Consider the following 211,853-nt stretch of genomic DNA (forward strand, 5'->3'; position numbering starts at 1 on the left):
GTGTGGGAAGAAGGGGTGTTTGGAAACGGAGACTTCAGGGAAGGCATTGACGACTTTCTTTGTGAAGAGATTGAAAGAAGGAGCTACATCGTCTGTGACAGGGAAGGTGACACAGATGGAGGATATTACGATGGAGCATATTATAGATGCGGCGATTAATGATGATACCCTGGCGATGGAGTTGATTGAGGAGATTGGGGAGAAGTTGGGAAAGGCGATTGCGGTGTTGATTAATATTTTTAATCCGGAGTTGATTATTTTGGGAGGTAGTATGGCGGCGACGGGAGATAGTTTGTATTTGCCGGTGAAGAGTGCGATAAAGAAGTTTAGTTTGAGTTTGGTGAATAGTGATACGAAGTTACGGTTGTCTCAACTGGGAGATAAGGCAGGGGTGATTGGAGCATGTATGTTGATGCGAAAAAGACTGTTTAATTAAGGCTTTTTGAAAGTTCTGCCAAAGGCAGAACTTTCAAAAAGCGCGAGCGGTAAACTTTTGCCAGAGGCAAAAGTTTACCGCTCGTTTATTTTATATACGGGCTCTCGAAGCCAAGTTTCTTCAACCCGCCCTGCACTTCCGGGCAACTCATAAACAACTTCCATAACAACGCACTCCTATAGTTCTCCATCATCACCACTTCTGGCCCCTGATCGATAGCGAGGTATTTTTGTGGGTACCAGTTATCTGTCTCGCTGAATGCATCATAAAAACCATATTTTCCAAACAGCTTCCCCTCATAGTTCTTATACCAATGTACCATTGCCTGTTTGGAATACTCTGGTGTATAAGGCATAGAAGACAAAGCAGCTGTTGGTGAAATCACCCCTAAATCAGTTTCCTTACCCGGTGCATGGGCCGCATAACCACTCACAGAATAGCTTGCAGTCAATCCCCAGCTATCTGCACCATAGCCCTTAAAGTGTTTGGGATTTTCTATACACCATTCTCTGTCGATCAGCACCTGGTTTACATTATGCTCCCAGTAATCAGCATACTTATCTTTCAGTCCATGCGGATCAAGACCTAAATAAGAATAATGCGCCCAGAACAATGGACCACCTAACTCACGTGCATAATTATGATGCAGTTTCAGTGTATAACCATATGCATTTACACTGTCTTTAATCTTACCACCCTTTGCCCATCCTTCATGATAAACCTCAGCAGGAATACCATAGGTCGGTGAAGAAGCTGCCAGCACATACATGATCAGGCACTCATTATACCCTGTCACAGCAAAGTTCATCTGCCATTCATAGGTTGGAGACCAATGCCAGTAGAGCACATTTTTACCATTACGGTACCAACTCCACTCTACTTCTTCCCACAGTTTATTGATCTTTGCAGCCAGTGCTTTTTCCTGCTCATTGCCATTGGCAAAATACTGTCTTACACAGAGCAAGCCCTGCATCATAAAGGCTGTTTCCACCAGGTCGCCCCCATTATCCTTCTGTCCGAAAGGTTTTACCTTACCCGTCTCACCATAGATCCAGTGCGGCCATGCGCCATGAAAACGGTCTGCCTTTTCCAGGAAATCAACAATATGCGATAAACGTTCAAACCCTTGCTGACGGGTGATATACCCTCTTTCAATACCCACCAGGATGGACATAATACCAAACCCGGAACCACCTGTAGTCACCACATTCTGATCATGCTCGGGGTAGTTGCCATCCACATGATAGCGCTCCCTGGCTAGTCCGCTATGCGGTTCTGCTCCATCCCAGAAGTACTCGAAAGTTTGCTTCTGTACTAAGTTGAAAATAGAATCGGTAGTCAATGTCGTATCTACCAATGTGTCTTTTGAAGCGGATTTGTTTGCCTGATGACAACCTGTATTTGCCACCAGCGCGACCAATCCTGCAAATAGTAATGTTCTCATGTTAATGAAGTTGAACTACCTGTATTATATTATCTGAACTACCTTTTAACCTTGCTGTATATTTTCCCGCCGACGTATTGAATGTGACCTGTGTACTACCAGCATTGAGCGAAGTAGTGCTCACTACGGTACCATCTGTTTTTTCAAGTGTGAAAGTACCGGCCGTGGTCATGTATACATCCAGCTGGTAAGTGCCCACATCCGGATGTTTCACCAAATCTACCACTTTGTTTTCTACTTCGGGAACAGACAGGTAAAACCCTGTGCTACGCACGGGTGTGTGAAATCCTAACTGACTTAGTGAAGTTTTTACTTCAGAGATATTCATAAACAAATTCCACAACAGACCGCTACGATAGTTTTCAATCATCGCTACGATGGGTCCCTGATCGATGGCAAGGTATTCATTGTCCATCCAGCTTCTGCTTACATTTAATGCATCGTAAAAACCATACTTACCATACAGTGCTTTCTTATTTTCGTACAGGTTACGCATCACCTGCAATGAATAATAAGGTGTGTATGCAATGGAAGATAAAGCGGCTGTCGGCGCTATCGTACCATTGTCGCTGGCAGGCTGAAAAGCATTGTAGCCATCAGGTCCGTCGCTGGCCGTTAATCCCCATAAGGTAGCACTATAACCGTAGGTAGACGGAGCGCCATATATGCAATAAGATCTGTTGATCATTACATGTTTGACTACCTGCTGCCAGTAATTGGTGTAGTTATCTTCCAGCTGACGGGGATCTAACCCAATGAAAGAATAATGAGAGAAAAACAATGGGCCGATGTAGTTATTACTTGAAATTGAGACGGTGTAACCCTGATAAGTATTTTGTACTCCAAAGCCGGAAGTAATCCAGGTGTTATTATAAACGCTTACGTCAATGGGATGTGTAGGCGAAGCGACTGCGAGCACGTATGTGATAAGTGCTTCATTCCAGCCAGTGACAGGCATGTTCATGGTCCAGTCATAATCCGGACTCCAGTGCCAGTAGAGTTTATTATCGCCCCTGCTGGCGTACCAGTTCCACTCTACACCTTCATAAAGGGTGGTGATGGTGTTCCTGAGATGGGTCTCAGCCGTATCTGAACCGGTGAAGTATGCCCGGGCAATGAGGAGGCCGTTCACTAAAAATGCTGTTTCCACCAGGTCGCCACCGTTATCATAAGTACTGAAAGGCTGCACCTTTCCGGTAGCGCCATTGAGCCAGTGGGGCCAGGCGCCGTGGAAACGATCGGCAGCTGCCAGAAAATTGCAGATGATACGTAATCGGTTGACTGCATCAGTGCGGGAGATCCAACCCCTGGAAGTAGCTGCTACAATACCTGCTATACCGAAACCGGTACCTCCTGTAGTGACTACGTCTCCGCTGCTGCTGCGCTCTAAAGCCATTCCGGAGCTGGTATGTGCTCCATCCCAAAAGTACCCAAAGCTGGCTTTCTGCACCTCATTCATGATAGTGAGATCTGGTATAGAAGTAGTTACGGAGTCCGTGGGGGACTCCGTAACGTTTTGCTCTTTTTTACAACTAACAGCCGTCCAGAGCAGGAGTAAGCTGTAGGTGACCACTAATAAATTCTTCATTAGTATCCGCTATTCTGTTTCAAAGCATTGCCGCTGGCGCTGATTTCACCCTGAGGAATTGGAAATACTTCATTTTTACCATCTACGAAGCTCTTACCCAATGCACGCAGTACGGTACCTGCACGACCTTGTCTGATCAGATCAAAGAAACGGTCATGTTCCATAGCCAGTTCCCATCTTCTTTCATTCCAGATCGCTGTGCGCAGATCGGTTTGTGAAGCAGCTGTGGTATTTGCCAGACCGGCACGGTTACGTACTTTGTCCAGAGAAGTGACTGCAGTAGCGGTATTACCCAATTCATTGGCAGCTTCTGCATTGATCAGGTACATTTCACCCATACGCAGAATACGCACATTCTTGTTAGTCAGATCCGCATCGCCGCTATATGTTTCCTGGGTCTGGCTTACATAAGCTTTGTAGTTGTAACGGTCGTTAACAGCGCTTTTCAAAATCACACCATCAAACAGGGTATCGCCTACGTGAATGATAGTAGCCTTCTTACGCAAGTCGCCTGCTTCATATGAGTTGTCCAGATCTTCACTAGGTGTATTGAAACCCCAACCAGTATAAGCAGTAGTTACACCGGCAAAGGTACCACCACGAATAGCCTGGATGACAGAATATTGCTGTACACCCGCCTTAGGGCTACCGGATTTCCCTTGAACTTCGAACAGTGATTCGGAGCTGTTTTCACCAACTTCACGCCAGATTTTGCTATAGTCACTTACCAAAGCATAAGAACCAACAGCACCAGTGAGGATCTGATTAGTGAGGTCATATGCCTGCTGATATTTCTTTTCATACAGACTTACCTTAGCCAACAGTGCAGTAGCTGCACCTTTGTTAGCACGGCCGATGTCTTTTGACGCCTGGTTATCAACAGTAGGTAATGCGCTGATAGCATAGTTCAGGTCTGATTCAATGAATGCATAGATTTCTGTAGCAGCTACCTGTGTGTTACCTTTTGCAAGAGAAGCAGGATCATCTGCATTCAATACTGTGTCTACTAATGGGATATTGCCAAAAAGTCTGATCAGGTTAAAGTAATAAAACGCTCTCAGGAAACGGGCCTCCCCTTTCAGTTGAGTTGCTGTAGCAGCATCCAGTGTAGTAAACTTAGGAATGTTTGCCAGGGCCTGGTTACAGTTGGATACACCCTGGTAGTTACCTTTCCATGCATCGCTCACGCTACCAGAGGTAGCAGTGTAAGTGATAGCATCCATCTGGTCTTTATCAGAACCGTTATCACCTGAAGAACTACCCTTATCAGCATCGTCAGATGTGATGCTGCTTACACCTACCCATGAAAAGCTGGTTTCTGCCCAGGTGAGCAGGTTGGTATAACAAGCATTTACAAATTTGGTAGCGTTCGCATTATTGTTATAAATAGAATCTGATTCAGTCAACTGGTCTTCCGGATCAGGGTTTAACCAATCTTTTTTGCAGGCACTCATTGAAATAAGAACAGCACCTACCGTTATGATGAATAAACTAAACTTTTTCATGTTTCGCACATTTAGACAATTAGAAAGTGAGATTAAAACCTGCCATGTAGGTAGATGTGATTGGATAGATGTTCAGCTCTATACCAGAGTCAACAGCAGTACCGGGCAATTCAGGTGTATAACCACTATACTTCTTGAAGATAACAGGGTTCTGTGCAGTAGCAAACACGCGCAGGTTGCTGATGCCAGCCCTGCTTTGTACAGGTACATTGTATCCAACAGTGATATTGTTGATACGGAAGAATGAACCGGATTCCACGAAGTAGGTAGATGGAGTTGGGATAGCATTGGAAGCTCTTGGAATAGCAGTAGTAGTGTTGGTAGAAGTCCAACGACCGCTGGCTACTTTAGCCTCTACGTTATCATTACCCAGGCGTACTGCTTTCTTACCATTGAATACTTTGTTTCCGGAGTTACCATAGCAATCAATAGAGAAGTCCCACTGTTTGAAGTTGAAACCGGCGTTGATACCGTAGTATACTTTAGGCTGATAAGAACCTACAAAGATTCTGTCGTTATCATCGATAACACCGTCGCCGTTATTGTCTTTGTATTTAAAATCACCTACAGTAGCACCAGTGATGTGTGCAGAGTTGTCGATTTCACTCTGATTCTGGTAAATACCATCTGTTTGATATACCCAGAAGCTACCTATTTCTCTGTTTGCTACTGTATAAGTTACAATCTGGCCATTGCCCAGGCTACCGCTCTTCAGCTGCAGGTTACCTCTTACTTTATCAACATTGTTTTTATTGAAAGTGATGTTACCACCTACGAAATAAGAAAAGTCTTTGTTTACTTTCTGGTTCCAGTTCAGGGTGACTTCCACGCCTTTGTTTCTTACATCAGCAGCTCTTGAATATACTATCTGATCAGCATCGCCCAATGTACTAGGCACTGTAACGTTTACATATGCCTGCGTTTTCTTGTTATAGTAGTTCACACTACCGGTCAGCTTTCTGTCCAGTACTGTAAATTCAAGACCCGCATCCACACCTGTAGTTGGCTCCCAGGTAGCATTGGCATCTTTGAGCTGGTCGTAAGTAATTGCCTGCTGAGGAGAATATGCGTTACCACCAAAATTATAATAATATTCCTGGATACTAATACCTCTCAGTACACCCAGGTTATTCAGGTTATCATTACCTACACGGCCATAACCAACTCTTACTTTCAGGTCGTCGAAGATATTCTGGTCTTTCATGAAGCCTTCTTCTGTCACGATCCAGGAGAGACCTGCAGAATAGAAAGTACCCCATTTGTTACCAACAGGGAAGTTGCTGGAACCATCTCTTCTGGCGCTACCACTCACGTTATACTTACGATCGTAGGTATAAGTCAGACGACCATATGCAGAAGCTCTCTGCACGAGTTGACCATAGTTGAAGATAGTTACGTTGGTCAGGTCACCCTGATCCAGGTACCAGAGGTTACGTCTGTTAGGTACACCTTTTACAGAAGCATTCAGGGAATCGCCTTTGTTATGTTCTGCAGAGTAACCTACTGTTACTGACAACTCATGTTTATCATTGAAAGTATGGTTGTAAGTCAGGTTATTGTCTACGATATAGTAGAAACTGTTACCACGGCCCATTTTCAGGATAGAAGAGTCATTTTTCTGACCGCTCCAGATGAAGTAAGCAGGAGTATAAACAGTTGCGTTGTTATTACGCCTGTCAAAGTTGAAGCTGCTGTGCAGGTTCAGACCTCTGATTGGAGAGAAGTCGAGGTATGCATTACCCTGTAACCTTACAGTGTTCAGATAATCTGTAGTATAGTTCAGGTCAGCAACAGGGTTTGCCACGCTCAGGTTTTGTTCAAAGCCATAGCTGCCATCAGCGTATTTAACAGGAGTAGATGGCGCCATGCGATAAGCATTGGTGAACTCGTTGTTTTTATTGTTAGTCTTGGAGATGCTTACGTTCAGGTTATGACCCAGTTTCAACCATGAAGCCAGCCTGTATTCGTTGTTAATTCTAATAACGCCACGCTGGAAGTCGTTACCTTTTACGATGCCATTATCTTTAAAATAACCGGCACTGAAGAAGTAAGTAGTTTTTTCGGTACCACCACTGATATTTACGTTATAGTTCTGAACAATACCTTTGCGGGTAATCTCATCGAACCAGTCGGTGTTGGTATTGATAGTATCTACATCGAAGATAGCGCTACCACCGCCACGGATATTCGCCTCGTTTGTATATTGGGCATAAGATTTACCATCTGCCATTTTTACTTTGGAGGTAGGGCTTCTGAAACCGGAGTATACATCGAAACCGATTTTCATTTTACCCATTTTACCTTTCTTGGTAGTTACCAGTACCACACCATTACCAGCGCGGGAACCGTAAATAGCTTGTGCAGATGCATCTTTCAGTACAGAGATAGATTCGATATCTGCACTATTAATGTTGGTGATATCTGATGTAATCATACCATCCACCACATAGATAGGGTTTGCGTCGCCAGTGATAGAGCTCACACCACGGATGCGCAACTGAGGTTGTGCGCCGGGAGTACCCTGAGCGGATACCTGTACACCACTGGTTTTTGCCTGTAAGCCCTGAGCAGCAGTCAATACAGGTTGCTTAGTGATTTCGCTACCTTTTACAGTACCAACGGAACCTACTACCTGGCTTTTACGCTGAGTACCATAACCTACTACGACTACCTGGTCGAGCTGGCTGGCATTCCTTTTTAAAGTGACATTCTGCTCAACCTGTCCGTTTACAGGTACTTCCTGGGTAGCATAGCCTATGAAAGAGAAAATGAGAACGGCATTTTCATCCGCGGTGATGGTAAATGTACCATCCTGTTGTGTAGTTGTCCCTCTTGCTGTTCCTTTAATTGCGACAGAAACGGCTTGCATAGGTTCGCCGGCTTCGTCAACTACCTTTCCTTTAATAACGATATCAGCATAGGTAGCAGCAAACATTGTTGCTGGAAATGAGAGAGTTAGGAAAAGTGCTACAAACAACCATCCAGCCGTCCACTTTTTGTGGACAGCCATAACTGTAGAATTCATAATTTTATGTATTGAGATGATGAATCCAGCCCGCCAAGACTGGGTTTATTTCGATTGTAAACAGGGGGGAATGCGCCAACATTCTCCCTATTTATTTAATAGAAATTAAGGTGATTGTTCATGATTAATCTTGCTCATTGAAGTGGAATTTAACAGTCAATAAATCTAACCTCCAACCTGTAGATCATACCCGCAGCTAAGGTCAAAAAATCAATGGAGCACGTGTCCCCGTTTCATTTTCATTACGTCATGGATTTTCACTGTTTATTAAAGTATCAGTTCGAATAGTTTAATTTACTACTTATGATTTCCGAATTTTAACATTTACATAACAATACGGCCGTAAGATATGAAGATTATTGTATTTAGCAAAAGTATTAGTTGATAGAAGGTAAAGGAAAATATATATTGGTGATAATGAATGTTTATTTATCGATATATAGGGGAAATACATAGATGAATGTTGTAGTATGTAATTTAGCAAGCGGGAATTTATGGGTGGGAAGGTTGGGGTACTCAACATCTACAGCGTCTCCCTATCTGTAATTTTGGGTCTTTTGAATCATTTTTATAGGCTTCCCCATTGACATATGAATAAGAGCCTTCATGGCTCACAGGGCTATTACCCATATAATTTTTCTCATCAATAATTACGGCCCTGGCCCGCTGCGCATCATGCTTTAATTAAATATCCAGTTAGTTGCCTTTTACCAGCCTTATAGAAGATATAACCAAACATCATTAAAAAGACAATAATTGTTACTATATTCTTTAGTTTATTCATTGCGTTTAACACTATGCATATAACCAATTCTTAAACCGCTTTGCCAACATCCCTGTAGCCAACGAAAGATCTATTTCTGCTACCACTACTCCCGGCTTTCCATACTCTCCATGCACTAAACACTTACCATCCGGCGCAATCAACGAAGACGCCGCTTCAGGATATTTTGAGGCATAATTAGAACTCCCTACAAAAATGGTATTCTCCATTGCTCTCAACATCACGGCTTTCTCATAATAAGGACTCTCTACACTTCCCCACCCGGTCGGCAACACACCTTCTGTATTACTACCTACAAAATGCGGGAAGAATACAATCTTTGCATCCTGCTGCGCCGCCCATCTCACAGACTCAGGATACCTGAATCCTTCATGACAGATCGTAATCCCGATTTTCACCCCATCTATTTCAAAAATACTGCGTGTTGTACCCGGTACCCACATTACATCTTCTGTAGGATCTAATTGATTTTTGGTCTGATAACCCAATATCTCCCCATTTGCATCTATCACAAATGCTACATTCAATAAACCTTCTGCCGCATGCCAATCCATCGGCATCACAATCGCTACCTTATTTTCCGCGGCAATAGCGCAAACCCGATCTAAAGCACTTTTTAATTTTTCAGGTGTTCGCTCTTCAGGAGTATACCCCATACCCGGATAACCAGGTATAAACGATTCCGGGAAACAAATAATAGCAGCTTGCTTGTCAGCAGCTTCTTTTACTAACTTTTCAGTCCAGGTTAATCCATCTTGTATCGATGATGGAAATGGCGGGGAGGCTAAAGCGATTTTCATAAAACAAATGTACCTAAAAATGTATCTAAATCACTTGGTTTAAATTCCCTCTAAAATCCCCTGCCAATTATGCATTACAACCGATAAGAACAATTGGCTCAGTTCAAAAAAAAACTCCATTTTGCCCCTTATCAAATCCCTAATAAAAACAGTAGCCCAATCTCCCTGTAACTAATATCGGCGTTAACAAAGTAAGATTCTTTACAGCTGACAGGAATGGAGATGGCATTCACCAGGTATGATGTCGCGACTTACGAATAATAAAAATGCCCGCTCAATGAGCGGGCATTTTTTGTTGTCCTACCAGGATTCGAACCTAGACAGTCTGAACCAAAATCAGATGTACTACCATTATACTATAGGACAATACCGTGATTTGGGATGGCGAAATTAGTAAAATTTCTCAACCCACCAAAAAAACCTTTAAATCTTTTCTATTATTCCTGACACCGGCAGCTGCTCCATGCACGCATGATCCCCTCTGAAACACGGTTTATTGCCAAAAATACTACACGGCCTACAGTATAAATCCACCTGCGCCGCCTTTTCTATTTTCTGCCCATACCCCATAAATCCTGCAAAAGGATGCGTTGCTCCCCACACCGATACCACCGGCACCCCAAACAATGAAGCAAGGTGCATATTAGCCGAATCCATACTAATCATCACATCCATCTGGCTGATAATAGCCAGCTCTTCCGGCAGTTTGAATCTACCCGCCACCACTATCGCCTGTGGATAACGCTCCGCCAGTTTCTGTAGTTTTGCTACCTCGCCTGCACCACCACCCATCAGTAATACTTTTGTGTCCGCACGCGCCACTAACTGCCCCAGCAATGCCGCTACCTTATCAAAAGGGTAGGTTTTCTCTTTATACGTTGCAAAAGGTGCCAGCCCGATCCATTTAAAATCTCCCTTCGCCTCCATACCCGCCGGCAAATCACGCTTTCCAAATACCGGGGGCGTCGCACTCATATCCACAGCATACCCCAATTGACGAAACACATCCGCATACCGCTCTATTGTACTCCTCAAAGGTTGCAATACCTTATTCTCTTTGCGGGACAGGGCCTTTTTACCAGCGCGCCCCTTATCAATCACCGCCACCTTACGCCCTGTAAAACGGAAAAACGTTCTTACTATCTGCGACCGCAGCACCTGGTGCAAATCTGCCACCGCATCAATGCGATATTGCGCACGCAAGGCCTTAAAAAGCCGGTATAACCCTTTCACACCCTTATGGGCCCCCTTCAGATCAGCCGGGAAAAAGTGTAACCTGGGAATGCCTTCACACAAAGCCCCCCAGTTCTTGTTTGACACAAACACGATCTCCACATCCGGATGAGCCTGTAATACCCGCTGCATGACGGGAATCGTCATTGCCACATCGCCCATGGCCGAAAAACGGATGGCCAGTAATGTCTTCATAAATTAATTGGAAGCGCTCTTGTAGAGAACAGGATTCAGAGAAGGATCGTTGTACATCTTCATCTGCTTGTACACCTTCATATACTTTTTACCGGCAGCAATATCTTCCAGCAGCTGGTTGATAGCCGTACCCAGGTCCCGCCTTTGCTCCAGCAGCACATCCAGCTTACGCTGGCATGCTTCCCGGTGCGCAGGAGTCGCATCTGTACGGGTAGCTTCTTCCCGCATGTGGTAAATTTTCAGGGCCAGGATAGACAAACGGTCTACTGCCCAGGCCGGACTTTCTGTATTGATAGATGCGCCCGCACCAGGCGTTACATCTTTATATTTTTCAAGGAAATAACTATCAATATATTCTACTACATCTGTACGCTCCTGGTTAGATTTATCAATCCAACGCTTGATTTCCAATGCCTTTACCGGATCTATTAACGGATCCCGGATGATATCCTCCAGATGCCATTGTACAGTGTCAATCCAGTTCTTCAGGTATAACAGGTGCTCTATCGCAGTTTTTTCATAGGGATTCAGGATAGGTTGATACACGCTGTTATGTACATGATAATCAGCAATGCTCTGATCAAATATTTGATTGCAAAGTTCTGTAAACATGGAGCAAATGTATACAAAATGGTTAAATAGGTAGATAGAGATTTTAATCCTCCGAACTTTAACATTCAAGTAACAAATGCTGCTTACATTTATTTCGCATTTTAGCAACCTTATATCAACACTATATGTCTGATAACCCATCCAGGATTCTATTCGGTCAGCTGTTTGAAGCGAACAGGGAAAAAGTGTACAGGTTCGCATTCAAACTCACTGACGACCGGCTACGAGCACAGGAGGTGACACAACAATGTTTTATTAAGTTATGGGAAAACATACATAAGGTACAGGTCAACCAGGATGTATTTCCTCTGCTGTTCGTCTTTGTCAAGCATATTGTCATCGATGAAACCCGGAAGCTTTACCGGGAAAGGAAATCACTTGCCCATATTTCTTCCGCCCAACCACCACTCTCCGACAACAGAGATGACCAGACCTTACTGCACAAAGAATTCCGCGAACAGATCCAGAAAGTGATTGAACGAATGCCGGAACAACGCCGTAATATCTACCTGCTCAGCAGAGATAAAGGCAAGAGTTACAAGGAAATAGCCGATCAACTCAGCCTGTCTCCCGCCACGGTCAGGAACCACCTGAATCTTGCCCTGCAATACATCAGGCGCGAAATGATGGCCCACTACGACATGTGATCTCACCCAATTAACCTTTTTCTTATGCTCCGCACAACGACCATTGCCCTGACAGCATTACTGTTCTTTGCTGCCTGCCACAAGGATGATGCACCCGATGTGACACCCACCGGGCCTGTCACCCAGCGTGAAACCAACAAGTGGATACTGGATAGTATGCGCTACTTCTATCTCTGGAATACTACACTGCCTTCCACTGTAGATACTACCCTGAGCACCACTGATTACTTTGCCAGTCTGAAAAACGCAGAAGACCGTTTTTCTTTCCTGTACAAACCCAGTGACAACTCCACGTATCCTAAATATATGCTGTCCCAGTACGGCATCTTATTTTCAGTTATTGAGCAGGATGGCCCCAAAGGCGTTATCCAACTCGTTATTCCCGGTTCTGTTGCAGCCCTGAGCGGCATCAAAAGAGGCGACTATTTCACTGCCATCAATGGTACCCCACTTACCAGCAGCAATGCCAGTGAGTTGACCACCGCCATGCTGGCCGGGAGCTCTTCTACCCTCACCATCAACGATGCTGCTATTACCCTGCCCGCCCAGAGCCTGGGGGAAAATCCCATTTACCAGCAGGATACTTTTATGGTGAAAGACAAAATAGTTGCCTACCTGTTTTACAATTACTTCAACGACACCTATAACACTGCTTTGCAACAAATCTTTCAGACCTTCAAAGCCGCCGGTGCATCAGAATTAATTCTTGACCTGCGCTATAATCCCGGCGGCAGTGTTGCAGCTGCAGCTCTAGTGAATGCCATGATCGCCCCGGGCATTACAGAACAAAGTATCTTTGCAAAATATTCAGGAAACAATCACCTGGGCAACAGAGACGTTACCTACAAATCTGCACTTTCTGTGCCCGAAAGCGGCAACCCCATTTCTTTTTCCACCCTGACCGATAAACGCCTCTCCCTCTCCCGGGTATTTATAATTTCCGGCGAAGCGACTGCTTCCGCAGCTGAGCTCACCATCAACTCGCTGAAGCCCTATATGCAGGTAATTCAGATCGGCGAAAAAACGTTTGGTAAAGATAAAGGAGCTGTCATCATCAGTGATACCCGGATTCCCTGGACCCTTATGCCCATTACTTACAACCTGTTCAATGCTAAAGGTACCGGCGGATACACCAGTGGCATCTCTCCAGATTATACCATCGATGAAATGTCTGCACTTCCATTGAAAACGGTGGGTGATCACACTGATCCTCTCATCGCTAAAGCCATCTCCATTATCGATGGCAATGCAAAAATCCGTACCCAATCAGGTACGGTCAGACATTATTATAATTCACAAATACCGGCTGCGCAAAAGGAGATAATCATATGCAGATAATTAAAGTCTGCTGTAGATACAGCCGACTTTTTTGCTCCTAAATGGGGATTGTTTTAATGCTAACTTCAAATATCTTATTGAGAGACATAAAGTGTATACTGTAGAAACAGTATACCAGCATCAAACATTTATCAAAGATCATTATAACCTTCAGTAATGATAGAAACTCCTGTATCCATGGTAACATGGTCGATGCAAGTTTTGCTGCCCACCCCCAGGAATAAAATACCGGGCGACACCATGTGATGAAATTTCATCTCCACATAATCAATGACCCCTGAACTATCTTCAGGCAAATCGCCGCCGTAAGACAGCTCTTTACCCTCCGGTAATAAAAATGATTTCCGCTGAAATGCGTTTCCCATTAGTATCAACCCGTTCAGTCGGGTATGAGCAGTGTCTGTAAATTGAAATCTGATTGGTAAACCGGCAGTACCCTGTGCCACCAGTTTTGAGTCACGAACAATGATGATCCCGCCGCCGCTTTTGGCAGCAGGATCTGGTAATACCTTAATTTTCGTTCCGGGTTCTATGCGCAATGAAGACCTATTGATAATATATACCCAACCCTTCACACACCAATTGCGGTCATTCGTCAATAGTGTATTGGCACTATATACGCCCCGCAATGTATCATTGACGGGCACGATTTCCTCCTTCGTGTACTGAAGAGGTGCATCCTCCTTATCGCAGGATGCCAGCAGGAGCAGAATAGCGATATATAAAACTAGGGTTTTCATAATAGTAACTGCTGTAACAGCTCACTAATAGATAGCGTAATCCGGTAAGTACATATACAAACCTCCCAAATCAAGCGCATTCAAGGTGATGATCTCACGCTTGCCGGCCTCGAAGTATGGAGACAAATATTCTGAACCAATACCATCCATGATAAATTCTCCGGTAGTTTGACTCTTTATTTTAATAGCATATATGATAGATGAACCATCGTCGTCGGTCACCCTGATTGTTGTCAGATTTGGATGAAGTTTTCCCCTCTCTACATCTCTCCACACAATATCTGTTTCTTCAAAATTTCCATCTGTTTTATTTTGTTTAAACAGATAAGCATCTACCTTTTCATCAGCCACAGCACCTTCAGGCAGGCCATTGAAGAGGAAAAATGCGGTAGAATCAGCACCTACACTCGCATCACTTGCGCTGGTAAATGCGTTTATTCCCAAAGCCTCGCTATATGCGATTTTTAATCCCACTTTTTCTCCTGCACCAACAGATATGATGGTATCAAGTACCACCGAATCCTTATCTGCTGTTTTAAATGAAATAGTTGTTGATTTTCCGGCTGTCAGCATCAGCGGAGAAGCATTTCCGATAGCAGTTCCGCCGGACAAGGAACCTACTTTGCTATCCCCGACATAAACATCTAATGTACCTGAACCCGGCAATGCCAGCATTTCAGCAGAAAATGAACCAAAAGCATATTCCTTAACAGGATCCCCCTTTCTACAAGCCGTCATCAATGTCAGCGCGGCCAATGAAAAAAATAAAGTAAACTTGAGCATTTGTTGATTATTTTTTAAAAGCAAGTGTGGAGAAAAACTCTCCACACTTGAATGATAGAAACTGAAAGATATTAGTACCTAGACCAACCTGCAGTCCAGTCTGTACCACCGAAAGAGAATGCACCTGAACCCTTCACCTGTGCAGGGCTTGCAGCAGAAGCAGGGAACCAGTTAGCAGCAGAAGCAGTAGTAGGTCTTGAGAACGGAGCTACCAGCTGAATAGCTGCGTTAGCATTGCTTGCATTGGTAATAGCTACGTTACCGCTGGTCAGGGTTACAGAGCAAGGGCTTGAACCTTCTGTACCGAACGGAGTAACATATGCATGCACAATGTTGTTAGTCAGAGCAGACAGACCTCTGAAGTAAGCACATGGTGTATTACCCAGTGTACCATCCAGAGAGAATCCTTTGTTGAAGCCCATGAATACTGAGTTCTGGATGTTGAAACGAGAACTTCTTCTCAGGTGAGCAGCACGACCATAGCTACCAGTACCAGATGGCTGACCATTGGTGATAGAAGCACGGGTTGGAGTTACACCTACGATAGTCATGTGGTTAACTACTGGCAGGGTTACAGGAGATGCAGTAGAATCACCAGTTGCGTTGTTATCACTTTCGATACCGTTAGACTGGCTCTTGTCCGCACGGGTAGTATCAGACAGACCTAAAGCATAGCTAATTGAACCAGAGAAACCATTGTCAAAATCGAACATATCGTCCAGCGCATCAACAGCAATCAGATAAGAAGGGCTAACGCAACCACCGAAGAATTCGAATGCGTCATCTTTAGATTTGTAAACCTCTACGTGGTTAATGGTAGTACCGGAACCAACACCAGCTAATGTCAGACCGTTAATTTCGTTATCAGTTGACAGTTCATAACCAGCATACTCGATACGAACATAAGTCAGAATACCAGAGTTGTCAGAACAGCTTGTACCAACAGTACCACCGTAAGTAGCATTAGCTGGAGGATTTGTTGGGATACCTTCTACCTGTACACGGCCACTGTGGTTAGTTGGCGCATTACCTAAGATAACAACGCCAGACCAGTCACCTGAAACAGGGGTAGTAGCTGCAGATGTGAATACGATTGGGCTTGCAGCTGTACCCTGAGCAAGCAGCTTCGCACCACGGGTGATAATCAGACCACCACCAGGTACTGAAGAACTTGTGCTCAGATCACCTCTGATAGTAGTACCAGCATCAATGATCAGCACGTCTGCTGAATCTACGTATACCAGACCGCTCAGGTGCCAGGCTACGCTGCTGGTCAGGTGAATGCTATCAACTACAGTATGACCGGTACCTAAAACACCAGACAGTGTGGAACTGGTAGGAACTACCTGGGTTGCGGACAATGCACGATCGCCTGCTACACTTGCATCCTTCTTACAAGAGCTTACCAGAGCTGCGCTGATTATTGCAACTGAGGCCAGAGCGGCGAAAATTAAGGGTTTTCTTTTCATCTTGTTGATGTTTTCTTAAAGGTTAAAAATTGCATACCTGATCAGGATATATATGTGTGAAACGCGTTTACTAGAACTTGTAACTGATTGTAATGCTATAAGTACGGCCTGGCTTCGCTTCATAATTGATCAGATCTTTTCCGTTCTGATACAGCAATTCTTTGGTAGATGGAGTCTTTTTCCCGTTGGTAATGTCAGCATCGCTATAACTGTTACGATATACAAGCGATGAGCTATTCAGCAGGTTGGCAATATTCAGCTTTACTTCGCCCTTTTGCTTCATAAACCTTACTGCCAGCTGCGCATCCAGCGATTCCAGCGGACGCTCATACAATGAATAGATAAAAGCTACATCCGGACGGAACATGCGGTTTGATATATAATTGTATACCAGGCTGAATGAAGCAGGTTTTACATCGTAGAAGATACCCGCATTCAACATGTAATTGCTGGCGCCAGTCTGGGGTCTCTTTTCTTCTTTTCCTATCGTTTCGAGCGGTGTTACTTTCAATGGGTTATTTGGGTCTACAGCATTGTAATTCACGGTCATCGGTGTTACGTATGCCCTCAGTGCCGTGAAGTTGCCATACAGAATAATGTTACGCAATACAGGCACCTTCGTAAAGCCGAGCGACTTGCGCACCTCCAGTTCCAATCCGTAATTCTTTGCATTTTTATTATTCTTCAGGTTATAGATACCACCACTCTGCTCGTCGTTGTAAATCTCCATAGAGTAACCAAACTTCTTATAGAACAGAGACATAGACAACACCTCTCCCGCTCCCGGATACCATTCATAACGGAAATCATAGTGGTGAGCAATCGTTGACCTTACCAGTTCACTCTGGTAAATACCACCTAATTCAAAATCGTATTCCCTGAAGAACGACATTTCACGCAGGTCAGGCCGGATAATACTCTTTGAGTATGCAAGACGCAGGTTCATCATGGGAGTCAGACTATAAGTCAGGTTTACGGATGGGAAGAAATTCCAGTTAGGCTCCCTGTTTAGTAACTCACTATAATCAAACTGCTCTTCAGTGCCACGGGTACTGTTGATATAATGGAATAATGAATCCAGTGCATCATTCGCTTTGTTCAGATTGTAGTATTCGGCTCTTACACCCCATACCAGGCGCCACTTGTCGCCGATTTTATCATCCAGCATCAGGTACATACCGTGCAATGCTGCTGTTTTATGAAAATCGTCAGAGAAATCACTGATGTAAATGCTGCCTCCTCTTTCTGGTGTGAATGCCTGCGCTAATGGGGGATAGTCAGCCGTATTGTAGTTTTTAGAACCGGTATTCAGTACATAGAATAACCTGTCTTTTCTCCAGCCGGCATAGCCTGCTTTGAATATGTTCTGGGAAACAAAATTGCCCGGACTAAAATTGAACGGCACTGTCACACCTGCATCCCAGTTGTAGTTCTTCTCGTAAGCACGGCTCCACCAGCGCAAAACACCTTCACTGATACCACTGCTAAATGGGTTGCTGATATTGAATTCATTGGATTCCAGTTTGTCGTCTGTAATCACATTTGCCAGCATCTGGTGATTGTCCGGCTTCTGTTTGTCCATGACTAAATAACTACCCATCCACTTGAATTTCACACCCCTGGTACCTATAGCATGTTCACCTTTTAACTGATGTTGCCAAAGGTCCGTTTGTGTAGTCAGATCATAATAACCCAGCAGCATACCACTTGGATCAGAGTGTTGTCCTTTACCTACAATTAGCTGCTGATCGTAAGTTCGCAGAAACAAAGCCTGGTATCCTATACGTGTACGGGGGGTTCTTAATCCGATACCTGCCAGTCCACCCAGATTGGTAGTGAGTCCAAAACGCTGCCCGCTAAAACCTGCACGATCAGGATCATCCGCATTTACCTTACCATCAAAATTATCCCGGCTCATCCTGATGTCCTGTGTCTGAAAAGTATTGCGGTAACTTGCAGACGCCACCACACCAACCTGGTTTTTACCCGATACATTGAATACTTTACCGGCAGAGAGCTGGTAGTTTTGGGAAACAGGGGCTTTCATTTCATACACACCCCAGTTATTACTGAATGCGGTTGCCTGATTTCCCTTGGCGCTATAAGCAGCCTTAATTTCTGCTGTATTATTCCAGTCCAGTTTACCCAACAGGTCGCGGTGAGGCGCTGCTTTGCCCCAGTATTCGCTTCCATCTAATTGAAGAGAACGAAAATTTTTGCCGGTGGTCATGCTATTATAACTGCTACCTGCCGCTACGTTCAGAAAATTCTGTGAAGGAATGTCCAGGGTATTGACTTCTACCAGACCCCCTCCAAATTCAGCACTACGATCCGGTGTCAGGGTTTTTACCACCGTTACGTTTTCCACAATGTTAGAAGGAATAATGTCGAAACTGAAGTTCTTTCTGTTCAGCTCTGTGCTGGGCATTACCTGTCCATTCATTACTGCCTGGTTGTACCTTTCGCTCAGACCACGTACTACTACATATTTATTTTCCATGGTAGACAACCCGCTCACACGCTTCAGTACTTCACCAATATTTTTATCAGGTGTGCGGCTGATTTGTTCAGCACTGATACCGTCCGTAATACCTGCGTTATTCTTCTGAATAGCATATAACCCTTCTACAGATGCACGCTTATAGTTGCCAGTAACGGTAACTTCTTTCAGGCGGGAACCTGTACTTTTCATTACTACGTTCAGCGGTGTTACACCTTTGGCGGTTACATTTATATCTGTAACCTGTCGGGTGTCGTAAGACACATAGCTGAATGTAAGGGTGTATACACCCGGATTCAGACTCAGTTCATATATACCATCTACGCTGGTCACAGTTCCCTGTCCATTGCTGGCCAGAATGGTCACACCCGGTAATGGTTCGTTTTTGGCATCTACAATCTTACCGCTTACACGGCCTTTTTCCAGGGCGGCATTGCGGAGCTGTTTGCCTTGTTTTAACGCCACTGTATTGTTCACGTAGGTGATGTCAATCGGTGCATAGTCATCCAGGTAATGTAATACGGTAGATAATGACTGCCCATTGAACTTCACTTCTTCCAGTGTACAATGTTGCAGGTACTCTGGGTCGTAAGCAAAAGTGTACTTAGTTTGTTGTTCAAGCGATTTTACAACAGCTGCTGCATTCGTGTTCGCAAGGTTTACAGATACCTTGTCGTTCAGAGATTGGTAAGACTGCGCTGACAGCGCCACAGGTATCCCTGCGAGTAAAAAACACAACAGGAAAGTCTTCCATGTTCGCATAACTTCCCCATTACAAAATCTTTGTGTAGATTTTTGCATACTTTAGAATTACTTTAAGTTTAATAATGATAGCTCGGGTTGTCCCCTACAGTGGCGTGTCAGTACGCCAATACAGTTAATATCGATGTGTCTCTTTAATTAAAAATCAATTCCCATTTTTTCCATGTCTTGTGCTGCATGGTTTTGTACAGTTTTTTAGTTTTTGTTGTTGTTTGTTGGTGTAACTATCGCATATGTGTTATTGCCTCTTTTCTCGATTTTAAATCCATGTACATATTGCATCGCTTCCAGTATATTTTCAACCGGCGTGGAGGCCGGGAATGTTCCTGATACTTTGAGATCCTTTTTAATTGATGGATCTATGACAATCTTACAACCAGTGCGGGCTTGCATACGGGCGAAGGCATCGGCCAGCAGGGTCTTGTCAAATACCATTTTCCCCTGTCTCCAGTCATTCACTTCCTGCAGGTTGAAATTGACAGGGGCGAACGAAACCTGGTCATCGCGCCATGCTATCATCTGACCGGGTTGCAGTATGCAGGAAAAGGCAGAGGTAGCTACAGATACTTTTCCTTCCAGCAGGCTTACCTGGATACTGCCATCTGCTTTGCTGGTGGTACTGATATTGAATGCAGTTCCGAGGGCGGTAGTGACCAGTTTGCCGGTATGCACACTAAACGGTCTTGCCTGGTCACGTTTTACGCTGAAATAGGCTTCGCCCTGTAACCATAATTCACGGGTACTATCGTTGTATTGCTGATTGTATATTAATGATGAATGCGGGGCCAACCATACTTCTGAACCATCGGTCATTGCTAAACGTTTGATGTCGTTACCAGAATTGGCCAGGGTATCCCATGTGAAAGCAACTAAATTTTTCCCTGCTGTACCACGCTGCCATTGCCACATCCAACCCAATACACCAAGCAATATGGCTACTGCAGCTGCTGCACTATACCAGCGACGGAACATATTCCGCTTTATACTTACAACCGGGGTGGCAGCACTCTCATTGTACACCTGTTCAAACCACTCATCTGCTTCCGGCGTTGCAGGCTGACTGAGATAAGCTTCTACCAGCTTTACCTCTTCGTCCGTGCAGTTACCCTTAAAGTATTTTTCCAGTAGAGAATTATCAATCATCATTTCATATGGTAAATCAACATAGAGAGTACGCTGCAAAAAAGAGGGAGTACTAATCAAAAATTGGAGTTAATAATTGCTTAACATAGGAGCAAAAAAAAAGCGTAGGGTAGATACCTTACGCTTGTTGTTAAGATTGTCATGTGAATGTTCGAGAATGCAAATCGTGTAGGCTTTTAATGGTTTACCATGGGGCTTAAGATCTTAACATATCTATAAGCCCCCACCCAATGAGAAAAATATCCTGAATGATTTATAAAATCAGTAAATGTCTTTTCGAATATAAGTTATACGTGTTTAGTCTTCCGGCAATTTTTGCTACACCCAGCAGGAAACAATGACAAGGTTTAATACATCATTATCCTATGCAACAATACTTTGTTTACACACAATCCTAAAGTCGTTGACACTCATTCCTATCCGTATCGGTCTGTATTGCTGCGGGCAACACATCTGTTGTTGTGATGTCTATGATAAGATACCCCACCAGGTACACACAGTGTTGACAAAGGGTTTTCTATTCATACGTGTTCGTCAAGGGTTACACACAAACCAATTCGTCGGGTCCATCCGGAAGTCTCTATGCAAATTACATCAATTCACTGAAATTTCCACAGCAGTCACATAAATTTCCAACCATTTTACATACAACTTTTGTGTCACATTACGCTTTTTTTGTCTTCTCTAGCTATTTGGACCGTGCCATCGCCACATAGTACACTGGAATACCTAACAAGATAATACCCAAGCCTGATATAGCATAGTTAAACTCAAATTTCAGTAATAACAACGCTAATGATGCCGCAACTATTATATACAACAAAGGTAATACAGGGTAACCAAATGCTTTGTATGGGCGGGGCATGTTCGGTTGCTTACGGCGAAGGATAAATATTCCCAGGATAGTGATCACATAAAATATCAATACCCCGAATATTACCATGGTCAACAAATCTCCGTATTTTCCCGTCAAACATAATAAAGAAGCCCACAGGCATTGAATCCATAATCCGTTGGCTGGAACATTAAACTTGTTCAGTTCTCCTGCCTTTTTGAAGAACAATTTGTCCTGCGCCATGGTGTAGTAGATACGGGCGCCGGCCAGGGTTAATCCATTATTACAACCGAAGGTCGATACCATGATCATAATCGCGATCACTATCGCACCTCCGTTACCAAAGATATGTGTAGCTGCTGCAACAGCGACGCGGTCTTTTGGTACAAACGCAATTTCCTGTAATGGTAACACAGCTATGTACATCAGGTTCGCACTTACATATACGATGGTCACCAGGAAAGTGCCCAAAAACAATGCCCTGCCAATGTTCCGCTGCGGATTCTTAATCTCCGCCGCAATGAAAGTAATATTGTTCCAGGCGTCACTGCTGAACAGGGACCCTTTCATAGATATTGCCACTGCACCAAACAATGCCAGACCAGACAACGCGGTAGTGACGATCGTTCCGTTGGCATCTTTTGTCAGGCTCGCCGCATCCCAGGCATGCGCCCAGTTAGCCGACCAGACTTCCGCTTTCGCACCCAGGAAAAACCCGAATACGATCAACCCAAACAACGACACCAGCTTTGCCAGTGTAAATACAGTCTGAATAATCTTTCCGTTCCGGATACCCCTGGTATTAATCCAGGTCAGTACCACAATAGAGATAATGGCCAGCACCTGGGCCGCAGAGACAGTAAAAAGCCCCAGATCCAGCAGGATATGATCCTCACTGAAAAATGGAACAATAAATGCTGAATACTTTGCAAATGCAACGGCTACTGCCGCTATCGTACCGGCCTGTATGACACCGAACTGTGTCCAGCCAAATAAAAACGCTATAAAGGGATTATAAGCCTCTCTCAGGTACACATACTGACCACCGGCACGTGGATACATACCAGACAATTCGCCGTAACTAACGGCGGCTATAATGGTCACAATGCCACCCAATACCCACATCAGGGTAAGCCATCCGGCACTTCCGATAGACCGGGTAATCTCTGCAGATACGAGAAATACACCTGATCCGATCATCGACCCGGCTACGATCATGGTTGCATCCAGCAAACTAAGGCTGGGACGGAACGCCGTCTGATGGTTATTTGTGTCCTGGTTACTCATAATTAGATTTTAGTCGATTGTTGCTCTACATCCTCAAACTCAGTGGAATTACTCAAAAACAAGATGGCTTGTAACTACCAAAAATCCCGTTTCGTAAATGTTTCAGTCTATCTGAAACTTCACGAAACGGGATTCCAAGTTAAAACTTTTTTATATGTTTTTGCTATAGCAACTATTTATTTTTTCGCATTGGCTGCATCTGCCTCATTCAGCCCCTTGATCACCTCAGGAGTAATGTCGTACTTTTTGTCTTTGAACAGGATGTTGCTCGCACCTGTACGATAAGACATGATGTATGCATAACGCTTGTCGCTGTTGAATTTCTCCAGGAAATCGTTCAGCCTCTTCTGCAGTTCTTCGTTAAATTTGTTTTCCTGTTCAGCATACTGGGCACGCATGTTCTGCGCTTTGCCTTCCAGCTGTTGCTGTTTCTGATACAGGGTACGCTGAGCAGCCTCACCTTCTGACTGGGTCATACCGTTCGCCTTACGTTGGAAATCAGCAGCTTCGTTCTGTAACGCACGTACATTTGCCTGCAATTCGTTCTCGATAGCCTGTTGCTTGGTTTCCAGCTCAGTTTTCTTTTGCTTGAAATAGTTATAATAAGCTTCTACAGTATCAATATCCACATAAGCAATAACGAGACCGTTCGAAGCGGTCGAAGCGCTGGTACCTGCTGCAGGTGCTGATGATTCGGTGTCCTTTTTGGCAGGTTGCTGGCAAGCCATAAATGTTCCAGCTGCGAATGCTGCCAATAATCCGCTTTTCACAATTTGTTTAGTGCGCATGTTGTTAGGTGGATTTTTTACTCTCCTTAAATACATTTTAAAAATTAAACGGCTAAAATAAGGTTTTTACGTTATAATACTAATGTCTGCAGTTTCTTAACAACTCTTTCACATTTTAATTATGCTGGAAAGTCACTACCTTAAAACTGTCAGCCACCAAAGCATTTCCATATACAACCCAACTATAACTTTTTCCAGCTTCAATGTTGAAATCTCCTGTATTACGGCTTGTTGAATCAGCATCCCGTATATCACGTGAATGGGCACCCGGGGTAATCTCCTTGAAAACACTTGCTCCCTGGTAGCCAATGTTGGAAAAAAACTCCGTACCATCTATACCAAAATCCAGGATCATCGCCGTTCCACTGGTGGTATAACTATCACTCAGGTTCACCACACGCAGGTAACCTACAGTCCTGCTGTTCGTGGCCCCCATTTTGTCTTCAGTGGCCAGGAACTGTAATACACCGTTGTGATTCTTCTCGAAGTAAACAGAATAATAATGGTTATTACGCAGGCTGATCTGGCCCTGTATCAGTGTATCTGTTCTGTCGCCAGTAGCAAAAACGCACAGTGTATAACGCTTTGCAGTAAAGGATTTATAACCAGTGTATTCGCCCAGGGTCAGGCCATTGCCCAGCGAGGTGGTATCCAATACAATATCATAACTGGCATCCGGGTTGGCCACAAACACATTCAGATAAGAAGTGGTGTCAGGTATAGAGCTATCACTATCCTTGTTGCAAGCCCAGATCCCTGCTAATACGACCAGTAATACAATGAGTTTTTTCACAATCAAACCTGTTTATAGAAATTGCCCGAAAGTTACACGTAAAAAAAATGCCCCGGCACTACGCACGGGACATTTTTTTATAGTTTGAGCGTTTCGCTTATTCTTCTTCGTCGAACTGGAACACTTCTTTGGAAGATGCCAGGATATCGTATTCTTCTTTGGAACCTACGATCATGTTTTCGAACTCGCGTAAACCAGTACCTGCAGGGATCAGGTGACCTGTGATCACATTCTCCTTCAGACCCAGCATGTCATCTATCTTACCGTTGATGGCAGCAGAAGACAGTACCTTGGTTGTTTCCTGGAAGGATGCAGCAGAGATCCAGCTATGTGTACCCAGAGACGCCTTGGTAATACCTTGCAGCAGCGGGCTGGAAGTAGCTGGTTTCGCATCGCGGAACTCAACCAGTTTCCTGTCCGAACGGCGCAGCAGAGAGTTTTCTTCTCTTACCTGGCGCAGGGTAACAATCTGGCCAGCTCTCAGTATACTTGATTCGCCAGCTTCTGTTACTACCTTCTTATCGAATATTTGGTCGTTTTCTTCAAAGAATTCAAACTTATCAACGGTATCTCCTTCGAGGAAGCGGGTATCACCCGGATCTTCGATGTTCACCTTACGCATCATCTGGCGTACGATCACCTCAATGTGCTTGTCGTTGATCTTCACACCCTGTAAGCGGTAAACCTCCTGAATCTCATTTACCAGGTATTCCTGTACGGCAAATGGACCCTTGATTGCGAGGATATCTGCAGGCGTGATAGAACCATCAGACAGTGCAGTACCTGCTTTCACGAAGTCACCATCCTGTACCAGGATATGACGGGTCAATGGCACCAGGTATTTCTTGATCTGACCTTCGCGGCTTTCGATGATGATCTCACGGTTACCACGTTTGATGTTACCGAAGGCTACCACACCATCGATCTCAGATACGATAGCAGGGTTGCTTGGGTTACGTGCTTCAAACAGTTCAGTTACACGTGGCAGACCACCCGTGATATCTCTCAGTTTACCGAGGATACGTGGGATCTTTACGATTACCTGACCCGCTCTTACTGTTTCACCTTCTTCGATTACGATATGTGAACCTACCGGTAAGTTATAAGATTTCACTTCCTTGTTACCATCTACGAACAGGGATGGGATCTTATTCTTATCCTTGGTTTCGATAACCACTTTCTCACGGTGACCTGTCTGCTCGTCAGCCTCTTCACGGAAGGTGATACCTTCAATGATGCTATCGAAGCGGATGTTACCAGCGATTTCAGATACGATAACGGCGTTGTATGGATCCCATGTACAGATCATATCACCTTTCGTTACCTTCTGGCCATCTTTCACCAGCAGTGTAGAACCGTAAGGGATGTTGTTGGTGATCAGGAGACGATCGTTTTTCACGTCTACGATACGTAATTCACCTGTACGGCCAATTACCACCTGTACTTTTTCACCTTCGTTGTTTTCGTAAGTAGTGGTACGCAGACCATCGAACTGTACGGTACCTTCAAACTTAGCTTGCAGACCGGTATCCACAGATGTAGAACCAGCCACACCACCTACGTGGAAGGTACGCAGTGTCAGCTGAGTACCAGGCTCACCGATGGACTGTGCTGCGATGATACCTACTGCATCACCACGCTGAGTCATATAACCGGTTGCCAGGTTCTTACCATAACACTTCACGCACACACCTCTGCGGCTTTCGCAAGTCAGTACAGAGCGGATCTCAACAGTGTCAATTGCACTTGCTTCGATACGGTGTGCAATATCTTCGTCGATCAGGCCACCTGATTCAACGATGATTTCGTCAGTATGAGGATCAAATACATCCTGCAGGGATGTACGACCCAGGATACGATCGTATAATGGTTCTACTACTTCTTCATTGTCTTTCAGCGCTGAAGTAGCGATACCACGCAGGGTACCACAATCTTCTTCGTTGATCACCACGTCTTGTGCAACGTCTACGAGACGACGGGTCAGATAACCAGCATCCGCTGTTTTCAACGCCGTATCCGCAAGACCCTTACGCGCACCGTGCGTAGAGATGAAGTATTCCAATACGTTCAGACCATCCTTGAAGTTGGACAGGATCGGGTTTTCGATGATCTCTGAACCAGTAGAACCACTCTTACGTGGCTTGGCCATCAATCCTCTCAGACCTGCCAGCTGCTTGATCTGCTGTTTGGAACCACGCGCACCGGAGTCAAGCATCATGTACACAGAGTTGAAGCCCTGTTTGTCATTCGCCAGCTCACGGATCAGCGTTTCAGTTACTTTGGTATCCACACGAGACCAGATATCGATAATCTGGTTATAACGTTCGTTATTCGTGATCAGACCCATGTTATAGTTATCCCATACTTCGTCAACCTCGCTGGCTGCACCGTCAATCATTACCTGTTTCACCTCAGGGATGATCAGGTCATTGATGTTGAAGGACAGACCACCACGGAACGCCGTACGGAAACCTAATTGCTTGATATCATCCAGGAACTTCGCTGTTTTCGGGATGTCGGTATATTTAATGATGTCACCGATGATCTCACGCAGTGATTTCTTAGTGAGCAGTGCGTTTACATAACCAGCTTCTTTTGGAACGTGCTGGTTGAAAATCACACGACCTACTGTCGTTTCGATCAGCTTGTTCACCAACTCACCCTTCTCGTTACGGATGTTTGCCTTTACGCGGATATTTGCGTGCAGGTTCACTTTCTGTTCGTTGTAAGCGATGATTACCTCTTCAGCAGAATAGAAAGCCATGCCCTCACCTTCTACTTTTTCAGTAGCGGTAGACTTCTTGCCTTTCGTGATATAGTACAGACCCAACACCATGTCCTGTGAAGGCAGGGTGATTGGTGTACCATTCTGTGGGTTGAGGATGTTGTGTGAAGACAGCATCAACAGTTGTGCTTCCAGGATCGCAGCATTGCTCAACGGTACGTGTACCGCCATCTGGTCACCATCGAAATCCGCGTTGAACGCAGAACACACGAGTGGGTGCAACTGGATCGCTTTACCTTCTACCAGTTTAGGCTGGAATGCCTGGATGGAGAGACGGTGCAGCGTAGGAGCACGGTTCAGCATTACCGGGTGTCCTTTCAGTACGTTTTCAAGGATATCCCAAACTACTGCTTCCTTCCTGTCTACCAGTTTCTTCGCAGATTTTACTGTCTTAACGATACCTCTTTCAATCAGCTTGCGGATGATGAATGGTTTGAACAGCTCTGCCGCCATATCTTTTGGCAGACCACATTCGTGCAGTTTCAGCTCAGGACCTACCACGATTACGGAACGACCAGAATAGTCAACACGTTTACCGAGCAGGTTCTGACGGAAACGACCTTGTTTACCTTTCAGTACATCGGAGAGTGATTTCAGCGCACGACCACCTTCCGCTTTCACCGCATTTGATTTACGGCTGTTATCGAAGAGGGAGTCAACCGCTTCCTGCAGCATACGTTTTTCGTTACGCAGGATCACCTCAGGAGCCTTGATTTCAATCAGGCGTTTCAAACGGTTGTTACGGATAATTACCCTGCGGTACAGATCGTTCAGGTCAGAAGACGCAAAACGACCACCATCCAATGGAACTAACGGACGCAGTTCTGGTGGTACTACAGGAATATATTGCATAACCATCCATTCAGGACGGTTTTCAACACGACCATTTGCTTCACGGAAAGCTTCTACTACGCTCAGGCGTTTCAGGGCTTCCGCTTTACGTTGCTGGCTGGTTTCGGTAGCAGCCTGGTTACGCAGCTGGTAAGAAAGGCTATCCAGATCGATTCTGGCCAGCATCATTTCTACTGCTTCCGCACCCATCTTAGCGATGAACTTGTTTGGATCATCGTCGCTCAGCAGCTGGTTATCCTTTGGCAGGGTATCCAGGATGTCGAGATATTCTTCTTCAGTTAACAGGTCGCCATAATTCAGGCCTTTCTCCTGTTTAGCACCAGCCTGGATGATCACGTATCTTTCATAATACACGATGGTCTCCAGTTTCTTGGAGCTCATACCCAGCAGGTAACCGATCTTATTTGGAAGGGATTTGAAATACCAGATATGAACAACAGGTACAACCAGGCGGATGTGGCCCATTCTTTCGCGACGTACTTTCTTTTCAGTCACTTCCACACCACAGCGGTCGCACACGATACCCTTATAACGGATACGTTTGTATTTTCCGCAATAGCACTCATAGTCCTTTACAGGGCCGAATATCCTTTCGCAGAACAAACCATCACGCTCCGGCTTATAGGTACGGTAGTTGATGGTTTCCGGCTTCAGCACTTCTCCATAGGAACGCTCCAGGATGCTATCCGGAGACGCCAGGCTAATGGTTATGCTATTAAAGTTTGATTTAGGACGATTTTCTTTCTTGATGGCCATTGTATGTTGTTTAAAGAAAATTCACATGGGAAAAAGAGTAGCGGCTTTATAAGCTGCAAGCCACAGGCCGCCCGCCCCTTTTTCGGGACTGCTTCCTGCAGCTTGTAGCTATTTATAGCTTAAACTACTATTCAAATTTCAGATCCAGACCCAGACCGCGTAACTCATGAATCAATACGTTGAATGATTCAGGTACGCCTGCTTTCGGGATGTTATCGCCTTTCACGATAGACTCATAAGCTTTGGCACGGCCTACAATGTCATCTGATTTAATGGTTAACAGCTCCTGCAGAATGTTGGATGCACCATATGCTTCCAGTGCCCACACTTCCATTTCACCAAAACGCTGACCACCGAACTGCGCCTTACCACCCAACGGTTGCTGAGTGATGAGAGAGTATGGTCCGATAGAACGGGCGTGCATCTTGTCATCCACCATGTGGCTCAGCTTAAGCATGTAGATAACACCCACGGTAGCTTTCTGGTGGAAACGCTCACCGGTTTCGCCATCATACAGGTAAGTATGGCCAAAGCTAGGTAAACCAGCTGTATTGATATATTCTGCGATCTCTTCTGTAGTAGCACCATCGAAGATAGGCGTAGCAAACCTCACACCCAGTTTCAGACCTGCCCAACCCAGTACAGTTTCATAAATCTGTCCAAGGTTCATACGGGAAGGTACCCCGAGTGGGTTCAGTACGATATCTACTGGTGTACCGTCTTCCAGGAATGGCATGTCTTCATCACGTACAATCTTGGCAACGATACCCTTGTTACCGTGACGACCCGCCATCTTATCACCCACTTTCAGCTTACGTTTGCTAGCCAGGTAAACCTTAGCCAGTTTCAGTACGCCGGCTGGCAACTCATCACCAATGCTGATGTTGAACTTCTCACGTTTGTAACGTCCCAGTTCTTCATTGTACTTGATGTTATAGTTGTGCAGCAGTGTGTTGATCTGATCGTTGGTTACATCGTCTGTAGTCCAGCCCAGTGGGTTCACGTTCTGGAAGTCGATGTTTGCCAGGTTCTTGGAAGAGAACTTAGAGCCCTTAGAGATCAGTACTTCACCGTAAGTGTTGGTAATACCCTGAGAAGTTTTATCCTTCAGCAGTGTCAACAGCTTACTCATCAGCACTTCCAGCAGGTCTTCTTCGTTCTTCTGGTGTACTTTTTCCAGTTTCTCCAGCGCCGCTTTTTCACGGGTCTTGGAGTTCTTATCTTTCTTGGCGCGGCTAAACAATTTCTTGTCGATTACCACACCTTCTGTGCTTGGAGGTGCCTTCAGGGAAGCATCTTTCGCATCGGAAGCCTTGTCACCGAAGATTGCACGGAGCAGTTTTTCTTCAGGAGAAGGATCAGATTCACCACGAGGAGTGATCTTACCGATCAGGATATCGCCTTCCTTGATGTGTGCACCTACACGGATGATACCATTCTGATCCAGATCTTTGGTTGCTTCCTCACTTACGTTTGGAATATCTGGTGTCAGTTCTTCTTCACCCAGTTTGGTGTCACGTACTTCCAGCTCATATTCATCGATGTGTATGGAAGTGAAGAGGTCTTCACGGCCTACACGCTCAGAGATTACGATCGCATCCTCAAAGTTGTAACCCTTCCATGGCATGAACGCCACTTTCATGTTACGACCCAGGGCCAGCTCACCACCGCGGGTTGCATAACCCTCAGTCAGGAAGTCGCCGAATTCCAGCTGCTGTCCTTTCTTAACGGCAGGACGCAGGTTGATACAGGTGCTCTGGTTAGTTTTAACGAATTTAGTCAGGTGGTAGATCTTCAGATCATCTTCGAAGGACACCAGTTTCTGCATTTCGTCACGCTCGTAACGAACATGGATTTCATTGGCATCAACGAATTCAACTACACCACGACCTTCAGCAGTAATCTGCAGACGGGAGTCGCGGGCTGCCTTTCCCTCCAGACCAGTACCTACGATAGGTACCTGTGGATTGATCAGCGGTACTGCCTGACGTTGCATGTTTGATCCCATCAGCGCACGGTTGGCGTCATCGTGCTCAAGGAACGGAATCAGGGAAGCGCTCAGACCCACGATCTGGTTCGGAGCCACGTCCATATATTCTACTTCACTTCTGTCAAGGATCGGGAAGTCACCGGTTTCGCGGGATTTCACCTTATCATTTACGAAGTTACCTACTTCATCCAGTGGTGCGTTTGCCTGTGCAATCTTCACACTATCTTCTTCTTCAGCGCTCAGGAACTTCACAGCTTCCATATCCACTTTACCATCCTGTACCTTACGGTATGGGGTTTCGATAAAGCCCATATCATTCACCTTAGCGTGTACGCAAAGGGTGGAGATCAGACCGATGTTCGGACCTTCCGGTGTTTCGATAGTACAGAGACGGCCGTAGTGGCTATAGTGTACGTCACGTACCTCGAAACCTGCTCTTTCACGGCTCAGACCACCGGGGCCCAGCGCGGAGATACGACGCTTGTGCGTGATCTCAGACAGCGGATTGGTTTGATCCAGGAACTGGCTCAACTGGCTGGTACCGAAGAAGGAGTTGATTACGGAAGACAGTGTCCTCGCGTTAATCAGGTCTACCGGGGTGAATACTTCATTATCACGAACGTTCATTCTTTCGCGGATGGTACGGGCCATACGAGCCAGACCAACACCGAATTGAGCATATAACTGCTCACCTACGGTACGTACACGACGGTTAGACAGGTGATCGATATCATCGATTTCCGCCTTACTGTTAGTGAGTTGTACCAGATACTTGATGATCGCGATAATATCTTCTTTGGTCAGCACCTTCATGTCCAGCGGAGTAGGCAGACCCAGTTTCCTGTTGATCTTATAACGGCCTACATCTCCGAGGTCATAACGCTTGTCAGAGAAGAACAATTTATCAATGATACCCCTTGCTGTTTCGTCATCCGGAGCATCAGCACCGCGCAATTGACGGTAGATGTGCTGAACGGCTTCCAGCTCAGAGTTAGATGTATCTTTATTTAAAGTATTGTAGATGATAGAGAAGTCGCCGCTCACCTCTTCTTTCTGCACAAATACGCTCTTCACACCCATGTCAACGATTGTTTCAATGTTTGCTTCGTCGAGGATGCTATCACGCTCCAGCACGATTTCGTTACGTTCGATGCTCACTACCTCACCGGTATCTTCATCTACGAAATCTTCTACCCAGCTTCTCAGTACACGGGCACCCAGTTTCTTGCCAGCGTATTTATCAAGGCTCTTCTTGTCTGCTTTTACTTCATCAGCCATCCCGAACAGTTGCAGGATGTCTTTATCTGTTTCGTACCCGATAGCACGTAACAGCGTAGTTACGGGGAATTTCTTCTTACGGTCGATGTATGCATACATCACATTGTTGATGTCAGTTGCAAACTCCATCCACGCGCCCTTGAACGGAATCACCCTTGCAGAGTAGATTTTAGTACCGTTCGGGTGGATAGACTGACCGAAGAATACACCAGGAGAACGATGCAGCTGAGATACAACTACACGCTCGGCCCCATTGATCACGAAAGTACCTCTCGGAGTCATGTAGGGTATGTTCCCAAGGAACACGTCCTGCACAATCGTCTGGAAGTCTACGTGCTCCTCATCGTTACAGCTCAGGCGCAGTTTAGCCTTCAGCGGTACAGAATAGGTAAGCCCACGCTCAATACATTCCTCTATGGTATAACGCGGAGGGTCTACAAAGTAGTCCAGAAATTCCAGATTGAAGATATTGCGGGTATCTGTAATCGGGAAGTTCTCCTTGAATACTTTAAAAAGGCCTTCATTGTTACGCTTGTCTGGTGTGGTTTCTAACTGGAAGAAATCCTTGAAAGATTGAATTTGGATAGCCAACAGATCCGGTGTCTCAGTTACTTGTTTGATCTTTCCAAAGTTTATTCTTTCACTTGTTTGGGCTTTTTTTAGAGACATATTCGAAGTTAGCAGTTATATTAACTTATATAATATTGTGAGGTGTAGATCACAACATGAATCGGGGAAATTAAGGATTCTTTGCCAATTACCCTCAAAAATTTCTGTCTTCTCCTGATTGTCAAATCCACCGACCCGGTGATTTCCCCTTTTTTGACGCTTCGAAAAAGACACTTTCCCAAAGGGAAGAAGGCCAAAAGTGCCAAAAAGCACTTTTGACCTTTATAAAGAGGTATCCTTAAGCAAAGAATTACTGAATTTCAACTTCAGCGCCAGCTTCTGTCAGCTTAGCTTTCAGGTCTTCTGCTTCAGCCTTGCTAACACCTGCTTTCAGTTCCTTAGGAGCACCGTCTACCAGTTCCTTAGCTTCTTTCAGACCAAGACCTGTCAGATCCTTAACGATCTTAACTACGTTCAGTTTGCTAGCGCCAGCATTTTTCAGGATAACGTTGAAGGCTGTTTTTTCTTCTGCAGCAGCAGCTTCGCCACCACCTGCAGCAACAACAACTGCAGCAGCAGCTGGTTCAATACCATATTCGCTTTTCAGAACGTCTGCCAGTTCTTGTACTTCCTTAACAGTTAAACCTACTAATTGTTCGGCTAATGCTTTAACGTCTGCCATTGTATAATGTTTTTAAGAATTTTAAGTTAGATTGATGATTTATATTGTGACTTGGAAGCCATAATGTATTGGTAGTGAGTTTTCTACACTCACTTTCAGCTTATTCAGCTGCCGGAGCAACAGTTTCACCTGCTCCTTCCTTCTTTGCTTTCTCGAGCAAACCAGCGATAACACGCTTAGCAGGAGATTGCAACAGACCGATAACGTCGCCAATGAGTTCGTTCTTGGTCTTGATTTTAACCAGGTTAGCCAGTTGCGCATCGCCAGTGTAGATTTCATCACCTACGAAAGCAGCTTTCAGCTCAGGCTTTTCGGTCTTCTTGTTGTCCTTACGGAAAGAAGAGATGATCAGTGCTGGTTCTTTTGGAGAATCAGAGAACATCAGGGCAGTTACACCATTCAGTGCATCAAATACACCTGCATATTTCTCAGCGTCCAGAGATTCCAGTGCTTTGCGGATCAGGGTGTTCTTAGCCACCTTCATTTCCACTTTCTTGTCAAAACAAACCCTGCGCAGGTTGTTTACCTGCTCTACAGTCAGAGACTCAGTGTTTGTGATGTAGAAGTTGTTATATTGAGAGAACTTACCTTTCAGCAGTTCAATCACTTCATTTTTTTGATCTTTGTTCATAGCTTTTCTCAGTTTGTCGATCTGCCAGCCGGCGAATCAGTTAGTTTTGAACAGATTTAGTGTCAACCGTGATGGCAGGGCTCATTGTGCTCGCCATAGCCAGGCCTTTCAGGTAAGTACCCTTAGCAGTAGCAGGTTTCAGCTTGATGATAGCGTTGATCAGTTCCTGAGAGTTCTGTTCGATCTTTTCAGGTGCAAATGATACACGACCAATAGAAGCGTGGATGATACCAGCCTTGTCTACCTTGAAAGTAATTTTACCACCTTTCACCTCGTTTACTGCAGCCGCTACATCGTTAGTAACAGTACCAGTCTTAGGGTTAGGCATCAGGTTACGGGGACCCAGGATCTTACCCAGCTTACCGATCTTAGGCATCACAGCAGGAGTTGCTACGATTACATCTACATCAGTCCAGCCAGCTTCGATTTTCTGAATATACTCGTCCAGACCAACATGATCAGCTCCAGCTTCTTTTGCAGCAGCCTCTTTGTCAGGCGTGCAAAGTACCAGAACGCGTTTGGTTTTACCAGTACCGTGGGGAAGCGTTACGGAACCACGGATAGCCTGGTCTGCTTTCTTGGGATCAACGCCCAGACGGATATGTAAATCGACAGAGCTGTCGAACTTAGTGCAGTTAATGTCTTTTACAATTGTGGACGCCTCCTTCAGGGAGTAAATCTTGTTTTTGTCCACTTTTGTATCAGCTACTTTTCTTTTCTTAGTTGCCATTGCAAAATGTTTTAAAAAGTTAACCCGTTATACACAGGTGAAACAATTAGTTGCTCCATGGAGCGTTACCGTCCACAGTAATACCCATAGAACGGGCAGTACCAGCTACCATCTTCATGGCGCTCTCTTTGGTGAAACAGTTCAGGTCAGCCATCTTATCGGTTGCGATAGCTTCTACCTGAGCCCAGGTAACTTTACCAACCTTGTTACGGTTTGGCTCTTTGGAACCACTCTGCAATTTGGCTGCTTCCAGCAACTGTACAGCTGCAGGAGGAGTCTTGATTACGAAATCAAAAGATTTGTCTGTGTAAACAGTCAGTAATACAGGCAATACCTTACCAGCTTTATCCTGGGTACGGGCATTGAACTGCTTACAGAACTCCATGATGTTCACACCCTTGGAACCCAAGGCAGGACCAATCGGAGGTGCAGGGTTGGCCGCGCCACCTTTAACCTGCAATTTCACGTACGTAGCGATCTCTTTTGCCATGTTGAATTATTTAATTTGGTTAAAACGTCTCGTCTCTTCCGAGACTCCCAAAACTAAAAGGAAGAAAAAAAATACCTTTTGAAGGGGATGCAAAGGTATATAATAATATAATAAATCACAAAAAGAATTTGCTTTCGGGCATCCTTTTTGCTATTATCATCTATTTGGGGTTAAAATTTTACAATTCTATTGCAAAACTATTCCGGCATATATTTTATAAGGAAGGTTAACAATGAAGTCCGGCACCCCATTTTCACAAATCTAATGGAATTTACCGGAATTCCTATTCCTCTTCACATAAATTTATTGTTGCCCCCGCCCTCAACCTTCTCCTCATCCTCCTTGTTATTTTAATACTTAAAATCCACCTAATCATGAAACGTCTGTTGTTATTATGCTTCCCCATCCTCGCTGCCGCCCCACTCTTCGCCCAGGACGAGGCCGCTCAAAAAGCATGGATGGAATATTCTACCCCAGGAAAAACTCACCAGATGCTTGCGCACGCAAATGGTACCTGGACGTACGAAATGACCTTCTGGATGGCCCCCGGCGCTCCCCCATCCAAATCTACCGGCACCACCGAAAATAAAATGATCCTCGGTGGCCGCTACCAGGAATCTGTTCACAAAGGCAACATCGAAGGCATGGAATTCGAAGGCCATGGCCTCCTCGCCTATGACAACGCTAAAAAGATCTTCCAGAATTCATGGGTCGACAACATGGGCACCGGTATCATGATGCTCCAGGGCACCTGGGACGATGCCACCCACTCCCTCACCCTCACCGGCAAAAGCTATGACCCCATGCAGGGAAAAGATATCGATATGAAAGAAGTGTTCACCATCCAGGACGATGACCACCACATGGTGGAAATGTACTACACCAAAGATGGGCAAGATATCAAAAGCATGGAAATTCATATGACAAGAAAGAAATAATCTCATTGCCGGCCACAGGCCCATCCACTACCGGCATTAGGCTTTAAAAACCTAATGCCGGTTTTTATTTCTTTCTATACGCCCAGTAAAAAAACTGCGGTAATACCATCAAACTCAATAGCATACACACCACCAATCCCCCCACTATCATAATCGCCAGCGGCTTCTGAATCTCCGATCCCATCCCATGACTCAACGCTGCCGGCAATAATCCCAATGATCCCATCACCGCAATCATAAACACCGGCCTGATCCTATCCCTCACACCATGCTCAATCGCCTCTTTCAACGGCATTCCCTTCTCCCAGTAACTCTTCATCACCGATATCAATATAATCCCATCTATCGTTCCCACGCCAAACAAGATGATAAATCCAATCCCCGCCGAAATACCGAAAATGGTATGCGTAACCCACAACGAAAAGAATCCGCCCATAAAAGCAAACGGCACCGTAATCAGCGACAACAACGTATCCTTCAGGTTATTGAAATTGATGTACAACAGGAACCCGATCAGTACCAGTGATATTGGTACGATATACGCCAGTCTGCCCGTAGCCCTTTGCTGGCTTTCAAATTCCCCTGCCCATTCCAGTTTATATGCTTCAGGCAGGTGTACATGCTGCGCTACCTTCTTTTGTGCTTCCGCAATCGTACCGCCCAGGTCCCTGCCCCTTACCGAAAATCCTACTGCTATATACCGGCTGCTCCCCTGCCTGTAGATAAATGCAGGTCCCGTAAAGAACCCAATATCCGCTATCTCTGACAAGGGCACTTTGGCATTCCCCGCCGCCGGCACCAGTATATTCCTGATCTCCTGCTCCGATTGTCTGAAATGCTCATCGTACCGCACCCTGATCTCAAACATCCGCTCTCCCTCATAAAATGTGGATGCAGCCTTCCCCCCTATCGCCATCTCTACCACTGCCTGCGCATCCTCCATGCTGATACCATACCTGGCCATCCTCGCCTCTCCCAGTTTAATTCTCAACTCCGGTGCACCGATATTCCTGAATACATTCACATCCTCAATACCCCGGATGCCTTTGATCACAGCAGCAATACTATCTGCCGTCCGTTCCAGCAAAGGCAGGTCATTACCATACACTTTTGCCACCAACGCACTCTTTACACCCGCTACATACTCTTCCACATTATCCATAATCGGCTGACTAAACCCAAACACTATTCCCGGATATACCCTCAGTTTTGCTTCCATTTGCTCCAACAACTGCTCTTTGGTAATATGGTGCTGCCATTGCCCTTCATCTTTTAGTTGCACATGGAATTCGATGTTGAAAAAACCGGTTGGATCCGTACCGTCATTAGGCCGTCCTGTTTGTGTCAGTACAAACTGTACTTCATCAAAACTCCTTAATTGCGCCTTCATCTCTTTCGTCAATCGCACCGATTCATCCAGGTTCACACTACTTGGCAATGTCGCCCTGATATAAATCGCGCCTTCATTCAACTTCGGAATAAACTCCGTTCCCATACTACCAAAACCCAGTATACACCCACCCAGCAATACAAAGAAACCAATGATCGTTCCCCTCCTGTACTGAGTTGCAAACTGAAACATCCTGAAGATGATCTTCCTGAAAAACTCCGTCACCGCACTATGCCTGTCTACCACATTCCTGTTCAGCAACAGTTTACACATCACTGGTACATAGGTAAGACTCAATAACAGGGAACCCAGCAACGCATATCCCAATGTAAATGCCAGTGGTGAAAACATCTTTCCTTCCACTTTCTGAAATGTGAAAATAGGCATCAACGCTACGATCAGGATCACTTGTGCAAACAGGATGGACTTTGCCACACTTCTCGCTTTATCCTGTATGAAATCATCCTTCGGCATAGCGTTGAATGCCTCCATGCCCATCTCACGGGCACGTTTGTCCATACTGGCGAATACATGCTCGACTATCACCATCGTTCCCTCCAGCAATAAACCAAAATCGACCGCACCAATGGAGATCAGGTTTGCCGACAACCCCTGGATCCGCAACATCAGCAAGGCAAATAAAAATGCCAGCGGAATCACGGACGCCACAATTACTGTAGTACGCCAGTTGTACAGAAACACAAACACAACAATGGATACCAGCAAAATTCCCTCTATGAGATTATGTGTAACAGTTGTAATGGTCTTATCTACCAATTCCGTCCTGTCCAGGAACGGTTCTATCTTTACATCTTTCGGCAGGATACGGTTGTTCAGGTCTGCAATCCGCTCCCGCAGTTTTTCAATTACCTTACTGGGATTCTCCCCTCTCAGCATGATTACAATCCCTTCCACTAAATCATCATCTCCATTCAACCCCACTCTGCCAAGTCTTGGTTTTCCCGTCACGACCACATTCGCCACATTCTTCACCAACACCGGCGTTCCTTTTACATTTGTAATAAGGATATTCTCGATATCCGCCGTCTTTTCCAGCAACCCCACCCCACGTACCACATATGCCTGACTACCCTTTTGAATTACATCTCCCCCTACATTGATATTACTTTTGCCAATCGCCTGAAATACATCCAGCGCTGTCAGACCATAATTCGATAATTCAGTAGGGTTCACCCTGATTTCATAGCTCTTCTCTTCCCCACCAAAACTATTCACATCTGCCACTCCCGGTACTGACAACAACTCCCTGCTGATCACCCACTCCTGCAAGGCAGACAATTCACGAATGGGCCTGTCCTTACTCCTGATCACATATCTGAATATCTCTCCTGTAGCGCCATACGGTGGTTCTATTTCTGCATCTGCACCGGCCGGCAGGTCCACATTCCGCATGCGGTTACTTGCATACTGCTGTGCATAAAAATCTTCTACATTGTCTTCAAAATTCACTGTCACAACGGACAAGCCAAAGAGTGAAATAGAACGCACATCCGTCTTGCCCGGAATAGTGCTCATCTCTTTTGTAATAGGCAGTGTCACAAATTTCTCTATCTCTTCCGCACTCCTCCCCGGCCATTGTGTAATGATACGGGCACGAGTGTTTGTTACATCCGGATAGGCTTCTATCAATGTATTCTTAATGGCTACCACACCAGCTACAACCAGGAGGAAAGTAAAGAACAATACCAGGGTATGATTCTTCAGTGCAAAGCCAACTATCTTTTCTACGAGCTTATTCATGCTATCTTCCTTTCAGCTGATTATAAATCAATAATTGGTTGCGGTTAATGATGGTATCGCCTATGTGCAGTAGGTCTTCATTTACATAATAAAACTGCTTATCGTGCGATAGCGGATGAATGGTCAGTTCGCGTACATCGCAGTCACTGTGATACGCCACTACATGATAGTTATCATCATCAAATATCACAGCATCCAGTGGTACTGCCAGCGCCTTTTCATTCGTGTTCATATGCACATTCACACTCACCATCATATCCGGTTTTAATTCCAGGCTGGCATTGTCAATCTCCACTACTGCTTTCATTACTTTTTCTTCCGGATCAAAGATGTTGGATAGACGGGCGATCTTACCTGTAAATACTTTCCCCGGGTACGCGGTTGTACTGATCACCACTTCCTGCCCTGCTTTTACCATGCCTAACTGTGCCGCATACACATTTACCATAACCCACACTTTCTTCAGGTCAGAAATAATGAACAGATCATCATCACCTGCATTCACCTGGTACCCGGTAGTCATTTTCTTACCCACGATATAACCACTCAGGGGTGCGCGTATCAGCAATACACCTTTATCCACACTGCCACCCTGTATATTAAGTGTTTCCCTGATCCTGTTAATTTCCAGTTTATCTGCAGCGACTTCATTCTGTGCTTCCAGCAATTCCTTGTCAGATGCAATGCCATCATCGTGCAGACTCGTCGTTGCCCGCAGTTGCCTTTCTGCCAGGGCAAGCGCTGCTTCCGCTTTATGCAGTTCTGCAGATTGATCGCTCAGTGCTGTCGTTTTTATTTCTGCCAATACCTGTCCCTGGGTCACATAATCGCCGAGGTTAAAACGTACGTCTCTCACCACGCCACTGGCCAGTGATTGATAATGGTACAGGTGATCCTGGTCATAACTCACACTTCCAGTCAGTTCCAGCTCGCCATGTACAGGGGCTTCTGACAGCGGTGTTAACCGGATCAGCGATTTCAGGCTGGGAGAAATAATGCAGGTATTGGTCTCCTGCGTGGTGATGGTAGCATTGTGGCAGGCAGATATCAATATCATGGCCAATCCTGTGTAAAAAATACGGTACATAATGCGTTGTTTATAGCTCCGTTCCGGTTAAGTAATTAAGCGTCGCTTTTTTTATACTGATGTTCTTAATGGCCGCATAGTATTGCTGCTTACTTTCCCGGAAAGAGCCGAAGAAGTCTAAAAATTCCAGCAGACTGATATTCCGGTTCACGAAGTTGCGGCTGATGCCTTCTACCATGGTATCGAGTTTATCGAGGTAATCGGTGTCAATACTTTCATACAGACTAATGGCTTTGTGCAGGTCTGTCCATTCTTTTATGACTGCATTATTTACTGCAGTGATCTTATTTTTTTCTAACAAATCACTCTGTTGCACCGCCAATTGTGCTGCTTTGATATTGCCTTTATTCCTGTTGAAAAATGGCAGGTCCATAGAGACACCAGCCCCCATAAAGTTGAGCTGATCATTGCCGGCCCGGTCATAGTTCACATTGAGACTCAGGTCAGGTACCCTGTTTGCTTTTTCTACTGCCAGGGCAGCTTCGCTTACCTGTTTTTGTTGTTGTGCAGCCATGATGCCTGCATTATGTTGTGTAGCCTGCGTGAGTAATTCGGACAAGGGATGTTGTTCCAATTCAGTGACCATGTCTGAAGTAGGAGTCGGATCTTCCAATACCAGGTACACGTTGGCGTTCAATGCCAGCAGGTTTTTCAGGTGTTCCTGTTGTGCGGTCAGGTCTTCGTGTGTTTCATTGATATCTGACTGAAGAGAGATCTGTAATGCCTTGATACGGTACATTTCAGTCTGTGAAATATTCCCCTGTTTCAGCATACCCTGTTGTGCCTTCAATAAAGTATTTACTACCCCCAGTTGAAATAACTGATCGCCCTGTATCTGCTGGAGATATAATAAGGAGGCCTCCGTTTGCCGGAAGTCAGCTTTCAATGATTGTAGCAGATCCATGAAATTGCTGGCAGCAAGGTCTTTGTTGTGGGATTCCAGGTCTATATTTTTCTTTCGCTTGCGTGCGGTATAAATTAATTGTTCAAGTTGTGCACTAAATGTTCTGTCTTTCCAAAAATTACCAAATAATGGTGGCGTAGATGCCGTCGTACCGTTGGTATAAAACTGGATATCGCCGATAGACAGGTTAGGATTGGGCCATGCTTTTGCCTGCAGGATCTTTGCTTCTGCTATGGGGATTTCCAGTTTCCCGGCCAGCAGAGACAGATTGTTTTCAAGAAAAACCTTTTCGGCATCCGGCAGTGCATAGCGTACAGTATCTGTCTGTGCTTCAGCTACAGGGCCGATAACTATAAGATATAGGAAGAGAAAAAATACACGGTTCAAATACATGATCGTTTCAGAAAGTTTAACGCATGTAAAGTTGCAACGGTGATATTAGGGGCTTGTTAGATGCAAATTAAAAACCCATTAGATTTAATGGTGAGTCGTGAAGGAAACGTTAAATGTGCTGCCCTGGCCGGGTTCACTGCTTACACTAATTTGTCCTTTGTGTGCCTGGATGATTTTTTGCGCCATCGATAAGCCTATTCCAAAGCCGGGATAGATGCGTGCATTATTAGCCCTGAAGAGTGGCATAAAGATGCGTGCTGCATCTTCGGGAGATATTCCGATTCCTTTATCCGTGATAGTTATTAACAATTGTTCCTGCTGGCAATTCATTGTGCAGTCCACAGGTTGATTGCTGGAAAACTTAAAGGCGTTCTTGATGATATTTTTAATAGCCAGCGCCAGCAATTCCCTGTTGCCTGTTATTTCCAGTCGGGTAGCATCTTCGGGCAATTGCAGCATCTGTACATTGAGCAACTGCTCCGGATGTTTTCGTACCCATTCTTCCCGCAGGTCCCAGAGCAGTTCGTCAAGCCTGATATGCTCCTTGCCTGCATAGGTATCAGTATCTGCCTGTGTGAGTTCCAGCAGACCATTGGTAATTGTTTTCAGTTTGGCTGATTCATCCAGTACGGAGCGCAGTGTTTTGATATAATCTTCCTGGTTCCTTTGTTTTTGGAGAATGACTTCCAGTTCAGTGATAATCGCTGTCAACGGGGTACGTAACTCATGTGAAGCATTGGAAACAAAGGATTGCTGCAGTTGAAATGCTTTTTCCAGGTGTTCCAGCAGGTCATTGAAGTTGCTGGCCAGTTCATCGATTTCGTCTTCGTTACGGCTCTTTTTCACACGGGCATGGAGGTTAGCCGCACGGATATTCTTTACCTGTGTGTTGATGAAATTAATGGGGCGTAATGCACGGTAAGAAAACCACTGACCGATTACAAAGACCATGAGCATACCGAGGGCGAAGGTGCCGGCTAAGATCCAGAGGTTATGTACAAGTTGTGCCTGGCCAGCTTCGTTGCCGGCGGTGACGAAGATGACAAAGTTTCCCTGGTTGTCTGAATAGTACAGACCTACGGCAGGTTTACCTTTATAGTGGAAGCGGTATTTTTTATGGTAGCGTACTGCCTGGATGATGGCGGAGGGTATGCTGACAGCGCCGGGGTCAATAAATACGGGCTGGTTTTCCTCGTCGTAGATCATGCCATCTTCGCCGGGGATGGACTGGATGTATTTCTTTTCGAGGTTTTTCCACTTCTTTTTGGCCAGTTCGTCTTTTTCGAGGAATACCTGGGCGGTGATGAGGGCGCGGTCTTCCAGCTGGCTGAAAAAGGTGTTGTTTACGTAGTTTTGTAGCAGGAGGTATACGAGCACGAAGATGACTAGCAGGATGCAACCTGATAGTATGGTAAATTGCAATGCCAGTCGGTGACGTATCTTCATAATCCCGCTTATTTCGTCTTCATCACGTAACCCATGCCGACTACGGTATGTATTAACCGATCGCCGGAGAATCCTTTTTCAATTTTATTGCGGAGGTAGTTGATGTATACATCGATGGTGTTGGTACCGCTATCGAAGTCCAGTCCCCATACGGTTTGGGCGATGTATGCGCGGGAGAGGACTTTATTGCAGTTGTTCATGAAGAGTTCTAACAAAGCGTATTCTTTGGCGGTGAGAATGATTTCTTTGTTTTCCCGGGTGGCGGTTTTGGTGTCCAGGTCCAGGGTGAGGTCCATGAAGGAGAGTTTGGAGCTAGTGGTTTTGAAGTGGGCGGTGCGGCGGTGCAGGGCGTTTGTTCTGGCCAGGAGTTCACTGAAGTGAAATGGTTTGGCGAGGTAGTCATCTGCGCCGGCATTGAGGCCGTCTACGATGTCGGGGGTGGTGTTGAGAGCGGTGAGCATCAGGACGGGGGTACGGATGCCTTGTTCGCGGATGCATTTGCTGAGTTGCAGGCCGTTCATGTAGGGGAGCATCACATCCATGATGATCACATCGTAATCGTGCTGCATGATTGCTTTGTGCCCGATTTCGCCATCGTAAGCTACTTCCACCTGGTGTTGGTCTTCTTCCAGTCCTTTTTTGATGAAAGCGGCGACTTTGGGCTCGTCTTCTATCAGTAGTATCTTCACTTTGTAAAGGTACCTATAAGTAAAAGGAATTGGGATTATAAAAGGATTAAAAACGTGCTTGCTGCCGCAGGCCAATCCGGTCATACCCTCCGAAAGAGAAAAAACTTCCTGTAGCTAAACAAAAAAAGCCGCCCCTTTCGGAACGGCTCCTATTAAAAAACCTAAAATCTTTAGCTTATTTTTTCTACCTGCATAAAGTTCAACTCCACTGGTGTAGCGCGACCAAAGATCTTTACTGTCACCTTCAACTTCTTTTTATCTTCAATCACCTCTTCAATAATACCATTAAAGTCATTGAATGGTCCGTCGATAATCTTGATAGTTTCGCCAACAATGAAAGGCTCGCTCATGGTCAGTCCTGAATCAGACAGTTCATCAACCTTACCTAACATTTTATTTACTTCAGCTTTACGCAGTGCGATCGGCTTTTCTTTACCAAGGAAGTGAATAACACCAGACACATTGCGGATGGATTGAATTACCTCATCGGTCATTTTACCATCTATTGCCTCGATCATCACATACCCGGGATAAAAGTTCTTTTCGCGCATCACTTTCTTACCGGCCTGTACTTTATAAACTTTCTCAACAGGTAAGAAGATCTGAGTGATTACATTTCCCCAATCGGAACGGCGCACCTCAATATCCAGGTATTCTTTTACCTTCTTTTCTTTGCCACTTACCACTCTCAGTACATACCATTTGGTATCCTGGGTCGGAACATTTGCTTCTTCTGCAGGGTTATTGGATGCTTCTATCATTATTAGAACATTTTATAATACTGAGTTAACACCAGGTTAGAAAGGGCATCCATACCCCATACAACGAGGGTAATCACTACAGTAGCGATTAGCACAACCATTGTAGAGGATTGCAGCTCCTGCCATGTAGGCCAGGATACTTTATGTACCAGTTCATGATAGGATTCCCGGAAATAGTTTCTGAGCTTGTTCATTGGTTTAAAATTAACCGTTTGAAAACATGAAAGGTGAAAAGTGAATGGCGAATGAAATTCACAATTCACCTTTCACTTTTCACCAATTTTACACTGCACGGGCACAAGGATTCGAACCCTGATCAAAGGTTTTGGAGACCTCTATTCTACCATTGAACTATGCCCGTGTATAAAAAGCCATTAGCTGTTTGCCAATTCCACACCGACTTCGAATTTACTAAAAAATCTGATTATCGGCTAGCAATTTGCCAATTGCTAATGGCTTTTATGCTGAAAAAAGTGATTACTTGATGATTTCAGTAACCTGACCAGCACCTACGGTACGTCCACCTTCGCGGATAGCGAATTTCAGACCTTTTTCCATAGCGATTGGAGCGATCAGTTTTACTACCAGACCTACGTTATCACCAGGCATAACCATTTCAACACCTGCAGGCAGTTCAACTTCACCAGTTACGTCAGTTGTACGGAAGTAGAACTGAGGACGGTATTTGTTGAAGAATGGAGTGTGACGGCCACCTTCTTCTTTGCTCAGTACGTATACTTCACATTTGAATTCGGTGTGCGGAGTGATAGTACCTGGTTTAGTGATAACCATACCACGACGGATATCTTTCTTTTCAATACCACGCAGCAGCAGACCAGCGTTGTCACCAGCTTCACCTTCGTCGAGCAGTTTCTTAAACATTTCAACACCTGTACAGGTAGAAGTAAGAGGTTTTTCGATCAGACCAACGATTTCAACTGGTTCACCAACCTTGATACGGCCACGTTCGATACGACCGGTTGCAACGGTACCACGACCTGTGATAGAGAATACGTCTTCTACAGACATCAGGAATGGCAGATCAACTGGGCGAGGAGGCAGCGGGATGTACTCATCTACAGAGTTCATCAGCTCTTCTACAGCAGCAACCCATTTAGCTTCACCAGCCAGAGCACCGGTAGCGGAACCCTTGATGATTGGTGTGTTGTCACCGTCGTAGTTATATTTGCTCAGCAGCTCGCGGATTTCCAGTTCTACCAGTTCCAGCAGTTCAGGATCGTCTACCAGGTCAACTTTGTTCATGAAAACAACGATACGAGGTACACCTACCTGGCGAGCGAGCAGGATGTGTTCTTTAGTTTGTGGCATTGGACCATCTGTAGCGGCAACCACCAGGATAGCACCGTCCATCTGCGCAGCACCAGTGATCATGTTCTTCACATAGTCAGCGTGACCTGGACAGTCAACGTGAGCATAGTGACGATTAGCAGTCTGGTATTCTACGTGTGCAGTGTTGATGGTAATACCTCTTTCCTTTTCTTCAGGTGCAGCATCGATCTCATCATATCCTTTCTTCTCAGCCAGACCCTTGCTTGCCAAAATATTTGTAATGGCAGCAGTTAAGGTAGTTTTACCGTGGTCAACGTGGCCGATGGTACCAATGTTTACGTGGGGTTTATCCCGCTTAAAGGTTTCTTTTGCCATTGTATTTTTTTTAGATGGTTTGTAAAGATTGTATTGATTGTGTTTTTATAAAACGGTTTTACAAACTTGTACCGTTGATGAGAATTGAACTCATGACCATTACCGGCACATTTACCGGAAACCGCTCTTCCACTGAGCTACAACGAAATGTTGGATTCCGGACTATCGAATGAATCCGTTTGAGCTGTTGATGAGAATTGAACTCACGACCTCTTCCTTACCAAGGAAGTGCTCTACCCCTGAGCTACAACAGCATATTTAATTACTTTTAAAGAACTTATATCGCCCATCAACCCCTCTGGTTCTGAAAAAACCAGCCTGAACGACGAACAATATTCATAAAGCTTTGGAGATTTTTTACCTGAAACGGAAACAGTGTAATACTTCTGCAAAACTTTCCGCTCAAGGTTATCACGAAGCAAATCGCAATTAACTATGAGCGGGAGACGAGGTTCGAACCCGCGACCTACAGCTTGGAAGGCTGTCGCTCTACCAACTGAGCTACTCCCGCATTTGTTAAAATAATATCAGAAAGAACTCTTTAATTGTTATGGCGCCCTCACACTTCAGCTCCTCTTCTTAACAAAATTGTTCCGCCATTGCTATTGGGCAAAGGCGGAACATTTGCACTTTGTGGGCAGGACAGGATTCGAACCTGTGAAGACGTAGTCAGCGGATTTACAGTCCGCCCCATTTGGCCGCTCTGGAACCTGCCCATTCTTTACTCCTGAAAAACTTCCACAAACCTCTTCATCCGTTGCGGGACTTACTTGTTTTTTTGTTTGCTTCGGATTTCCTCCGGAGCCAGCAGAGGGATTCGAACCCCCGACCCACTGATTACAAATCAGTAGCTCTGGCCAACTGAGCTATGCTGGCATACCAAGTATTTATATGCTTGAGTACTTTTCTTAAGTGCTTCGTAGTTGCTTTGTGTGCTTCTTAGTTGCTGTCTTAAGAGGGTGCAAAAATAATAGTATTTTGTTATTTCCAAAATCTTTTTTTTAGCACTCAGTACTTTTTTTCGTACCTGATCGTATTGGCTAAAATGCCCTACAGTAAAGAACTTTACTACCTTTGCCGATCCCTTTTTTTCGATCGGGATGGCAAAGGTAGTAAACAGATAATTAATTCCAAAATATTTTTAAGATTTTACTGGATTTTTTTCTCCTTAGTACGCTTAATCTGGTTAACAACGGAGTCAAATGCGAGGTCAAAGGATTCTTCGAAGGATTTGCTTTCGTGCTTTACAAATAAGTCCTGGCGCGGAATGTGCACTTTTATCTCGGCTACTTTATCCTTAATTTGATGGGCTATTCCATCCAACTTGAGAAAAACTTCCACACTGATAATCCTGTCATAAAAAGTGTTGAGCTTTGAGATCTTTTTGCTCACATGATCAATCAATTTGGAATCCGCATCAAAATGCACAGTTTGAATTTGAACGTTCATAGCACTAAATTTTTTTTAGTTTTAACAATCTTGTACATGCTCGTAACATTACGTCATAGGCTTTCAATCAATTTTAATTAATGGCATGAGAGTGTAACGACTAATGAAAAACAACATACAAAGAACTCATTACTAATTTAGTGAATTAAGTGGTTATTATCATAACCATTTAGTAATATTTTGTTAATATATAAGTAACGAATTTTTGCTTATAAGGTAACTGCATTTGCCTACGGCAAAAGATGTAAGGTTGGGGAGGAATTTATACTTAGATAAATACTCTACAGGCAATGTCCTGAAAGTAATTCTCCATCAGGAGGCAATTCCCTACAGCGCAGCAGGAGGCGTCCATGAACCATGCCCTGAAAGCAATTCCCCATCAGGAGGCAATTCCCTACAGCACAGCACGAGGTGTCCATGAGCTATATCCCCACTACCCCTTCGGGTGCGCCTTCTTATACGCCTCCTTCAACTTCTCTATGCTATTATGCGTATACACCTGCGTCGAAGCCAGGCTCGCATGGCCCAACAACTCCTTCACTGCATTCAGGTCCGCCCCATTGTTCATTAAATGTGTTGCAAATGTGTGCCGCAGCGTATGCGGACTTTTTTGACTGATCGTGGTGATCTGGTGCGCCGAGAGATAATGCCGCACCACATTGTAGACATACTTTGGATATAATTTACGACCTGATTCCGGATTTACAAGTAACACTTCCATATCAAATTCTGCCAGCTCCCTCCGCTTACTCTCCCTATACTCCTTAATCTGGTTCGCCAAAAGCGAACTAATCGGTATTATCCGCTCCTTATTCCCCTTCCCCAATACTTTTATACTTAACCGCCCAATATCTATATAAGACTCCTTTAAATGGATTAATTCAGACAACCGGATCCCCGTATGATACAACAACTCAAATATCATCCTATGCGTAAACCCCTTCAGGTCATCCGAAAATATAAGCCCCCCCTTTGTTCGCAAACTCCGGTTATCCTCCACCGCCTGCATCCCCTTTTCGTCTATAAAGCCAGGTAACCGGCTACCTACCTTAGGCGCCGTCACTTTTGTCATAGGAGTCTGGGTAATATCCCCCTGCCGCAATGCAAACTTGAAAAACGATTTGAGTGTGGAAACTTTCCGGTTAACCGTCTTCGCTATCATCCCCTGCTCCATAAGACCAGCCAGCCAGGTACGGACATGCGAATGCGATATGCCTGATAAGGACACATCGCCATATTGAGATCGTAAAAATGTGAAAAATTGGATAAGATCCTGCTGGTAAGCAGCAAATGTATGCGCTGAATAACGCTTTTCAAGCTGTATATAAGCCAGGAAACGGTCTACTACCGGGGGTAATACTTCGCTCAACACAAAAAAATTGATGATTGTAAAGTTATTAAAAACCTTACAATCATCACATATTTTGCGTTGGAATTATCCGTAATTAGTTATTAAGCATCCAGTTTACCAGAAGCCAGCTGCTGTTTGTAAACAGCTTTCAGCACCTCGGTACGACGCTTAACAGAAGGTTTTGTGAAAGATTGACGAGTTCTCAGTTGTAACAGGATACGCGCTTTCTCAAATTTCTTTTTGTACTTCTTGAGCGCCTTGTCAATATTTTCGCAATCTTTAGAATCGATAATTAACATAATAAATACCTCTTTTTTTCAGGAAGGCAAAGATACGCCTTTTAATTCTAAAAAAACAAACTATTGTTTGAATTTTTGGGTGCCCGGCGTCAGCTTTCACCTCCACTTTTTTACATAATTTCGTTCCATGTTTACAGGAATTATAGAATCATTAGGCGAAGTTATAGCTACAAAGAAGGAAGGCAGCAACATGGTCATCTCCATCAGCTCCGCCCTCACTCCTGAATTGAAAGTAGACCAAAGCATCGCCCACAATGGGGTTTGCCTCACAGTTACCCACATTGATAAAGACATCTACCAGATCGTAGCCGTCGCAGAAACCCTCCAGAAAAGCAATATTGGCCTGCTTACCCCAGGTCAGAAAGTAAACCTGGAAAGAGCCATGCTCTTCAATGGTCGTATAGACGGGCACCTTGTGCAGGGACACGTAGACGCCACCGGCGAATGCATATCCTGCACCCCGCAAAACGGTAGCTGGGAATACCGCTTCCGCTTCCCTGCCCGGTTCGCTCCGCTGATCGTGGAAAAAGGCTCCATCTGCCTCAATGGTATCAGCCTGACTGTTTTCAATGTTACCGACACTGAATTCAGCATCGCTGTCATTCCATATACCTACGAACATACCAATATATCAGCTGTCCAAGCCGGCAGTATCATCAACCTGGAATTCGATATCCTGGGTAAGTACGTCGCAAGGCAGAAAACAGCCAACTAGTATATAAATACACACGTATGAAATTAACCTCAACCCTGGCCATCCGGTACCCGGTGATCATGGCTCCCATGTTTCTGGTAAGTAACGAAGCTATGGTCAAAGCCGCTATGGACAATGGCATTGCCGGTACCTTCCCCTCCCTCAATTACCGCCGTGAAGGTGAGCTCAAAGACGTTCTTGACCGATTAAACCACCACCGCACCCACTCCCCCCAGGGCACCTATGGCGTGAACCTCATCGTTCAAAAGACGAACCCCCTCTATTCCAAACACCTCCAGGTCTGCGCCAACGCCAAAGTGCCTCTCTATATCACCTCCCTCGGTAGTCCAAAAGAAGTGATCGCTGCCGCCCATAGCTATGGTGCCAAAGTACTCTGCGATGTGACCAACCTGGCCCATGCTGAAAAAGCAGCACAGGCAGGTTGCGATGGCTTCATCGCCGTTACCGCAGGTGCCGGTGGCCATGCCGGCCCCTACCCTATGCATATACTCGTGCCTTCCCTGCAGGAACACTTCCCCGACAAAATACTCATTGCCGCCGGAGGCATCGCCCACGGCAACCAGATAGCCAGCGCCCTTCTGCTAGGTGCCGACGGCGTATCCATCGGTACCCGGTTTATTGCCAGCCACGAAGCCACCGTAAGCAATGAATACAAAAATGCCATTCTCCAATACGGCATGGACGATATCGTGCTCACCGAACGCCTCTCCGGTACCCCCTGCAATATCATAAATACCCCCACCGCCCGGAAAATTGGCTATAAACAAAACTGGCTCGAAAAGCTCCTCAATAACAACGCCCGTACCCGCAAATACTTCAAAATGCTCGTACAACTCCGGGGAATGAAAAAACTGGAACAGGCCGTAAAACCCGGAAATTATCAACAATTATGGTCCGCCGGGCAGAGCGTAGAACTCGTAAAAGACATCAGCAGCGTGCAGGAAATTGTGGATAACCTCATCAAAGAGACAAAACTTGCCCTACAGGCAGGAAAGAAAATCAGCGAAAACTTCTAATTCGCACAATTTCCTATAAATCAATCAACTATACCGTATAAGTCCACCTCAAGTCCACCTTGAACAGGTCACTTGTTCAGTCAAGCCTTAGTGTCTATTCGATACCAATTCGACACCAAAAGGGCACCTCATTATCCCTTTGGATATTGAAGTGCCCTTTTGATGACCTTCTAATACCCTTTTAGCACTAAGGCTATGGTATAGTTACACTATGTTTGGAACGATTTTTTATACCTTTCTCCTATGAAATTATTCTTTACCACTTTACTCAGCTTCCTGTCCCTCCTGGTCACCGGCCAGCAAAAAACAGTTAAAAGCGTCAAAGCCGTATTCGACTCCACCGCCGTTCCCGAACTCTACAATAAAATTCCCATTGGTCTCTATATTACCTATACCAACGGCGAGGTCAGAACCACCACCGGGTTCCTCCATGGCAATTATAACTGGAACCGTATCAAAGTAGTTCCCAATACCGGCACCTTTCAAAATGGCTACTTATTGCTGGACAGAAAATCCCTGGTCAGCCAGAACTATACCATCCAGCTGACCATTACCAGCACCGATATACCCCAGTCCATGACTGCCGACATCGTGCTACCCAAACTGGACAGCATCCGTTTTCATCATTATGCCGACAGCCTGAAACGGGGTTTCCATTTTTATTTGAATGTAGAAGGGATCTTTAGCTCCGGTAAAATATTTCCATTGGATACCAGCGCCGTCTCTTTCGAAGTAAGTGATGGGAAATTATTAGGGCAGGACCTGCTTATTAACAACAATGAAACTTCTATACAAGCTGTAAATGCTACAGCCACATACAAAAATGATGAGCACCTGAAGGCACTCACCACTATCCCGGTAAAAAAATTAAATGAGTGAGCGTGATTTCAGCTCCAGGTATTTGTTGATCAGATGCAGGCTCAATTGCTGCGGCGTAGTCAACAGGGAAAGGATCCCGAACTGCGCCAGCTCGCGCACCATCTGCTTTTTCTCATAAGCAAATTTCTGCGCAATCACCTGCCTGTAAATGTCCTCTACTGCTGTAGCCGTTTCCTGGGTTATTTTCTTTAATTCCGTATTCTCGAAAAATACCACCAGCAGCAAGTGATACTTTGACAACCGGCGCAGATAAGGCAGCTGTCGCTGCAAAGCAGACAACGACTCAAAATTGGTAAACAATACCAGCAGGGAACGCTGGCTGAAATGGCTGCGCAGGGTTACCACCAGCTTTTCATAATCGCTTTCCTGCCACTGCGTTTCCTGCGCATACAGGGTATCCAGAATTTTATTCAGCTGTACTTTTTTACTACTCGCCGGTAATACATCTACCTCCTGTTCCATCAGGGTCACCAATCCGGCCTTATCCCCTTTCTGCAAGGCAATATTGCTAAACACCAGCGAGGAATTGATAGCATAATCCAGCAATGTCATCCCTTCAAAAGGCATCTTCATCGCCCGGCCTTTATCAATCACACAATAAATCTGTTGCGACTTTTCCTCTACATAGTTATTCACCATCAATCCGCCCCTGCGGGCCGTCGCTTTCCAGTTTACTCTTCTTACATCATCGCCACGCACATATTCCTTGATATGATCAAACTCCATACTCTGGCCGATCATCTTCTTTTTATGTACCCCCGTGTCTCCCACACGATCATCAAATGTATACAACTCAAAATTGCGCAACTGCAAAAATGAAGGATATACTTTTACAGCTTCCGCACTCTCTTTTACAATCCGTCTTTGCACCAGCCCGATTGGGCTTTTTACAAATGAATTCGTATTGCCAAACTGGTATTCTCCTCTCTCCACCGGGCGCAGCGTATATTCCACCACTTTCGTTTCGCCTGGTTTCACCATTGTTTTCTGCCTGAAATCTCTCAGCTGAAACTGAAAAGGCAGTTCATCCAGTATAGTAACGAAGACGGGAAAGCGAAAGTTATTTTTAACATGCAGGCTAATCGTATTATCATCGCCATTGCTGAAGCGCTGCCCCATGACCCTGGATACAGGAAAGGGATCGCGGCCTGCTGTAAACAGGAAGAACAAATCTACCAGCAACAATAACCCCAGTCCTGCAACAAGGAACAGCGCCACCGGGTACAGCAGCGAAAAAAAATAAGCCAGTATAAAGAGCAGTGCCAGTGCACCTACGATCGTATACAGGCGGGTAGTAAAGAATAATGCCAGAAATGTTTTCTTCATATTACCTCGGTACTTCTACAGCTTTGATGATCTGGGCGATCACTTCATCGGTGGTGATGCCTTCCATTTCACGCTCAGGCGTGAGCATGATACGGTGACGCAATACATGTGGCAGCATGTTCACAATATCGTCCGGTGTTACAAAATCACGGTTGTTAATTGCCGCAGTCGCCTTTGCACAGTTCATCACCGCGATTGAAGCACGTGGAGATGCACCCAGGTACAGGGAAGCATTCACACGGGTTTCCTGGATCAATGCAGCTATGTAGTGCAACAGTTTATCTTCAATATGTACTCGCCTTACCAGTGCCTGGAATTCTATGATCTGGCTGGCAGTCACCACCTTATCCACCATCTTTGTCAGGTCTGTCAGACCATTGAACTGGTGCATAGCCTGCAGCATGGTAATCTCCTCATTCAATGAAGGATATTTCACTTCGATCTTAAAGAGAAAACGGTCCAGCTGTGCTTCGGGCAGGCGGTAAGTTCCTTCCTGCTCTATCGGGTTTTGGGTAGCCACTACCATAAATGGTGCGGGCAGCGGATGCGTGATGCCGTCGTTGGTAATCTGTCTTTCTTCCATCACCTCAAACAGGGCAGCCTGTGTTTTGGCAGGGGCGCGGTTGATTTCATCAATCAGTACCAGGTTGCTGAAAACCGGTCCACGCTTATATTCAAAGTTCCTCGTTTCAGGATTGAATACAGAGGTACCCAACACATCGGCAGGCATAATATCAGGGGTGAACTGTAACCTGGAAAAATCTGCATCGATACTTCTGGCCAGCAGTTTTGCTGTCAGTGTTTTTGCCACGCCAGGTACACCTTCGATCAGCACATGCCCCTGTGTCAGCAAACCGGTGATGAGCAGTTCCACCATTTCATGCTGACCGATAATTACTTTTCCTATCTGTTCCCGTATAGCAGCTACACCCTGGTGCAATGCATAAAAATCTGTACGGGGATGAAATGTAGTTTCCTCCATTATTTAGTATTTAAATAAAACGCCTGTATTTTACTGTAAAACTCCTTCAGGTATGCATCTGTGATTTTGTCTGCCAGTTGTATAAAGTGAATGCTGTCTATAATCGCTTCTACTTCTGCCAGCGGCACACCTGCTTTATGTGATAAACGACGAATGAACTCATCGTTGATCGCATTTGTATTCAGATAATATTTTGTACGGATAAATTCAAGCCATTGCATGATGATCTTTCTCGCCAGGTTCACATTGTCATGCTGCTGGTAATATAATTGTCCCAATGCCTCTACAAATTCCAGCGAGTTATTTGTCAGCACTACCTTGTCTGGTATAATTCGTTGTCTTCTTTTGCTTTCAAAAATGGCATACAGCAACATGAGCAAAACCAATAGCCACAAGGCCCATCGCAGGGCAGGATAGCGCATCAGCACACTCCACTGGCTAAATTCCCCCTCCTGTGGATACTGATGGTATTTATAAAACTCATCCCAGTACACAGTGGAGTAACCATAGGTGTACGCCGCCTGTTTTTCCAGTGAACTGAGGTTGTGTTTATACATCAGGAAGTAGTTAGTCAGAATGGAAGGTTGTAGCAGCAAAAAGACCTGTCCTCTCCCTACGTTGATTCTTACAAAATTGGCCCTGAACTTACTGTCAGTACCAAGAATCGTAGTTCTTGGCGTATCCAGCAGGGTAAAGTAACGCCCGCCCACGATTGAGTCCCGGGCATACACCGTATCAGGCATCAGGGCATGGTTCACATAGTGCTCTTCTGCATGTGGTTTTGCAAAGAAGTTGACATCTCCTGATACCTTCGTATATAACCTGCTAATGAAAGCGCTGTCCAGGTCAGTGGCTGCAACAAAGAGCTGGTTGCCCCGGTTCACAAACTCGATCATAGAATCCACATCTTCTGCTGTGGTAAACAGCCTGTTTGCCACCAGGTAGTAAAGGATGCCTTCGCCGGTTCTCAGATTTATGTCTCTCTTAGCACTGGCAGCAAATGGCTTGGAAACTACATTGGGATGCTCGCCATCATAAAAGGATGACAGGGATTCGAACATGACATAGCAGCCTCCCGGATCTTTATCCTTATAGGAAAAGGACTGTTTTTCCAGGTGCAGGCCTTCATCCCGTGAAAGCGACTGCATATTGGAAGCTATTATTGCTACCACGAATAACAGCAAGAATACAGAAGCGATGATTATTCCAATAGTTCTTTTCACCGGATATAGCCTAATTCGTTCAGAAATTGTTTGAACTGCCCCTGAATAGTACTGAATTGTTCACCATTCACAGGCACTTCACCGTACCATATATATTCGTAATCCACAGTTAGCCTCGCAAAGGGTTTATGCCACGGGGTCTGCGACAGACTACGCAGGTATGCGGCATTTGTCTTCTCCTTACTGTATACTATGATTTCTTTATCGGCCAGCACCCGGATTGTCTGCAGGTACATGAGGCGCACTGCCAGTCTGAGCCTGCCTTCTGCAATCGCCTGCTGAATCTGCATTTCGTAGCCGCTCGCATCATGCTCTTCTTCCTCCTGCTGTACTTCTTCCTTATTATACGCTGGCTTACTCCATTTAAACACATAGCCATTCCTACGGAGGTAGACAAAGATAGCCATGCCCATTGCTGCCAGGATGGCGATAACAATGAGCCACCAGAAAGCCTTAAAGAGATATGCAATACCAATGAAAATAGCATCCAGCCATTTAAAATCGAAGCTGGGAGCCTTTTTGGGAGGTTTCTGGTGATATTGCAGTTCCTTGTCTTTGCTGAATTTATTCTTTACTTCAGTGGGCACTTTCCGGATCAGCAGGGCAGATGCTTCGTCATAGTCATCTATCGTGTCTGCATCCATAGGTACAGCTTCGTCATACAGGTATGGCGCTGCATTCAGGTCCACTGCTGTATCAATATCTGCCGTTACTTTTGGAATATGGTCCTCCAGGCTTGCAGTATCCTGTGCATAAAGGGCACAGGGCAGTAATAGTAATGCGATTAGTAATGCTTTCAATCCTTCCCTCATTTCACTGGTTTTATAACTTTGCCGGCTTCGTCCAGTCTGAATCCTTTGCGATATACATAAATGGGGTATATCACAAAATAACCTACTATAAATGCCAGGGAGAGCGCCAGGATACTGACACTTGCGAACATGGGCATTTTGGTATGCCGGGTCACAAACCCTTCCAGGAATGCAGCGGTGAGGAATACCGGGATGAGGCAGATCATCATCTTGACCGCATCTCTGGCTGTTTTTTTAAGGGCGTCTAATCGCTTGCGGGTACCCGGAAAGATCAGGCCACTCACCATGACGAGGCCTGCGGCCCCGGTGATCACGATGGAAGATATTTCCAGCGTACCATGTATCCAGATAACCAGCACCGACTTTAACCCCAGCCCCTTGGAAAAAAATAAATATTGAAAGGAACCGAGCATAACTCCATTTTTCATGAGGATATACAAAGTGCCAATACCCATAAATATACCGCTGATGAAACACATGAGGGCAACCCTGATATTGTTGTAGGCAATCTCAAGAAACATAACCAGCTCATTTCCATTACCGTACACACCAAAGGGGTCTCCGTTACTAATATTTCTTTCTGTCATGCTCACATATTCATCGCCCAGCACCCCTCTTACGAAAGTTTCGTCGCGGGCGGCGGAGAATGCGCTCATAATACAGAATAACAGAAAAAATGTAAACGTGAATAGTAATAATCGATGATATTTACGGAAGATCAGGGGCAACTCGTACCTAAAGAATCGCTGAAAACGGCCGTCTTTTTCCTGGCGGTTTCCGTAGATCCGCTGGTAAATGTCTGCCGCCAGGCTGTTGATATAACCTGTGACCTTGCTGAAACTATAGAATGTTTTGGCGTATGCCAGGTCATCCAGCAAACTGGTGAACCGGGCAGCCATCTCATCCGGATCCTCGGTTGGTTCCTCCTGGTACTTTTTCCAGCGGGGTAAATTTTTCTTTATAAAAGTAGTTTCACGCATGGGTTGTCCATTATAACAAACATATACATTAATTAGTAAATTTGTACATGGCTAATGTAAAAATACCTACATCCTTCAATATAGAGCTGGAATTTGAAACTGCCAATATTATGATGCGGTTTCTGGCCTGGTTTATTGACGTTCTCATCCGGTTGGCATTCATCATTGCTATCTATGTGACGTTTACCAGGATGCACCTGTCTGGCAATACTGAAACAGTGATGTACATTCTCTTTTGTTTGCTCCCCGTTTCGCTCTATTATCTCCTGTTTGAGATTACAATGAACGGGCAATCTCCAGGAAAAATGATGTTAGGCCTGAAGGTCAGAAGTCTGAATGGTGGTAAGCCAAGTATCAGTCAGCACCTGATCCGCTGGTTGTTTCGTATAATCGAAACTCCCTGGGGATTTTTGTTCCTGAATGGTGCCATTCCTATCATATCTATGGTCCGTTCCCGTTACGATCAGCGCCTGGGCGATGTAGTGGCCGGTACGATAGTGGTGAATACAAAAAACAAAACCAGTATACAGGATACCATTTACCGGGATATGTCTTCGTTGAATTATGAACCCCACTTTCCCCAGATTCTTCGCCTGTCTGACAGGGATATGAATAAGATCAAGGTATTAATGGACCAGGCTATCAAGTCTGGCAACCAGGACCTGATAGCCCGGGTATCGGAAAGAGTAAAAGAAGTATTGGTGATCGAAACAGAAATGAATCATTTCCAGTTTCTCGAGACCGTACTAAACGACTACAATTACTATACTACCCGATAAAATTACATTGTCACCAATTTCGCTTTGCTAACAACGGTAGTTCCTGTCCAGGAGTCATGCCATGGGGTACCCAGCGCTGAAAACATCTCAAACGGTACAAGACGGGCATAAGATCTGCCGAATGCGTTTTTCCATGTAAGTGGCTGCCCGTCCAGGCGGATAGCGACACTACCTGTAATCAGTTTCCCGATAGTGCGTCCCTTTAAAAGCCCCTCCTGCAATACATAGTAAAGCGGCCAAATAGCATAAGTGAACACATAGGTCAGAAACTTGAACAGCCCCTGGTTTGCTACGATCCAATAGCTAAGATTAGGGATGATAAGTCCCAACACCATGCCCACACAAATTGCAACAACAAAAATGTAAATTGTCGACAACACCCCGTCAATCAAAAAATTGGCTAACCTGATACCCTTATCTACTGGTTCAGGGATCATTACTTCCTCGTTGAATTCTTTTAAAATGTCCTCTCCTTGATATGTGTTCATAAGTGACAGAAATTAAAAAACTGCCGGTCCTGTGAGCAACCGGCAGCAGATCAATATGGCAAAAAAACAACAAAAAACTATTACAGTGCCGGCTTGCCGATGCTATCGATCTGGCTGTCCAGGTCTTCTGTAGGAATGCCATTAGGTCCTACATAACGAATGCTCTTGTCAAATGCAATGATCGCATAGAAGATAGGCGCCAGGAACATGAGGCCGAGACCGAATAAGGTGTCCTTCCCAAAGCTTCTTGCCAGGGACATTGAACCGTTAATCCAGATAATAAAAAAACCTACTATACAAATAGGAGGAATCAATAACAGGATCCAGGTCCATGGTTTGCCGATGATACGGCAGAAAACAATGAAACTATAAATAGGAACAAGTACAGCCCAACCTGGCTGACCTGCTTTTTGAAATACCATCCAGTGGCAGATGATAGTAAAAATAGAAATTGCAAATCCGGTAAAGAAGAAACCGAATCCTAACAACGCAAAAATACCACCAGCGCCGTCGTAAGATGTTGTCTCCATGAGGTTAAATAATTTTTAGGTGAAAGGTTAATTTTTAACAAAATAAATATTCTTTTTTAAAACTATATAATGTTTTTTGTAAAAAATACCAAATAGGGATACTCATTAAAACATTAGGGAAATTAAAATGTTGATTTAGAGGTCTCAAACATATAGCTACATCGACAAAAATCGTCCCGAATCCTGATTTAATATGCTTCAAAATACTGCATTTTTAAAGATTTTCGCAGAATCTTTTGAAATGTGTTTGGAAGTTAACGCAATTGTCCTACATTTGCAGCCGGCAAGTCTTATACGACCAGCTCCTGCTGAACTCCCCCAGGACAGGAATGTAGCAAGGGTAGGCGGTTGTAGCGGTGCGATGTAAGTAACTTGCCTTTTTTTTTCTCTTTTATTCCAGGTCATCAGGCGCTCGTCAATAGCTGATTGTCACTATTTCCTTCATACGAATGACCTGTGTGGTATGACCCAGTAATCTTCAGCTTTTTATTTATTGATTTCAAATTTCAGATTCATCTGTACGGGTATGGGTCTATATTTGCAATACTTTATGCTTGACAATGTGTTAATTGTTGCATAACTTACTCCGTTGAATTAATTACAAAATCATACTAAATACATTTCACCATGAAATTCTTCATAGATACAGCAAATCTGGCACAGATTAAAGAAGCACACGACCTGGGTGTACTCGATGGCGTAACCACCAACCCTTCCCTGATGGCAAAAGAAGGTATCAAAGGTGAAGCGAATATCCTGAAACATTACGCAGACATCTGCGAACTGGTAGACGGCCCCATCAGCGCAGAGGTTCTGTCTACTGATTTTCAATCCATTATCGAAGAAGGTAAGAAACTGGCTGCTATTCACCCAAACATCGTGGTGAAAGTGCCAATGATCAAAGACGGTGTGAAAGCGCTGAAATGGTTTACTGACAACGGTATTAAAACAAACTGTACACTGGTATTCTCTGCAGGACAGGCTATCCTGGCTGCTAAAGCTGGTGCTACTTTTGTATCTCCATTCATCGGTCGTATCGATGACTCATCATGGGACGGTGTAGAACTGATCGCTCAGATCGCCCAGATCTATAGTCTTCAGGGCTTCAAAACCGAAATCCTCGCAGCTAGTATCCGCAGCGCTCTCCACATCGTAAAATGTGCTGAAGCTGGTGCTGATATCTGTACCTGCCCACTCGATTCAATCCTGGGTCTGCTGAAACACCCGCTGACTGATATCGGCCTGGCTAAGTTCCTGGAAGACGCTAAGAAAATGTAGTACATACTTTTAGATGGTATATACTCCCCGGTGTAGCAATGCATCGGGGATTTTTTTTTACATCGCGCAAGCGAAGCCGACCGCAGGCCCGAAACCAATTCCAATCACTTTTGCCATAGGCAAAAGTGATTGGAATTGAGTGAATCTTTTTAAAAGAGTAAGTCCGGAATTAAATTCCTTTCTCAAACTTTCATTTTTTTCTGAAAGTTTTATAACTTTGATACGCATTTATAAACTCCGGCGTTTAAAAACACAGTGCCAACCTAATTGGCATAGATTTCTTCTTCTATATTTCATTGATCGCTAAATGATGTTTTTATGATTCAGCCGAATGTTCCGGATACAGGTTTACCCCGTGTTGTTATTGTTGGAGGAGGTTTTGGAGGTATTAACCTGGCAAAACAATTGAAAGACGCCCCAGTACAGGTAGTTCTGCTTGACAGAAACAACTACCATTTATTTCAGCCCTTACTATACCAGGTATCAACTGCCGGCCTCGAAACGGATAGCATCGCTTTTCCTCTTCGTGGCATCTTCAAGCATCAGAAAAACTTCTACTTCCGTATGGCAGAAGTAACAGGCGTACGCCCTGCCGACAATATACTGGAAACCGGTATCGGCGACCTGCATTACGACTACCTGGTTTTTGCCACCGGCAGTACCACTAATTTCTTTGGCAACAAAGCGATTGAAGAACATGCTATCGGTATGAAGTCCCTCATCGAAGCGGTACAGATCCGTAACTACCTGATCAAACAATTTGAAGAGAGCCTGCTGCTGAATGATCCTGCAGAAATTCAGTCAAAACTGAACTTCGTGATGGTAGGCGGAGGCCCTACAGGTGTGGAACTGGCAGGTGCCTTTGCAGAATTGCGCAAGTACATTATGCCAAAAGACTACCCCGAACTCCCCGTATCCCTCATGAAGATTTACCTGATAGAAGGAAGCCCCCGCGTACTGAACAGTTTCAGTGAACACTCTTCACAGAAAGCGTTGGACGGATTACACAAACTGGGGGTAAATGTCATCCTCAACACCTTTGTAAAAGAATATGATGGTGAAACCCTCACCCTCAGCAATGGTGAAAAACTGCAGAGTAAATCACTCCTGTGGGCAGCAGGGGTAAAAGGCGTACCTGTAAATGGTATTCCTGCAGATATCATCGCTCCCGGCGGACGCATTATGGTGAATGAATTCAACCAGGTAAAAGGATATAAAAATATCTACGCCATAGGTGATATCGCACAGATGATGAATGATCCGGAACGCTTCCCTAAAGGCTATCCGATGGTAGCACAGGTAGCTATTCAGCAGGGTGTAAACGTAGCGCACAATATCCGGTTCATTGCCAAAGGCCAGCCATCCGCTATCAAACCATTTAAATATAAAGACCTCGGCAGCATGGCGACCATCGGTCGTAACAAGGCAATTGCTGAATTTTTCGGCATGAAGATCAGTGGGTATTTTGCCTGGATCGTGTGGATGGTAGTACACCTGATGAGCTTATTGGGATTCAGGAATAAGCTGGTAGTGTTTATAAACTGGTTCTACCGGTATTTTACTTTCGACAGAGGTACGAGAATTATTATAAAGAGAGGTGCAGCGAATATTGTGAAGTTGAGACAAACAGTACAGTAAATTTAAATGCCGCCTGCAGGCCACGGCCCAAACAAAAACGCTTTTGCCAAAGGCAAAAGCGTTTTTGTTTATCTATTCAATTTAGAATTCAATGTCACCGTAGAAACTAACTCATCATACCTGCCCCCCAAATCCCGGTAATACAACAGAATGGTATAACTATTCTCCGTCTCCCACCAGTCTCCCTCTGTATCTGCCGTACTCGGTCTTGCATCCGGATCTCTCGTATCCAACAGCGCATATTCATAATTATAAAATCCCTGCTTTAAAAACATGGTACCTTCATAAGCCCTCGTCTGCGGATTATACACCATCTTACTCCCATCATTGTATTCATAATTTGTCATCTCTCCTATCAGGTACAGGTCAAATCCGGCATACGGCTCGGGCGCAGGATAATTAAAATGTACGGTGGCATAATCCCCCTCATAAAACGGATCATAATTATCAATCGTTGCTAAAAAATACATGCCATTATAATCCTTTACATAAGAATACATCGTATTCCCCCTGGGATAATCCGGCATCACATACACATCTGTTCCATCGGGGTGATATTCAGACCGTTTTACACGTTCCGTCTGCAACCGAAAGCTTCTCAAATCTATCCATCTCCACTCCTTTCCTGCCGGAAACTGGCAATCCAGTTCTGCATTATACTCAATCGAATTCCCCTTTATAAACATTGGCTTCGGATTCAGGATCGGAAAATCCCACCTGTAATTCTGCAATATCACTACTTTCAGCTGATCAAATGGATTCACTACATTCAGTCCTCCTGTACTCACTACAAAATTCACCTTCTGATTCGTCTTGAACACCTTTGGCGACACCGGTTGCTGGATCACACCACTCAATCCGCCTCTATTACTTACCACCAGCAATCGCTTTGTAAATGCCAGCTGGGAGGTATCGCTATCCAGGTATACCTTCAGCAGGTAATTGCCCGCCTTTATGGGCATACAGTTAGAATTAGGCAATGACACCGTATAATGTGTATATCGCACCAGCGCTACACTGGAAAATTTATACGTTGTAATCCTGTTCTCAGAAAAGCCTCTCAGGTATTCCAGCTGGTTGATGTTGACCGGCGTCCAGTCAGCATTACACAACTGTAATGTATAATAGTAATCCTTGACATCTGCATCCAGGTCATCAAACGAGAGATCCACTGCATCTCCTCCATTCAGTGAAATAATGGGGAAAGCTGTCTGATCACCGGACTGGTTCAGTTTTACAGACCTGATATTGTTGTAGTAAATGTGACCAGGTCCATAGACGTTGTCCTGCGCTACTGCTGGAATAAAATATAACAGCAGCCCGATTACAGGTATACAGAAGTAGGGCTTTATCATCATAACTTATCTATATAGGAATGTTAAGGTACGACCTTTTCCCCGGCTAGCGCCAAAACCCTCTTTTACCCATCAGAAAATTTGATACATTTGTCTCATGCGTTTATCTTTCTTCGTTGCCAGAAGGATCGCTTTCAACCGGTCTGGCTCTTTTTCCAGGTTCATCATCAACATTGCCGTGGTAGCCACCGCTATCAGCGTAGCTGTTATGATCCTGGCAATCGCATTGGTAAACGGTTTTCAGCATGTCATCCAGCAAAAGATCTTTAATTTCTGGGGGCATATGCATATTAACAATTACCAGGCAAACGCAGGTCCGCTCACAGAACAAATTCCTTTCCAGGCGGATTCCAACATTGTTTCCTACCTGAAAAATATAAACGGTATTAACACCGTGAATATTTACGCCACTAAATCGGCCATCATCAAGGCAGAGAAAGACCTTTCCGGCGTGATTTTCAAAGGCGTAGACCGTAATTATAACTGGTCACACATTCAGCAATTTATGCAGTCAGGCAGTGTCATTCACTTCAATGACAGCAGTTATGCCCCGGAAATTATCATTTCCAGCAGCATGGCCAAAGAACTGCAACTGAAAGTGAACGACCCGCTGATTATATACTTTATTCAGGGTGCGGGTCTCCCGCCCAGGGCCAGAAAGCTCAAAGTAAAGGGGATCTATAAAACTGCTGTGGAAGAATATGACAAGACATATGTGCTTGGCGACCTGGAACTGATTCGTAAGCTCAATAACTGGCCAGCCGGCAGCATAGGTGGTTATGAAGTATTCATTGATGACTACCACAAAATGACTGAAATAGCGGATGAGGCTTTGAATGGCATTCCCGATAAACTGGCGCTGCGCACCATCCAGGATATTTATCCCAATGTATTTGACTGGCTGGAACTGCAAAATAAAAATGAGATCATCATTCTCGTCATCATGACTATCGTGGCAGTTATCAACATGATCACCGCCATCCTGATACTCATTCTCGAACGTACGAACATGATAGGCATACTGAAAGCACTCGGTATGCGCAACAACAATATCCAGCGTATCTTCATTTACCAAGCAGGTTATATTGTTCTTGCCGGATTGATTATAGGTGATATACTGGGTGTGGGGCTCGCTATGTTACAAAAGGTGACCGGCTTTTTGAAACTGGACGAAGAAAGTTATTACATGTCTACAGCCGCAATAGACCTGCATTGGTTCCATGTAGTCCTCATCAACCTGGGTACCTTCCTGGTATGCCTGCTGGTACTTACTGTACCGTCTTTGGTTACACGAAAGATCACCCCGGTAAAAGCATTGCAATTTAAATAAGCAATCTCCCACAGATAATACCCGCTGCCACACCGGCATTCAGCGACTCGGCGCCTCCCAGCCTGGGAATGGTAAGTTTGTGCGTGGAAGCAGCAATCACCGCATCGCTCAATCCTTTTGACTCATTGCCGATCAGGATAATGCCCTCTGACAGTTTGGAGAAGGAAGTAATGTCCGTACCATGCAGGGTGGCGGCATAAGAAGGAACTTCTGCTTTTTCCAATAGGGGCAGGAGGTCTGTTTCAATAATATTTACCCTGGCAATACTCCCCATGGTAGCCTGGATCGTTTTGGGGTTATACACATCTACACAATCTGGTGTGCAGATCAGTTGTTTGATGCCGAACCAGTCGGCTATACGTATCAGGGTCCCCATGTTTCCCGGGTCCTGGATAGTGTCTAGAGCAAGTGATACCTGGCCTTTCAGGACCAAAGGCGCAGCCCTGGGAATGTCTATCAGGGCCAGGGCCTGATTGGGAGTGGTGAGCGCCGATAATTGTTTTAATACGTGTGCCTCCACCTCGGTGAAAGGTACTTTTCCTTTCAATAGCTGTTCATGGTCACTGAGCCACTCTTTGGTAGCATACACTTCTCTCACCGTCATTCCCCCCGATACCAGCTCTGGAACGATCTTATCACCTTCAGCAATGAACTGGCCAGATTTTTGACGGTATTTTTTATGCTGTAATGATTGAATATACTTAATTTGCGCCTTTGACAACATAGGGCCAAACCTACATGAATTCTTTTAATCGGCAAAGCCACACAGGTGAAGGTTCTATGTACGTCATGGAATTCTTGCTATAAACAATAAACATTGTATTGACTAGATGCAGCGGCCACCCTTTCTGAATCTTCTTGTTTCGACGATAACCATACTGGTGCTGGCTGCCTGTTCCAATACTAAGTACCTGCAAAAAAACCAGCAACTCTATATCCAGAGCAATGTGAACGTAAAAGGGGAAGCCACATCCACCGAAAAGCAGGATATTCGCGCCTCCCTCACATCCAAGCAGCTCATGCTGCAGCAGGCCAATACCTCCTTTCTCGGTACCCGCATGAAGGTATGGCTCTATAATCAGAAGAATAAAGAGAAAAAATCCAACTGGTTCTGGAACCTGATGCTCTCCAAGCGCAACCTGGAAGAACCTGTTGTTTACGATTCCATGAAAACCAAGGAGTCTGTAAAAAGAATGGTGAGCTACCTGAATAACCAGGGCTACTTCTACGCCACCGTCGACTATAAGGAAACCACCAGGCACCAGAAGACGAGCGTGACCTACCTGGTAAATACCGGCAAGAACTTCGTGATCAATAGTATCCGCTACGAAGTACCCGATACCAGCATCCTGAAAGTGGTACAGCAAAATGAGAAGCTCTCCCTTATCAAAACCGGCATGTCGTACAAACAGGAGTTGCTGGGCAGTGAAAGGGAAAGACTGATGCGGGTAGTGCGCAATGCCGGTTACTACAAATTTGACAGGGATGCTATCGAGTTCGAAATCGATACCCTGCACAAAACCCTCTTCCGCAACCTCATGAACCCTTTTGAAGGGATCATCAACGTATACAACGAAAAGAAAGGACAAGATAACCCGAAAATGGATATCACTGTCAAAATCAGGAATCCGGACGATACCAGCGCCCGTTACCAGCAATATCACCTGGATAGTGTATACGTGTATCCTGACTATCCGAGCTACGGCAATACCAACGATTCTATATTCAAGCGCCTGGAACGCAATGACCTCATCATCCGCTACCGGCAAAATATATTCAAACCCAGCGTGATTCAGCGCTCTATCAGTCTGCACAATGGTGACCTCTATTCCCAGCAAAAGACGAACGACGCTATCAGCCACCTTTATGACCTGGGCGCATGGCAGTTCGTGACCCTACAGTTCAGGGAGAGCAAAACAAAGCCCAATACGCTGGAGACTTACCTCTTCCTCGCACCTAAGCGCAGACAAGAGCTGGGCGCCAACTTTGAGGTGAGTACCTCCTCTGACTACCTGGTGGGTAGCGGTATCAGCCTGAACTACAAGCACCTGAACGTGGGTCGCTCGGCCACCCAGCTCAATATCGGCCTCAATGGCGGTATTGAACTGATCCGTAACCTGGGTACCTGGATGCTGCAGTCGCAGGAGATTGGCGGACAGGTGAGCCTGATTTTCCCCCGCTTTATCACCCCTTTTCATATCGCATCTAACCGTACCGGCGTCAAAACCCGCCTCACAACAGGTTTTGACTACCTGACCCGTACCGATAAGTTTTATATTTCCAATATCAACGCTTCCTTTGGTTATGAGTGGAAAGAATCTGCTTACAAGGCATGGAATGTAAAACCGATCTCACTAAACTATGTAGGTGTGAACCTGAACCCAACGTTCAGGGCGACAACCGTGGACAATAACCCTTACCTGAAACGCAGCTTTGAACCTGCTTTTATAGGTGGGGAAAACGTCACTTACATTTATAGCAACAATGACCTGCTGCATAAACTGCATAATTCCTACTTCAGGGCCAATATCGAAGAATCCGGTGCATGGCTGAATGGGATCAATAGCCTGATGAGTAGCGCATTTGGCACCAAAAATGACCTGGAATCGCTCACCAATATGGAGATTGCCAACTTCGTAAAAATAGAAGCTGATTACCGGCATTACTGGAACCTGACCCCGCATACCACGCTGGCCACGCGTATTTATGGTGGTGTAGGTGTTCCTTATGGTAAGTCGGATGTAATGCCTTATATCCGCCAGTTTACTGCAGGTGGACCCAACAGTATACGGGCCTGGAGACTGCGTACCCTGGGTCCTGGTACATTTAAAGATACTTCGGCCACAGCGGCTACCTTCCCGGATCAGACAGGTGATATGAAACTGGAAGGGAATATTGAATACCGTTTTGACTTATTGCGTCTTTTCAATGGAACTGTGAACCTGAAAGGGGCAACTTTTGTGGATATGGGTAATATCTGGATGATGAAGAAAGATACTTCGCGTGTAGGTTCTGAATTCAGGCTGAGCAAACTCTACCACGATCTGGCAATAGGTACCGGTGCCGGTTTGAGACTGGACTTTTCATTCTTCCTGATCCGCCTGGACTGGGGAGTGCCTGTGAAAGTGCCTTATTTTACAGGGAACAAGGATGGCTGGTATTTGAGTGAGTGGGATCTGGGTAGTGGAAGCTGGCGCAGGAATAATATTATATGGAACGTGGCGATTGGGTATCCGTTCTAGCATGCATCAATGCGCCAGCGAAGCTAAAGCCGGCCGCAGGCTACGCCCCAAACAAAAACGCTTTTGCCAAAGGCAAAAGCGTTTTTGTTTATATAACTTCGTTTTTTACTTTTTCTATAAACTCCTCCATCCCGTACGCATCTTCCAGCTTATACTCTCCTATCCTCGTTCTGCATAAACTACTCATATATCCACCCACCCCCAAAGCTGCACCAAAATCATTGGCCAGTGAACGGATATAAGTACCCGTACTACATTCCACCCTGAAATGCACCACCGGCAATTCAATTGACGTAATTTCAAACGTCTTTATAAAGATTTTTCTCGGTTCCACCTTTACTTCCACACCTTTGCGTGCCAGCTCATAAATAGGCTTCCCATTTTGCTTGATAGCAGAGTGAATCGGCGGCAACTGCTGCAATTCACCGATGAACGCTTTCGTAGCTGCATGAATTATTTCAGGGGTCAGACCATCCAGTGATTTAAAATCTGTGGGTTCGGACTCCAGGTCATAAGTAGGTGTCACTGCCCCAAGGGTAAATGTACCTGTATATTCTTTTTCCTGCGCCTGCACCTCGTTGATCTTTTTCGTCATCTTCCCGGTACAGCATATAAGCAACCCGGTAGCAAGCGGATCCAGTGTGCCTGCATGACCAGTTTTGGCTTTCGTCGTATTCCTGATTTTCCTCACCACGTCAAAAGAAGTCCAGGTCAAAGGCTTATTGATCAGTATCACCTGTCCTTCTTCGTATTTATTTTTTGCTTGTTGGTTCATGCCGCAAAGATATTTTACTATTTTCACACAATTTTCAAAACATATGTCGTTAATACAACACGGTAATGCAGACGTTAGGTATCAGCAGCAAGTTGATAACTCAGTAAATTACGTCCTGCCATTCATAGAAACTGCGATGCCCATCACGCCGGATATCCGGATCATGGAGATCGGCTGTGGTGAAGGCGGCGTATTAATTCCTTTCCTGGAAAGAGGATGTCATTGTGTGGGAGTAGACCTCTCTGACGACAAGATTGCCCTGGGTCATCAATACCTGAAGCAATATGTAGATGCGGGTCAAATGCAACTGATCAACAAGAATATTTATGACGTTGATTTCCTGGGAGAGTTCAAACACTCTTTCGACCTCATCATCCTCAAAGATGCCATTGAGCACATTCCGGACCAGTCGAAAATCATTGGTTACCTGAAAAACCTGCTGACTCCACGGGGACAGGTATACTTTGGCTTCCCGCCCTGGTATATGCCTCACGGCGGCCACCAGCAGACCTGCCAGAACAAGGTGCTGAACATGATGCCTTATATCCACCTGCTGCCCAATTTCCTGTACAAAGGGTTGCTGCGTGCATTTGGTGAGCCACAGGGCATTATCGATGAACTGATGGAAATTAAGGATACAGGGATCTCTATCGAAAGATTTGAGAAGATAGTGAAGCAACAGGGATACCAGATTTCTAAGAAGCAATTTTACCTGATCAATCCTATTTACAAATACAAATTCGGGCTCAAGCCCAGGGTACAATTTGGTCCTATCGCGGCAGTTCCTTTTGTGCGGAACTTTTTTACGACCTGTGTATACTACACCATTAAGGCTGCATAATAAAAAGCCGGCAAGTGATTGCCGGCTTTTTATTTATAATTTTTCATTCCAGATTTCCCAACTCGCCTCTGCCTGTAAGATCAGCATCTCATGCCCATTCTTGATCGTCGCACCCCGTTCGGCTCCTTTCTGTAAAAAGGCGGTGATAGCAGGATTGTAAATCAGATCGTACAACAGGTGTTGCTCATTCAACTTTTCGTAAGGCAATGCCGGCGCTGCATCTACATTTGGATACATGCCCAGCGGCGTTGTATTGATAATCAGTGTATGGGTAGCGATAACATCAGCAGTAACTGCTTCGTAAGTAATGGTTCCCGCGCTTGCCTGCCTGCTTACTAGTTTGTAAGGAATGTTCAGCGCTTCCAGTACGTATTGTACAGCTTTGGCAGCGCCACCGGTACCCAATACCAGTGCTTTGTTATGATGTGGTTGCAGCAACGGTTCCAGGGAACGCCTGAACCCGATGGCATCGGTATTATGCCCGATCTTGCGACCATTGATGAACCGGATGCAATTCACCGCTTTCATTTTGGCCGCTGCAGGACTCAGTTCATCCAGGTAAGGAATCACTGCTTCCTTGTAAGGAATGGTTACATTCAGGCCATTTAATTCCGTACCATACTTCTCTATCAGTGCTGATAGATCAGTAATAGCAGGCAGAGAAAAGCTGTCATATACACATCCCTGGATGCCTTCCCTGGCAAACTTCTCCGCAAAAAAACCTTTGGAAAAAGAATGACTCAGCGGGTATCCTATCAGACCATATACCTTCATTACCAATTATGCTTTTTCTAAGTACAGGTGGAAAGTATCACCTCTCAGACCTACTCTCATTGCTTCCAGCGCGATTACTTCGGACGGAGCCAGGTTACCCAGGTTCACGTTGCAGCCAATCAGTTCCAGGAAGTACAGCTGTTGTGCTTTCTGAGGCGCTTCCCAAATGATTTTTTCAGATGGTACCTGGGTCAGGATTTCCTGTACCAGACCTTCTCTTACTTCACCAGATCCGCGGTAGATACCTACGTTACCGCTTTCTCTTGCTTCGGCGATCACGTAGCTGGCACCAGCCCCCAGCTCAGCGTTCATCAACTCAATCCATTTATAGGGAGGAATAATGTGCTCAGCGTCTTTAGAACCAACTTCGCTCAATACAGTTGCGATTTTGGAGAGTTTTTCTATATAACCACACTTTTCCGCATGGGGAATGGTGATAGAACCATCAGAAACCTCAACATGCTTAATACCATAATCCTGGATCATACGTACAAAGTCGTCGAACTGGTTACGGATAAGGAATGCTTCAAATAAAGTGCCCCCGAAATAAACAGGGATATTAGCCGCCTGATACACCTCAATCTTTTCACGCAGGTTCGGCGTCACGAATGATGTACCAAATCCCAGCTTCAAGATATCAACGTGCGGAGCTGAAATTGATAAGAAATTCTTTGCTTCCTGCAGGCTCAGGCCTTTGTCCATTACCATGGTCAGACCATAATTGCGCGGTTTCGTCGTACGCTCTGGAATTTGTGTCAGATTAAAATTCATTTGAAACATTTTTATCGTCTTCTTGGTTGGCATTCCAGGCATACAGTTTTGGCCGACAGCCGGAACGCACGTTGGTCAGTTTAGTTGTTGCGGTATGGAATAGTAACTTACCCAAGATAAATAATAGCTATATAAAACCGGCGCGAAATTAACACATTCCCGGCAAACAGGCCCCAAATAAGTAATTTCTATTTAAAAACGCAAGCCCTTACATGCTAAGTGGTTAATTATTAACACTATTTAAGTATAAAAAAAGCGCTTATACCAGGTAGTATAAGCGCCATTTGTCCTATTTCAAGGGAGATTATTTCTTTCTTTTCCGCACTGGTTTGTATTTACTCACCAGTTCCAGCACTCCTGGGTGTTCCAACAGGGTTGGATCGATGGCCAGCATCTTTTTCAGGTGTTTAGGCGATTCCTGCAGGGCGTTTTCCAGCTGCAGCAGACCTTCTTTGTACAGGCCGGTGGCAATGCTGATGGCTGCCTTGCAATATAAGAACACCGGCTTCTGCCCTACTTTGCGGGTAGCTGCTTCCAGCTGGGTCATCGCTTCTTCATAGAAACCGGAGCGGTACAGCCCGGCTATAAATTCCAGCCAGGTATTGGCGCTGGATGGACGGAGGCGTACGGCTGCCAGCAGGTGAATCAGGGCCTCTTTGTTGCGGTCCAGCTCCATGTAGCAGTTGCCCAGGGCTATCAGGTACTCGGCATTATTCTTATTGAGCTTGATGGCGCTCAGGATGGATTTAATGGCATTTTCCCAGTTATTCTCCATAATATACGCAGCGCCGATCTTGTAGTACAATTTATCGTTGCCGGGGCTCAGGTGCGAAGCCTTGCGGTAGTAGTACCTGGCCTGCGTATACTTCTTCTGGCGATCGTAGCAGTGACCGATGGCTTCATAGATCACATCTTCAGGCTTGGCTATTTCCAGGTGCTTTTTCAGCACATCGATGGCATCGGCATACTTGCGGAGGCGGATGAAAGCATCCCCCATGTTCCGGTAAGCATAGTCGAATTTTTCGTCAATAACGATCGCGTACTGGTAAGCGTCAATTGCCTTTTCATATAGTTTGAGCCCCTGGTAAGCGGTACCCAGGTTGAACCAGGCCAGCTGATTGTAAGGGTGCTCATTGATAATGCTGGTATGGAGGCGGATACTTTCTTCGTTGCGACCGGTGAATTCTGTCCAGAAGCAGATCTTGTGCAGCGCTTCTTCGTTGTTCGGCGCATGCTCCAGGGTCATTTTCAGGCATTCGAACACTTTGTCGAACTCCTCGCAGTCGTCATACACATCGGCCAGCTCGAGTAATAGTTCCGTTTTATCATCTCCGTCAAACACGCCGATTTGTTCCTCCAGCAGAGCAGCAGCCTTCTGGTGCTGGTTCATGGCCAGGTAAACGTCGGTTTGCAGGATGTAAAGATTGATATCAGTGCTGTCGAGGATGGCTGCTTTTTCCAGCAGTTCCATGGCCTCCTGGTATTTTTTGGACTCTATTAAAAGGTTGGCTTTTTTGAGTAGAAGTGTCGAAGAGTAGGGGAACTGTTCAATAGCCAGTTCGGCCGCTTGCATTGCGTTGGGGAGTTCATCATGCTCATCATAGTAGTCTATGATCAGTTCGAAGGAATCCTCATCAAGGAAACTGTGAGACTGTCCGGATTTCAGGTTTTCAAACTGCTGTAACAAGTCTCTTATCTCCTCAAAATCATCGTTTAAAAATGGGAAGTCTTGATTCATTAATGTAAATATAAGTATTTTTTGATTCCTCAGCTGCGAGCCTGGCAGGCAGTCGCTATCTCTGAATTTTTTCCTTTGTCTGCATTAATCTTTTAACAACATGATGAGTCAAAAGAATGTTAAAACTGTCCCTACCGATGTCAGCTATTCATATCTTAGGTGGCAAAAATCCTGCCGCAGGATTAAACTACAGGAATAAAAGAAAGTCTTTCCTGATTCTCAGCATATTTAACACAGTTTAACATAACTTTAGGAAATTTTTATTAACTTCGTTAAGGAAGTGTTATATAATATATAAAAAAGTTTGTACATTTGTGATACAATGAAACAGATTACTACCATATTTAAGACCTTTTCATTGTCTTTTTTGTTGGCCGGTGTAATGGCTCTGGTAGCCACCAGCGCATACGCCAGTGATAATATTACAAACGATAATAAAGACAAAGGAAAGAAGGCTGAAGAAAAGCTTTCCCTTAGCGCTATGCCTAAGGCAAACCTGAGCCTGGATGCGGGATATCGCTTCAATGCGATCAACGCAGGCTTCAAGTTGTCTGACGATAATACCTCATGGAATTTTAAGTCTACCATGACTATTAAGCAGGGGAATGTGACCTATGTCCTGCCTTATGCTGCCCAGATTCAACAGCCATCCAACATGGGCTACCATCATTTGCAGATTATTCTGCCATTGAGAAAGAACTAATCACATTTGCATATAGCGCATAGAGAATGCCCTGGCTTCGCCAGGGCATTTTTATTTTTGGTCGTTTAGGGAAGGGGGCTTTTTGCTGGCCGCAGGAAGGGTTCTTTTTGCCGTTTGCAGGAGGGCCGCTCCCCAAATTTGCGTGCTCCAGCCATCCGCAGGACTATCCCTCCCAATCGAAGCGTTCATGCCTGCGGCATGAACGCTTCGATTGGCCCAAAACAAAAAAAGGCCCCGGTATCCCGGAGCCTTCTCTTAATTATTTTAAAATCTAACTTCCCATCCTTGCCAACTCCTCCCTACTAATCTCCTTATACCCCGCCTTTGGCACATCAAAATAAGACCCCGGCACTGCATTCAACTCTACTGACACCGCTATCATCGTCATCTTTCCACCATTCTTATTCAATATCTCAAACTGTAACGGTATCCCTCTCAAATTCACAAACCGCCTGTTGTATTGCCTGTTTTCCGGCTGCAAATCAGTGGTATAATACACTTCGAAACTCGTTCCATCCGGTAGTTTCGCCGTTGCCTTCCGGCAATTGTACCCCGCTATCTTCTTCGTTTCATTCCCATCTTTGAACTGTGCGGCGGAGTACAACTTCAATTCCTTCTCATATTCTTCCTTCCCGGCCCGGGTCAGGTACTTATCCCCATGATTATTAATCAATGTCACCACCGATTCTTCCTTACTGTTTATCAGGTAGCTGATATGGACTTCACTGAAATCTATATCCACACGGCTTTGATGACCTTTCATGTACTGGGTGAGCGTGCCTCCTGTAAAACCGGAGTCTGTAGCCGACTGGCCGGAGGATTGCATATTGTATACAATTTTTGCATCGGACACCAGTCGTTGCGCATACGACTGGCTGGTAGTGACCACCACCAATAACAAAAACGTGAAAAGAGCTTTTTGCATGACAGTTAAGTGTTTCGTATAAAAAGTTTTATCGGTTAAATACCGGACGCCTGGCATGCATTTGTCCTATTGGGATAGGGATCATTGTCATGCTTCGGTTTCATAGGTAATATTGAAAAAATCGTACCGGTTTACCATGTCATTTTCTGCCTGTCCAGGAAAGCCTGTATACCCCGCTGACAATCAGCATGTTCACGGGTTACGGCATTTTCTGCGGCAGCGTGTTCCAATGCTTCATCGAGTGGCAGGTCGTAAACCCGGGTGATTAACCGCTTTGTTACTTTTAACGAATTGCCCGAAGCATTGTTACAGAGATCTTCCGCCACCTGTGCCACATGAGCCGCTATTTCTCCGGCTGGTACCACCTGCGTGATTAAACCATAGCGTTCAGCTTCTGTTGCAGTGATCAATCTGCCCGTTAAAAGCAATTCGCGGGCCCTTCCCTCCCCTATTTTCCGTACGAGGAACACTGATACCAGTGCAGGGATAAAACCGATTTTCACCTCTGTATAGCCCAGTTTTGCTTCAGGCACGGCATAACTCAGGTCGCACAGCGTAACTAACCCACAGCCACCTGCTATAGCATGGCCTTCTACCTGGGCAATGACTACCTTGTCATGGTAATAGATCTTTTTCATCAGTGCCATCAAAGCACGGGAGTCTGCCAGGTTTTCTTCCCTGGTATTCTTTTGTAATTGTTGCAGGGATTCCAGGTCCGCACCGGCGCAAAACGCCTCTCCGGAACCTTTTAATACGATCACTTTCACAACGGCGTCTTTGGCCGCTGCGTCCAGTGCTGCCTGCAATTCTGTTACCATTGCGGCATTCAACGCATTGCGCTTTTCCGGGCGGTGGAGTGTGACGGTAGCCACACGACCGGATACATCATATAGGATATGCTCGTATTTCATTAAGCTTTAAGTGGCGAAGCTGGTTTCGCTGAATGAATATACTAATTTCTGCAAACTTAGTTCAACCTGTAATCTACTGTCGTGAACATAAGAGTAACGTTCTCATAAGCGGGTATGGTATGTGTCTTTCTCTAATATAAAAAAAGAACGCTTCTACTTTAGTAGAAGCGTTCTTAATATTTTAGTGAGCAATTGCATCTATCACTAACCCTACATTTCCACTCGGCATCTGTATTCTTAATAAAGCTGCTATCGTAGGTGCTATATCCGTCATCCCTGTTAGCGCATTGCTTTTTCCGGGATGTATGCCCCATCCCATCCAGACTAATGGAATATGTGCATCGTAAGGATACCATAAGCCATGCGTAGTTCCTGTTTTCCCCCCTTCAATGTAGCCAGGACGGATGATATATTGTATATCGCCGCTGCGCTTTGCATTGTACCCGTTAACGAGCATATTTTTCAATGGATTTGGAATAATCATATTCATCAGGTCATATAAGGGAAACGCATTCGCAATCGCGGTATCTTTCAATAATTCCTTTGCGGCTACGTCCGCAATATCCTTCACAGATTTACCAGCTTTCTCAATGCCTTCGTGATCCAGGTACAATTGATAATTGCTCGCGCCAATCACCGCTTTATCCACACCAAAGCGCTCTTTTACAACCGCATTTATTTGTTTGATATCTGAAGCCACGTTCCAGCTGCCGCCTGGTAATTTATTCTCCCTGGAAAAACCTGGTACATGTGCCACACCATGATCTGCCGTGAGGAACACGAGGTATTGTCCTTTTCCCACAGTGGCATCCAGGTATTTGAAAAAGGCAGCGAGGTCTTTATCTAATCTCAGGTAGGTATCTTCTGCTTCGATAGAATTAGGTCCATACTGGTGCCCTACATAATCAGTAGAAGAAAGGCTGATAGTCAGCATATCCGTCACGCCATTATTCCCCAGGCGGTAAGCATTCACTGCCTTCCGGGCAAAATCCAGGGTCATGGTATTGCCATAGGGTGTACCAGCAATCCCTTTATTGGCATTTGCACTCATGTCATGCGGGAATACAGGAGTAACACCTTCATAAGCGTTGTTATCTGCAGCACTCTGTGTATAACTTTCGATAGGGTACAGGGTATTCCAGGGCTGCTCCAGGTACTGTGCCGGCCATTTTTCCCTGTTATAGTTTTCTACCCAGTCAGGCAGGCGGTTCATATAATAAGAACTGGTAATCCAGTTGCCGGTAGTACCATCATACCAGTAAGCCGCTGTAGCGCTATGGCCCGCGGGCAGAATAGATCCCCTGTCTTTAATCGCCACGCCTACCACTTTACTTTTGAAATTGGTAGCCATCCTCAGTTCATCGCCGATAGTGGTCACCTGCATATTCTCAGGACTCATTTTTCCTGCATTGGAAGTGCTGCCCACCGTGCTGACCGTACTATCTTCCGCACAATATATCTCCCTGTTCAGGGTAGGGCTAAACCATTCATTGCCCACAATTCCGTGTACGGCAGGTACAGAACCTGTATAAACACAGGTATGACCAGCAGCCGTAACTGTTGGAGTATAATTAATTAATGTATTTTCGCAGGAGAATCCTTCCCGCAACATCCGTTTGAAGCCACCATCACTATAACGGTTGTTAAAGCGATACAGGTAGTCCCAACGCATTTGATCCACCACAATGCCAACTACTAGTTTGGGGCGGCCTGACGGCGGCACGGCCGGCTTACTCCAGGCAGTAGCCTGACCAGGTTTTGGAGAGGTAGCTTTTTGGCCACTTACCTGGTTAAAAAAGACGCAATTAACCGTAACCAATGCTATCGTTAAAATCTTCGGGCTAAGAATTCTTTTATACATTATTATTTTTTAACATTTTGAAATGTAACCCAAGTTTACAAAAACTAATATTTTAATACCTTTGTGGCAAATTTAAAACAAGCACTATTAATCATTATTTAACATATGGATATATTCGAGAAACTGCTGAAACACATGGGCCCTATCGGGGAACACTCAGAAAGAGCCCACGGTTATTTCGCGTTCCCTAAGCTGGAAGGTGAAATTGGTCCCCGTATGAAGTTCCGGGGCAATGAGAAAATCATTTGGAGCCTGAACAACTATCTCGGCCTGGCTAACCACCCCGAGGTACGTGCTACAGATGCTAAAGCAGCAGCGGATTTCGGTCTTGCCACGCCAATGGGAGCCCGTATGATGAGTGGTAACACGAACTACCACGAAAAGCTGGAAAAAGAATTATCCGATTACATGGGTAAGGAAGACACAGCCCTCCTTAACTATGGTTACCAGGGTATCATGAGTGCCATCGATGCAGTATGCGGCCGTCGTGACGTGATCGTGTATGATGCTGAATGTCACGCCAGTATTATCGACGGTTTGCGTTTACACCAGGGTCACCGTTATGTGTTCAAGCACAATGACATCGAGGACCTGGAAAAACAACTGAAACGTGCTGAAGACCTGATCAAAGGTACCACTGGTGGTATCCTCGTGATCACTGAAGGTGTATTTGGTATGGCTGGTGACCAGGGTAAACTGAAGGAAATCGCTGCCCTGAAAGACAAATATGAGTTCCGCTTCATAGTAGATGATGCACATGGTTTCGGTACAATGGGTAAAACCGGTGCCGGTACTGGTGAAGAACAAGGTGTACAGGACAAAATTGACCTGGTATTCAATACCTTCGCTAAATCCGGTGCTTCTATCGGTGCTTTCATCAGTGGTGAAAAGCAAATTATCAACTACCTGCGTTACAACATGCGTTCCCAGATCTTCGCAAAATCAGTTCCATTGCCACTGGTAATCGGTCACCTGAAACGCGTAGAACTGATGCGTCACCATCCTGAACTGAAAGCTAAGCTCTGGTCTAATGTAAACAAATTGCAGTCTGGCCTGAAAGAGCGCGGTTTCGACATAGGTAGCACCAATTCTCCTGTTACACCGATCTACCTGCAGGGTGATATTCCTGAAGCAACTGCAATGTGCCTGGACCTGCGTGAGAACTACAATGTATTCTGCTCTATCGTGGTTTACCCTGTAATTCCTAAAGGTCAGATCATTTACCGCCTGATTCCAACTGCAGCACATAACGATGAAGACATCGAGCTGACGTTGCGTGCATTCAGCGAAACGAAAGAAAAGCTGGATAAGAAGGTGTATAAAGTAGCCGAAATACCAATGGTATAATAATTAATCTATTTATCCGCATAAAAAAAGCTTTTGCCGTAGGCAAAAGCTTTTTTTATGCAATATGGATTTGCCTGCAGCAGGTCAAAAACAAGGGAGCCCTTCGTTTTAAAACGAAGGGCTCCTCTACAAATCTTTCTTTCTCACTAGGTGTAAATCACTTAGCTTTCATTAGGACATGGTAAGTTTAACAATTGGTTTTCATAGAATGGGAATCAATAAGACTCCTGGATATTTTTATACTTAAAGCCCCTGACAACTGGACTTGTATTTTGCATCTCTCTAAATCAAAAATAGTCTACATATGGTAATATAAATTCACACGAAGATGCTATTTTGTTAATGAGTTGTTAAAGTAAATACATCGTACAATAAAACCCCTTTTTCAGGCAAACCCTTTACCAGTAAGGATTAAGCAAATTCACTACTTTTTGTAAGTGTATGATGAACAGCTAAAAAAGAGAAAAGGTGCAACATAACACCCATGTGGGATATATGTCACACCTTATAGCCTTTAAAAGGTTGTTGCTTATGCTAAATTGCTTTCGATAGCAGTATCATACTGTTGCTTCCACTGGCTCACTTTACCCCAGTCATCACCATCTACAACTACATGCTCACCCTTCACGGTACCTATCTTCTCATATCGAACAGAGTATTCAGTAGCATCTACCAGTCCATGGAGCAATGCTTCAAATTTCTCCTTATCCTCAGGTCTTACAGTGACTACTGCACGGCTCTGGCTTTCACCAAACAGGTAAGCATCCTTACGGAAGTTAGGATTGGTGTGTACATCAAAACCTAATCCGCTGCTCATGGCGCTTTCCAGCAGGGTAATGAACAGACCACCTTCGCTCACATCGTGTGCAGACTGGATCAGACCTGCTTTATTCAGTTTGGTGATTGCGTGCTGCAGCTGTGCTTCTTCTTCCAGGCTGAAGTGAGGAACCGGGCTGAATTCGATGCCGATCAGCTTGTGCAGGTATTCAGAGCTGCTGATATCGTTACGGCTACGGCCCAACAGGTACACCAGGTGACCAGCTTCTTTGAAGTTCAGGGTCATACGGTCTTCGATGCTATCCAGGATACCCAGCATACCGATAGTAGGCGTAGGATATACAGGACCTTCAGGAGACTGGTTATAGAAGCTCACGTTACCACCGGTAACAGGGGTATTGAATTTACGGCAAGCTTCACCCATACCTTTAATAGCGTGTACGAACTGGTAGTATACTTCAGGATCATAAGGATTACCGAAGTTCAGACAGTTTGTAATTGCTACAGGCTCACCACCGCTACATACGATGTTGCGGGCAGCTTCGGCTACAGCGATCTGACCACCGATCTGAGGGTCAGCATATACAAAACGGCTGTTACAGTCGGTAGTTACGGCCAGTACTTTCTTCGTGCCTTTTACGGTTACGATAGCAGCGTCACTTGGCGCGTTGGTAGTGGCATTTGCTGCACCCACCATGCTGTCGTACTGGGTATAGATCCAGCGCTTGGAAGCAATGTTAGGCAGCTTTACCAGCCTTTCTGCTGCAAACTGTGCATGCAGGGTATCCGGAATATTCTGGATATTGAAGGCTTTAATTTTTTCGAAATAAACAGGCTCTGTATAAGCGCGGTGATACTGGGGAGCACCACCACCCAGCACCAGGCTTTCGGCAGGTACATCTGCTTCGAGCACATCGTTCATATAGAACTTCAGTGACTTGTCGGTAGTTACTTCACCGATCTGCACACAGTGCAGGTCCCATTTTTCAAATATTTTCAGCACTTCGGCTTCCTGGCCTTTGTGCAATACGATCAGCATTCTTTCCTGGCTTTCGCTCAGCAGCATTTCCCATGCTTTCATGTTCTGCTGGCGGGTAGGTACCTTATCCAGGTGGATAATCATACCATGTTCTCCTTTCGCACTCATTTCCGCGGTAGAACAGGTGATACCAGCTGCACCCATATCCTGCATACCTACCAGCGCACCGGTTGGGATGATTTCAAGACATGCTTCCAGCAGTTTCTTTTCCTGGAATGGATCTCCTACCTGTACGGAAGGCAGATCTTCCACGCTGTCTTCGGTGATGTTCGCGCTCGCGAATGATGCACCGCCTATACCATCTTTACCGGTTGCAGAACCTACGATGAATACAGGATTGCCAGCACCATAAGAAGTGGCAGATACTGTCTGGCCTACTTTTACCACCCCAACGCTCATTGCGTTTACGAGCGGGTTGGTGCCGTAGCAATCTTCGAAGTAAGTCTCACCAGCCACGGTAGGCACACCAAAACAGTTGCCATAATGACCGATGCCATGCACAATACCTTTTAACAGGTGCTGTGTTTTCTTGTCATTCAGATTGCCAAAACGCAGAGAGTTCAATGCAGCAATGGGGCGGGCACCCATCGTGAAAATATCACGGTGAATACCACCTACACCGGTAGCCGCACCCTGGAATGGTTCGATAGCGGAAGGGTGGTTATGTGATTCAATTTTGAATACACAGGCATAACCATCGCCTATATCTACCAGACCGGCATTCTCTTCACCTGCCTTTACCAGCAGGCGCTCCCCGTCGCGGGGCAGCGTTTTTAACCACACGATTGAGTTCTTGTAACTGCAATGCTCGCTCCACATTACAGAATACATACTCAGTTCAGTGAAGTTTGGCGTACGGCCAAGGATGTTCTTTATGCGCTCAAATTCGTCTGCAGTAAGCCCCAGCTGTTCGGCTGTTTCAACGGTCGTCTGGGAGAACTTATCTGGAGTTTCTACGGAAGTTTGCATGTAACTAGATGTATGAGTACGATATTTAAAAGAAGATGCAAACCTACAGGTTTTTCCTGCAATTGACAAGGAAAACACCTGTCGGTAGCTACCATTTTAACTGGAAATTATATCCCGGGGCAAAAATACAGCTCCTGCTACTACGTAAGTAATTTTCTTAAAAAACACCCTTTTTCATCGCACTACTGAAGTAAAAATGCCTATTTATCACATTAGCATTTTTTAAATACATCAGTTTGGATATTACTCACCCCCATTTTTTTGACCAAAAATCAAAATAATTAACCTTTATTACCAAAAAATGTAATTTTTTAGTTAAAATCAATTTAATTCTTGCTTATGTAAGCACAACAGCGTTCTTTTGTGTAAAATTATTTACAGCATGCAATCGTTACGCTTCACCGCGCTGGAAAACCTATCTGGCGTTGATCTCAAAATCACATCCGAAGCACTCACCGGTAATAAGATCACCGAAGTGTTCGGCAGCAATGTATTCGCAGGAAAAGCAATGAGGGAAAGCCTGAGTGATGAGGCTTACAAGAGCCTGATGAACTCTATTAAGGCTGGCACCAAAATCGAACGTAAAATGGCTGAGCAGATCGCTTCTGGTCTGAAAGCCTGGGCAATGAAAAAAGGAGTTACCCACTACACACACTGGTTCCAACCATTAACAGGTACTACTGCTGAAAAACATGACTCTTTCTTTACCCTGAAAGGTGATGGTACTCCGCTGGAAACATTTGACGGCGATGCACTGGTACAACAGGAGCCTGATGCTTCTTCATTCCCTAATGGTGGTCTGCGTGCTACTTTCGAAGCTCGTGGTTACACTGCATGGGATCCTTCCTCTCCTCCATTCATCCTGGAACAGGGATTTGGTAAGACACTCTGCATTCCTACAATATTCGTTTCATACACCGGTGAATCACTGGACTACAAAGCGCCACTGCTGAAAGCACTGTCTGCTATCGACAAAGCTGCTGTAGACGTATGTAACTATTTCGATAAAAACGTAACCAAAGTTACTCCTACCCTTGGTTGGGAACAGGAATACTTCCTGGTTGACGAAAACCTGGCTAACGCACGTCCTGACCTGATCATGACTGGTCGTACCGTAGTAGGTCACGCACCTTCCAAAGGTCAGCAGCTGGAAGACCATTATTTTGGTTCTATCCCTGAGCGTGCTTACGCTTTCATGCGTGATTTCGAAGTGGAATCATACAAACTGGGTATTCCTTTGAGAACCCGTCACAACGAGGTAGCTCCTTCCCAGTTCGAGTGTGCTCCTATCTTCGAAGAAGTAAACATTGCAGTTGACCACAACTCCCTGCTCATGGATGTCATGAACAAGGTAGCTAAGCGTCATAAACTGAAATGCCTGCTGCACGAGAAACCATTTGCTGGTATCAACGGTTCAGGTAAACACAACAACTGGTCTATGGCTACTGACACCGGCGTTAACCTGCTGGCTCCTGGTAAGACACCTAAGACCAACCTGATGTTCCTGACCTTCTTCGTTAACACTATCAAGGCGGTTCATGACTATGCTGACCTGATGAGAGCTTCTATCGCTTCTCCAAGCAACGACTTCCGTCTGGGCGCTAACGAAGCACCTCCTGCAATTATCTCCGTATTCTCAGGTAAATACCTGTACGATGTACTGCAGGAAGTAAAAACCCGCGTAAACCACAAGTTCGATGAGCAGGATGAAGCTATCCTGAAACTCGACCTGCACCGTCATATTCCAGAGCTGTTGCTGGATAACACCGACCGTAACCGTACTTCTCCGTTCGCCTTCACAGGCAACAAGTTCGAGTTCCGTGCCGTAGGTTCTTCTGCTAACTGTGCTTCTGCAATGACTGTGCTGAACACTATCGTGGCTAAAACACTGGCTACCTTCAAGGTTGAAGTGGATGCCCTGATTGAAAAAGGTGAGAAAAAAGAGATTGCGATTATGCAAACTCTTAGAAAATATATTGTAGATTCGGAGAAAGTTTTATTCGAAGGCGACGGTTATAGCGAAGAGTGGGCTGCAGAAGCTGCGAAAAGAGGTTTACCAAATGTAAAAACTACTCCGCAGGCACTGGATGCTTTCGTAACTGAGAAATCTACTAAACTGTTCACAGAAGTAGGTATCTACACAGAGAAGGAACTGCATGCACGTCATGAAATCCTCCTCGAAGACTATGTGAAGAAGGTGCAGATCGAAGCCCGCGTTATAGGCGACCTGGCTACTAACACGATCCTGCCTTCAGCAATCTCCTATATGAATAGCCTGATCACTAATATCCGTGGTCTGAAAGAAATAGGTTTAGGCGATGCGGCTGTTAAAGCGCAAACGCAGATTGCTAACAAAATAGCTGAACATGTTAACGTCATCAGTGAGAATGTACAGGCTATGATTGAAGCGCGCAAAGTAGCTAACAAGGTTACTGACAGCCGCCAGAAAGCTATAGATTATTGTGAAAAAATTAAGCCGTACTTTGATGTGATCAGATACCACTCCGACAAACTGGAGTTCCTGGTAGATGACAAACAATGGGCACTGCCTAAGTACAGAGAGCTGCTTTTCTTGCGATAAAACCGTAAGATTGTTTTGGTGTATGATTAGCCCCGGGTATTTACCCGGGGCTTTGTGTTTATATTTGGTTCGGGGCATAAAAAAATCCCGGCAGTTTGCACCACCGGGATCCACCATCTAATAGTATTATTTTAAACCAGCTTAAACGTTTCCGTAAACTTAGTAGTAAAATTACCTTTCCTGAAATTCTCATCCCTCATCAATTGCTGATGGAACGGAATTGTCGTCTTTACTCCTTCAATCACAAACTCACTCAGCGCTCTTTCCATCGTGCTGATCGCCTCTTCTCTCGTCTGTGCGATCGTAATCAGCTTAGCCACCATGGAATCATAATAAGGAGGAATTACATATCCCGCATAAATATGAGAATCTACTCTCACCCCATGACCACCTGGAATATGCAATACTGTGATCTTACCCGGAGAAGGACGGAAATCATTATACGGATCTTCCGCATTGATACGACACTCAATTACGTGCATCTCAGGCGTATAGTTCTTTCCTGAAATAGGAATACCAGCCGCAATCTTGATCTGCTCTTTAATAAGGTCGAAATTGATTACCTCTTCTGTCACACCATGTTCTACCTGGATACGTGTATTCATCTCCATGAAGTAGAAATTCCTGTGCTTATCTACCAGGAACTCAATCGTACCTACGCTCTCGTAATTGATCGCTGACGCAGCTTTAATAGCCGCTTCGCCCATCTTCTCACGCAGCTCAGGCGTCATGAACGGAGAAGGAGACTCTTCTACCAGCTTCTGGTGACGACGCTGAATAGAACAGTCACGCTCACTCAGGTGACATACTTTACCATACTGGTCACCAGCTACCTGGATCTCAATATGTCTTGGCTCTTCCACGAATTTCTCCATGTAGATACCATCGTTATTGAATGCCGCGCGTGCCTCATTTTTTGCCATGTTGTAGGCATTTTCCAGCTCCTCCTCTTTCCAAACCACACGCATACCTTTACCACCACCACCAGCAGTTGCTTTCAGGATGATAGGAAGTCCCATTTCTTTAGCCAGTGTTCTTGCTTCTTCCAGGCTTTGTAATAAACCATCGGAACCTGGAATAACAGGTACACCTGCTGCAATCATGGTTTCTTTAGCGGTCATCTTATCCCCCATCTTACGGATCATTTCAGGGGTAGGGCCGATAAATTTAATGCCGTGCTCTCCACAGATCTCTGCAAAACGCGCATTTTCAGCCAAAAATCCATAACCCGGATGGATCGCATCCGCGTTAGTGATTTCAGCTGCTGCCATTAAGTGAGGGATATTCAGATATGATTCACTGCTCTGCGGCTTGCCTATACATACCGCCTCATCAGCGAACTTCACATGAAGACTGTCCTTGTCAGCAGTAGAATAAACAGCCACCGTTTTGATGCCCATTTCTTTACAGGTACGTATAATACGCAAGGCGATCTCTCCACGGTTGGCAATCAATATTTTCTTAAACATGTTTTTTCGATAGGTTAAAGAAAAAAGTTAATAAGCCTAAAAGGTTGGAACATTATGAAGCAGGGGAATCCCTACAATACCTCATAATATTCCAACCTTTTAACTAAACAATTTTATGGTTCTACCAGGTACAGTGGCTGATCATATTCTACCGGAGATGCATCATCTACCAGTACTTTTACGATTTTACCACTTACCTCACTTTCAATCTCGTTGAAAAGCTTCATCGCCTCAATGATACATACCACTTTGCCTGGGGATACCTCATCACCTACATTCACAAAAGAAGGCTTATCAGGGCCAGGGCTGCGGTAGAAAGTACCGATCATAGGAGACTTAATGGTTACCAGGTTGTCTGCTTTTACCTCAGCAGCTGGTTTTGGTGCTTCAGCAGCCGGAGCTGATACAGGGGCCTGCACAGCAGCAACTGCCTGAGGAACTGCCTGTACAGGTGCTGCCATAGTTGGCACGGCAATCACCTGCTGAGTTTCGTTATCCTTTTGCTTTATTGTAATCTTAAACTTGTCCTGCTCAATGCTCAGTTCGCTGATGTTAGATTTGTTGACCATCTTGACCAGCTCCTGAATCTGTTTAAAATCCATGTAGACAGTTTTTGGTTTAGAAATGCTTGAAGTAGATATGATATAATTGGATGGACTAAAACTATTCTTTTACGCGCTCAATGTACTCACCAGTTTTGGTGTTTACCCTGATCAGCTCCCCTTCATTCACGAACAAAGGAACATTCACGGTTGCGCCACCTTCTACAGTAGCAGGTTTCAGCGTACGGGTAGCTGTATCACCTTTTAAACCAGGCTCAGAATACGTTACTTTCACCACGATTTTATCCGGTAATTCCACACTCATTGGCTGTTCGGTTTCCGTATTAATCATTACTCCCACTTCCTGGCCTTCTTTCAGGAACTGAGGAGCATCGATCAGGTTTTCAGACAAAGCGATCTGCTCAAATGTCTCGTTATCCATGAAGTTGTAACCACTATCGTCCTGATATAAGTATTGGAATGCTTTCTTCTCAACACGCACAGGGTAGATGGTATCGCCGGAGTTCCAGGTATGCTCGATGGAACGGCTGTTATCAACACCCTTCAGTTTTGCCCATACTTTAGCAGCGGCACGGGCTGTTTTGTTCTGACCAAACTCTACAACAGAATAAAGGCTGTTATCCAGCTTTATAATCAATCCTGTTCTGATATCTGCAGTGGTAGCCATAAAAAGGATACTTAATTTAAAGTTAAAAATTTACGTTAAGGATTGCAAAAGTAATCATTCTGGCAAAACCCAAAACCCGTTGCGCCCTAATTTGTTTTAGTGTACTTAGAGACCTACTATTACCTATTATTTTTTTTAGGAATGCAAACATAATGTAAGGGAAGGTAATCTAGTAATTTTTTTATAAAAAAGTGGAAAAGTAAGCGTTTTAGGCCCATTTTTAGCCCTTTTAGGGCCAGAATAACATTGATTTTACTGTATGAGGCCGGTTTTCCCGGTTATGTAAATGGCTCTTTTCTGTATGCTTAAATTCGATACCTTTAGCTGTAATATTATTTTCAAATCAAAGAGTTATATGAAGCACTACCTGATTGTACTATTGTTATGTCTGCCAGCCTTGATGAACGCACAATCCAACAAACCTGCCACTGCCGTAGCAAAGGACCAGCCGCCTTACCTGCAGTACCCTACACCACCCGCCTTTGAGTATACCCTCCCTGACGGAAAAGTAATTACCAAAAAGAACCTGAAAAAGAACGTCAAAACCCTGGTTTTCGTTTTTAGCGTAGATTGTGACCATTGCAAGCACCTGACAGAAGAAATGCTCAAAAACATCGATAAATTCAAAAAAGCACAAATCCTGATGGTGACCCCGTTCAAACGGGAAATGATGAAAGAATATTATGACCATTATAATATTAAGAACTACCCGAACATTACCATGGGCAGCGAACCCACCCGCCAGATCATGTATTTCTATAACCTCCATTACTTCCCTGGCCTCTTCATTTATGATAAGAAAGGCCAGTTTGTAAAAGGTTTTGAAGGCTCCGCGAAGATCGAAGAACTGGCCGGGCTCCTGAAATAAGTGCAAATCTGCTTCAGCGGGCATTAGTTACATTTGTTCATCCTCATATTCTTCACCTAAATAAAAAACATACGATGAAAGTTACTGTTGTAGGAGCTGGCAATGTAGGCGCTACCTGCGCTAATGTGTTGGCCCACAGAGATTTTTTACAGGAAGTCGTGTTATTGGACATTAAGGAGGGAACAGCTGAAGGGAAGGCGCTCGATACATGGCAGCAGTCGCCAATTGACTATTACAGCACCAGGATATCGGGTGTGACAAATGATTATGAGAAGACAGCTGGCAGCGATGTGGTTGTGATTACGTCGGGACTCCCCCGTAAACCAGGTATGAGCCGCGATGACCTGATCAACACCAATGCCAATATCGTAAAGTCTGTAACAGAGAATATCTCCCAATATTCCCCTGATGCAATAATCATCGTAGTTAGCAACCCACTCGATGTGATGACGTATTGCGCTTACCTCACTGCCGGCAAAGACAGCAGCAAAGTATTCGGTATGGCCGGTATCCTCGATACCGCCCGCTACCGCGCCTTCCTCGCCGAAGAAATTGGCTGCTCTCCCAAAGACATTCAGGCAATCCTCATGGGCGGCCATGGCGATACCATGGTTCCCCTGCCCCGCTACACTACCGTGTCAGGTATTCCTGTCACTGAACTCGTAGCCCCCGACAAACTCGAGGCCATCATCCAGCGCACCAAAGTAGGCGGTGGCGAAATCGTAAACCTCCTGGGCACCTCCGCATGGTACGCACCCGGCGCCGCAGCCGCCCAGATGGTAGAAGCTATCCTGAAAGACGAAAAACGCATCTTCCCCTGCTGCGCATGGCTCTCCGGACAATATGGCCTCAAAGACATCTACCTCGGTGTACCCGTGATACTGGGTAAAAATGGTATCGAAAAAATTATAGAGCTACACCTGGACCAAAACGAAACAAACCTGCTTAAAACCTCCGCCGATCACGTAAAAGAAGTGATGGACGTTCTTGACAACATGAAGGTTGTAGCCTGATTCCACTTATTAACATTTTAAAGTTGGCCTTCCGCCAGCCCCTTACATCAAAAAATCGCTTTTGTCTGAGACAAAAGCGATTTTTTTATTCACTACTCATTTAAGTGGCCCGGTTTATTTTCCATTCCCTATACATAATTGAATTATCGTATTTTTAAGGCGATATACGCGCACTTATGTCAAATATAGAAAAACTGATCTCGCAAAAAAGTTGGACCAGCGAGTATAACAAAGGGTTAATAGGTCTCATCTTCGTAGGTAACTGGATGGTTTCCCGTCACCAACAATTCTTTAAAAAGTTTGACATCACTATGCAGCAGTATAACATCCTTCGCATCCTGCGGGGACAGCATCCTAAAGCAGCCAATATCAACACTTTGAAAGAAAGGATGCTGGACAAAATGAGCGACGTTTCCCGCCTTGTGGAACGCCTCAGAAAAGCAGGCCTGGTAGAACGAAAAGCTAGTGAAATAGACCGTCGTGCGGTAGATGTTATGATCACTCCCAAAGGCCTCGCCCTGCTCGAAGAAGTCGATGTAGACCTTCCGGCCCTGGAAGATTCCCTGAACCTGTCGCTCACTGAAGAAGAAGCAAAACAACTAAACTTACTTTTAGATAAGATCCTAATGAGGTATTAAAAGCAAAAAAGCCCGGACGAATGAGTATTGATACTCATTACACCGGACTTTTTTTTATCAACTATTCTTGTATTAGATTGTCTCCATGTAATTCAAATCCTTTCCAAATGTCTCCGGCACCAGGTAAGATGCCAGTAACCCTAAGCCAATTGTAATCACTCCTACTATCCCCGCACTGGTCAGATAACTGAAGGAATGCTGTAACCAGCCGAAAAGAATCGTAATCAACACCAGCATCCCCCTTGCAAAGTTAGGCACCGTAATTGCCACCGTTGCCCGCAGGTTCGTACCAAAACTCTCCGCCGCAATCGTAACGAAGATTGCCCAGAACCCAACACTGAAACCTAACAGGAAGCAAACCGTAAAGAAAAATACCTTGCCCGTGCCCGACTGATGCAGGTAAACCGCCGTAAAAGTGGTCGTCAGCAACAGGAATAAGATCATGACCTTTCGCCTGCTTTTCCACAACTGGCTCACCCAGCCCGTGACAAAGTCACCCAATACCAGCCCCGCATAGCAAAAGGCAATTGCATCTCCAGGTGATATAGGGTCCTTTACCCCCATTTCTACCGCAAACTTATTGGAATAAGCCACCAATACCCCTACTACAAACCAGGTAGGTGTACCCAGCATAATACATTTCAGGTATTTAATTAACCGCTCCCTGTTATTTACCAGCGCAAATATATTCCCTCTTTTTACCGCATTGTCTGTAGCCGCCGCATGGAACATACCAGACTCCATCACACTGATTCTCAGTACCAACAGCAGTAATCCCAGACCACCACCTATGAAATAACAATACCGCCAGTCAGGCACCAGCTTCGCAATCAGGTTCGCCGCTACTGCCCCGGATACCCCAACCGTAGCCACGATCATGGTGCCATACCCCCGCTTCTCCTTCGGTAGTATCTCTGCCACCAGGGTAATACCCGCACCCAGTTCACCAGCCAACCCTACACCCGCCACAAAGCGCCAGAAGGAATAAGCCATCGTAGTCTGTACAAAACCATTGGCAATATTAGCGACTGAATACAAAAGAATGGAACCGAATAATACCCGGAGCCGCCCTTTCTTGTCAGCAATGATTCCCCACATGATACCGCCCAGCAACAGGCCTATCATCTGGATATTCATCAGCCAGACGCCGATACCCTTGTCAATCTCATCCTGTGATATACCCAGTGATTTCAGGCTGGGCACCCGTACTATCGTAAATAGTAATAAGTCGTAGATATCTACGAAATAGCCCAATGATGCCACCAATACGGCAACATTGAAAATGGTGGAATTTTTCGAGTCTGGTTTCATGAGGATTTTAAAGATAATTATTCATTCACATCCGCATGCGGTGGTGCATGCTTCGATTTACCGAAAAACAATTTGATTAAAACAGGCAATGTGGTAATAAGTATAAGAATAATGATGATCAGTTCCAGGTGCTGCTGCAGACCAGGGAAGGCTTTACCCAGGTAATGCCCCGCCAGCATCATGGAGAATACCCACACGAATGAACTCACCACATTATAAAACATGAATTTTTTCTTATCCATCTGCACAATGCCCCCTACTATCGGAGCGAACGTACGCACAATCGGCATAAAACGGGCAAGGAAAATAGCCCCGCCGCCATGCTTGTCGTACAACTCCTTAGCCTGGTATAAATGTTTCTTTTTAAAGAAGAACGTATCTTTTCTACTAAATAATAATGGGCCCGATTTTCGACCAATCCAAAAACCAACCGCATTTCCCAGAATACCAGCAACTGCCACCATCGTCATAATCACTATCAGGGGCATATGAAAGAAACTGTCACTCAACATAGCGCCGTAAAATCCCGCGAGGAATAACAAAGAATCTCCAGGCAGGAAAAATCCTACAAACAAACCTGTTTCCGCAAAAATAATAATCAATAACAGATACAATCCCCCATGCTCAATAATCCATGCCGGGTTAATAAGGTGCTTGAATAGTTCTATAAACTGGTCCATATGCTTTGTATAATCTCCGCTAATTTAAGTGCTGGCCCTGCGGAATCGCCGCGGAAGCAAAATAAGGATTTAAACGTTATCTCTATGTTATAGTTGTGGATTAGTTGTTGGCTCCGCCAGTGCCCCCTCCCATTTGGATACCACGCCAGTCGCCATCGCATTTCCAATTACGTTGGTGGCAGAACGGCCCATATCCAGCAGATGGTCTACTCCCAGCAGCAACAGCAGTCCCTCGTCCGGAATTTTAAACATAGACAGGGTTCCGGCTATCACTACCAGTGATGCCCTTGGCACCCCGGCAATTCCTTTACTGGTAATCATCAGTACCAGCAACATGGAAAACTGCTGCTCAATGCCCAGGTGCATATCATATGCCTGTGCAATAAAGAGACTCGCAAATGTCATATACATCATAGAACCATCCAGGTTGAATGAATAACCCAGCGGCAATACAAAACTAACAATACGATTATCAGCCCCAAAACCTTCCAGTTCTTCCATTACCTTCGGATAAGCAGCCTCACTACTAGCTGTGCTAAATGCCAGCAATACCGCATCCTTGATTCTTTGCAGCAGTTGCAAACCACGCTTACCAAGAATCAGGCAACCTACGCCTGCCAGTACAAGCCACAGGGTACCGAGACCCAGGTAAAACTCGCCGATAAATATACCGTAGGTTTTTAGTATTCCAGGCCCCTTTTCAGCAATCGTTGCAGCCATAGCGGCAAATACGGCAAATGGCGCAAAGTTCATCACATAACCGGTCACCTTAAGCATGATATGCGCTACACTGTCCAGGAACTTGATAACAATCTGTCCCATCTCCCCTACCGCGGCAGTAGCCACACCAAAGAACAATGCAAATATTACAATCTGCAGGATCTCATTGTGCGCCATCGCATTCACCACACTATCCGGAAATACATGCTCGAAAAAGCCTCTCAGGGTCATATCTGCCGCCTTAATGCCGGATTCAGCATGTTTATCTACCAGGTGCATGTCAGCCCCAGGTTTCAATATGTTTACCAGGATCAATCCCAGGAACAGGGACACGAAAGTAGCCGTAATAAACCATAACATGGTCTTACCACCAATGCGGCCTACAGCCTTGATATCTCCCAGCTTGGCAATACCTACTACCAGTGTGGTAAATACCAGCGGAGCAATAATCATTTTAACCAGGCGAAGAAATACACTGGTCAGTATCGATATATTTTCCACGAACTTCCCAATGGTAACTTGTCCACCATCTTTACCCGAATAAGCAATATTCACCAAATAACCGGTCAATATCCCCAATACCATTGCTAGAAATATATAAAAGGTAAGGCGGTTGGTTTTCTTCATGCAGCGGTGCTTTTTATATTAAAAATTTATTCAAAGTGATAAAAATCCCTCAAAAATAATGTTGTTCATCTAAAGTTGTGTGTCATTTTATAAAATTGATGCCTATATTTGGCGATCTGTAATGATTTGAAACAACAAATTACTAAACCATTCAAACGTCAACCACAATAGACATACAGTATGGGCAAACTTTTCGTAAAAAAGCCTCTCTCCATCTTATTATCAGAAGCATCTGAATCGGACAAAGGACTTAAACGTACGCTGGGCGCAGGTTCCCTGATTGCATTGGGCATTGGCGCCATCATCGGGGCGGGCCTTTTCGTAAGAACAGCCGCTGCCGCCGGGCAACATGCAGGACCCGCAGTGGTCTTCTCATTTATTATCGCAGCTGCAGGTTGCGCTTTGGCAGGTTTATGCTACGCAGAGTTTGCATCTATGATCCCTATCGCCGGAAGTGCTTATACCTATTCTTATGCCACCATGGGTGAATTCGTCGCCTGGATCATCGGGTGGGACCTCGTGCTCGAATATGCACTTGGTGCAGCTACCGTAGCCATAGGATGGGCACAATACCTGAATAAACTATTGGAAAAATCAGTCGGATGGACCGTTCCTTATCAATGGTGTCACAGTCCATTCGAAACTTCTGATGCAGGTGTGCATGGTATCATGAACATCCCTGCTATATTCATTCTGCTACTCCTGAGCTTATTGCTCATCCGCGGTATCGAAGGTTCTGCCATTGTGAATAACATCATCGTTATTGCCAAGGTAGCCATCGTAATCCTCATCATCATCCTTGGCTGGCAGTTCATCAATCCTGCTAACCATACCCCATTCATGATCCCTGCTGATGCCGGCACAGTGACCATGCACAATGGTACAGTGGTCGACTATTCTGCCTACGGGTTCCATGGCATATCAGGGGTCTTGCGGGGCGCTGGTGTGGTATTCTTTGCCTTCATCGGTTTTGACGCCGTATCCACTGCAGCACAGGAAACTGTAAACCCTAAGCGCAATATGCCAATAGGTATCCTGGTTTCCCTGTTTATCTGTACTGCATTATATATCCTCTTCTCTTACGTATTGACAGGTATCGCTCCTTACCAGGACTTCCTGAAAGAAGGCGGTGAAGCATCTGTTGCATATGTAATTGATAAATACATGATTGGATATGGCTGGCTGTCTACATTCGTAACTGTCGCTATCCTGGCTGGTTTCTCTTCAGTAATCCTCGTGATGCTGCTGGGTCAGACCCGTGTATTCTACTCCATGGCCAACGATGGTCTGGTACCAAAAGTATTCGCTGATCTTCATCCTAAATACCGCACGCCATACAGGTCACAGGCTATGTTCTTTGTTTTCGTATCCCTGTTCGCTGCTTTCGTTCCGGATAGTGTAGTGGGTGATATGACCAGTATCGGTACCTTGTTTGCCTTCGTACTGGTGTGCCTGGGTGTAATCGTAATGCGTAAAACAGATCCGGATCTGCCACGTGAATTTAAAACACCCTGGGTACCTGTTGTACCTATTGTAGGTACCCTGTTCTGTGTTACAATGATCTTTAGCCTCGGTTGGGAAAACTGGCTGAGACTGATCGTTTGGTTAGTGATCGGTTTCTTTATCTATTTCGGTTATAGCGTAAAACACAGTAAAACCAGGAAACTGGTTAAATAAAATATTCTCCAGGTATAAGCAGGAAAGGGCCGGGAAATTCAGTTTTTCCGGCCTTTTCCATAAATTTGCGTTTCTATTCTTAATAACTAATCACATTACCCACTATGGGAAGGATATTTGAAGTAAGAAAACACACCATGTTTGCCCGCTGGGACAGGATGGCAAAGCAGTTTACCAGGATAGGCAAGGAAATCGCAATAGCTGTAAAAGCGGGAGGTCCTGATCCTGATAATAATCCTGCCCTCCGCAGATGCGTAGCGAACGCAAAGGGTGTGAACATGCCCAAAGACCGTGTTGAAGCTGCGATCAAACGTGCGATGGGGAAAGATAAAACCGACTACGAAGAAGTTGTATACGAAGGATATGCACCGCACGGTGTGGCTGTAATGGTAGAAACTGCTACTGACAACCCTACCCGTACTGTGGCAAACGTACGTATGCACTTCAACAAAGAAGGTGGTGCCCTTGGCAACAGTGGTTCCGTAGGTTTCCTCTTTAATCGTATGGGTGAATTCAAAATTAAAAACGAAGGTCAGAACCTGGAAGACCTGGAGCTGGAATTGATTGATGCCGGACTGGAAGAAATTGGTGAAGACAGCGAGGGTAATATCATTATACGCACCCCGTTCAATGAATTTGGTAATATGTCCAAAGCACTGGAAGATAGAAATATTGTTCCAATCAGTGCTGAATTAAAGCGCATTCCTACCACTACCACCGAGTTGAATGAAGAACAGGCAAAAGAAGTACTGGAACTGATTGACAGACTGGAGCAGGATGACGATGTGCAGCAGGTATTTCACAATCTGAAATAATTTGCATTTCTGCATAAAATAAAAGGGTCTGCCGTAGCAGACCCTTTTATTTTTAAGCTTTTTCCGCAACCTTATCTGGTTCCGTCACCAACCTTAACCCCTTCCCATGTATGGTTTCCAATTTAATGGTACCATCCAGCTTGAAATGCTTCCTGATTCGCGTCAGGTACACATCCATGCTTCTTCCGGTGAAAAAGTCGTCATTTCCCCACACACAGAGCAGAATCCCTTCTCTCTTCAGCTTCTTATTCGCATTCTCACAGAGATATTTGAGCAGCTCAGCTTCCTTAGGCGGTAAATTGATATTAGTATTGGTTGGTTGATGATATATTTTGAATTCGCTGTAATTAAACACGAGCGTACCAAGGGTAAACACTACCTGCTTATCGTGCTGCAACAAACGGCTCCGCTTCATGAATACCTCCATACGGCAGAGTAACTCCTCCATATTAAAAGGTTTCACCAGGTAGTCGTCCCCGCCAGCTTCAAAGCCGTTCAGCTTATCCTGCTCCATGTAACGGGAAGAAGCAAAGATGATGGGTACATTCTCGTCCTTGTCGCGGATTTCCCGGCACAGGGTAAACCCATCCATGCCTGGCATAATCACGTCCAACAGACAGATGTCGAAGGGCTTGTCCTGAAAAGTTGCCCAGCCCTCTTCGCCATTGGCACAATGCGTCACATCATACCCGGCCTTTTCTAAATGGCTTTTTACCACTTTGGCAAAAAACAGATCGTCTTCAACTAACAGTACTCCTGCTTTCATAAATGGATTTGGGTTGATAATTAAATAATTTAATTACTATTAACCTATCGTAACGTGGTGATTGCTCATTCGCCCTCTAAAAAAACTATAATACAATTTATATCCTGCGCGCTGATTTTCAAACATTCATTTTATTCATTCCTGATGACTAAGAAAAAATCAATGTCTAATATATTAAGTATCACTCGCTACAGAATAATAACATACTTCCAGAAAAAAAAGTTTAGACATTAGTAATCCTAACTTAATTCATCACTTCATGCAATCACGGAATTTCTTTTGCAGGAATAATAAATATTATAAAACTATTTATCATATTTGTACCTGTACTACTTGTCATTTTTTAAACCTACAACTATACAAAACAAAAACGCAAGGCCTTTTAAAGCCTTGCGTTCGTATTTTAAGCTCAATTACTCTTTTTTTATTCTGCCACCATTTCCAGTACCACTCTCACCACATCTTCCACATTTGGCTTGGAGAAGTAATCCCCGTCAGAACCATATGCAGGACGATGTGCCTGTGCACTCAATGTACGTGGTGCCACATCCAGCCAGCGATAACCGCCCTGACCTTCCATCACCTGCTGGAACATATAAGCCGTACCACCACCTGGCACATCTTCGTCCACGAACAGGATCTTGTTAGTCTTCTTCAGTGATTCCACGATCTTATGATTGACATCAAAAGGCAGCAATGTCTGTATATCTACCAGTTCAACGGATACTTCCAGCTGTTCCAGCGTCTGGATCGCTTCTTCGATTATACGCAGGGTAGAACCGTAAGACACGATCGTGATATCAGTACCTTCCTTAATTACCTCTGGTACACCCAATGGTACGGTAAACTCGCCCAGGTTGTTAGGCAGCTTTTCCTTCAGGCGATAGCCATTCAGTGACTCAATCATCAGGGCAGGCTCATTTGCTTTCAGCAGGGTATTGTACATACCAGCTGCCTGCACCATGTTGCGGGGTACACACATGTGCATACCTCTCAGCGCACCCATTATCATACTCATCGGAGAGCCGGAGTGCCAGATGCCTTCCAGTCTGTGACCGCGGGTACGAACGATGATCGGGCACGCCTGGATACCTTTGGTACGGTATTGCAGGCTGGCCACATCGTCACTCAGTGGCTGCAGACCATAAATCAGGTAATCCAGATACTGGATTTCAGCAATAGGTCGTAAACCACGCAATGCCATCCCTATACCCTGGCCCATGATAGTTAATTCACGGATACCTGTATCGAATATACGCTTGCTGCCGTGTTTTGCCTGTAAACCTGCAAAACCCTGGTTCACGTCGCCTATTTTACCCACATCTTCACCAAAGGCGAAAACTTTAGGATTATTCCCGATCAGCTGATCGAAATATCTGTTCAGGATCTCGTATCCGTTAATGCTTACAGCGTCAGCATCATACGTTGCTGGTACTTCCGGCACATTCAGTGCAGAGTTCACGCCTGTGGCATATAGGAAGGAGTTGTAATTTTCTTTTTCGCGGGCCAGCAGGTCATCATAATACCCCTTCAGCGCAGCAATAGCTGGCGCCTGGATATTTCTATGACGGAACAGGATGTTGGCAGCAGTTTTCAGGATGTCCTTTCTCCAGGGCTCCCTGTTATTCTGCAGCTCCTGCAGCAGGTTGTTCACCAGCGCAGTATCTGCCTGTGGCAACGCGGCTACAGCCTGACCAAATCCCAACATGGTCTGTACCTCCTTCCGGATAGGTGCAATATACTTTTCCCAGGCGCTCTTACGGGAATCCTGTGCCATCGTTTTGGCTTTCGCCTCAATTTCTGCCAGGGTAGCCTCGTCAGAGAGTGCGTTTTCCAGTATCCACTGGCGCATCTGGTGATTACAGTCAAATTCCTTTTCCCAGTTCAGTCGTTCCTTGCTCTTATAACGCTCGTGAGAACCACTGGTAGAATGGCCCTGTGGCTGGGTCAGTTCTTCCACATGGAATAAGGCTGGAATGTGGGTTTCCCTGATTTTACGGATCCCCGCTTCGAATACCTCACACATGGCGGCATAATCCCACCCTTTTACATTATATATATCAAAGCCGTTGGAGTCTTCTGTTTTACGGAAGCCTTCCAGCGCAACGCTGATGGAGTCTTTGGTCGTCTGGTACTTACGCTGTACAGAAATGCCATACCCGTCGTCCCATACAAATACCGCTAACGGTACCTGCAATACACCCGCCGCATTCATGGTCTCCCAGAAGTGACCTTCTGAGGTAGACGCATCCCCAATAGTAGCAAAACACACCTCGTTCCCATTTTTCGACAACCCTTCCAGATCTTTCAGGCTTTCTACATCCCTGAATAATTTGGAGGCAAATGCCAAACCAAGGGCACGGGGCATCTGGGCTGCGGTAGGCGACATGTCTGTGGCAGTGTTCTTCGATTCAGTCAGGTTCAACCAATTGCCATCCTTACCGAGGTTAGGCGTGGCAAAATGCGAGTTCATCTGTCGGCCTCCCGAAAATGGCTCGTTGGCAAGGTCTGGGTCTGCATACATCTGTGAGAAAAACTGCTCAGGAGTGGCAATACCACTGGCGAAAGCAAACGTCTGATCACGGTAGTAACCGGAGCGGAAATCTCCTGGCTGGAAATACTTGGCCATGGCTATCTGAGCCACTTCCTTTCCATCTCCGAATATACCGAACTTGGCCTTACCTGTAAGGACTTCCTTACGGGCCAGCAGACTAACTTCCCTGCTCTCGCAGGCCAGGCGATAATCCTCAAGTACTTCTTTCCGAAATTCCTCGAATGACAGCCGGCTTTCCGTATTCATAGTTAGTTCATTGTTTTCTATCATGCCTCGTTGTATATGTCACAAAAGTAAGGTATAAAATACAAGTGAGAAATGATTGTAAATGTATCAGGTAAAATAATTAGAATTTTTTTAATAAGATTTTAATAAATTCCCCTCTGATGCGTTATTTTTGGCTGTAAATTTGTTACTTACGAAACGGTGATCATTTTTTTAACCAATCGTCTTAAACCACATTATATCAAATGAAAAAGTTTATCTTATCCCTATTTGCGAGCATGTTGTTAACTACTGCTCTTTGGGCTCAATCTCAGACTACAACACCAGCAAACCCTGTTGATGCAAAAGTGAAATTCGCGAAAGAAACCATCGACTTCGGTAAAACCAAGTTCAACAAACCCGTTTCTGTTGATTTCGAATTCACCAATGTCAGCAAAGAACCAGTAATCATCGAAACAGCACGTGCGAGCTGTGGTTGTACTACTCCTACCTGGACCAAAGAACCAATCCTGCCTGGTAAAAAAGGTAAGATTACGGCGGGTTACAGCGCAAATAGCGTAGGTACACAAAACAAAACTATCTGGGTGAAAGTTAAGGGTGTAGATCAGGATAAAGAACTGCACCTGACAGGTCAAGTTGAAAACTAATTTGTACTGCCACTGCAACGGCCTCCGTTGTACAACTTATTAAGCCTTACAGTTTTAATATTGTAAGGCTTTTTTTATTTCAACCAGACCCTACCTGCGCACCATATATTTACCCAACCATCAACATCTGCGAATCCACTACCTTTGTATACGCAAATCAAACACAATATATGCCTACCATTAGCAAGAGAGGTGAGCAAATGCCCGCTTCTCCCATCCGAAAGCTTGTTCCTTACGCAGAAGCTGCTAAGAAAAAAGGGACCAAGGTATTCCACCTGAATATCGGCCAGCCCGATATTGAAACACCAAAACAGGTTCTGGATGCGGTACGCCATTCAGACTTCAAAATTCTTGAATACAGTCATAGCGCCGGAAACGAAAGCTACCGCCGCAAACTTGTGACTTATTACGAACGATTTGGTATTAAACTGAACCATCAGCAGATTATTGTCACCACAGGTGGATCCGAAGCCATCCTGTTCGCATTCATGGCCTGCATGGATGCGGGCGATGAAGTACTGGTGCCTGAGCCTTTCTATGCAAACTACAACGGTTTTGCCACAGAAGCAGGTGTTACAGTGACCACTATCTCCTCTTCCATCGAAACTGGTTTCGCACTGCCAGCCATGGAGGAATTCGAAAAAGCCATCACCCCCCGCACCAGGGCGCTGATGATCTGTAATCCCAACAACCCCACTGGCTATCTCTACAGCCGCGAAGAACTGGAAGTACTGAAACAACTCTGTCTCAAGTACAACCTGTACCTCTTCTCAGACGAGGCATACAGGGAATTTTGCTATGTAGGCGACCATTTCTCCGCCATGAACCTGGAAGGACTGGAGCAGCATGTCGTACTGATGGACACCATCTCCAAGCGTTATAGCGCCTGCGGCGGCCGTATTGGCGCGCTGGTGACTAAAAACCAACAGGTACTGGATGCAGTTATGAAATTCGCCCAGGCAAGGCTAAGTCCTCCTTCCTTTGCCCAGATTGCCGGCGAAGCTGCTGTAGACCTGCCGCTTAATTACTTCTGGGAAATCAAGGCTGAATATCTGCACCGCAGAGACCTGCTGGTAAGCATGCTCAATAGCATCCCAGGCGTGTTCTGCCCTAATCCGGGTGGCGCATTTTATGCAATGGCCCGCCTCCCGATCGATGACAGCGATAAATTCTGCCAGTGGTTGCTCGAAAGCTTCTCTTACGAAGGCAAAACCCTGATGCTTGCACCCGCTACCGGTTTTTATGCCACCCCCGGTTCAGGCCGTAATGAGGTAAGACTCGCATATGTCATCAATACCGATGATATCCGTCAGGCCATGATCTGTTTAGGAAAAGCCCTGGAAATCTACCCAGGTCGCACCGAAGTAGCCGTGGAAGCAATGGAAGTTGCCAGATAACACATATATTATATTAAATTCTATATAACATATTTTCCTTCCTGGAATAGAAAAAAGGGCCATTTAGGCCCTTTTTTTACATTAGCAAAAAATATATGTTCGCTTTTTTGACCAAAATCTTAAATATTTCTGCAAAAAGTGTTGGATTCTTCAATATTGTTTGTATCTTTGAATTGTGAACGACGGAGTAGTAATAGAGAGCAAAGGACAGTGAAACCCGTAGTTTAGCATAAATTTAACCTTAGAAATTTTTCCGAACGTTTTTATCAACCGAACTTTACTCCGTCAACACAAAGGTGTTGCGACTACAGAAAAAAGAATTTTTCAGATTTCTGTAAAAAAGTTTGAAGAAAACTAAAACGTTTTAGCAAAATACCGTATTTTTGTATCAGTTTTTCATAACGTGGAATTTATAAAGGCAAACGGCTCTGTTCACAGAGCCGTATTTTTTTGCCCTATACCCAGGTATCTAATTGATAATCAATTCATTTATATCTCATCTATAATAAAGAGGCTTTTGCACAGTGCAAAAGCCTCTTTTTATTCAACCAGTATTTTAGCATAAATAAAAACGGCCCGGACATAGCCGGACCGCCTTTTGGTCATATTCTACATACAAACTAATCTTACATGTGCTTCTTAATCATCGTAAAGAAGTCATCGAACAGGTAACGGCTGTCATACGGACCAGGAGTTGACTCTGGGTGATACTGTACAGAGAATGCAGGCTTGTTCTTAATCCTGATACCTTCGATTGACTCATCGTTCAGGTTCACGTGTGTTACCTCTACATGCTCACTGGCAGCTATTGCCTTCGGATCTACTGCAAAACCGTGGTTCTGGGTAGTGATCTCGCAACGACCGGTCGCCAGGTTCTTTACCGGGTGGTTCAGACCGCGGTGACCGTGGTGCATTTTATAAGTAGGGATGTCGTTGGCCAGTGCCAGCAACTGATGTCCCAGACAAATTCCAAACATTGGTTTTTCTGCTGCCAGAATTTTCTTTACTGTATCCACAGCATATTTCAGTGGAGCCGGGTCACCAGGACCGTTGGATACGAAGTAAGCATTCGGCTTGAATTTCTCGCACTCTTCAAAAGGAGTATCTGTAGGGAACACCTGCAGGTAAGCACCTTTTTCAGACAGGCATTTCAGCATATTACGCTTCACACCATTGTCCAGTACAGCGATACGGATATCAGCACCAGGATCACCTACATTGTAAGGTTCTTTGGTAGACACTTCCTTGCAAAGCGCCTGACCTTCCATTGAAGGTACTTCCTTCAGCTTAGCTTTCAGCTGATCTATGTCAAGAATTTCAGAAGAGATGATACAATTCATCGCACCCTGGCTGCGAATGTGGGAAACCAGTGCACGGGTATCTACATCGTAAATAGCTACCAGGTTGTTCTCATCCAGGAATTTCTCCAGGGAGCCATCGGCCATCTGACGAGAGTAATTGTATGCTATGTTCTTAGCGATCAATCCATTAATCTTCACGCTTTCGCTCTCTACGTCATCCTTTTTCACACCATAATTGCCGATATAGCAATTATTCATGATCAGGACCTGCCCTTTATAGGAAGGATCGGTAAATACTTCCTGGTATCCTGTCATACCAGTATTAAAACACAGTTCACCGGAAGCGGTGCCTATTTTACCAAAAGCTTTTCCCTGAAATACTGTTCCATCTTCTAACAGTAATATCGCAGGCTGGATTGATCTCGTCTGAGGCATGCTTATTATTCTTTTTTGAAAAATCGTGCAAAGTTATTGAATAATAGCTTAAGAATTGATAAAAACACAGATTAATTCTTCGCCTGCCTCTGCAATTACTTGATATGTATCGATTTTATGATACGTAAAGCGGCTGCTGATGCATTTTTATCATCGTTGCGGTACCTGATTCCAACTTCCCAGCGGTGTTGTCCACGGGTCAGGAGCAGGTCGTAAAATGATAGACGAAGGGAGCCTTTGTAGTTAAAGGTGCCTTGCAGGAGCAATGCGTCCATGCCACTCTGTGTGATATGGCTGGTTGTATATTTCAGGTCGGAGACGTCGTCTTCTTTCTGCATTTCGTTCGCAGCAGTAGTAGCTGCGAGGTCGAGATCGTTGGAGATGTTCGCCCGGAAGCTGAACATGTTTACCATCACTTGCATACCTTCTTCGGAGCGGTTACGGTAGCTTTTGGCGTATTCTACCAGTGGCATCAGTTCAGGAGCCAGGGGCTGGTCGTTGACACCCAGGTGCATAGGGGTACTGATTTCGACTGCCTGACGACCAATAACAACGGTTTCCCAGGTTGAGTAGAGCCAGGATTTATTTATTTTAGGATAGATGATACTGATAACCATTTTCTTGCCGAAATAGCCGCCAGCCACTGCTGCCAGACCGATTACAAGAATCAGGGAGACGAGAGCCCCCCGCCTTCCGGCCCATTTGATGTATCTTTCTTTGAGACTTTCCCTGGGTTCTTCTTCCTTTATATAGATGCCAACTTCCTGCTGAAATGCCTCAAAATCTCCTTCCGGACGTTTCTGTTTCCAGTTAGAAAAACAGTTCTCTATTTTTTTGCCACATTTTTCGCAAAATGTGAGGAACTCAGAGCGTGACGGGTTGTGGTGAGCACAGGCGTTGCACTTTAAATAAATCATAGGTTTTAGAGATTATGGTTAGTAGGTCTGTCCAGTCAGCAATATTACAAAATAATTTAATTAATTAATTGAATAATACGACCGTCATGGAGTCCCTCTCCCTTCGGATAAAAAAAAATCCCGGGATTACTCCCGGGACTCTTTCATTATCTTCAGATACTATTTGCGGATTACTCAGCAGTTTTCTCTTCAGTTGCATTTGCTGCTGCATCATCTGCTTTCTTCTTAGCACCGCCAGCACGACGGGTCTTCTTCGCAGGAGCTGCTTTCTCTTCCACTTTACCACCGTAGATTTCGTTGAAATCAACCAGTTCGATCAGTGCAGTTTCAGCATTATCACCCATACGTTTGCCAAGCTTGATGATACGGGTATAACCACCTGGACGGGTAGCAATCTTTTCGCTTACTACACCGAACAATTCCTTGATCGCTTCCTTGTTCTGCAGGTAGCTGAACGCAATTCTACGGTTGTGGGTAGAATCAGCCTTAGCTCTTGTCAGAATAGGCTCAACATATACACGCAGTGCCTTAGCCTTTGCCAGGGTAGTGGTGATACGTTTGTGAGCGATCAGTTCAATAGCCAGGTTAGATAACAGGGCTGAACGGTGTGCAGCAGTTCTGCTGAGATGGTTTACTTTGTTGCCGTGACGCATGACATTGTGATTTTTAAATTCCCCTATACCGTGTCAGGAATTACAGGGTACTTATGTTATAAAGTAGTTTAGACTATTCTTCGTCCAGTTTCAGTTTGGAAAGATCCATACCGAAATGCAGACCTCTTTCGTTCAGTACCTGCTCGATTTCGCTCAGGGATTTCTGACCAAAGTTTCTGAACTTCATCAGCTCTTCCTGTTCGTACTGTACCAGTTCGCTCAGGGAGTTGATTTTAGCAGCTTTCAGACAGTTGAAAGCACGTACGCTCAGATCCAGATCTTCCAGAGGAGTCTTCAGGATCTTACGCAGCTGCAGTGTTTGTTCGTCCACCACATCTTCTTTCTCAGTATCCTTCGTATCAAAGCTGATGTTTTCATCAGTGATGATCATCAGGTGCTGGATCAGGATGCGGGAAGCCTGTTTAACAGCTTCTTCCGGGTGGATGGTACCATCAGTGATCACTTCCATGATCAGCTTCTCGTAGTCAGTCTTCTGCTCCACACGGGTATTTTCAATGCTATACTTTACATTTTTGATTGGTGTAAAGATAGAGTCGATGGCGATGTAGCCGAATACTGCATCCTTTGGTTTGTTTTCATCAGCAGGCACATAACCACGGCCTTTACCGATAGTCAGTTCGATATCCAGCTTTGCAGATGGATCGAGTGTGCAGATGAGTAACTCAGGATTCATAATCTGGAAAGCACTGGTAGCTTTCTCGATCATATCAGCACGGAATTCGGTCTTACCTTTGATAGAGATCTGGATCTTTTCGTTGCTTACTTCATTCTCCACGATCCTTTTGAAACGAACCTGTTTCAGGTTCAGGATGATCTCAGTTACGTCTTCGGTAATTCCTTTTAAAGTTGCAAACTCATGGTCTGCTCCTTCTATCTTTATTCCCACAATGGCATAACCCTCCAGTGAGGACAGCAGCACACGACGAAGCGCGTTACCTACAGTCACCCCATAACCCGGTTCTAATGGCCGGAATTCGAATTGAGCTTCAAAGTCAGTTGACTTTTGCAAAACGATCTTATCAGGCTTTTGGAAATTCAGAATTGCCATTGATATGTTAAGTTTAAATGTTTATGTAAAACTGCCAATAGCCGTCAGCAGGCAATCATTAGATACCAATATAAGAAACTTATACTGATAACCGACGATCCTTCGCTAACGGCTAAAGTATTATTATTATTTAGAGTACAATTCTACGATCAGCTGTTCCTTGATGTTCTCAGGAACTGCTTCCCTTTCAGGGTATGCGATGAAAGTACCTTTCAGTTCTTTCTCATTCCAATCCAACCAGCTGTACTTAGGGTTTTTACCACGAATGTTGCTGGTGATTGCGGTGTTAGTTGCAGCAGATGCTTTCAAACCAACGATATCACCTGGTTTCAGCTGATAAGAAGGGATGTTCATTACTTCACCGTTTACAGTGATGTGCTTGTGAGACACCAGCTGACGTGCAGCAGGACGGGAAGGAGCAATACCCATACGGAATACTGCATTATCCAGACGAGCTTCCAGTAATTTGATCAATACCTCACCGGTAACGCCTTTACGACGGTTTGCCTCTACGAACAGGTTTGCGAACTGACGCTCCAATACACCATAAGTGTACTTAGCTTTCTGTTTTTCACGCAGCTGCAGTGCGTATTCACCCAGCTGTTTACGCTTGCGGGTTGCACCATGCTGACCCGGAGGGTTGCTGTTCTTTCCTAAATACTTACCGTTACCTAAAATCGGCTCTCCAAAAATTCTGGAGATCTTGGTCTTTGGTCCTGTGTACCTTGCCATTTTGTTGCTAGATTTTTTAGTTACGATATATGATCCTTAAAAAATCTTAAACACGATCATATACCCACTTGTTTATTAAAATTTCTAAATTAGAAAATCGAAAGTAGCCAGTGAGAGTTGCCCCCCATCTATCCACTTTCGAAAATCTTCAGTATATATGAATACTATACTCTTCTCTTCTTAGGAGGACGGCAACCATTGTGTGGCAGCGGAGTCACATCCTTGATCATAGTCACTTCGATACCGGAGTTAGCGATCGCACGGATTGCGCTCTCACGTCCTGCTCCAGGACCTTTTACAAAAACATCTGCTCTTTTCAGACCAGCATCCAGTGCTACCTTAGCAGCATCAGAGGCAGCCAGCTGGGCAGCATATGGAGTGTTCTTTTTAGAACCTTTGAAGCCCATTTTACCAGCAGTAGACCAGGAGATTACCTGTCCTTGCTTGTTGGTAATGCTGATGATAATGTTGTTGAAACTAGCAGAAATGTGAACATCACCGTAGTTATCTACTTTAACTACCCTCTTCTTGCTAGCTGCAGCTTTTGTATTTTGTGCTTTTGCCATAATTATATAAAATTCCAGGTTCCAGGTTCCAGATACCCCACGTCATCTTTACGACAATTGGAAACTGGAACTTGTTATTTGTATTATCAAGATTATTTCTTAGGCGCTTTTTTCTTACCTGCAACCGTTTTACGTTTACCTTTACGGGTACGGCTGTTAGTACGAGTACGCTGGCCTCTGAGCGGTAAGCCCTTTCTGTGGCGAAGACCACGGTAACAAGCGATATCCAGCAAACGCTTGATATTCATTTGTACTTCAGAACGCAGCTGACCTTCTACCTTAAACTCACCATTGATGATGTTACGGATGGAAGTCTGCTCATCATCATTCCAATCTTTTACTTTCTTGTTAAAGTCAATTCCTGACTTCTCCAGAATGTATTGAGCTGTAGAACGGCCAATACCATAGATATAGGTCAGACCAATTTCTCCTCTTTTATTCTTAGGTAGATCGATACCGGCTATACGTGCCATATTTGAATTAAATTTTCTAGTTTATTTAATATAATTAACCCTGACGTTGTTTAAAACGAGGATTCTTTTTGTTGATTACCAACAATTTTCCCTTCCTGCGCACGATCTTACAATCTGCACTTCTTTTTTTTATGGAAGCTCTTACCTTCATAAGTTATGAGTTATAAGTCTATGTGATTATTTATATCTGAAAATGATCCTTCCTCTGCTCAAATCATATGGGCTCATCTCTACCCCAACCTTGTCTCCAGGAAGGATGCGGATATAGTGCATTCTCATTTTGCCAGAAATGGTGGCCAAAATCTCATGCCCATTTTCCAATTTCACCCGGAACATAGCGTTTGACAAGGCTTCTAGTATTATTCCATCCTGTTTAATGAGTGCCTGTTTTGCCATAAAAATTTTTAGGACTGCAAAGATAGCGAAATCTTAGTAAAAAATAAAATTCTAAAAATAAACCTAAATAATTATCCGGAAAAACTGATTTTCATCACTCTTATCCATTAATTATCAATAATTTGCGGTTAACGCAGGATTTTCAGCTTCGGCCTTTTCTATACCGGCAAAAGATGATAAAAGGTCTGCTTTCCCTTTCATGACTGCTACATTGTGCTCAAAGTGAACGGAAGGCTTCTCATCCCGGGTGATCACTGTCCAGCCGTCTTCCATATACTCTACATCTTTTGTGCCCAGGTTGATCATAGGTTCGATCGCAATCACCAGTCCTTCTTTCATGATAGGACCACTGCCTCTCTTACCGTAGTTAGGCACCTGGGGATCTTCGTGCAGGTGACGGCCCAGGCCATGACCTACCAGCTCACGTACCACGCCATAGCCTCTTTCTTTCTCAGTATATTCCTGGATAGCATGGGCAATGTCGCCAATACGGTTACCTGCCACCGCTTTCTCTATACCTTTATACAAAGCAGCCTTCGTTGCCTTCATTAACTGCAGTACTTCCGGCTTTACATTACCTACCGCAAAGGTGTAGGCACTATCTCCATGGAAACCGTTCAGCAATACCCCTACATCCACGCTCACGATGTCACCATCCTGCACCACGTAGCTGTTAGGAATACCGTGTACCACTTCTGCATTTACAGAGATACAACAGCTTTTAGGGAAGCCTTTATAGTTCTTGAAGGAAGGTACGGCGCCGTTGGCTACGATGAAGTCTTCAACGATCTTGTCGATATCATCAGTAGTCATACCCGGTTTCAGCTTCTTAGCTACCTCTTCCAATGTTGCGCTCACCAGTAATGCGCTTTTGCGCATCAATTCTATTTCTTCTTTAGTCTTATAATGCACCATAGTAAAAACGGGTTGGACTTGTGTCTTTTAAACAGTGAAGCCACCAAGCATAAAGCCTGCAACAGGAATATCTGCTGTCTGCTTTATGCTTCTGTGGCTACTTACGACCAGCTGTCTAATAAGAATTAAACATTAGCCGGAGCAGTTCTGCCCTTGATACGGCCAGTGCTCATCAGGCCATCGTAATGGCGCATCAGGAGCTGGCTTTCGATCTGCTGCAGCGTATCCAGGATAACCCCCACCATGATCAGCAGTGAAGTACCACCAAAGAAGGTTGCGAAGTTACTGTTGATATGCACGGCAGCAGCCACACCAGGCAGGATACCCACCAGTGCCAGGAAGAATGCACCTGGCAGGGTGATGCGGTCCATTACTGCACCAATATAATCTGCAGTTGCAGTACCAGGTTTTACACCTGGGATGAAACCATTGTTACGTTTCATTTCATCGGCCATCTGGGTTGGATTGAAGATCAACGCAGTGTAGAAGTAAGTGAATACAATTACCAATACCGCATAGATCACATTGTACCAACCATTGGTGTGGTCGCTGAAGATACGGATGAAACCGGAAGCACTGTCACTGGTTGCAAAACCAATAACGGTAGCCGGGATAAACATAATTGCCTGGGCAAAGATGATTGGCATTACACCTGCTGCATTCACTTTCAGCGGGATGAACTGGCGTACACCACCATATTGTTTGTTTCCTACTATACGTTTAGCATAGTTCACCGGTACCTTGCGGGTACCTTGTACCAGCAGGATCAGACCAATAGTAATGAATATAAATACTGCCAGTTCTATCAGGAAGAGCAGCAAGCCGCCGCCTGCTTCCGCAGTTCTGGAGGTAAATTCCTGGATCAGGGCCTGAGGAAGGCGGGCAAGGATACCCACCATAATGATGATGGATGTACCGTTACCGATACCTTTGTCAGTGATTTTTTCACCTAACCACATTACGAACAGGGTACCTGCAGTCAGTACGATGGTAGTAGTGAGCCAGAAGAAGAAAGTACCATATTCAGCGATAATAGCTCCGCTGGATTGGCCTCTCAGGAAGGCAACATACGCACTCGCCTGAAAACCGGTCACCACTACCGTAAGGATACGGGTGAACTGATTGATTTTCTTTCTGCCACTCTCTCCTTCTTTCTGGAGTTTCTGGAAATAAGGTACAGCTATGGTCAACAGTTGTATGGCGATAGAGGCAGAGATAAACGGCATGATCCCCAGCGCAAAGATGGATGCTCTTGAGAAAGAACCTCCGGCAAACATATTAAACAGTCCCAGGATACCCTGATTGGATTTTTCTGAGAACTGATGCAACAGGTTGGCATCGATACCGGGTAACACGATATAGGATCCTACACGATAAATGAGGACAAGAAGCAGGGTTGTCAGGATTCGGCTACGCAGATCCTCGATGCTCCAGATATTCTTAATCGTTTCGATAAATTTCTTCACAGGAAGATGAATGTTTAATATTCAAAATTTCATCCCGGTTATGGCGGGACCAAATTCCAAACCTGCAATTAGCTGCTCTTCAGTAACTCTGGCCGGGATTTGTGATGTATTTTTCGCTGGCTGAATAAAAGATGAAAAGACGCACTACTCCGTAGGCGTCTCTCCAGTCGTGAAACTTACACCAGTTCAACTGAACCACCAGCTGCTTCGATCAGCTGTTTGGCCTTTTCACTGATAGCGTTCACTCTTACAGTAACTTTAGCCTTCAGTTCGCCCTGACCCAGTACTTTTACTTTTGCAGTGCGGCTGATCAGGCCGTTCATGTACAGGTTTTCCAGAGAGAAATCCTGTAAACCGTATTTTTCTACCAGGGTGTCAAGCTGACCGATGTTGAACACTACATATGTAGTTGGGCTCAGGCTCTTGAAACCACGTTTTGGCATACGACGCTGAATTGGCATCTGACCACCTTCGTGACCTCTTTTGCTAGCGTAACCAGCACGGGACTGACCACCTTTATTACCTTTTGTAGCTGTTCCACCTTTACCGGAAGCTTCACCACGACCGAGGCGTTTTTCTTTATGTACGGAACCTTGTGCAGGTTGTAACGTGTGCAGATTCATTGAGTTAATTTTTTTTACTTACGCGGAAATTAACCGCTCGCATTAAATGTATAATGTTATTCGCAAATAATCCACTATAAATGTAGGATTTTTTCCAGAGACATGGCAAAGCCTTAACCCTGTACTTGTTCTACCTTTACCAGATGATTTACTTTACGCACCATCCCAAGGATCTGGGGAGTGGCTTCCACCTCAACGGTGCTGTGCATTTTGTTCAGACCCAGGGCCTTCAGCGTCAGTTTCTGACGTTCCGGACGGTCTATACCACTTTTTACCTGAGTGACTTTAATCTTTGCCATTGTTATTTTGAATTAGCACCTTACAATTACAGGAGCTGCTGCCGTGCAGCAGTCCCTTCACCATAGGGTGTTATTATCCATTAAATACTTTCTTCAGAGATACGCTTCTGGTTTTTGCAACCTGTACCGGCTCACGCAGCAGGCCTAAAGCTTTGAATGTAGCTTTTACCACGTTGTGAGGGTTTGCAGAACCCAGAGATTTAGCCAGAACGTCGGTAATACCCGCGCTTTCCAGCACAGCACGCATAGAACCACCAGCGATCACACCAGTACCATGAGCGGCTGGTTTGATCAGCACCTTAGCAGCACCTTCTTTAGCCAGCTGATCGTGAGGAATAGTACCATGCATTACAGGAACCTTGATCAGGTTTTTCTTGGCATCATCGATACCTTTAGTGATTGCTTCCTGTACTTCTTTGGCTTTACCCAGGCCATGACCTACTACACCGTGTTCGTTACCTACTACTACCAGGGCAGAAAAACTGAAAGTACGACCGCCTTTGGTGGTTTTGGTAACACGGTTGATAGCTACCACTTTTTCTTTCAGCTCCAGGTCACCCGCCTTAACTTTATTAAATGTATTCTTTGCCATTTTATTATTTGCGAATTACGATTTAATCAATTTCGATTATTAGAATTGGAGACCAGCTTCTCTTGCACCATCAGCTACGCTCTTCACACGACCATGGTACAGATAACCACCGCGGTCGAATACTACAGCAGTAATACCCAGTGCGGTTGCTTTAGTAGCCACAGCTGCACCTACCAATTTAGATTTCTCGGATTTGGTACCCTTCTGTGCTTTGATATCCTTATCGCGGGAAGATGCAGAAGCCAGTGTAGTACCGTTTGCATCATCGATCAATTGCACGTAAATATCGCTATTGCTGCGAAATACAGATAATCTTGGTCTCTGAGCGCTACCTATCACTTTCTTACGAATGCGGTAACGGATTTTCTGTCTGCTATTAACTGCTTTTGTGCTCATTTCTTTGTTTAATTTATATATTCCGATGCTGCCGGAATATTGTTGAATTAGCTAACCAGTATATTATACCGGTTAGCCAATTAAAATTATTTACCTGCAGACTTACCTGCCTTCTTACGAACCACTTCATCGCTGTAGCGAACACCTTTACCTTTATAAGGCTCAGGTTTACGCAGGCTACGGATTTTAGCAGCTACCTGACCCAACAGCTGGTTGTCAATACCTTCCAGTGTGATTTTAGGGTTAGCACCCTTTTCAGTCAGGGTAGTTACTTTCAGTTCTTTAGGAATCTCAATCACGATGTTGTGAGAGTAACCCAGAGACAGGTCCAGCAGCTGACCAGCGTTGGCAGCCTTGTAACCCACACCCACCAGCTCCAGCTGTTTGGTGAAACCTGTAGTTACACCAATCACCATGTTGTTGATCAGTGCGCGGTACAGACCGTGCAAAGCGCGGTGACGGATCTGGTCAGTAGGACGAACTACTGTCAGTGTACCATCAGCTACTTCTATTTTGATATCCCTGTCGATGTTCTTTTTCAGTTCACCTTTAGGGCCTTTTACTGTCAGTTCATTAGAAGCGGATACAGTTACTGTAACACCTGCTGCTAATTTGATAGGAGCTTTACCTATACGAGACATAATTGCAGTTTTTTACTGTTATGTGTTTACGATCCCCCAGTGTTCAGCCACCGTATAGAAAGGCTTAATTCTGAAACGGATCATTTATTGGTGAGATCTGCACAAGCCACTGGCAAACACCAGAAGGTCCTGTGCGGACCTTAATATATTAATAAACGTAGCAAACAACTTCGCCACCCACGTTCTGTGTTTTCGCTTCCTTATCAGTCATTACACCTTTAGATGTAGACACGATAGCGATACCCAGACCATTCTTGATACGTTTGAAATCAGCAGGTTTGGAGTATTGACGAAGACCTGGACGGCTGATACGCTGCAGATCAGTGATTGCAGGTACTTTAGTCTGAGGATCATACTTCAGAGCGATTTTAATTACACCCTGTTTGTTGTCTTCTTCAAATTTGTACTTCAGGATATAACCTTTGTCGTACAGTATCTCAGTGATACGTTTTTTCAGCTTAGAGGCAGGAATTTCCACAATCCTGTGGTTGGCCATTTGCGCATTCCGGATTCTGGTCAGGAAGTCTGCTATTGGATCAGTAACCATTGTTTCTAATAATTTAACAACTTTTACAATGCGATATCCAATCAGTAATAGATAGGAAAATCAAGATCTTTAACGAATATGAAAAAGGGAAAAAAGGACAATTACTATTCGTCGGGGGATAATTGTCCAACCCGTGGGCTGAGATTACCAGCTAGCTTTTCTTACGCCAGGGATTTTACCAGCCAGCGCCAGGTCACGGAACATATTACGGCAAAGGCCGAAATGACGCATGTAACCTTTTGGACGACCGGACAGCTGACATCTGTTTTTCAGGCGAACAGGAGAAGCGTTTCTAGGCAGCTGATCCAGTGCTTCGTAGTTACCTTCAGCTTTGAGGGCAGCACGTTTTTCAGCGAACTTAGCAACCAGGGCTTCTCTTTTCCTCTGTCTGGCCTTGATAGATTCTTTTGCCATTAATTAAAGTTTATAATTCCAGTTTATAAATGTCAAATTCCAAAACCCTGATGGGATTTGGAATTTGAGATCAAATATTATTGTTGATCTTTCTTGATGTTCTTGAACGGCATACCCAGTTCTTTCAGGAGCTCGTAAGCTTCTTCGTTGGTATTAGCCGTAGTAACGAAAGTGATATCCATACCGGAGATCTTTGTTACTTTATCGATGTCGATCTCAGGGAAGATGATCTGCTCGTTGATACCCAGGGTATAGTTACCACGGCCATCGAAAGCTTTTTCATTTACGCCTTTGAAGTCACGTACACGAGGCAGTGATACAGCGATCAGACGATCCAGGAATTCGTACATGTTGTTGCCACGCAGTGTTACACGGGCACCGATTGGCATGTTCTTCCTGAGTTTGAAGTTGGAAATATCTTTCTTGGATAAAGTAGCGATAGCTTTCTGACCAGAAATACGGGTCATTTCATCCACAGCAATATCTACCAGTTTCTTATCACCTACAGCACCATTGATACCCTGGTTCAGACAGATCTTCACCAGGCGAGGTACCTGCATTACGCTTTTGTAGTTGAATTTCTTTTGCAGCGTGCTAACTACTTCAGAACGGTACTTAGTCTGCAGTCTGGGTGTATATGTAGTGTTTGCCATTATTTAATTACCTCCCCTGATTTTTTAGCTATACGAACTAATTTACCATTTTCACGCTGCCTGTTTACCTTAGTAGGTTTACCAGCCTTAGCATCCCACAACATTACGTTAGAAATGGCGATAGGAGCTTCCTGCTTAACAATACCACCTTTGGTGTTCTGAGCAGTTGGTTTGGTATGCTTGGTGATGATGTTCACACCTTCTACCAGTACGCGCGCCTTGTCAGGGATCACTTCCAGCACCTTGCGGGGCTTGGTCCTGTCCTTATCATCGCCGGCAATCACTACTACGGTGTCGCCTTTCTTAATGTTGAACTTAGGCTTGAATCTCGTTTTCATTATTTGTTTATTTATAAACGCCAAGCGAAACACCGGTTTCGCTTGATTAATATTCGTTTTAGAAACGGGCTGCAAAGATATGCAATTAAGCTGAAAGCACAAAGCAATAAGCTTTTTTTACTTTTTGCTTCATGCTTTCAGCGAACGCATCAATATCTTTACAATACTTCGGGAGCCAGAGAGATAATCTTCATGTATCCCTTATCGCGCAGCTCACGGGCAACCGGGCCGAAGATACGGGTACCGCGTGGCTCGTCAGAGTTGTTCAGTAATACAACGGCATTATCGTCAAAACGGATATAAGATCCGTCTTTACGGCGCAGCTTGTTTTTAGTTCTTACGATAACAGCTTTGGTCACCATACCTTTCTTTACACCACCGCCTGCGATCGCGTCTTTTACAGTAACGACGATCTTGTCGCCTACCTTTGCGTAGTCCTGGCCGGAGTTGCCTAACACTCTAATACACAGTACTTCTTTGGCACCACTGTTATCAGCTACATTCAGCCTTGATTCTTGTTGTATCATCTTTTTATAAGATTTGTATTTGTTTAGTCAGCGGCTGCATCCAGGAACGCTGCATGCAGCTTGAAACAATAATAGATTATTTTACCTTTTCGATCACCTCTACCAATCTCCAGCACTTATTCTTGCTCAACGGACGAGTTTCCATTATTCTAACGGTATCGCCGATGCTGCACTGGTTCTGCTCATCATGAGCCATGAACTTGGTGGTCTTTTTTACGAATTTACCATAGATTGGGTGCTTTACTTTACGCTCAACGCTAACGCTGATTGTTTTTTCCATCTTGTTGCTGGAAACGACACCAATTCTGGTTTTTCTTAATTTTCTTTCGCTCATTGTTGAAAGTATTTATTATCCAGACCGTTCCTTTCGGACCGATGAATGAATTTATTTTTAAGGCTTAGAAGCCCAGTTCTCTTTTGCGCAGCTCAGTTTTCAGCTGTGCGATCTGACGCCTGAGAGAGCGGATGCTCATTGGATTCTCAATTGGCGTAATTGCGTGACTGAATGTAATTTTCTTCAGGCGTAATTGCTCTTCGGAGATTTTCTCTTTCAGCTCCTGTTCGCTTAAACCTTTCAGATCCAGCTTTTCGTTTGCCATTGTATTTATTATTTCTGGTTTATCGTTTATAGTTTATCCCGGTTGCCTTAGCTATTATGCTTCAGCGTAATCGCGACGTACTACAAATTTCACTTTAATAGGCAGTTTCTGTGCAGCCAGCTCCATTGCAGCTTTAGCTACTTCCAGCGGTACGCCGTCTGCTTCGAACAACATACGACCTGGCTTAACCACAGCAGCCCAATGGTCAGGAGCACCCTTACCTTTACCCATTCTGACTTCCAAAGGCTTGGCAGTGATGGATTTGTCAGGGAATATACGGATCCACACGTTACCCTCACGCTTCATAGCTCTTGTCAGAGCCACACGGGCAGCTTCGATCTGCCTGTCTGTGATCCACTTAGGTTCTAATGCTTTCAAGCCGAAACTACCAAAGGAGATTTCCGCACCACGTTTTGCGTTCCCCTTGATGCGGCCTTTATGCATCTTCCTGTGTTTCGTTCTCTTGGGCTGTAACATCTTAGTATATGTTAAATGTTAATGTTAATTGTTAAAAAGATTATCTACGGCCACCACCACGGTTATCACCGCCTCTTCTGTCGCCGCCGCGGTTATCACCACCTCTTCTCTCGCCACCTCTTCTTTCGCCACCGCGATGACCATGACCTTCACCACCTGTGCGGCCTTCGCCATCCTTACCGGAAATAGCATTTGGATTCAGATCGCGCTCACCCAGTACTTCACCTTTACAGATCCATACTTTGATACCGATCTTACCATATACTGTCTGTGCAAACAGAGAAGAATAGTCGATATCCATACGGAAGGTGTGCAAAGGTACACGACCCTGCTTCATCTCTTCTGAACGTGCAATTTCAGCACCACCCAGACGACCACCTACTTTAACCTTGATACCTTCTGCACCCATTCTCATGGCTGTAGCAATCGCCATCTTGATAGCACGTTTGTAGTTGATACGGCTTTCAATCTGTTTTGCAATAGTTTCAGCTACGATATTGGCATCTATTTCAGGACGACGGATCTCCAGGATGTTGATCTGTACATCTTCTTTAGAAGTCAGTTTCTTTAATTCTTCTTTGATGCGGTCTACCTCTCCACCACCTTTACCAATGATGATACCAGGTTTAGATGTATGTATGGTGATAATCAGTTTACCTAAAGTTCTCTCGATCACTACCCTGGAAATGCCACCTTTGTTGATACGGGCATTCAGGTAAGTTCTGATCTTGTTATCTTCGATCAGTTTGGTAGCAAAATCTTTCTTGCCACCATACCAATTAGAGTCCCAACCTCTGATGATACCTAACCTGTTACCAATAGGATTTGTTTTCTGACCCATGTTCTGGTTTATTTGTCTATTAGATAAATAGTTTAAGTTTCAATTATTTCGCTTCCGCTACTTTGCTGTCTACTGCAATAGTTACGTGGTTGCTTCTTTTGCGAACACGGTAACCTCTACCCTGCGGAGCCGGACGCATTCTTTTCAGAATACGACCACCATCAACGAAGACGGTTTTAACGATCAGATTCGCATCTTCAACGCGTACACCTTCATTCTTCACTTTCCAGTTCGCAACAGCTGATAACAGCAGTTTTTCCAGCGGTACACTTGGGTGCTTAGGATGGAACTTTAAAACATTCAGCGCTTTTTCAACATCCATACCACGGATCAGGTCTGCCAGCAAACGCATTTTGCGGGTAGATGTTGGATTATTTCTAAGCTTAGCTACTGCTTCCATTGTAATTATAAATTTGATGTTTGAGGTCCGAAGTCCGGGGTTCGAGGTATTTCACGCAGCAAACCTCGAGCTTAAAACTTCAAACGAATGACTACATTTTCTTGTTAGCGTGTCCTTTAAAGTTGCGGGTTGGTGCAAATTCGCCCAGTTTATGACCTACCATAAACTCAGTAACGTATACCGGGATGAACTTGTTACCATTGTGTACCGCAAATGTATGGCCCACAAAATCAGGTGTGATGGTAGAACGACGGCTCCAGGTCTTGATTACTGTACGCTTGGTGCCTTCATTCATTTTATCTACTTTCTTTCCTAATTTCTGGTCAACGTAAGGACCTTTTTTAATGGAACGACCCATGTCTTTTTATTTTTATTCTACTTTAACCGTTCCGCTTCTGGCTATCCGCCCGAAGCGGAACTGGTAAAAGCTTTATGAATTATAATTTTTTGCCGTTTTTCCTGCTGATGATCAGTTTATCAGAGCTCTTATGCTTACGGGTCTTCAGACCTTTCGCATATTTACCTGTTCTGGATCTTGGGTGACCTCCGGAAGATCTACCTTCACCACCACCCATTGGGTGATCTACAGGGTTCATGGCCACACCACGGTTACGTGGCTTGATACCTCTCCAACGGTTAGCACCTGCTTTACCAATTGATTGCAGTGCATGGTCAGAGTTAGAAACTGTACCTACGGTAGCAGCACAAGTGATCAACACTTTACGCAGCTCGCCGGAAGGCATTTTCATTACGGCATATTTTTCTTCCTTGTTGCTCAACTGTGCATAAGTACCTGCACTTCTCGCAATTGCACCACCTTTACCAGGCTGCAGTTCGATATTGTGTACAACAGTACCCAGTGGCATATTCTTCAGCGGCAGAGAGTTACCTACTTCAGGAGCAGCATCAGGACCGCTCACTACAGTAGCACCCACCTGTAAACCCTGAGGAGCCAGGATGTAACGTTTTTCACCATCTGCATAGCTCAGTAATGCGATGAATGCGCTACGGTTTGGATCGTATTCCACGCTCTTTACAGTAGCAGGAATATTATGTTTGTCACGTTTGAAGTCTATGATACGGTAATGTTGCTTGTGTCCACCACCGATGTAGCGCATAGATCTTCTACCCTGTACGTTTCTACCGCCGGTTTTGGACTTAGCCTCCAGCAGGCTCTTTTCAGGAGTATCCGTGGTCAGCTCAGCGAACGCGTTGCCAATTTTCCAACGGGTACCGGCTGTCATCGGTTTAAATTTCTTCAGTGCCATGATCTAGTAATTGTTTAACTAGTTGCTTTATTTTATAAATGTGATCTGTATATACATCCATCATGCTGCGTTTCCACAGCAATGAGCACTATATGTTAGCATACAGATCTATAGATTCCCCAGCAGCCAGGGTTACAATTGCTTTCTTGTAAGAAGGTTTCTTACCAGCAATGAAACCAGCTTTGGTAAAGCGGAATTTGCTTTTACCAGGCATAACGGCAGTATTCACTTCTGCTACTGCAACGCCATAGAACTCTTCAACTGCCTTCTTGATTTCCAGTTTATTGGATTTCTTGTCTACGATGAAGTAGTAACGGTTGAATTTATCAGTGGCTTTGTTCACTTTTTCACTTACTACCGGTCTGATTAAAACGTCTGAAAGTTTCATCTTTTATCGCTTTGAGTGGCAGGCTTACCTGCCAGCTGTGTGATTTAAATTTGACAATTAAGCTTCTACCGGCTCTTCAGTGAAGATTTTAGCAGCACTCTCAGTGATGATCAGGGTATTGCTGTTCATGATATCGTAAGTATTGATATCGCTCAGCATTACGCTATCTACTGTAGGGATGTTGCGCAGAGACAGGTATACATTATCATTGTATTCAGGCAGTACTACCAGGGTCTTACGGCCATTTACATTTACGTTCAGTTTCTCCAGGATACCTGCAAACTGTGAAGTTTTAGGTGTAGCCAGGTTCAGATCTTCCAGAACGATGATGCTGTTTTCTTTCGCTTTTACAGACAGTGCAGAAATCTTAGCGAGATCTTTTACTTTTCTGTTCAGCTTAATGTCATATTTGTGCGGTTTAGGACCGAAGATGGTACCACCACCTTTATACAGTGGGTTACGGATGTTACCTTTACGGGAACCACCTGTACCCTTTTGTTTGTGAAGTTTACGGGAAGCACCTTTTACTTCAGCACGGGTTTTTACCTTGTGGGTACCCTGACGCTGAGCAGCGAGGTATTGTTTAACAGCCAGGTAGATCACGTGGTTGTTAGGCTCCACTCCGAAAATCTCTTCAGGAAGCTCAATAGTTCTTCCGGTTTTCTTACCTTCTATATTTAAAATATCAAGTTGCATATTACTTCTGGATTAAAACGATTGAACCAATGTGGCCGGGAACGGAACCACTTACCAGGATATAATTCTTCTCAGCGAAAATTTTAACGATTTTCAGGCCTTTCACTTTCACCTGTTCGTTACCAGTCTGACCAGCCATACGCATACCCTTGAATACGCGGGAAGGATAAGAGGATCCACCCACGGAACCAGGAGCCCTGCTTCTGTCGTGCTGACCGTGTGTAGCTTCGCCCACACCGCTGAATCCATGGCGTTTAACAACACCCTGGAAGCCTTTACCTTTGGAGGTACCGACTACATCAATTATTTCTCCTTCTGCAAATATTTCGGTGGTAATGGTTTCACCAAGAGCTTTTTGTACATCCGGGTTGCGGAACTCTTTTACAAATCGTTTGGGGGAGGTGCTTGCTTTCGCGAAGTGATTGATTTGTGCTTTGGTAGCGTTTTTCTCTTTTTTCTCGCCAAATGCTACCTGAATCGCGTTGTAACCATCAGTTTCCTGAGATTTAACCTGCGTTACAACGCACGGACCGGCTTCGATGATGGTCACAGCTGTCTGCTTACCATTCGGTTCGAAGATGCTGGTCATGCCGATCTTTTTGCCAATAATACCTTTCATGTTATTATATATTATACCCAGCGCCTGGGGGTGGATCTAGCTATCCCCAGGATAGGCGGTTTAAATGCTTTATTGGGCGGCCACCCAGAAGGCGTGACCTATATTTTAATTATGGCGTTTACAATCTGACAAACGGAGAGTACTTTCCCCTGTGAGGTTTAACACCTCACTGCCAGCAAAACAGCAGTCATAAGATTAAATCAAACCAGGCAGGCCTTTCGCCCACCTGCCGATGTCCTACGCTTTGATTTCTACTTCCACACCGGAAGGCAGATCTAATTTACTCAACGCGTCTACAGTCCTGGAAGAAGAAGTGTAGATATCCAGTAAGCGCTTGTGTGTGCACAACTGGAACTGCTCACGAGCTTTCTTGTTAACGTGCGGTGAACGCAGCACCGTAAAAATTTTCTTTTCAGTTGGTAAAGGAATTGGACCTGTTACCACGGCACCAGTGTTACGCACTGTTTTAACGATCTTCTCAGCAGATTTATCTACCAGATTATGATCGTAGGACTTCAGCTTGATTCTAATTCTCTGAGACATATGCAATGAACTTCTACTTTTTACCCTTTACAATTTGGGAGGGCAAAGGTAATCAGTATTTTTGGATTCCCCAACAAAATCGTGGAAAAATAATGGGAATTTTTACCGAAATGTAGAACGAGGGCGGGTTTGAGGCAAATGTTAATTTGTGCAAAACTACAATAAAAGCGGGTAAACAGTTGTAATATAATAATTTATTGCGGAAAAATGCCTGCGTCTCCCCAGGTAGCATTTCCCCCCGGCAAAGCCACGGCTGGCCCCGCTAACACAAAAAAAGAACCAAATCCATTTCCCCCCCTAAAAAAAACAAGCCGCCGGGAAACCGGCAGCAAGTCCTGTCTGGGAATGCAATAAGCAATATTTCTAGACCTGTCAGCTTCAGAAAGGGAACTTACCCAACAAACACTGAATCAGACCAAGAACTAAAGCCAAATACCTGGTTCAATAAATCCATAGATGTTTTTGAAGGCTTTTCATGAGGTTATGCCTACTCTGTTACTTGGTTTTCGGCAATCCCAAATGTCCCTCATACAAGGAACATTGGATTAAAATTAGCCGCAGGGAATCAATTTGTAATAGTTCATTTCATTCATTTTCAGCCGCTTGTTCATTTTGTTCAGTGAGAGAAAATGGTCCGTTCATTTTTTTTTAAAGTACCCCATCACCTCACCCCAAACAAAACCATCCAATATAAAAAAAGCCTCCCCGGTTTTCACCAGGAAGGCAATAAGTTGGAAAATGACTTTTGTTGCGTTGTACATTTTCCGTGGAATAAGGGGCGTAATAAATTACAGACCACCCAGCAGAGATTGCAACAGCGACAAGATCATTGTCAATAATTGGTTCAGCAGATCCATAGTTATGGTTTTCAGTGGTTACGCCTACTCTTTCAATGGTTTTCGGCAATCCCATTGCCCTAAATTAGGAAGTAGGAAGAACACAACCATCGTTCATTTCATTCATTTTCAACCAGTTCAATGCATCCCCGTTCAGTAAATCATGTTCAGTATTTTCCAAAATGACAAACCCCACATATTCTCCTCACATAAAAAAGGTCCTGGAATTTACCAGGACCTTCAAAATCTCGTATACGTTTCGGGAATTTACAGGCTACCGAACAACGTACTCAAGAACTTAAACACTGCTGCTAGAATAGTTGCGGTCATATTGTAATTTTTTTGGAGTAACGCCTACTCTATTTGATACTGGTTTTCGGCAACCCCAGCAACGCCCCCATGGCGTCTTTCTTACATAAAGGTAATAGTCACTCCTCTTATAACCTCCATTCATTCCGTTCATTATCAACAAGTTCATTCAAAGCGTTCAAAATGAAAAGGGCCCCCCGCAGACCAAAATGATCCGAAAGCAGCCCCCCCTATTATCATTAATTCTGCCTATTTCATATTACGCCCTTCCTCTCTCATAATCTCCTTCGCCTTCGCCCCCGGGAGAAAAATCTGGAAACCTACCCCCAGCTTCAATTGCTGCGCCGTCGTAGAGTTACCACCACCAATGATAATGTTGTACTTAAACAACGTTTCCAGCGCCACATTCGGTGTAATGAAGTAAGAAATACCAGGCCCTACACCCAGCTCTACCCCATTCGTAGACGCCCCACTCGCAGGGTTGGTACCACCAAAACCCGCATTACCCTCTACAAAAAAACGTGCCCGCTTAGAGAACTCCAGCTTGCGCACATTCTTGTCTGTCGGATAATAACGTGCCAACGCACCAATGCCGTAACTTACATCGGAACCGGCCCCATTACTGGTAACCAGTCCGAAATTTACATAACCACCCAATGCCAGCCCATCATTGATAAACCAGGCCGCTTTGGGATTCAGATTAAAAGTAAACTGGGTACTGGACTTCTGAAAATTCAGTCCAAGGTCTGTAATGTCAGATCCAATCAAAATGTTGCCTTTCTGGGTTTGCGCAAACGCCGTGGTGCTAAAAAACAATACAGCCATCAGGGCCAGGGTTAATGCTTGGAGTTTTTTCATTTTCAGTTTTTTGGTTTTATTGATTAATACTTGCCATCGGAACATCAGGAGGATGCCCTATCGAACTAAGAAATACATGCAATCTGTAAATGCGTCTCGCTTTGCTAATGGAACTTGAGCCAATAAAATAGGTGGATAAATAAGCTGGGGATGGGACAAATGGGGTATTCCAAATTCAATGCCAGACATCAACAATATAGTTGCGAATATACTGTAAATGAATCAAATAAGTATAAAGAAAATGAGAGTAAATGAGAGAAGGCCGCAATCGATGGTTATTATTCATCGGTGAGTTGCTCCTGCAGCCACTCAATATGAGGCATAAAAAGACCTTTACGCTGCAGGTATCCCAGCACACTGTCCAAACGCTCGGCCAACCTGGGGTTCGCAGCACGCGAAATGGGGTGGGCACTCAGTTCCCAACTGCGGAAATGTAAGGAAATAACGGGTTGCCGACCCAAAAAGAGCTTTGTAATCCATAAAGGACGGATAGACGCTGCATAAATCCCATAACAATCCGCCTCTATACTCATAGGGCGAACCTGCTGATCTCCCGAATGGTATAAGTAACCAGCAGCTTTCAGCGCGCTGTAATCAGGCTTTCTGCCAGCCGGCATGCGACAACCGTATAAACGGCTTCCTATAATCTGCTCCAGGACGTCTTTGGACTGCCGGAGGTCTTCGATAGAAAAATGATCGTGGGTATAACCATGTGAGGCCACTTCGTGCTTACGGGCTAACTGACGCACGACTTCCGGGTAAGCCTGCGCCCAGGAGGCGGTGATAAAAAACGTGGCCCTTACCTGGTGCCTGTTCAGCAAGGCAATTGTTTTTTCCAAACCATCCAGGGAGATCTGTTGCCTTTCTTCCAGGCTCATCTCCGCGCCATTTTTTGCCGGGAGATTCAACTCTTCCAGATCTATACTGATTAATATGCGGGGCGTGGTGTTCATTCAGTTAAAGTCAGCTTTTGTATAGAGACAATTTTGGAGCTAGGTTACCCTGGTGTATGTATAACGGTATATAGAGATCTTTCCCCTATGCCGGATGGGTATAAAATAAAACGGGGTGGTAATAGAGATGTTACAGTTTACCCAAAACAAAAGTCCCGTTCCGGAACAACCAGAACGGGACCCTATTTCAATCAGATACTAATCACTATGATTAAGCATTCACTTTACCTTTTGCTTTTGCCATTTCTTCTTCAGCAACGGCATTTGGAGCAGGTGAGTAGTGAGAGAACTCCATGATGGAAGTAGCACGACCGGAAGACAGGGAGCGCAGCTGAGTTACGTAGCCGAACATTTCTTTCAGCGGCACTTTAGCTTTGATTACCTGTACACCGTTTCTCATTTCCATACCTTCCAGCATACCACGACGACGGTTCAGGTCACCTGTTACGTCACCCATGTATTGGTCTGGGGTCTGAACTTCTACTTTCATGATTGGTTCCAGCAGCACTGGTTTTGCTTTACGACCAGCTTCACGGAAAGCTTGTCTTGCAGCCAACTCGAAGGATACTGCATCGGAGTCAACCTGGTGGAATGAACCATCAAACAGGCGAACTCTCAGGTTATCCAGCGGGTAGCCAGCCAGTACACCCTGGTTCATAGCAGCCTCGAAGCCTTTCTGTACCGGAGGAACGAATTCTTTAGGGATGGAACCACCGAAGATATCGTTGATGAACTGGAAGTTCTTACCATCGTTTTCTTTCAGCCATTCAGGATCAGCAGGGCCGATTTCAACCTGGATGTCAGCGAATTTACCGCGACCACCAGTTTGTTTCTTATAAACCTCACGGTGTTCAACCTTCAGGGTAAATGCTTCCTTGAAAGCAACCTGAGGTGCACCCTGGTTAACTTCTACCTTGAACTCGCGACGCATACGGTCAACGATGATTTCCAGGTGAAGCTCACCCATACCGCTCAATACGGTCTGGCCGGTTTCTTCGTCAGTTTTAGCTTTCAGGGTAGGATCTTCTTCTACCAGTTTAGCGATAGCCAGACCCATTTTGTCCATATCCGCCTGAGTTTTAGGCTCGATAGCGATGTGGATAACTGGTTCAGGGAAGGTCATAGATTCCAGTACGATAGGATGTTTCTCATCGCACAGGGTATCACCTGTCTTGATATCTTTAAAACCTACAGCAGCACCGATATCACCAGCTTCGATGAAGTCGATTGGGTTCTGCTTGTTGGCGTGCATCTGCATGATACGGCTGATACGCTCGTTTTTGCCGGTACGGGTGTTCAGTACATAAGAACCAGCATCCAGGTGACCGGAATAAGCCCGGAAGAATGCCAGACGACCTACGAAAGGATCGGTCATGATCTTGAACGCCAGTGCAGAGAATGGTTCTTTTGGATCTGGCTTACGCTCGATCTCGTTACCATTGTCAGGGTCAGTACCTTTAACCGCTTCGATATCTACTGGTGAAGGCAGGTAACGACATACGGCATCCAGCATTTTCTGTACACCTTTATTTTTGAATGAAGAACCGCACAGCATTGGGATGATAGCGATATCGATCGTTGCTTTACGGATAGCTTCGTGAATTTCAGCTTCAGAGATAGTGTTAGGATCTTCGAAGAATTTCTCCATGAGTTTGTCATCGTATTCAGCAACAGCTTCTACGAGTTTAGCTCTCCATTCTTCAGCCTCATCCTTCATATCAGCAGGAATTTCGATTTCCTGGTAGGTAGCACCTTTACCTTCTTCATCCCAGATGATACCTTTCATGGTGATCAGGTCAACCACGCCTTTGAAAGTATCTTCAGCGCCGATAGGCAGCATCAGGGGAACCGGATTAGCACCCAGCATTTCCTTCACCTGTTTTACCACGTTCAGGAAGTCAGCACCGGCACGGTCCATTTTGTTTACGAAACCTACACGTGGTACGCGGTAGCGGTTAGCCTGGCGCCAAACGGTTTCAGACTGAGGTTCAACGCCGGATACAGCGCAGAACAGGGCTACCAGACCATCCAGTACACGCAGGGAACGCTCTACCTCAACGGTGAAGTCCACGTGACCTGGAGTATCGATGATGTTAAATTTGTATTCTTTTGTATCTGGCTGAAGCTTTCCCTGAGTAGTTGGGAATTTCCAGAAACAGGTGGTAGCAGCAGATGTGATGGTAATACCTCTTTCCTGCTCCTGCGCCATCCAGTCCATGGTGGCTGCACCTTCGTGCACTTCCCCTATCTTGTGGGATTTACCTGTATAGTACAGGATACGCTCTGTGGTAGTGGTTTTACCCGCATCGATGTGCGCCGCAATACCAAAGTTTCTCTGAAATCTTAAGTCTGCCATAATATTAAAATGACTGTATAATAATGCAATTTGGGGGGCAAAGGTAATTCATTTTTGCTAATAAATAAAACAGGCAACTTTGCCAAATTGTTATTTCCAGCAGCAGAATACCTTTACGATCCTTTGGTTACAAGGTTTAAAAAATTGGGTATATATGAGAAAAGGAAAAACATCCCCCAGTATTGCCCAGAGGATGTTTCCCTTATATCTTTATAAACCATTCTACCGTAAAACGGCAGTAGATTTAGATCCTGAAGTGGGAGAATGCCTTGTTAGCTTCAGCCATACGGTGAGTATCTTCTTTCTTTTTGAAAGCAGCACCTTCACCTTTGCTTGCAGCTACGATTTCAGCAGCCAGCTTTTCAGCCATGCTCTTACCATTCCTTTCACCTGCGTAACGGATCAACCATTTCATAGACAGGGAGATCTTTCTGTCAGGACGAACCTCAGAAGGGATCTGGAAGGTAGCACCACCGATACGACGGCTTCTAACTTCTACAGCAGGAGTTACGTTTGTGATCGCTTTCTTCCACACTTCGTAACCATTATCATTGGTGATAGTGCTCACTCTGTCGATCGCATCGTAAAATATCCTAAAGGCAATGCTCTTTTTGCCCTGCTCCATCACGTTGTTAACAAACCGGGTAACCTGTTTGTCGTTAAAGCGAGGATCCGGAGCCAAAGGCATCTTTTTCGCGGCTTGCTTTCTCATTTATTTGGAAAATTTCAAATAGTTATTATAAATTATTTCTTAGCCTTTTCCTTTTTGGTACCATACTTGGAACGGCTCTGCTTTCTGTCTTTCACACCAGCAGTATCGAGGGAACCACGAACGATGTGGTAACGAACACCTGGTAAATCTTTTACCCTACCACCACGGATCAGTACGATAGAGTGTTCCTGCAGGTTGTGTCCTTCACCAGGGATATAAGCGATCACCTCTACTTTGTTGGTCAAACGCACCTTTGCCACCTTACGCAGTGCAGAGTTTGGCTTTTTAGGGGTGGTTGTGTACACACGGGTACAAACACCACGACGCTGTGGACAGCTATCTAAAGCCCTGGACTTGGACTTAGCCCGGATAATTTCTCTTCCTTTTCTTACTAATTGTTGTATAGTAGGCATTCTACCTAAGTTTTTTTTCTGTCGGTTTACAATGACATCCAAATCACCCAGAATGGGAATTTGGGAGGGCAAAGGTAACACGAACCTTGTTAATAACAAAATGTTTTGAACATTTTTTTGAAGGAAATCAGTTCACTTCCTGATTAATTCCGCGACTATATCCTTCCATTCCATGTCCAGTGTAGATTCTGGCATATTTCTGCCCGCTCTGCTGTACCAATACCGGGCGTTTCCCCGGTCGCCTTCTTTCCGGTGGAGGTAGGCATGCACCCAGGCTGCCATATCATCATCTATATGCTCAATGATGTCGTGCGCCCGCTGCCAGTTACCCTTACCATCCCACCACAATGCCTTCAAATAAGGTGAAATCTCCCCGGGAGGAGCGGCCTGATCCAACGACGTGATAAAAGATACCATGGTCATAAGGCGCAAAGGTACAAAATAGGTGGGTGTTTCCATCGCGTTCTGTGCTTAAAATAAAGGGTAACCCGTCTGTTTGCCGCCTATAAGCCATAGATATCCCGTATCTCTATAGATACGGGATATCTACGGCTTACATACGGCTTATATACGGGATATCTACGGGTTACCTCCCTGTTTATGCACAGGAAATACCGAAGTTTCCCTACCGGATGAGCGTTACAGCCGACATATAATAAAAAAGCCGTCTTTTGTAAAAGACGGCTCTATATAAAAGAGAAAGACCACCTACTCGCGCAGATGGCCTTCCAATTCAACACAACTAAGACTATTTTGAGTAAGTTCCTACTTTGTAGTTCCAGTGACGGGTATCTTCCGCTTTACCCGTACGGATGGCATCCAGCCTTTTCAGCAACTCATCCCCTACCTCATACCTGGTAGGATCCAGCCGGATCTGGTGCTCTTTGTAATCCAGCTCCTGTACATATGCTACGCTGGCAGCTGTACCTGTGCCAAATACTTCGCGGAGAGTTCCCGCTTCATTTGCTTTTACCAGCTCCTCGATTGATACTGGCCGCTCCTCTACTGTCAGCCCCATATCCTGCAGTACAGACATCACAGCAGCGCGGGTTACACCAGCCAGAATCGTGCCCTGATTCAAATCCGGCGTTATGGCAGTGTTACCAATTATAGCAAACACATTCATCGTACCGCATTCCTGTAAGTATTTGAATTCCAACCCATCTACCCACAGTATCTGATCGTACCCCTGCTTGCGGGCCTGCATAGTCGGATACATCACCCCGCCATAATTACCTGCTGCTTTGGCAGCCCCTACACCACCCGGAAATGCACGAATATACTTGTCCTGTACCAGCAACTTAATCGGTTTGTTAAAATACGGACCAGACGGTGAGTTAATAATAACAAATTTATACGTATCTGAAGGTCTTACGCCAATAAATTCATCGGCGGCAATCATAAAAGGACGCAAATACAGGGAACAACCATCATTGGTAGGTACCCAATTTCTGTCCAGATCAATCAAAAGCTCCATTCCACCAATGAAAAGCCACTCCGGCACTTCAGGCATTCCCATGCGCTCTGCCGAACTGTTAAAGCGCGCATAATTATCGTATGGACGGAAAATCATCGGGTTGCCCTCCTGGTCTTTGTAGGCTTTGATGCCTTCAAAAATAGCCTGCCCATAATGCCATGCGGCATTGGAAGGACTCACAGACAAGGGGCCGAAAGGCAGGATCTCTGCATTTTTCCACTCTTTTCCATCAAATTCTGCCACCAACATATGGTCGGCATATTGCTTCCCGAAGATAAGGTTATTGAAGTCTATTTCCCCAATCCTTGAGCTTTTTGTACGGGTTACCTTTATTTTTTTTAAGGCTTCTTCCCCGACCTTGTTGCTTATTTGTTTATCTACTCCCATCATAATAAAGTGCTGTTAATTTGTTTTGGATGTATGAAAGGAAGGCGAACCCTGCTGGCAGAAATCGCGCATCTGAAAATGAATACTCTTAAATTTGCGCTCGTTGTCAGATGCAAATAAAGCAAATTTTTCCCCAAAAGGGGGGCATTACATTCAACTTAAACTATATACGCATGTCTTTTGATCAAGTACAACTGGACCCGTACTTCCTGGCCAGAATCTACACCCAGCCTATCATACCCGGGGAAAAAGCGCCCGTTGCCACTGCGCCTGCTGCCATTCCGGACGTGAAATTTTTAGGTGAAAATCAAAAAAACATTGCGCTGTTCATACAAAATGAGGGAGAAGCATACTTAAATGAAGAATTATTCAACCTCCTCACCAATATCTTAAATGCCTGTAAACTGGGTATGCAGGATATAGCGCTGGTAAATATAGCCCATTATCCTGCCATGGCCTTTACATCCTGGCAATCGGCCGTTAAAATGAAACAGGCTGTGCTTTTTGGTATTCCTCCTGCCACCATGGGACTGGAAGATTTTCCTTTTTACCAGGTGATTACCGCCAATGGGTGTCAGCTACTCAGCTCTGATGATTTGTATCCTATTTCACAGGATAAGATGATGAAAGGGAAATTGTGGGGCGGGCTGAAACAATTATTAGGCATCTAATCAATTCTGTAGCACCTGCCTTAGGCCAGCCAAAACCCGTTGAAACATGTAACTTGCGCCCATGAAACTAGTATTCGCTACCAACAACGACAATAAAATAAAGGAGATCCGTTCCTTGCTGGGCAACGGATTCGAGATCGTCACCCTCCAGGAAGCCGGCATCGACATCGATATCCCGGAACCACACGATACCCTGGAAGAGAACGCCCGGGAAAAATCTGTAACTATTCACAACATGACCCACCAGAACTGCTTCTCTGAAGATACAGGGCTGGAAATACTGGCACTGAACGGTGCTCCGGGTGTACTTTCCGCCCGCTATGCAGGCGAGCAGAAATCTGCCGACGACAATATTGTTAAAGTACTGCACGAAATGGCCGGCAAAACCGATCGCAAAGCCAATTTCAGAACCGTAATCTCCCTCATTCTCGATAACAAAGAATACCAGTTCGAAGGTATCTGCCCCGGCACCATCCTTACCGAACGCAAAGGCGGAAAAGGCTTCGGCTACGATCCCATCTTTGTACCCGATGGGGCCGATATCACCTTTGCCGAAATGGACCTGGCTGGCAAAAACCAATACAGCCACAGGGCTAAAGCATTCCAGAAACTGATTGCCTTTCTCAAGGCTCACTGATAATATACATAAATGGCCAGAGTAAAAATTGAGCTTCCCGAACAAATGGATTTTCACACCCAACTCCCTGTAAGGATTGGGGATATCAACTATGGCGGTCACGTAGGTAACGATGCCATTCTCTCTATCATTCACGAAGCCCGTCTTCGCTTCCTCGCCCATTTTGGGTATAGTGAACTGGACAAAGATGGTCAGGCTGGCCTTATTATGGCCGATGCCGCCCTCGTATACAAAGGCGAAGGCTTTCACGGCGATATCTTTGACATCGCCGTAGGCGCCGATGAGTTCACTCCTTTTGGCTTTGATCTTTATTACCGTATTACCACCATCCGGGGCGACAAAACCGTCCTGATCGCAGAGGCCAAATCCGGTATGATTTACTTTGATTACCAAACCAGGAAAGTAGCCCGTCTGCCCGAAGCGTGGAAACAGACTCTTTCACCCGTTAAATAAATATCGCGCATGGACTTTGACCAATTGAAGAGCATTATCACCACCCGCCGGAATATAAAGCCCTTTGCCATGAATGGCAAACGCATTCCGGACGAACAAATTCAGGCCCTCCTCGAACTGGCTGACTGGGCCCCTACTCATGGCTATACTGAGCCATGGTACTTTCCGGTATTTAGCGGCGACGCCGTAAAACGCTTTTGTGCAGCACACGCTGAGATGTACAAAGCCAATACTGCCCCTGATAAATTTATCCCGGGCAACTACGAAAAACTGAAAACACAGGGCGACCTGGCTTCTCATGTGATCGTGCTCTGTATGAAGCGCGGCAACAAACCAGGTATTCCTGAAATTGAAGAGATTGCTGCAGTGGCCTGTGCCACACAGAACCTCTGGCTGGGCGCTACTGCCCTGGGACTGGCTGGTTACTGGGGGTCCGGTGGTATGACCTTCTCTCCTGCCATGAAAGATTACCTTTCACTGGGCGAGGATGATAAGGTACTTGGCATCTTTTACCTGGGTTATTCTGACGACCCCATGCCTGAAGGCAGACGCTTAAAGCCAATGTCTGAAAAAGTGAAGTGGGAAAAATAAAAATCCGGTATTTTTATTGATATGGCTTTGGGTGATTATAACTCACTCAGAGCCATATTCTTTTTTAATCTGCTAATACATGAAGGTCAGGTTAATCTTACCCCTGTTATTATTGTGTCATGTGGTTTTGCTACACGCACAGACCCCTGCTACTAAACCCCTGGATAGCGCAACCCTCAGCAAAATCATTTCACAACAGGTGAAAGACAGCGCCTCGGGGAAATCCAAATTACACCTTTCCGACACCTCTGTAGCTGTGCTGATAACCCGGCTGGAGAGCTATACCCTCATGCTCAATGAGGTGATGAGCATACTAAAACGGGGAATGGACACCACTGAAATCAGTGAACGGCTTCCCCTGATTGACTCTTCGCTGAATGTAGTGAAACGGGACATTACAGCACTTGGGAGTACCCCGAATGTGATGGACCTATACACGAACCGGGTCCTGCTCGTACAACTGGAATGGCGGCTGGATGCCTGGCAGGACCAGTTATTCAAATACTATGATAAGCTAGTCAACATCACGGATACCCTGCAGCAATTACGCAAAGATACCACCATGCGGGATATACCTGCAGAAGATGAACTGCGGGATATTTATGTGGGGCAAATGGCTACACTGATTACCAAATGGAGACAGGTGGACAGTGCGAATAAACGCAACCTTTTATTCCTTGGATTATTACAGAATAAAGTAGCAAAACGATACCTGGAATCCACGAACCTGCTGGAGGATATGGACTTTCAGTTATCGAAATATAGTGTGCGGATGTTCGCAAAAGACTTCAGTTATCTATGGGAACCGCCGCTACCGGGCAAGAAGGGCCCGACTTTTCCACATGTATTACAGCGATCGGTCGCAAAAAACATGCATGTGCTGCAGATCTTCTTTATGATCAGGAGACCGATGATCATCTTCTGGCTACTGGCAGCAGTAGGGTTTGCATGGTGGGTGATTTCAAATATAAGGCGAATCAGGAGAGATCATCCTGGTCAGGAATCGGAGACCATCCTGCAGCAAATCAGGTATGTAATTGTACATCCCATTGCGGGTACCTTGTTGTTGATAGCCACACTGTCTGCTATGCTGAATATTCAGTACCCGATATTATTTACGGAAATCACATGGGGTATAGCCGTGATTTGCACCTCTGTAATCATAAAGAAATATCTGCCCGGGCACTTATTCAGAAGATGGGTCCTGCTCGTAGGCCTGTTAGGGTTATACTGTGTGAACAACCTGTTGATCCAGGCCACGTTTACCGAGCAATGGGGCATCTTTACAGGTGCGATATTAGGTGTGATCCTGGGCTATTACCTGTTGCATAGTATTAAACAGACCAAGCTGCCATTGCCGAAATATGCGAAACATGCGGTGTGGGTTTTTATAATGATGAGTGGGTTGTCATTGTTCCTGGTGACCATTGCGCGTGTTACAGCAGCGAAGATCTTTGGCGCGGCAGGTGTGGTGAGTATCACTATGTCACTGGCGATCGTGCTCACTGTAGAGATCCTGATGGAGGCCATTTACCTGCACGTGGAGGCGAATAAGCATTCCAGTACGTTTGTATCTTTCCTCGATTATCAGCATATCAAGGCAAGGTTGAAATCGATCCTGTATGTGATAGCGACCCTGGGTTACCTGGTGCTGATAGCAAGGAACCTGTATGTGTACGACGCCCTGTATGAAATAGTTGCGGATATGCTGGTAGCGGAGAGAAAGATCGGCAGTTTTGCTTTTACTTTTGGAGGGGTGATTGTTTTCCTGTTGATCATCTGGGTGTCTTCGGTCCTGAGCCAGTTATTAACTTTCCTATTGGGATATACAGGGAACAATGTACCGGCCCGCAAAGGCTGGGGTTCTTATATGTTGTTACTGAGGCTGGCGGTTTTAGGAGCGGGTGTATTGCTGGCATTTGCTGCTTCGGGGATACCGTTAGATAAGCTGGCGATTGTCGTGGGGGCGTTGGGTGTAGGTATCGGGTTTGGGCTGCAGAATATTGTGAATAACCTGGTATCGGGGATTATACTGGCTTTTGAAAAACCGATTGAGGTGGGCGATACTATTGAGCTGGGCAACCGTACGGGTGTGGTAAAAGAGATTGGTATCAGATCCAGCAGGATTTCGGCGGGAGATGGATCGGAGGTGATTGTGCCCAATGGAGAATTGATTGCACAGCAGCTGGTGAACTGGACATTGAGTAGCCGGTCGCGTAGAGTAGACATCAGTGTAGGCGTAACGTATGGTGCGGACATTAACAAGGTAATACAGGTGATGAAGCAATGCCTGCAACAGTATGAAGGGGTGATGACGGCGCCGGAGCCAACGGTGTTGCTGAGTAATTTCAGAGATGGGGCAATGGACTTCCAGGCATTCTTCTGGATTAATGATTTAGGACAGGCGGGGAGTATGAAGAGTGGCGTACTAACGGCGATCTATGCTTCCCTGCAGAAAGCGGGGATTACGATTGCGCACCCAACGCCGCAGCAGGTACAGATCAATATGGATCCGATGTTCTGGCAGCAGCGGCCCAATCCATCAAAGCCTTAGTTTCTGAAAGTGCTTTCGCACTTTCAGAAACACAATGATACCCTAAGAGTGGAAAACCTGCCACGGGAACGCTGATAAGTACCCCTTAAATGTCTTCACTATAAAGCAAGGTTGCATCTGGCACACTGTATGATATACCAGTTGATAAAGCTAAGATTATGAAAAACTTACAACTTGCGTTACTGGGTTTTGCCATCATACTGTTAAGCAGCTGCGAAGTAGTAGGCGGTATTTTTAAAGCAGGCGTATGGACAGGGATCATTGGTGTAGCGGTTGTGGTGTTCCTGATCATATTTCTGATAGGCCGTGGACGGAAGTAACAGATCCACTGATATATCCGTTTGCATAAAACTCCTCCTTGATGCGGGACCATATCCATGCGCGACCTTTGCCGGATTTGAGCAGCCATTCATGTTTCATTGCAGAGATCTTATCGTCGAAGTTTTGCAGGTAGATGACCTCCCATGGCCTGTACTGCAGGGTGCCTTTCTGGCGCCCATGCACATTGTGAAAGTGAAATCTTTTTACAAGATCAGTCGTGTGTCCGGTATAGATTTTCTGGTACCTCCGGGAAAAAAGGATATAAACGGTATACATATTAATGGTTATGCCATGAAACACAAAAGGTTACCCTGATTCAGAGGTAACCTTTTGTATTTCTGTATTTCATAGAACAACAAAGATACTTATTTTATCCGGGCAAGGCGGGCATAAATTTCCATCATCCCTGTTTGTCCTAATAAATCTTTGTCCGTCTTACGGCCTACCAATCCTCTTTCATCGCTTTCGGTGGCCCATACTTTGTCGGCATCTTCCTGCATTGCATTGATATACTGTCGGTTACCATCCACAGCATACAGTGCTTCGTACCCTCTGAGCAGAACAGCATTGAACCAATAGGAATATGGAAATCTGCCCTGCCGGAAAAAGTGAGCATAACTGCCGGCTGCTATGTGTTGTGCAGCTTCCAGGTAATGCTTATCCTTAGTAATATGATATAGTTTTACATTGGCTTCCAGCATCGTACCCGCATTGTAGGTATAGGTAGCGGAGTCGATTTTCAACGATGGCACATGGATCATGTCGTAATAAAAGCCTTCAGGCGCCTGCAGGTATTTGTTGACCCAATTGTACAACAGCAGGGCTGTGTCGAGATAGCTTTTCTGGTGGGTAGCCTGGTATAACTGTAAGGCTACCAATACACCAGGGCCATTGGAGCAGGTGTTTTTACCACCCTTATCACCCTCTTTCCAGTATAAACCACCGCCGGATATAGTATCAAAGCCCGTCATCATAAATTTATAAATTTCCGTGGCTTTTTCAAGGTACCATTTTTTCTTTGTGCGGTGGTAGGCATCCAGGTAAGCGATGGCAATCCACTGATTGTCGTCATAGAACCTGTCTCCGCCCTTTTCTTTCACAACATAGGAGTCGTATCCCGGTGCCGGGGCCTTCCTGTCGTAATAAGCATTGATAGCCGTAATAACGGTGGGCATGTAGCTCCTGCCCGGGTGAATGGCTTCCATTTCGTTGGCAGCCTGGATGAGGCCACAGAGCGGCCAGAGATAGGAATGCGGGTTTTCTCTTTTCTCCTTGTTGGTGGTTTCGTAATAGAGTTTGTTTGGCGCGTCATACAGATTTTTAGTAACTGCTGACCAGAGTGTATCTGCGTGTTTTTGGTTGGCAGATGACTGCGCGAAAATGCTGCTATGCAGGCATAGCAGCATCATGAGACCTGAGTATTTAAGCATGCTTGTGGATTTTTATATCTCCGGCTAAGGCCGGAGATATAAAATTAGTCAATCAATTCCAGTTCTTTTAGCCTGGCGACAGCTTCTATCAACATAGATCCGCTGAGCTGGGTAGTCAGATCTGTGGTGGTAGCTGTGCTGGTCCAGTTCGTATTAAAGATCACCTGTGGACGGGTAGTACCCTGCAGCCACATGGTTTGTGCATTCAGTAATAAGGAATTGGCAAATTTTGCCTGGTCAGTGCTGGAGATGCTGCCATCTGTAATGAGCAACATCAGGTAACGTACTAATACTCCTTTAAAGAGGCCACCATCTCCTCCACCTTCATCTTTGAAAATGTTATTGTTGGTGAACTCACTACCCAGGGAATTATTTGCCGTTCTCAATGCATCAGACAGGTATGTGTTATCGCCGGTTAGTTTGTACAACTCTACTGCTGCACCGATAAACACACCCTGGTTGTAGGTAAATTTCCAGGCTTTGTTTGTACCACTGGCATCCAGCCCATCCCAAACCAGGCCGGTAGTAGGATCTACAAGATGATCCTTTTGCCACTGGTAGATCTTTTTGGCCCAGGCCAGGTCATCACCTTTATGATCCAGCTGGTAAAAGCGGGAAGCGATGATACTGGCGGGCGCATTGGCGGGCGTATTCTTATTTTGACGGTCCTTGTTCCAGTAAATACCACCGCCAAAAGTATCATCCCATCCACCTTTGATATCTGCCCACAGGGTGGTAGCGGCTGTTTTGTAGCGCGCATCACTGGTGGCTTCATATGCACGCAGGCAGGCCAGTGTCATCCATTCCATATCATCATAGAAGTGATTGATGATGGTATTGCCGTTCTTTACCTGTACACCATCCAGCAACTTATCCATACGGGCCTTGATGACAGCATCTCCTGTACGCAGGTACGCATCTACCAGTACATCCAGTGCATGAGCATTGGGCCAGTAGTTGAAGGTCTGATCACTACTATTGTTCTTGTTAAAGTAATTACCACTCTGATTGTACCAGCCGCTGATCAGTGACTTCTCTGTAGAATCAGCGATAGCAGGCCAGTTATACACATAGCTCACAGCACCTGCCCCGGGGCCGGGACCATCGTCCACAGGCTCTTTCAGGCAGGAAGTAAACCCTGTGATGAGTAAGGTGCCAACAATTATCAATTTGCGCATAATTCAATAATTTATTTAATGATCACTTCATGCGTATACGTCTTGTCAGGAGAGAAGTATACATTCACATCACAGTTTTTAGTATCTACATCACCGTTAAATTTGAAACAGTAGTTGTACTGATCGCTATTGGTGATCAGGTGCAGCTCCCAGAAGGACAGCGGTGTGGCAGCTGTAGGACGGCTGTTGTCTGCGTTGGAAGAACCCCACCATTCGTAACCGGTGGTACCATCTGCAGCAGTTACACCCAGGCGGAATTTGTAACGTTCGTCACGCCCCCATGATTCCTGGTGGAAGGTGATCGGCTGATTTTTGAAGGACCATACACCATTGCTCACATAATCCAGTGTATACATAATTTTGTTTTCAGGAGCGAACCACAGGCCGAGAGAGGTAATTTCTGTCACGGTAGCAGCAGCGTTGTTGAAGTCTAGTTGCAGGCGATATACTTTTGTGCCGCCTGCCTGTGTGCTTTCGCCATTTTGTTTTACCGCACCACCATCAATATAGAAGGTAGCAGGTGTACCGGTATTTCTGTCTGTGAAATGGTAGGTACCATTTTTCAGGGAAGTATAGATTTCAAATACGCCGGCTGATGTAGACTTCATTTTCAATGCAGCCGCCAGGTTATCACCACCCTCAGTAGCAGCACCGGTAAGGAATACATCTACCGGAATTTCTGCAAAGCCGTTTGGCCTTTCTACTTCGATGGTACGGGTTTCAGCAGCTTTCAGGATGTTGTACCCTTTTGCGGAGTTGACTGTCCATTTCAGTTTGCCCACAGCGAGAGAAGCGATACCAGCTTTGGCAGCAATGGTGTTCAGGTCTTTGTGAGACAGGGTCAGTTTGTTATTTACCCCACCCCCATCGGAAGCGATGGTAGCCAGTGGTGCAGAGAAGTCACCATCTTCCTTGTCGAACACTACCTCGTACAGCACCAGTGAGCCATCTTCGGCGCGTGCCTGTTCCCATTCGAAGGATACAGCTGCACTGGTGGTAGGTTGCAGTTTGATATACTTATCGTCTACCGGCGCGCTCAGTGCAGGTACCGGCTTCATGTTCGTATTGAGTTTATAGTCGTCCTTTTTACAGCTCACAGCCAGCAGGGACATGATGGCTAATATATGCAGGAAGTATGTTTTCATGTGTTGCAGCATTTTTAAAATAAGTGGAAATTCTACCAACCCTGGTTTTGTCCGAGGTTGCTGTTTTGGTCGCGTTCAAATGTAGGCACCGGCCAGAGGTAATGCTTTGGATTGTTGAAAAGCCTGTTTTCCACAATGATGTATCCATTTGCATCTTTATTGAAAGCACCGCCGGATACCTTGATCCCTCTTACTGGTCTGGCCAGTACCTGGTCAGCTATTTTCCAGCGACGGATATCGAATGGGCGGATACCTTCGAACGCCAGTTCTGCACGTCTTTCGCGGCGTACGACGGTTCTGAGCTGATCGGTAGTGGCCGAAGGATATTCAGTGGCACCTGCATCAGTAAAACCGGCACGTACACGCAATGCACGCACAGTAGTATTCCATACGTTCGCATCCAGTTGTCCCAGTTCATTCTTTGCTTCTGCATACATCAGCAATACCTCTGCATAGCGGATCATGATCAGGTTCAGGCTGGAATTGTAGTTGCTGGCGGTTGGATCGTAATATTTGTAAAAGTAATAGCCGGTGGGAGAAGCCCCCTGGTCATCCACACTATTGGTAGCAGGATTAGAACCGGGCTGTGTGAGAATCGTTTGTACTGTACCGTTAAAGTCTGTGATCGTAGAACCATCATGCAGGATGGTCGCTTCAAAGCGGGGATCCCTGTTGGTGTAGGGATTACTTTCGTTGTAGCCGGAACCCGTTTCAGCAATACCTTTACCATTCAGCATGATATAATCGTCTACCAGGTCTTGTGTAGGCACCAGCACACTTCTCAGCAATGCCACTGTCTGCGGCAGGAAGCTACGTTGGGTAGCGAAGGTACGGCCGCCTCCATATTGCAGGTCGAGGATCACCTCGCTGTTATATTCATTGTTGATGCTAAAGATGTTTTTATAGCTGGATTGAAGGCTATAGGTACCATTATCAGTTTTGCCGATGAGTTGTTCACAATCATCCACCACGGCCTGCCACTCTCCTTTGTACAGGTGTACCCGGGCACTGAAAGCGATGGCAGCACCACGGGTAATGCGGCCCCTGTCCTGAGCAGCATAAGCTGTATTCACAGGCAGGTCTCCACGAATGGCTGCCAGCTCTGACTGCACAAAGCTGAGGACATCCGCCTTTGGTGTACGGGCGATAGTCTTTGCTTCGCTGATGGTGATGAGGTTGGTATAGAAGGGCACATCTCCATACCAGTCTGCCAGCTGGAAATAAGAGTAGGCACGAATAAAACGGGCTTCGGCCAGGATTCTTTTCTTCAGGGTAGAATCCATGCCCGGCACCTTGTCTATATTCAATACGACGGTGTTACACTTGCGAATACAGGTGTAGCGGTATGACCATTCGTTCGTCACTCTTGCATTGGATGGATCGTAAGCCCCATCTGCAATAGCGGTAACGTTGTCAAAGCCAATACCGTTTACATAAGCATTGTCGCTCAGTGCTTCGTTGCCGAAAAAGTAGCCATCGTTCGACATGTTTTCGTAACAACTGTTCACTGCTGCGAGGGCATCGTCTGCATCCCGCCAGTAGGCTTCCTCAGTATATTCGCGTGTGATAGGCTGATCCAGCTTGCGGCAGGAATACAGCGTAGTCGCACTTATGAGTATTATCAGTAGTCTCTTCATACGTTTAAAATTTCAGGTCTATACCGAAAGAGAAGGTAGCTGCATTCGGATAGCTACGTCCTGCAATAGCATTGTAATTGGAAAAAGACAGCTTATCGTCGAACTGGGTGAACTCAGGATCTACGCCCAGGTCGTGGAAGCGGCGGGGAGTAAATGTGAGCAGGTTCTGACTGGTGAAGTAGATTCTGGCCCCCTGTACCTTTATGCGATCGGTAAAACGCTTAGGCAGGTTGTAGCCGAATTGCAGGTTCTTCAGGCGCAGGTAGCGGGTGTCGAACAGCCAGTAGTCTGAATAAGCGAAGTTGTTGGCATCGGCCGCCCCGATGGTGAGACGTGGATATGTTGCATCCGGGTTAGTCGGCGTCCAGCGATCCAGGTGTTGTACAAAGGCATGGTCTTCATTGTTATGGAATGCCTCTACGATATCGCCGCGCAGGAACTGGGAACGCTTGCCTACACCCTGCCAGAACATGGAGAAGTCGAAGTTGCGCCAGCTGGCACTGTAGTTAAATCCGAATGTATAACGGGGGAATGGATTGCCGAATACATAACGGTCGTTTGCATCGATAACGCCGTCTCCATTACGGTCTATGTATTTGATATCGCCGGGCATCACCTGTTGATTGTAGGCAAATGGCACTTTAGGTGCATTCTTGATATCGTCCAGGTTCTGGTACAGGCCATTGGACTTGTAGCCGTAGTAAGAAGCGATCGGGAATCCTTCTTTGATGATGTACGTGAAGTCAGCCCCCTGAATGGACTGTTCACCATATTTGATCACCCTGTTCAGGTTGTCAGATAAGTTGACGCCGAAAGTGTGGTTCACAGGGCCTGTTTTGGCGTGGTATGACAGGGCTATTTCCCATCCTTTGTTTTCCACTTTACCTACGTTCTGCAGGGAAGAGCCGATACCTGCTGTACCGGGTACCACCTGGAAAAGGTAGATACCAGTAGTCGTTTTATTGAAGTAATCGAAGCTTGCAGTGATCTTGTTATTGAAGAGATCCATATCCACACCATAGTTGCTCATGGTAGATATTTCCCATTGCAGGGTCTCATTGTAAGCCGAGAAATCAGCGCCGGGAGCAGGTGCGTTGTTGAACGCATACTTGCCGGAGTTGAGGGTCACGCGGGCCAGGTAATTAAAGCCTCCGATATTGGAGTTACCCACTTGTCCCCATGAATAACGCAGCTTGATGTTACCATATTTATCCCTGAAGTCCTGGAAGATCTTTTCATCTGTCACCCTCCAACCCAGGGAGAATGCAGGGAAGAACTGCCAACGGTGACCGGGAGCCAGTTTGGAAGAACCATCATAGCGCCAGGTAAATTCAGCGAGATATTTATCGTCGTATACATAGTTCACCCTGCCAAAGAGGGAGTTCAGTGCATAGAGGTTCGGGTTGGTGATATCATTGTAAGTACCGATGGTAGAATAGTCATAGCTGCCATCAGGCTTTGGAATATAGCCGCCACCGATAGCCCACTGGTCATCGAGGTTGGTGGTACCATAGCGGCTGGCTTTGATACCATAGAATTCATTCACCGCATCGCTGCGGGCGCCTACCTGTGCTTTTACATAATGCTTGCCGAAGGTATTTTCGTATTCAGCAGTTGCGTATACGTTCGTATTGTTATCCTTGTATTCAGATTCTGAATACTGGTTGTAAGTAGGCGGATTGGCAGTGGTATAATAGGAAGCGTAGCTGTACTTATTCACCCTGTTGATATCGTTGGTGATCGTGTAATTGCCAGAAGCGTTAAAGTTCAGCTTCAGGTGTTTCACAGGAGTGATTGTTACATCCAGCCCGCCGAGCAGGTTATCTTTTTCCACGAGGTCAAAGCCCTGCAAATCGAGCTGGGCGAAAACGTTGTTACTGTTCAGTGCAGGAACGACGTAGTTGTCCAGGGAATCTTTTACAGGATAGATACGTGGTGTACGCATCGCGTCGCGCATGAGGATACCAATGTCTGCAGACTGACGGCGGAAGAAGGATTTAGTGTACGCAATGTTTGCGTTTACTTTTACGTATTTGCTTACATCTACGCCCAGGTTGGCCCTGGCATTGTAGCGTTTATAATAGAAGTCCTGGTTCACGTATTTGTTCTGCAGCATGTTGCCCTGGTTCACGTAACCGAGGGAGATCAGGTAACTGCTGCTTTTGCCCCCGCCTGTCAGGCTTAAGCTATGGTTTTGCTGAGGGGTATAGTTACGGATCATTTCATCGATGTAGGAAGGATATGAACCTTTGCGTTTCCAGTAAGCGATTTCTTCTGGTGTGTACTGAGGTGTTTTACCAGAGTTCACCAGTGCTTCATCTTTCAGGGTCATGTACTCCCATGCTTCTACGTTGCGGGGCAGCGTGGTAGGTGTTTGCCAGCCATACATGCCGTTGTAGGTTACGGATGGTTTATCGTCTTTAGCACCCCGTTTGGTGGTGATATAGATAACCCCATTTGCAGCCTGGGAACCGTATATAGCGGAAGAAGCTGCATCTTTCAACACGGAGATGCTTTCCACATCGTAAGGATTCAGGTTTTGCAAGCCATCGCCGCCGGTCTGCACACCATCGATAATGATGAGTGGGGAGTTGCCGGTGAGACTACCTACCCCACGGATATTGAGGGTAAGTTTAGCCCCTGGTTCTGCATTTTGTTGTTGCAGAATGAGGTTGGGGGCAGTACCCTGGAGGGCCTGGAACATGTTTGTTACAGGGCGACCTTCAATATCCTTCGTCGAAATGGTATTGATAGCCGCAGTTACCTGGGTTTTCTTTTGTGAGCCGTAAGCTGTGATCACTATCTCTCCCAGGTCCTTGGAATCGGCAGTGAGCATTACGGTAATATTAGTTCTGCCATTGATACCCACCTCCGATGGGATGTAGCCAACGGAAGAGCAAACTAAGGTACCATTGGCTTGCCCAGCTGGGATCTTTAGCGTAAAAAAACCTTCATCATTTGTAGTGGTGCCGATGCTGGTACCTTGCAGACGTACATTGACGTTAGGGATGCCCACGCCCCTGGCGTCTACTACGCGGCCACCGACACTGAGGTCGTTTGCCTGGTAGGTAGCGGCGGGTTGGCGTCCCTGACGCAGGATGATTTTGTTATTGATTTTTTCGTATCGGATGTCCAGCGGGGAGAAGAGGAGTTTCAGCACATCGTCCAGCTGTTGATCCTTGACGGTAAGGGTGACTTTTTGCCCTGTTTTTACTTCGTCGTTGGAGTAGACGAAAACGAAGGGTATCTGGGCTTCAATTTTTTCCAGCACCTGTCCCAGTCCTTCATCATTTACCTGGAGGGAGATGCGGTTGTCTGTAGGCTTTTCGGCGGCATTCACCTGCTGTGCGCCTGAAAAGCGGCCAGTGTTGGAGGCGAAAGCCATCTGGGCGCGCAGATCGAGTATGTTCATGACGATCATACAGACGAACATAGGCAGGAAAAGGGAGCGGAAAGTAGCCGGAATAGTAAAACGTAGCGGTCTTTCTTTCATAACGCTATTTTGGTTTATGTGTGTATCAGTAATGTTTACAGTGTAGGGGGGCGGCTAAAAAGGGCTGACGTGGAAGCCCTTTTTAGTGATGCCTGTACCTTAACGTGAATTATGATGATGTTTGTTATTTGCTATTCACTTATCAATAATGTGCTATCAGTTATATTATAGTGGAATGACCTGGACCTGGCAAGGTAATACATAATATCCTGCAGGTTGTTGTTCTGGAATGAACCGGTGAGCCTGTAATGCCGTGGTGCATCATCGATGAAGGAGATCTTCTTACCGAAGGTTCTTTCCAGTTCAGTGCCTATTTCTTCCAATGTTTTATCTCTGAATACGAGGCGGCCTTCAGTCCAGGCTTTATCGTCTTCAGCAGCGGTTGGTTCTTTAATAATTGATTGCGTAGCGGCTGGCTGATAGATTACTTTTTCATCGGGTGTGATGAAGATAGTATCCTTGTTATCAGCAGGAATAAAGGCTACTTTACCTGTTTGTACGGATGTCTGGACAGCTTCATTATCATAAGCACGGATGTTAAAGGAGGTACCCAGTACATGTACGCTTCCTTTGGCGAGGTGGATGATGAAAGGCCGGCCCGGGTTGGGTGCGATATCAAAGAATGCTTCGCCGGTGAGGTAGACCTCCCTGGAGCTGCTGTTGAACACTTCAGGGTAAGTGAGTTTACTGTCTACATTGAGCCAGATCTTACTACCATCGGCGAGTTCTATACTCGCGCGGGTGGCTTTGCCATTCTGGCGGTGCAGCCATTGCATGGTGTCATTGACTGCTATGTGTGTAACAGGTGTGTGGGCTTTGTCTACGTACCATAGTCCCGCACCGAGTATTAACATAGCGGCAGCGGCGACACTGAGCCATTTCCACACAGTTGTTTTTGGTTTGAGTGTGGGGGTGGCATGAATGCGTGCCATGGTTTTTTGCAGGGCCAGCTCAGTATCCGCAGCAGCGTGATAAGGAGCTTCGGTGAAATAGGATTGTAACAGGTTAAATTGTTCCCGTAAATAATCATTTTCCTGCATTAGGACATCCAACTCCTGCAGCTCTTCGGCGGTAGCTTCTCCAGCCAGTTTCCTGGCGGCTAGTGTATTAAAAAGTTCATCGTTGTTCATAAATGAGGAGCCGGTTGTATGAGAAGGACAGATATATTTTAAAAACTACTTACAGGGAGATTACTTTTTTTTCACTTTCAACGAGACGAATGGACCAATCACTTCATTGAGTCGTTTCATCGCTCTGAATAATTGCGTTTCGACGGTGCGGGGCGATATATTCAATATTTCAGCCACGTCTTTATATTTAAACCCTTCTTCTTTGATCAGTTTAAACACGCGCCGGCACTGATCCGGAAGGCGGTTTACTTCCTGGTCCATTTTGAAGAGGATTTCCTTCCATTCCATGGTTTTTGCCGGGTCTGTGGTGGTCAGACCAGCTAACCCTGAATCATCATTCAGCGGTGTGATCCGGAGGTTGGAATATTGTTCCAGGTAATTAAGTGAATGATTTTTAACCGCTACGAACAGGTAGACTTCCAGGTTGGAGATGGCGCCGAGTTCAGTACGACGGTTCCATATTTTCACGAATACGTCGGAGACGATTTCTTCGGCAGCTTCGCGGGTAGACACGTATTGCATGCAAAAGTGCAGGAGTCGTTCGTAATAGTGACGGAATAGCGTGGCGAAAGCTTTTTCATCGCCATCATCAGCTATTTGCTGCTGCCATAAACGGATGTTTTCATTGTTGTTCATACCCTGCTGACAGTACAGATAATTTTTGCCCCTTTCATAATGTGGAATAATGGTAGTTAGGCCATTTGTAATAGGACAGATAAATTAGATAAAATACTTACAGGGAAGGAAAATATTTTTTTGAAGGGAGTTGCTTCGGTTTGAAGCCGGTTAATATGGCTCCCTGCCGGGTGCAGGAGGTTGGGGGTGGTTTACTCAATCCGGATTGAGTAGAAAACAGACAAAAGAATAAAACCCAAACCCTTTACCAGCCTACACTGCGGCAGGAATATCAGTCATTAATTGAAATGTTAATATAGTAAGAATTATATGTGTGAATCGGGGGAAAAAGCTTATCTTAGTATCGTTACCCAAAATTATCAAACTTCAAATGATTAATGTCGGCGATATTTAATACCATATTAGTGATTATAGCTGTTTTCAGCTTGCTGTCTACCTTAGCATTACCTATTATCAGTGCCTGGAGGGAATCAGCCAGGCTGAAGAAATATAACACCCATCCTCCGAAGGCTTTAGTATTGGAGGACAGAAGAGGAAAGGTAGTAGTACTTGAACTGGAAAAACAGAATGATGCACAAGAGATTCTTCGCACGATGGATGTACTACTAGGTAAGTGACCCAAATACCATAAATTCAATTCAATCCTATAAAACCATTTTCATTCCTTGGATCAAGCAAACTCATTGGTTGCTAACCCATCCACAGAGGCTCTCAATAACCAGCAACCAAGCTCTACATCTGCCAGTATAGCTGGCGCAAGCAGTGGTACCCTGCTCGTACTACTGGCTAATAATCTCCCTGACAATTATCCACTAAAGTCCTGGCTTGTTATTATAGCTCCTACTGTTTCAATAGCCTTCTCTTTAATCTGGAAATTCCTTATCCGGGAGAAGAATGCGTATTACAAACGGAAACGGGTAGTGAAATTCAAAAAACTCCTGTTACAGAAAATAGAAGCAGCATTAAGAGATGGGCTTATCTCTTCTGAAGAAGCAGCAGCACTGAAAAGGAAAATGATAGAGATCGAGCTGCAAAGTATTGACAACCTTGCTAACAAGATCAAAAACATTGAATTTGAAGAGTAGTCTATTCCGTTTGAATACTTTGGACCGGGTTGGTCAGCGCGGCGGTCATTGCTTTGTGACTTACGGTGAGCAAAGCTATGGCCACCGATGCGACAATCGCGGTCAGGAATACCGTTGCACCGACTTCTGTACGCAAAGTGAAGTTTTGCAACCAGTTGTTCATGAGCCACCAGCCAACTGGTGCGGCTATCAGGAAAGCTATGCCTGTTAAGGTGAGGAACTCTTTCCAGAACAGGTAGAGTATGTTCACAACCGATGCACCTAATACCTTGCGAATACCGATCTCTTTTTTCTTTTGCACCGCCATAAAGGAGACCATTCCGTATAAACCTAAACAGGAGATGAATATAGCGATGCCGGCAAAGAGCCTGTAAAGCAGGGAAAGCTGTTGCTCCTGCTGGTAATAGTTTTCCATTTGCTGTGTGAGGAAGCTGCCGTTGAATACATAACCGGGGAATGCTTTCATCCATTCCTCTTTCAGTACATCTACCATTTTAAAATCAGTGAGCCGCACGCAGGTAAGCCAGCAGGCCTCGCGCCAGGGCATGACTACAGAGGGGCGTATATGTTCTCTCAATGAATTGTTGGTGAAATCTTTTATTACGCCTACAATCTGGTGCCAGCTGCCGGTATTACCGATCCTGATTGTGTGACCGACAGCATTTGCCGGGTCTTTGTAGCCTAATTCCTTTGCAAAGGTTTGATTGATGAGGAGCTCCCGGATATTTTTACCATCCTGGTAGTTGTGGCCCGCTATGAGTTGCAGGCCGAAGGTGCGTACGTAATCGGCATCCCCACACCGGATGTCAATATTATAACTGCTGGGGGTAGCTCCCTGATCAAAATAAAAAACGTCCATCCAGTTGCTGGTGGCAGCGGGTGGCATATTGGCTAAAGTAATGCCGGTGAAACCGGCATATTGTTTTAAGCGGGTTTTGAGTGCATCAGCTGCCGCCAGATCGTAATTGCCAAAACCGGGAACAGTGTATACGGCTTCTTTATTAAAACCCAGATCAGCAGATTGCAACAGGTGTACCTGCTCCATGGCGACGATGGTGCCAATAATCATGATCTGGGAGATGGCAAATTGAGTGATGACTAAGCCACGACGTACGGAGAAACCACCGGGTTTGAATGCTTTGAGCGGTTGATAACCGGATACGATAAAAGCTGGGTATATGCCAGCGAATAAGGTTACAGAGATTAACAGGATGAATAGGAAAACAATATTTTCCATGCTAAGTACCTGTGTGGGTATGGGGGTAAACCCGCGTAGTGCGGGTAGGGAGAATTGCGCAATGCCGATGGCCAGTAGGATTGCAATGGTTACAAGGATAGCGGTTTCAAAGAGCAGGTCCCTGATGAGTTGTCTTCTCAGGCTACCTAATACTTTGCGGATGCCAATTTCTTTGGAGCGGATGGCGCTTTGGGCGGTGGTGAGGTTGATGAAATTGATAATAGCCATGAGCAGGATGAGCATACCGATGAAGGTAAGGGTGAGTAAACGGGCATGGCTGGATACGTGGGGGACGAGATAACTGAAACGGCTGTCAAAGTGATTTTCGCTGAGGGGGAGTAAGAGCAGTGTTCTTACTTTAATTATTTGATTGGCGAAGTGTTCCTTGCTGAAGGTTTTGAGGCGGTTGCTGATTTGTGCAGGGTCTGTATTTGGAGGTAATTGTACAAAGACCTGGTGCTGGCCGTTCATGCCGCTCCAGTCGTTTTTTACATAGCTGTAATCGTCGGGGTGCTGGCGGAGGGTTTCAAATGAGACTACCATGCGGAGGGGGAAATCGGTATTGGCAGGGGCGTTTGCTAAGATACCAGCTACTTTGAGGGGGTATTTATTATCCAATGTGAGTACCTGGCCGAGGGCTTTTTGCCAGGTGCCGAAGTATTTTTCGGCGGTGGATTTGTCTAAGACTATTGTATTGGGAGTTGCTAATTGGGATGGATTACCGGAGAGCCATTTTTGGTGGAACAGGTCGAACCATGCTGGTTCTATAAAGTAAGTGTCACCATCTTCCCTGAAACGGTTTTCGCCTGCGGCGAATTGAGCACCCTGGATAGCTTGCAGGGTGGCTACTTTTTCCATTTGCGGGAATTCCGTTTTTAAGGCATCAGGCACACCGGTGGATACGCCGGAGTTGTATTGTACACCTGTGGAGTAGTCGGTTTGGGTGACGATGCGGTAGATGTTTTTGTAATTGGGTTGCTGGGTGTCGAAGCTGGTTTCAAAGCGGATGATCATGAATACGATCACGGCGGCAGCGATGCCGATGGCAAGGCCGGCGATGTTCAGGAGAGATGCTTTTCTGAAACGGAGGAGGCGGCGGATGGTGATTTTCAGCATGAAGAGGGGGCAGCAGGAATGGTGCCAGCGGGGAGTTGGGTGATAGTCAAAGGGTTGTGAGGGATGGGTGTCCGGTTTTGAGCAAAGTGATGTCCGGTTGTGGACGTGTAAAGATTAATAATCACTTTTTCGCCGCAAACTTCTCCCGCTGCCCTAAATACAATCCCGCTATCACTAGGATGGTTCCAACCCAGGTAAACCAGGTAATCGCTTCATGTAGTAAGATAGCTGCATAAATAAAACCGAACACGGGGCAGAGGAAAAGCCAGAGCGAGGCACGTACGGCGTCTCGCTTTACCAGGTAGAAAAAGAGTTGTAATGCAGTGACAGAGACAGGAAGTACCAGCCATAAAAGGCCACCCCAGAAATTGAGGTCGTATTTAGTGGTAGAAAAATCGGAAGTAAAGCAGGTAAAGGGCAATAACAAAAGCCCACCCAAAAATACCTGCCAGCCATTGATGACGAGATTCGGTAATTCCCATTTAATACGGGAATAATAAACAGTAGCGACCGAGACGGATAGCATGCCTGTGAGTAGTATAATCAGTCCGGCTACTGAGCCATGGCTTTGAGCCAGTAACGGATAAGTAGCTACTGCAACACCGGATAAACCCAGGAACATACCAATGAGCTCATACCACCTTAATGGTCGTTTGAGCCATAGCGCTGATATTGCCATGATGAATAAAGGGTTCGTTGCAGTAGCCAGGGTGCCGATACCGGCAGATACCGATTTCATGGAAATGACATATAAACTCAGGTATAAGGTAGTATTGAGAAAGCCAAACGTGAGTAGCTGCCTCCACTCCTTTCCTTGCGGCATTCTATGCCTGCCTTTCTGAATGAGATAAGCAAACAACAACATTCCTCCTCCTGCGAGGAAAAAACGGAAGTTAGCTAATATTAAAGGTTCTGCTGACCTGATACCAATCTTTGTAGCCACGCTGGCGGAAGCCCATAGCATAGCGAATAATACACCGAATACAACTTGACGCATCTTGATTAACCCTGGTTACGGCACCAAAGGTAACATCTATGTTTGGAAAGGCAGCATACCTCCGTGCTGCCATTCCAAACATATGAAATGACATTTTGCCCCTTACTTCCCAAATGTCACGCCTTTCCAGTCATCCGTCCGGAAAGGACTTGCCGGTAACCCTGCGCCATTGTACAGATTACCCCCGGGATTATTGGCCCAATTATACCTCACCGCCACAGGATGTGGCACCTCTTCACTCCATACTATTACCTGGCTCCCTTTGATCGTGGCCTGTGCCCAATGGAATTGCCTGTCTTCGCCAGCGATAGCAAAACCTTTTAGGGAGCCACTTTGCCTAGCCTGCAACCCATCGTTGGTATATTTAAAGCTCAGGGTAACTTTATTTCCTGTGATCTGTTTAGACACATACACCGGTCCGGAATAAGGGATCTTTTCCCCATACACCTGTGCTCTTGCTATGAGAGACAGCCTGCGCCCTACTTCCTGTTTATTCTTAGGATGGATATCTTTCGCATCTCCGATATCAATAGCCGATGCCATGCCTGTGGCTGGTAGCGATAAAGTCTTTAATTGTGCCTCACGCAGTTCTGCCCAGTCAGACTCCACTGGCTGCGCATCTATATCTTTGAAGTTAGCCAGCTGCACAAAATAAAAAGGAAAGTCTCCCTGCTTCCATTGCTTCCGCCAGTCTTTGATCATGAGTGGAAACAATTCCCGGTATTGATAAGCCCTGCCGGCATTACTCTCGCCCTGGTACCAGATCACGCCACGAATAGTGTAAGGAATGACCGGATGAATCATTGCATTATATAAGAGGGTGACTTTATTAGGATTAGAAGGGGCCTCCGGCGTGGGCAGTTGTTCGTACTTCTTCACAGAGTCTGCAAATGCAGGCATTTTCTTCAATGATTCCCCACTCGTCCACGCTTCGGCTACAGTACCTCCCCACGAAGTGAGGATGATCCCCACCGGTACCTGCTCATACCCATTAATTTCGCGGGCAAAAAAGTACCCAACTGCCGAAAATTCCGGTACGCTCTGCGGGGTACAGGCCTGCCACCCACCCTGCAGGACGGTTGCGGTATCTAATGGCACGGTGCTGGTTGCACGCTTTATCATCAGCAGTCGGATGTTGGGATAGTTCGCTGCTTTGACTTCCTGTTCAAAGTTGTGGACCTTGCCCCAACCCTGCAGCGGCATTTCCATATTAGACTGACCGGAAGCCACCCACACTTCACCAATTAATATATTATCAAGATGAATGGTGTTCTTACCCTTTAACGACATTTCATAAGGGCCACCGGCAGGCATTGCAGGTAATGTAACCTGCCATTTGCCTTTTTCTGTTGCAACAGTTTTAACTGATTTTCCTTTGAAAGTTACTGTTATGGCTTCTCCTTTATCGGCCCATCCCCAGATGTGTAACGGCTTATTGCGTTGCAGAACCATATTGCTTCCGACCAAAGCAGGTAATTTAATATCAGCATAACAAAAAGTAACAAATAGTGATAACACGGTGGTAATGAGGAACGTGGATAATCGCATGAAGTGAGTTTTTAAATGATCTGTACAAGTTACAAAAGTTTGGCACGAAATTTTTATAACATGATTTATAAAATTGAAACTATCATGGCAAACGGTATCATCACTTTCGAATTTGACATCAAAGCGCTTCACTATTTGAATTCAAATAGCCGCTTTATCAAAGCAACTGCAGATGCCAATGGTAATATCGACATTGCAGCAGCAGCTTTACAATATTATAATACAACCAATACTCATTTCGATATGGAACTGGAGAGCGAAGAGGATGTGAATAGGTTTAAACATGTGGCACGTCGCTTCTTCAGCGGGTTTAGTGAGAACTAAGATATTTTGCGTGTAGCGCAGGCCGCTTTCATTCCATTGTAACTTCCAGCACTTTCATCCATCTTACCTCCGAAATTTCATCCATTCTCCCCCCGGTTTTTCGTCCATTTCTACCCTGAAATTTTTATCCATTTCAGCTTAGTCTTCATCCAATTGCTCACCCCGATTTTTCATCCGATTGGTAATGCCTCAATGTTCATTGTTTCCCCATTTCGTTCATTGTTCCCCAAACCCCAAACATTCCTTATTCCATCCATTTTATTTCCTCAATAGCATCCATTTCCCAAAAAAGTGAGTAGCCTGCGAATATTCTTCGCAGGCTCTTTTTATTTACAGGCGGTCTGGGAATTGGCCGGCGGCAGCAAGAAAGAGGCGCTTATTTCGGCTGATGCCGATGCGGTCGGGGAGTAAAAAATTCCTTGAGAAATGGTGTGCAACCTGCGAAGAATATTCGCAGGCTCTTTTTATTTACAAGCGGTCTGCGAATTGGCCGGCGGCAGCAAGGAAGAGGTGCTTATTTCGGCTGATGCCGATGCGGTCGGGAGTAAAAATTCAGAGAAATGGTGTGCAACCTGCGAAGATTCCTGAAAAACGAAAACCGGCCAACCCGGCCGGTACATGTAATGCTGTAGGTAAAGGGATAAAATAAGATTTTAAAAATGAAAGGTCGCCAGGAATGACAACCTTTTTCTACCATATCCTAATAAAAACCAAGCTCTTAACAGTATATGATCCTATTCATATACTTATATATTAAATGAATTATTTCAGATTGCAATTTGGCAATAGAGAAGTCCGGAATAGTATACCATTGTGTGATACAAATATAAACAAGCCTCCAATGGGGACGTGTAGTACAATTACTACACCTTAAAAACAAAGGTGGGGAAGCCTGTAGAACGGCCACCCCACCAATATACGGCTGATTACAACCAATTATTTACTCAGTTTCTTTTCCAGCATTTCCATAAAATATCCCCCTACCACACTTCTCGCCTGGAATCCCACCATCTTACCATCGGTAGTCTCGTGCCAGTCGGAAATAGGCACTCGGCTAGTGGTCTCCGTTGCATACTTATACACCGGAGTGATCAGCGCATCAAAATCTGCCTGGTTGTCGGTCAATGCTGCAGTCCATAAAATCCAGTCAGATTTAGTGTAAGTTTTACGGCTATCCAATGGTAAGCCAAAATCTTTCTGCTGCGTCAGGTAGTACCTGATTTCCTTATCGTATACTGCCTTAGGAAACAGGTCAAGACCTAATACCTTGTCCCAAACCAGGTTGTACTTCTGGCTCCATGTACCTTTGCGTTCAAACGCCAAAGTGTAGTGATCACCGTCATCTGCCAGTTTCATCCAGTTAGGCACCATGTTTTTAGCTGCAGTTCTGAATTTATCCGCAGTTGCTTTCTCGCCCAGCTGATCAGCCAGCATAGCATAACAACCGAGACCTACGATTGCTTTTACAGAGAGGTTCGCATTTCTTGCCAGGTGACCAGCAAAATCGTCGGTACACAGCTGGTTAGCAGGATCAAAACCTTCTTTCAGCAAGTAGTCAGCCCAGGTAGACAGGGTCTTCCAGTGCTTTTTGGCATAGTCAGCATTACCTTCTGCTTTTGCGATAGCCGCAGTCAGGATGATCATGTTGCCTGATTCTTCTACCGGCATACCTTCGCCATATACCTGGCCATTTGCCAATGGGTATGTACCCAGGTCATGGGCAGCATATGGTTCAGTGTATTTGCCACTTTCGCTGAAATAGAAGATACCATTTGTCATACCCTTCATCAGATCAGGATTGTAAATCAGGAACAAGGGAGCTGACGGATAAGTTACATCCACTGTATTGATACAGCCATTGCTAAAGTTCTCTTTGGAAAGAAACAGGATCTCGCCTTCAGGGCTCTTCACCAGTTTGTGTGCAGCAATGCTCTGGCGGTAACCGATTACGCACAGTTTAGCATAAGTGTCGCCACCTGCTTTGGTCGCATCTGCATATAACTGTTTGTCGAAGGTGTTGCAGCGCGCCAGGATAGATCCGTAGTCTTTGCTGGCGGCAGCCAGTTCTTTTTCGATTGTGAAGGTGTCATCCTTTTTCCACCATGGACGGAGGTTAGTACCAAAGTACTGGATACTGTAAATATCATCGTAACCAACCAGGATCACCTGTTCTTTAGATTCAGCGCCTACTTTACCCAGTTTCACTACAGTGTTCAGCATCAGTTGCTTGCCCCTAGCTACGGTTTTAGGTTTTCCTACAAAGGAAGCAATGGCATCGCCATCTGTAGTTACCGTCTGGGTAGCATTGGCTTCTTTAGGTACTGCTACATACAGGTACCCCCAGTCAATGCGGAGGTCATCTCCTTTCTTTGCCAGGATAGCCTGTTCTGTAGTACCTGTTTTCAGGATAGACAAACCATTGCTGGTGAGCTGCTGTGCAGTCACTTCCTGACCAGCGGTGTTGGTAGCAAGGGCAGAACTGGCACCAAAGTACACCTGTACATCGTGCTGTGCACCATCGTTAGACTGTACCTTGTAGCTAATATAAGATACCGGGCGAGACAGCAGGTCCAGGTCCTTTAATAGTAAAGGAGACAGGAAGTTCAGTGTCAGGTCTACCTTGCCACATGTAAAGGTGTAAGTAGTCTGGGTGGCAGTCAGCTGCACGCTTTTCTGTACTGCTGTCCTGATATTATCCGCCAGTGCGTTCTTTGGTTTTACGGAGATCCCTGCATCGAGGTAAGCACCGCCCTGGGTATTGGTAACATGTATGGCCAGTACATTTTTACCTTTTTTCAGGAGCTTTTTTACATCATCGCTGATAGGGAAATATTGTGTGTGGTTCAACCAACCTTCGTAACTATACGCTTTTGTACCATTAATATATACTTCTGCGTTATCGTCGTGATTGATCTTCAGGAACAGTGGTTCTGCAGGAATATTAGTCAGGTTGAATGAGCGGCGTACCCAAATATCGCGGGTATTCCACTGTGTACCTGACATGTGCTTGTCGTTGGTAAAAGGCGCTTCGCCGGTCTGCCAGTCTTTATCGACGAAAGCCGGAGACATCCAGTCAGCAGCAGGGGCTGTTTCTGTAAAGGATACCGTGTATTTCTTTTCGTCGGCTGCGGGTACGATCCCGTCAAAATGTTCACCTTGTTTACCGAGTACGCGGTAAGTGGTGCCATCCACTTTTACCATGCCTACGATAGGTTGTTCTGCACCTGTCCAGTGGCGGGTGGCAGAAGCGGTAAGATCGTCCGAAGCTGACCAGATGCTGAAATAAGGATCATGTGTTACCAGTGGATAGGCAGGAGCCTGTTGTTGCTGCGCATGAAGTTGCTGAGCGAGCAACAGCGCGGCAAGTCCCAATAATTTGTTCATGGTTTTGTGGAGCTTTATTTTGATTAAAATATACGCGAACGTGGACGCAGCGCCATTGCTGGCGGCGGAAGTGTTGAGACGCATAGACCTGAGTTTGAGTAATGACGTGGTTTCTCTTACTACACTTTTTTCATTCACACGGGGTGAAAAATAGGGATTTTATTCTAAATAAAGGTAGTTGGTACGCTTAATTTTTCTCATAAATACGTAAAAGCCTCTTCTGCCAAAGGCAGAAGAGGCTTTTGCAGGGCTGCCTGGAGATTTACTTTAATTTGTAAATCTCGCTACCTGCGAGCAGGAAACATCCCAGCCCGTAATCTTCAAAATCAGGAATTTTATCAAAAGTAACCGGCTGACCATCTGAAGGTTGCTTGCCAGTGCTCTGCACAAATCCCAGCATCCCGTTATCATGTACACAATCTTTCACCAGTGCATTCCATGCCTTTACTACCACCGGATAGTAAGTCTTTTTATCCAGGTAACCTTTACGGATACCCCAGGTGATACCATATACAAATAAGGATGTGCCAGTCAATTCTTTGCCACCATAGTTATTGGGATCGCGCAGGCTCGCATTCCAGAAGCCATCTGTTCTTTGCAGGGGTAAGAGGGCCGCAGACATTTCCCTGAAGTCATCCAGGAAGATCTTATAATAACGGGAGTTTTCAGGCAGCTGTTCCATCGTTCTTACCAATGCGGCCAGTACCCAGCCATTACCACGGCTCCAATAGCAGTTCTGGCCGTTAGGTTCTTTGTAAGGAGGAATAAAGTCCTTATCTCTCCACCACAAATGTTCTTCCTTGTTGTACAAGCCGTTCTTCGTCCACTCATACATCTCATACATGCGATGAAAATACGCCGTGTCTTTATATATCTTACCCAAGCGCGCCATTACAGGCATTGCCATCTGGATTGCGTCAATCCAATGCCAGTCGTCTATTTTAGATGTTTTCAACATCGTATCAATAGACGCTTTGATATTGGCAATGCGTTCCGGCTGCTTGTCTATCAGGTACAGGTCAATGTACGTCTGCCCACAATCCTGATCATCTGCATTGCGGGTTTTAATGCCATTGCGAAGGTTCCAGTTATGTTTTTCACCCCACTGAACAGCATAATCATAATAGGCTTTCTTTGGATCAATACCATACAGCGCCATGAGTCCTTCATAATACACACCACGGGTCCAGATATTAGAGGGCCACGTTTTATTCAAAACGATCTCTTTCCCCGTATCCGGCCACTTCTCCATAAAATATTGATTCGTCTTCGTCATCGCAGCCAGCGTGGCCTTCTTTGGAATGAGCGTTTGCTGTGCCTGGGCACCGACGGCCAACAGCATGGCAACGAACAGGAAATACTTTTTCATTGTGGATATATTTTAATTGATCAGGGCATAGGCTGCAGGCCTTCCCATTTTACTTTCCATTTACCATTTTTAGGAATACCCGGTTCTTTGATGGTACAACCATCGTAACCTGCACACATCAGGGCCACCGCTGTTAATAACCCGCCATTTCCTGGAAGGTACAGCCGTAACCGGTCATCCTGGTAGTTATGGCCATTGGGCAACCAGGTATTGGTCCTGATATTCATAAACAGGGCGTCTATGGCTCTTTCCGGTTGCCCCAGTCTTACTGCCGTCATGCAGGTAAGGGGAAAATCCCATCCCCAGGTATCTTTCCAATCCCAGCTGGTCCATATTTTATCGAGGGTATGATGCATAACAGCCGTATCCAGGGCAGGACTGGCAGGCAGCATGCCCAGGGTACCCAGTACGGCAGGATGATCTGTCATGTATGATGAGCGGGTATAGCTATCCGGGGCACTTTCAGCAGCCAGGTATACGCCTTCCTGCTGTGGCAGTGGCGATAAGCCCTGCAATACTTTATCCCATTCCGGGTTGCGGGGCAGGCCAGCTCTTGCTCTCCATAATTGAGCAGTTTGCAGGCCCCATCGCCAGTAAGCCAGTTCGTATGTTGGATTATAAGTCTCTTCCGGTTTAAATCTTTCCTGTGCAGGAATCAGGCCTTTGCCTAAAATATAATGGTGGGTGGCACTGTCATACCACGCGTAAGAAGCCATAAAATCGGCTGTGGCAGCAACCAGCGACTGGTACTGAGCCAATACCTCCTGGTGCTGGCGATACAGTAACTCTGCCATGTAAATGAAATGTGGCTGTTGCCAGATGAGGAAGGCTCCTATAGAAGAAGGGCTTTCATTCCCTTCAGGGTCCGTCATCTTTTGCCAGCGAATACCTTTGTATCCCTGCCTTTGTGCAATAGCGCGGGCTTTGCCGGCAACTGTCGCGTACCATTGCAGGCTCTTTTCCATCAGGTCTGCCCTGCCCCAAAGGGCAAAATGAACGGCGTGCCACCAGTACATTTCCAGGTGGGGTTTGCCATACCAGCTATTGTACGTCAGCCCTGTTTCCTGTGGCGGCATATAGCCAGCACATTGCACCGCCATGAGGTATTGGGAAAGGATAACCCTCCTTTCCAGCTCAAAAGCGCGGGGATCTGAACTACCGCTGAAATCAACTGCCCCGCCCCTTTTCCAGAATGCCTGCCAGTATTGGCCGCTGGCATTTTCCGTTTGCGCAAACGAAGGAAGGTCGTGCGCTTCGTGAGGAGAAAATTGAATAGAGATCTCCTCGCCAGGGGTAAGCAGGAACTCATGGAGATGAGGACTGCTGGTATTTACAGGGGAATAATTCAGGTAGTAATGGGTTGTATCTAACTCATGGATGATAAGACCGGGTTTAATAACAGACGATTGATGCCTGTCAGGATGCAGGTAGTTTGTACCTGCATCTGCAAATTCGCCTGTGGGGTAAGGAAGGCGGATACGGATTTTCAGGCGGCCCTGCTTTACAAGCGGGGAAATGACTTTGATGGATACGAGGTCCTTTTGCGGATGTACGACTGTGCGGACTTTTACAGGGACACCCTCCACAGTAAAGGCGCTACGGATCTCGCCATTCCAGAGGTCCAGTACCTGGTGTACCTGTTGGAGATCAGCGAGGATGGCCGGCTGTCCATTCTTTTTCAGGATCTGGAAACCCACATTTCCCAATTGTAAGCGGTGTACATTCTGGCGGAAATAATCGACGGCCGGGGTATTTTTCTTTTGCACCGCATAGGTAATATCGCGGCCATGGAGGTGATAAGGCTGGTAGGCGTCATCGATTTTATATGCTGCGGCATTGGGAAAACTATGCCATCCCCAGCCTGACTGGGTACCCAGGGGAATGCCTTTGCTATATGCTTCGGGAAACGTTTGCAGGCCGGTGACATCGACAGTAAATGCAAAGTTACCGTTGCCCAGCGTCAGTGCCGCGAGGGTATCTGCCTGGTGCAGGATCACGTTGTGCCTTTCAACCAGCGCCTGGCGGTTGATAGGTGTTTGTCCACACACAATACTGTATGTGCAGGTCAACAGGAAAGTAATATAGTTTTTCATCCGTGGAATACTTAAAAATACGTTTTTATGGAAACGTTTGCATAAAAAGTTGACTTTTCAAATATGCGAAATGAAGAGAGGAAAGGTATCCTATGCTGTCTTTTTACTATTTTAGCTAATATGAAAAAGTTACTCTTGTGCTGCCTCATGCTGAGTCTGAAGGCAGTTTGCTATGCCGAAGAAGGTACCCCACCACAGGAAAGATATATTTTAGTAATTCATGGTGGTGCTGGTACTATTACCAAACAAAACATGACACCTGAAAAGGAGGCTGCCTACACAGCGGTGCTGAAAGAAGCCCTGATTGCTGGTTACAAACTCCTGAAAGCCGGCAAAAGCAGCGTTGATGCGGTTGAAGCTACCATCAAAGTGATGGAAGACTCTCCCCTCTTCAATGCGGGCAAAGGTGCTGTATTTACCCATGATGGAAAAAACGAAATGGATGCGGCCATCATGAATGGTAAAACCCTGCAGGCAGGGGCTGTAGCCGGGGTGACCACCGTAAAAAATCCGATCGCTGCGGCAAAAGCTGTGATGGAGAAATCTGAACACGTAATGCTGGCAGGTCGTGGAGCTGAGCAGTTCGCAAAAGATGCCGGCCTGGAAATCGTGGACCCTAAATACTTCTGGACCCAGGAGCGATGGGATGCCCTGCAAAAAGTGCTGAAAACTGATTCTACCAAAACAAAGCTGGATCACAGTTATACGCCAACTGGTAAACTGGGTATTGAAAATGTGGACAACAAATTCGGTACAGTAGGTGCCGTGGCCCTGGATAGAAATGGTAACCTGGCGGCAGGAACGTCAACAGGTGGTATGACCAACAAAAAGTACGGCCGTATCGGTGACTCTCCTATCATTGGTGCAGGTACTTATGCTAACAACAAAACTGCCGCGGTGTCCTGTACCGGCTGGGGAGAATATTATATCAGGGATGTAGCAGCTTACGACCTTTCTGCCATGATGGAATACAAAGGCATAGGTCTGGATCAGGCAGCTAAAACGGTGATTGAGAAAATCGGCATCCTGGGGGGTAGCGGTGGACTGATTGCCCTGGACCAGGCAGGTCATGCGGTAATGCCTTTTAATACAGAAGGTATGTACAGGGGTACTATTACTGAAGACGGGCAGATTGATATTGAGATTTACAAGCCACAATAAAATGCTGAAAGACTGACTAACAGGCAAATAACACCTTATTAGTCAGTCTTTTTATGCTTTCAAAAGGATAGTTAATCCGGGTTTTTCAACAATGATTGGGATTAATTTTTTTCTGAAAACATACTTAGTTCAGAAAGCTGAATTTGTTTTCGAAGACTTTACCAATTAATGGTACGGGTCTCTGTGCTTCGTTCGAAGCAGTTATTATTCCAAATATCAGCAGAATCAATGGAAGAAGGCCGGCTACACTCAAGACTAATCCCAGGGAAGGGATGATTCTTGCGACGATGTTTACAATAATTCCAATTGCAAGACCAGCGATAAATACGCCTAAGCCCTGTGCAAGGTGGTAACGTACCAGCGGTGAACGCTCAGGAGTTTCCTTATATTTAATGTATGCAACTACCCAACCAATTATTGTACAGTAGGCGACGATAGCTAATGTTTTGTCCTTCATGATATGATCATTTTTTTGTGATTGATGATGTCACAAAAGTATTTCCCCCAATCATGTACAGCTATTTTTGGCCTACTACGGAAGTACTACAAGCGAAAAAAAAAGCGTCTACGAAACAACTACAAGCGCTACAATCAATTCAGGATCAGAATATTAAAACTATGCCTCTTTATTAATATCAATACTTTCTACCTTTGCTGCCTGGCTATCGCGGGTATTTTTCTGCACTGCGATCGCACCAAAAATGCTTAGTAAAAATGCAAATGCGTAGAATCCTTTTTCGCTGGGCAGCAGGGTGGCGTTCCATAATCCGACAGCCAGGAGGATCAGGCAAAGTAATGTAGACACCCAGCTAATACCATAGTAAATGTCGGTAACGGGAATTTTCTCTAACCTATCCCTTACGCATTTTTGTACTGATACCCCTGCAAAAAGGCCGTACATGAGCACGGTAAAATAGTATCCCTTTTCATTTAGCTGCATTTGGGCATTCCAAAGGCCAACGATGTAGCCAAGAACTCCAACAAGCAACGCAACCCAGGATGCGGCAACAAATGCCATCGACGGTTTTTGTTTCATTGTATCGGTAAATTTCTATATAAGATACAAATTAACCCCAATATTCAAGGGTCAGAAATAGCTGAATTCAGGGATACAGTTATAATATTATGAAAATCAAGCTACTCTAAAGTAAGGGTTTTAAATACTCATTCTATTTTGATAATTTTATATCAATACTAATACACATGCATCAGGAAACACACATTAATAGTTCCAACTTTGTCCGGGATGTCATCATCGGCATGTCCGACGGGCTGACCGTACCCTTTGCCCTTACTGCGGGGTTGAGTGGCGTACTGGATACCAACCACCTTATTATCGTATCCGGGCTTTCTGAAATTGCAGCAGGTTGTATTTCAATGGGATTGGGTGGATTCCTGGCCGGACAGACGGAAATAGAACACTATGACTCAGAGCTGAAACGGGAATATGACGAAGTGGAGAAAGTACCGGACACTGAAAGGCAGGAGGTTGAGTCCATCTTCATCAACATGGGTGTGGATAAAGAACTGAGTAAGCAGGTCACGCTGCAAATCAGCCAGGACAAAGATAAATGGGTTGACTTTATGATGCGCTTTGAACTGGGCCTGGATAAACCGGACAAGGACAGAGCGGTCAAATCTGCTTTGACGATTGCATTTTCTTACCTGGCAGGCGGGTTCATTCCTCTGTTCCCTTACCTGGTCACATCCAATAATCAGCAGGGATTTTATTTTTCCTGTATTATTACGGTGTTAGCCCTGCTCATATTTGGGTATTTTAAATCAAAAGTAACCGGGCAACCTTTGGTGAAAGGCACCCTGAAGGTAGCACTCACAGGTATTATAGCGGCTGTGGCAGCTTATGCGCTGGCAAAAATGGTGAGCTGATTTGGCTTCATTTCTGCATTTATAAAACTAAATGGAAATGGGAATGTTTTATTCATTAAACATCTAAGTCATGAGAAGTTTAGTTTTAGCCCTATGTTCATGTTTGTTACTACTAAATAGTTGTACCACTACCACGGGGGTAGGGACTACTGCCCCGTACGGAAGTATTACTTACCAGACTTTTTACGATGACCTGTCGCCTTATGGCAGCTGGATAGACTACCCAGGGTATGGGAACGTGTGGAGCCCGGCTATGGATGGAGATTTTCGTCCATATGCCACGAATGGCCACTGGGTGTATAGCAATGAGGGCTGGATGTGGGCCTCTGACTTCAACTGGGGGTGGGCTCCCTTCCACTATGGTCGCTGGTTCTATGACGATGCTTATGGCTGGTTGTGGATTCCGGGATACGACTGGTCACCGGCATGGGTTACCTGGGGATATGTGGATAACTATTACTGCTGGGCGCCGCTGGGGCCTGGTGTAGGTGTCGGCTCTGCATATGGTAGTTGGAGACCACATGACTATTACTGGAACCAGGTGCCGAGGGACCACATCTATGATAATGACCTTTCAAGAGTGGTAACACGGCCAAATAGTGCTGACCGGATTTCTGTGATTAACAATTTTGCTACTACACATGGTAACAACTTATATTATTCACAGGGACCAAATGTGAGTGAGGTTCAGCGATATACCAACAAGACTATCACCCCAATGGCCATACAGGAAAGCAGAGTTCGTGGTAATCCGGTACAAAATGGCAATAACGTGCGGGTGTACAGACCACAGGTTCAAAATCCCCAACCCAGGCAATTCAGGAGCTTTAATAGTAACACTACTACCCGGCCCATCATGCAAACGCAGGATAGACCGACTATGCAAAGATCTGAGCAAATACGAAATGTGAATAGTTTGCCTATGCGTACAGCTCCTATGATGTCTTCACCGTCATCCAGAGTGAGAAGGTAAAATCAAAGGCCGGTGGATCAATCACCGGCCTTTTTTATTTCAATAACTTCCTGTCTTCGTCGGTGAGTGGTACGATATAGCTGACTAATTCTATAATGTCTTCCTTCATACCAGCTTCCAGCAGAATACCGAGCAGACCTACATTGATACGCTGCTGCTCTTTATTCAACCCCTGAAATAAACGGGGCTCTATGCAATAAAGGTTCTTTACCACTTTGAGCAATGCTTTCTTTTTCCTACCGTCATTCAGTTTTGGAATGATGCCATTCTTCTCATAGTTATCCAGCAGTTTCTCTGCCGCTTCTCCATCTACAAACGCCTTCTGGCGCAATCTCACCAGTTCATGCAGGTGATTCATCAGCGATTTGAATACCCCATGCTGACGGGTACGCTCAAACAGGTTCTGAGACAACTCATTGTCTTGTGGATTGAAGGCATCAAAATAGCGGGATTCTACATATACACTGTGGTAAAACCCGATCGCATTGTTATTGAATGAGGTGAGGTCTTTGAACAACTCCTTCTGGTGGGAATTGAGGAAGTAAAAGAAGAACTTATCGCCGATACGCTCAGACCACCTGACAAAGGTAATCTTGAAAAAGTGGTCCTTACCATCTGCATCCCTGACGGGCAAAGTACCAATATCACTTTCGGCTATCAGCTGCTGGTAGGGCAAAGCCACTCCATTGATACGGATCTGGTATTCCTTTTCCCGGTTCAGCATCAGGAACCAGCCAAATTCTCTTTCCAGGAAGGTTTTAAATTCATCTGACTGAAAGGAAAATCCCGTCACATCGAAGAGATCTGTGAAAGTAACAATGGTGCCGGTAGCGCCTTTGGACAATTCCCGCTTGTTGTGCGGATCGAAGTAATCCTTGGAATTTTTAGTGATGACAATCTCATAGGCATGGAGTTTACCAGTGGCCTGGTCTTTATAGACAGTTTTCCATAAGGCTTTTCCACTAAAAGCAGAAAAAGAGAAACGTCCACGGCCTTTATTTCCTTTGATGACAGAAGATGTTTTCTGGAAAGTAGCCTTTTTGATAGAGTCATTGAAGTTACCAAAGGTCTCCTTTAGCTGGTCATAGTCAATACCAGTACCATTGTCAGTGATAGACAGACTATGGATGGTATCTATTTCATTTGTTTCAAAAGTGATATCGATGATGGATGCTGCTGCGTCAAAGCCATTCCAGATATATTCTGCCACCGCTTCCATATAGTCCCGGGGAAGCCCGGAAGACTGTATACCGGTATCTGTAACAGACACTTTTTCTTTCATATTACGTGCGCATTTAAGTGGGCAAAAGTAATATAAAAGGCTTATTCATTTATTAATATAATCTTACCGATATGTTGGCTGCTTTCCATGAGGGCATGGGCTTCCGGGGCTTTGTCATATGCAAAAGTTGCATATATGACAGGCTTGTATTTTCCATTCTGAATGAGCGGCCATACATGCTCCAGCAACTCCTGTGACAGGGCTTTTCTGAAGGTATAATCCCGGGGGCGCAGGGTGGTACCTGTGATGGTCAAACGCTTTTGCATCATTCTGGAGATGTTCAGCTGTGCCATGTTTCCACCCATGGCATTGATGTATACCAGGCCGCCTTCGGTATTGAGTAATTGAACATTTTTGTCCAGGTATTCCCCGCCCACCATATCAAGAATCACATCCATTCCGGTGGAGGCAAAGGCTTCCCTGAAGTCCTGCTCTTTATAGTTAACATAACCGGCGGCTCCCAGTTCCAGGCAGGCCTTGCCTTTCTCTTCGGAGCCGACGGTTACGTATACATTTGCGCCAAAGGCATGTCCCAGCTGGATAGCGGCAATGCCAATACCACTGCTGCCACCGTGTACCAACAGGTTTTCGCCGGGTTGTAAATGTGCCCGCTGAAAAACATTGGTCCATACAGTAGCTATCACTTCGGGCAGACTGGCTGCTTCGGCAAATGAAAGCTTGTCGGGTATGGGCAGGCATTGTCCTTCTTTTGCAGCGACATAGCTGGCATATCCACCTCCTGCGATGAGGGCACATACTTTATCGCCGGGTTTCCACATGGTTACGCCGGGGCCACATGTTGTTACGATGCCAGCCACTTCCATTCCCAGGATGTCCTGTACTACACCGGGAGGCGGTGGATACTTCCCCTGGCGCTGAGAAACGTCGGCCCTGTTGAGCCCAGCAGCTTTGATTTCGATCAGCACTTCTTCTGCACCCGGTGTGGGTGTAGGATACTCCTGTAATTGCAGTACTTCCGGTCCGCCGGGTTTGGTAATGACTATGGCTTTCATAACTTATGCGTTTAAAACAGGTGCGTCTTTCAGCTTTTCTTTGATCGCATCCGGCAGGAATGGTCTGCCGCCGGTAGCAGGTACACAGGTGCCTGTGAATACCGCTTTGGTAACGATCTTGTTGTTGAGAATGATTTTTTGTTCAAAATGGATTTGTGGTTTGCCGCTTCCGTCTGCCAACAGCTGACAGGTAACGGTGAATGTATCGTCTCTTTTCAGCGATCGTACGAACTGAATAGTATACTGAGACAGTACCATATTGACACCTTTCCGAGCTTCTTCTTCCAAACTGAAGCCTAACACGTCTTTAATAAAATCGTGCCTGCAATATTCCATATAGAAAGGGTAATATAATCCATCCATGATGTTTTGAACGTCAATATGTTCTGGTTTAACGGTATACTCTTTAACATATTCCATAATGTTGGTCTTTTTATCATTTATAAACAAATCTACATGAAGGATCCTAATAATATTTCCATTCTCTCAATATTTGTTTTTGTAGAATTTTTACTAAACTTTTATTCAATCAGTTTTGTTAATTTTATTACTCTACTATACCTGTTTTTACCCTGAAACGTTTCCTATATCATGCAACCGTAACACCACTACAATGATATTGTTATGAGAATGGCCAACATAATTGTTTTGCATCAATTTCCTGCCATGGCAGAAAGGTTGATTCAAACCCTAAATCACAGGCAGTTTGATTTTTACGTACACCTTGATAAAAAGGTAGACGCGGCCCCTTTTAGTTCCTTGGAGAGATTGCCCAATACCTCGTTTGTAAAGGAACGTAAAACGGTGAATTGGGCTGGGTTCAGTCAGCTGGAAGCCGTCGGAGCGTCCCTGCGTGCTATATTCGCGAGCGGCCGATCGTATGACTATGTCAACCTGCTGAGCGGGCAGGATTACCCGATAAAACCGACTGGTTATATATATGATTTTCTCAATACTTACGTTGGGCACTCATTCCTGGCTTCAGAAACGCCCCCCACTGCCTGGTGGGACGAGGCGCATCAGCGGTATACCCGATATCACCTGACAGAGTATGGATTCAGGGGAAAACACCGGCTGGAAAATATATTGTCAACGGTTTTACCACAAAGGGAGTTTCCATTGCCCTACCAGCTGTATGGAGGGCCTGCTGCTGCCTACTGGACACTTAGCGGAGAGGCAGCATTCTACCTAAGCCAATTCCTGACAGAAAGGAAATTCCATTCATTTTTCAAACATACCTGGGCGCCAGATGAGTTTCTGGTCAATACCTTACTGATGAACAGTCCATTCAGCAACATGATCATCAATGACAATTACAGGCATATAGACCGTTCTATCGGCGGGTCACATCCCAAAGTGCTCACCATGGCCGACCTGAATTGTTTACAGCATAGCAGCCGGCTGTTTGCCCGAAAATTTGATCCCAATATTGACAACCAGATCCAGGACGAAATTGATGCAACAATCCTCTATACTAAAAATTGGGTTTAACCGATGAAACATAACGAAAGCTGGGACTGGGAAATTAATGCTAATACAAAATGGTTTGATTGGAACCTCCGCGAAATTATCAGTTATAAAGATCTCCTGTTCCGGTTTGTAAGGCGTAACCTGATTGCAAGTTATCAGCAGACGATATTGGGACCTTTTTGGGTATTTATTCAACCAGCGCTGACCACACTGGTTTACTATATCATTTTTGGAAAGGTGGTAAAGATTTCAACAGGAGGTATACCACCTGTGTTATTTTATTTGTCCGGGATTCTCTTCTGGAGTTTCTTTTCTGATTGTCTGAATGGGACGATGTATACTTTTCTGCAAAATGCCAATATTTTCAACAAGGTATATTTTCCACGACTGGTGGTACCCATCAGCAATGTACTTTCACACAGTATCAGGATCAGTATTCAATTGTTACTTTTTATTGCCATCTACATCTATCATTTCGCCACGATGGGAATACATGGTAATTACTACATATTGCTCACTCCATTTCTGTTGCTGCTGACAGCAGGGTTCGGTCTGGGAGCCGGCCTGATTATCAGCGTTTTTACCGCGAAGTACAGGGACCTGGACTATGCACTTCAGTTTATACTCCGGCTTTTTATGTTTGCCACACCAGTGGTGTACCCGGCATCAATTGTTCCGGCCCGATACCAGTTATGGTTCTGGTTAAATCCGCTCACTGTCATCACTGAAACATTCAGGGCTGCTTATTTTTCGAATGAACCTGTTCATTATTTCCGGTTGGCACTTTGTATTGTAGAAGTACTGCTTTTATTGGTAGTGGGCATTACGCTATTTAAGAAAAAGGAACTTAAAATAATGGACGTTGTATGATAGCTATAAAGGTTGAAAACATCTCCAAATTATACCGTCTTGGTAATGCAGGTTCTGGCCGGTTGCGGGAAGACATCCGCTTTTGGCTAAAGCGACAGCATGCTGATAAGTACTTACTGTGGGCGCTGAAAGACATCAGCTTTGAAATCAACCAGGGTGAAGTCATGGGGTTCATTGGTAACAATGGCGCGGGAAAATCTACCCTGTTAAAAATCATTTCTTCTATCACTACACCTACCACGGGCCGCATATCAGGCAGGGGTAGTATTGCCAGCCTGCTTGAAGTCGGGTCAGGGTTTCATGGAGACCTGACAGGGCGTGAAAATATTTTTCTCAATGGCAATATACTGGGGATGAAAAATTCCGAGATAAAAAGCCGTTTCGACGAGATCATTGCATTCTCTGGTGTAGAGGAATTAATTGATACACCTGTCAAGCATTATTCAAGTGGTATGTATATGCGACTGGCATTTGCTGTAGCCGCACATTTAAATCCTGATATCCTGATTGTGGATGAGGTACTGGCTGTGGGAGATGTAGAATTCCAGCGCAAATGCCTGGGAAAAATGAAAGAGATTTCGGACAGAAAAGGGAAAACGGTTTTGTTTGTAAGTCACAATACGCAGGCGTTGCAAAACCTGTGTGATCGGGTCATCACCTTACATAAAGGGCATATCATTGATTCCGGCCGGCCGGCGACTGTGATTGCAAACTACCTGAAAAGTACAGACAACAATTACCTGGAACAAAGTTATGATACGCCAGCATCAGCACCAGGCAATGATTATATCCGGATTAAAAAAATAGCCATTCAATATGACACGGATATTTTCGACATCCGTACACCATTTACTACAAAGTTTGAATTTTGGTATAACGATCCGGATCCGGGTAGCCTGATTGTTGGCATTCATTTATTCAACATGGCAGGCGAATGCATTTTTGATGTAGCATCCAAAGGGGCAGATCTGCGTGCAGGGCTTATAACGGGGGAATGTCATATACCGGGTAATTTCCTGAACAATGGTGCTTATTATTTATCCATTGTTTTTGTAAAAGATACGACGCAGCGGTTATTTTATTTTGAAGGTTGTCTTTCATTCAATGTGGAAGACTTCAGGGAGAATACCGCCTGGTTTGGGAAATGGATGGGATATGTTCGGCCGGCGTTTCCGGTGATTTTAAATCAGCAACATGTACTATAAAATACACCATATACAATCATCAGCGGTGGATAGCTTTTCGGTAGGGGAAGGCCGGCATTATGTTGTGGTATGGTCAGGAGAAGTGCCACTGGGGCATGTATGGATTACTTCGCCGGGGGGTGTTACTGACAAAATACGGGCTGCTATACAACCTGCACTGACACATTACAGCGAATATGGTTCATCACTGGCATTTACGAATCAGGCAGGAAAGTTATCTGTTGTGATTTGTACGCGTCACCGGCCACAGTCATTGCATAAGTGCCTGCAGTCATTATTATCTGGTCCGGATACTGATTTTGAGCTGATTGTGGTGGATAATGCACCTGAGAATGATGAGACGTGGGTGGTAGCAAAACAGTTTCCCCAGGTGCGATATGTTCGTGAAGACAGGAAGGGGCTTGATATAGCACGCAATACAGGTGCAAGAACAGCTACAGGAGATATTGTGGCTTATACTGATGACGACGTCCTTATTCCGCAAAACTGGATATCCAACCTGAAGAGATGTTTTACAGATCCTTTGATCATGGCAGTGACGGGGCTCGTGATACCCGCTTCGCTGGATACCCGGGCTCAGTATACTTTTGAAAAAAAATGGGGATTCAATAAGGGGTATCTGCCCAAACGGTTTAATCACCGGTATTTTCTTGACCATCTTGAATATGGTGTGCCGGCATGGGATATTGGCGCGGGGGCCAATATGGCCTTTCGGAAAGAAGCATTCCAGGTGGCAGGAATATTTGATGAAAGGCTGGATGTAGGCGCTTCAGGGTGTAGTGGTGATTCGGAAATGTGGCACCGCATACTGGCCGAAGGATGGGACTGTTGTTATGTACCGGAGTTGTATGTATATCACGAGCATCGTTCTACTGACGAAGGGTTGCGCAAACAACTGTTCGGTTATATGCGCGGACATGTTAGTGCACTGCTTGTGCAATATGAAAATTATCAGCACCAGGGAGAGTTAAAGCGGTTACGGCAAGGGTTGCCCCAATATTACAGGCAGCGGTTAATACAATGGATGAAAGGCAACAAGGAAGAGTATATCAGGCATATTATCACTGAGATCAGGGGGTGTAGATCTGGTATTCAATTTTATAAAGCGCATCAACACCTGCGGCGGCAGGATATTCATACATTTCCCTTATCGCTGTTGGAGCCGGTTCCTGCAGAGTGGAATCTTGTTTCTGTGATCATTCCCTGTTACAATCACGGGCATTATCTCAGGCAGGCCATTGAGAGTGCCCTGGGCCAAACGTGGCAACACATGGAAGTTGTTGTAGTGGATGATGGTTCCAGCGATGATACGGCGGTGATTTGTAAAGAATATGGAGACCGGGTGAAATACGTCTATGTAGAACGTGTTGGCTTATCAGCAGCGCGGAATATAGGCGTGCAATATAGCCATGGGCAATTCCTGATCTTCCTGGATGCAGATGATTACTTATATCCGGGGGCTGCTGAGGTAAACCTTTTTTATTTCAGGTATTATCCACAGGTAGCTTTTGTATCCGGTGCACATGACAGGATTGATGCAAATGGGGAATTCACAGCGGAGATATATAATAGCGGAGCCGGGTACCTCTCTTTATTGCAGGGGAACTATATAGGTATGGAAGGTTGTGTTCTATACAGGAGGGATCTGTTCTTTCATTTTCATTTTGACACTCAACTGAAGGCCTGTGAAGATTATGACCTCAACCTGAAAATAGCAAGGCTGCTACCTACATTCCATCATAAAGAAAAGATAGCAGCATACCGGATTCATGGCCGGAATATGTCGGGCAACAGGAAAATGATGTTGCATTTAGCGAAGGAGGTATTGAAAAGGCAAATACCCCTGTTATCAAATGAAGAGGAGCGATTGGCTTTACAAGCCGGACAACAAAACTGGGAGGCACATTATGAATAACAGGATTCCCGATCAACCACCTATCATAGCGCCGCTCGCAGCGGAGGAACACAGACCATTATGGTCTGTGATGATTCCCACTTACAATTGTAGTCACTACCTGGAGGCTACTTTAAAAAGTGTGCTGGAACAGGACCTGGGGCCGGCGCTGATGCAGATTGAAGTAGTAGATGATTGCAGTACGGACGGGGATATTGCAGCACTGGTAGCATCGATTGGCCAGGGCCGCGTATCGTTTTACCAACAGCCGGAGAATCGTGGTAGCCTGCGCAATTTTGAAACATGCCTTAATCGTGCAAAGGGACATTTTGTGCACTTACTACATGGAGATGATTTATCAGGGCAGGGTATTTATCGGCAGGCCACAAAGTTATTTGAACAATATCCTGATGCAGGGGCCATTTGCACAGGTTTTTCATACATTAATGAGCAGGGGGTTGAAATCAATAAAAGTCATGTCCTGCAGGCTGAAACGGGGGTTATACAGGATTGGCTATCCCAGATCGCCACGGGGCAAAAAATGCAGCCACCGGCAGTATTGGTCAGAAGAAAAGTCTATGAACAATTAGGTGGCTTTTTTGGCATTCATTACGGCGAAGACTGGGAGATGTGGGTAAGGATTGCCGCGCATTACCCGGTGGTTTATACGCCAGAGCGGCTGGCTTATTACAGGGTACATACATCCAATATCACCAGCAGGTATTTCCTGTCCTGTCAGCATATACTGGATATTGCGAAAGCTATTAACCTGATACAACCTTATCTTCCTGCTACAAAACGATCCCGTTTAAAACGACAGGCCCAATATAACTGGTCATTGTATTTTGCACGCACTACTGACATGACCTATCATAAATACAATGCACCCGCACAAGCGCTTAACCAGGCTGGCAAAGCATTTAAGATGCATCCGAACAAGGTGACACTCTATTTTTTATGTAAGATCTTATTGAAAATAATGCTTCGATACAAGCAATGAAATTAGTATTTTGTTGGTATGAAATTACTGACAGAAGCTGAATTAATCTGGTCTCCCATTGTGGCGAATAACAGGATGAATCGTAAGCGGGTAGCGAATGGTGTGAATAGTTATGAAAAGGAATTGTTCTTCAATCCGTCGAAGTACCTGGATGATTGCCTGGCACAACGGGGTGAGGTGAAATGGCTGGATTTATGCTGTGGGGAGGGCAATGCCCTGATTCAGTATGCAAGGGGATTAGCGCAGCAGGCAGGCGTGCAATTGAAAGGGATTGACCTGGTGGATTTGTTCCAGGAAATACCTGCTTTTATTGGTTGCCTGGAATTTGAGGTACGATCTTTAGTGAATTGGGTTCCTTCGGAGAAGTATGATCTGATTACCTGTGTACATGGTATTCATTACATAGGTGATAAATTGAAGGTGTTAGTGAAGGCAATAGCAGCGTTGCAACCATGGGGCTTATTTATGGCCAATCTTGATTTGAATAATATACAGGGGGTAGATGTAAAGAAATTATTTGCTTTGTGCGGGATTGAGTATAATAAGAGAAGAAAGCTCCTGACATGTACCGGCCCCCGGCATATTGATATCACCTGGACCTATGTGGGTGCTGATGACCAGACCGGGCCGAACTATACAGGTCAGGAAGCGGTGACTTCTTTTTATCGTTAGTTTACTTTCTTAATACCTAATACGATTCTTATTTTTTCGCCTTCATTATCGGCGGTTTTCTTCACTACATAGTACCATTTTTTTTCGGGCACATCTACCAGAAAGATATCTCCTTTCTTGTGGACACGTACTGCATCTTCAAATGGCTTTACCATCATGCCGGATGTAAATGGACCGGTGTCTCCATTCTTTTGATTGGGATCCATGTTGTATTTAGCATTCAGCTCTTCAAATGATTTACCGGCAGCATATTGCTGTTGAATCAACGTACGGAGGCTATCTATCTCGGCATGCTTTAGCACAGCTGCATCCAGGTAGATGTAACTGGCTCTGAAGGTATAATTCCCCGTGTCTGCAACTATCCTGTAATAGTGACCATCTATGGTAGCAGTATCGCCTACATTCAGGCTAAACAGCTTTTGATCCAAAGCATTTGTATCTTTTGAAGAGTTCAATGGGTACATGGTGACAAAGGGATATTTATCAGCCAGCTTGTAAGCATCTTCGATCGTAACAGCCTGGTCAAGAATGATTTCCTGGGAGCGGGAGTCGGTGGACTGACCGCAGGCCGCGAATATCAATAAAAACAGGCTAGCGTATATGTATTTCATAGTGCCCAAGATAAATAATAATTATCAGGTATTCGCCACCAGGATGAGTTCTGAATTGGAGAGAGACAGGCCATCTTTTCTACCCTGAAAATATTTCTTTGTAAGGTCATCGCCTGTTATTACTTCTGCATATTTGAAGCCTGCTTGCTGAGCAAGGTCCAGCATTTGCTCAGGGGTAAAAAAACTCAGGAATGGTGTGCCGGCAGCAGCGGCGCCTTTCATCGCCATTTCGAGCAGGCGCTGTTCATCAGGATGTAAATGTGCTGCAGGCAGGAGGAAGGTCATGGATAAGGTGGTTCCCCTGGCCAGGGCAGCTACCTTTTGCAGTAGCCCTGTAATGGCATCGTGGGTGAGGTACATGCTTACACCTGTGCAGGAAATAACTGCTGGCTGGCTGCGATCGAATCCTTCCTGTGTGAGTGATTTCAGCCAGTCGCTATCTTTTTCAAAATCAACGGGAACGAAATGCAGAAAGTCGGGAATGGTCCAACCCAGTTCCTGAATACGTTGCTTTTTCCATTCCTGTGTAAGGGGCTGATCTATTTCATATACAGCAATGTATCCATTGTGGCGTAAGGCAAATGTATCCAGGCCGGCGCCAAGGATCACATATTGTTGTGTGCCGCTGCTTCTTACCAGATCTTCTGTAAAGCGGGCCCTCGTAACGATTGAAAGACGGGCCTGCTTTGTGCCTTCAGGATGCATGTCTCCACGGGCCTGCCAGTTTGATTCAGGAGCCACTAATTGCAGACCGAGGTCATCTTCCAGTATATGCGGCGGCGCATCTACCTGCAGGTGCAAGGCCCGCCACAAAGCGACACGGACTGCTGTATTATCTGGTACTGCTTTCATATCTTTTAAGATATCCTGTTATTACAATAGCGCCAGGCAAACGTACCTTTAGGCTTTACCGAATTTACATGGTTTCAAGAAAAGAAAAGCGAAATATTATCCTAGTGATTTGGTAGACTGTTTTATTTTATGTTATTTTTGCGCTGCCTATATTCTTTTAGCATGTTCCACCAAATATGATAGGAGAACCATTGATAACCTTTTAGCCTAAGAGTAATGTTATAATAATCTAAACCCATGTTCAAACAAAATCTAGTGCTGGTGCTTGCATTATTTGCATGCACAAGTCTTTTTGCGCAGCAAAGACAAGTAGAGGGACAGGTCCTCTCTGCTGAAAACAAACAACCACTACCCGGTGTCACTGTTAAAATTAACCGTACATCTATTGGTACCACAACAGATCCGAATGGCCATTTTCACCTGAATTTGCCGGCCAGTAAATCAGTCATTTCTGTTTCTTACCTGGGGCGGGAAACTTTAGAAACAGAAGTACATGAAGGAGATGCAAATGTGGTGATCTTACTGAAACCAACTAATACCACACTGGACGAAGTAGTAGCAGTTGCTTACACCAATGTAAAACGTTCGGGATACCCGGGGGCGGTATCTACTGTGAATGCAGAAAAAATTAACAACCGGCTTACGCCCAATATCACCAATGCATTGCAGGGATTGGTCACCGGTTTACAATCCACATTATCCAATGGTCAGCCAGGCAACAGCTCTACCATCAGGATCCGTGGGGTGGGTTCAATCAATGCATCGAGCGCACCTTTGTTCGTGGTAGATGGTGCACCTTACGATGGAGATATCAATGCAATCAGTGCAACGGACATTGCATCTATCAGCGTATTGAAAGATGCAACTGCTGCAAACCTGTATGGCTCCCGTGCTGCAAACGGCGTGATCATTATCACGACCAAACAGGGGCAGAAAGGAGCTTCTCATGTAGATGCAGTTTTTAACCAGGGATGGAGCAGCAGGGCTGTGAAAGACTATGACAAGCTGAATACAGATCAGTATTTTGAGCTTTACTGGGAAGCACTACGGAATAAGCAACTGACCAATGGTCAGACAGCAGATCAGGCAGCAGCTACCGCCAGTGCAAGAGTAGTGTCAGATCTGGGTATTAATCCTTATGGTACTGCTTATGCACAACCAGTGGGCACAGACGGAAAGATCGTGGCAGGCGCACATCCCTTGTGGAATGATGACTGGGAAAAAGGAATTCAGCAATCAGGGGCCTATACACAGGCACAGCTAAGTTTTAGCGGTGGTAGCGATAAATCTACTTATTATGTAGGTGGTGGCTATCTCAATAATGAAGGAGCTTACCTTGCTTCAGGATTCAGGAGATATAATTTCAGGAGCAATGTCACACTGCAGGCAAAGCCGTGGTTAAAGACAGGATTTAACCTGACTGGAGCAAGCGCTGTACAGGATTATCCACGTTCTTCTGACTCACAGACAGACAATGTGGTGCTGGTAGGCAGAACGATTCCCAGCTTCTACCCTATTTACCAGCGTAATCCTGATGGTAGTTTCCTGCTAGATGCGAATGGGAACAAGCAGTTTGATTACGGCGCCTACCGCCCTTCTGCAGCTCTGGCCAGGGAAAACCTGATTGGTTCACTGCCACTGGATAAGAACAGGTATACCAATGAAGTGGTTTCTGCGAGAACTTATGTAGAAGCGTCTATTACGAAATCGCTGCATTTCAAGACCAGCTACAATATCGACTATGTGAATCAAAACTATTTGTTTTACAATAATCCGCTGGTAGGTGGAAGTGCAGAAATAGGCGGTTATGTAAGCAAAGGCAGTAGCCGCAAACTGGGCTATACATGGAACAACATCTTTACCTATGATGCAGATCTGCTGGGCGGACACCATCTGAACCTGCTGGCCGGACATGAATATTACTACTTCAATACCACTGACCTGAGTGGGGACCGGCAGAAATTTGCTTTACCTGGTTTGTATGAACCAACAGCTGCATCACAGTTGAATGACTTCACCGGGACATCTGATAATTACACCAAACTGAGTTTTTTTGGACAGGGACAGTATAATTACCTGAACAGGTATTATTTCACTGCTTCTGCGAGAAGAGATGGTTCTTCCCGCTTCTCCCCTGATTCCAGGTGGGGTACATTCTGGTCTGTGGGTGCATCCTGGCGTATTGCAGAGGAAGCGTTTCTGCGAAGCGAAAGCTGGTTGAATACACTGACACTGAAAGCTAGTTATGGCTCTTCAGGAAATGATAATCTCTCTTCTTTCTATTCTTACCTGGCGCTGTTTGCTATCCAGAACAACCTGGGTAATGGAGGTGTAATTACTTCAAGACTGGCTACACCGGGATTGAAATGGGAAAGTAACCTCAACCTGAATATTGGCCTGGATTTCGGTTTCCTTGACAACCGGGTGTATGGTAGTATCAACTATTATGACAGGACGAGCAAGGATTTGCTGTATGCAAAACCAATGGCTTTATCTACTGGTTTCAGTTCTATCAGTGCCAATATTGGTGCGCTCAAAAACACCGGGGTGGAACTGGAACTGAATGTGATTCCTATCAGTACCCGGGATTTCAAATGGAATGTAGGACTGAATGTAGCACGGAATAAAAATAAAATTACAGAACTGCCACAGCAACAAATCATCAGTGGTACAAAGAAACTGATGGTGGGTACATCAATTTATGATTTCTTCCTGCGTGAGTGGGCAGGCGTAGATGCAGCAACAGGTAATCCACTTTGGTACCAGACAAATACTGAAGGCAAAAAGGTAACGACTACCAATTATGCAAATGCTACGCAGTACTATGCAGGTTCTGCATTGCCTGATGTAACAGGTGGTTTCAGCAATACTTTCAATTACCGGAATTTCGAACTCTCCTTTTTACTGGCCTACAGCATCGGGGGTAAAATACTGGACCTGGATTATGTATCTCTGCTAAGCGGTGGTACCAGTCCTGGTCGCAACTGGTCTACAGAGCTGGCCAACCGCTGGACACCTGAGCATACGACTACCGACGTACCCAGGCTGACTACCGATAACCTGAACTGGACATCTACTTCAACCCGCTTTCTGTACAGTGCCACCTATGCACGTTTGAAAACAGTATCATTAGGTTATTCACTGCCATCAAAAGTATTGTCAAGAGTTGGTATCAGAAGTGCGAAAGTATATGCGCTGGGCGAAAACCTGCTCACCTTCTATGGTCATAAAGGAATGGATCCGGAGCAATCTATTGATGGTACCACTTACTACCAGTATCCGGCGATGAAGACGTTCTCATTTGGTGTGCAGTTAGGTCTGTAATTTTTTAACGGCTATTAATTTTTCAAAATGAAACTATATAAATATTTTGTTGTGGCGGTAGTTGCGCTTTCTGCCTGCAACAAGCAGCTGGATACAGCGCCATCAGATGCTGTATCAGAAGATATTGTGCTTAAAAACGTCTCTAATTTAGCTACCATCTCTGAGGGCACATGGGCATCTATGATGGACGACTTTTATGGTGGTACCTATAGTAACCCCGGCTTCAAAACTATTGCACTGACCAGCGATGCTATGGCGAATGATGTGGCTTTGATCACAACTAAATATGGATTCCCTACGGCCTATCGCTTTACACAGATGAATGATAAAACACAGGCACGTGTGAGCGCGATCTGGGGCCAGCTATACAAGATCATCAACAACAGCAATATCATTATTGCCAATGTGGATAAAGTAGATGGTGATGCCACTGAGAAACAATTCCTGAAAGGGCAGGCGCTTGCATTGAGAGCACACACCTATCTCACTTTTGCATCTTTTTACCAGTTTTCTTATCTGAAAGATTCCCTGGCAAAGACAGCGCCCATTTATACTACACCAACTACTGCTGCTACGCAGGGTAATCCGAGAGCGACTTTGAAAGAGATCTATGAACTGATCTTTTCTGATTTGCTGCAGGCAAAAGAGTTACTAGCCGATTATGATCGTCCTGCTAAGTATAAGATCAATAAAGATGTAGTGAGTGGTTTACTGGCGCGTGCTTTTTTAAATACAGGCCGCTGGGACCTGGCAGCAGCTGCTGCTACAGAAGCTCAACAGGACTATCCATTGATGGCACAGTCTGAATACAGCAAAGGATTCAATGATGTGAATAACACGGAGTGGATATGGGGACATCCTGAGATTCCAAGCCAGAGTGATGGAAGTTATAGTTTTCATTTCCTGGATGTATCTTCTTCTACTTCCTATTATTATAGCTTTATGGCGGATCCTTTCTTTAAAGAGTTATTTGAAGATGGAGATATTCGCAAGACGCTCTTTTCCTGGGATGGATCTGCAGCTGCCAGAGAGGGATATTTGCAGTACAAGAAGTTTAAATTCAAGTCTGACCAGACAGCAGATCTGGTATTAATGAGGAGTGCAGAAGCTGTGTTGATTAAAGCAGAGGGTTATGCACGGGCAGGGGATTTATCAAGGGGTACTGATGCACTGAATGAATTACGTGGCGCAAGAGGTGCAGGTTTATTTACAGGTGGTACGCAGGAAGAACTGGTTAATGCAATCCTGATAGAGAGAAGGAAAGAGTTGTGGGGTGAAGGGTTTGGCTTATCTGACATCATTCGTAACCAGTTGGCAGTAGTACGTAAGCCTTATGTAGATGCCAGTGGAAATGATATTAAGGTTACTATTACAAGACCGAATGGCAGTACGGCACAGGTACCGGCGAAATACCATACGGCATTGAAGTTTTCGGATGGTAGTAATTTTGTGGCGAATAGCCCTTATTATATTTTTGTGATACCGCAGGCGGAGGAGCAGAATAATCCTAATTTATAATTTTTGCAGGGGCCAGATGGGATCTGGCCCTTTTTTATGTCATGTGGGAAAGTAAGTGTTTTTTTGGGGGATAAAATTTACTCAGGAAGGAAATTATTTTCTTTCCATGTGGTGATAGTTGCAGGTTTTACACCACATTCCAGGAGGATTTCTTCTAACTCTTCGTTGTTATGCCCTTCTATGGACCAGTCTATAGCATAGGCGGCGAAATCTGTGGTAGTTTTAATTTTTCCGAATAGTTTGGTTTCGGTGAGGATGGCGGCAGCTTTTCTGAGGGCGGTGCAACCGATGTTCATGTCGTCCTGTTCTTCCATCATTTGTTCTATTTGGGCAAAGCCATCTTCGAATGGAGTGATGTCTATGATGGAGTCGAGGTAGTTGTCAGTGATAAAGACAAGTTCCCCGTTTTTCTGTTTTTGTGCTACCTGTTGTTGGGATTGAATGCCTAGCAGGGGAAGGTAGTTATCTGCATAGTGGTAGCCCAGCTCAAGTAGTGCAAGCGGGAGTTCCATTTCATTATCCTGCAGGGTATTGACAATAGATTCGGCCATCAACCGGGCGAGCTTTTCGATCAGCGCTTCGGGAGACAGGTTTTCGTTGTTACGGCTGAAGGTCAGGCGGCTATTGCCTTCTGTGTCAAAGGTTCTGATTTTATCAAGCTGGTTGTTATGGTAGGTGTATTCATCGTGAGAGGTATATTGTCCTATTCCCGGAGTGACGTGGGTGCTTACAGAGCGGATGATTTTGCCCGCAGTGTCATATTCAAAATTGGTGGCGGTGAGGAAGAGCGAGTGCGTGTCTTCTTTTATTTTTTGTATTAACGTTGCCCTGGAATCTTTTAGATGGGAATAGATAGTACCTCTGCCGTTTACGACCAGACGTTGTGTGGTGGTCTTACGGCCATTTTCAAATATGATTCTTGTAATGGCGGAAGGCGTACCTGTGTTGATATTAAATTCTATATACTCAGCGAGGTTATCGGTATATTTATAATAACCTTCCCAGTAAGTTTTGTTGTAATCATGGCTGAAGGCGACGTAGCAAGGTAGGCTCTGGTCGTTGAAGCCGTATTCGTGGTTTTGTTTTTCCTGTGTTAAGGGCCCGTCGGAGGGGAAGGAATGTAGGTCAAATTTTTCAAGATTATAGCGGGCGCCGTTGGCATATTTAGTTGTTTTAACCTGAGCTTTGAAAGCGGGGAGGTATTGAATATCGTCAAAGGCTTGTTCCCAACGGATGATGAGGTTGTTTATTAAATTGTTCATGAATAAAATTAAGGAATAAATGGGTTATGGGAGTTTTGGCGGAAGTGGAGGTGGAGCAATTCCTGGTGGTGAATTAATGTACCTCATATGCTTCCATGACAATATATTCTAGCCGGAGTGTTTCATCAGGTAATTATAATCTCTTATAAATTTCATCACTTTAGCTGGTGGCTGATAGTTGGGAACAGTGAAGTAATTCCCATTTTCCAGGTCATATGACCTGGAATCTTTAAGCGGTAATTTTCGGTCGTGTAGGATGCCGAACAGTTTATTATTTTCAAATAAAACTTCCATCCTCATATTTTCACCTGGTTCCCTCAAGCCTTTATCCAGAAAATAAGACATATAGCCAAATCGTTCAGATTTATCAAACTGATACCCTTTAAAGAAATCCATCAGCTCATTTAATCCTGCTGTATGCTGACTAATGATCCCGGCAAGTACCTGTTCCGGCAGGGTATTCGTTCTAATATTTTGCATAGCGGTAAATCCGCTTACTTCACCGATCAGATGACCATCATTGTCAGATACATTCTCCAAGATCAAACTTTTTACTGCCTTGCCAACTATTTTACCATTTACATACAGCGTAGCACCTTTTTCTATTTCTTCTGATTTATACTGCTCCGGAGAAAGGTCTAAATGGATGCCAATGAAATACCACTTGTTGTTTAATCCGGCAGTTATTACTGGTACATTATCTTCTAAGGACAATATCACTGTGCCTCTTGCTGAATCCCTTACATTGGCAGGCCCATCCACCCTTTCACTAATAATGAGAGGATTTATCAGCTTTGGCGGGATAGGAATTACTTTACAGCAATTACCATTCACATCCTTAGGGTTGTCCAGGTAAATACCATTCGTGCGAATATCTGTATTAATGGTAAGGGTGCTGTCATGCCGGATGTTTCCATTTCTGATCTCGAAATATTCGGAAGGAATGTAGTACATCGAGTCTTTACCAGGAGCTACTTCAGTTAGATCAGTACCGCCAAACTCTAAGTAGGAATCTTCATCTATATCCTGAATTTCAGAGTTGTTAGCATCAGCTACTAAATCTACTTTTTTGTCAGTGATCTTAAATGCGTATAGTCTTTTAAGGTTAGGACTCCCATTGCCATGGACGAATAAGAATAGGGCACCTCCATTTTCAATGATTCTGTTGGGTTCATCTATCAATAAATCCATTTCAGCAGCTTGCGGGTAGGCGTTTTTTCCGTTTATATAGATGCCATCACGCTGAAGTTTTATGGTCAATCCGTTGGTTGTTTTAAAGGTCGTTTGCTGGGCAAAGGAGTGATAAAAGGTAATAAGGGATATGAAAGCAGTTAATATAAATTTTAACATAAGATAGGGATGAGATAGGTGTAAGGTAAGTTATTTTTAATTTGGTTGTAGGGGTTGGGTTAGATGACGGGCACCCTAATGAGAATGGAAAAGTTATTTATCAGTGTGTTTCATGCGATAGGTGCTTTCATTAAGCTATACCATTGCTTAAGCTCATCCATCAATTTTAAGGCATATTCAATTTCTAATTCCTTATTCGTCTTATTAACCTGCCATTGAGTTGAACCAGCATCTTTCAAATCACTGATTTGATCGAGTAAACCATATACTTTTTCAAAACCTATACTATCATAGCAATAGTGTTTTGTCTCTTTATAAAATGGATAGGCATCAATTGCTATATTTTTTATTTCCATTACCCCTTCGATAACAGATCTTTTATTATCAAATATTTCATCAGCTATAGAAAGCCCCAATTGAATGGCGGCATTACGTTTGTCTGGCAATTCAATGCCCAATTCATGTAATGCGGTGCCATAATAATGAATGATTTCAAATTCACTATCGTTATCTGAGAATCCAGCAAGAATATAGAGTGAAGGGGTGTCAAGCCCTTGTTCCAGGGCTTGCAATGCGATATTGGGTATGGATCGTAAACTTTCAGTCCCCAATACAATTTTTAAAGCGTGTTGTCGGAAGTTCAATCTTTTTGCTTTTGAGTTGATTGGTTTATTAAAGATAACCTATAACCAAGCAATATTTGTTATCCCTGATAATATTGTTATGTAAGAGAGAACTGGCTTGCTGATAACAATAAGTACTCAAGTATAAGGCATTAGGTGGAAATTAAAAGGCTCACATAAGTGAAGCTTTTTCCCATTTGTGGCCAGAACTACCGAAATATCTTACCGTCTAACTATGAATTTAATTTCATTCTCCTATCTCAGCGATTGGCCCTTCTATTTCTGCATTCCTATTTTTCTGAGCTAATTGGCCTGCTCTTCTGTGTCTGGTACATTCAAACCACGAACATTGCTAATATGCTCCAGAATGCCATCAGCTTTATAACCTTTTGATATTAACACTGCACCTGCCATAATGGAAGATCGCCCAATTCCCATTCGACAATGGATAACAGTATTTGCACCTTCGTTGATGCGCTTCAATATGGTTTGAATAAATTCGTTAGTATTGGCAGGAGTACTTCTATCTTTTATTGGAAAGTGAAGGAAAGTAATTCCGTATTGAATGCAAAATGCTTCTTCATTTTTCAGATCCAATTCCGTGATCTCGTGAGCTTCGAGAAGAGAAACGAGTAAGTTAACGTTCTGGCGTTTGAAATAGATTATCTCATCTTCCAGCCAATCGCCGCCTCGTGGACGAGGCATGATGCCAATCCGGGCATTATTTTCAAAGGAATGGATCCAGCAAATTTTTGTGGGCATGTTTGTAAAAGGGGATAAAAAGAGGTCATTATAAAATTAGAAAAGGCTTTCAGCAATGCTGAAAGCCTTTTTACCAGTGTAGCGGGAATGATACTTTGTTGGAATCAATAGAAGACTTACTACATGATATTGAGAAGATTATAACATAAATATATTTATAATGTTACAAATTGACGTTTCCTGATTTTTGGGCCTATTCGGATCATCTCCACCTAGTCCTATAGTCTTCAATTACTGTTCTCACCTGCAGTCGCCATTGGCCTACTCCAAGCTTTTGAGTTAACCAATCAGCCTGCTTCCGAGTAGCGTCAATATCGACATCTAGCGTCAAATTTGAATGAGTTGCGAATTCGGCTAACTCCATTAGCATAAGTGTCATATTATGAGCACTTAAGTACATGTTATGTTCCAAAAAAATATGTTGCGCCTCCTTTGCAAATTCTGTATGTTGACGTATCCTTCTTATATGATCTTCTGCAAAAAAATTAAATTCTTTTAAAGGAAACCGTAAGGCATTCAAATCTAGGCTCAACCAAACACTTACCTGCGCTTCAAAGCACTGGGCTAACATAACACTATTTACAAAATTGCGCGCCAAGGGTTTAATCCAAGGGAAAACACGTTCCATCTGATCAGTCAACTTTACCATCATTGAATCGAATTCAAGCATCAAACCTGGATCTATGACCTCACCATTATCTTTGACAAATACAAACTTTCTTCTAAAAAAAGAATCAGTATAAATTGCAAGCGCGCCGAGATTAGTGATATTCTGCAGGTAATAATTTATCTTCATCCTTGTCGACAAATTTGCTTGGCTAATTCGATCATTGAATGTCCAAAATTGATTAGCCAGGTCGAAAAGATTAATTAGTTTTCCCGAACCGAGCAAATCAATTTCGTTTCTAGCAATAGCCAGTTCATAATTCAAACGCCGTGCCTCGTCCGATGCCGAAACATTTTGAAGCTGCTGCCTGATTTGTTGATTATACTGTTGAATACTTGTTTTCCCCAATATGTTATCTAGGTATAGTTTTCTCCACAATGCATGCGCATAATCATCAGCAGTTATCTTAGGGTTATCTAGCGCTTTCTGTAAAAAGAAGGACGCATCCACTGGCATTCCCATCGCCCAATAAGAGATACCTGCAATTAAGGATAAATGTGAATCTTCCCTTAAATACTTCATTTGTACTTCATCTAACAGTTGTTCAAGCATCGGAAGGTCATTATTATAAAACAATTCTAAACCCTTGGTTCTTAAGACCTCCTCAGGAGCTTTAATACTAGTAGGCTGCTTAGATTCTGATGGCAATGGTTGAGATGGTTGGGGATAGAGGGAAGGTGATCTGTCGCTTGAATTCTGATACCGCAAGATCATCGCATTATGAATCAGTCCCAAGCTTTGATTATTAATAACATTGGAGCGGGGTATATGGATATTTACCATGTCCTTGGTCTTCCATGTCATGTTGCCGTCACGTTTTTCTAAAAGCCTGGTATAAATGGTTTCAGCAAAGTCATAAAAGAAAGTCTTAGCAATAGGCCAATACAATAAAATGATGGCCATAGGAGGGCGCGCCTCCATCATATAACGCAATCTAGATACGCTAAAGCTATAAGAAATAAACTCACTATTTTCAACAAAATCCGGGTATTCAATACTCTTAATTTGAACAGGAAACCACCAATTAGTCGAGGCTCCATTCCTTATCAGTTCAACGATAAAGTCTATTCCTTTATCCTCTGGCTTAGTTGCTAAAAACCCGTTTCTTTGAGAAAAGTGCATCCTAAAGTAGACATTGCTTTCATCTTCATTTTGCGAATATTGATCTACTTTAGGAAATTCGTCGAAACTCATAAAGAGGGGAATTGAGATTATAATGATTTATCGAGCCTTTTATGTATAAGAGAAATTGTTGTCATTATGTCCAGCGCTTCCTCTTCTTCGATAATAAAGTGAATTTTAGCGGTGTGAGCTGTCGGATTCCGGATCAGTCCGAATAAACCTTTATTAAATTCATGAGGCCAATGTGCTCACTGCGATCCGTATCAGTTGTTAGTCTATTAATCCTAACTAGAGGATTGGTTGTAGAAAAAGCTGTATCCACCAATGCATTTCCGTCTGCATACAAGCCAGTCATAGAACGAAGCCTATCTGCAATGCTTTTTACCGCTTCGAAAACAGAATGAAAATAATTGTCTACTAAAAGTTCTGCGTTGCAATATTTGAAAACATTTTCGTGCACATTTCTATTCTGTAATCGATATTTAAATGCGTTAGATCTTTCTTCCGCTTCAGAGAGCTTTGTTGCTTTGTCTACAATTCTAAATAAACCATTCTCGGCCAATTCAATTCCTAAAAAGGCCAACCGCTTGTTTATTTCATGTAATCTCTCGGTGTAAAGCTCGCGTTTGTTAATATATCGGGAAGGGTGTAGAGCATATTGTATAAACTGCAAAATATGATTAGAGCATTGGTTATCATTTTGCCATTTAGCAAAAGCATTATACAATCTTAACCATTTAGTATTACCGTTATCAATGTCATCTATCCGGGAATCAGCCAGAAATCTTTTCAATTTCCCGATTACTCAATCCTTCTTCCGTTGCAGCAATAGTCTGACAAATAGATTCAAGTAGATAAGATGGAAACATTGGCCTTTTAACTACAGAATCTCCCATGATTTATTTTTTTGTAAGATACATCTTTCACGATAACGAAAACGTCCTGTCACATTACTCCTTAAATTTAAAACCAAATATATGAGTAAACAGAAATTTACACTGCAACAAATCCAGTCCGCACTATACCAGGTAAAGCCTGAAAACAAAACTGCCAAACAGGCATGCAAGGAACTAGATATAACGGCCACTCATAACAAAGACAGAGGTACGCGATTTCGATTTTAGGAAATTAAATACTGTCAACTTAAAATAAGTTTTTTCTGCAGATAATTTGTCTGCTCCAGTTCATCAATTACTAGATCGCCACCCATTTGTCGGTACCGTGCAATCATATCCGCATTGTAACCAAATGGACTAATTCGCAAACTGTGAAGAAAACATTCGAACTGCCTATACCCTCCGTTGGCGTCTAACTCTTTCAAAGATGCACGGCTAACATTGTCATTTACAGTTTTGTTTACTAGTAGGTCAATCAATTGGTGATGCCGTGCTTCAGTTTTCAGGCTTGCCTGTTTGTTTCCTCCTATCTTGTTCCAAGATGGAATATTGTTGTGTAATTGGGATGACGCTGCGATTGTTATTCCTTCCAAGATACGGATATGTTGAAGTGCATCCTCACCAAGCCCATCCAAATACTCTGGGTCATGGTTGTTAGCTTCAACCTTATACTTCTTCTTCTGTTTCCATGTAAAGGGTTGGGATAATGAAGACTGCAGGACCATACTAAAGCCTAACTTTTCATTATTATCAAAGTATGTGCTTATCTCAACAGATTTGCAGGTGCTTTTTCTTGCACGAACAAGTCCATTGTGCTGGCAGAACCGATGGTGAAGATCGCTTGCAAGCCCAATATAAAGGGGGCGTCTTGTTGTATAGTCCCAGTAACAATAAATTCCAGCAGTCGACCAGCAATCACCTTCAATCAAATCCTGAATAGCACTCGCCATCTCTTTTCGCTCCTCGTCTTTATAAACTTCTAAAACAAATGTTGCTAACATAAAATCAAATTTTGAAACCCATTTTATTATAGACCAGCCTCATTATGCTCCACCAAAGTAAAAGAATGTCCCCCAATTAGGATCAGTACCAATTTCAATAGAATAGCGGTCAGGCATAGATGTAAGTGCGGTGATCCTAGCGCCTTGAGGCTCTCTGTCCAAAGTAAAAATTTCCACATTTCGCTGGTAAGCAGCTCTTTTAAAGCCGAACGCAGCTCTCTGTCCGCTACCCATTGGCGGCAATGAGGTCTCACCGGAAACTTCTCCCCCAAACTTGATATCGTTGGCAAACCTTGTGAGTTGGCCATTATTAAAGATTTCTGCAGGATAATATCCAACTGCATCCGCCTTTTTGCTACCGTTGATATACAGCCACCAATTGCCATCAGGTCTTTGATACCATGCCATAGAGATGTCATATTGCTGTGCATTCGGTCTGCTGATATATGCAAATGGATAGCCGACCATCCAATTTGAATTGGTTTGTACAAACCCCGGCCCTGTTAAATTATAGTATCCTGTTTTGTAATCATCCGGTGTCCAGAATACAAATAGATTAGGCCTGCCGTCATGGTAGAGCTGAGGGGCCACCTGCCAACCACATTCCACTATTTGCCGGTTATTAGCTGTTATCCCACTCACCCATATCTGGGATAAAGAGAAATATTGTCCTGGTTCTACAGTCGGTTGCCAGATATTAAGAAAACTGATCCCCCCTCTGTTTTCCACCCGCTGTGCGCCCAACGCATATTCATGTCCTTTATTAAAGGCTGCCACCTTCTGGCTCTTCCCAAAACGAATGCTCTTCTTTCGTAAGAAAGACTTCAGATTTCCTGCAGCCGCCACGTCCTCCACTCTAACCCTTTTCATTGGAATGGTGCCGACGGGGCACTGCATCTTATTGCCATAGGGATCCACTTTCTGGTTATTGTAATTGGAAGTGATCCTCTCCTCATCTGATTCTTCATTCTGACCCGACCATTCCATATCTGCTGGCTCGGCAAGCTTTAGTTGATACTTGTTTAACGTTGGTTGCTCGTCGAACGGGATACAATCCCAAACCTGACCGTATTCGTCCTGGAAGCTATGCACAGCGGAAGTCCCGTCATAAAGATCGATGATATACTTTTTTATTATTGAAAGGTCACGTCGCTGATTGTATACACCAAATTGCTTATTGCCAGATCGTAGGGAGGTGATAAATTCCTTGAAAGGGGGAAAGGGGCTTTGAGACATAAATAATGCTGGTTATTAAAATAAAGTTAATAAATTAGCTGCAATAAACCCCTTAACCTTAGATATGAAACAGTTAATACCCCTGCTTATTTTAACATTTACCTATTTCACTTCATCTGCTCAATGTGGCCCTGCTACCAACCTTAAATCAACAGTGAATGGAACGTCAGTTAAGCTTGACTGGGATGCTATCGCTGGAGCATCCAAATATGCAGTCGAATACCAGGAGAACGGCGACATATTATGGACTCGCAAAGTTGTAACGGTAAATACGTTTACGGTAGATAGCTTGTCGGGTGGCAAAGATTATAACTGGCGGGTAATTTGCACAGATGCAGCAGGAACCTCCGGTCCCTCTGCTACTTCAACGTTCAAAATTGCAGGAACTGGTGCAGGTTTCGGGACTGGCACCTCCGGGCAAACTGGTAACGAAGGGAAAGCCTATGCCACCGTTGCGCCTGATCTGAGCATAAATTTTGCTGGCCCTAATACCAACTGGGGTAATATCAACCCAGTTGTGAACTTCGGTATTAACAAAGAAGTTTTGGGCGAGACTGGCTACCTTGCCAGATGGAAAAAGAGCGACAAAACGAAAAAGATCTCAATGCGATGGCTTTTCCAATTCGGCCCTTATATGGGATCACAATTTCCAATCAAAGATTCTACCGGTTATTTGCCGGCACTTTTCCTTCCAGGATCTGGCATCCAGATCAATAATTTTTTCACGTTTCCGGCAAATAACGAGGGAAAATTTAGTGTAACCTTTAGTCCGCTCAATTTGGGTGTCAAGGTAATGAGCGGGTTCACCGATTCAACGGTTTCTATTATTCAACACAGCATCAGATCGTCCATACTTTTAGATTTTTGGAATATCGCCCAGCTTACAGTTCAGTATACCCAGGGCTGGCATAATTTATCCACTTCGAGCGAGGAACATTTTAAGGAGATCTTTAAAACAAACTATACCAATTTCAGCTACATCACAGCAACGATTGGTGCAAAGATCACCAATCTTTCAGATGGTCAGAATAATACCCCTCTTTATTTTGTCTTTAGATTTCAAAGCGTTGCCGGTAACCGTTTCAAAGGAGAGCTACCGAATAGACGCATTGTTGGATTTGGCCTATTGGCCAATTTAGACTTCAGGAAGGGCACCCATCCCGGCTTAATGCCGATGGCCCCACGTAACTAATTCAAGGATGATTAACTTGTGAAGAATACAATCAATCATTCTAAGATATTCAGCGGCCGCAAACTTTTCCTCTTGCAAGGTTGTTGAATGCCTTGGCGCCGCTGTCCTCGTGCATAAAGTAAAGATTCACAAACTTATTAAGATGTTGAAACACATTTGACGCAAAAACGGGATCCTCGCACGGCATACGCGGTTACGATCTCAACTGCGATGTATAAAGTTTGTTGTGCTACCACACGAACGATAACCAAAGTTCTCGCCCATTAAAAGATAATAACTGGTTTGGCTGGCGACTCATCGGTGTGAAATGAATCTTTCTGTGAGCAGTTATATGAAAAATTGCAGGACGGTCTGGCCGAAATCCGGCTTGAAAAAAGCGATAATATCCTATTACGGGCCCGCTCTGCCACCAGATTTGTAGGGCAAATCTTAGCCGAATTAAAAACATATATTATAAGCTACCAGTTTGCTGATGAAGAAGAAGAAATTGAGTTTTTTAAAAATATATTCCCAGAGTTCAACAGCCTACTGATTTTTAATACCCTTGTTACTGACATTGAAATGCGGGTTCCGGAAGCCGAACGCCAGCTTCAGCGCCACTTTTACAAGGATGAGCTTCAGACTGTCCACTTTTACTTTAAGCGCAACAGTGAGGCATATGCTTATTATAGATCCCTGGCCACCCATTCAGACCGTCAATACTTTTTAAGAGCCACCGCTGCAGAGCAACCTTTACTGGACGAACACGCCCCACATTATGACCCCCGTTTTTATACGGCCATGACCTACCGGTTCGCTACAATTAAAGCACACGGGCTGCTACGGACGTATATCGAGGGACGCATTGATACCATCGAAGGCAAAACAATTCAGATCCCTCACCCACTCCATTTCAAACTGCGCAAAGTATACCTGGCCGAACTAATCTTTGCCCTTGAAGCTGTGAAGGCATTTGGTAACCTATCCACACGCATAGTTGTTGAGACGATCTGTCGAGATTGGAACTGCTCCATTGCCAATATTTACAAGACCTACGAGGAAATATGTTTGCGCAAAAAAGAGAAATTTCCCTTTCTAAAGATGCTGTTATTAAATGCAGAACGACGGGCGGAGGACTTCTTTGACAACAAGTAGGCTCTTGAAGGGCGCGCCTGGGACTTGCCTTCTTAGCCCAGTAGCGCCAGATGGGTATCTGCTGCCAAAGTGGTAATTATGTGACAGAAAAATGAAAGAAAATTTATGATAATTATCCGACAGCGGTTGATCTTTGGCGTGACCAGTAAACAAACCCTGGCTATACGAAGATGTGGACATTTGTGATGGGAGATATACACGGAGGGTTCAAAGCACTACAGCAATGCCTGCAGCGGTCAGGTTTTGACTATGAAAATGACATGCTTATTCAATTAGGAGATGTCACGGATGGATACCCTCAGGTGTACGAATGCGTGGAGTGTTTGCTTAAAATTCGCCATCTGATCGCATTGAAGGGCAATCACGATGACTGGTTTGAGGATTTCATAAAAACAGATCTCCATCCTGCTTTCTGGAATTTTGGCGGCAAAGGAACACTGGTTTCCTATCTCGAAAATGCGGGCAAGAAGGGGCTTTTCCGGGCGACGGGATCCGGTTATAAGACCTCACTTGAGGCTGCGGATATCCCCCTAACACATCAAACTTTTTTCGCTGGTCAACGACTTTATTATATTGATGAACAACACCGCTGCTTCGTTCATGCCGGCTTTAACAGATATCTGCCTCTGGACAAACAGCAGCCGGTTGACTTTTATTGGGACCGGAACATGTGGTCAGAGGCCCTGCACTGCCACACCTACCAAAGAAACAGGACTACTGCGAGCGATTTTTTTACCGGAACGGATTTCAAAGAGGTTTATATTGGCCACACTCCCACAACGAAACTGGGAACCGACAAGCCATTAAGAGCATTGAACATCCTGAACATGGATACTGGCGCCGGACATGCCGGCAGATTAACGATTATGAATGTTGACACCAAAAAGTACTGGCAATCAGATCCCCTATCCCAGTTGCATCCGAAAAACTACCGAGATCTTTAGGCAGTACCTATATTGCTTAATATCTGAATTTCTTCAGCAGCTCTTTCATAGCATGACAAGCATCCTAGTACTGATTAGCTTAGAGCTGTCCCACAAAATGTTCGAACCATTCACATGCAAAGATCGCAAGTCATACTTTATCCAATTAATCACTTTGGGGATGGCCATAGAATTTGTTTAATCTTAAATAAAAAAGGAAATTTGTAAAGATACCTACACCGATGGTTTTTGTATTTTTAGCATAACCTCCCCCGATAATGACAAACCAAGAAATTGAAACAAAGGATGTCCTGGACAGGCTCGCCTACTGGTTCTTACAACTACGGCTAACCAATGGTATAACACTTTTTGACGGCAACAAATTAGCTGAGCCATTGGTTTTAAAGATCCTCAATCTACTTTATGGTTTAGATCTGATAGACCTTAATGACGAAAAGATCAATACTCCTGGCATTGATCTGGGAGACAAACAGGCAGGCGTTGCCTTTCAGGTCACCATCCGTACTGACGCCGACAAAGTAATTGAAACCCTTCGCAAAGCATCATCACACAACTTTGCAGGGGACTACCCCAATGGTATACGTTTTTTTGTGCTTAATGATGGCGGCAAATTTAAATTTGGCCGTATTAAACCTGATAGCATATTAGCGTCGTTTGACGAGAACCGGGATATTGTCTACCTGGAGGATGTAGCCAAGCAAGTGAAGCGGATATATGAAAGGGATGAGGCGAAATTTCTGGAGCTGAAGGCTGTTGTCAAAAAGGAAATCAGATATCCACAACCGGAGCAAACAGGACCGCATATTGATACTGAGGCGCTCCTCAATATCCTTCGACAAGAGTTGCAGAAACAAGGGCAACCTACACCCACAGCGTCTTTTACCGTGAGTCCTGATTTCGAGCCAGACTTTTCGCTACCGGCCTTGTCTTTAGTGAGCGGACGTGAGGAAACAGTAAAAAGCTACCTGGCTACGCTGCATACAGCATTCGTGCTTTGGATAGATGGCAGTATCGGAACGGGAAAGACAGGGCTTGCATATCTGGTTGCAAAACATTTTGAGCCTAATGTATTTTGGATAGACCTCCGTGACAACTCGGAGAGCGATTTTATTTCACTGATCGTCAGACAGCTATGTATACATCTGGGAATAGAAATCCAAAAGTCATTTAAGGGAACCGTTTTGCGTCTGATAGGTCAATTACCAAAGGGGGCATTGCTCATCTTAAACGACTTCCCAGATATCAACGGAGAAGAAAAAGTGAAGCAACACTGCAGCTATTTCCTACAAATGCTTGTTCAAGGAGGTATAAAAGTGGTAGTTACCAGCAATTACCAGCCATATGGAGATCTGGAGATAGCCTTACAGCAAATCGTGACTAGGCCGGCAATGCCGTTTTCCGACCAAGAGACCGGTGAGGTACTGCGCTTCTACGGAGCGACAGCAGCGTTTGTTGCCGAAAATGCGACGATTATTAATACCATCACGGATGGACATGCCCTACTGGTAAATGCTGCTGCCCGATATTTACAGCAACATGACTGGAACATGTCTGAACAGGCGTTTATGGACATTTTTAAAAGCAACTTCGGACAGCAATATACAGGAGAGGTGTATGCACGTATTATAGACACTACTCAAGACGAAGAAACCAAAACACTGCTTTACCGTATGGGAGCTGTCCTGGGCACTTTCACCGATGAAGAAATAGGAGTAGTTGGCACAGTGGGTCCTTCGATTACCAATATCCATGAACGGTCACAGCAATTAAAGGGCTTTTGGCTGCAGGAGCTAGACAAGGGCAGCTTTCAGTTGTCACCGTTGATCAGGCGTCTGCCTGATAATTTACCGGAGGCGCATTTACTGGCCGTAAACGTCGCCCTGGGCGATCACCTTCTTTCTAAAAGGATGCTATCACAACTGGATGCCAGTCGTGCACTCTCCTACTATCTTAAAGGCAAAGCGTTCGCAAAACTCTCATGGGTTCTGCTCAACGTATTGCAGCAGTCTCTGAAAAATCCTTCGCTGTTTTTTGACTGGGGGTTTCAGATTTTCTGGTACAATTCTCCATTGCCACCAGAAATACCAACTGTCTTTAAAGTGATGATCCGGTCGTTTCATATACAACTGAGCCTGGATAAAGGAAATGACACGACCTATCTGGCGTCTGATCTAGAACAGCTACTCGAAACGGAAAATGTGGATCCCATCGCAAGTGGATTTGGTTACACCGTACTTAGCCACTTGTATATGCGAAAAGAGCCTGTCAAGGCGATGCGCTATTTTCTTGCGGCACGCAAAGGGCTGATGGAGCTGAATGTACGAGTACCTTTGGGCGAAGCCACAAGATACAATTGGGTAGACTTTATTTGGACCAGCTTTTATTCGCTGCGTACAGCAGCTCAGTTCCGAGACTGGTTTACATTATTCGATGCTGTGAAGGGCGAGCTTAACCTTTCAGAGCTAGACACCATAGCGCCTTATGTTGCAGCCGCCCACTCACTGGTCAATGTTGCTGTAGTGAATGCTGGTGAGGATCCAAAGAGTGCGCTGGATACGCTACAAACAGTATATACCGCCGCTATAAAAGCGGAACTTCCCTTAATGGCCGTATATGCGATTCGCTATCTGATTTCAGTGCAAGCTCACCATTTTAACGACCTGGAAGCGGCTGGACAATATATAGAGGCGAACCTGAATTTAATAACATCAACGCCAGTTTATACCTACCTGGTTAGAGAAGAATTTGGCCGGCAATTATATTATGCGGGCAGAAAAGAAGAAGCGCTGGCAATTCTTTCAACAGTAATTGAATTCGAGCTTCCGCCACTTTTTTTAGAGGGGGTCGAGGGTTACCGGGTTTACGCCGAGTTAATAGGTGAAAAAGACAATAGTGTGGCGCACCATTATATATGTAAGGCATTGGACAGGGTATTAGCCGATCAGACGAGCGGGGAGATGGAAAAGGTGAAGATACAGGGAGAAACGGGCATTTCGTATTGGCTAATCGGTGACAAACAACAGGCGTTTTACCAGTTGGCTGCTGCATATAAACGACTGTTAGATAATTTTGCCGGCACAGAAGAAGATCAGGCGGCCATTATCCGACTTACCCATGTGGCCAACTACATCAGAGGAGAGCTGATAGAGGGAAAAGCGCCGGCGAAAACGGCTGATGACCAGGAATACGTGCCACCTTTTCGCGGCCTGTTTTACCAGAATCATGCACGACTGCTAGCCGGTGGCTTTTATTTTGAGGAACGAAAGTTTATGGGCGCGGCAGTATTTGAAGAGGTGTTTGCATCTATGGGTGACTATACGATGTCGCGCACCTGGGCATTATACGGCATTGAGATATCTCTTTCACTACCAGAATCAAAGTATTTTCCGGTTCTGTTAAAAAGCTTATGTTATCTAATCATGGACAGGCAGTATATCAAGGCGGTTAATTTATATGATTATGTTGAACAACGGCTGCAACAAATCAAAAATAGATTAGATGCCGGAGAGGAATTAGACCATTTTTCTGAGGCGAAGGCTCACTTAGCCATAGAAAATGATGCGTTTCTGTATCAACAGCTTTTCATCCCAATTGCTGTGACCATTGCTCATGATATTGTAACTAAAAAAGCACCACAGACCGATTACCAGCCTTTAATCGAAGACATATTTAACACCGCAGCGTCAGTAGTAAAAGATCCTGATTCATTGCAATTTGCAAAGCAATTATTTGAAAACATATTAATTACCCAGTTGCAGCAAACTGAGTTGGAAACCCTTTTAAGCACCTATACAGGTCCTTACGTTTCTCAAATGAGAGCCATAGCCTATGTTTTGCAGAGCATTAATGCTGACGCCAAGCAGGCCGCAAGGTTGCATTTATCGATTGTTAGAGAATTTGACGCCACACAACAGTTGAATCCACCCTTCTATCGGTTTGAGGTCGTTCCTTTTTTGGAAGACTTTTGGATTCAGAAATTCGAGCAGTATCCAGGACAAGTCGAAAGTCGAACCTTTTGGCTCGATAAAAGCGTCCCTTATTTTCGCAATATCAGTTTACCTCAAAAGGTGAGGGCACTTTTTAAAACCATTATACACCACACAAACGTCGCCCCTTTGCCGACCATAGAAAATTGGCTGGACAGTTAACATCATGCAACTTTGCAAAACCAGGTCGACGGCTCGCCGCTCCTGTTATGACAAACATATTGATTTTCAAAGTTATTTTATGAGTGATACACTTTGGGATACCCAATTCGAAGACGACACCTCTTTAAGCCTGGAGATTGAGGCATTTGTTCAAATGCTGGCAACGAGCCGATTGTTGCAGTTCACTTTAGCCGAAACAACAGCGCGGTTTCCGGAAATGACCACAGCCGGGCTGATTCTCCCAGCACCATATATTGCCGGGGGGATGGATGGCACTTTTGACAATGATCCGCGGATCATGTACGCCTGTTATCGCCATTTTAGTCCACTCTTCAACTATACCTTGTCCTCGGACGTCACTGCTATGCACAAGTTTGCCCACCAGGTCGGTGACTACTTTCATACAACGAGCCGCCATGGGGTTTCAAAGCTGGTCGACGGGTTGTTCGGGTTCCTTTTGCAAAACGCACAGAAGGCTTTTGGTCTTAATCTTACTGCCTACGCGCTTAGCATGCAGTTGAGAGCAGACTCAAAGTTGTTTTATTCGTTTTTCACCCAATATTTTGCGACCATCCTTGATAGTGGTGATAGCTTTGAATCCGTTTGGGATGTTTGCAGCCACTATGCCGGCCAAGAGGGCGTCCCAGAGTCTTTTAGTGCCGCATGGAATATGCTGGCAAAGTTCGTCCATTCATTAGTAGACCACCACAAAGCGCACCTGCCAGTTATCCGAAGCATTGCCACACAGGAGCAGTCGGATCCTGCATTAAAGTTGTTGTACCTGCAATTGTTGAATAAGATCACGCTGGAAGGTGCAGTGACTGTGGAAGAGCTGGTCGATTGGTTAGATGATGAAACCTCTCGAACCAAAGCACTCACGTTGCTCGTATCGCAAAAAATTGATGAGGCTCCATTACGGCAACGATTAGTGGATAAACTGCGGTGCTTACCCTTGCATGAAGGCGAGAAATTAGAGCGGCTAAGAGTATTGCTGAATTTATTGGACAGCAGCGCAGCAGATACCCCAGCTTTTAGAGACCAATTAATAACCGAAATCAAGGCCCATTTTCAAGATCCTGCCATTGTGGATTTATCAGCATCCCTGCAACACTTGGGACGCTCTAATGAGGCCACTGATGCTGTCAACAGTATCATAGATGAAGTGCTCCACTCACAACAGTTTAAGCCTGACTACCTGAGGAGCATGGCTTTCTTTTTTGCTAACCACAAAGATTTTGTGCGGTTCTTCCATTTTTTAAGATCCGCCTGCCTAAAACTTCTTGCTGCCAGGAAGGTAGTAAAAAGCTCAGAGAGCGTAATTTACCTGTATCGAACGACGTCACCAGTGGATTTCGAAAAGCAGGCAATTTTACTCTGCACCGACAGTGAGGGGGTTTGCCGCTTATTGGGCCAGGAACTCTTGTTTGACACTTTTCAGCTGGACCAGACAGCAACCATTACCTATGATGTAGGTCAGCTGGACATGTTACAACAGTACAAACTGGTTATCAGCCTACTGACTCAACTACGGCCTATTAATCACACGATACCCATTGTTTTGAAGCTGTTGGATAGCCCTTCTCCCATCGTGCAGGAACTGATCGCCTGTAAGCTTGAAGCATTAATTCCATCTTACCAATATGAGGTGATTGAACAGGTGAAAAATAATCTTCCCGATACTCACACGAGGAAGGCACCCTTATTAGCACGACTGGAAGATACCTGGTCTCGGTTAGCAGCAATACTCCACAAGAAAAATACCATTAAAGAATTTGACCCTCATCTTTCTGAAACCGAAAAGATGAGGGCTTATCATCGCGCAACCGCGAAGGCCAGCCAGCAGATCAGTAAAAAGGCAAAAAAAGAACACGGAGGCCTGTTTAACACAATGAAATCGCGGCAGGTAGCAAGAGGAGGCGGCACAGTGATGCCCGACGGGCGTGTCAATCCGATGATGAGCCATAGCATAACATTTACCCTTCCCCGGACAATGTTTATTACACCGGAGCGTAATGACTATGAGATGGAGGAATTATATTCTTCAAACTGGGATAACGAATTTGAACAATGGGAACAGATAATATTATCGTCAGGGAGTATTTAGAAAGCCTGTCGGAAAGTGGTGAGCTTGATCACATCTTCCCCTTACTGCTGAGCCTGAAGGGTTTCAAAATAATCAGGACGGCAAAGGAAGCGTTGGGCCAGCCCCAATATGGCAAGGATATCATTGCAGTAGGCGTCGATAGTGATGGAGTCAAAAAACGATTCTATTTTGAGTTAAAAGGTCACGCTGATAAAGACATAGACATTGGAACGATCAGTAAACCTGATGGCATCCGGGAGTCGCTGCATGAAATGAAATATGAAATTTATGAGGACAGCGGCATCCCAGGTTTTAATCAGCTGCCGGTAAAGGCAGTGCTGGTGCATAACGGCATCGTCAAACCAAATGCAAAGCCTGTCTTAGATGGGCTCATCAAAAGCCTGTTCAATGAAGGCGATTTCGAACGATGGGGAGTTTATGAACTGACCGTGCAGTTTAGTGAGCATTTATTCAATGAATACCTGCTGACGGATAGCGAAAATATCCGGCTTTTCAAACGCACTCTGGTATTACTCAATGCCCCGGATTATGACCTGGCGGACTTTTCTGCATTAGTAGATCGACTGTTGGAAAATAAAGCAGATATCAGAACGAGGGCGTTTGCAAAGCTATTCGCTACCCTGAACTTACTAGCGTATATACTATATCACTACAGTAAGGAAAATAACAACCTCGAACCGGCCAAAAAAGGGTTGACCATTCTTGTCTTGAAAACGTGGGCATGGATACTTGAGCGCACACTTGAGAACAAAGCACCGGTAAAAAGGGTGTTCGGTAAAATTTTAGACACACAATACCGGGTACTGGACGATTATTTTAAAACTACCCTGCCTGTCGCTTTGCTCGAAGATGGTATTTTTTCAGAAAAAGGGGGCCCTTATGAGAATGTAGGTTATTCGATGAGGTCCATGAAATACCTCAGCTATCTGGTTTATTTCTTTCAATTGCGTCACCACTGGCCATCCGGTCGAGGCAGTATTCCGTCTCAGGTAAAAAAAAGATTGGAAAAGTTTCAGAAAGAGGTGTTGTTTAAAGTGCTGGGCGCCAATGCGGGTTGCCGGCGACCGCTCCTGGACCGACACTCGCGTCCGATTTTAATGGCTGCGCTGTTTGTATTGCAAGGTGAGGAAATAACTGAAGACGATAAGATACGGCTGCATAACTATATAGCCGAAATCATCAATAATATTATACTACTAAAGAGTATGCGCGGCATGCTACCTGAGTTTGCTGACAACGAAGAAGTCCTCATTGAATACATGGCCAGCAATCGTCGTCCCGATGAGTACATCGACAGTTCCTCAATGTTGATCCTGATCCTTTTCGAACTGCTGGCTATCTTCGACCAGGAAGAGTTTTATCAAAATGCCAGAAACGAACTGGCTGGTCTGGCGGATCTGCAGATTGCCTATCCTTATGCGCCAGATGAAGATATGGAACTACTCTTTTTTTCAGGACAGACCCATGATAAAATGGCGGTGGAATCCGGTATCCAATTGCCCGAGGAACTGGCAAAGTTTCAAGCATTCATAAAATCCAGACCAACATTTAACGTCAGTTTTCGAACGGATGTGGCGGGGTTTCCCTTTCTGAAATGGCTGCCTGTTATTTATTACCATAATGATATTTTTCCGCAATTCTGGCGCCCATTCATTATTTAGTGCGTGTCCAAATCGGTGATCGCTATTATAATATCTTTTTAAAAATGTAGCAGATGTGCACAATACCACAATTATAGACGCCTGATAAGCCTCGTTTAAAGCCGGTTATGCTACCGGCTTTAAACGAAAAACTCGGGCAACAAACATCGGGTATGGCCATTAATTCTCTAGTCGGCATCTGTTATTGTCGTTGTTATTCGGAAACAATTTATATCCACCTATTGAACTTACTTAATATAAATTACCCCGTCCTTTTTTATGATCACTTTCGGATCCGGTACCTGGTCCAAAAATGAGTCAATAGGCTGATGTCGGTTAATGATAATCATGTAACGATTTCCATTTGATGGACGCTGTATAATCACCGTGCGATTGTCTCCGCCTGGCTTTCGAGGTCGGGGCATAAAACGGGGTTTCGGTATAATGGCGAAAGGGTCAAGGGAAAACGCCTTAGCGTTTCCCTTGAAAGACGGTTTGGCGAAACAAAAACGATAGTTTTTGTGGCGACAAACCACGTCTTGCGTATACCCTAAAACATGACATCATTCTCCGATTTCGTCAAGAGGCGACAATCAGAAAACGCAATGAATATAAGGCGTTACAACAAGATACCGGGACGTGTAATGCAGTATTACGCCGTTCATTTTGAATACCGAAAATGAACAGGCCATCACATAAAATGAACGGCGAACGCAACCGCTAGAGGTTTTAAATTCGCGGGCAACCTCAAAACTGCCCCTATATGAATTTCGATACCCGCAAATTTCTTGCGTCCATCCGTCCCGCCGATATCGCCCATATCGTCACCCCAGAACTCAGCGCAGATCAACAAGCAAAACTTTTGTTCTTTTTAACGGGCGCGTTTCTAACCCCGATCACGCTTGCGGGTGTGCTGATCGGTTATGTTCGGGGCTATAATCTTTACATGCGCCCACGCCAAGCGGCGCCAAGTATCGGCGACATTCCCCCCATTGTGCAATTATCCATGGTGATATGGGGTGTCATGATCTGGCTTGCGTTGCTGGTCTTCGTGCTTCTGCTGCGAATGATAGCGCCGTTATTCGGTGATATGACCCCTTATATCCCGATATACCTGGCGATTAACGTCATCCTGTCGGTGTTGGTGTATGTCTGCTTTCATAGATGGCGAATTGATATCAATAATCATTTGATTGAAAGCACGCGGTTCGGCACCGCGCGTTTTGCGCGTGAAGAAGAATTATCTCCCTATCAAGTCATAAATAACCAGCAAAACTTCGATCCCATTGTTCTTATATTTTTCCCAGTATTCTATATCTTCCTTACGCGGAAAGAATTCAAATGATAATGGCTTGTCATTACGGATATAGCTATTGTCTGTACCGCTGGTTTTTATTTGGACTTTTAGACTTTCACCCACAGGTTCAATCTTTCTGTCTTCATTAACGCGAGTAAGTTCAATTTCCCCATCAATTCCGAAATCACTTTTCAGGACTTCCCGAAAAATGATATAAGGCTGATGATTATTGCAATAGCTTGCGAATTTGATAACACCTGCTTCGCCGCGAATGTGAGTGTTAAGTACAATTTTTGACATATGGTATTATTACAATGCCGAATACCCATATATGCATATAGGGGTAATGGAATAAGCAGTTAATAATATTCCGCTAATATGCGGACTAAGCAATCGTTAAATTACGAAATATTCTGCTCTATTCCATCAGAAGGTTGACAGATCAAGCTTTGCGCCAAATAATTGAATTTCAAGTGGATATATACACAAACGCCGTCTTAAAGTCTATTTCCTAAGTAATCATTTTAAAGTTTTACCAATACATATAAAACCCATACATGAAACACCTTTATTTATGCTGGACTTCACCCTTTATCAGACTGTATGTGTCTTTCTAAACAGATATGTTCTTTTTATGGCTAAACAAAAATTTACACTACAACAAATCCAGTCTGCCATATACCAGGTAAGGTATGAAAACAAAACAGCCAAACAGGTATGCAGGGAGTTGGGAATAACGGAAGCCACTTTTTCAAATTGGAAAAAACTACAAGAAATTAAAGATCTAAGAGAAGAGGTCGCAAGGTTGAAAGCATTACCAGTTACCAGGGGAGATTTGGAATATCCCGATCAAGAGGAAATGGATTTGCTCAAAACAGTGTCCGATATAATCGTAGATATTATTTTAAGAGAAGATGAAAAAGATAAAGAAAATATGTCAGAGCAAAAGATTCAAAAAAGGGATGGGAGTTGAACCGCTTTAAGGTTAATGCAACTTGGTGCCTGTCAGGATATAATATTAAATTAAAAAAGTAAAAGGAATTAAAAGCTAATCAGTTATGCATACTTTTTCAAATTAGTTGAAACCACAATTTCATAAAAGACAATATCTATAACACGGTTAAAACAAACAAAAAAAGCACTTTTTAAAGTGCTTTTTCATCGGAACGATATAATCAATTCCCATTCGTAGCGAGAAAGGGAGTTGAACCCTTGACCTCAGGGTTATGAATCCTGCGCTCTAACCGCCTGAGCTACCTCGCCATATCCTCGTCTTGTTCAAAACGGGAGTGCAAAGATAATAGGGAATTTGATAAAAGCCAAGAGGTATTTAGATATTTTTTTAATACGCCAATAATTCTTTAACCGCAGCCTTCACCTTTTGCGGATTCGGCAGCATTTCATTTTCCAAAGCCAGGTTGATAGGCACCGCCGGCAGGTCGAGAGCGCCAATGGTGAAAATCGGCGCATCCAGCGAGCGGAAGCAATGCTGTTGAATACGGCCAGCTAAAGCCTGGGCAAAGGAATTGTTCAGCTGCTCTTCGGTGAGAACAAGGCATTTTCCATGCCGGGCTACAGTGGAAAAAACCAGTTGCTCATCCAGCGGGAATAAACTGCGCAGGTCGATTACCTCTACCTGACCAGGGAAGGCCGCAGCGACAGCCATTGCCCAGTATACCCCCATACCATAGGTGATGATACAACAGGTACTACCTCTTTTTATATCTTTTGGGTGTGCAGGTACTACTACCCTACCCTTGCCTAATGGTAACTGATATGCCGCATCTGGTTCAATCATGATTGCCGCCTGGGTACCAGGGACTTTGCTCCAGTATAAACCCTTGTGTTCCAGCATAACAACCGGGTTGGGATCCAAAAATGCAGCCTTCATCAGCCCTTTCATATCAGCAGCATTGGATGGATAGACTACCTTGATACCTTTGATCGTCAACAAGGTCGATTCGATACTACCGGAATGATAAGGCCCTCCTCCCCCGTAGGCACCGATAGGTATACGGATTAACGTCTGTACCGGGAATTTACCATAGCTGAGGTAACAGGATTTAGAAATCTCCGTCACCAGCTGGTTAAAGCCGGGATAGATATAATCTGCAAACTGAATTTCCACAATAGGTTTAACACCAACTGCTGATAAGCCGACAGTAGCGCCAATGATATAGGCTTCCTGGATAGCGGTGTTGTATACCCTGTGGTCTCCGAATTTTTCAGCAAGAGTAGCTGCTTCGCGGAATACACCTCCCAGGCGGCGCCCCACGTCCTGACCAAAGAAGATGGCTTCCGGATAGTCCCGCAGTATTTCTTCTACCGCATGCAGAGCTGCATCTACCATCATTACTTTGGCACCATTTTCAGGGGTACGGTTCCCTTTTTCAGCTGTTACTGCGGCGGGTGCGAATACATGGTCCTTCACGGTGCGGGGATCCGGATCCTGCGCTATCCGCGCCTTGTCGAATTCAGCTTCTATATATTCCCGGGCCTCCCTTTCGATAGTCAGGAGCTCCTTCTCCGCAACACCGGAGGATATTAATAATGCTCTTAGTTTTGGTAAGGGGTCTTTTTCTTCATGAATGGACAGATCTTCATCGGTTCTATACCACTCCTTACGGACACCGGAGGTATGATGGCCCAACAATGGGACACAGGCATGCACAAGTACAGGCTTTCTTTCCTTGCGTACATAACTGATAGCCGCCTCCATGCCGTGATAACTTTCTTCAAAATCACTTCCATCTACCCGCATCCGTTTCATGCCTTTGAAACCCGCGGCGTATTCGTATGCATCCATTACACGGGTTTCTGCCGCGGAAGCGGAGATGCCCCATTCATTGTCCTGTACCAGGTAAATGACTGGCAGCTCCCAGAGAACAGCACTCTGCCATGCCTCACTCACCTCCCCTTCTGTAACACTACCATCCCCAAGGGAACAAAGCACTACAGGTAATTCACCATGAGGACCGGTGGCCAGGGAATCAGGTAGATTTTTTTCCAGGTAACGGATGCCCTGCGCCATGCCTGTAGCAGGAATAACCTGCATGCCTGTGGCACTGCTCTGGTGGGGAATTAAGGGACGATTCGGCACCCGGCTACCCGGATGGCTGTAATAAGAACGTCCGCCGGAGAAGGGATCATCCCCTTTTGCAAGCAATTGTAGCATCAGCTCAAGCGGCGTAAAACCCATGGCCAACATCATACTGTCGTCCCGATAGTAGGGGCAGGCACAATCCCAGGGGTACAACTGCATACCAGCAGCTATCTGAATGGCTTCATGCCCACGGGACGTGGAATGTACATATTTACAAATGGAGCGATTAGCTTCATACGTGGCCGCCATGTAGGAAGCCTGACACATCAGGCGGAAGGCTTTCAGCCACAGGCCTTGCTTATTAGCAGTACCTGCTTTTATAGTTGGGGCGATTGTATTATCTTTAAACACTTTATATCCAATTTGGATGTTTATAAGAATAAATAGTTGCTGATACAACTATTGCTAATGCAATTTAAACTATTATGCCTAATACTTTCGTAACAAATCCATCTTTTTTTAAGTTGGATGCTACCCTTAAAAGAATCCGTAACTACTGGCAAAAGACTTTTGACCTTCATAAAATGGACATTACTGTGGACCAGTGGCTGCTGATAGAGAACTTATATAAGCACAAAAAGATTACGCATAACGAACTTGCCAGGCTGACCTCGAAGGATATTACCACCGTTTCCCGCATTATTGAATTACTGGTTAAGAAAGAATTGGTGCTCAGGGAAGGATCTCCCCAGGACCGCAGAAAGGTGTTTTTGCAGCTCACTGTTAAAGGTGCAGAAAAGTATAAGGAGGCAAGACCTTTAGTGCTGGAAATGCGTAAAACGGGCTGGAATCATCTTACAGAAGAGGATTTTCAGGAACTGACGAGAATATTGGATGTGATTTATAGTAACGTGCCGGATGAGGTTACTTTGACTAAACAGGTGCCTGAAGACAAGTAATTTAAAAACATAAAAAAACGGCCTGCTCAGTGGATGAGCAGGCCGGTTCATTTATAATCAGCTAATTTATTTCACCATAAACTCCAGCAAACTATCATTCTCAATAAACGCTTCCAGCGTATCTCCTATTTCCACAGGCCCTACCCCAGCCGGCGTACCTGTAAATACCAGGTCCCCGATATTCAGCGTAAAGAATTTAGAGATATAAGCCACCAGAAAATCGAATGAGAACAACAGGTCTTTCGTATTTCCCTGCTGCATCAGTTCTTTGTTTTTATACAAACAGAAGTTAATATCCTTCTTATCCAATTCGGGGGTAATGGGGATAAACTGCCCTACCACAGCTGAATTATCAAACGACTTGGCAATCTCCCACGGCAATCCTTTCTGCTTTTGCTTATCCTGCAGGTCACGGGCAGTGAAATCAATACCAATACCAATCTGGTCATAGTATTTATCTGCAAATTTTTCCTGGATATGCTTTCCGTTCTTGCATATCCTCAGTACCAGTTCACATTCATAGTGGAGGTTGTCAGTAAACTCTGGATAGTAGAATGGGTGGTTGTTCTGCAGCAATGCATTCTTAGGTTTCATGAAAATCACAGGTTCTGTCGGTACCTCATTTTTCAATTCCTTTGCATGATCGGCATAGTTTCTTCCAACGCATATAATTTTCATGACGGTTAATCTTTATTAAGGTTAAATGAAATGGATTAATAAATTTAGTTTCCGGGTGAATATTTAAGGTTATTATACTTGTTCATCGTGCGTTCTAAACCAATGGATACAAATCCTTCAATGATTTCCACGCATTTTTCCAGTTTCCACTGCACTATTACCATTTCATCTGCAGGCCATTTGCTCAATACAAAATCTACCTGTCTGCCTTTAGGATAGTTGTTACCAATACCGAATCGCAGGCGGGGATACTGGTTCGTACCCAGCAGTTCCTGAATATTTTTAAGACCGTTTTGTCCTGCATCACTACCACCAGGTCGAATGCGCAGTACTTCTACAGGCAGTGCCAGGTCATCCACCAGTACTATGATATTTTCCAATGGTACTTTCTCCTTATCCATCCAGTATTTTACGGCTTTGCCGCTCAGGTTCATATAGGTGGTCGGCTTAATCACAATAAGGGTACGCCCTTTCCATTTCACTTCTGCCACATCTGCCAGGCGTTCGCTTTTGAAGGTACCTCCATGCCTGGCAACAAAGGTGTCTGCGATATCGAATCCAATATTATGGCGGGTATGCTCATATTCTGCGCCTATATTCCCAAGCCCTACTATCAGGTATTTCATCTGTCGACTAATTTAATAAATACGATCTCGTGGTATACGGGAGTTTTGCAAACCACGGCGTAAAAATAGAAAAAGTCCCATCCCGGACGAACCAGGACGGGACTTTTTGGAAAAATATCTACAAAGAAAATTATTTCTTCTTGGCGTCTTTTTCGTTAGCAGCCTCTTCCTGACGTAACTGACGAGTCATTACTACGGAAGCGATAGGAATACGAGGAGAGTTAGTGATCTCGATGTTTTCAGCTACTACGTCTTCTACGCGGATGTTACCATTCAGCTCCAGTTTATCGATGTTAACTTCGATATTCTCACGCAGGTACTTAGGCAGCGCCTTCACTTTCAGTGCCTTGATTTTAACAACCAGTTTACCACCGGCTTTAACACCTTCAGACTGACCTACGATCTTGATAGGGAGGGTAACGCTTACTGGTTTATCCTCAACCAGTTCCAGGAAGTCGATGTGTGCCAGTTCATCAGTTACAGTATCGAACTGAAGATCTTTCAGTACGCATCTGTAAGTTTTGGTACCTAATTTAATTTCAGCCAGCTGGAAATCAGCTGTGTAAACCAGGTCTTTGAAAGCAACAGCTGGAGCAGAGAAGCTCACAGTTTCAGCACCCCCGTAAATAACACAAGGCACTTGTCCCTCAGAACGTACCTGGCGGGTGGCTTTTTTGCCATATTCGCTCCTGAGTTGTCCTTCGATTGTTATCGTTCTCATTGATTAAACATTTATAATTGTTATAAATAAGCTTGTTTTTACTGGCGGCGGTGACTATGCACGAACAGGTTTGTAATGGACTTGTTCTCATGCATGTTCCGGATGGCTACTGCAAAGAGGTCAGCAACACTGATCACTTTGATTTTTGAAGATTGCTGTTTCAATGGAATGGTGTCGCAGATAACGAACTCTTCCAATACAGAATTTTCAATGTTTTCGTAAGCCTTTCCACTCAGCACCGGGTGTGTGCAGAATGCACGAACACTCTTTGCACCCTTCTCCATCAGTAGGTTAGCTGCTTTGGTAAGGGTCCCTGCGGTGTCGCAGATGTCGTCGATCAACACGATGTCTTTGTCCTTCACATCACCTATTACCACCATGGAAGCGATCTCATTCGCACGCTTACGGTGCTTATCGCAGATCACCATTTCCGCGTTGAAATAGGCGGCTACTTCCCTTACCCTGTTTGTACTACCCACATCAGGGGACGCAAAGGTAAGATTTTCCAGCTTCAAATTCTCAATGTAAGGAATGAAAATTGCTGAACTATCCAGGTGGTCTACCGGGATATCGAAGAAGCCCTGGATCTGAGGTGCGTGCAAATCCATGGTAATCACCCTGTTAGCGCCTGCCGACGTGAGCAGATTCGCTACCAGCTTAGAGGCGATGGCTACCCTTGGTTTGTCCTTTCTGTCCTGCCTGGCGAAGCCAAAGTACGGGATTACTGCGGTGATATAACCGGCAGAAGCCCTTTTGGCTGCGTCGATCATCATTAATAACTCCATCAGGTTGTCCGACGGAGCATTCGTGCTCTGCACAAGAAAAACATAATCACCGCGGATACTTTCCATGTAAATTGGTTGGAATTCTCCGTCACTGAACTTTTGAATTGTCATTTTACCCAGCCCGTTGCCGTAGCGACTGGCGATTTTCTCTGCCAGCGCTGGGTTGCTGTTCCCTGTGAATATTTTTACTGATGGTTGCATGAACTATGAAAAAGAGGTTGCAAAACTATGATATTTGGAGTATGAATTTTTTTATTTTTTGGTGATTACAGGGTCAGGCACACGACTTTGCATTATTCCGAATGAGTAAACTACTAATTACCAGAAGGTTACCTATTCTGTGTTGTGGAATGTAGTGCTAATTTAAAAAAAATTGAAAGACCAAAGGAAAAGATGTATCTTTTGGTAAAGATAGGAATAGGATGGGTACCGTTGATTCGTTAGCCGGGCATTTGCCAATCAAAAATTGGCGCATAGATGACCAACCAAGACAGAAGTTAATTATTAAAGGGACAGATACGTTGAGTGATGCAGAGTTGCTCGCTTTACTATTGAATACGGGCCATAAGCACAAATCCGCATTGTTGCTGGCACAGGAAATACTTTCCAAATCATCCAATAATTTACAGGAGTTAGGAAAGCTGAGTGTTAATCAGCTGAAGAAACTGAGGGGCATTGGCGAGGCCAAGGCAGCCCGGATAGTGGCTGCTATGGAGCTGGCGCGAAGGCGGCAGGCAGGGTTTATGTTATCTAAAAAGACAATCAGAAACGGGCAGGAAGCGGCTTTATACTTCAAGCCGATTTTGGGAGATTGTGCCTACGAACGGGTTCATGTGCTTTATTTGAACTTTGCTAATAAAGTGATCAGGGATTGTTGTGTTAGTAAAGGGGGCATTTCTTCAGCACCTGCAGATGTACGGATTATTCTGAAAGAGGCCCTGGAGCTGGGAGCTACGTCTCTTATTCTGTGCCATAACCACCCTTCCGGCAATCTGAGTCCCAGTCAGGCCGATATTCTTTTTACACAGAAAGTCGTACGGGCAGCTGCACTTTTGGATATACTGGTGCTGGATCACATTATTGTATCGGAAGCAGGTTACTATAGCATGAATGAAGAGGGCATGATGGATGAAGGGAAAAAGCAACCCGCCCCCCAGAGCAGGCTAATCAGAGAAAATGACTCCCCATTGGGCTTTTCAGGAGTGAGGATGGCTATAGCATAGGAGCTGCACAAACATATATAATATAACATTTGGATATAACACCGTCTTTTCCTTACATTCGCAATTATTTTATTTTCAAAGAATAATATGCTCAAAATAGGAATCTTTGGTGTGGGGCACCTGGGTAAGATTCATCTTTCCCAATGGGCCACCATAAAGGACGTAGAAGTAGTCGGCTTTTTTGATCCAAGTGATAGCAATGCCGCCAGTGTAGCACAGCAATACCAGATTCCGAGATTCTCGACCGCGGAAGAACTGATACAGGCTTCTGATGCCATCGACATCATCGCTCCTACCACCCAGCACTTCAAGTTATGTGAAATGGCTATCCGCAACGGAAAGCACATTTTCGTGGAGAAACCTATGACCAATACTATGGAAGAAGCTAAAACACTGGTAAAACTGGTGGAAGAAGCTAACATCAAATTCCAGGTAGGTCATGTGGAACGTTTCAACCCGGCTTTCCTTGCACTGAAAGGGCATTCGCTCAATCCTATGTTCATCGAAGTGCATCGCCTGGCTGAATTCAACCCACGAGGTACTGACGTGAGCGTGATCCTGGACCTGATGATCCATGATATCGACATCGTACTCAGCATCGTACAGTCTACCGTGAACCGTATCTCTGCCAGTGGCGTCGCTGTAATGAGCGATACACCTGATATAGCCAACGTTCGCATTGAATTCCACAACGGCTGCGTAGCCAACCTGACCTCCAGCCGCATCTCCCTGAAAAAGATGCGCAAAATGCGCCTCTTCCAGAAAGATGCCTACATCGGCATCGACTTCCTGGACAAGAAGACTGAAATCATCAAGCTGAAAACACCAGAAGATGAAGGTTTATTCACATTGGATATAGATACCAATAGTGGTAAGAAAACCATCGCTATCGACAATCCTGAAATCAAACAGGTGAACGCGATCAGGATGGAGCTTGAATTGTTCAGGGATGCTATTCTCCAGAATAAACCTGTACCGGTGAATGCAATTGATGGCCTGCAGGCTATGGAAGTAGCACACCAGATTCTTGCTAAAATCAATAAGGGATTATCTTCAGAAGCTTAATTTCTTGTTCCTAACAAGGCCTCCGCAATCGTCAGATCCAGCGGACGGGTAATCTTTATATTCGCTTCGTCGCCGGGTACCAACTGTACCTGGCGGCCCTGCCGCTCTACCACCGTCGCTTCATCTGTGAATAACGGATCAAAAGGCTGTTCAAATGCTGGCAGGATCCATTCTGAGAGGAATGTTTGCGGGGTTTGTATAATCTTAAATTGCTCTCTGTCTACCGCCCTGTTACCCTTTGGTCCCAGCTCACGGATACTATCTTTCATATCAGTCACAGGGATGGCACTCCCCTGCGCTATTGCACCTTCATAACAACGGTGAATCAATGCTGTGCTGACCAGCGGTCGTACTCCATCATGTACAAAAATGACTGCCGGTTCCTGCACCGTCTTCAACCCATTGAGCACCGAATGGAAACGGGTTTCCCCTCCTTTCACCAATGTAATCTGCCTGAAATTGCCAATCCATTTAGCCACATAACTGAAATGGGCCTCCGGCAATACCAATACGATTTCCATATCATCGTATGCCTGTACAAAAGCATTGACGGTATGCCATAGTACCGGCTTTCCGGCTAATTCCAGAAACTGTTTGGGAACGGTACTTCCCATACGGGTACCGGAACCTCCGGCTACAATGATGGCTACTTTCTTTCGTTGTTCCACGAGCTGAAATTAAATTGCGAATGATCCTGCCTAAGCAGCACCATTCGCAATAAATAATTGAGAATCTGTTTCGTTTATTAGAGAATCAGCATAGCATCGCCATAGCTGAAGAAACGGTATTTCTCCTTGATAGCCTGTTGATAAGCTTCCATCACCAGGTCATAACCGGCAAAAGCACACACCATGATCAGCAGACTTGTCTTAGGCAGGTGAAAGTTAGTTACCAAAGCATTAGGAATCGCGAAATCATAAGGAGGATGAATGAATGTGTTAGTCCATCCTTCTGCTGCTTTCAGCAAGTTTTGTGCAGTCACGGAAGATTCTACAGCTCTTACGGTTGTAGTACCGATCGCACATACCTTACGGTTTTCTTCTTTTGCCTTGTTCACAATCTTCACAGCGTATTCATCGATGTTGAAATACTCTGCATCCATCTTGTGCTTGCTCAGGTCTTCCACTTCGATAGGACGGAAAGTACCTAAACCAGTGTGAAGCGTTACCTCTGCAAACTTAATACCTTTGATCTCAAGACGCTTGATCAGCTCACGGCTGAAGTGCAAACCAGCAGTTGGCGCAGCTACCGCACCTTCATACTTGGCATACACAGTCTGATAACGCTCCTTGTCCTCATCTTCAGGTTTACGCTTGATGTACTTAGGCAGTGGTGTTTCACCCAGGGTGTCCAGCACCTGCTTAAACTCATCATCATTACCTTCAAACAAGAAACGGATGGTACGGCCGCGGGAAGTAGTGTTGTCAATTACTTCCGCTACCAGCGACTCATCATCTCCAAAATACAATTTGTTGCCAACCCTGATCTTACGGGCAGGATCCACAATCACATCCCACAGGCGATTCTGCTTGTTCAGCTCGCGCAACAGGAATACTTCAATCTTGGCACCTGTTTTCTCTTTACGGCCATAAAGACGGGCAGGGAACACTTTCGTGTTGTTTACCATCATTACATCCTTGTCATTGAAATAATTCAGGATATCCTTGAATACCTTATGCTCGATTTTGCCGGTGGCACGGTTTACCACCATCAAACGTGCTTCATCTCTTGTCTTGGAAGGGTGCTGTGCGATCAGATTTAAAGGAAGATCAAACCTAAACTGTGATAGTTTCATATTACGGTATGAATAAATTTAAAGGTTGCAAAGGTATTGATAATATACCATCTATCAAAAAATGATTATTTGCTATTTATAAAACAATTGATTACGCATAAATGTTTTTAGGAATAGAACTGATAAGCTGCTTTGTATATGCACTCTGTGGATGTTCATAGACCTGGTCGGCCAATCCGGCTTCCTCTATCCGCCCCTTATTCATGACCATCATCTTGTCACTAATAAACCGCACGACTGATAAATCGTGCGATATAAATATATACGTAAATCCAAACTCTTCCCGTAAGCGCATCAGCAGATTCAATACCTGCGCCTGGATGCTTACATCCAGGGCCGCTACTGACTCATCGCAGATGATGAACGACGGTTGTAACGCCAACGCACGGGCGATTACAATCCTCTGCCGCTGCCCACCGGAAAACTCATGTGGATAACGGTAATAATGCTCTGGTAACAGATTCACTTTATCCAGCAATTCCTGTACCCGTTCTTTGCGCTGGCGGTCATTGGCATATAATCCGTGTACCTGTAACGGTTCCAGGATGGCCTGGCCCACCGTCAGGCGTGGATTTAGTGATGAGTAAGGATCCTGAAATATGATTTGCAGCTCTTTGCGGAGGTCCCGCATCTCTGAAGCCGGCAACTGGCAAAGGTCTTTTCCTTTATATAAAATACTCCCGCTGGTGGGTGGTGTAAGTCGCAGCAAGGTACGACCAAGGGTCGTCTTTCCACATCCTGACTCCCCGACCAGTCCCATTGTTTCGCCTTCTTTTACTGTAAAGCTCACTCCATTCACTGCTTTTGTCCAGCTCAGAACTTTTCCAAAGATATTGCGTGAAGCGGGGAACCAGGTATGCAGCTCCTTTACTTCCAGCAAAGGCGGTTGCTGCGCGATATGCTGTTCCCTGAGAATGATCTTTTCTACCGGGATTTCGAGGCTGTGTACCAATGATTGTACGGCCTGGCCTTTTTCATGAATCTGACCAGCACTGTCTACTTCCATAAAATCGCGGGTCACCGGTAGTCTGTATAACCTTTTATCTAACGGAGGGCGGCAGGCCAGCAGCCCTTTGGTATAAGGATGTTGTGGATGGGTGAAGATTTCCTGCACACTGCCCTGCTCTACGATCTGCCCCTTGTACATAACCGCTACCCTATCAGCGATTTCGGCAATCACACCCAGATCGTGGGTGATGAATACCACACTCATACCCGTTTGCTGTTGCAGTTCTTTTAATAAAGCGAGAATCGCCTTTTGTACGGTAACGTCCAGGGCGGTAGTCGGTTCATCAGCTATCAGCAGGCGGGGTTGGCAGCTGATAGCCATCGCTATCATGACACGTTGTTTCTGACCACCGGACAACTGATGCGGATAACGATACAGGATTTTCTCCGGATCGGGCAGACGCACCTGCCTGAATAAGGCTAAAGTTTGCGTCCTGGCTTCGCCTGCAGAGACTTTCTTATGCAGACGAATGGCTTCCATGACCTGTGCTCCACAGGTATGCAGCGGATTCAGGGCCGTCATCGGCTCCTGGAAGATCATTGCGATTTCATTGCCTCTCCAGTTGCGCATCTCGCTTTCAGAGAGATCAGGAAGATTGACAGGGGCCTTTTCAGGGTCAACCTGGTACAATAAACTACCAGCTGAAATGAGACCGGGGGACTGAATGAGCCGCATCAGGGCCAGTGACGTCACAGACTTTCCTGAGCCGGATTCTCCGACTATTCCTATGATTTCCCCTTTTCTGATATCCAGGGAAACATCCTTCACCGCCTGATGGCCGGCGAAGGAGACGGTTAGATTCCGGATGGAAAGTAATGTTTGTTGCGTAGTGGCTGATGTGAGCATGAGTCCTTTATCGT

187 protein-coding genes, 8 tRNA genes and 1 other RNA gene are annotated in these 211,853 nt (G+C 44.9%); 55 read left to right on the top strand and 141 right to left on the bottom strand.

Annotated features, from left to right (window positions below; genetic code table 11):
- Nucleotides 1-436 (top strand): ROK family protein (locus ABDW16_RS05230; RefSeq protein WP_343668203.1); only part of this gene is annotated, 436 nt, incomplete at its 5' end.
- Between the two features lie 85 nt (nt 437-521).
- Here ABDW16_RS05230 and ABDW16_RS05235 read toward each other — a convergent pair.
- The 8 genes from ABDW16_RS05235 to ABDW16_RS05270 all read right to left on the bottom strand — a co-directional run bounded on the left by ABDW16_RS05235 (nt 522) and on the right by ABDW16_RS05270 (nt 11,622).
- A complete protein-coding gene (locus tag ABDW16_RS05235) occupies nt 522-1,880 on the bottom strand; it encodes a glucoamylase family protein (protein ID WP_343668204.1) in 1,359 nt (452 codons plus the stop codon).
- A 1-nt stretch (nt 1,881) separates the two neighbouring features.
- Nucleotides 1,882-3,468, bottom strand: a complete 1,587-nt coding sequence (locus tag ABDW16_RS05240; RefSeq protein WP_343668205.1) for a glucoamylase family protein — start codon at nt 3,466-3,468, stop codon at nt 1,882-1,884.
- Nucleotides 3,468-4,973, bottom strand: a complete 1,506-nt coding sequence (locus tag ABDW16_RS05245) for a RagB/SusD family nutrient uptake outer membrane protein (protein ID WP_343668206.1) — start codon at nt 4,971-4,973, stop codon at nt 3,468-3,470. The genes ABDW16_RS05240 and ABDW16_RS05245 overlap by 1 nt, the downstream gene beginning before the upstream one ends.
- 19 nt (nt 4,974-4,992) lie before the next feature.
- Complete coding sequence (locus tag ABDW16_RS05250) at nt 4,993-7,983, bottom strand: TonB-dependent receptor (RefSeq protein WP_343668207.1); 2,991 nt, start codon at nt 7,981-7,983, stop codon at nt 4,993-4,995.
- Nucleotides 7,984-8,793: 810 nt separating this feature from the next.
- Nucleotides 8,794-9,582, bottom strand: coding sequence for a carbon-nitrogen hydrolase family protein (locus tag ABDW16_RS05255; RefSeq protein ID WP_343668208.1), 789 nt, complete (start codon nt 9,580-9,582; stop codon nt 8,794-8,796).
- A 295-nt stretch (nt 9,583-9,877) separates the two neighbouring features.
- A tRNA-Gln gene (locus tag ABDW16_RS05260) sits at nt 9,878-9,948 on the bottom strand.
- Between the two features lie 57 nt (nt 9,949-10,005).
- A complete protein-coding gene (locus ABDW16_RS05265) occupies nt 10,006-11,010 on the bottom strand; it encodes a glycosyltransferase family 9 protein (RefSeq protein WP_343668209.1) in 1,005 nt (334 codons plus the stop codon).
- 3 nt (nt 11,011-11,013) lie between these two features.
- Nucleotides 11,014-11,622, bottom strand: coding sequence for a DUF4254 domain-containing protein (locus tag ABDW16_RS05270; RefSeq protein ID WP_343668210.1), 609 nt, complete (start codon nt 11,620-11,622; stop codon nt 11,014-11,016).
- 125 nt (nt 11,623-11,747) lie between these two features.
- Between ABDW16_RS05270 and ABDW16_RS05275 the strand changes: the two genes are divergently transcribed.
- Both ABDW16_RS05275 and ABDW16_RS05280 read left to right on the top strand, forming a co-directional pair.
- On the top strand, nt 11,748-12,269 hold the full coding sequence (locus tag ABDW16_RS05275; protein WP_343668212.1) for an RNA polymerase sigma-70 factor: 522 nt from the start codon (nt 11,748-11,750) through the stop codon (nt 12,267-12,269).
- A 24-nt stretch (nt 12,270-12,293) separates the two neighbouring features.
- Nucleotides 12,294-13,607 carry a S41 family peptidase gene (locus ABDW16_RS05280; protein ID WP_343668214.1) on the top strand — a complete coding sequence of 438 codons (1,314 nt, stop codon included), beginning with the start codon at nt 12,294-12,296 and terminating at the stop codon, nt 13,605-13,607.
- A gap of 131 nt (nt 13,608-13,738) precedes the next feature.
- Here the strand turns inward: ABDW16_RS05280 and ABDW16_RS05285 are convergent, their stop codons facing one another.
- From ABDW16_RS05285 to rplK, 14 genes are all read right to left on the bottom strand, one after another.
- Nucleotides 13,739-14,347 carry a hypothetical protein gene (locus ABDW16_RS05285; protein WP_343668215.1) on the bottom strand — a complete coding sequence of 203 codons (609 nt, stop codon included), beginning with the start codon at nt 14,345-14,347 and terminating at the stop codon, nt 13,739-13,741.
- Between the two features lie 24 nt (nt 14,348-14,371).
- Complete coding sequence (locus ABDW16_RS05290; protein WP_343668217.1) at nt 14,372-15,175, bottom strand: hypothetical protein; 804 nt, start codon at nt 15,173-15,175, stop codon at nt 14,372-14,374.
- Nucleotides 15,176-15,201: 26 nt separating this feature from the next.
- Nucleotides 15,202-16,599 carry a hypothetical protein gene (locus ABDW16_RS05295; protein ID WP_343668219.1) on the bottom strand — a complete coding sequence of 466 codons (1,398 nt, stop codon included), beginning with the start codon at nt 16,597-16,599 and terminating at the stop codon, nt 15,202-15,204.
- 70 nt (nt 16,600-16,669) lie between these two features.
- Entirely contained in the window at nt 16,670-19,861 is a 3,192-nt protein-coding gene (locus ABDW16_RS05300) for a TonB-dependent receptor (protein ID WP_343668220.1), read from the bottom strand.
- Nucleotides 19,862-20,056: 195 nt separating this feature from the next.
- Nucleotides 20,057-21,007 (bottom strand): FecR domain-containing protein, encoded by a 951-nt coding sequence (locus ABDW16_RS05305; RefSeq protein WP_343668221.1) that lies wholly within the window; start codon nt 21,005-21,007, stop codon nt 20,057-20,059.
- A gap of 685 nt (nt 21,008-21,692) precedes the next feature.
- On the bottom strand, nt 21,693-23,126 hold the full coding sequence (locus ABDW16_RS05310) for an amino acid permease (RefSeq protein ID WP_343668222.1): 1,434 nt from the start codon (nt 23,124-23,126) through the stop codon (nt 21,693-21,695).
- A 176-nt stretch (nt 23,127-23,302) separates the two neighbouring features.
- Nucleotides 23,303-23,914, bottom strand: coding sequence for an OmpH family outer membrane protein (locus ABDW16_RS05315; protein ID WP_343668223.1), 612 nt, complete (start codon nt 23,912-23,914; stop codon nt 23,303-23,305).
- Between the two features lie 115 nt (nt 23,915-24,029).
- Nucleotides 24,030-24,707: a DUF4397 domain-containing protein gene (locus ABDW16_RS05320; RefSeq protein ID WP_343668224.1), complete on the bottom strand. Its 678-nt coding sequence runs from the start codon at nt 24,705-24,707 to the stop codon at nt 24,030-24,032.
- Between the two features lie 97 nt (nt 24,708-24,804).
- The gene (gene rpoC / locus ABDW16_RS05325; protein ID WP_343668226.1) at nt 24,805-29,100 is read right to left on the bottom strand and encodes a DNA-directed RNA polymerase subunit beta'; all 4,296 of its coding nucleotides are present in this window, start codon (nt 29,098-29,100) and stop codon (nt 24,805-24,807) included.
- A gap of 127 nt (nt 29,101-29,227) precedes the next feature.
- On the bottom strand, nt 29,228-33,037 hold the full coding sequence (rpoB, locus tag ABDW16_RS05330; RefSeq protein WP_343668228.1) for a DNA-directed RNA polymerase subunit beta: 3,810 nt from the start codon (nt 33,035-33,037) through the stop codon (nt 29,228-29,230).
- A gap of 250 nt (nt 33,038-33,287) precedes the next feature.
- A complete protein-coding gene (rplL, locus tag ABDW16_RS05335; RefSeq protein WP_343668229.1) occupies nt 33,288-33,659 on the bottom strand; it encodes a 50S ribosomal protein L7/L12 in 372 nt (123 codons plus the stop codon).
- A gap of 100 nt (nt 33,660-33,759) precedes the next feature.
- The gene (gene rplJ / locus ABDW16_RS05340; protein ID WP_343668230.1) at nt 33,760-34,290 is read right to left on the bottom strand and encodes a 50S ribosomal protein L10; all 531 of its coding nucleotides are present in this window, start codon (nt 34,288-34,290) and stop codon (nt 33,760-33,762) included.
- A 40-nt stretch (nt 34,291-34,330) separates the two neighbouring features.
- Complete coding sequence (rplA, locus tag ABDW16_RS05345) at nt 34,331-35,020, bottom strand: 50S ribosomal protein L1 (protein ID WP_343668231.1); 690 nt, start codon at nt 35,018-35,020, stop codon at nt 34,331-34,333.
- A 46-nt stretch (nt 35,021-35,066) separates the two neighbouring features.
- The gene (gene rplK / locus ABDW16_RS05350) at nt 35,067-35,510 is read right to left on the bottom strand and encodes a 50S ribosomal protein L11 (protein ID WP_072360740.1); all 444 of its coding nucleotides are present in this window, start codon (nt 35,508-35,510) and stop codon (nt 35,067-35,069) included.
- Nucleotides 35,511-35,884: 374 nt separating this feature from the next.
- Between rplK and ABDW16_RS05355 the strand changes: the two genes are divergently transcribed.
- Complete coding sequence (locus ABDW16_RS05355; RefSeq protein ID WP_343668232.1) at nt 35,885-36,448, top strand: DUF1579 domain-containing protein; 564 nt, start codon at nt 35,885-35,887, stop codon at nt 36,446-36,448.
- A 64-nt stretch (nt 36,449-36,512) separates the two neighbouring features.
- Here ABDW16_RS05355 and ABDW16_RS05360 read toward each other — a convergent pair whose 3' ends face one another.
- The 17 genes from ABDW16_RS05360 to rpsU form a co-directional block, all read right to left on the bottom strand.
- Nucleotides 36,513-39,599 (bottom strand): CusA/CzcA family heavy metal efflux RND transporter, encoded by a 3,087-nt coding sequence (locus tag ABDW16_RS05360; RefSeq protein WP_343668234.1) that lies wholly within the window; start codon nt 39,597-39,599, stop codon nt 36,513-36,515.
- Between the two features lies 1 nt (nt 39,600).
- On the bottom strand, nt 39,601-40,686 hold the full coding sequence (locus ABDW16_RS05365) for an efflux RND transporter periplasmic adaptor subunit (RefSeq protein ID WP_343668236.1): 1,086 nt from the start codon (nt 40,684-40,686) through the stop codon (nt 39,601-39,603).
- 10 nt (nt 40,687-40,696) lie between these two features.
- Nucleotides 40,697-41,983: a TolC family protein gene (locus ABDW16_RS05370; protein WP_343668237.1), complete on the bottom strand. Its 1,287-nt coding sequence runs from the start codon at nt 41,981-41,983 to the stop codon at nt 40,697-40,699.
- 84 nt (nt 41,984-42,067) lie between these two features.
- A complete protein-coding gene (locus ABDW16_RS05375) occupies nt 42,068-43,429 on the bottom strand; it encodes a HAMP domain-containing sensor histidine kinase (protein WP_343668238.1) in 1,362 nt (453 codons plus the stop codon).
- An 8-nt stretch (nt 43,430-43,437) separates the two neighbouring features.
- Entirely contained in the window at nt 43,438-44,118 is a 681-nt protein-coding gene (locus tag ABDW16_RS05380) for a response regulator transcription factor (protein ID WP_343668239.1), read from the bottom strand.
- Between the two features lie 170 nt (nt 44,119-44,288).
- Nucleotides 44,289-44,879, bottom strand: coding sequence for a transcription termination/antitermination protein NusG (nusG, locus tag ABDW16_RS05385; RefSeq protein WP_343668240.1), 591 nt, complete (start codon nt 44,877-44,879; stop codon nt 44,289-44,291).
- 2 nt (nt 44,880-44,881) lie between these two features.
- Entirely contained in the window at nt 44,882-45,073 is a 192-nt protein-coding gene (gene secE, locus ABDW16_RS05390) for a preprotein translocase subunit SecE (RefSeq protein ID WP_343668242.1), read from the bottom strand.
- A gap of 96 nt (nt 45,074-45,169) precedes the next feature.
- Nucleotides 45,170-45,240 (bottom strand) — tRNA-Trp (locus ABDW16_RS05395).
- A 116-nt stretch (nt 45,241-45,356) separates the two neighbouring features.
- Nucleotides 45,357-46,544, bottom strand: a complete 1,188-nt coding sequence (tuf, locus tag ABDW16_RS05400) for an elongation factor Tu (protein WP_343668243.1) — start codon at nt 46,542-46,544, stop codon at nt 45,357-45,359.
- Nucleotides 46,545-46,613: 69 nt separating this feature from the next.
- Nucleotides 46,614-46,689: transfer RNA gene (locus ABDW16_RS05405), tRNA-Tyr, on the bottom strand.
- Between the two features lie 37 nt (nt 46,690-46,726).
- Nucleotides 46,727-46,798 (bottom strand) — tRNA-Thr (locus tag ABDW16_RS05410).
- A 184-nt stretch (nt 46,799-46,982) separates the two neighbouring features.
- Nucleotides 46,983-47,055 (bottom strand) — tRNA-Gly (locus tag ABDW16_RS05415).
- A 123-nt stretch (nt 47,056-47,178) separates the two neighbouring features.
- Nucleotides 47,179-47,260 (bottom strand) — tRNA-Tyr (locus tag ABDW16_RS05420).
- A gap of 86 nt (nt 47,261-47,346) precedes the next feature.
- Nucleotides 47,347-47,420, bottom strand: a tRNA-Thr gene (locus ABDW16_RS05425).
- Nucleotides 47,421-47,693: 273 nt separating this feature from the next.
- Nucleotides 47,694-47,993, bottom strand: coding sequence for a ribosome-associated translation inhibitor RaiA (raiA, locus tag ABDW16_RS05430; RefSeq protein ID WP_343668245.1), 300 nt, complete (start codon nt 47,991-47,993; stop codon nt 47,694-47,696).
- Nucleotides 47,994-48,426: 433 nt separating this feature from the next.
- The gene (locus tag ABDW16_RS05435; protein WP_343668247.1) at nt 48,427-49,365 is read right to left on the bottom strand and encodes a tyrosine-type recombinase/integrase; all 939 of its coding nucleotides are present in this window, start codon (nt 49,363-49,365) and stop codon (nt 48,427-48,429) included.
- Nucleotides 49,366-49,445: 80 nt separating this feature from the next.
- The gene (gene rpsU, locus ABDW16_RS05440; RefSeq protein WP_343668248.1) at nt 49,446-49,643 is read right to left on the bottom strand and encodes a 30S ribosomal protein S21; all 198 of its coding nucleotides are present in this window, start codon (nt 49,641-49,643) and stop codon (nt 49,446-49,448) included.
- Between the two features lie 127 nt (nt 49,644-49,770).
- Between rpsU and ABDW16_RS05445 the strand changes: the two genes are divergently transcribed.
- The 3 genes from ABDW16_RS05445 (at nt 49,771) to ABDW16_RS05455 (ending at nt 52,253) form a co-directional block, all read left to right on the top strand.
- Complete coding sequence (locus ABDW16_RS05445; protein ID WP_343668249.1) at nt 49,771-50,358, top strand: riboflavin synthase; 588 nt, start codon at nt 49,771-49,773, stop codon at nt 50,356-50,358.
- Nucleotides 50,359-50,375: 17 nt separating this feature from the next.
- Nucleotides 50,376-51,374 (top strand): nitronate monooxygenase, encoded by a 999-nt coding sequence (locus tag ABDW16_RS05450; protein WP_343668250.1) that lies wholly within the window; start codon nt 50,376-50,378, stop codon nt 51,372-51,374.
- 243 nt (nt 51,375-51,617) lie between these two features.
- Entirely contained in the window at nt 51,618-52,253 is a 636-nt protein-coding gene (locus tag ABDW16_RS05455) for a hypothetical protein (RefSeq protein WP_343668251.1), read from the top strand.
- Here the strand turns inward: ABDW16_RS05455 and ABDW16_RS05460 are convergent.
- The 5 genes from ABDW16_RS05460 to ABDW16_RS05480 all read right to left on the bottom strand — a co-directional run bounded on the left by ABDW16_RS05460 (nt 52,242) and on the right by ABDW16_RS05480 (nt 57,576).
- Entirely contained in the window at nt 52,242-53,579 is a 1,338-nt protein-coding gene (locus ABDW16_RS05460; RefSeq protein ID WP_343668252.1) for a DUF58 domain-containing protein, read from the bottom strand. The two genes, ABDW16_RS05455 and ABDW16_RS05460, sit on opposite strands and share 12 nt — an antisense overlap.
- 1 nt (nt 53,580) lies before the next feature.
- The gene (locus ABDW16_RS05465) at nt 53,581-54,561 is read right to left on the bottom strand and encodes a MoxR family ATPase (protein WP_343668254.1); all 981 of its coding nucleotides are present in this window, start codon (nt 54,559-54,561) and stop codon (nt 53,581-53,583) included.
- A complete protein-coding gene (locus tag ABDW16_RS05470) occupies nt 54,561-55,709 on the bottom strand; it encodes a DUF4350 domain-containing protein (RefSeq protein ID WP_343668256.1) in 1,149 nt (382 codons plus the stop codon). Before ABDW16_RS05470 ends, ABDW16_RS05465 begins: the two co-directional genes overlap by 1 nt.
- Nucleotides 55,710-55,780: 71 nt before the next feature.
- Nucleotides 55,781-56,596 (bottom strand): DUF4129 domain-containing protein, encoded by an 816-nt coding sequence (locus ABDW16_RS05475; RefSeq protein WP_343668257.1) that lies wholly within the window; start codon nt 56,594-56,596, stop codon nt 55,781-55,783.
- Complete coding sequence (locus ABDW16_RS05480) at nt 56,593-57,576, bottom strand: stage II sporulation protein M (RefSeq protein WP_343668258.1); 984 nt, start codon at nt 57,574-57,576, stop codon at nt 56,593-56,595. The genes ABDW16_RS05475 and ABDW16_RS05480 overlap by 4 nt, the downstream gene beginning before the upstream one ends.
- Before the next feature lie 47 nt (nt 57,577-57,623).
- Here ABDW16_RS05480 and ABDW16_RS05485 point away from each other — a divergent pair, with 47 nt between their 5' ends.
- Nucleotides 57,624-58,355 (top strand): RDD family protein, encoded by a 732-nt coding sequence (locus ABDW16_RS05485; RefSeq protein WP_343668260.1) that lies wholly within the window; start codon nt 57,624-57,626, stop codon nt 58,353-58,355.
- Nucleotides 58,356-58,357: 2 nt separating this feature from the next.
- Here ABDW16_RS05485 and ABDW16_RS05490 read toward each other — a convergent pair whose 3' ends face one another.
- Nucleotides 58,358-58,843 (bottom strand): RDD family protein, encoded by a 486-nt coding sequence (locus tag ABDW16_RS05490; RefSeq protein ID WP_343668262.1) that lies wholly within the window; start codon nt 58,841-58,843, stop codon nt 58,358-58,360.
- 80 nt (nt 58,844-58,923) lie between these two features.
- Nucleotides 58,924-59,373, bottom strand: coding sequence for a DUF5684 domain-containing protein (locus tag ABDW16_RS05495; protein ID WP_343668263.1), 450 nt, complete (start codon nt 59,371-59,373; stop codon nt 58,924-58,926).
- 281 nt (nt 59,374-59,654) lie between these two features.
- On the opposite strand from ABDW16_RS05495, the gene ffs reads away from it, so the two are divergent.
- The 3 genes from ffs (at nt 59,655) to ABDW16_RS05510 (ending at nt 62,289) form a co-directional block, all read left to right on the top strand.
- Nucleotides 59,655-59,754, top strand: an RNA gene (gene ffs, locus ABDW16_RS05500) — signal recognition particle sRNA small type.
- Between the two features lie 246 nt (nt 59,755-60,000).
- On the top strand, nt 60,001-60,651 hold the full coding sequence (fsa, locus tag ABDW16_RS05505; protein ID WP_343668265.1) for a fructose-6-phosphate aldolase: 651 nt from the start codon (nt 60,001-60,003) through the stop codon (nt 60,649-60,651).
- Between the two features lie 318 nt (nt 60,652-60,969).
- Nucleotides 60,970-62,289, top strand: coding sequence for an NAD(P)/FAD-dependent oxidoreductase (locus ABDW16_RS05510; protein WP_343668267.1), 1,320 nt, complete (start codon nt 60,970-60,972; stop codon nt 62,287-62,289).
- 68 nt (nt 62,290-62,357) lie between these two features.
- On the opposite strand, the gene ABDW16_RS05515 is transcribed toward ABDW16_RS05510, so the two are convergent.
- Nucleotides 62,358-63,647 (bottom strand): DUF5103 domain-containing protein, encoded by a 1,290-nt coding sequence (locus ABDW16_RS05515; protein WP_343668269.1) that lies wholly within the window; start codon nt 63,645-63,647, stop codon nt 62,358-62,360.
- 94 nt (nt 63,648-63,741) lie between these two features.
- On the opposite strand from ABDW16_RS05515, the gene ABDW16_RS05520 reads away from it, so the two are divergent.
- Nucleotides 63,742-64,974 (top strand): FtsX-like permease family protein, encoded by a 1,233-nt coding sequence (locus ABDW16_RS05520; RefSeq protein ID WP_343668270.1) that lies wholly within the window; start codon nt 63,742-63,744, stop codon nt 64,972-64,974.
- On the opposite strand, the gene ABDW16_RS05525 is transcribed toward ABDW16_RS05520, so the two are convergent.
- Nucleotides 64,967-65,698 (bottom strand): RNA methyltransferase, encoded by a 732-nt coding sequence (locus ABDW16_RS05525; RefSeq protein WP_343668272.1) that lies wholly within the window; start codon nt 65,696-65,698, stop codon nt 64,967-64,969. The two genes, ABDW16_RS05520 and ABDW16_RS05525, sit on opposite strands and share 8 nt — an antisense overlap.
- Nucleotides 65,699-65,804: 106 nt before the next feature.
- Here ABDW16_RS05525 and ABDW16_RS05530 point away from each other — a divergent pair, with 106 nt between their 5' ends.
- Nucleotides 65,805-68,216, top strand: coding sequence for a BamA/TamA family outer membrane protein (locus tag ABDW16_RS05530; protein WP_343668273.1), 2,412 nt, complete (start codon nt 65,805-65,807; stop codon nt 68,214-68,216).
- Between the two features lie 88 nt (nt 68,217-68,304).
- Here ABDW16_RS05530 and truB read toward each other — a convergent pair whose 3' ends face one another.
- The gene (gene truB / locus ABDW16_RS05535; RefSeq protein ID WP_343668275.1) at nt 68,305-68,991 is read right to left on the bottom strand and encodes a tRNA pseudouridine(55) synthase TruB; all 687 of its coding nucleotides are present in this window, start codon (nt 68,989-68,991) and stop codon (nt 68,305-68,307) included.
- A 43-nt stretch (nt 68,992-69,034) separates the two neighbouring features.
- Between truB and ABDW16_RS05540 the strand changes: the two genes are divergently transcribed.
- Nucleotides 69,035-69,832 (top strand): class I SAM-dependent methyltransferase, encoded by a 798-nt coding sequence (locus tag ABDW16_RS05540; RefSeq protein WP_343668277.1) that lies wholly within the window; start codon nt 69,035-69,037, stop codon nt 69,830-69,832.
- A gap of 33 nt (nt 69,833-69,865) precedes the next feature.
- On the opposite strand, the gene ABDW16_RS05545 is transcribed toward ABDW16_RS05540, so the two are convergent.
- The 3 genes from ABDW16_RS05545 to ABDW16_RS05555 all read right to left on the bottom strand — a co-directional run bounded on the left by ABDW16_RS05545 (nt 69,866) and on the right by ABDW16_RS05555 (nt 73,115).
- Nucleotides 69,866-70,606, bottom strand: coding sequence for a shikimate dehydrogenase (locus tag ABDW16_RS05545; RefSeq protein WP_343668278.1), 741 nt, complete (start codon nt 70,604-70,606; stop codon nt 69,866-69,868).
- 6 nt (nt 70,607-70,612) lie between these two features.
- Nucleotides 70,613-71,377, bottom strand: a complete 765-nt coding sequence (locus ABDW16_RS05550; protein WP_343668279.1) for a phosphosulfolactate synthase — start codon at nt 71,375-71,377, stop codon at nt 70,613-70,615.
- A 304-nt stretch (nt 71,378-71,681) separates the two neighbouring features.
- Nucleotides 71,682-73,115, bottom strand: coding sequence for a tetratricopeptide repeat protein (locus tag ABDW16_RS05555; RefSeq protein WP_343668280.1), 1,434 nt, complete (start codon nt 73,113-73,115; stop codon nt 71,682-71,684).
- Between the two features lie 322 nt (nt 73,116-73,437).
- On the opposite strand from ABDW16_RS05555, the gene ABDW16_RS05560 reads away from it, so the two are divergent.
- Nucleotides 73,438-73,818, top strand: coding sequence for a hypothetical protein (locus ABDW16_RS05560; RefSeq protein ID WP_343668281.1), 381 nt, complete (start codon nt 73,438-73,440; stop codon nt 73,816-73,818).
- Between the two features lie 271 nt (nt 73,819-74,089).
- Here the strand turns inward: ABDW16_RS05560 and ABDW16_RS05565 are convergent, their stop codons facing one another.
- The 3 genes from ABDW16_RS05565 to pafA form a co-directional block, all read right to left on the bottom strand.
- Nucleotides 74,090-74,743: a hypothetical protein gene (locus tag ABDW16_RS05565; RefSeq protein WP_343668282.1), complete on the bottom strand. Its 654-nt coding sequence runs from the start codon at nt 74,741-74,743 to the stop codon at nt 74,090-74,092.
- A gap of 131 nt (nt 74,744-74,874) precedes the next feature.
- Nucleotides 74,875-75,654, bottom strand: coding sequence for an enoyl-CoA hydratase-related protein (locus tag ABDW16_RS05570; RefSeq protein ID WP_343668284.1), 780 nt, complete (start codon nt 75,652-75,654; stop codon nt 74,875-74,877).
- Nucleotides 75,655-75,835: 181 nt separating this feature from the next.
- Complete coding sequence (gene pafA, locus ABDW16_RS05575) at nt 75,836-77,515, bottom strand: alkaline phosphatase PafA (protein WP_343668286.1); 1,680 nt, start codon at nt 77,513-77,515, stop codon at nt 75,836-75,838.
- Nucleotides 77,516-77,620: 105 nt separating this feature from the next.
- Between pafA and ABDW16_RS05580 the strand changes: the two genes are divergently transcribed.
- On the top strand, nt 77,621-78,862 hold the full coding sequence (locus ABDW16_RS05580; RefSeq protein WP_343668287.1) for a pyridoxal phosphate-dependent aminotransferase family protein: 1,242 nt from the start codon (nt 77,621-77,623) through the stop codon (nt 78,860-78,862).
- A gap of 529 nt (nt 78,863-79,391) precedes the next feature.
- Here the strand turns inward: ABDW16_RS05580 and purL are convergent.
- Complete coding sequence (gene purL, locus ABDW16_RS05585) at nt 79,392-81,647, bottom strand: phosphoribosylformylglycinamidine synthase subunit PurL (protein ID WP_343668289.1); 2,256 nt, start codon at nt 81,645-81,647, stop codon at nt 79,392-79,394.
- A gap of 382 nt (nt 81,648-82,029) precedes the next feature.
- Between purL and ABDW16_RS05590 the strand changes: the two genes are divergently transcribed.
- Complete coding sequence (locus ABDW16_RS05590) at nt 82,030-84,228, top strand: glutamine synthetase III (RefSeq protein WP_343668290.1); 2,199 nt, start codon at nt 82,030-82,032, stop codon at nt 84,226-84,228.
- Nucleotides 84,229-84,359: 131 nt separating this feature from the next.
- Here ABDW16_RS05590 and accC read toward each other — a convergent pair whose 3' ends face one another.
- The 3 genes from accC to efp form a co-directional block, all read right to left on the bottom strand.
- Nucleotides 84,360-85,697 carry an acetyl-CoA carboxylase biotin carboxylase subunit gene (accC, locus tag ABDW16_RS05595; protein WP_343668292.1) on the bottom strand — a complete coding sequence of 446 codons (1,338 nt, stop codon included), beginning with the start codon at nt 85,695-85,697 and terminating at the stop codon, nt 84,360-84,362.
- Nucleotides 85,698-85,810: 113 nt separating this feature from the next.
- On the bottom strand, nt 85,811-86,299 hold the full coding sequence (accB, locus tag ABDW16_RS05600) for an acetyl-CoA carboxylase biotin carboxyl carrier protein (RefSeq protein ID WP_343668294.1): 489 nt from the start codon (nt 86,297-86,299) through the stop codon (nt 85,811-85,813).
- Between the two features lie 61 nt (nt 86,300-86,360).
- Nucleotides 86,361-86,927: an elongation factor P gene (gene efp, locus ABDW16_RS05605; protein WP_343668296.1), complete on the bottom strand. Its 567-nt coding sequence runs from the start codon at nt 86,925-86,927 to the stop codon at nt 86,361-86,363.
- 355 nt (nt 86,928-87,282) lie between these two features.
- Here efp and ABDW16_RS05610 point away from each other — a divergent pair, with 355 nt between their 5' ends.
- The 3 genes from ABDW16_RS05610 (at nt 87,283) to ABDW16_RS05620 (ending at nt 89,446) form a co-directional block, all read left to right on the top strand.
- Nucleotides 87,283-87,795: a redoxin domain-containing protein gene (locus tag ABDW16_RS05610; protein WP_343668297.1), complete on the top strand. Its 513-nt coding sequence runs from the start codon at nt 87,283-87,285 to the stop codon at nt 87,793-87,795.
- A gap of 74 nt (nt 87,796-87,869) precedes the next feature.
- Nucleotides 87,870-88,808 (top strand): malate dehydrogenase, encoded by a 939-nt coding sequence (gene mdh / locus ABDW16_RS05615; protein ID WP_343668298.1) that lies wholly within the window; start codon nt 87,870-87,872, stop codon nt 88,806-88,808.
- A 176-nt stretch (nt 88,809-88,984) separates the two neighbouring features.
- On the top strand, nt 88,985-89,446 hold the full coding sequence (locus tag ABDW16_RS05620) for a MarR family transcriptional regulator (protein WP_343668299.1): 462 nt from the start codon (nt 88,985-88,987) through the stop codon (nt 89,444-89,446).
- 72 nt (nt 89,447-89,518) lie between these two features.
- On the opposite strand, the gene ABDW16_RS05625 is transcribed toward ABDW16_RS05620, so the two are convergent.
- From ABDW16_RS05625 to ABDW16_RS05635, 3 genes are all read right to left on the bottom strand, one after another.
- Nucleotides 89,519-90,757: an MFS transporter gene (locus tag ABDW16_RS05625; protein WP_343668300.1), complete on the bottom strand. Its 1,239-nt coding sequence runs from the start codon at nt 90,755-90,757 to the stop codon at nt 89,519-89,521.
- Nucleotides 90,758-90,774: 17 nt separating this feature from the next.
- Nucleotides 90,775-91,437 (bottom strand): VTT domain-containing protein, encoded by a 663-nt coding sequence (locus ABDW16_RS05630; protein ID WP_343668301.1) that lies wholly within the window; start codon nt 91,435-91,437, stop codon nt 90,775-90,777.
- Nucleotides 91,438-91,524: 87 nt separating this feature from the next.
- Complete coding sequence (locus tag ABDW16_RS05635) at nt 91,525-92,784, bottom strand: dicarboxylate/amino acid:cation symporter (RefSeq protein ID WP_343668302.1); 1,260 nt, start codon at nt 92,782-92,784, stop codon at nt 91,525-91,527.
- 180 nt (nt 92,785-92,964) lie between these two features.
- Here ABDW16_RS05635 and ABDW16_RS05640 point away from each other — a divergent pair, with 180 nt between their 5' ends.
- Together ABDW16_RS05640 and ABDW16_RS05645 are read left to right on the top strand one after the other, a co-directional pair.
- Nucleotides 92,965-94,461 carry an amino acid permease gene (locus tag ABDW16_RS05640; RefSeq protein WP_343668303.1) on the top strand — a complete coding sequence of 499 codons (1,497 nt, stop codon included), beginning with the start codon at nt 92,965-92,967 and terminating at the stop codon, nt 94,459-94,461.
- Between the two features lie 104 nt (nt 94,462-94,565).
- Nucleotides 94,566-95,276 carry a YebC/PmpR family DNA-binding transcriptional regulator gene (locus ABDW16_RS05645; RefSeq protein WP_343668304.1) on the top strand — a complete coding sequence of 237 codons (711 nt, stop codon included), beginning with the start codon at nt 94,566-94,568 and terminating at the stop codon, nt 95,274-95,276.
- A gap of 52 nt (nt 95,277-95,328) precedes the next feature.
- Here ABDW16_RS05645 and ABDW16_RS05650 read toward each other — a convergent pair whose 3' ends face one another.
- Complete coding sequence (locus ABDW16_RS05650; protein WP_343668305.1) at nt 95,329-96,042, bottom strand: response regulator transcription factor; 714 nt, start codon at nt 96,040-96,042, stop codon at nt 95,329-95,331.
- Nucleotides 96,043-96,466: 424 nt separating this feature from the next.
- A complete protein-coding gene (locus ABDW16_RS05655) occupies nt 96,467-98,866 on the bottom strand; it encodes a thiamine pyrophosphate-dependent enzyme (RefSeq protein ID WP_343668306.1) in 2,400 nt (799 codons plus the stop codon).
- A gap of 200 nt (nt 98,867-99,066) precedes the next feature.
- On the opposite strand from ABDW16_RS05655, the gene ABDW16_RS05660 reads away from it, so the two are divergent.
- Complete coding sequence (locus ABDW16_RS05660) at nt 99,067-99,468, top strand: DUF1573 domain-containing protein (protein WP_343668307.1); 402 nt, start codon at nt 99,067-99,069, stop codon at nt 99,466-99,468.
- Nucleotides 99,469-99,638: 170 nt separating this feature from the next.
- On the top strand, nt 99,639-100,865 hold the full coding sequence (locus tag ABDW16_RS05665; RefSeq protein ID WP_343668308.1) for a pyridoxal phosphate-dependent aminotransferase: 1,227 nt from the start codon (nt 99,639-99,641) through the stop codon (nt 100,863-100,865).
- Between the two features lie 626 nt (nt 100,866-101,491).
- Here the strand turns inward: ABDW16_RS05665 and carA are convergent.
- The 39 genes from carA to ABDW16_RS05860 form a co-directional block, all read right to left on the bottom strand.
- Nucleotides 101,492-102,601, bottom strand: coding sequence for a glutamine-hydrolyzing carbamoyl-phosphate synthase small subunit (carA, locus tag ABDW16_RS05670; RefSeq protein WP_343668309.1), 1,110 nt, complete (start codon nt 102,599-102,601; stop codon nt 101,492-101,494).
- A 95-nt stretch (nt 102,602-102,696) separates the two neighbouring features.
- Nucleotides 102,697-103,518 (bottom strand): hypothetical protein, encoded by an 822-nt coding sequence (locus ABDW16_RS05675; RefSeq protein ID WP_343668310.1) that lies wholly within the window; start codon nt 103,516-103,518, stop codon nt 102,697-102,699.
- A 170-nt stretch (nt 103,519-103,688) separates the two neighbouring features.
- Nucleotides 103,689-104,171, bottom strand: a complete 483-nt coding sequence (gene rplQ, locus ABDW16_RS05680; RefSeq protein WP_343668312.1) for a 50S ribosomal protein L17 — start codon at nt 104,169-104,171, stop codon at nt 103,689-103,691.
- Nucleotides 104,172-104,244: 73 nt separating this feature from the next.
- Complete coding sequence (locus ABDW16_RS05685; RefSeq protein WP_343668314.1) at nt 104,245-105,240, bottom strand: DNA-directed RNA polymerase subunit alpha; 996 nt, start codon at nt 105,238-105,240, stop codon at nt 104,245-104,247.
- Nucleotides 105,241-105,366: 126 nt separating this feature from the next.
- Complete coding sequence (gene rpsD / locus ABDW16_RS05690; RefSeq protein ID WP_343668316.1) at nt 105,367-105,972, bottom strand: 30S ribosomal protein S4; 606 nt, start codon at nt 105,970-105,972, stop codon at nt 105,367-105,369.
- 164 nt (nt 105,973-106,136) lie between these two features.
- Nucleotides 106,137-106,538 carry a 30S ribosomal protein S11 gene (gene rpsK, locus ABDW16_RS05695; protein ID WP_072360630.1) on the bottom strand — a complete coding sequence of 134 codons (402 nt, stop codon included), beginning with the start codon at nt 106,536-106,538 and terminating at the stop codon, nt 106,137-106,139.
- Nucleotides 106,539-106,630: 92 nt separating this feature from the next.
- Nucleotides 106,631-107,011 carry a 30S ribosomal protein S13 gene (gene rpsM / locus ABDW16_RS05700; protein WP_343668318.1) on the bottom strand — a complete coding sequence of 127 codons (381 nt, stop codon included), beginning with the start codon at nt 107,009-107,011 and terminating at the stop codon, nt 106,631-106,633.
- Nucleotides 107,012-107,045: 34 nt separating this feature from the next.
- Nucleotides 107,046-107,162, bottom strand: a complete 117-nt coding sequence (gene rpmJ, locus ABDW16_RS05705; protein ID WP_072360626.1) for a 50S ribosomal protein L36 — start codon at nt 107,160-107,162, stop codon at nt 107,046-107,048.
- Between the two features lie 26 nt (nt 107,163-107,188).
- Nucleotides 107,189-107,407 (bottom strand): translation initiation factor IF-1, encoded by a 219-nt coding sequence (gene infA, locus ABDW16_RS05710; RefSeq protein WP_012789309.1) that lies wholly within the window; start codon nt 107,405-107,407, stop codon nt 107,189-107,191.
- A gap of 114 nt (nt 107,408-107,521) precedes the next feature.
- Entirely contained in the window at nt 107,522-108,322 is an 801-nt protein-coding gene (gene map / locus ABDW16_RS05715) for a type I methionyl aminopeptidase (protein ID WP_343668319.1), read from the bottom strand.
- A 125-nt stretch (nt 108,323-108,447) separates the two neighbouring features.
- Nucleotides 108,448-109,788, bottom strand: a complete 1,341-nt coding sequence (gene secY, locus ABDW16_RS05720) for a preprotein translocase subunit SecY (protein WP_343668320.1) — start codon at nt 109,786-109,788, stop codon at nt 108,448-108,450.
- Nucleotides 109,789-109,964: 176 nt separating this feature from the next.
- Complete coding sequence (gene rplO / locus ABDW16_RS05725) at nt 109,965-110,411, bottom strand: 50S ribosomal protein L15 (RefSeq protein WP_116851450.1); 447 nt, start codon at nt 110,409-110,411, stop codon at nt 109,965-109,967.
- Between the two features lie 113 nt (nt 110,412-110,524).
- Entirely contained in the window at nt 110,525-110,710 is a 186-nt protein-coding gene (rpmD, locus tag ABDW16_RS05730) for a 50S ribosomal protein L30 (protein ID WP_343668322.1), read from the bottom strand.
- Between the two features lie 73 nt (nt 110,711-110,783).
- On the bottom strand, nt 110,784-111,302 hold the full coding sequence (rpsE, locus tag ABDW16_RS05735) for a 30S ribosomal protein S5 (RefSeq protein WP_343668323.1): 519 nt from the start codon (nt 111,300-111,302) through the stop codon (nt 110,784-110,786).
- A gap of 39 nt (nt 111,303-111,341) precedes the next feature.
- Complete coding sequence (gene rplR, locus ABDW16_RS05740; protein WP_343668325.1) at nt 111,342-111,698, bottom strand: 50S ribosomal protein L18; 357 nt, start codon at nt 111,696-111,698, stop codon at nt 111,342-111,344.
- 86 nt (nt 111,699-111,784) lie between these two features.
- Nucleotides 111,785-112,339 carry a 50S ribosomal protein L6 gene (gene rplF / locus ABDW16_RS05745; RefSeq protein WP_343668326.1) on the bottom strand — a complete coding sequence of 185 codons (555 nt, stop codon included), beginning with the start codon at nt 112,337-112,339 and terminating at the stop codon, nt 111,785-111,787.
- Between the two features lie 148 nt (nt 112,340-112,487).
- Nucleotides 112,488-112,886: a 30S ribosomal protein S8 gene (gene rpsH / locus ABDW16_RS05750; RefSeq protein WP_116851447.1), complete on the bottom strand. Its 399-nt coding sequence runs from the start codon at nt 112,884-112,886 to the stop codon at nt 112,488-112,490.
- Nucleotides 112,887-113,030: 144 nt separating this feature from the next.
- On the bottom strand, nt 113,031-113,300 hold the full coding sequence (rpsN, locus tag ABDW16_RS05755) for a 30S ribosomal protein S14 (protein ID WP_343668328.1): 270 nt from the start codon (nt 113,298-113,300) through the stop codon (nt 113,031-113,033).
- A 77-nt stretch (nt 113,301-113,377) separates the two neighbouring features.
- Nucleotides 113,378-113,953: a 50S ribosomal protein L5 gene (gene rplE / locus ABDW16_RS05760; protein ID WP_343668330.1), complete on the bottom strand. Its 576-nt coding sequence runs from the start codon at nt 113,951-113,953 to the stop codon at nt 113,378-113,380.
- Nucleotides 113,953-114,291 carry a 50S ribosomal protein L24 gene (rplX, locus tag ABDW16_RS05765; protein WP_116851445.1) on the bottom strand — a complete coding sequence of 113 codons (339 nt, stop codon included), beginning with the start codon at nt 114,289-114,291 and terminating at the stop codon, nt 113,953-113,955. The genes rplE and rplX overlap by 1 nt, the downstream gene beginning before the upstream one ends.
- 158 nt (nt 114,292-114,449) lie before the next feature.
- The gene (rplN, locus tag ABDW16_RS05770; protein ID WP_343668331.1) at nt 114,450-114,818 is read right to left on the bottom strand and encodes a 50S ribosomal protein L14; all 369 of its coding nucleotides are present in this window, start codon (nt 114,816-114,818) and stop codon (nt 114,450-114,452) included.
- A 76-nt stretch (nt 114,819-114,894) separates the two neighbouring features.
- Nucleotides 114,895-115,152, bottom strand: a complete 258-nt coding sequence (rpsQ, locus tag ABDW16_RS05775; protein ID WP_072360599.1) for a 30S ribosomal protein S17 — start codon at nt 115,150-115,152, stop codon at nt 114,895-114,897.
- Between the two features lie 64 nt (nt 115,153-115,216).
- Nucleotides 115,217-115,417 carry a 50S ribosomal protein L29 gene (rpmC, locus tag ABDW16_RS05780; RefSeq protein WP_072360597.1) on the bottom strand — a complete coding sequence of 67 codons (201 nt, stop codon included), beginning with the start codon at nt 115,415-115,417 and terminating at the stop codon, nt 115,217-115,219.
- Nucleotides 115,418-115,471: 54 nt separating this feature from the next.
- Nucleotides 115,472-115,894 carry a 50S ribosomal protein L16 gene (gene rplP / locus ABDW16_RS05785; RefSeq protein WP_116851444.1) on the bottom strand — a complete coding sequence of 141 codons (423 nt, stop codon included), beginning with the start codon at nt 115,892-115,894 and terminating at the stop codon, nt 115,472-115,474.
- A 40-nt stretch (nt 115,895-115,934) separates the two neighbouring features.
- Nucleotides 115,935-116,735: a 30S ribosomal protein S3 gene (rpsC, locus tag ABDW16_RS05790; protein WP_343668334.1), complete on the bottom strand. Its 801-nt coding sequence runs from the start codon at nt 116,733-116,735 to the stop codon at nt 115,935-115,937.
- A 43-nt stretch (nt 116,736-116,778) separates the two neighbouring features.
- Nucleotides 116,779-117,135 carry a 50S ribosomal protein L22 gene (rplV, locus tag ABDW16_RS05795; protein WP_343668335.1) on the bottom strand — a complete coding sequence of 119 codons (357 nt, stop codon included), beginning with the start codon at nt 117,133-117,135 and terminating at the stop codon, nt 116,779-116,781.
- Nucleotides 117,136-117,226: 91 nt separating this feature from the next.
- Nucleotides 117,227-117,493 carry a 30S ribosomal protein S19 gene (gene rpsS / locus ABDW16_RS05800; RefSeq protein WP_343668336.1) on the bottom strand — a complete coding sequence of 89 codons (267 nt, stop codon included), beginning with the start codon at nt 117,491-117,493 and terminating at the stop codon, nt 117,227-117,229.
- A 79-nt stretch (nt 117,494-117,572) separates the two neighbouring features.
- A complete protein-coding gene (gene rplB / locus ABDW16_RS05805; RefSeq protein ID WP_343668337.1) occupies nt 117,573-118,403 on the bottom strand; it encodes a 50S ribosomal protein L2 in 831 nt (276 codons plus the stop codon).
- An 88-nt stretch (nt 118,404-118,491) separates the two neighbouring features.
- Nucleotides 118,492-118,791 (bottom strand): 50S ribosomal protein L23, encoded by a 300-nt coding sequence (gene rplW, locus ABDW16_RS05810; protein WP_116851440.1) that lies wholly within the window; start codon nt 118,789-118,791, stop codon nt 118,492-118,494.
- 57 nt (nt 118,792-118,848) lie between these two features.
- Nucleotides 118,849-119,487 (bottom strand): 50S ribosomal protein L4, encoded by a 639-nt coding sequence (rplD, locus tag ABDW16_RS05815; RefSeq protein ID WP_116851439.1) that lies wholly within the window; start codon nt 119,485-119,487, stop codon nt 118,849-118,851.
- Nucleotide 119,488: 1 nt separating this feature from the next.
- Nucleotides 119,489-120,106: a 50S ribosomal protein L3 gene (gene rplC / locus ABDW16_RS05820; RefSeq protein WP_343668340.1), complete on the bottom strand. Its 618-nt coding sequence runs from the start codon at nt 120,104-120,106 to the stop codon at nt 119,489-119,491.
- 237 nt (nt 120,107-120,343) lie between these two features.
- On the bottom strand, nt 120,344-120,649 hold the full coding sequence (gene rpsJ, locus ABDW16_RS05825) for a 30S ribosomal protein S10 (RefSeq protein ID WP_012789286.1): 306 nt from the start codon (nt 120,647-120,649) through the stop codon (nt 120,344-120,346).
- Between the two features lie 1,394 nt (nt 120,650-122,043).
- The gene (locus ABDW16_RS05830) at nt 122,044-122,652 is read right to left on the bottom strand and encodes an outer membrane beta-barrel protein (protein WP_343668343.1); all 609 of its coding nucleotides are present in this window, start codon (nt 122,650-122,652) and stop codon (nt 122,044-122,046) included.
- A 278-nt stretch (nt 122,653-122,930) separates the two neighbouring features.
- A complete protein-coding gene (locus ABDW16_RS05835) occupies nt 122,931-123,605 on the bottom strand; it encodes a polysaccharide deacetylase family protein (RefSeq protein ID WP_343668344.1) in 675 nt (224 codons plus the stop codon).
- A 211-nt stretch (nt 123,606-123,816) separates the two neighbouring features.
- Nucleotides 123,817-125,961, bottom strand: coding sequence for an elongation factor G (gene fusA / locus ABDW16_RS05840; RefSeq protein ID WP_343668345.1), 2,145 nt, complete (start codon nt 125,959-125,961; stop codon nt 123,817-123,819).
- A gap of 244 nt (nt 125,962-126,205) precedes the next feature.
- Nucleotides 126,206-126,673 (bottom strand): 30S ribosomal protein S7, encoded by a 468-nt coding sequence (rpsG, locus tag ABDW16_RS05845; protein ID WP_343668346.1) that lies wholly within the window; start codon nt 126,671-126,673, stop codon nt 126,206-126,208.
- Between the two features lie 32 nt (nt 126,674-126,705).
- Nucleotides 126,706-127,086 carry a 30S ribosomal protein S12 gene (rpsL, locus tag ABDW16_RS05850; RefSeq protein WP_012789278.1) on the bottom strand — a complete coding sequence of 127 codons (381 nt, stop codon included), beginning with the start codon at nt 127,084-127,086 and terminating at the stop codon, nt 126,706-126,708.
- 132 nt (nt 127,087-127,218) lie between these two features.
- Nucleotides 127,219-127,545 carry a hypothetical protein gene (locus ABDW16_RS05855; protein WP_343668349.1) on the bottom strand — a complete coding sequence of 109 codons (327 nt, stop codon included), beginning with the start codon at nt 127,543-127,545 and terminating at the stop codon, nt 127,219-127,221.
- A 289-nt stretch (nt 127,546-127,834) separates the two neighbouring features.
- Nucleotides 127,835-128,953, bottom strand: a complete 1,119-nt coding sequence (locus ABDW16_RS05860) for a branched-chain amino acid aminotransferase (RefSeq protein ID WP_343668350.1) — start codon at nt 128,951-128,953, stop codon at nt 127,835-127,837.
- Nucleotides 128,954-129,123: 170 nt separating this feature from the next.
- On the opposite strand from ABDW16_RS05860, the gene ABDW16_RS05865 reads away from it, so the two are divergent.
- The 6 genes from ABDW16_RS05865 to ABDW16_RS05890 all read left to right on the top strand — a co-directional run bounded on the left by ABDW16_RS05865 (nt 129,124) and on the right by ABDW16_RS05890 (nt 134,176).
- Nucleotides 129,124-129,621 carry a hypothetical protein gene (locus tag ABDW16_RS05865; RefSeq protein ID WP_343668351.1) on the top strand — a complete coding sequence of 166 codons (498 nt, stop codon included), beginning with the start codon at nt 129,124-129,126 and terminating at the stop codon, nt 129,619-129,621.
- A 61-nt stretch (nt 129,622-129,682) separates the two neighbouring features.
- A complete protein-coding gene (gene rdgB / locus ABDW16_RS05870; protein WP_343668352.1) occupies nt 129,683-130,258 on the top strand; it encodes an RdgB/HAM1 family non-canonical purine NTP pyrophosphatase in 576 nt (191 codons plus the stop codon).
- 12 nt (nt 130,259-130,270) lie between these two features.
- Entirely contained in the window at nt 130,271-130,711 is a 441-nt protein-coding gene (locus ABDW16_RS05875) for a thioesterase family protein (RefSeq protein WP_343668354.1), read from the top strand.
- A 9-nt stretch (nt 130,712-130,720) separates the two neighbouring features.
- Complete coding sequence (locus tag ABDW16_RS05880) at nt 130,721-131,302, top strand: nitroreductase (RefSeq protein WP_343668355.1); 582 nt, start codon at nt 130,721-130,723, stop codon at nt 131,300-131,302.
- Between the two features lie 79 nt (nt 131,303-131,381).
- Nucleotides 131,382-133,856, top strand: a complete 2,475-nt coding sequence (locus tag ABDW16_RS05885; RefSeq protein WP_343668356.1) for a mechanosensitive ion channel domain-containing protein — start codon at nt 131,382-131,384, stop codon at nt 133,854-133,856.
- A gap of 158 nt (nt 133,857-134,014) precedes the next feature.
- Nucleotides 134,015-134,176: a phosphatidate cytidylyltransferase gene (locus ABDW16_RS05890; protein WP_343668359.1), complete on the top strand. Its 162-nt coding sequence runs from the start codon at nt 134,015-134,017 to the stop codon at nt 134,174-134,176.
- Here ABDW16_RS05890 and ABDW16_RS05895 read toward each other — a convergent pair.
- The 8 genes from ABDW16_RS05895 to ABDW16_RS05930 all read right to left on the bottom strand — a co-directional run bounded on the left by ABDW16_RS05895 (nt 134,145) and on the right by ABDW16_RS05930 (nt 144,826).
- Nucleotides 134,145-134,453: a GIY-YIG nuclease family protein gene (locus ABDW16_RS05895; protein WP_343668361.1), complete on the bottom strand. Its 309-nt coding sequence runs from the start codon at nt 134,451-134,453 to the stop codon at nt 134,145-134,147. The two genes, ABDW16_RS05890 and ABDW16_RS05895, sit on opposite strands and share 32 nt — an antisense overlap.
- An 89-nt stretch (nt 134,454-134,542) precedes the next feature.
- Nucleotides 134,543-135,607 carry a glycoside hydrolase family 76 protein gene (locus tag ABDW16_RS05900; protein WP_343668363.1) on the bottom strand — a complete coding sequence of 355 codons (1,065 nt, stop codon included), beginning with the start codon at nt 135,605-135,607 and terminating at the stop codon, nt 134,543-134,545.
- 44 nt (nt 135,608-135,651) lie between these two features.
- Nucleotides 135,652-136,785, bottom strand: coding sequence for a glycoside hydrolase family 76 protein (locus ABDW16_RS05905; protein ID WP_343668364.1), 1,134 nt, complete (start codon nt 136,783-136,785; stop codon nt 135,652-135,654).
- Between the two features lie 11 nt (nt 136,786-136,796).
- Entirely contained in the window at nt 136,797-137,930 is a 1,134-nt protein-coding gene (locus ABDW16_RS05910; RefSeq protein ID WP_343668365.1) for a SusE domain-containing protein, read from the bottom strand.
- Between the two features lie 32 nt (nt 137,931-137,962).
- Nucleotides 137,963-139,567 (bottom strand): RagB/SusD family nutrient uptake outer membrane protein, encoded by a 1,605-nt coding sequence (locus ABDW16_RS05915; protein WP_343668367.1) that lies wholly within the window; start codon nt 139,565-139,567, stop codon nt 137,963-137,965.
- A 4-nt stretch (nt 139,568-139,571) separates the two neighbouring features.
- Nucleotides 139,572-143,060, bottom strand: coding sequence for a TonB-dependent receptor (locus ABDW16_RS05920; RefSeq protein WP_343668368.1), 3,489 nt, complete (start codon nt 143,058-143,060; stop codon nt 139,572-139,574).
- A gap of 131 nt (nt 143,061-143,191) precedes the next feature.
- Entirely contained in the window at nt 143,192-144,190 is a 999-nt protein-coding gene (locus ABDW16_RS05925) for a FecR domain-containing protein (protein WP_343668370.1), read from the bottom strand.
- A gap of 60 nt (nt 144,191-144,250) precedes the next feature.
- Nucleotides 144,251-144,826, bottom strand: coding sequence for an RNA polymerase sigma-70 factor (locus tag ABDW16_RS05930; protein ID WP_343668371.1), 576 nt, complete (start codon nt 144,824-144,826; stop codon nt 144,251-144,253).
- 377 nt (nt 144,827-145,203) lie between these two features.
- Between ABDW16_RS05930 and ABDW16_RS05935 the strand changes: the two genes are divergently transcribed.
- On the top strand, nt 145,204-145,443 hold the full coding sequence (locus tag ABDW16_RS05935) for a hypothetical protein (protein ID WP_116851416.1): 240 nt from the start codon (nt 145,204-145,206) through the stop codon (nt 145,441-145,443).
- 48 nt (nt 145,444-145,491) lie between these two features.
- On the top strand, nt 145,492-145,911 hold the full coding sequence (locus tag ABDW16_RS05940) for a hypothetical protein (protein WP_343668373.1): 420 nt from the start codon (nt 145,492-145,494) through the stop codon (nt 145,909-145,911).
- Between the two features lies 1 nt (nt 145,912).
- Here ABDW16_RS05940 and ABDW16_RS05945 read toward each other — a convergent pair whose 3' ends face one another.
- The 3 genes from ABDW16_RS05945 to ABDW16_RS05955 all read right to left on the bottom strand — a co-directional run bounded on the left by ABDW16_RS05945 (nt 145,913) and on the right by ABDW16_RS05955 (nt 150,809).
- A complete protein-coding gene (locus ABDW16_RS05945) occupies nt 145,913-148,264 on the bottom strand; it encodes an ABC transporter permease (RefSeq protein ID WP_343668375.1) in 2,352 nt (783 codons plus the stop codon).
- Nucleotides 148,265-148,385: 121 nt separating this feature from the next.
- Complete coding sequence (locus ABDW16_RS05950; RefSeq protein ID WP_343668376.1) at nt 148,386-149,261, bottom strand: EamA family transporter; 876 nt, start codon at nt 149,259-149,261, stop codon at nt 148,386-148,388.
- Between the two features lie 102 nt (nt 149,262-149,363).
- Nucleotides 149,364-150,809 carry a sialate O-acetylesterase gene (locus ABDW16_RS05955; protein ID WP_343668378.1) on the bottom strand — a complete coding sequence of 482 codons (1,446 nt, stop codon included), beginning with the start codon at nt 150,807-150,809 and terminating at the stop codon, nt 149,364-149,366.
- A gap of 60 nt (nt 150,810-150,869) precedes the next feature.
- Between ABDW16_RS05955 and ABDW16_RS05960 the strand changes: the two genes are divergently transcribed.
- Nucleotides 150,870-151,133, top strand: coding sequence for a hypothetical protein (locus ABDW16_RS05960; RefSeq protein WP_343668379.1), 264 nt, complete (start codon nt 150,870-150,872; stop codon nt 151,131-151,133).
- A gap of 936 nt (nt 151,134-152,069) precedes the next feature.
- Here ABDW16_RS05960 and ABDW16_RS05965 read toward each other — a convergent pair.
- The 3 genes from ABDW16_RS05965 to ABDW16_RS05975 all read right to left on the bottom strand — a co-directional run bounded on the left by ABDW16_RS05965 (nt 152,070) and on the right by ABDW16_RS05975 (nt 157,979).
- Nucleotides 152,070-154,601 (bottom strand): DUF4965 domain-containing protein, encoded by a 2,532-nt coding sequence (locus tag ABDW16_RS05965; RefSeq protein ID WP_343668381.1) that lies wholly within the window; start codon nt 154,599-154,601, stop codon nt 152,070-152,072.
- Nucleotides 154,602-154,779: 178 nt separating this feature from the next.
- Nucleotides 154,780-155,886 carry a glycoside hydrolase family 88 protein gene (locus ABDW16_RS05970; RefSeq protein WP_343668382.1) on the bottom strand — a complete coding sequence of 369 codons (1,107 nt, stop codon included), beginning with the start codon at nt 155,884-155,886 and terminating at the stop codon, nt 154,780-154,782.
- A gap of 20 nt (nt 155,887-155,906) precedes the next feature.
- The gene (locus ABDW16_RS05975; protein ID WP_343668383.1) at nt 155,907-157,979 is read right to left on the bottom strand and encodes a hypothetical protein; all 2,073 of its coding nucleotides are present in this window, start codon (nt 157,977-157,979) and stop codon (nt 155,907-155,909) included.
- A gap of 120 nt (nt 157,980-158,099) precedes the next feature.
- Between ABDW16_RS05975 and ABDW16_RS05980 the strand changes: the two genes are divergently transcribed.
- Nucleotides 158,100-159,140 (top strand): isoaspartyl peptidase/L-asparaginase, encoded by a 1,041-nt coding sequence (locus tag ABDW16_RS05980; protein WP_343668384.1) that lies wholly within the window; start codon nt 158,100-158,102, stop codon nt 159,138-159,140.
- A 124-nt stretch (nt 159,141-159,264) separates the two neighbouring features.
- Here ABDW16_RS05980 and ABDW16_RS05985 read toward each other — a convergent pair whose 3' ends face one another.
- Together ABDW16_RS05985 and yiaA are read right to left on the bottom strand one after the other, a co-directional pair.
- The gene (locus ABDW16_RS05985) at nt 159,265-159,597 is read right to left on the bottom strand and encodes a DUF4870 domain-containing protein (protein ID WP_343668386.1); all 333 of its coding nucleotides are present in this window, start codon (nt 159,595-159,597) and stop codon (nt 159,265-159,267) included.
- Between the two features lie 159 nt (nt 159,598-159,756).
- Complete coding sequence (gene yiaA / locus ABDW16_RS05990; protein ID WP_343668388.1) at nt 159,757-160,176, bottom strand: inner membrane protein YiaA; 420 nt, start codon at nt 160,174-160,176, stop codon at nt 159,757-159,759.
- Between the two features lie 167 nt (nt 160,177-160,343).
- Between yiaA and ABDW16_RS05995 the strand changes: the two genes are divergently transcribed.
- Together ABDW16_RS05995 and ABDW16_RS06000 are read left to right on the top strand one after the other, a co-directional pair.
- On the top strand, nt 160,344-161,027 hold the full coding sequence (locus tag ABDW16_RS05995) for a VIT1/CCC1 transporter family protein (protein WP_343668389.1): 684 nt from the start codon (nt 160,344-160,346) through the stop codon (nt 161,025-161,027).
- A 70-nt stretch (nt 161,028-161,097) separates the two neighbouring features.
- Nucleotides 161,098-162,000 carry a DUF6600 domain-containing protein gene (locus ABDW16_RS06000; protein ID WP_343668391.1) on the top strand — a complete coding sequence of 301 codons (903 nt, stop codon included), beginning with the start codon at nt 161,098-161,100 and terminating at the stop codon, nt 161,998-162,000.
- A gap of 34 nt (nt 162,001-162,034) precedes the next feature.
- On the opposite strand, the gene ABDW16_RS06005 is transcribed toward ABDW16_RS06000, so the two are convergent.
- From ABDW16_RS06005 to ABDW16_RS06015, 3 genes are read right to left on the bottom strand one after another with little or no spacing between them, the layout of a single operon-like run.
- Nucleotides 162,035-163,282: an ATP-binding protein gene (locus ABDW16_RS06005; RefSeq protein ID WP_343668393.1), complete on the bottom strand. Its 1,248-nt coding sequence runs from the start codon at nt 163,280-163,282 to the stop codon at nt 162,035-162,037.
- 41 nt (nt 163,283-163,323) lie between these two features.
- The gene (locus tag ABDW16_RS06010) at nt 163,324-164,295 is read right to left on the bottom strand and encodes an NAD(P)H-quinone oxidoreductase (protein ID WP_343668394.1); all 972 of its coding nucleotides are present in this window, start codon (nt 164,293-164,295) and stop codon (nt 163,324-163,326) included.
- A gap of 3 nt (nt 164,296-164,298) precedes the next feature.
- The gene (locus tag ABDW16_RS06015) at nt 164,299-164,715 is read right to left on the bottom strand and encodes a thioesterase family protein (RefSeq protein ID WP_343668395.1); all 417 of its coding nucleotides are present in this window, start codon (nt 164,713-164,715) and stop codon (nt 164,299-164,301) included.
- A gap of 246 nt (nt 164,716-164,961) precedes the next feature.
- Between ABDW16_RS06015 and ABDW16_RS06020 the strand changes: the two genes are divergently transcribed.
- Genes ABDW16_RS06020 through ABDW16_RS06045 form a run of 6 tightly spaced genes read left to right on the top strand, consistent with a single transcriptional unit; the run spans nt 164,962 to nt 171,406 of the window.
- A complete protein-coding gene (locus ABDW16_RS06020) occupies nt 164,962-165,786 on the top strand; it encodes a beta-1,6-N-acetylglucosaminyltransferase (protein ID WP_343668396.1) in 825 nt (274 codons plus the stop codon).
- 3 nt (nt 165,787-165,789) lie between these two features.
- Complete coding sequence (locus ABDW16_RS06025) at nt 165,790-166,635, top strand: ABC transporter permease (RefSeq protein ID WP_343668397.1); 846 nt, start codon at nt 165,790-165,792, stop codon at nt 166,633-166,635.
- Complete coding sequence (locus ABDW16_RS06030; protein ID WP_343668398.1) at nt 166,632-167,840, top strand: ABC transporter ATP-binding protein; 1,209 nt, start codon at nt 166,632-166,634, stop codon at nt 167,838-167,840. The genes ABDW16_RS06025 and ABDW16_RS06030 overlap by 4 nt, the downstream gene beginning before the upstream one ends.
- Complete coding sequence (locus ABDW16_RS06035) at nt 167,830-169,755, top strand: glycosyltransferase (RefSeq protein WP_343668400.1); 1,926 nt, start codon at nt 167,830-167,832, stop codon at nt 169,753-169,755. The genes ABDW16_RS06030 and ABDW16_RS06035 overlap by 11 nt, the downstream gene beginning before the upstream one ends.
- Nucleotides 169,748-170,734, top strand: a complete 987-nt coding sequence (locus tag ABDW16_RS06040; protein WP_343668402.1) for a glycosyltransferase — start codon at nt 169,748-169,750, stop codon at nt 170,732-170,734. Before ABDW16_RS06035 ends, ABDW16_RS06040 begins: the two co-directional genes overlap by 8 nt.
- Nucleotides 170,735-170,752: 18 nt before the next feature.
- Entirely contained in the window at nt 170,753-171,406 is a 654-nt protein-coding gene (locus ABDW16_RS06045; RefSeq protein ID WP_343668403.1) for a methyltransferase domain-containing protein, read from the top strand.
- On the opposite strand, the gene ABDW16_RS06050 is transcribed toward ABDW16_RS06045, so the two are convergent.
- Together ABDW16_RS06050 and ABDW16_RS06055 are read right to left on the bottom strand one after the other, a co-directional pair.
- Nucleotides 171,403-172,017: a peptidylprolyl isomerase gene (locus ABDW16_RS06050; RefSeq protein ID WP_343668404.1), complete on the bottom strand. Its 615-nt coding sequence runs from the start codon at nt 172,015-172,017 to the stop codon at nt 171,403-171,405. The genes ABDW16_RS06045 and ABDW16_RS06050 overlap by 4 nt on opposite strands.
- A gap of 24 nt (nt 172,018-172,041) precedes the next feature.
- Nucleotides 172,042-172,869, bottom strand: coding sequence for a class I SAM-dependent methyltransferase (locus ABDW16_RS06055; protein ID WP_343668405.1), 828 nt, complete (start codon nt 172,867-172,869; stop codon nt 172,042-172,044).
- 237 nt (nt 172,870-173,106) lie between these two features.
- On the opposite strand from ABDW16_RS06055, the gene ABDW16_RS06060 reads away from it, so the two are divergent.
- Both ABDW16_RS06060 and ABDW16_RS06065 read left to right on the top strand, forming a co-directional pair.
- Nucleotides 173,107-176,193: a TonB-dependent receptor gene (locus tag ABDW16_RS06060; RefSeq protein WP_343668406.1), complete on the top strand. Its 3,087-nt coding sequence runs from the start codon at nt 173,107-173,109 to the stop codon at nt 176,191-176,193.
- A gap of 27 nt (nt 176,194-176,220) precedes the next feature.
- Nucleotides 176,221-177,711, top strand: coding sequence for a RagB/SusD family nutrient uptake outer membrane protein (locus tag ABDW16_RS06065; protein ID WP_343668407.1), 1,491 nt, complete (start codon nt 176,221-176,223; stop codon nt 177,709-177,711).
- A gap of 77 nt (nt 177,712-177,788) precedes the next feature.
- On the opposite strand, the gene ABDW16_RS06070 is transcribed toward ABDW16_RS06065, so the two are convergent.
- From ABDW16_RS06070 to ABDW16_RS06105, 8 genes are all read right to left on the bottom strand, one after another.
- Nucleotides 177,789-178,973 carry a hypothetical protein gene (locus tag ABDW16_RS06070; protein WP_343668408.1) on the bottom strand — a complete coding sequence of 395 codons (1,185 nt, stop codon included), beginning with the start codon at nt 178,971-178,973 and terminating at the stop codon, nt 177,789-177,791.
- A gap of 108 nt (nt 178,974-179,081) precedes the next feature.
- Entirely contained in the window at nt 179,082-180,323 is a 1,242-nt protein-coding gene (locus ABDW16_RS06075; RefSeq protein WP_343668410.1) for a hypothetical protein, read from the bottom strand.
- Nucleotides 180,324-180,433: 110 nt separating this feature from the next.
- On the bottom strand, nt 180,434-180,967 hold the full coding sequence (locus tag ABDW16_RS06080) for a hypothetical protein (protein ID WP_343668412.1): 534 nt from the start codon (nt 180,965-180,967) through the stop codon (nt 180,434-180,436).
- Nucleotides 180,968-181,249: 282 nt separating this feature from the next.
- Complete coding sequence (locus tag ABDW16_RS06085; RefSeq protein WP_343668413.1) at nt 181,250-181,708, bottom strand: hypothetical protein; 459 nt, start codon at nt 181,706-181,708, stop codon at nt 181,250-181,252.
- Nucleotides 181,709-181,910: 202 nt separating this feature from the next.
- Entirely contained in the window at nt 181,911-183,569 is a 1,659-nt protein-coding gene (locus ABDW16_RS06090) for a DUF4365 domain-containing protein (protein WP_343668415.1), read from the bottom strand.
- 133 nt (nt 183,570-183,702) lie between these two features.
- Complete coding sequence (locus tag ABDW16_RS06095) at nt 183,703-184,290, bottom strand: TIGR02391 family protein (protein ID WP_343668417.1); 588 nt, start codon at nt 184,288-184,290, stop codon at nt 183,703-183,705.
- Nucleotides 184,291-184,635: 345 nt separating this feature from the next.
- A complete protein-coding gene (locus ABDW16_RS06100) occupies nt 184,636-185,394 on the bottom strand; it encodes a hypothetical protein (protein WP_343668419.1) in 759 nt (252 codons plus the stop codon).
- A 42-nt stretch (nt 185,395-185,436) separates the two neighbouring features.
- On the bottom strand, nt 185,437-186,630 hold the full coding sequence (locus tag ABDW16_RS06105) for a neprosin family prolyl endopeptidase (protein ID WP_343668421.1): 1,194 nt from the start codon (nt 186,628-186,630) through the stop codon (nt 185,437-185,439).
- A 64-nt stretch (nt 186,631-186,694) separates the two neighbouring features.
- On the opposite strand from ABDW16_RS06105, the gene ABDW16_RS06110 reads away from it, so the two are divergent.
- The 8 genes from ABDW16_RS06110 (at nt 186,695) to ABDW16_RS06145 (ending at nt 200,062) form a co-directional block, all read left to right on the top strand.
- Nucleotides 186,695-187,822, top strand: coding sequence for a fibronectin type III domain-containing protein (locus ABDW16_RS06110; RefSeq protein ID WP_343668423.1), 1,128 nt, complete (start codon nt 186,695-186,697; stop codon nt 187,820-187,822).
- A gap of 339 nt (nt 187,823-188,161) precedes the next feature.
- The gene (locus ABDW16_RS06115; RefSeq protein ID WP_343668424.1) at nt 188,162-188,956 is read left to right on the top strand and encodes an RteC domain-containing protein; all 795 of its coding nucleotides are present in this window, start codon (nt 188,162-188,164) and stop codon (nt 188,954-188,956) included.
- A 170-nt stretch (nt 188,957-189,126) separates the two neighbouring features.
- Nucleotides 189,127-189,900: a metallophosphoesterase gene (locus tag ABDW16_RS06120; protein ID WP_343668426.1), complete on the top strand. Its 774-nt coding sequence runs from the start codon at nt 189,127-189,129 to the stop codon at nt 189,898-189,900.
- A gap of 257 nt (nt 189,901-190,157) precedes the next feature.
- The gene (locus ABDW16_RS06125; RefSeq protein WP_343668427.1) at nt 190,158-194,048 is read left to right on the top strand and encodes an SMEK domain-containing protein; all 3,891 of its coding nucleotides are present in this window, start codon (nt 190,158-190,160) and stop codon (nt 194,046-194,048) included.
- A 79-nt stretch (nt 194,049-194,127) separates the two neighbouring features.
- The gene (locus ABDW16_RS06130; RefSeq protein ID WP_343668428.1) at nt 194,128-196,152 is read left to right on the top strand and encodes a hypothetical protein; all 2,025 of its coding nucleotides are present in this window, start codon (nt 194,128-194,130) and stop codon (nt 196,150-196,152) included.
- Nucleotides 196,116-197,813, top strand: a complete 1,698-nt coding sequence (locus tag ABDW16_RS06135) for a hypothetical protein (RefSeq protein WP_343668429.1) — start codon at nt 196,116-196,118, stop codon at nt 197,811-197,813. The genes ABDW16_RS06130 and ABDW16_RS06135 overlap by 37 nt, the downstream gene beginning before the upstream one ends.
- 742 nt (nt 197,814-198,555) lie before the next feature.
- The gene (locus tag ABDW16_RS06140) at nt 198,556-199,137 is read left to right on the top strand and encodes a hypothetical protein (RefSeq protein WP_343668430.1); all 582 of its coding nucleotides are present in this window, start codon (nt 198,556-198,558) and stop codon (nt 199,135-199,137) included.
- Between the two features lie 586 nt (nt 199,138-199,723).
- A complete protein-coding gene (locus ABDW16_RS06145; protein ID WP_343668431.1) occupies nt 199,724-200,062 on the top strand; it encodes a transposase in 339 nt (112 codons plus the stop codon).
- A gap of 216 nt (nt 200,063-200,278) precedes the next feature.
- On the opposite strand, the gene ABDW16_RS06150 is transcribed toward ABDW16_RS06145, so the two are convergent.
- Both ABDW16_RS06150 and ABDW16_RS06155 read right to left on the bottom strand, forming a co-directional pair.
- Nucleotides 200,279-200,352, bottom strand: a tRNA-Met gene (locus tag ABDW16_RS06150).
- A gap of 79 nt (nt 200,353-200,431) precedes the next feature.
- A complete protein-coding gene (locus ABDW16_RS06155) occupies nt 200,432-202,543 on the bottom strand; it encodes a thiamine pyrophosphate-dependent enzyme (protein WP_343668433.1) in 2,112 nt (703 codons plus the stop codon).
- 74 nt (nt 202,544-202,617) lie between these two features.
- Here ABDW16_RS06155 and ABDW16_RS06160 point away from each other — a divergent pair, with 74 nt between their 5' ends.
- Nucleotides 202,618-203,091 (top strand): MarR family winged helix-turn-helix transcriptional regulator, encoded by a 474-nt coding sequence (locus ABDW16_RS06160; protein WP_343668435.1) that lies wholly within the window; start codon nt 202,618-202,620, stop codon nt 203,089-203,091.
- Between the two features lie 66 nt (nt 203,092-203,157).
- Here the strand turns inward: ABDW16_RS06160 and ABDW16_RS06165 are convergent, their stop codons facing one another.
- The 4 genes from ABDW16_RS06165 to ABDW16_RS06180 form a co-directional block, all read right to left on the bottom strand.
- A complete protein-coding gene (locus tag ABDW16_RS06165; protein ID WP_204545980.1) occupies nt 203,158-203,769 on the bottom strand; it encodes a fumarylacetoacetate hydrolase family protein in 612 nt (203 codons plus the stop codon).
- Between the two features lie 44 nt (nt 203,770-203,813).
- Entirely contained in the window at nt 203,814-204,395 is a 582-nt protein-coding gene (gene pth / locus ABDW16_RS06170) for an aminoacyl-tRNA hydrolase (protein ID WP_343668437.1), read from the bottom strand.
- Nucleotides 204,396-204,525: 130 nt separating this feature from the next.
- On the bottom strand, nt 204,526-205,116 hold the full coding sequence (locus tag ABDW16_RS06175; protein WP_343668439.1) for a 50S ribosomal protein L25: 591 nt from the start codon (nt 205,114-205,116) through the stop codon (nt 204,526-204,528).
- Nucleotides 205,117-205,154: 38 nt separating this feature from the next.
- Nucleotides 205,155-206,102 carry a ribose-phosphate pyrophosphokinase gene (locus ABDW16_RS06180; RefSeq protein ID WP_343668440.1) on the bottom strand — a complete coding sequence of 316 codons (948 nt, stop codon included), beginning with the start codon at nt 206,100-206,102 and terminating at the stop codon, nt 205,155-205,157.
- 221 nt (nt 206,103-206,323) lie between these two features.
- On the opposite strand from ABDW16_RS06180, the gene radC reads away from it, so the two are divergent.
- The gene (radC, locus tag ABDW16_RS06185; protein ID WP_343668442.1) at nt 206,324-207,124 is read left to right on the top strand and encodes a DNA repair protein RadC; all 801 of its coding nucleotides are present in this window, start codon (nt 206,324-206,326) and stop codon (nt 207,122-207,124) included.
- Nucleotides 207,125-207,211: 87 nt separating this feature from the next.
- On the top strand, nt 207,212-208,189 hold the full coding sequence (locus ABDW16_RS06190) for a Gfo/Idh/MocA family oxidoreductase (protein ID WP_343668444.1): 978 nt from the start codon (nt 207,212-207,214) through the stop codon (nt 208,187-208,189).
- Here ABDW16_RS06190 and ABDW16_RS06195 read toward each other — a convergent pair.
- The 3 genes from ABDW16_RS06195 to ABDW16_RS06205 all read right to left on the bottom strand — a co-directional run bounded on the left by ABDW16_RS06195 (nt 208,186) and on the right by ABDW16_RS06205 (nt 211,839).
- Nucleotides 208,186-208,857 carry a 2-C-methyl-D-erythritol 4-phosphate cytidylyltransferase gene (locus ABDW16_RS06195; RefSeq protein WP_343668445.1) on the bottom strand — a complete coding sequence of 224 codons (672 nt, stop codon included), beginning with the start codon at nt 208,855-208,857 and terminating at the stop codon, nt 208,186-208,188. The genes ABDW16_RS06190 and ABDW16_RS06195 overlap by 4 nt on opposite strands.
- A gap of 77 nt (nt 208,858-208,934) precedes the next feature.
- The gene (gene queA, locus ABDW16_RS06200) at nt 208,935-209,984 is read right to left on the bottom strand and encodes a tRNA preQ1(34) S-adenosylmethionine ribosyltransferase-isomerase QueA (protein ID WP_343668446.1); all 1,050 of its coding nucleotides are present in this window, start codon (nt 209,982-209,984) and stop codon (nt 208,935-208,937) included.
- A 91-nt stretch (nt 209,985-210,075) separates the two neighbouring features.
- The gene (locus ABDW16_RS06205) at nt 210,076-211,839 is read right to left on the bottom strand and encodes an ABC transporter ATP-binding protein (protein WP_343668448.1); all 1,764 of its coding nucleotides are present in this window, start codon (nt 211,837-211,839) and stop codon (nt 210,076-210,078) included.
- Nucleotides 211,840-211,853 lie beyond the last annotated feature (14 nt).

The organism is Chitinophaga sp. (assembly GCF_039596135.1).
Lineage (GTDB): Bacteria > Bacteroidota > Bacteroidia > Chitinophagales > Chitinophagaceae > Chitinophaga.

Coding starts and splice junctions, on each gene's coding strand:
- ABDW16_RS05235 (WP_343668204.1), bottom strand. CDS start 1,880: ATGAGAACATTACTATTTGCAGGATTGGTCGCGCTGGTGGCAAATACA.
- ABDW16_RS05240 (WP_343668205.1), bottom strand. CDS start 3,468: ATGAAGAATTTATTAGTGGTCACCTACAGCTTACTCCTGCTCTGGACG.
- ABDW16_RS05245 (WP_343668206.1), bottom strand. CDS start 4,973: ATGAAAAAGTTTAGTTTATTCATCATAACGGTAGGTGCTGTTCTTATT.
- ABDW16_RS05250 (WP_343668207.1), bottom strand. CDS start 7,983: ATGGCTGTCCACAAAAAGTGGACGGCTGGATGGTTGTTTGTAGCACTT.
- ABDW16_RS05255 (WP_343668208.1), bottom strand. CDS start 9,582: ATGAAAATCGCTTTAGCCTCCCCGCCATTTCCATCATCGATACAAGAT.
- ABDW16_RS05265 (WP_343668209.1), bottom strand. CDS start 11,010: ATGAAGACATTACTGGCCATCCGTTTTTCGGCCATGGGCGATGTGGCA.
- ABDW16_RS05270 (WP_343668210.1), bottom strand. CDS start 11,622: ATGTTTACAGAACTTTGCAATCAAATATTTGATCAGAGCATTGCTGAT.
- ABDW16_RS05275 (WP_343668212.1), top strand. CDS start 11,748: ATGTCTGATAACCCATCCAGGATTCTATTCGGTCAGCTGTTTGAAGCG.
- ABDW16_RS05280 (WP_343668214.1), top strand. CDS start 12,294: ATGCTCCGCACAACGACCATTGCCCTGACAGCATTACTGTTCTTTGCT.
- ABDW16_RS05285 (WP_343668215.1), bottom strand. CDS start 14,347: ATGAAAACCCTAGTTTTATATATCGCTATTCTGCTCCTGCTGGCATCC.
- ABDW16_RS05295 (WP_343668219.1), bottom strand. CDS start 16,599: ATGAAAAGAAAACCCTTAATTTTCGCCGCTCTGGCCTCAGTTGCAATA.
- ABDW16_RS05300 (WP_343668220.1), bottom strand. CDS start 19,861: ATGCGAACATGGAAGACTTTCCTGTTGTGTTTTTTACTCGCAGGGATA.
- ABDW16_RS05305 (WP_343668221.1), bottom strand. CDS start 21,007: ATGATGATTGATAATTCTCTACTGGAAAAATACTTTAAGGGTAACTGC.
- ABDW16_RS05310 (WP_343668222.1), bottom strand. CDS start 23,126: ATGAGTAACCAGGACACAAATAACCATCAGACGGCGTTCCGTCCCAGC.
- ABDW16_RS05315 (WP_343668223.1), bottom strand. CDS start 23,914: ATGCGCACTAAACAAATTGTGAAAAGCGGATTATTGGCAGCATTCGCA.
- rpoC (WP_343668226.1), bottom strand. CDS start 29,100: ATGGCCATCAAGAAAGAAAATCGTCCTAAATCAAACTTTAATAGCATA.
- rpoB (WP_343668228.1), bottom strand. CDS start 33,037: ATGTCTCTAAAAAAAGCCCAAACAAGTGAAAGAATAAACTTTGGAAAG.
- rplL (WP_343668229.1), bottom strand. CDS start 33,659: ATGGCAGACGTTAAAGCATTAGCCGAACAATTAGTAGGTTTAACTGTT.
- rplJ (WP_343668230.1), bottom strand. CDS start 34,290: ATGAACAAAGATCAAAAAAATGAAGTGATTGAACTGCTGAAAGGTAAG.
- rplA (WP_343668231.1), bottom strand. CDS start 35,020: ATGGCAACTAAGAAAAGAAAAGTAGCTGATACAAAAGTGGACAAAAAC.
- rplK (WP_072360740.1), bottom strand. CDS start 35,510: ATGGCAAAAGAGATCGCTACGTACGTGAAATTGCAGGTTAAAGGTGGC.
- ABDW16_RS05355 (WP_343668232.1), top strand. CDS start 35,885: ATGAAACGTCTGTTGTTATTATGCTTCCCCATCCTCGCTGCCGCCCCA.
- ABDW16_RS05360 (WP_343668234.1), bottom strand. CDS start 39,599: ATGAATAAGCTCGTAGAAAAGATAGTTGGCTTTGCACTGAAGAATCAT.
- ABDW16_RS05365 (WP_343668236.1), bottom strand. CDS start 40,686: ATGTACCGTATTTTTTACACAGGATTGGCCATGATATTGATATCTGCC.
- ABDW16_RS05370 (WP_343668237.1), bottom strand. CDS start 41,983: ATGTATTTGAACCGTGTATTTTTTCTCTTCCTATATCTTATAGTTATC.
- ABDW16_RS05375 (WP_343668238.1), bottom strand. CDS start 43,429: ATGAAGATACGTCACCGACTGGCATTGCAATTTACCATACTATCAGGT.
- nusG (WP_343668240.1), bottom strand. CDS start 44,879: ATGATAGAAGCATCCAATAACCCTGCAGAAGAAGCAAATGTTCCGACC.
- secE (WP_343668242.1), bottom strand. CDS start 45,073: ATGAACAAGCTCAGAAACTATTTCCGGGAATCCTATCATGAACTGGTA.
- tuf (WP_343668243.1), bottom strand. CDS start 46,544: ATGGCAAAAGAAACCTTTAAGCGGGATAAACCCCACGTAAACATTGGT.
- raiA (WP_343668245.1), bottom strand. CDS start 47,993: ATGAACGTTCAAATTCAAACTGTGCATTTTGATGCGGATTCCAAATTG.
- rpsU (WP_343668248.1), bottom strand. CDS start 49,643: ATGTTAATTATCGATTCTAAAGATTGCGAAAATATTGACAAGGCGCTC.
- ABDW16_RS05445 (WP_343668249.1), top strand. CDS start 49,771: ATGTTTACAGGAATTATAGAATCATTAGGCGAAGTTATAGCTACAAAG.
- ABDW16_RS05450 (WP_343668250.1), top strand. CDS start 50,376: ATGAAATTAACCTCAACCCTGGCCATCCGGTACCCGGTGATCATGGCT.
- ABDW16_RS05455 (WP_343668251.1), top strand. CDS start 51,618: ATGAAATTATTCTTTACCACTTTACTCAGCTTCCTGTCCCTCCTGGTC.
- ABDW16_RS05460 (WP_343668252.1), bottom strand. CDS start 53,579: ATGAAGAAAACATTTCTGGCATTATTCTTTACTACCCGCCTGTATACG.
- ABDW16_RS05465 (WP_343668254.1), bottom strand. CDS start 54,561: ATGGAGGAAACTACATTTCATCCCCGTACAGATTTTTATGCATTGCAC.
- ABDW16_RS05470 (WP_343668256.1), bottom strand. CDS start 55,709: ATGCAGTCGCTTTCACGGGATGAAGGCCTGCACCTGGAAAAACAGTCC.
- ABDW16_RS05475 (WP_343668257.1), bottom strand. CDS start 56,596: ATGAGGGAAGGATTGAAAGCATTACTAATCGCATTACTATTACTGCCC.
- ABDW16_RS05480 (WP_343668258.1), bottom strand. CDS start 57,576: ATGCGTGAAACTACTTTTATAAAGAAAAATTTACCCCGCTGGAAAAAG.
- ABDW16_RS05485 (WP_343668260.1), top strand. CDS start 57,624: ATGGCTAATGTAAAAATACCTACATCCTTCAATATAGAGCTGGAATTT.
- ABDW16_RS05490 (WP_343668262.1), bottom strand. CDS start 58,843: ATGAACACATATCAAGGAGAGGACATTTTAAAAGAATTCAACGAGGAA.
- ABDW16_RS05495 (WP_343668263.1), bottom strand. CDS start 59,373: ATGGAGACAACATCTTACGACGGCGCTGGTGGTATTTTTGCGTTGTTA.
- fsa (WP_343668265.1), top strand. CDS start 60,001: ATGAAATTCTTCATAGATACAGCAAATCTGGCACAGATTAAAGAAGCA.
- ABDW16_RS05510 (WP_343668267.1), top strand. CDS start 60,970: ATGATTCAGCCGAATGTTCCGGATACAGGTTTACCCCGTGTTGTTATT.
- ABDW16_RS05515 (WP_343668269.1), bottom strand. CDS start 63,647: ATGATGATAAAGCCCTACTTCTGTATACCTGTAATCGGGCTGCTGTTA.
- ABDW16_RS05520 (WP_343668270.1), top strand. CDS start 63,742: ATGCGTTTATCTTTCTTCGTTGCCAGAAGGATCGCTTTCAACCGGTCT.
- ABDW16_RS05525 (WP_343668272.1), bottom strand. CDS start 65,698: ATGTTGTCAAAGGCGCAAATTAAGTATATTCAATCATTACAGCATAAA.
- ABDW16_RS05530 (WP_343668273.1), top strand. CDS start 65,805: ATGCAGCGGCCACCCTTTCTGAATCTTCTTGTTTCGACGATAACCATA.
- truB (WP_343668275.1), bottom strand. CDS start 68,991: ATGAACCAACAAGCAAAAAATAAATACGAAGAAGGACAGGTGATACTG.
- ABDW16_RS05540 (WP_343668277.1), top strand. CDS start 69,035: ATGTCGTTAATACAACACGGTAATGCAGACGTTAGGTATCAGCAGCAA.
- ABDW16_RS05545 (WP_343668278.1), bottom strand. CDS start 70,606: ATGAAGGTATATGGTCTGATAGGATACCCGCTGAGTCATTCTTTTTCC.
- ABDW16_RS05550 (WP_343668279.1), bottom strand. CDS start 71,377: ATGAATTTTAATCTGACACAAATTCCAGAGCGTACGACGAAACCGCGC.
- ABDW16_RS05555 (WP_343668280.1), bottom strand. CDS start 73,115: ATGAATCAAGACTTCCCATTTTTAAACGATGATTTTGAGGAGATAAGA.
- ABDW16_RS05560 (WP_343668281.1), top strand. CDS start 73,438: ATGAAACAGATTACTACCATATTTAAGACCTTTTCATTGTCTTTTTTG.
- ABDW16_RS05565 (WP_343668282.1), bottom strand. CDS start 74,743: ATGCAAAAAGCTCTTTTCACGTTTTTGTTATTGGTGGTGGTCACTACC.
- ABDW16_RS05570 (WP_343668284.1), bottom strand. CDS start 75,654: ATGAAATACGAGCATATCCTATATGATGTATCCGGTCGTGTGGCTACC.
- pafA (WP_343668286.1), bottom strand. CDS start 77,515: ATGTATAAAAGAATTCTTAGCCCGAAGATTTTAACGATAGCATTGGTT.
- ABDW16_RS05580 (WP_343668287.1), top strand. CDS start 77,621: ATGGATATATTCGAGAAACTGCTGAAACACATGGGCCCTATCGGGGAA.
- purL (WP_343668289.1), bottom strand. CDS start 81,647: ATGCAAACTTCCGTAGAAACTCCAGATAAGTTCTCCCAGACGACCGTT.
- ABDW16_RS05590 (WP_343668290.1), top strand. CDS start 82,030: ATGCAATCGTTACGCTTCACCGCGCTGGAAAACCTATCTGGCGTTGAT.
- accC (WP_343668292.1), bottom strand. CDS start 85,697: ATGTTTAAGAAAATATTGATTGCCAACCGTGGAGAGATCGCCTTGCGT.
- accB (WP_343668294.1), bottom strand. CDS start 86,299: ATGGATTTTAAACAGATTCAGGAGCTGGTCAAGATGGTCAACAAATCT.
- efp (WP_343668296.1), bottom strand. CDS start 86,927: ATGGCTACCACTGCAGATATCAGAACAGGATTGATTATAAAGCTGGAT.
- ABDW16_RS05610 (WP_343668297.1), top strand. CDS start 87,283: ATGAAGCACTACCTGATTGTACTATTGTTATGTCTGCCAGCCTTGATG.
- mdh (WP_343668298.1), top strand. CDS start 87,870: ATGAAAGTTACTGTTGTAGGAGCTGGCAATGTAGGCGCTACCTGCGCT.
- ABDW16_RS05620 (WP_343668299.1), top strand. CDS start 88,985: ATGTCAAATATAGAAAAACTGATCTCGCAAAAAAGTTGGACCAGCGAG.
- ABDW16_RS05625 (WP_343668300.1), bottom strand. CDS start 90,757: ATGAAACCAGACTCGAAAAATTCCACCATTTTCAATGTTGCCGTATTG.
- ABDW16_RS05630 (WP_343668301.1), bottom strand. CDS start 91,437: ATGGACCAGTTTATAGAACTATTCAAGCACCTTATTAACCCGGCATGG.
- ABDW16_RS05635 (WP_343668302.1), bottom strand. CDS start 92,784: ATGAAGAAAACCAACCGCCTTACCTTTTATATATTTCTAGCAATGGTA.
- ABDW16_RS05640 (WP_343668303.1), top strand. CDS start 92,965: ATGGGCAAACTTTTCGTAAAAAAGCCTCTCTCCATCTTATTATCAGAA.
- ABDW16_RS05645 (WP_343668304.1), top strand. CDS start 94,566: ATGGGAAGGATATTTGAAGTAAGAAAACACACCATGTTTGCCCGCTGG.
- ABDW16_RS05650 (WP_343668305.1), bottom strand. CDS start 96,042: ATGAAAGCAGGAGTACTGTTAGTTGAAGACGATCTGTTTTTTGCCAAA.
- ABDW16_RS05655 (WP_343668306.1), bottom strand. CDS start 98,866: ATGATAGAAAACAATGAACTAACTATGAATACGGAAAGCCGGCTGTCA.
- ABDW16_RS05660 (WP_343668307.1), top strand. CDS start 99,067: ATGAAAAAGTTTATCTTATCCCTATTTGCGAGCATGTTGTTAACTACT.
- ABDW16_RS05665 (WP_343668308.1), top strand. CDS start 99,639: ATGCCTACCATTAGCAAGAGAGGTGAGCAAATGCCCGCTTCTCCCATC.
- carA (WP_343668309.1), bottom strand. CDS start 102,601: ATGCCTCAGACGAGATCAATCCAGCCTGCGATATTACTGTTAGAAGAT.
- ABDW16_RS05675 (WP_343668310.1), bottom strand. CDS start 103,518: ATGATTTATTTAAAGTGCAACGCCTGTGCTCACCACAACCCGTCACGC.
- rplQ (WP_343668312.1), bottom strand. CDS start 104,171: ATGCGTCACGGCAACAAAGTAAACCATCTCAGCAGAACTGCTGCACAC.
- ABDW16_RS05685 (WP_343668314.1), bottom strand. CDS start 105,240: ATGGCAATTCTGAATTTCCAAAAGCCTGATAAGATCGTTTTGCAAAAG.
- rpsD (WP_343668316.1), bottom strand. CDS start 105,972: ATGGCAAGGTACACAGGACCAAAGACCAAGATCTCCAGAATTTTTGGA.
- rpsK (WP_072360630.1), bottom strand. CDS start 106,538: ATGGCAAAAGCACAAAATACAAAAGCTGCAGCTAGCAAGAAGAGGGTA.
- rpsM (WP_343668318.1), bottom strand. CDS start 107,011: ATGGCACGTATAGCCGGTATCGATCTACCTAAGAATAAAAGAGGAGAA.
- rpmJ (WP_072360626.1), bottom strand. CDS start 107,162: ATGAAGGTAAGAGCTTCCATAAAAAAAAGAAGTGCAGATTGTAAGATC.
- infA (WP_012789309.1), bottom strand. CDS start 107,407: ATGGCAAAACAGGCACTCATTAAACAGGATGGAATAATACTAGAAGCC.
- map (WP_343668319.1), bottom strand. CDS start 108,322: ATGGTGCATTATAAGACTAAAGAAGAAATAGAATTGATGCGCAAAAGC.
- rplO (WP_116851450.1), bottom strand. CDS start 110,411: ATGAATCTGCACACGTTACAACCTGCACAAGGTTCCGTACATAAAGAA.
- rpmD (WP_343668322.1), bottom strand. CDS start 110,710: ATGGCAAAGATTAAAGTCACTCAGGTAAAAAGTGGTATAGACCGTCCG.
- rpsE (WP_343668323.1), bottom strand. CDS start 111,302: ATGGCAAAGAATACATTTAATAAAGTTAAGGCGGGTGACCTGGAGCTG.
- rplR (WP_343668325.1), bottom strand. CDS start 111,698: ATGAGCACAAAAGCAGTTAATAGCAGACAGAAAATCCGTTACCGCATT.
- rplF (WP_343668326.1), bottom strand. CDS start 112,339: ATGTCTCGTATAGGTAAAGCTCCTATCAAATTAGCAGCAGGTGTTACA.
- rpsH (WP_116851447.1), bottom strand. CDS start 112,886: ATGGTTACTGATCCAATAGCAGACTTCCTGACCAGAATCCGGAATGCG.
- rpsN (WP_343668328.1), bottom strand. CDS start 113,300: ATGGCAAAAGAATCTATCAAGGCCAGACAGAGGAAAAGAGAAGCCCTG.
- rplE (WP_343668330.1), bottom strand. CDS start 113,953: ATGGCAAACACTACATATACACCCAGACTGCAGACTAAGTACCGTTCT.
- rplX (WP_116851445.1), bottom strand. CDS start 114,291: ATGAAAACGAGATTCAAGCCTAAGTTCAACATTAAGAAAGGCGACACC.
- rplN (WP_343668331.1), bottom strand. CDS start 114,818: ATGATACAACAAGAATCAAGGCTGAATGTAGCTGATAACAGTGGTGCC.
- rpsQ (WP_072360599.1), bottom strand. CDS start 115,152: ATGAGCGAAAGAAAATTAAGAAAAACCAGAATTGGTGTCGTTTCCAGC.
- rpmC (WP_072360597.1), bottom strand. CDS start 115,417: ATGGCAAACGAAAAGCTGGATCTGAAAGGTTTAAGCGAACAGGAGCTG.
- rplP (WP_116851444.1), bottom strand. CDS start 115,894: ATGTTACAGCCCAAGAGAACGAAACACAGGAAGATGCATAAAGGCCGC.
- rpsC (WP_343668334.1), bottom strand. CDS start 116,735: ATGGGTCAGAAAACAAATCCTATTGGTAACAGGTTAGGTATCATCAGA.
- rplV (WP_343668335.1), bottom strand. CDS start 117,135: ATGGAAGCAGTAGCTAAGCTTAGAAATAATCCAACATCTACCCGCAAA.
- rpsS (WP_343668336.1), bottom strand. CDS start 117,493: ATGGGTCGTTCCATTAAAAAAGGTCCTTACGTTGACCAGAAATTAGGA.
- rplB (WP_343668337.1), bottom strand. CDS start 118,403: ATGGCACTGAAGAAATTTAAACCGATGACAGCCGGTACCCGTTGGAAA.
- rplW (WP_116851440.1), bottom strand. CDS start 118,791: ATGAAACTTTCAGACGTTTTAATCAGACCGGTAGTAAGTGAAAAAGTG.
- rplD (WP_116851439.1), bottom strand. CDS start 119,487: ATGCAACTTGATATTTTAAATATAGAAGGTAAGAAAACCGGAAGAACT.
- rplC (WP_343668340.1), bottom strand. CDS start 120,106: ATGAAAGGTATTATTGGCAAAAAGATCGGCATGACCAGCATCTTCGAA.
- rpsJ (WP_012789286.1), bottom strand. CDS start 120,649: ATGTCTCAGAGAATTAGAATCAAGCTGAAGTCCTACGATCATAATCTG.
- ABDW16_RS05830 (WP_343668343.1), bottom strand. CDS start 122,652: ATGAAAAAACTCCAAGCATTAACCCTGGCCCTGATGGCTGTATTGTTT.
- ABDW16_RS05835 (WP_343668344.1), bottom strand. CDS start 123,605: ATGAACACCACGCCCCGCATATTAATCAGTATAGATCTGGAAGAGTTG.
- fusA (WP_343668345.1), bottom strand. CDS start 125,961: ATGGCAGACTTAAGATTTCAGAGAAACTTTGGTATTGCGGCGCACATC.
- rpsG (WP_343668346.1), bottom strand. CDS start 126,673: ATGAGAAAGCAAGCCGCGAAAAAGATGCCTTTGGCTCCGGATCCTCGC.
- rpsL (WP_012789278.1), bottom strand. CDS start 127,086: ATGCCTACTATACAACAATTAGTAAGAAAAGGAAGAGAAATTATCCGG.
- ABDW16_RS05855 (WP_343668349.1), bottom strand. CDS start 127,545: ATGGAAACACCCACCTATTTTGTACCTTTGCGCCTTATGACCATGGTA.
- ABDW16_RS05860 (WP_343668350.1), bottom strand. CDS start 128,953: ATGATGGGAGTAGATAAACAAATAAGCAACAAGGTCGGGGAAGAAGCC.
- ABDW16_RS05865 (WP_343668351.1), top strand. CDS start 129,124: ATGTCTTTTGATCAAGTACAACTGGACCCGTACTTCCTGGCCAGAATC.
- rdgB (WP_343668352.1), top strand. CDS start 129,683: ATGAAACTAGTATTCGCTACCAACAACGACAATAAAATAAAGGAGATC.
- ABDW16_RS05875 (WP_343668354.1), top strand. CDS start 130,271: ATGGCCAGAGTAAAAATTGAGCTTCCCGAACAAATGGATTTTCACACC.
- ABDW16_RS05880 (WP_343668355.1), top strand. CDS start 130,721: ATGGACTTTGACCAATTGAAGAGCATTATCACCACCCGCCGGAATATA.
- ABDW16_RS05885 (WP_343668356.1), top strand. CDS start 131,382: ATGAAGGTCAGGTTAATCTTACCCCTGTTATTATTGTGTCATGTGGTT.
- ABDW16_RS05890 (WP_343668359.1), top strand. CDS start 134,015: ATGAAAAACTTACAACTTGCGTTACTGGGTTTTGCCATCATACTGTTA.
- ABDW16_RS05895 (WP_343668361.1), bottom strand. CDS start 134,453: ATGTATACCGTTTATATCCTTTTTTCCCGGAGGTACCAGAAAATCTAT.
- ABDW16_RS05900 (WP_343668363.1), bottom strand. CDS start 135,607: ATGCTTAAATACTCAGGTCTCATGATGCTGCTATGCCTGCATAGCAGC.
- ABDW16_RS05905 (WP_343668364.1), bottom strand. CDS start 136,785: ATGCGCAAATTGATAATTGTTGGCACCTTACTCATCACAGGGTTTACT.
- ABDW16_RS05910 (WP_343668365.1), bottom strand. CDS start 137,930: ATGAAAACATACTTCCTGCATATATTAGCCATCATGTCCCTGCTGGCT.
- ABDW16_RS05915 (WP_343668367.1), bottom strand. CDS start 139,567: ATGAAGAGACTACTGATAATACTCATAAGTGCGACTACGCTGTATTCC.
- ABDW16_RS05920 (WP_343668368.1), bottom strand. CDS start 143,060: ATGAAAGAAAGACCGCTACGTTTTACTATTCCGGCTACTTTCCGCTCC.
- ABDW16_RS05925 (WP_343668370.1), bottom strand. CDS start 144,190: ATGAACAACGATGAACTTTTTAATACACTAGCCGCCAGGAAACTGGCT.
- ABDW16_RS05930 (WP_343668371.1), bottom strand. CDS start 144,826: ATGAACAACAATGAAAACATCCGTTTATGGCAGCAGCAAATAGCTGAT.
- ABDW16_RS05935 (WP_116851416.1), top strand. CDS start 145,204: ATGTCGGCGATATTTAATACCATATTAGTGATTATAGCTGTTTTCAGC.
- ABDW16_RS05945 (WP_343668375.1), bottom strand. CDS start 148,264: ATGCTGAAAATCACCATCCGCCGCCTCCTCCGTTTCAGAAAAGCATCT.
- ABDW16_RS05950 (WP_343668376.1), bottom strand. CDS start 149,261: ATGCGTCAAGTTGTATTCGGTGTATTATTCGCTATGCTATGGGCTTCC.
- ABDW16_RS05955 (WP_343668378.1), bottom strand. CDS start 150,809: ATGCGATTATCCACGTTCCTCATTACCACCGTGTTATCACTATTTGTT.
- ABDW16_RS05960 (WP_343668379.1), top strand. CDS start 150,870: ATGATTTATAAAATTGAAACTATCATGGCAAACGGTATCATCACTTTC.
- ABDW16_RS05965 (WP_343668381.1), bottom strand. CDS start 154,601: ATGCGTCTCAACACTTCCGCCGCCAGCAATGGCGCTGCGTCCACGTTC.
- ABDW16_RS05970 (WP_343668382.1), bottom strand. CDS start 155,886: ATGAAAAAGTATTTCCTGTTCGTTGCCATGCTGTTGGCCGTCGGTGCC.
- ABDW16_RS05975 (WP_343668383.1), bottom strand. CDS start 157,979: ATGAAAAACTATATTACTTTCCTGTTGACCTGCACATACAGTATTGTG.
- ABDW16_RS05980 (WP_343668384.1), top strand. CDS start 158,100: ATGAAAAAGTTACTCTTGTGCTGCCTCATGCTGAGTCTGAAGGCAGTT.
- ABDW16_RS05985 (WP_343668386.1), bottom strand. CDS start 159,597: ATGAAGGACAAAACATTAGCTATCGTCGCCTACTGTACAATAATTGGT.
- yiaA (WP_343668388.1), bottom strand. CDS start 160,176: ATGAAACAAAAACCGTCGATGGCATTTGTTGCCGCATCCTGGGTTGCG.
- ABDW16_RS05995 (WP_343668389.1), top strand. CDS start 160,344: ATGCATCAGGAAACACACATTAATAGTTCCAACTTTGTCCGGGATGTC.
- ABDW16_RS06000 (WP_343668391.1), top strand. CDS start 161,098: ATGAGAAGTTTAGTTTTAGCCCTATGTTCATGTTTGTTACTACTAAAT.
- ABDW16_RS06005 (WP_343668393.1), bottom strand. CDS start 163,282: ATGAAAGAAAAAGTGTCTGTTACAGATACCGGTATACAGTCTTCCGGG.
- ABDW16_RS06010 (WP_343668394.1), bottom strand. CDS start 164,295: ATGAAAGCCATAGTCATTACCAAACCCGGCGGACCGGAAGTACTGCAA.
- ABDW16_RS06015 (WP_343668395.1), bottom strand. CDS start 164,715: ATGGAATATGTTAAAGAGTATACCGTTAAACCAGAACATATTGACGTT.
- ABDW16_RS06020 (WP_343668396.1), top strand. CDS start 164,962: ATGGCAGAAAGGTTGATTCAAACCCTAAATCACAGGCAGTTTGATTTT.
- ABDW16_RS06025 (WP_343668397.1), top strand. CDS start 165,790: ATGAAACATAACGAAAGCTGGGACTGGGAAATTAATGCTAATACAAAA.
- ABDW16_RS06030 (WP_343668398.1), top strand. CDS start 166,632: ATGATAGCTATAAAGGTTGAAAACATCTCCAAATTATACCGTCTTGGT.
- ABDW16_RS06035 (WP_343668400.1), top strand. CDS start 167,830: ATGTACTATAAAATACACCATATACAATCATCAGCGGTGGATAGCTTT.
- ABDW16_RS06040 (WP_343668402.1), top strand. CDS start 169,748: ATGAATAACAGGATTCCCGATCAACCACCTATCATAGCGCCGCTCGCA.
- ABDW16_RS06045 (WP_343668403.1), top strand. CDS start 170,753: ATGAAATTACTGACAGAAGCTGAATTAATCTGGTCTCCCATTGTGGCG.
- ABDW16_RS06050 (WP_343668404.1), bottom strand. CDS start 172,017: ATGAAATACATATACGCTAGCCTGTTTTTATTGATATTCGCGGCCTGC.
- ABDW16_RS06055 (WP_343668405.1), bottom strand. CDS start 172,869: ATGAAAGCAGTACCAGATAATACAGCAGTCCGTGTCGCTTTGTGGCGG.
- ABDW16_RS06060 (WP_343668406.1), top strand. CDS start 173,107: ATGTTCAAACAAAATCTAGTGCTGGTGCTTGCATTATTTGCATGCACA.
- ABDW16_RS06065 (WP_343668407.1), top strand. CDS start 176,221: ATGAAACTATATAAATATTTTGTTGTGGCGGTAGTTGCGCTTTCTGCC.
- ABDW16_RS06070 (WP_343668408.1), bottom strand. CDS start 178,973: ATGAACAATTTAATAAACAACCTCATCATCCGTTGGGAACAAGCCTTT.
- ABDW16_RS06075 (WP_343668410.1), bottom strand. CDS start 180,323: ATGTTAAAATTTATATTAACTGCTTTCATATCCCTTATTACCTTTTAT.
- ABDW16_RS06085 (WP_343668413.1), bottom strand. CDS start 181,708: ATGCCCACAAAAATTTGCTGGATCCATTCCTTTGAAAATAATGCCCGG.
- ABDW16_RS06090 (WP_343668415.1), bottom strand. CDS start 183,569: ATGAGTTTCGACGAATTTCCTAAAGTAGATCAATATTCGCAAAATGAA.
- ABDW16_RS06100 (WP_343668419.1), bottom strand. CDS start 185,394: ATGTTAGCAACATTTGTTTTAGAAGTTTATAAAGACGAGGAGCGAAAA.
- ABDW16_RS06105 (WP_343668421.1), bottom strand. CDS start 186,630: ATGTCTCAAAGCCCCTTTCCCCCTTTCAAGGAATTTATCACCTCCCTA.
- ABDW16_RS06110 (WP_343668423.1), top strand. CDS start 186,695: ATGAAACAGTTAATACCCCTGCTTATTTTAACATTTACCTATTTCACT.
- ABDW16_RS06120 (WP_343668426.1), top strand. CDS start 189,127: ATGTGGACATTTGTGATGGGAGATATACACGGAGGGTTCAAAGCACTA.
- ABDW16_RS06125 (WP_343668427.1), top strand. CDS start 190,158: ATGACAAACCAAGAAATTGAAACAAAGGATGTCCTGGACAGGCTCGCC.
- ABDW16_RS06130 (WP_343668428.1), top strand. CDS start 194,128: ATGAGTGATACACTTTGGGATACCCAATTCGAAGACGACACCTCTTTA.
- ABDW16_RS06135 (WP_343668429.1), top strand. CDS start 196,116: ATGGGAACAGATAATATTATCGTCAGGGAGTATTTAGAAAGCCTGTCG.
- ABDW16_RS06140 (WP_343668430.1), top strand. CDS start 198,556: ATGAATTTCGATACCCGCAAATTTCTTGCGTCCATCCGTCCCGCCGAT.
- ABDW16_RS06145 (WP_343668431.1), top strand. CDS start 199,724: ATGGCTAAACAAAAATTTACACTACAACAAATCCAGTCTGCCATATAC.
- ABDW16_RS06160 (WP_343668435.1), top strand. CDS start 202,618: ATGCCTAATACTTTCGTAACAAATCCATCTTTTTTTAAGTTGGATGCT.
- ABDW16_RS06165 (WP_204545980.1), bottom strand. CDS start 203,769: ATGAAAATTATATGCGTTGGAAGAAACTATGCCGATCATGCAAAGGAA.
- pth (WP_343668437.1), bottom strand. CDS start 204,395: ATGAAATACCTGATAGTAGGGCTTGGGAATATAGGCGCAGAATATGAG.
- ABDW16_RS06175 (WP_343668439.1), bottom strand. CDS start 205,116: ATGAGAACGATAACAATCGAAGGACAACTCAGGAGCGAATATGGCAAA.
- ABDW16_RS06180 (WP_343668440.1), bottom strand. CDS start 206,102: ATGCAACCATCAGTAAAAATATTCACAGGGAACAGCAACCCAGCGCTG.
- radC (WP_343668442.1), top strand. CDS start 206,324: ATGGGTACCGTTGATTCGTTAGCCGGGCATTTGCCAATCAAAAATTGG.
- ABDW16_RS06190 (WP_343668444.1), top strand. CDS start 207,212: ATGCTCAAAATAGGAATCTTTGGTGTGGGGCACCTGGGTAAGATTCAT.
- queA (WP_343668446.1), bottom strand. CDS start 209,984: ATGAAACTATCACAGTTTAGGTTTGATCTTCCTTTAAATCTGATCGCA.
- ABDW16_RS06205 (WP_343668448.1), bottom strand. CDS start 211,839: ATGCTCACATCAGCCACTACGCAACAAACATTACTTTCCATCCGGAAT.